The sequence below is a fragment of the Chromobacterium sp. FG22 genome, from assembly GCF_057809415.1.
In genome coordinates, this window is the sequence record NZ_JBMDJX010000001.1 from 1 (window position 1) to 222830 (window position 222830).

Annotated in this window: 213 protein-coding genes, 1 tRNA gene, 1 other RNA gene and 1 pseudogene (1 of these 216 running past the window's edge); 130 read left to right on the forward strand and 86 right to left on the reverse strand. The window is 64.1% G+C overall.

The genetic code is table 11. The features are described from left to right. The 3 genes from ACODSD_RS00005 to ACODSD_RS00015 form a co-directional block, all read right to left on the reverse strand. Positions 1-780: TolC family protein (locus tag ACODSD_RS00005; protein ID WP_488876534.1), on the reverse strand; the 780-nt coding region annotated here is incomplete at its 3' end. Then, complete coding sequence (locus ACODSD_RS00010; protein WP_107801063.1) at positions 773-3919, reverse strand: efflux RND transporter permease subunit; 3147 nt, start codon at positions 3917-3919, stop codon at positions 773-775. The genes ACODSD_RS00005 and ACODSD_RS00010, both read right to left, overlap by 8 nt. Before the next feature lie 19 nt (positions 3920-3938). Further along, the gene (locus ACODSD_RS00015) at positions 3939-5129 is read right to left on the reverse strand and encodes an efflux RND transporter periplasmic adaptor subunit (RefSeq protein ID WP_227105658.1); all 1191 of its coding nucleotides are present in this window, start codon (positions 5127-5129) and stop codon (positions 3939-3941) included. 197 nt (positions 5130-5326) lie between these two features. Between ACODSD_RS00015 and ACODSD_RS00020 the strand changes: the two genes are divergently transcribed. From ACODSD_RS00020 to murA, 5 genes are all read left to right on the forward strand, one after another. Beyond that, complete coding sequence (locus ACODSD_RS00020) at positions 5327-5992, forward strand: TetR family transcriptional regulator (RefSeq protein ID WP_107801062.1); 666 nt, start codon at positions 5327-5329, stop codon at positions 5990-5992. Positions 5993-6061: 69 nt separating this feature from the next. After that, positions 6062-6967, forward strand: a complete 906-nt coding sequence (locus ACODSD_RS00025; RefSeq protein ID WP_488876535.1) for an ABC transporter ATP-binding protein — start codon at positions 6062-6064, stop codon at positions 6965-6967. Further along, the gene (locus tag ACODSD_RS00030) at positions 6964-7719 is read left to right on the forward strand and encodes an ABC transporter permease (RefSeq protein ID WP_107801060.1); all 756 of its coding nucleotides are present in this window, start codon (positions 6964-6966) and stop codon (positions 7717-7719) included. The genes ACODSD_RS00025 and ACODSD_RS00030 overlap by 4 nt, the downstream gene beginning before the upstream one ends. Before the next feature lie 20 nt (positions 7720-7739). Beyond that, entirely contained in the window at positions 7740-7988 is a 249-nt protein-coding gene (locus tag ACODSD_RS00035) for a BolA family protein (RefSeq protein WP_488876536.1), read from the forward strand. A 6-nt stretch (positions 7989-7994) separates the two neighbouring features. Continuing rightward, positions 7995-9248, forward strand: a complete 1254-nt coding sequence (gene murA, locus ACODSD_RS00040; protein ID WP_253313867.1) for a UDP-N-acetylglucosamine 1-carboxyvinyltransferase — start codon at positions 7995-7997, stop codon at positions 9246-9248. A gap of 71 nt (positions 9249-9319) precedes the next feature. On the opposite strand, the gene ACODSD_RS00045 is transcribed toward murA, so the two are convergent. From ACODSD_RS00045 to dapC, 9 genes are all read right to left on the reverse strand, one after another. Then, positions 9320-9655, reverse strand: coding sequence for a zinc ribbon domain-containing protein YjdM (locus ACODSD_RS00045; RefSeq protein ID WP_107801058.1), 336 nt, complete (start codon positions 9653-9655; stop codon positions 9320-9322). 66 nt (positions 9656-9721) lie between these two features. Beyond that, positions 9722-10504 carry an MlaA family lipoprotein gene (locus ACODSD_RS00050; RefSeq protein ID WP_107801057.1) on the reverse strand — a complete coding sequence of 261 codons (783 nt, stop codon included), beginning with the start codon at positions 10502-10504 and terminating at the stop codon, positions 9722-9724. A gap of 16 nt (positions 10505-10520) precedes the next feature. Beyond that, positions 10521-10814 carry an STAS domain-containing protein gene (locus ACODSD_RS00055; RefSeq protein WP_107801056.1) on the reverse strand — a complete coding sequence of 98 codons (294 nt, stop codon included), beginning with the start codon at positions 10812-10814 and terminating at the stop codon, positions 10521-10523. Beyond that, on the reverse strand, positions 10814-11440 hold the full coding sequence (locus tag ACODSD_RS00060) for an MlaC/ttg2D family ABC transporter substrate-binding protein (RefSeq protein ID WP_488876537.1): 627 nt from the start codon (positions 11438-11440) through the stop codon (positions 10814-10816). The genes ACODSD_RS00055 and ACODSD_RS00060 overlap by 1 nt, the downstream gene beginning before the upstream one ends. Positions 11441-11529: 89 nt before the next feature. Further along, on the reverse strand, positions 11530-12003 hold the full coding sequence (mlaD, locus tag ACODSD_RS00065) for an outer membrane lipid asymmetry maintenance protein MlaD (protein ID WP_253313869.1): 474 nt from the start codon (positions 12001-12003) through the stop codon (positions 11530-11532). A gap of 11 nt (positions 12004-12014) precedes the next feature. After that, the gene (mlaE, locus tag ACODSD_RS00070) at positions 12015-12800 is read right to left on the reverse strand and encodes a lipid asymmetry maintenance ABC transporter permease subunit MlaE (RefSeq protein WP_107801053.1); all 786 of its coding nucleotides are present in this window, start codon (positions 12798-12800) and stop codon (positions 12015-12017) included. Further along, positions 12793-13611, reverse strand: a complete 819-nt coding sequence (locus ACODSD_RS00075) for an ABC transporter ATP-binding protein (RefSeq protein ID WP_199225948.1) — start codon at positions 13609-13611, stop codon at positions 12793-12795. The genes mlaE and ACODSD_RS00075 overlap by 8 nt, the downstream gene beginning before the upstream one ends. Positions 13612-13986: 375 nt before the next feature. Beyond that, entirely contained in the window at positions 13987-14808 is an 822-nt protein-coding gene (gene dapD, locus ACODSD_RS00080) for a 2,3,4,5-tetrahydropyridine-2,6-dicarboxylate N-succinyltransferase (RefSeq protein ID WP_227108622.1), read from the reverse strand. 84 nt (positions 14809-14892) lie between these two features. Next, the gene (gene dapC, locus ACODSD_RS00085; RefSeq protein WP_107801051.1) at positions 14893-16095 is read right to left on the reverse strand and encodes a succinyldiaminopimelate transaminase; all 1203 of its coding nucleotides are present in this window, start codon (positions 16093-16095) and stop codon (positions 14893-14895) included. A 58-nt stretch (positions 16096-16153) separates the two neighbouring features. Between dapC and ACODSD_RS00090 the strand changes: the two genes are divergently transcribed. After that, on the forward strand, positions 16154-17068 hold the full coding sequence (locus tag ACODSD_RS00090) for a DMT family transporter (protein ID WP_019101310.1): 915 nt from the start codon (positions 16154-16156) through the stop codon (positions 17066-17068). Beyond that, positions 17065-17640, forward strand: coding sequence for a GNAT family N-acetyltransferase (locus tag ACODSD_RS00095; RefSeq protein WP_488876538.1), 576 nt, complete (start codon positions 17065-17067; stop codon positions 17638-17640). The genes ACODSD_RS00090 and ACODSD_RS00095 overlap by 4 nt, the downstream gene beginning before the upstream one ends. A 165-nt stretch (positions 17641-17805) precedes the next feature. Here the strand turns inward: ACODSD_RS00095 and ACODSD_RS00100 are convergent, their stop codons facing one another. After that, positions 17806-18027: a SlyX family protein gene (locus ACODSD_RS00100; RefSeq protein ID WP_107802046.1), complete on the reverse strand. Its 222-nt coding sequence runs from the start codon at positions 18025-18027 to the stop codon at positions 17806-17808. Between the two features lie 10 nt (positions 18028-18037). After that, positions 18038-19351 (reverse strand): Na+/H+ antiporter family protein, encoded by a 1314-nt coding sequence (locus ACODSD_RS00105; RefSeq protein ID WP_107801048.1) that lies wholly within the window; start codon positions 19349-19351, stop codon positions 18038-18040. Positions 19352-19687: 336 nt separating this feature from the next. Between ACODSD_RS00105 and ACODSD_RS00110 the strand changes: the two genes are divergently transcribed. Both ACODSD_RS00110 and ACODSD_RS00115 read left to right on the forward strand, forming a co-directional pair. Next, positions 19688-19984 (forward strand): DUF2325 domain-containing protein, encoded by a 297-nt coding sequence (locus ACODSD_RS00110; RefSeq protein WP_107801047.1) that lies wholly within the window; start codon positions 19688-19690, stop codon positions 19982-19984. Continuing rightward, positions 19981-20139: a hypothetical protein gene (locus ACODSD_RS00115; protein WP_158274379.1), complete on the forward strand. Its 159-nt coding sequence runs from the start codon at positions 19981-19983 to the stop codon at positions 20137-20139. The genes ACODSD_RS00110 and ACODSD_RS00115 overlap by 4 nt, the downstream gene beginning before the upstream one ends. 15 nt (positions 20140-20154) lie before the next feature. Here the strand turns inward: ACODSD_RS00115 and rlmH are convergent, their stop codons facing one another. From rlmH to ACODSD_RS00140, 5 genes are all read right to left on the reverse strand, one after another. Continuing rightward, on the reverse strand, positions 20155-20625 hold the full coding sequence (gene rlmH, locus ACODSD_RS00120; RefSeq protein ID WP_227105648.1) for a 23S rRNA (pseudouridine(1915)-N(3))-methyltransferase RlmH: 471 nt from the start codon (positions 20623-20625) through the stop codon (positions 20155-20157). A gap of 75 nt (positions 20626-20700) precedes the next feature. Continuing rightward, on the reverse strand, positions 20701-21069 hold the full coding sequence (gene rsfS, locus ACODSD_RS00125) for a ribosome silencing factor (protein ID WP_019101317.1): 369 nt from the start codon (positions 21067-21069) through the stop codon (positions 20701-20703). Between the two features lie 173 nt (positions 21070-21242). Further along, positions 21243-21881: a nicotinate-nucleotide adenylyltransferase gene (gene nadD, locus ACODSD_RS00130; protein ID WP_199225946.1), complete on the reverse strand. Its 639-nt coding sequence runs from the start codon at positions 21879-21881 to the stop codon at positions 21243-21245. Positions 21882-21885: 4 nt separating this feature from the next. Next, positions 21886-22464, reverse strand: a complete 579-nt coding sequence (locus ACODSD_RS00135) for a beta-class carbonic anhydrase (RefSeq protein WP_107801045.1) — start codon at positions 22462-22464, stop codon at positions 21886-21888. 255 nt (positions 22465-22719) lie between these two features. Continuing rightward, complete coding sequence (locus ACODSD_RS00140) at positions 22720-23757, reverse strand: DUF2804 domain-containing protein (RefSeq protein ID WP_488876539.1); 1038 nt, start codon at positions 23755-23757, stop codon at positions 22720-22722. A gap of 160 nt (positions 23758-23917) precedes the next feature. Here ACODSD_RS00140 and ACODSD_RS00145 point away from each other — a divergent pair, with 160 nt between their 5' ends. The 10 genes from ACODSD_RS00145 to ACODSD_RS00190 all read left to right on the forward strand — a co-directional run bounded on the left by ACODSD_RS00145 (position 23918) and on the right by ACODSD_RS00190 (position 40826). Next, a complete protein-coding gene (locus ACODSD_RS00145) occupies positions 23918-24232 on the forward strand; it encodes an ArsR/SmtB family transcription factor (RefSeq protein WP_043589439.1) in 315 nt (104 codons plus the stop codon). Beyond that, complete coding sequence (locus ACODSD_RS00150) at positions 24232-24663, forward strand: YeeE/YedE family protein (protein ID WP_488876540.1); 432 nt, start codon at positions 24232-24234, stop codon at positions 24661-24663. Before ACODSD_RS00145 ends, ACODSD_RS00150 begins: the two co-directional genes overlap by 1 nt. A gap of 2 nt (positions 24664-24665) precedes the next feature. Further along, the gene (locus ACODSD_RS00155; RefSeq protein WP_488876541.1) at positions 24666-25094 is read left to right on the forward strand and encodes a DUF6691 family protein; all 429 of its coding nucleotides are present in this window, start codon (positions 24666-24668) and stop codon (positions 25092-25094) included. Further along, the gene (locus ACODSD_RS00160) at positions 25091-26815 is read left to right on the forward strand and encodes a SulP family inorganic anion transporter (protein WP_488876542.1); all 1725 of its coding nucleotides are present in this window, start codon (positions 25091-25093) and stop codon (positions 26813-26815) included. Before ACODSD_RS00155 ends, ACODSD_RS00160 begins: the two co-directional genes overlap by 4 nt. A gap of 57 nt (positions 26816-26872) precedes the next feature. Further along, a complete protein-coding gene (locus ACODSD_RS00165; protein WP_488876543.1) occupies positions 26873-28309 on the forward strand; it encodes a M48 family metalloprotease in 1437 nt (478 codons plus the stop codon). Between the two features lie 312 nt (positions 28310-28621). Continuing rightward, positions 28622-31285 carry a pyruvate dehydrogenase (acetyl-transferring), homodimeric type gene (aceE, locus tag ACODSD_RS00170; RefSeq protein WP_488876544.1) on the forward strand — a complete coding sequence of 888 codons (2664 nt, stop codon included), beginning with the start codon at positions 28622-28624 and terminating at the stop codon, positions 31283-31285. A gap of 120 nt (positions 31286-31405) precedes the next feature. Continuing rightward, the gene (gene aceF, locus ACODSD_RS00175) at positions 31406-33022 is read left to right on the forward strand and encodes a dihydrolipoyllysine-residue acetyltransferase (protein ID WP_488876545.1); all 1617 of its coding nucleotides are present in this window, start codon (positions 31406-31408) and stop codon (positions 33020-33022) included. Positions 33023-33136: 114 nt separating this feature from the next. Further along, positions 33137-34933 carry a dihydrolipoyl dehydrogenase gene (gene lpdA, locus ACODSD_RS00180; RefSeq protein WP_107801037.1) on the forward strand — a complete coding sequence of 599 codons (1797 nt, stop codon included), beginning with the start codon at positions 33137-33139 and terminating at the stop codon, positions 34931-34933. Positions 34934-35251: 318 nt separating this feature from the next. After that, positions 35252-36994: an autotransporter assembly complex protein TamA gene (locus ACODSD_RS00185; RefSeq protein WP_235085830.1), complete on the forward strand. Its 1743-nt coding sequence runs from the start codon at positions 35252-35254 to the stop codon at positions 36992-36994. Between the two features lie 13 nt (positions 36995-37007). Beyond that, complete coding sequence (locus tag ACODSD_RS00190; protein ID WP_488876546.1) at positions 37008-40826, forward strand: translocation/assembly module TamB domain-containing protein; 3819 nt, start codon at positions 37008-37010, stop codon at positions 40824-40826. A 43-nt stretch (positions 40827-40869) separates the two neighbouring features. Here ACODSD_RS00190 and ACODSD_RS00195 read toward each other — a convergent pair whose 3' ends face one another. After that, positions 40870-41817, reverse strand: a complete 948-nt coding sequence (locus ACODSD_RS00195) for a LysR substrate-binding domain-containing protein (RefSeq protein ID WP_235085836.1) — start codon at positions 41815-41817, stop codon at positions 40870-40872. A 162-nt stretch (positions 41818-41979) separates the two neighbouring features. Between ACODSD_RS00195 and ACODSD_RS00200 the strand changes: the two genes are divergently transcribed. Both ACODSD_RS00200 and ACODSD_RS00205 read left to right on the forward strand, forming a co-directional pair. After that, entirely contained in the window at positions 41980-43167 is a 1188-nt protein-coding gene (locus ACODSD_RS00200; protein ID WP_107801033.1) for a M20 aminoacylase family protein, read from the forward strand. Next, a complete protein-coding gene (locus tag ACODSD_RS00205; RefSeq protein WP_227105628.1) occupies positions 43164-44456 on the forward strand; it encodes an MFS transporter in 1293 nt (430 codons plus the stop codon). The genes ACODSD_RS00200 and ACODSD_RS00205 overlap by 4 nt, the downstream gene beginning before the upstream one ends. Before the next feature lie 30 nt (positions 44457-44486). On the opposite strand, the gene ACODSD_RS00210 is transcribed toward ACODSD_RS00205, so the two are convergent. Beyond that, positions 44487-47666, reverse strand: a complete 3180-nt coding sequence (locus tag ACODSD_RS00210) for a bifunctional diguanylate cyclase/phosphodiesterase (protein ID WP_488876547.1) — start codon at positions 47664-47666, stop codon at positions 44487-44489. 106 nt (positions 47667-47772) lie between these two features. Between ACODSD_RS00210 and rnpB the strand changes: the two genes are divergently transcribed. The 6 genes from rnpB (at position 47773) to purD (ending at position 53283) form a co-directional block, all read left to right on the forward strand. Next, positions 47773-48236: RNase P RNA component class A (gene rnpB, locus ACODSD_RS00215), an RNA gene on the forward strand. Positions 48237-48364: 128 nt separating this feature from the next. Further along, complete coding sequence (dusB, locus tag ACODSD_RS00220) at positions 48365-49408, forward strand: tRNA dihydrouridine synthase DusB (RefSeq protein WP_107801030.1); 1044 nt, start codon at positions 48365-48367, stop codon at positions 49406-49408. A 30-nt stretch (positions 49409-49438) separates the two neighbouring features. Further along, positions 49439-49675, forward strand: coding sequence for a DNA-binding transcriptional regulator Fis (gene fis, locus ACODSD_RS00225; RefSeq protein ID WP_019100932.1), 237 nt, complete (start codon positions 49439-49441; stop codon positions 49673-49675). Positions 49676-49748: 73 nt separating this feature from the next. Next, the gene (gene purH, locus ACODSD_RS00230; protein ID WP_107801029.1) at positions 49749-51326 is read left to right on the forward strand and encodes a bifunctional phosphoribosylaminoimidazolecarboxamide formyltransferase/IMP cyclohydrolase; all 1578 of its coding nucleotides are present in this window, start codon (positions 49749-49751) and stop codon (positions 51324-51326) included. 65 nt (positions 51327-51391) lie between these two features. Then, positions 51392-51952: a lipid IV(A) palmitoyltransferase PagP gene (gene pagP, locus ACODSD_RS00235; RefSeq protein ID WP_488876548.1), complete on the forward strand. Its 561-nt coding sequence runs from the start codon at positions 51392-51394 to the stop codon at positions 51950-51952. A gap of 53 nt (positions 51953-52005) precedes the next feature. Further along, entirely contained in the window at positions 52006-53283 is a 1278-nt protein-coding gene (gene purD / locus ACODSD_RS00240) for a phosphoribosylamine--glycine ligase (RefSeq protein ID WP_488876549.1), read from the forward strand. 69 nt (positions 53284-53352) lie between these two features. On the opposite strand, the gene rfbC is transcribed toward purD, so the two are convergent. From rfbC to ACODSD_RS00310, 14 genes are all read right to left on the reverse strand, one after another. Further along, positions 53353-53898, reverse strand: coding sequence for a dTDP-4-dehydrorhamnose 3,5-epimerase (gene rfbC, locus ACODSD_RS00245; RefSeq protein WP_205464804.1), 546 nt, complete (start codon positions 53896-53898; stop codon positions 53353-53355). A 16-nt stretch (positions 53899-53914) separates the two neighbouring features. Continuing rightward, complete coding sequence (gene rfbA, locus ACODSD_RS00250; protein WP_488876550.1) at positions 53915-54802, reverse strand: glucose-1-phosphate thymidylyltransferase RfbA; 888 nt, start codon at positions 54800-54802, stop codon at positions 53915-53917. After that, positions 54799-55725, reverse strand: a complete 927-nt coding sequence (rfbD, locus tag ACODSD_RS00255; protein WP_488876551.1) for a dTDP-4-dehydrorhamnose reductase — start codon at positions 55723-55725, stop codon at positions 54799-54801. The genes rfbA and rfbD overlap by 4 nt, the downstream gene beginning before the upstream one ends. Beyond that, positions 55718-56779: a dTDP-glucose 4,6-dehydratase gene (rfbB, locus tag ACODSD_RS00260; RefSeq protein ID WP_253313887.1), complete on the reverse strand. Its 1062-nt coding sequence runs from the start codon at positions 56777-56779 to the stop codon at positions 55718-55720. The genes rfbD and rfbB overlap by 8 nt, the downstream gene beginning before the upstream one ends. 416 nt (positions 56780-57195) lie before the next feature. Beyond that, complete coding sequence (locus tag ACODSD_RS00265) at positions 57196-58440, reverse strand: capsule polysaccharide biogenesis protein (protein WP_488876552.1); 1245 nt, start codon at positions 58438-58440, stop codon at positions 57196-57198. A gap of 13 nt (positions 58441-58453) precedes the next feature. Further along, positions 58454-60481 carry a capsule polysaccharide biogenesis protein gene (locus ACODSD_RS00270; RefSeq protein WP_488876553.1) on the reverse strand — a complete coding sequence of 676 codons (2028 nt, stop codon included), beginning with the start codon at positions 60479-60481 and terminating at the stop codon, positions 58454-58456. A 121-nt stretch (positions 60482-60602) separates the two neighbouring features. Then, on the reverse strand, positions 60603-61775 hold the full coding sequence (locus ACODSD_RS00275) for a hypothetical protein (protein WP_488876554.1): 1173 nt from the start codon (positions 61773-61775) through the stop codon (positions 60603-60605). Between the two features lie 64 nt (positions 61776-61839). Then, positions 61840-63222: an SDR family NAD(P)-dependent oxidoreductase gene (locus ACODSD_RS00280; RefSeq protein WP_488876555.1), complete on the reverse strand. Its 1383-nt coding sequence runs from the start codon at positions 63220-63222 to the stop codon at positions 61840-61842. Positions 63223-63236: 14 nt separating this feature from the next. Continuing rightward, complete coding sequence (locus tag ACODSD_RS00285; RefSeq protein WP_488876556.1) at positions 63237-64547, reverse strand: hypothetical protein; 1311 nt, start codon at positions 64545-64547, stop codon at positions 63237-63239. A gap of 95 nt (positions 64548-64642) precedes the next feature. Next, positions 64643-66298 carry a polysaccharide biosynthesis/export family protein gene (locus ACODSD_RS00290; RefSeq protein ID WP_488876557.1) on the reverse strand — a complete coding sequence of 552 codons (1656 nt, stop codon included), beginning with the start codon at positions 66296-66298 and terminating at the stop codon, positions 64643-64645. 7 nt (positions 66299-66305) lie between these two features. Next, complete coding sequence (locus ACODSD_RS00295; protein WP_488876558.1) at positions 66306-67424, reverse strand: KpsE/RkpR family capsule polysaccharide export protein; 1119 nt, start codon at positions 67422-67424, stop codon at positions 66306-66308. Next, entirely contained in the window at positions 67408-68079 is a 672-nt protein-coding gene (locus ACODSD_RS00300; protein ID WP_488876559.1) for an ABC transporter ATP-binding protein, read from the reverse strand. Before ACODSD_RS00300 ends, ACODSD_RS00295 begins: the two co-directional genes overlap by 17 nt. After that, complete coding sequence (locus tag ACODSD_RS00305) at positions 68076-68849, reverse strand: ABC transporter permease (protein ID WP_488876560.1); 774 nt, start codon at positions 68847-68849, stop codon at positions 68076-68078. Before ACODSD_RS00305 ends, ACODSD_RS00300 begins: the two co-directional genes overlap by 4 nt. Position 68850: 1 nt before the next feature. Then, positions 68851-69789 (reverse strand): KpsF/GutQ family sugar-phosphate isomerase, encoded by a 939-nt coding sequence (locus tag ACODSD_RS00310; protein WP_488876561.1) that lies wholly within the window; start codon positions 69787-69789, stop codon positions 68851-68853. A gap of 652 nt (positions 69790-70441) precedes the next feature. Here ACODSD_RS00310 and tsaC point away from each other — a divergent pair. The 3 genes from tsaC (at position 70442) to yedA (ending at position 72646) form a co-directional block, all read left to right on the forward strand. Next, positions 70442-71002 carry an L-threonylcarbamoyladenylate synthase type 1 TsaC gene (gene tsaC, locus ACODSD_RS00315; protein ID WP_227105591.1) on the forward strand — a complete coding sequence of 187 codons (561 nt, stop codon included), beginning with the start codon at positions 70442-70444 and terminating at the stop codon, positions 71000-71002. A 26-nt stretch (positions 71003-71028) separates the two neighbouring features. Continuing rightward, positions 71029-71697 carry a protein TolQ gene (gene tolQ, locus ACODSD_RS00320; RefSeq protein ID WP_019101077.1) on the forward strand — a complete coding sequence of 223 codons (669 nt, stop codon included), beginning with the start codon at positions 71029-71031 and terminating at the stop codon, positions 71695-71697. An 85-nt stretch (positions 71698-71782) separates the two neighbouring features. Further along, complete coding sequence (yedA, locus tag ACODSD_RS00325) at positions 71783-72646, forward strand: drug/metabolite exporter YedA (RefSeq protein WP_227105589.1); 864 nt, start codon at positions 71783-71785, stop codon at positions 72644-72646. Here the strand turns inward: yedA and ACODSD_RS00330 are convergent. Together ACODSD_RS00330 and ACODSD_RS00335 are read right to left on the reverse strand one after the other, a co-directional pair. Then, the gene (locus ACODSD_RS00330) at positions 72643-73170 is read right to left on the reverse strand and encodes a cytochrome b (protein WP_488876562.1); all 528 of its coding nucleotides are present in this window, start codon (positions 73168-73170) and stop codon (positions 72643-72645) included. The two genes, yedA and ACODSD_RS00330, sit on opposite strands and share 4 nt — an antisense overlap. 195 nt (positions 73171-73365) lie before the next feature. Continuing rightward, a complete protein-coding gene (locus ACODSD_RS00335; RefSeq protein ID WP_107801020.1) occupies positions 73366-74529 on the reverse strand; it encodes a lytic polysaccharide monooxygenase in 1164 nt (387 codons plus the stop codon). A gap of 439 nt (positions 74530-74968) precedes the next feature. On the opposite strand from ACODSD_RS00335, the gene ACODSD_RS00340 reads away from it, so the two are divergent. The 6 genes from ACODSD_RS00340 (at position 74969) to gap (ending at position 83534) form a co-directional block, all read left to right on the forward strand. Then, positions 74969-75703, forward strand: coding sequence for a GntR family transcriptional regulator (locus ACODSD_RS00340; RefSeq protein ID WP_019101073.1), 735 nt, complete (start codon positions 74969-74971; stop codon positions 75701-75703). Further along, entirely contained in the window at positions 75700-76821 is a 1122-nt protein-coding gene (gene nagA, locus ACODSD_RS00345; RefSeq protein ID WP_227105585.1) for an N-acetylglucosamine-6-phosphate deacetylase, read from the forward strand. The genes ACODSD_RS00340 and nagA overlap by 4 nt, the downstream gene beginning before the upstream one ends. Further along, positions 76802-77824 (forward strand): SIS domain-containing protein, encoded by a 1023-nt coding sequence (locus tag ACODSD_RS00350; protein ID WP_235085859.1) that lies wholly within the window; start codon positions 76802-76804, stop codon positions 77822-77824. The genes nagA and ACODSD_RS00350 overlap by 20 nt, the downstream gene beginning before the upstream one ends. A 124-nt stretch (positions 77825-77948) precedes the next feature. After that, positions 77949-80453, forward strand: a complete 2505-nt coding sequence (gene ptsP, locus ACODSD_RS00355) for a phosphoenolpyruvate--protein phosphotransferase (protein ID WP_488876563.1) — start codon at positions 77949-77951, stop codon at positions 80451-80453. 159 nt (positions 80454-80612) lie between these two features. Then, entirely contained in the window at positions 80613-82289 is a 1677-nt protein-coding gene (gene nagE, locus ACODSD_RS00360; protein ID WP_488876564.1) for an N-acetylglucosamine-specific PTS transporter subunit IIBC, read from the forward strand. Positions 82290-82520: 231 nt separating this feature from the next. Beyond that, a complete protein-coding gene (gene gap, locus ACODSD_RS00365; protein WP_107801015.1) occupies positions 82521-83534 on the forward strand; it encodes a type I glyceraldehyde-3-phosphate dehydrogenase in 1014 nt (337 codons plus the stop codon). 95 nt (positions 83535-83629) lie between these two features. Here the strand turns inward: gap and ACODSD_RS00370 are convergent, their stop codons facing one another. Then, entirely contained in the window at positions 83630-84073 is a 444-nt protein-coding gene (locus ACODSD_RS00370) for an Lrp/AsnC family transcriptional regulator (protein ID WP_019100282.1), read from the reverse strand. Positions 84074-84503: 430 nt separating this feature from the next. On the opposite strand from ACODSD_RS00370, the gene phoB reads away from it, so the two are divergent. The 3 genes from phoB to tal all read left to right on the forward strand — a co-directional run bounded on the left by phoB (position 84504) and on the right by tal (position 87889). Beyond that, positions 84504-85193 carry a phosphate regulon transcriptional regulator PhoB gene (phoB, locus tag ACODSD_RS00375; protein ID WP_048412957.1) on the forward strand — a complete coding sequence of 230 codons (690 nt, stop codon included), beginning with the start codon at positions 84504-84506 and terminating at the stop codon, positions 85191-85193. 6 nt (positions 85194-85199) lie between these two features. Next, positions 85200-86507 carry a phosphate regulon sensor histidine kinase PhoR gene (gene phoR, locus ACODSD_RS00380; protein ID WP_235085866.1) on the forward strand — a complete coding sequence of 436 codons (1308 nt, stop codon included), beginning with the start codon at positions 85200-85202 and terminating at the stop codon, positions 86505-86507. Between the two features lie 320 nt (positions 86508-86827). Further along, on the forward strand, positions 86828-87889 hold the full coding sequence (tal, locus tag ACODSD_RS00385) for a transaldolase (RefSeq protein ID WP_488876565.1): 1062 nt from the start codon (positions 86828-86830) through the stop codon (positions 87887-87889). A gap of 236 nt (positions 87890-88125) precedes the next feature. Here tal and ACODSD_RS00390 read toward each other — a convergent pair whose 3' ends face one another. Next, positions 88126-88659 (reverse strand): hemerythrin domain-containing protein, encoded by a 534-nt coding sequence (locus ACODSD_RS00390; RefSeq protein WP_253313893.1) that lies wholly within the window; start codon positions 88657-88659, stop codon positions 88126-88128. A 234-nt stretch (positions 88660-88893) separates the two neighbouring features. Here ACODSD_RS00390 and ACODSD_RS00395 point away from each other — a divergent pair. Together ACODSD_RS00395 and ampD are read left to right on the forward strand one after the other, a co-directional pair. After that, a pseudogene (locus ACODSD_RS00395) lies at positions 88894-89277 on the forward strand (GNAT family N-acetyltransferase); the annotation flags it as partial. Positions 89278-89325: 48 nt separating this feature from the next. Then, positions 89326-89913 (forward strand): 1,6-anhydro-N-acetylmuramyl-L-alanine amidase AmpD, encoded by a 588-nt coding sequence (gene ampD, locus ACODSD_RS00400; RefSeq protein ID WP_488876676.1) that lies wholly within the window; start codon positions 89326-89328, stop codon positions 89911-89913. Positions 89914-89975: 62 nt separating this feature from the next. Here the strand turns inward: ampD and kup are convergent, their stop codons facing one another. Further along, positions 89976-91841, reverse strand: coding sequence for a low affinity potassium transporter Kup (gene kup / locus ACODSD_RS00405; RefSeq protein ID WP_107801010.1), 1866 nt, complete (start codon positions 91839-91841; stop codon positions 89976-89978). Between the two features lie 309 nt (positions 91842-92150). On the opposite strand from kup, the gene ACODSD_RS00410 reads away from it, so the two are divergent. Together ACODSD_RS00410 and ACODSD_RS00415 are read left to right on the forward strand one after the other, a co-directional pair. Then, a complete protein-coding gene (locus tag ACODSD_RS00410) occupies positions 92151-93860 on the forward strand; it encodes a proline--tRNA ligase (RefSeq protein ID WP_107801009.1) in 1710 nt (569 codons plus the stop codon). Positions 93861-93867: 7 nt separating this feature from the next. Next, on the forward strand, positions 93868-94509 hold the full coding sequence (locus tag ACODSD_RS00415) for a lytic transglycosylase domain-containing protein (RefSeq protein WP_107801008.1): 642 nt from the start codon (positions 93868-93870) through the stop codon (positions 94507-94509). Positions 94510-94598: 89 nt separating this feature from the next. Here ACODSD_RS00415 and ACODSD_RS00420 read toward each other — a convergent pair whose 3' ends face one another. Further along, positions 94599-95096: a MarR family winged helix-turn-helix transcriptional regulator gene (locus ACODSD_RS00420; protein WP_107801007.1), complete on the reverse strand. Its 498-nt coding sequence runs from the start codon at positions 95094-95096 to the stop codon at positions 94599-94601. Between the two features lie 132 nt (positions 95097-95228). Beyond that, complete coding sequence (locus ACODSD_RS00425; RefSeq protein ID WP_107801006.1) at positions 95229-95657, reverse strand: carboxymuconolactone decarboxylase family protein; 429 nt, start codon at positions 95655-95657, stop codon at positions 95229-95231. 114 nt (positions 95658-95771) lie between these two features. On the opposite strand from ACODSD_RS00425, the gene ACODSD_RS00430 reads away from it, so the two are divergent. Next, entirely contained in the window at positions 95772-96665 is an 894-nt protein-coding gene (locus ACODSD_RS00430) for a LysR family transcriptional regulator (RefSeq protein ID WP_107801005.1), read from the forward strand. Here ACODSD_RS00430 and ACODSD_RS00435 read toward each other — a convergent pair whose 3' ends face one another. The 4 genes from ACODSD_RS00435 to ACODSD_RS00450 are packed head-to-tail and all read right to left on the reverse strand — an operon-like array spanning position 96666 to position 98523. Continuing rightward, a complete protein-coding gene (locus tag ACODSD_RS00435) occupies positions 96666-97226 on the reverse strand; it encodes an RDD family protein (protein WP_235085876.1) in 561 nt (186 codons plus the stop codon). Then, a complete protein-coding gene (locus ACODSD_RS00440) occupies positions 97213-97602 on the reverse strand; it encodes a DUF3106 domain-containing protein (RefSeq protein WP_227105570.1) in 390 nt (129 codons plus the stop codon). The genes ACODSD_RS00435 and ACODSD_RS00440 overlap by 14 nt, the downstream gene beginning before the upstream one ends. Next, a complete protein-coding gene (locus tag ACODSD_RS00445; protein WP_488876566.1) occupies positions 97595-97960 on the reverse strand; it encodes a DUF3619 family protein in 366 nt (121 codons plus the stop codon). Before ACODSD_RS00445 ends, ACODSD_RS00440 begins: the two co-directional genes overlap by 8 nt. Next, positions 97957-98523, reverse strand: coding sequence for an RNA polymerase sigma factor (locus ACODSD_RS00450; protein ID WP_107801001.1), 567 nt, complete (start codon positions 98521-98523; stop codon positions 97957-97959). Before ACODSD_RS00450 ends, ACODSD_RS00445 begins: the two co-directional genes overlap by 4 nt. Positions 98524-98718: 195 nt before the next feature. On the opposite strand from ACODSD_RS00450, the gene ilvB reads away from it, so the two are divergent. From ilvB to ilvC, 3 genes are read left to right on the forward strand one after another with little or no spacing between them, the layout of a single operon-like run. Continuing rightward, positions 98719-100485 carry a biosynthetic-type acetolactate synthase large subunit gene (gene ilvB / locus ACODSD_RS00455; RefSeq protein WP_107801000.1) on the forward strand — a complete coding sequence of 589 codons (1767 nt, stop codon included), beginning with the start codon at positions 98719-98721 and terminating at the stop codon, positions 100483-100485. Positions 100486-100496: 11 nt separating this feature from the next. Next, complete coding sequence (ilvN, locus tag ACODSD_RS00460) at positions 100497-100988, forward strand: acetolactate synthase small subunit (protein WP_019101853.1); 492 nt, start codon at positions 100497-100499, stop codon at positions 100986-100988. 59 nt (positions 100989-101047) lie between these two features. Next, complete coding sequence (ilvC, locus tag ACODSD_RS00465; protein ID WP_048407995.1) at positions 101048-102064, forward strand: ketol-acid reductoisomerase; 1017 nt, start codon at positions 101048-101050, stop codon at positions 102062-102064. A gap of 128 nt (positions 102065-102192) precedes the next feature. On the opposite strand, the gene asd is transcribed toward ilvC, so the two are convergent. Further along, entirely contained in the window at positions 102193-103035 is an 843-nt protein-coding gene (asd, locus tag ACODSD_RS00470; protein WP_488876567.1) for an archaetidylserine decarboxylase, read from the reverse strand. Positions 103036-103270: 235 nt separating this feature from the next. On the opposite strand from asd, the gene ACODSD_RS00475 reads away from it, so the two are divergent. From ACODSD_RS00475 to ACODSD_RS00505, 7 genes are all read left to right on the forward strand, one after another. Next, entirely contained in the window at positions 103271-105079 is a 1809-nt protein-coding gene (locus ACODSD_RS00475; RefSeq protein ID WP_235085884.1) for a 2-isopropylmalate synthase, read from the forward strand. Positions 105080-105376: 297 nt separating this feature from the next. After that, the gene (gene bioD / locus ACODSD_RS00480; RefSeq protein WP_107800998.1) at positions 105377-106015 is read left to right on the forward strand and encodes a dethiobiotin synthase; all 639 of its coding nucleotides are present in this window, start codon (positions 105377-105379) and stop codon (positions 106013-106015) included. Positions 106016-106255: 240 nt separating this feature from the next. Continuing rightward, positions 106256-107308: a cytochrome c oxidase subunit II gene (gene coxB / locus ACODSD_RS00485; protein ID WP_253313900.1), complete on the forward strand. Its 1053-nt coding sequence runs from the start codon at positions 106256-106258 to the stop codon at positions 107306-107308. A gap of 38 nt (positions 107309-107346) precedes the next feature. Further along, positions 107347-108984, forward strand: coding sequence for a cytochrome c oxidase subunit I (ctaD, locus tag ACODSD_RS00490; RefSeq protein ID WP_107800996.1), 1638 nt, complete (start codon positions 107347-107349; stop codon positions 108982-108984). 10 nt (positions 108985-108994) lie between these two features. Beyond that, a complete protein-coding gene (locus ACODSD_RS00495) occupies positions 108995-109552 on the forward strand; it encodes a cytochrome c oxidase assembly protein (protein ID WP_235085890.1) in 558 nt (185 codons plus the stop codon). Continuing rightward, positions 109549-109725, forward strand: a complete 177-nt coding sequence (locus tag ACODSD_RS00500) for a DUF2970 domain-containing protein (protein WP_081544914.1) — start codon at positions 109549-109551, stop codon at positions 109723-109725. The genes ACODSD_RS00495 and ACODSD_RS00500 overlap by 4 nt, the downstream gene beginning before the upstream one ends. Before the next feature lie 21 nt (positions 109726-109746). Further along, positions 109747-110610, forward strand: a complete 864-nt coding sequence (locus ACODSD_RS00505) for a cytochrome c oxidase subunit 3 (RefSeq protein ID WP_227105548.1) — start codon at positions 109747-109749, stop codon at positions 110608-110610. Between the two features lie 57 nt (positions 110611-110667). Here ACODSD_RS00505 and ACODSD_RS00510 read toward each other — a convergent pair whose 3' ends face one another. After that, complete coding sequence (locus ACODSD_RS00510; protein WP_019102806.1) at positions 110668-110865, reverse strand: DUF2909 family protein; 198 nt, start codon at positions 110863-110865, stop codon at positions 110668-110670. Between the two features lie 91 nt (positions 110866-110956). On the opposite strand from ACODSD_RS00510, the gene ACODSD_RS00515 reads away from it, so the two are divergent. From ACODSD_RS00515 to ACODSD_RS00620, 22 genes are all read left to right on the forward strand, one after another. After that, a complete protein-coding gene (locus tag ACODSD_RS00515; RefSeq protein ID WP_253313902.1) occupies positions 110957-111586 on the forward strand; it encodes an SURF1 family protein in 630 nt (209 codons plus the stop codon). Continuing rightward, entirely contained in the window at positions 111570-112097 is a 528-nt protein-coding gene (locus ACODSD_RS00520) for a hypothetical protein (protein WP_107800992.1), read from the forward strand. Before ACODSD_RS00515 ends, ACODSD_RS00520 begins: the two co-directional genes overlap by 17 nt. A 75-nt stretch (positions 112098-112172) precedes the next feature. Further along, complete coding sequence (locus ACODSD_RS00525; RefSeq protein WP_488876568.1) at positions 112173-113189, forward strand: COX15/CtaA family protein; 1017 nt, start codon at positions 112173-112175, stop codon at positions 113187-113189. A gap of 26 nt (positions 113190-113215) precedes the next feature. Continuing rightward, on the forward strand, positions 113216-114115 hold the full coding sequence (locus ACODSD_RS00530) for a heme o synthase (protein ID WP_337882518.1): 900 nt from the start codon (positions 113216-113218) through the stop codon (positions 114113-114115). Continuing rightward, positions 114115-114702 carry an SCO family protein gene (locus ACODSD_RS00535; protein WP_227105544.1) on the forward strand — a complete coding sequence of 196 codons (588 nt, stop codon included), beginning with the start codon at positions 114115-114117 and terminating at the stop codon, positions 114700-114702. Before ACODSD_RS00530 ends, ACODSD_RS00535 begins: the two co-directional genes overlap by 1 nt. A gap of 93 nt (positions 114703-114795) precedes the next feature. After that, the gene (locus ACODSD_RS00540; protein ID WP_227105543.1) at positions 114796-115512 is read left to right on the forward strand and encodes a flagellar brake protein; all 717 of its coding nucleotides are present in this window, start codon (positions 114796-114798) and stop codon (positions 115510-115512) included. Between the two features lie 55 nt (positions 115513-115567). Beyond that, positions 115568-116209, forward strand: a complete 642-nt coding sequence (gene hisG, locus ACODSD_RS00545; protein WP_107800989.1) for an ATP phosphoribosyltransferase — start codon at positions 115568-115570, stop codon at positions 116207-116209. A 10-nt stretch (positions 116210-116219) separates the two neighbouring features. Then, positions 116220-117512, forward strand: coding sequence for a histidinol dehydrogenase (gene hisD / locus ACODSD_RS00550; protein WP_107800988.1), 1293 nt, complete (start codon positions 116220-116222; stop codon positions 117510-117512). Positions 117513-117572: 60 nt separating this feature from the next. After that, entirely contained in the window at positions 117573-118562 is a 990-nt protein-coding gene (locus ACODSD_RS00555) for an ABC transporter substrate-binding protein (RefSeq protein WP_235085897.1), read from the forward strand. 99 nt (positions 118563-118661) lie between these two features. Further along, a complete protein-coding gene (gene hisC / locus ACODSD_RS00560; RefSeq protein WP_488876569.1) occupies positions 118662-119732 on the forward strand; it encodes a histidinol-phosphate transaminase in 1071 nt (356 codons plus the stop codon). Positions 119733-119735: 3 nt separating this feature from the next. Continuing rightward, a complete protein-coding gene (gene hisB, locus ACODSD_RS00565) occupies positions 119736-120329 on the forward strand; it encodes an imidazoleglycerol-phosphate dehydratase HisB (protein ID WP_107800985.1) in 594 nt (197 codons plus the stop codon). 82 nt (positions 120330-120411) lie between these two features. After that, positions 120412-121053 carry an imidazole glycerol phosphate synthase subunit HisH gene (hisH, locus tag ACODSD_RS00570; protein ID WP_227108620.1) on the forward strand — a complete coding sequence of 214 codons (642 nt, stop codon included), beginning with the start codon at positions 120412-120414 and terminating at the stop codon, positions 121051-121053. Between the two features lie 20 nt (positions 121054-121073). Further along, the gene (gene hisA, locus ACODSD_RS00575; RefSeq protein ID WP_337882521.1) at positions 121074-121814 is read left to right on the forward strand and encodes a 1-(5-phosphoribosyl)-5-[(5-phosphoribosylamino)methylideneamino]imidazole-4-carboxamide isomerase; all 741 of its coding nucleotides are present in this window, start codon (positions 121074-121076) and stop codon (positions 121812-121814) included. 77 nt (positions 121815-121891) lie between these two features. Continuing rightward, positions 121892-122656 (forward strand): imidazole glycerol phosphate synthase subunit HisF, encoded by a 765-nt coding sequence (gene hisF / locus ACODSD_RS00580; RefSeq protein WP_488876570.1) that lies wholly within the window; start codon positions 121892-121894, stop codon positions 122654-122656. A gap of 118 nt (positions 122657-122774) precedes the next feature. Next, positions 122775-123167 (forward strand): phosphoribosyl-AMP cyclohydrolase, encoded by a 393-nt coding sequence (hisI, locus tag ACODSD_RS00585; RefSeq protein ID WP_107800983.1) that lies wholly within the window; start codon positions 122775-122777, stop codon positions 123165-123167. A gap of 124 nt (positions 123168-123291) precedes the next feature. Beyond that, positions 123292-123618: a phosphoribosyl-ATP diphosphatase gene (locus tag ACODSD_RS00590; protein ID WP_043589545.1), complete on the forward strand. Its 327-nt coding sequence runs from the start codon at positions 123292-123294 to the stop codon at positions 123616-123618. A gap of 22 nt (positions 123619-123640) precedes the next feature. Next, positions 123641-123967 carry a histidine triad nucleotide-binding protein gene (locus tag ACODSD_RS00595; RefSeq protein WP_107800982.1) on the forward strand — a complete coding sequence of 109 codons (327 nt, stop codon included), beginning with the start codon at positions 123641-123643 and terminating at the stop codon, positions 123965-123967. 72 nt (positions 123968-124039) lie between these two features. After that, positions 124040-124249, forward strand: a complete 210-nt coding sequence (gene tatA, locus ACODSD_RS00600; RefSeq protein ID WP_043589548.1) for a Sec-independent protein translocase subunit TatA — start codon at positions 124040-124042, stop codon at positions 124247-124249. Positions 124250-124263: 14 nt separating this feature from the next. Beyond that, on the forward strand, positions 124264-124764 hold the full coding sequence (tatB, locus tag ACODSD_RS00605) for a Sec-independent protein translocase protein TatB (RefSeq protein WP_107800981.1): 501 nt from the start codon (positions 124264-124266) through the stop codon (positions 124762-124764). Positions 124765-124836: 72 nt separating this feature from the next. Next, positions 124837-125577 carry a twin-arginine translocase subunit TatC gene (gene tatC, locus ACODSD_RS00610; RefSeq protein WP_107802034.1) on the forward strand — a complete coding sequence of 247 codons (741 nt, stop codon included), beginning with the start codon at positions 124837-124839 and terminating at the stop codon, positions 125575-125577. Continuing rightward, positions 125574-125927 (forward strand): DUF2069 domain-containing protein, encoded by a 354-nt coding sequence (locus ACODSD_RS00615; protein WP_107800980.1) that lies wholly within the window; start codon positions 125574-125576, stop codon positions 125925-125927. Before tatC ends, ACODSD_RS00615 begins: the two co-directional genes overlap by 4 nt. A 212-nt stretch (positions 125928-126139) precedes the next feature. Continuing rightward, positions 126140-127762: a methyl-accepting chemotaxis protein gene (locus ACODSD_RS00620; protein WP_488876571.1), complete on the forward strand. Its 1623-nt coding sequence runs from the start codon at positions 126140-126142 to the stop codon at positions 127760-127762. Positions 127763-127778: 16 nt separating this feature from the next. Here ACODSD_RS00620 and ACODSD_RS00625 read toward each other — a convergent pair whose 3' ends face one another. The 6 genes from ACODSD_RS00625 to kynB form a co-directional block, all read right to left on the reverse strand. Continuing rightward, positions 127779-128573 carry a TatD family hydrolase gene (locus ACODSD_RS00625; RefSeq protein ID WP_488876572.1) on the reverse strand — a complete coding sequence of 265 codons (795 nt, stop codon included), beginning with the start codon at positions 128571-128573 and terminating at the stop codon, positions 127779-127781. A gap of 18 nt (positions 128574-128591) precedes the next feature. After that, a complete protein-coding gene (locus ACODSD_RS00630; RefSeq protein WP_107800977.1) occupies positions 128592-130349 on the reverse strand; it encodes an ABC transporter ATP-binding protein in 1758 nt (585 codons plus the stop codon). Then, complete coding sequence (locus ACODSD_RS00635; RefSeq protein WP_488876573.1) at positions 130339-132111, reverse strand: ABC transporter transmembrane domain-containing protein; 1773 nt, start codon at positions 132109-132111, stop codon at positions 130339-130341. The genes ACODSD_RS00630 and ACODSD_RS00635 overlap by 11 nt, the downstream gene beginning before the upstream one ends. Before the next feature lie 143 nt (positions 132112-132254). Further along, positions 132255-133643 carry an amino acid permease gene (locus ACODSD_RS00640; RefSeq protein ID WP_227105538.1) on the reverse strand — a complete coding sequence of 463 codons (1389 nt, stop codon included), beginning with the start codon at positions 133641-133643 and terminating at the stop codon, positions 132255-132257. 285 nt (positions 133644-133928) lie between these two features. Continuing rightward, entirely contained in the window at positions 133929-135182 is a 1254-nt protein-coding gene (kynU, locus tag ACODSD_RS00645; RefSeq protein WP_486636073.1) for a kynureninase, read from the reverse strand. Between the two features lie 8 nt (positions 135183-135190). Next, positions 135191-135844 (reverse strand): arylformamidase, encoded by a 654-nt coding sequence (gene kynB, locus ACODSD_RS00650; protein WP_488876574.1) that lies wholly within the window; start codon positions 135842-135844, stop codon positions 135191-135193. A 140-nt stretch (positions 135845-135984) separates the two neighbouring features. Between kynB and ACODSD_RS00655 the strand changes: the two genes are divergently transcribed. The 3 genes from ACODSD_RS00655 (at position 135985) to ACODSD_RS00665 (ending at position 137695) form a co-directional block, all read left to right on the forward strand. After that, positions 135985-136455 (forward strand): Lrp/AsnC family transcriptional regulator, encoded by a 471-nt coding sequence (locus ACODSD_RS00655; RefSeq protein WP_107800972.1) that lies wholly within the window; start codon positions 135985-135987, stop codon positions 136453-136455. Between the two features lie 322 nt (positions 136456-136777). Next, on the forward strand, positions 136778-136927 hold the full coding sequence (locus ACODSD_RS00660) for a hypothetical protein (RefSeq protein ID WP_235085914.1): 150 nt from the start codon (positions 136778-136780) through the stop codon (positions 136925-136927). Between the two features lie 207 nt (positions 136928-137134). After that, positions 137135-137695: a DUF2939 domain-containing protein gene (locus tag ACODSD_RS00665; protein ID WP_107800970.1), complete on the forward strand. Its 561-nt coding sequence runs from the start codon at positions 137135-137137 to the stop codon at positions 137693-137695. Positions 137696-137775: 80 nt separating this feature from the next. On the opposite strand, the gene ACODSD_RS00670 is transcribed toward ACODSD_RS00665, so the two are convergent. Next, positions 137776-137860: transfer RNA gene (locus tag ACODSD_RS00670), tRNA-Leu, on the reverse strand. An 82-nt stretch (positions 137861-137942) separates the two neighbouring features. Beyond that, a complete protein-coding gene (gene rsmI / locus ACODSD_RS00675) occupies positions 137943-138839 on the reverse strand; it encodes a 16S rRNA (cytidine(1402)-2'-O)-methyltransferase (protein ID WP_488876575.1) in 897 nt (298 codons plus the stop codon). Between rsmI and ACODSD_RS00680 the strand changes: the two genes are divergently transcribed. The 5 genes from ACODSD_RS00680 (at position 138834) to ACODSD_RS00700 (ending at position 142531) form a co-directional block, all read left to right on the forward strand. Beyond that, positions 138834-139952: a penicillin-binding protein activator gene (locus ACODSD_RS00680; protein WP_488876576.1), complete on the forward strand. Its 1119-nt coding sequence runs from the start codon at positions 138834-138836 to the stop codon at positions 139950-139952. The genes rsmI and ACODSD_RS00680 overlap by 6 nt on opposite strands. Next, on the forward strand, positions 139952-140287 hold the full coding sequence (locus ACODSD_RS00685; RefSeq protein WP_107800967.1) for a YraN family protein: 336 nt from the start codon (positions 139952-139954) through the stop codon (positions 140285-140287). The genes ACODSD_RS00680 and ACODSD_RS00685 overlap by 1 nt, the downstream gene beginning before the upstream one ends. A gap of 39 nt (positions 140288-140326) precedes the next feature. Then, the gene (locus ACODSD_RS00690; protein ID WP_107800966.1) at positions 140327-140917 is read left to right on the forward strand and encodes a phosphoheptose isomerase; all 591 of its coding nucleotides are present in this window, start codon (positions 140327-140329) and stop codon (positions 140915-140917) included. Then, positions 140917-141498, forward strand: a complete 582-nt coding sequence (locus ACODSD_RS00695; RefSeq protein ID WP_227105528.1) for a BON domain-containing protein — start codon at positions 140917-140919, stop codon at positions 141496-141498. Before ACODSD_RS00690 ends, ACODSD_RS00695 begins: the two co-directional genes overlap by 1 nt. A gap of 235 nt (positions 141499-141733) precedes the next feature. Next, positions 141734-142531 carry a DNA-binding protein gene (locus ACODSD_RS00700; protein ID WP_227105526.1) on the forward strand — a complete coding sequence of 266 codons (798 nt, stop codon included), beginning with the start codon at positions 141734-141736 and terminating at the stop codon, positions 142529-142531. Between the two features lie 17 nt (positions 142532-142548). Here the strand turns inward: ACODSD_RS00700 and ACODSD_RS00705 are convergent, their stop codons facing one another. The 4 genes from ACODSD_RS00705 to ACODSD_RS00720 all read right to left on the reverse strand — a co-directional run bounded on the left by ACODSD_RS00705 (position 142549) and on the right by ACODSD_RS00720 (position 146426). Then, a complete protein-coding gene (locus tag ACODSD_RS00705; RefSeq protein ID WP_107800963.1) occupies positions 142549-143742 on the reverse strand; it encodes a sensor domain-containing phosphodiesterase in 1194 nt (397 codons plus the stop codon). A 144-nt stretch (positions 143743-143886) separates the two neighbouring features. Beyond that, positions 143887-144876, reverse strand: a complete 990-nt coding sequence (locus tag ACODSD_RS00710; RefSeq protein ID WP_107800962.1) for a Tim44 domain-containing protein — start codon at positions 144874-144876, stop codon at positions 143887-143889. 56 nt (positions 144877-144932) lie between these two features. After that, positions 144933-145634 carry a tRNA (N6-threonylcarbamoyladenosine(37)-N6)-methyltransferase TrmO gene (tsaA, locus tag ACODSD_RS00715; protein ID WP_488876577.1) on the reverse strand — a complete coding sequence of 234 codons (702 nt, stop codon included), beginning with the start codon at positions 145632-145634 and terminating at the stop codon, positions 144933-144935. Between the two features lie 42 nt (positions 145635-145676). Next, on the reverse strand, positions 145677-146426 hold the full coding sequence (locus ACODSD_RS00720) for a GNAT family N-acetyltransferase (RefSeq protein WP_107800960.1): 750 nt from the start codon (positions 146424-146426) through the stop codon (positions 145677-145679). 198 nt (positions 146427-146624) lie between these two features. On the opposite strand from ACODSD_RS00720, the gene mnmG reads away from it, so the two are divergent. From mnmG to glmS, 16 genes are all read left to right on the forward strand, one after another. Next, positions 146625-148520, forward strand: a complete 1896-nt coding sequence (gene mnmG / locus ACODSD_RS00725) for a tRNA uridine-5-carboxymethylaminomethyl(34) synthesis enzyme MnmG (RefSeq protein WP_227105522.1) — start codon at positions 146625-146627, stop codon at positions 148518-148520. Next, positions 148517-149158: a 16S rRNA (guanine(527)-N(7))-methyltransferase RsmG gene (rsmG, locus tag ACODSD_RS00730; RefSeq protein WP_048410014.1), complete on the forward strand. Its 642-nt coding sequence runs from the start codon at positions 148517-148519 to the stop codon at positions 149156-149158. The genes mnmG and rsmG overlap by 4 nt, the downstream gene beginning before the upstream one ends. Then, a complete protein-coding gene (locus ACODSD_RS00735; protein WP_107800958.1) occupies positions 149155-149946 on the forward strand; it encodes a ParA family protein in 792 nt (263 codons plus the stop codon). Before rsmG ends, ACODSD_RS00735 begins: the two co-directional genes overlap by 4 nt. A gap of 5 nt (positions 149947-149951) precedes the next feature. Next, positions 149952-150809 (forward strand): ParB/RepB/Spo0J family partition protein, encoded by an 858-nt coding sequence (locus tag ACODSD_RS00740; protein WP_227105520.1) that lies wholly within the window; start codon positions 149952-149954, stop codon positions 150807-150809. 90 nt (positions 150810-150899) lie between these two features. Further along, positions 150900-151262: an ATP synthase subunit I gene (locus ACODSD_RS00745; protein ID WP_048413015.1), complete on the forward strand. Its 363-nt coding sequence runs from the start codon at positions 150900-150902 to the stop codon at positions 151260-151262. A gap of 11 nt (positions 151263-151273) precedes the next feature. After that, positions 151274-152086: a F0F1 ATP synthase subunit A gene (gene atpB, locus ACODSD_RS00750; RefSeq protein ID WP_048413016.1), complete on the forward strand. Its 813-nt coding sequence runs from the start codon at positions 151274-151276 to the stop codon at positions 152084-152086. A 77-nt stretch (positions 152087-152163) separates the two neighbouring features. Next, positions 152164-152451 (forward strand): F0F1 ATP synthase subunit C, encoded by a 288-nt coding sequence (atpE, locus tag ACODSD_RS00755; RefSeq protein ID WP_019101091.1) that lies wholly within the window; start codon positions 152164-152166, stop codon positions 152449-152451. Between the two features lie 50 nt (positions 152452-152501). Beyond that, the gene (locus ACODSD_RS00760; protein WP_048410019.1) at positions 152502-152972 is read left to right on the forward strand and encodes a F0F1 ATP synthase subunit B; all 471 of its coding nucleotides are present in this window, start codon (positions 152502-152504) and stop codon (positions 152970-152972) included. Between the two features lie 7 nt (positions 152973-152979). Beyond that, positions 152980-153516, forward strand: coding sequence for a F0F1 ATP synthase subunit delta (locus tag ACODSD_RS00765; protein ID WP_043589588.1), 537 nt, complete (start codon positions 152980-152982; stop codon positions 153514-153516). 8 nt (positions 153517-153524) lie between these two features. Further along, positions 153525-155069 (forward strand): F0F1 ATP synthase subunit alpha, encoded by a 1545-nt coding sequence (gene atpA / locus ACODSD_RS00770; RefSeq protein WP_048410021.1) that lies wholly within the window; start codon positions 153525-153527, stop codon positions 155067-155069. 43 nt (positions 155070-155112) lie between these two features. Then, complete coding sequence (gene atpG, locus ACODSD_RS00775; RefSeq protein ID WP_048410022.1) at positions 155113-155979, forward strand: F0F1 ATP synthase subunit gamma; 867 nt, start codon at positions 155113-155115, stop codon at positions 155977-155979. Between the two features lie 41 nt (positions 155980-156020). Further along, the gene (gene atpD / locus ACODSD_RS00780; RefSeq protein ID WP_019103741.1) at positions 156021-157418 is read left to right on the forward strand and encodes a F0F1 ATP synthase subunit beta; all 1398 of its coding nucleotides are present in this window, start codon (positions 156021-156023) and stop codon (positions 157416-157418) included. Between the two features lie 11 nt (positions 157419-157429). Continuing rightward, positions 157430-157852 (forward strand): F0F1 ATP synthase subunit epsilon, encoded by a 423-nt coding sequence (locus tag ACODSD_RS00785; RefSeq protein WP_019103740.1) that lies wholly within the window; start codon positions 157430-157432, stop codon positions 157850-157852. Positions 157853-157927: 75 nt separating this feature from the next. Further along, positions 157928-159295 carry a bifunctional UDP-N-acetylglucosamine diphosphorylase/glucosamine-1-phosphate N-acetyltransferase GlmU gene (gene glmU, locus ACODSD_RS00790; RefSeq protein WP_488876578.1) on the forward strand — a complete coding sequence of 456 codons (1368 nt, stop codon included), beginning with the start codon at positions 157928-157930 and terminating at the stop codon, positions 159293-159295. A 173-nt stretch (positions 159296-159468) separates the two neighbouring features. Next, positions 159469-160260: a DeoR/GlpR family DNA-binding transcription regulator gene (locus tag ACODSD_RS00795; protein ID WP_227105517.1), complete on the forward strand. Its 792-nt coding sequence runs from the start codon at positions 159469-159471 to the stop codon at positions 160258-160260. Beyond that, the gene (gene glmS, locus ACODSD_RS00800) at positions 160260-162089 is read left to right on the forward strand and encodes a glutamine--fructose-6-phosphate transaminase (isomerizing) (protein ID WP_488876579.1); all 1830 of its coding nucleotides are present in this window, start codon (positions 160260-160262) and stop codon (positions 162087-162089) included. The genes ACODSD_RS00795 and glmS overlap by 1 nt, the downstream gene beginning before the upstream one ends. Positions 162090-162270: 181 nt before the next feature. Here glmS and ACODSD_RS00805 read toward each other — a convergent pair whose 3' ends face one another. The 4 genes from ACODSD_RS00805 to ACODSD_RS00820 all read right to left on the reverse strand — a co-directional run bounded on the left by ACODSD_RS00805 (position 162271) and on the right by ACODSD_RS00820 (position 165634). Then, the gene (locus ACODSD_RS00805; protein ID WP_488876580.1) at positions 162271-162987 is read right to left on the reverse strand and encodes an IclR family transcriptional regulator; all 717 of its coding nucleotides are present in this window, start codon (positions 162985-162987) and stop codon (positions 162271-162273) included. An 81-nt stretch (positions 162988-163068) separates the two neighbouring features. After that, positions 163069-164076: an ABC transporter substrate-binding protein gene (locus ACODSD_RS00810; RefSeq protein ID WP_488876581.1), complete on the reverse strand. Its 1008-nt coding sequence runs from the start codon at positions 164074-164076 to the stop codon at positions 163069-163071. 12 nt (positions 164077-164088) lie between these two features. Continuing rightward, positions 164089-164853: an ABC transporter permease gene (locus ACODSD_RS00815; protein ID WP_488876582.1), complete on the reverse strand. Its 765-nt coding sequence runs from the start codon at positions 164851-164853 to the stop codon at positions 164089-164091. Continuing rightward, positions 164837-165634, reverse strand: coding sequence for an ABC transporter ATP-binding protein (locus ACODSD_RS00820; protein WP_488876583.1), 798 nt, complete (start codon positions 165632-165634; stop codon positions 164837-164839). The genes ACODSD_RS00815 and ACODSD_RS00820 overlap by 17 nt, the downstream gene beginning before the upstream one ends. Positions 165635-166282: 648 nt before the next feature. Between ACODSD_RS00820 and ACODSD_RS00825 the strand changes: the two genes are divergently transcribed. The 10 genes from ACODSD_RS00825 to ACODSD_RS00870 all read left to right on the forward strand — a co-directional run bounded on the left by ACODSD_RS00825 (position 166283) and on the right by ACODSD_RS00870 (position 181305). Further along, positions 166283-167227, forward strand: coding sequence for a hydroxymethylglutaryl-CoA lyase (locus ACODSD_RS00825; protein WP_488876584.1), 945 nt, complete (start codon positions 166283-166285; stop codon positions 167225-167227). Next, complete coding sequence (locus ACODSD_RS00830; protein WP_256477373.1) at positions 167224-168417, forward strand: CaiB/BaiF CoA transferase family protein; 1194 nt, start codon at positions 167224-167226, stop codon at positions 168415-168417. The genes ACODSD_RS00825 and ACODSD_RS00830 overlap by 4 nt, the downstream gene beginning before the upstream one ends. Before the next feature lie 72 nt (positions 168418-168489). Continuing rightward, entirely contained in the window at positions 168490-169503 is a 1014-nt protein-coding gene (locus tag ACODSD_RS00835; protein WP_488876585.1) for an amidohydrolase family protein, read from the forward strand. A gap of 359 nt (positions 169504-169862) precedes the next feature. Further along, positions 169863-170450 (forward strand): HD domain-containing protein, encoded by a 588-nt coding sequence (locus ACODSD_RS00840; protein WP_488876586.1) that lies wholly within the window; start codon positions 169863-169865, stop codon positions 170448-170450. A 570-nt stretch (positions 170451-171020) separates the two neighbouring features. Next, positions 171021-171545, forward strand: a complete 525-nt coding sequence (locus tag ACODSD_RS00845) for a hypothetical protein (RefSeq protein ID WP_107800895.1) — start codon at positions 171021-171023, stop codon at positions 171543-171545. 327 nt (positions 171546-171872) lie between these two features. Further along, a complete protein-coding gene (locus ACODSD_RS00850; RefSeq protein WP_107800894.1) occupies positions 171873-172508 on the forward strand; it encodes a common pilus major fimbrillin subunit EcpA in 636 nt (211 codons plus the stop codon). Positions 172509-172571: 63 nt separating this feature from the next. Then, the gene (locus ACODSD_RS00855; RefSeq protein WP_107800893.1) at positions 172572-173267 is read left to right on the forward strand and encodes an EcpB family pilus assembly chaperone; all 696 of its coding nucleotides are present in this window, start codon (positions 172572-172574) and stop codon (positions 173265-173267) included. A gap of 61 nt (positions 173268-173328) precedes the next feature. After that, a complete protein-coding gene (locus tag ACODSD_RS00860; protein ID WP_227105476.1) occupies positions 173329-175818 on the forward strand; it encodes a TcfC E-set like domain-containing protein in 2490 nt (829 codons plus the stop codon). Between the two features lie 54 nt (positions 175819-175872). Further along, the gene (locus ACODSD_RS00865; protein ID WP_488876587.1) at positions 175873-180582 is read left to right on the forward strand and encodes a hypothetical protein; all 4710 of its coding nucleotides are present in this window, start codon (positions 175873-175875) and stop codon (positions 180580-180582) included. 60 nt (positions 180583-180642) lie between these two features. Next, complete coding sequence (locus ACODSD_RS00870; RefSeq protein WP_488876588.1) at positions 180643-181305, forward strand: fimbria/pilus periplasmic chaperone; 663 nt, start codon at positions 180643-180645, stop codon at positions 181303-181305. A gap of 137 nt (positions 181306-181442) precedes the next feature. Here the strand turns inward: ACODSD_RS00870 and ACODSD_RS00875 are convergent, their stop codons facing one another. Next, on the reverse strand, positions 181443-183905 hold the full coding sequence (locus tag ACODSD_RS00875; protein WP_488876589.1) for an ATP-binding protein: 2463 nt from the start codon (positions 183903-183905) through the stop codon (positions 181443-181445). A 479-nt stretch (positions 183906-184384) separates the two neighbouring features. On the opposite strand from ACODSD_RS00875, the gene ACODSD_RS00880 reads away from it, so the two are divergent. Next, on the forward strand, positions 184385-185068 hold the full coding sequence (locus ACODSD_RS00880) for a response regulator transcription factor (RefSeq protein WP_107800888.1): 684 nt from the start codon (positions 184385-184387) through the stop codon (positions 185066-185068). A 44-nt stretch (positions 185069-185112) separates the two neighbouring features. Here the strand turns inward: ACODSD_RS00880 and ACODSD_RS00885 are convergent, their stop codons facing one another. The 11 genes from ACODSD_RS00885 to ACODSD_RS00935 all read right to left on the reverse strand — a co-directional run bounded on the left by ACODSD_RS00885 (position 185113) and on the right by ACODSD_RS00935 (position 196083). Continuing rightward, complete coding sequence (locus tag ACODSD_RS00885; protein ID WP_488876590.1) at positions 185113-185994, reverse strand: isocitrate lyase/PEP mutase family protein; 882 nt, start codon at positions 185992-185994, stop codon at positions 185113-185115. Continuing rightward, the gene (locus tag ACODSD_RS00890; protein WP_107800886.1) at positions 185991-186494 is read right to left on the reverse strand and encodes a flavin reductase family protein; all 504 of its coding nucleotides are present in this window, start codon (positions 186492-186494) and stop codon (positions 185991-185993) included. Before ACODSD_RS00890 ends, ACODSD_RS00885 begins: the two co-directional genes overlap by 4 nt. A 2-nt stretch (positions 186495-186496) precedes the next feature. After that, positions 186497-186886 carry a tautomerase family protein gene (locus tag ACODSD_RS00895; protein ID WP_107800885.1) on the reverse strand — a complete coding sequence of 130 codons (390 nt, stop codon included), beginning with the start codon at positions 186884-186886 and terminating at the stop codon, positions 186497-186499. After that, entirely contained in the window at positions 186877-187953 is a 1077-nt protein-coding gene (gene zapE / locus ACODSD_RS00900) for a cell division protein ZapE (protein WP_488876591.1), read from the reverse strand. The genes ACODSD_RS00895 and zapE overlap by 10 nt, the downstream gene beginning before the upstream one ends. Continuing rightward, a complete protein-coding gene (locus ACODSD_RS00905; RefSeq protein ID WP_227105466.1) occupies positions 187946-188578 on the reverse strand; it encodes an FMN-binding negative transcriptional regulator in 633 nt (210 codons plus the stop codon). Before ACODSD_RS00905 ends, zapE begins: the two co-directional genes overlap by 8 nt. Next, positions 188575-189876, reverse strand: coding sequence for an NAD(P)/FAD-dependent oxidoreductase (locus ACODSD_RS00910; RefSeq protein WP_488876592.1), 1302 nt, complete (start codon positions 189874-189876; stop codon positions 188575-188577). The genes ACODSD_RS00905 and ACODSD_RS00910 overlap by 4 nt, the downstream gene beginning before the upstream one ends. Continuing rightward, positions 189857-191173 (reverse strand): lysine N(6)-hydroxylase/L-ornithine N(5)-oxygenase family protein, encoded by a 1317-nt coding sequence (locus ACODSD_RS00915; protein WP_107800881.1) that lies wholly within the window; start codon positions 191171-191173, stop codon positions 189857-189859. The genes ACODSD_RS00910 and ACODSD_RS00915 overlap by 20 nt, the downstream gene beginning before the upstream one ends. A gap of 16 nt (positions 191174-191189) precedes the next feature. Next, positions 191190-192563 carry a diaminobutyrate--2-oxoglutarate transaminase family protein gene (locus ACODSD_RS00920; RefSeq protein ID WP_107800880.1) on the reverse strand — a complete coding sequence of 458 codons (1374 nt, stop codon included), beginning with the start codon at positions 192561-192563 and terminating at the stop codon, positions 191190-191192. Positions 192564-192576: 13 nt separating this feature from the next. Then, on the reverse strand, positions 192577-193623 hold the full coding sequence (locus tag ACODSD_RS00925; RefSeq protein WP_235085969.1) for an aromatic ring-hydroxylating dioxygenase subunit alpha: 1047 nt from the start codon (positions 193621-193623) through the stop codon (positions 192577-192579). A 23-nt stretch (positions 193624-193646) separates the two neighbouring features. Beyond that, complete coding sequence (locus tag ACODSD_RS00930; RefSeq protein WP_199225936.1) at positions 193647-195173, reverse strand: 4-hydroxyphenylacetate 3-hydroxylase family protein; 1527 nt, start codon at positions 195171-195173, stop codon at positions 193647-193649. A gap of 160 nt (positions 195174-195333) precedes the next feature. Beyond that, on the reverse strand, positions 195334-196083 hold the full coding sequence (locus ACODSD_RS00935) for a sulfite exporter TauE/SafE family protein (RefSeq protein ID WP_048413068.1): 750 nt from the start codon (positions 196081-196083) through the stop codon (positions 195334-195336). Between the two features lie 308 nt (positions 196084-196391). Between ACODSD_RS00935 and ACODSD_RS00940 the strand changes: the two genes are divergently transcribed. Continuing rightward, positions 196392-196733 carry an FKBP-type peptidyl-prolyl cis-trans isomerase gene (locus tag ACODSD_RS00940; RefSeq protein ID WP_107800876.1) on the forward strand — a complete coding sequence of 114 codons (342 nt, stop codon included), beginning with the start codon at positions 196392-196394 and terminating at the stop codon, positions 196731-196733. Between the two features lie 114 nt (positions 196734-196847). On the opposite strand, the gene pyrC is transcribed toward ACODSD_RS00940, so the two are convergent. Continuing rightward, positions 196848-197885 (reverse strand): dihydroorotase, encoded by a 1038-nt coding sequence (pyrC, locus tag ACODSD_RS00945; RefSeq protein WP_227105456.1) that lies wholly within the window; start codon positions 197883-197885, stop codon positions 196848-196850. Between pyrC and ACODSD_RS00950 the strand changes: the two genes are divergently transcribed. Beyond that, complete coding sequence (locus ACODSD_RS00950; RefSeq protein ID WP_488876593.1) at positions 197884-198060, forward strand: hypothetical protein; 177 nt, start codon at positions 197884-197886, stop codon at positions 198058-198060. The two genes, pyrC and ACODSD_RS00950, sit on opposite strands and share 2 nt — an antisense overlap. A gap of 21 nt (positions 198061-198081) precedes the next feature. Here the strand turns inward: ACODSD_RS00950 and ACODSD_RS00955 are convergent, their stop codons facing one another. Beyond that, entirely contained in the window at positions 198082-198312 is a 231-nt protein-coding gene (locus tag ACODSD_RS00955; RefSeq protein ID WP_043589636.1) for a sulfurtransferase TusA family protein, read from the reverse strand. Positions 198313-198501: 189 nt separating this feature from the next. Between ACODSD_RS00955 and ACODSD_RS00960 the strand changes: the two genes are divergently transcribed. Both ACODSD_RS00960 and ACODSD_RS00965 read left to right on the forward strand, forming a co-directional pair. Next, positions 198502-199281, forward strand: a complete 780-nt coding sequence (locus ACODSD_RS00960; protein WP_107800874.1) for an NRDE family protein — start codon at positions 198502-198504, stop codon at positions 199279-199281. A gap of 14 nt (positions 199282-199295) precedes the next feature. Continuing rightward, the gene (locus tag ACODSD_RS00965) at positions 199296-199793 is read left to right on the forward strand and encodes a CNP1-like family protein (RefSeq protein WP_488876594.1); all 498 of its coding nucleotides are present in this window, start codon (positions 199296-199298) and stop codon (positions 199791-199793) included. A gap of 5 nt (positions 199794-199798) precedes the next feature. On the opposite strand, the gene ACODSD_RS00970 is transcribed toward ACODSD_RS00965, so the two are convergent. From ACODSD_RS00970 to ACODSD_RS00985, 4 genes are all read right to left on the reverse strand, one after another. Further along, entirely contained in the window at positions 199799-200215 is a 417-nt protein-coding gene (locus ACODSD_RS00970; RefSeq protein ID WP_235085974.1) for a type II toxin-antitoxin system VapC family toxin, read from the reverse strand. 3 nt (positions 200216-200218) lie between these two features. Beyond that, the gene (locus tag ACODSD_RS00975; protein ID WP_019103136.1) at positions 200219-200431 is read right to left on the reverse strand and encodes a FitA-like ribbon-helix-helix domain-containing protein; all 213 of its coding nucleotides are present in this window, start codon (positions 200429-200431) and stop codon (positions 200219-200221) included. Between the two features lie 153 nt (positions 200432-200584). Then, entirely contained in the window at positions 200585-203671 is a 3087-nt protein-coding gene (locus ACODSD_RS00980) for an efflux RND transporter permease subunit (protein WP_235085976.1), read from the reverse strand. Then, complete coding sequence (locus ACODSD_RS00985) at positions 203671-204795, reverse strand: efflux RND transporter periplasmic adaptor subunit (protein WP_488876595.1); 1125 nt, start codon at positions 204793-204795, stop codon at positions 203671-203673. The genes ACODSD_RS00980 and ACODSD_RS00985 overlap by 1 nt, the downstream gene beginning before the upstream one ends. Positions 204796-205515: 720 nt before the next feature. Between ACODSD_RS00985 and ACODSD_RS00990 the strand changes: the two genes are divergently transcribed. The 9 genes from ACODSD_RS00990 (at position 205516) to ACODSD_RS01030 (ending at position 214399) form a co-directional block, all read left to right on the forward strand. After that, a complete protein-coding gene (locus tag ACODSD_RS00990) occupies positions 205516-207132 on the forward strand; it encodes a peptide ABC transporter substrate-binding protein (protein WP_107800870.1) in 1617 nt (538 codons plus the stop codon). 234 nt (positions 207133-207366) lie between these two features. Continuing rightward, positions 207367-208287, forward strand: a complete 921-nt coding sequence (oppB, locus tag ACODSD_RS00995) for an oligopeptide ABC transporter permease OppB (RefSeq protein ID WP_227105445.1) — start codon at positions 207367-207369, stop codon at positions 208285-208287. Positions 208288-208312: 25 nt separating this feature from the next. After that, positions 208313-209227 carry an ABC transporter permease subunit gene (locus tag ACODSD_RS01000; protein WP_081575942.1) on the forward strand — a complete coding sequence of 305 codons (915 nt, stop codon included), beginning with the start codon at positions 208313-208315 and terminating at the stop codon, positions 209225-209227. An 18-nt stretch (positions 209228-209245) separates the two neighbouring features. Further along, complete coding sequence (locus tag ACODSD_RS01005; RefSeq protein ID WP_107800868.1) at positions 209246-210247, forward strand: ABC transporter ATP-binding protein; 1002 nt, start codon at positions 209246-209248, stop codon at positions 210245-210247. Next, positions 210240-211232 carry a murein tripeptide/oligopeptide ABC transporter ATP binding protein OppF gene (oppF, locus tag ACODSD_RS01010; protein WP_107800867.1) on the forward strand — a complete coding sequence of 331 codons (993 nt, stop codon included), beginning with the start codon at positions 210240-210242 and terminating at the stop codon, positions 211230-211232. The genes ACODSD_RS01005 and oppF overlap by 8 nt, the downstream gene beginning before the upstream one ends. 103 nt (positions 211233-211335) lie before the next feature. Then, positions 211336-212181, forward strand: a complete 846-nt coding sequence (locus ACODSD_RS01015) for a CDP-diacylglycerol diphosphatase (protein WP_488876596.1) — start codon at positions 211336-211338, stop codon at positions 212179-212181. A gap of 176 nt (positions 212182-212357) precedes the next feature. Further along, positions 212358-213101, forward strand: coding sequence for a M48 family metallopeptidase (locus ACODSD_RS01020; protein ID WP_107800865.1), 744 nt, complete (start codon positions 212358-212360; stop codon positions 213099-213101). A gap of 321 nt (positions 213102-213422) precedes the next feature. Further along, entirely contained in the window at positions 213423-213749 is a 327-nt protein-coding gene (locus tag ACODSD_RS01025) for a type II toxin-antitoxin system prevent-host-death family antitoxin (RefSeq protein WP_488876597.1), read from the forward strand. Next, a complete protein-coding gene (locus tag ACODSD_RS01030) occupies positions 213746-214399 on the forward strand; it encodes an ATPase (RefSeq protein WP_488876598.1) in 654 nt (217 codons plus the stop codon). Before ACODSD_RS01025 ends, ACODSD_RS01030 begins: the two co-directional genes overlap by 4 nt. Positions 214400-214424: 25 nt before the next feature. On the opposite strand, the gene tcdA is transcribed toward ACODSD_RS01030, so the two are convergent. Next, the gene (tcdA, locus tag ACODSD_RS01035; RefSeq protein ID WP_488876599.1) at positions 214425-215225 is read right to left on the reverse strand and encodes a tRNA cyclic N6-threonylcarbamoyladenosine(37) synthase TcdA; all 801 of its coding nucleotides are present in this window, start codon (positions 215223-215225) and stop codon (positions 214425-214427) included. A 230-nt stretch (positions 215226-215455) separates the two neighbouring features. On the opposite strand from tcdA, the gene ACODSD_RS01040 reads away from it, so the two are divergent. After that, positions 215456-215680: a hypothetical protein gene (locus ACODSD_RS01040; RefSeq protein ID WP_048413080.1), complete on the forward strand. Its 225-nt coding sequence runs from the start codon at positions 215456-215458 to the stop codon at positions 215678-215680. Positions 215681-215813: 133 nt separating this feature from the next. On the opposite strand, the gene ACODSD_RS01045 is transcribed toward ACODSD_RS01040, so the two are convergent. After that, the gene (locus ACODSD_RS01045; RefSeq protein WP_488876600.1) at positions 215814-216158 is read right to left on the reverse strand and encodes a darcynin family protein; all 345 of its coding nucleotides are present in this window, start codon (positions 216156-216158) and stop codon (positions 215814-215816) included. A gap of 150 nt (positions 216159-216308) precedes the next feature. On the opposite strand from ACODSD_RS01045, the gene ACODSD_RS01050 reads away from it, so the two are divergent. The 3 genes from ACODSD_RS01050 to ACODSD_RS01060 are packed head-to-tail and all read left to right on the forward strand — an operon-like array spanning position 216309 to position 218726. Further along, entirely contained in the window at positions 216309-216923 is a 615-nt protein-coding gene (locus ACODSD_RS01050) for a TetR/AcrR family transcriptional regulator (protein ID WP_107800860.1), read from the forward strand. Positions 216924-216938: 15 nt separating this feature from the next. After that, a complete protein-coding gene (gene ltaE, locus ACODSD_RS01055; RefSeq protein ID WP_107800859.1) occupies positions 216939-217967 on the forward strand; it encodes a low-specificity L-threonine aldolase in 1029 nt (342 codons plus the stop codon). Positions 217968-218021: 54 nt separating this feature from the next. Beyond that, the gene (locus ACODSD_RS01060) at positions 218022-218726 is read left to right on the forward strand and encodes a substrate-binding periplasmic protein (RefSeq protein WP_227105436.1); all 705 of its coding nucleotides are present in this window, start codon (positions 218022-218024) and stop codon (positions 218724-218726) included. Here ACODSD_RS01060 and ACODSD_RS01065 read toward each other — a convergent pair. Further along, complete coding sequence (locus ACODSD_RS01065) at positions 218723-219304, reverse strand: TetR/AcrR family transcriptional regulator (protein WP_227105435.1); 582 nt, start codon at positions 219302-219304, stop codon at positions 218723-218725. The two genes, ACODSD_RS01060 and ACODSD_RS01065, sit on opposite strands and share 4 nt — an antisense overlap. 106 nt (positions 219305-219410) lie before the next feature. Here ACODSD_RS01065 and ACODSD_RS01070 point away from each other — a divergent pair, with 106 nt between their 5' ends. Next, positions 219411-220475: a saccharopine dehydrogenase NADP-binding domain-containing protein gene (locus tag ACODSD_RS01070; protein WP_488876601.1), complete on the forward strand. Its 1065-nt coding sequence runs from the start codon at positions 219411-219413 to the stop codon at positions 220473-220475. Between the two features lie 80 nt (positions 220476-220555). Next, positions 220556-222604, forward strand: coding sequence for a prolyl oligopeptidase family serine peptidase (locus ACODSD_RS01075; RefSeq protein WP_488876602.1), 2049 nt, complete (start codon positions 220556-220558; stop codon positions 222602-222604). Here the strand turns inward: ACODSD_RS01075 and blaOXA are convergent. Continuing rightward, a protein-coding gene (gene blaOXA / locus ACODSD_RS01080) for a class D beta-lactamase (protein WP_488876603.1) crosses the window boundary here: on the reverse strand, positions 222586-222830 show its 3' portion. It continues 589 nt past the right edge of the window; only the last 245 of its 834 coding nucleotides appear in the window; its start codon lies off the right edge, out of view; it ends in the stop codon at positions 222586-222588. The two genes, ACODSD_RS01075 and blaOXA, sit on opposite strands and share 19 nt — an antisense overlap.

Here is a 222830-nt window from a genome sequence, read left to right on the forward strand (position 1 = left end):
GCTTTGGCCGCGCTGAATGCCGCCGGCTACCAGCTGCTTGGGCGAGTGGCCGAGCAGTACGCCCAGCGCGCTTTCGGTCTGCTCCAGCGCGCTGGCGATCTGCGGCACCTTGGCGCGGGCGGAGGCCGCCTCGGCCTCGGCCTGCTGCTGGTCCAGTTCCGAGATCAAGCCGCCCTTGAAGCGCTTGGTCTGCAGCTTCAGCGATTCCTCGCGGCTTTGCAGCGTGCGCTTGGCGATGTCCAACTGGGCGTCGTAGGCGCGCAGCTGGAAATAGGTCTGTGCGGTTTGCGCGGCGATCGCCAGCTTCGAGCTGTCGCGGGCGAAGCGGCTGGCGGCGAAGTCGGCGCGGGCCGCTTCATTGCCGCGGCGCAGCTTGCCCCACAGGTCCAGTTCCCAAGACGCGGTGAGGTTGGCGTTGCGCACGTCGCTGACCAGCGGAGCGCCCGGCGTGCTTGTCGCGCTGGAAGCGCGGCCGCGTTGGTAGCCGGCGTTGGCGTTCAGCGCCGGCAGCAGCTGGGCGCGGGCGATACCGGCCTGGGCCGCGGCTTCGTCGACGCGGGCGGAGGCGGCGGCCAGGTCCTGGTTGTGTTCCAGGGCTTGGGCGATCAACTGATCCAGCACCGGATCGTTGAACTGCTTCCACCAGTCCAGGGCGATGGCCGGGTTCTGGGCCTGGGCGCTGTCCGGCAGCTCCAGTTTGGGGCGGCTGTAGTCGGGGCCGACCGCGCAAGCGGTCAGCGCCAGCGCCACCAATGAGGGAATCAGGGCGCGTTTAAGCATCGGCCTTGTCTCCTGCCTCGGCCGCGGGCTGAGGCTGTTTCGGTTTGCTGAACTTCATGATGAGCATGAAGAACATCGGGATGAAGAAGGTGGCGATGAAGGTGGCGGCCAACATGCCGCCCACCACGCCGGTGCCGATCGAGTGGCGGCTGGCGGAGCCGGCGCCGCTGGAGATGGCCAAGGGCATGCAACCCAGCACGAAGGCCAGCGAAGTCATCACGATGGGGCGGAAGCGCAGTTTGGCGGCCTCGATGGCGGCTTCGACCACGCTGAGGCCTTCTTCTTCCATTTGTTGGACGGCGAACTCCACGATCAGGATCGCGTTCTTGGCCGATAGGCCGATCAGCGTCACCAAGGCCACCTGGAAGTAGACGTCGTTGGCGAGGCCGCGCATCCAGTTGGCCATCAGCGCGCCGAACATGGCGAAAGGCACCGCCATCAGCACGCTGATAGGCAGGCTCCAGCGTTCGTACTGCGCCGCCAGGATCAGGAACACCATGATCATGCCGAAGCCGAACACCACGGCGGAAGAACCGCTGGTGGATTTCTCCTGGAAGGCGGAACCGGTCCACGCCAGGGTGTAGCCGTCGGGCAAGGTGTCCTTGGCCACGGCTTCCAGCACGTTCAACGCCTCGCCGGAGCTGAAGCCGGGCGCGGGACCGCCCACCAGCTTGGCCGCCGGGAAGATGTTGAAGCGCTCCAGGCTTTCCGGACCGGTGGTGTGCTTGATGGTCACCAGCGCCGTCAGCGGGATCATATTGCCGTCCTGCGAACGCACATAGATATTGCGCAGGTCTTCAACCCGGGTGCGGAAATCCGCCTCCGATTGCAGCTGCACGCGGAAGGTGCGGCCGAACTTGTTGAAGTCGTTGACGTACAGCGCGCCGAAGGTGCTCTGCATGGTGTCGAACACGGTGTTGACCGGCACGCCCAGGGACTTGGCCTTGGCCCGATCCAGCTTGACGTAGATCTGCGGCACGCTGGCGGAGAAGGTGGTTTGCACCCCTTTCAGTTCCGGGCGTTTGGCGGCCGCGGCCACCAGTTTCTTGGTGACTTCGCCCAGTTCCACGGAGCTGGCGCCGCCGCGGCTTTGCACATAGGCCTCGAAACCGCCGGTGTTGGACATGCCGGAGATCGGCGGCGGGTTGAAGGCCAGCACGATGCCGTCGGTGATGCCCATCATGCCCTTGGCGAAGGTGTCGCCCACCACGGCCTGAGACGACAGGTTGGGCGTTTTGCGCTCATCCCACGGTTTCAGGGTGATGAAGGACACGCCGGCGTTGGTCTTGTTGCCGCCGGTCAGGATGTCGAAGCCGGCGAAGCTCATCACGTCCTGGACCGCCGGGTTCTTGCTGGTCATCGCGTCCAGCTTGGTCATGGTGGCCGAGGTGCGCTGCATCGACGCGCCGTCCGGCAGGAAGGCGGCGGCGATGATGTAGCCCTGGTCCTCGTCCGGGGCCAGGCTGGACGGGATGATGCGGAACAGGCCGACGCAGATGGCGATCAGGCCGGCGAACAGCAGGATGCCCACCGCGCTGCGCTTGATCAGGAACACCACGCCGCGGGAATAACCCTGGGTCAGGCGATCGAACCAGTTGTTGAACCAGACGAAGAAGCGGGCCGGATGCTGATGGCCTTCCTTCAACAGCAGCGCGCACAGCGCCGGGGTCAGGGTCAGGGCCACCAGGCCGGAAATCGACACCGACACCGCGATGGTGATGGCGAACTGCTTGTACATCTGGCCGGCGATGCCGCCGAGGAAGGCCACCGGGATGAACACCGAGCACAGCACCAGCACGATGGCCACCAGCGCGCCGGACACTTCATCCATCGCCTTGAAGCTGGCTTGCAGCGGCGACAGCTTTTCCTGGGTCATCAGGCGTTCGACGTTTTCCAGCACCACGATGGCGTCGTCCACCACGATGCCGATGGCCAGCACCAGGCCGAACAGCGTCAGGGTGTTGATGGTGAAGCCGAAGGCGTACATGCCGGCGAAGGTGCCGATGATGGAGACGGGCACCGCCAGGCAGGGAATCAGGGTTGCGCGCCAGTTCTGCAGGAACAGGAACACCACCAGGAATACCAGCACCATGGCTTCGGCCAGCGTGGAGTACACCTCTTTGATCGACACTTCCACGAACTTGGTGGTGTCGTAAGGGATGGCGTAGTTCAGGCCTTTGGGGAAGCTCACCGCCAGTTTCTGCATCGTCTGTTCCACGGCTTGCGCGGTGGCCAGCTGGTTGGCGCCGGGCGCCAGGAAGATGCCGATCGGGATGGTGGGCCGGCCGTTGTGCGTGCCGGTGAAGTCATAGGACAAGGCGCCCAGTTCCACGCGCGCCACGTCTTTCAGCCGCACGGCGGAGCCGTCCGGGTTGGAGCGCACGATGATGTTCTCGAACTCTTCCGGTTCGGACAGGCGGCCCTGGGTGGTCACGGTGTAGGTGAAGTCCTGCTTGCCTTTGACCGGCTCCGCGCCCACCTTGCCGGCGGCGAACTGAGCGTTCTGCTCGCGGATGGCGGCGGCCACGTCGCTGGGCGTCAGCTTGAGCTGGGCCAGGCGATCGGGCTTCAGCCAGACGCGCATCGAGTAGTCCTGGCCGGCGAAGTTGATCACGTCGCCCACGCCCGGCACCCGCTTGAGCTCGTCCACCACGTTCAACAGCGCGTAGTTGCTGATGAACAGGGTGTCGTAGGTCTTGTCCGGCGAGAACAGCGAAATCACCTGCAGGAAGGCCGAGGATTTCTTGGTCACGTTGACGCCTTGCCGGCGGACTTCTTCCGGCAGCTGCGACAACACCGACTGCACGCGGTTGTTGACGTTGATGGTGGCCTGGTCGGCGTCGGTGCCGATCTTGAAGGTCACGCTCAACGACAGCTTGCCGCTGGAGGAGCTGGTGGACTGCACATAGAGCATGTCGTCCACGCCGTTGATCGCCTGTTCCAGCGGCGAAGCGACGGTGTTGGCGATCACCTCGGCGGAGGCGCCCGGGTAGCTCGCGCTCACCGAGATCATCGGCGGCACGATTTCCGGGTACTGCTCAATGGGCAATGCCTTGAGGGCGGCCAAGCCGGCCAGCGTGATCACGATGGAGATCACGCTGGCGAAGATGGGCCGCCTGATGAAAAAGGCGGAAAACATGAATGGTTACCCCTTTGCCTTATTGTTTGGGCGCGGCGGCGGGCGCGCTGGCGTCGGCCTTGAACGGATGCGGCTTCACATCGGCGCCCGGGCGCAGCTTGATGATGTTGTCCACCACCACTTTGTCGCCGGCTTTCAGGCCGCTTTCCACCAATACGTTCAGACCCACGTCCTGGGACACGGTGATGGGACGCGGCTGCACCTTGTTGTCGGCGCCGACGACCCAGACCATCTTGCCCTGCTGCGAGGTCAGCACCGCGCGTTGCGGCACGGCGATGGCGTTGCTGCGTTGGGCGCCTTGCAGGATCACGCGCACGAACTGGCCGGGCAGAATGCTGCCGTCCGGGTTGGCGAAGGTGGCCCGCGAACGGATGGTGCCGGTGCTGGCGTCCACCAAGCTGTCGGTGAAGTTCAAGCGGCCGCTCTTGCCGTAGGTGGAGCCGTCGGTCAGCTTCAGCTGCACGTTGAAGTGGCCGTTGGAGGCCAGCTTCAGTTGGCCGGAGTCCTGCATCTTGCGCAGATTCATCATGTCGCTGTCGGACATGCTGAAGTTGACGTAGACCGGGTCCAGCTGGGACACCTTGGTCAGCAGGCTGCCGTCGGCGCTGGTGGACACCAGGCTGCCTTCGGAACGGGTTTCCTGGCTGGTCATGCCGGAAATCGGCGCGGTGACGCGGGCGTAGCCAAGATTGATCTTGGCCTGCTGCACCTGGGCCTGGGCGGCGGCGACGGAAGCCTTGGCGGCTTCATAAGCGCTGACCGCGTCGTCGCGGTCTTTCTGGCTGACCGCGTTCTCTTTGAACAGCGGGCTGATGCGGTCGAAGTCCTGCTTGGTGCGCACCAGCTGAGCCTGTTGCACTTGCAGATTGCCCTGGGCCTGGTCCAGCGTCGCCTTCAACGGCTCCGGATCGATCTGGAACAACAAGTCGCCCTGTTTGACCGGCTTGCCTTCGGTATAGGCGCGCTTGAGCAGAATGCCGCCCACACGGGCGCGTACTTCCACTTCTCGCGAGCCCGCCGCCTGGCCGACGAATTCGAAGGAGACCGGCACATCGCTAGGGGTGATTTCAATCACGCCTACCGGCACCGGCGGCATGGCGCCGGCGTGCTGGTCGTTTTTTTGACCGCAGGCCATCAGGCTGGCGGCCAGAGCGGTGAGCAACAGCCAGTGCCCGCCTTTCTGGGCGAAGGTGTTTCCTTGCATCTTCATGGGATGTCCTCAGGAATGTGGGGGTATGAGTGTTATAAGTAAAAGGTACTGCAATTTTTCTTTGATAGTGGGAATTGATCGATCTTGAGTCGCGACATTTTACATACATGCGTGTACGTATGTAAAATGCTTCCAGCGACGCATTGTGTTATGGTGCGGGCTTCCGACAGACCCCTTTGATCAGCGATACGTTCAACATGGCACGCAAAACCCGGGAAGAAGCCGAACAAACGCGGCATCTGCTGCTGGATACGGCGGAGCAGCTTTTTAGCGAGAAGGGTGTCTCTAAAACGACACTGGCAGACATCGCCAGCGCGGCGGGATTGACGCGCGGCGCGGTGTATTGGCATTTCCAGAACAAGCTGGACTTGTACCGGGCGATGCTGGACAGGATGGGCGGGCAGTTTGATGACATCTGCGAGCAATTGTTGAGAACGGCACACTCGAGTCCGGCTCTGGCCTTGTGGAACCATAGCCACCGGCTGCTGACCATGATTGGGGAGAACCAACAGGTTCGTCGTATATTACTCATTCTGTTTATGCGTAGCGAGCATGTCGGCGAACTGGCTCCCATTCACGACGAGTGTGTTGCGCATATGCAAGAAACCCGCGAGCAATTGACCCTGGTGGTGCAGATGGCGGTGGATGCCGGCCAGACCTTGCCCTACGTGACACCGGAGACGGTGGCCGAGGTGTTGCAGTCCATGCATCACGGCCTGATCAACCGCTGGCTGGCGGACGGCAGCCAGACCAATCTGGGCGAGAATGCCACGCAACTGTTGCAATATGTCTACCGTGGAATATTCCTGCCGGAAGTGATGGAAGAACTCTCCCCCTCAAGCGTAGCCCAGCGCTATAATTGACCTTTTTTGTCAAACCATTAGCGCCGTTGGCGGCTTCAGCCGCGCGGCGTTGTCGGTGTTACCTCTCTCATGCCCCAGGCTATTGAAATTCAGGCGGTGAGCAAGCGCTATGGCCAGCTGCAGGCGCTGGACCAGGTCAGCTTCACCGTTGCCCCCGGCGAATTCTTCGCCCTGCTCGGCCCCAACGGGGCCGGCAAGACCACGCTGATTTCCGCGATGGCAGGTTTGTCGCGGCCGGACAGCGGCAGCATCCGCATCATGGGCCACGACGTGGTCGGCGATTTCCGCGCCGCGCGCAAGGCGCTGGGCGTGGTGCCGCAGGAACTGGTGTTCGATCCCTTTCTGTCGGTGCGGGAAACGCTGCGCTTCCAGTCCGGCTACTTCGGCCTGGGCCGCAACGACGACTGGATCGACGAGTTGCTGTTCAAGCTGGGTTTGGCGGACAAGGCGCACAGCAATATGCGCGCCCTGTCCGGCGGCATGAAGCGCCGGGTGATGGTGGCCCAGGCGCTGGTGCACCGCCCGCCGGTCATCGTGTTGGACGAGCCCACCGCCGGCGTGGACGTGGAGCTGCGCCAGAGTCTGTGGGTGTTCGTGCAGGAACTGAACCGCGCCGGCCACACCATTGTGCTGACCACTCATTATCTGGAGGAGGCCGAGGCCTTGTGCTCGCGCATCGCCATGCTGAAGAAGGGCCGGCTGGTGGCGCTGGAGAACAAGGACAAGCTGCTGGCGCACAGCGCGCGCCGCGAAGTGGCCTTGCTGCTGTCCGGCGATTTGCCGGCGGCCTTGCTGCCTTTGAAGCTGCGCGACGAGGACCGCCGCGTGGTGTTGCAGCTGGAGCACCTGGGCCAACTGGAAGCGGTGCTGACCGCGCTGCGCGAAGCGGCGGTGGAAGTGCGTGAACTGAACGTGGTGGAGACGGATCTGGAAAGCGTGTTCGTCAAGATGATGAATGGAGGGCCGCAGCCATGACCGGCTTCATGACCCTGTTCAAGAAAGAGCTGGTGCGCTTCTGGAAGGTGGCGTTCCAGACCGTGGCCGCGCCGGTGTTGACCGCGTTGATGTATCAACTGATCTTCGCCCATGTGTTGTCGCGCCATGTCGAGGCCTATCCGGGCATCAGCTACACCGCCTTCCTGATTCCGGGCCTGGCGATGATGTCGATGGCGCAGAACGCCTTCGCCAACAGCTCCAGCAGCCTGATCCAGTCCAAGATCACCGGCAACATCGTGTTCCTGCTGCTGCCGCCGCTGACCGCGCTGGAATTCTTCGGCGCCTATCTGCTGGCCTCCGTCGTGCGCGGCCTGGCCGTCGGCGCCGGGGTCTTGCTGATCACCGGCTGGTTCGGCCTGCCGCTGCCGGCTCAGCCGCTGTGGGCGCTGACCTTTGCCGTGCTGGGCTGCGGCGTGCTGGGCGCGCTGGGCATCCTGGCCGGCATCTGGGCGGAAAAGTTCGATCAACTGGCCGCCTTCCAGAACTTTCTGATCATGCCGCTGACTTTCCTGTCAGGCGTGTTCTATTCGATCAACAGCCTGCCGCCGTTCTGGTACGCCGCGTCTCATCTCAACCCGGTGTTCTACATGATAGACGGCTTCCGCTACGGCTTCTTCGGCCAGGCCGACGTCAGCCCCTGGCTGTCGGCCGGCGTGGTGGGCGGCAGCTTCGCCGTCTTGTCGGGCCTGACGCTCTGGCTGATCAAATCTGGCTATAAACTGCGCCATTGAGCGCATCCACGGGATTTCTCATGATTACTCCGCAACAAGTCAAACAGTACATCGAGGCCGGCCTGGTCTGTACCCATCTGGAAGTGGAAGGCGACGGCCACCACTTCTACGCCACCATCGTGTCGGCGGCTTTCGAGGGCAAGCGCCTGATCGACCGCCACCGCCTGGTCAAGGAGGTGATCGCCACCCGCTTGGCCAGCAATGAAATTCACGCTCTGTCCATCGTCAAGGCCGCCACGCCGGACGAATGGCAAAAACTGCAAGGCTGATCCGTCATGGATAAATTGAAAATCATCGGCAACGGTCCGATCAACGGCGAGATCCGCGTTTCCGGCGCCAAGAACGCCGCCCTGCCCATTCTGTGCGCCAGTCTGTTGACCGGCGACACCATGCGCTTCACCAATGTGCCGATGTTGCGCGACATCGCCACCACCCAGAAGCTGCTGCAAGGCATGGGGGTGCGGGTGATGACGGACAATGTGCACGAGATGGAAATCACCGCCGGCCATCTGGACAGCCTGGTGGCGCCGTACGATCTGGTGAAGACCATGCGCGCGTCCATCCTGGTGCTGGGCCCGACGCTGGCGCGCTTCGGCGAGGCCACGGTGTCCCTGCCGGGCGGCTGCGCCATCGGCAGCCGGCCGGTGGATCAGCACATCAAGGGCCTGGTGGCGATGGGCGCCGAGGTCAGCATCGAGCACGGCTACGTCAAGGCCAAGGCCCGCCGCCTGCGCGGCGCGCGCATCATCATGGATATGGTGACCGTGGGCGGCACCGAGAACCTGTTGATGGCGGCGACGCTGGCCGAGGGCACCACCGTGCTGGAAAACGCCGCGCGCGAACCGGAAGTGACCGATCTGGCCAACTGTCTGGTGGCCATGGGCGCCAAGATAGGCGGCATCGGCACGGACCGGCTGGTGATCGAGGGCGTGGAGCGTCTGCACGGCGCCGATTACGCGGTGATGCCGGATCGCATCGAGGCGGGCACCTTCCTGGTGGCCGGCGCGATGACGCGCGGCCACATCGTGCTGCGCAACGCCGCGCCCAAGAGCATGGAAGCGGTGCTGGACAAGCTGGCCGAAACCGGCGCGGTGGTGGAGTGCGGCGACGACTGGATCTCGCTGGACATGAAGCGCCGTCCGCAGGCGGTGAACTTCCGCACCTTGCCTTACCCGGCTTTCCCCACCGACATGCAGGCCCAGCTGATGACGCTGAACTGCGTGGCCGAGGGCGCCGGCGTGGTGACTGAAACCATTTTCGAAAACCGCTTCATGCACGTGCCCGAGCTGAACCGCATGGGCGCCAATATCGAAGTGGAAGGCAACACCGCCATCATCAAGGGCGTGGAGAAGCTGTCCGGCGCCACGGTGATGGCCACCGATCTGCGCGCGTCGGCCAGCCTGGTGATCGCCGGCCTGGTGGCCGAGGGCGAGACCATCGTCGATCGCATCTACCACCTGGACCGCGGCTACGAGCATATCGAGAAGAAGCTGGGCGCGGTGGGCGCGCTGATCGAACGGATCAGTTAAGCGTAAGCTTTGCCCCGGCAATGAAAAACGCCACGGCTCAGGCCGTGGCGTTTTGTTTTTAAGCGCGGGATTTACGCTTTCTTGACGAATTCGGACTTCAGGCTCATCGCGCCGATGCCGTCGATCTTGCAATCGATGTCGTGGTCGCCGTCGACCAGGCGGATGTTCTTCACCTTGGTGCCCACTTTCACCACCAGGGAGGAGCCTTTGACTTTCAGATCCTTGATCACGGTGACGCTGTCGCCGTCCTGCAGCACATTGCCGTTGGCGTCCTTGATCACGCGGGCCTCTTCGGACGGCGCGGCCTGCTCGTTCCATTCGTGCGCGCACTCCGGGCAGACATACATCGCGCCATCCTGATAGGTGTATTCGGATTTGCATTGCGGACAGGCTGGCAGATTGCTCATGGCGTTTCCTGTTGATAAGTAAAAAGGAAGGCCGCCGGCCAGTGGCCGGCGGCGGAGAGAGTGGGTTTACTGCGCGGCGGAGGCCGCTGTCTTGTCGCCGGGCGCCGTCGCGGCGGGCGAGTCGACCAGTTCATCCAGGCTGAAGGTGTCCGCCGGCTGGGTGGGGTTGGGCAGGCCCAGCTGCTGCGCGCGCAGCTGCATATAAGCGTCGCGGGTGTAGCTGTACGGATCCAGCGCCGCGGTGCTGAGCATGGCTTCCACGCCCAGGTAGCGGGCGCGGGTGTTCACGCCGTACAGGCCGTAGAAGCCCACCGCCTGCCAGGTGGTGTCGTAGAACATTTTTTCCGGGCCCGGGCCGGCCAGCGAGGCGGTCAGGCCGGCGCCGTCGCGCACGGTGGAGGGGCCGAAGAAGGGCAGCACCAGATAGTTGCTGTCGTGCCAGCCCCAGGCGGCGAAGGTGTCGCCCAGCGTGGTCTTGTTGTTCTTCAGGCCGGCCTGGCTGGCGATGTCGATCAGGCCGAACAGGCCGAAGCCGGTGTTCATCGCCACTCGCATCACGTCGTTCAGCGCTTTTTCCGGCTCGGCGCGCAAGGCGTTGGACAGCGCGCTGTAGACGTCTTTGAGATTGTCGAAGAAATTGCTGACGCCGGTGCGCACCGGCGACGGCGTGACGGCCTTGTAGCCCTCGGCCACCGGCTTGATCACGTAGCGGTCGGCGGTGTCGTTGACCTGGTACATGGCGCGGTTATAGGGCTCGAAGCGGTCGTAAGGCACCGTCGGGTTGCTGGCGCAGCCGGCCAGCAGCAGCGAGAGCGCCAGGCCGGTCAGCGCGGGTTTCAGGGACGACATAAATCCTCTCCGCATATCAATCCGCCGCCGGGGCGGACAGCAGCTCCGCCAGCGAGTAAAGGTCCAGCAAGGCGCTGAGCCCGCTCGGCCAGTTTTCCAGCGACAGGGCGTGGCCGGCGGCGTCGGCGGCGCGGCGCGCGCCGAGCAGCAGGGCCAGCGCGGCCGAGTCGGCGCCGGTCACGCCGGACAGATCCAGGCGCAAGGGCGCTTCGCCGGCGAGCTTGGCCAGCGGCGCGGCGAAGGGGCCGCAGCTGTCCATGTTCAGTTGGCCGCTGAGCCGGGCCTGGCCGGGGGCGGTGCGTTCCAGCATCAGGCGTTGCCCTTGGCGGGCGCGGCGGCGGCCGGCGCCGCGTTCTTGTTCTGCAGCAGCTTGATCAGACCGTCCACGCCGCTTTTGCGCACTTCTTCGTTGAAGGAGTTGCGATAGACGGTGACCAGGCTGGCGCCTTCCACGCTAACGTTATAGATCTTCCAGCCTTGCGCGCCCTTGTTCAGCGAATAATCCACCGCCACCGGGTTGGCGTTGCCCGGCAGGGTCACCGTGGTTTTCACGGTGGCGTCGCGGTCGCCGTTGCTCATCAGCGGGTTGGACTTGACGTCGACCTGGGCGGTCTTGAAGCGGGTCATGGTCGCGGAATAGGTGCGCACCAGCAGGGTCTGGAATTGCTGGGTCAGTTGCGCGCGCTGTTCGGCGCTGGCCTGACGCCAGCCCAGGCCCACGGCCAGCGCGGTCATGCGCGGGAAGTCGAACATCGGCACCGCCACCGCTTCCGCCTGCAGGCGGATTTGCTTGGTGTTCTTGCCGTTGTCCTGTTTCAGCACTTCCAGCACCTGGCGGGAAGCGTCCTTGATCACGTCGGTGGGGGTGTCGCCGGCGGCTTGGGCCGCGGCGGACAGGCCGAACAGCAGACAGCAGAATGCGAGCAGTTTTTTCATCTTTTTTCCAATCGATTGCGAGTGAGCCGGCGGCGCGGGCAGCGCGCCGGCCGGCAGTGTGTTGCGGGGTGCCCCGTCTTTGTGCCGCGCTATTTGTCAGCGCTCTTGTTGCTATCGGTAAAGCCTGTCATGAACTTGCCGATCAATTGTTCCAGCACCATGGCCGAGGAGGTGATGGTGATGGTGCCGCCCGGGGCCAGATTGGTTTCCGAGCCGCCTTGCAGCATGCCGATATATTGTTCGCCCAGCAGGCCGGCGGTCAGGATGGACGCGCTGGCGTCGTCGCTGATCTGATAGGTCTTGTCAATATTCAGAGTCACGCGGGCGCGATAAGTTTTCGGGTTGAGCCGGATGTCGGCCACGCGTCCGATCACCACGCCGGCTTCCTTGACCGGCGCTTTGACCTTCAGTCCGCCGACGTTGTCGAAGTCGGCGTAGAGCACATAGGTCTGGTTGGCGCTTTGCGGGACCAGATTGGCCACTTTCAGCGACAGAAAGGTGACGGCGGCAATGCCCAGCGCCACGAAAATGCCTACCCACAAGTCAATAGTAGAGCGTTTCATTCGGGTTTTTCCTAGAACATGAAGGCGGTCAGGATGAAATCCAGCGCCAGGATGACCAATGCGGAGGTGACCACGGTCCGGGTGGTGGCGGCAGACACGCCGCTGGCCGTCGGAGTGGCGTCATAGCCTTCGAACACGGCGATCAGGGTGACGGCGACGCCGAAGCACAGGCTCTTGATCAGTCCGTTGACCACATCGAAATGCAGATCGACGTTGGCCTGCATCTGCGACCAGAAGGTGCCGACGTCCAGGCCTATCATCACCACGCCCACCAGGTAGCCGCCGAAGATGCCGACCACGTTGAACAGCGCGGCCAGGATGGGCATGGAGATCACGCCGGCCCAGAAGCGCGGCGCCACGACGCGGGCGATCGGATCGACCGCCATCACGCTCATCGCGTCCAGTTGCTCCGTGGTTTTCATCAGGCCGATTTCGGCCGTCATCGCGCTGCCGGCGCGGCTGGCGAACAAGAGCGCGGCCAGCACCGGGCCCAATTCGCGCAGCAGGGCCAGCGCCACCACCGCGCCCAGCGCGTCGGAGGAGCCGAATTTGGCGAGGGTGCTGTAGCCCTGCAGGCCCAGCACCATGCCGACGAAGAGGCCGGACACCAGGATGATGATCAAGGACATCACGCCGGCGAAGTAGACCTCGCGTATGGTCAGCTGCGGCCGCAGCAGGCTTTGGCCGCTGCCCCGCAGGATAGCCACCAGAAAGCGGCAGGCGAAGCCCAGCCGCCAGACGGCGTTGATGGCGAGATGGCCTAGTCTGCGCAAGGGCGCGGCGATCAGGTCAAGCATGGCGGCCTCCGTTGAGTCCCAGGTCGTCGGCGAGCGAGCGCTCCGCCGGATAGGCGTAATGCACCGGGCCGTCGGCCTCGCCCCAGATGAATTGGTGCACCCATGGCGAATCCGAATTGCGCACCTGGTCCGGCGTGCCCTGGGCGACGATTTCGCCGCCTGCGACGAAGAGCACGTGGTCCACGATCTCCAGCGATTTGTGCACGTCGTGGGTGACCATCACCGCGGTGGTGCCCAGCGCGTGGTTGAGCTTCTTGATTAGGTGGGCGATCACGCCCAGCGAGATCGGGTCCAGGCCGGTGAAGGGTTCGTCGTACAGCATCAGCTGCGGGTCCAGCGCGATGGCGCGCGCCAGCGCCACCCGGCGCGCCATGCCGCCGGACAGTTCGGCCGGCATCAGCTGCTGGGTGCCGCGCAGGCCGACCGCTTCCAGCTTCATGGTCACCAGGTCGCGGATCATGCTGTCCGGCAGCTTGGTGTGCTCGCGAATGGGAAAGGCGACGTTGTCGAACACCGACAGATCGGTGAACAGCGCGCCGAACTGGAACAACATGCCCATGCGGCGGCGGTGTTGATAAAGTTCGGCGGCGCTCATTTTGGCGACGCTTTTGCCGTCCACCAGCACCTCGCCGCTTTGCGGCCGGTTCTGGCCCGAGATCAGCCGCAGCAGCGTGGTCTTGCCACTGCCGCTGCCGCCCATGACGGCCACCAGCTTGCCGCGCGGAATCGCGAGGTTGAGGTTTTTCAGAATGGGCCGCTCGCCATAGGCGAAGCTGACGTTTCTGAACTCGATGAAATTGTCAGAAGACACAAGTTTTCCAGATAGCATGCGTGAAGCCGCGGACGGCTTCGGTTGAAACGGCGGACCCGGAGCGGTGCGATGGCGGGCCGTTCAGGCAAAGCGGCTCTTGAAGCCCGTCGCCCAAGCCCTGGCGTTGCGCCTTGGCTGGCGGCGCTTCGCGGCCTGGGCTGAGCGGTGCTTGGAGAGCGGCCGCTTTTTTGCCGATTCTTTTCGAACTGGAGATTTTATAGACTTGTCGTGGACTAGCCAAATTTCAACAGCATTCGCGATGCAAATATGCTGCATTGCAATGCGGCCGGAGACGCCGAGAGGCGACGACGGAGGGGAGAAAAGGCGAACGGAGGGCGAGCCGACCGTCCGCCCGAGCCGGCGGACGGCGGGGCCTTACACGCCGCGCAGCAGCTCGTTGATGCTGGTCTTGCTGCGAGTCTGAGCGTCCACTTTCTTGACGATCACCGCGCAGTACAGGCTGTGGCTGCCGTCCTTGCTGGGCAGGTTGCCGGACACCACCACCGAGCCCGGCGGCACGCGACCGTAGCTGACTTCGCCGGTTTCGCGGTCGTAGATCTTGGTGGACTGGCCGATGTAGACGCCCATGGAGATCACCGAGCCTTCGCCTACGATCACGCCTTCGACGATTTCCGAACGCGCGCCGATGAAGCAGTTGTCTTCGATGATGGTGGGGTTGGCCTGCAGCGGTTCCAGCACGCCGCCGATGCCGACGCCGCCGGACAGGTGAACGTTCTTGCCGATCTGGGCGCAGGAGCCGACGGTGGCCCAGGTGTCCACCATCGCGCCTTCGTCGACGTAGGCGCCGATATTGACGTAGGACGGCATCAGCACGGTGTTCTTGGCGATGAAGCTGCCCTTGCGCGCCACCGCGCCCGGCACCACGCGGAAACCGGCTTCCTGGAAGCGGGCCGGGTTCCAGTCGGCGAACTTGGTGTCGACCTTGTCGAAGTAGCGGTTGACGCCGTCGTCGGAGATTTCATTGTCGCGGATGCGGAAAGACAGCAGCACCGCCTTCTTCACCCACTGGTTCACCACCCAGTCGGCGCCCTGTTTTTCCGCCACGCGCAGGCGGCCGGCGTCCAGCTCGGCGATCACCTGGCCGATGGCGGCCTTCAGTTCGGCGGAGACGGTGGCGGGCGTGATCTCGGCGCGCTTCTCAAACGCTTCTTCGATCAGGGTCTGGATCGGATGCATGGTGTTCAGTCCTTTGGCAATGTGGATGGAAGTCGTCATTCAATTCGCTTTCAAGCGGCCGCGCCGGAGGCGGGCCGCGTGGATTCAGGGGGTCTGGCGCTGCCGGCGCTCGGCGAAGGCGACGATGCGCTCGACGCCGGCCACGCATTCCTCCAGCGTGGCCACCAGCGCGACGCGGACATAGCCGGCGCCGGGGTTGACGCCGTGGGCCTCGCGCGCCAGGTAGCTGCCGGGCAGCACGGTGACGTGTTCTTCGGCGAACAGCGCCTTGGCGAAGTCTACATCATTCCCGTCCGGCACCTTGGCCCACAGGTAGAAACCGGCGTCCGGGCGGCGCACTTCCAGCCCCATCGCCAGCCGCGGGGTGACCGCGTCGAACTTGGCGATGTATTGCGCCCGGTTGGACTCGACGTGATCCTCGTCGTTCCAGGCCGCCACGCTGGCCGCCTGTATCGTCAGGCTCATCGCGCTGCCGTGGTAGGTGCGGTAGAGCAGGAATTTCGCCAGGAGCGCCGCGTCGCCGGCGACGAAGCCCGAGCGCATGCCCGGCACATTGGAGCGCTTGGACAGGCTGGTGAACATCAGCAGCCGCTCAAAGCCGCGTCCCAGCTTGCTCGCCGCCTCCAGCCCGCCCAGCGGCGGCCGGCCGAAGTGGATTTCGGAATAGCACTCGTCGCTGGCGATGACGAAGCCGTAGCGGTCGGACAGCTGAAACAGGGTTTCCCAATCGGCCAGCGACATCACCGCGCCGGTGGGGTTGCCGGGGCTGCACACGATCACCAGCTGGGTGCGTGCCCACACCGATTCCGGCACCTGGCTCCAGTCCGGCTGGAAGCGCTGTTCGGCCAGGCAGTTGACATAGTGGGGCTCGGCGCCGGCCAACAGTGCCGCGCCTTCGTAAATCTGGTAAAAAGGATTCGGGGATATCACTACCGGCGCCGGCTCCGCGCTTGCGTCGATCACCGTCTGCACAAAAGCAAACAAGGCTTCACGGCTGCCGTTGACCGGCAGTATCTCGCTTTGCGCATCCAGGTTCAGGTCATAACGCCGCCGCATCCAGGCGGCGCAGGCCTGGCGCAGCGCTTCGCTGCCCAGCGTGGCCGGGTATTGCGACAAGCCGCCCAGATTGGCTATCAGCGCCTGTTCCACCAGCGCCGGCGTCGGGTGCTTGGGTTCGCCTATCGACAGGTTGATGTGCGCCTTGTCCGCGGGTGGCGTCGTGCCGGCGAGCAGGGCGCGCAGGCGTTGAAACGGATAGGGCTGCAATTGGGCCAGGCGAGGGTTCACGGGTATCTCCAGGAAAGCGGGCGCAAGCAAACGAACAGCGAACATCTTAAGAACAGCAATGACACCTGTAAAACAAAAGTTTCTGGCCACCACCGGCATTCTGACCACCGCGCTGGTGTGGGGGCTGATGTGGTATCCCTTCCGCAGCCTCAATCAAAGCGGAGTCAGCGTGGCGATGACCTCGCTGGTGGTCTATCTGGTGGCCATCACCCTGGGCGTGATCACCTTTTTCGACGTCTACCGCCGCCAGTTCCGGCTGCAGCCGGTGTTGCTGGTGCTGACCGCGGTGTTCGGCTGGTGCAACTACAGCTATACCTGGGCCGTGTCCGAGGGACAAGTGATGCGGGTCTTGCTGCTGTTCTACCTGTCGCCGCTGTGGACGGTGTTCCTGTCGCGGCTGATCCTGAAGGAGCGCCTGACCCGCAGCGGCTGGCTGGTGGTGGCCCTGTCGCTGCTCGGCTGCTTCATCTTCATCTATCGTCCCGGCCTGTTCGCCGGGGAGCTGCCGCTCAGCCATCGCTACGAATGGCTGGCCTTGTCCGGCGGCATGGCCTTCGCGCTGGGTAATGTGATCAGCCGCGGCGCCCAGTCCATTCCGGTGCCGGTCAAATCGGCGTCGATCTGGTTCGGCGTGGCGTCCATCGGCGCGATCAAGCTGGCGCTGGCCGGGCAGCTGGGCGGCATTTTGCAGATACCGCCGCAAAGCTGGCTGGTGCTGGGCATCCTGGGCGTCACCTTGCTGTGCACCAGCGTGATATCGCAGCACGGCGTGTCCATTCTGCCGGCGACGCAGACGATGACGTTGATGCTGATGGAGTTGTTGTTCGCGGCGGCGTCGGCCTATTTGCTGGCCGGCGAGGCGATGACGCCGCGCGAATGGGCGGGCGGCGCCTTGATCGCCAGCGCCAGCCTGTTGTCCGGACGCATGACCAGGAAGCCGGGGACGGCGCAATTGAAACAGGAGGCAGCATGATTACGATCAGACCGATGAACGACGACGATTTCGAGCGTTTCTGGCCGGTGTTCCACGCGGTGGTGGCGGCCAGGGAAACCTACGCCTTCGATCCGGAGATGACGCGGGAGCAGGCGCGCGAGCTGTGGTTGCGGCTGCCTTTGCACACGCTGGTGGCGGAGGAGGACGGCGCGCTGCTGGGCTCGTATTTTCTCAAGCCCAACGCCGCCGGACCGGGCGGCCATGTCTGCAACTGCGGCTATATGGTGGCCGAGGCGGCGCGCGGCAAGGGCGTGGCGCGGCTGATGTGCGAACATTCGCAGCAATTGGCGCGCGACAGCGGCTTCCTGGCGATGCAGTTCAATTCCGTGGTGGCCAGCAACGAGGTGGCGGTGGCCTTGTGGCGCAAGCTGGGCTACGAGCAGGTGGGGCGTTTGCCGCGCGCCTATCGTCACGCGCGGCTGGGTCTGGTGGACTGTCTGGTGATGTACAAATGGCTGGGCGACGCCGCGCCGGACATGCCGGAACCGGCGCCGCTGATCGGCCGCAAGAATATCGAGGCGACGGTGTCGCGTCGCAAGGGCCACCGCTAGCGCCTGTTCCAAGCCTGTTGCGCATCGGCGGGATAATGAGATACAGGGTGTTGAAACCGCTTCGAAATGCTCATGCGCCACGTGCGCATTCCGCTTTCTCAGCGGTTTTCGCCTGGTCTCGCCTTAGCTCGCGAGACTTTGAACCGCTTCTAAACCGCCGCCGGCTCAATAATGCGGCGGAACCTCGTCGCGCAGGCTGAGGCCGGACGCGGCGTCGTCCGGCTGGGCCTGACGGAATTGCTGGTAGAGCAGACGCATCTGCTGTTGCAGCAACTCCATGTCTTTTTGCTGGCGCGCCACGGTGGCGTTCAGCGCGTCCAATAGTTCGTCCTGGAAGGCGAGCTTCACTTCCATTTCGGCCAGGCGGGCATCGATTTGATCATCCATGCCGGCCATTCTACAACACCATGGCCGCGATCCAGCCGGCCGCCAGCACAGGCAGGTTGTAGTGCAGGAAGGTGGGCAGCACGGTGTCGCGGATATGGTCGTGCTGGCCGTCCACGTTCAGGCCCGAAGTCGGGCCCAGCGTGGAGTCAGAAGCCGGCGAGCCGGCGTCGCCCAGCGCGCCGGCGGTGCCGATGATGGCCACGGTGGCCAGCGGCGAGAAGCCCAGGTGCATGCACAGGGGCACGTAGATGGCGGTGAGAATGGGCACGGTGGAGAAGGACGAGCCTATGCCCAGGGTCACCACCAGGCCCACCAGCAGCATGGCGAAGGCGGCCACGCCCTGATTGCCGGCGAACAGGCCGGCGCTGGCGGTCACCAGCGCGCCCACCTGGCCGGTGGCCTTCAGCACTTCCGCGAAGCCCTGGGCGGTGATCATGGTGAAGCCTATCATCGCCATCATCTTCATGCCTTCGTTGAACAGACCGTCCGCGTCCTTCCATTTCACCACGCCGGTGGCGAGGAAGAGCAGAAAGCCCGCCAGCGCGCCCATGATCATCGAATCGGTATACAGCTGCACCGCGAAGGCCAGCGTGATCGCCAGCAGCGCGGTGGCCAGCGATTTGCGGCTGACCTTGGCGCGGGTGCGTTCGGCGTTTTCTATCTTGCCCAGCGCGTACTGGCGCGGTTTGCGGTAGCTGACCAGCACCGCCCACAGCAGGCCGGCCAGCATGCCCAGCGCCGGTATCGCCATCGCGTGCATCACATTGACGCCGCGCACGTCCATGCCGGATTTGGCGATGTTGCCGAGCAGGATCTGCTTCAGAAAGATATCGCCGAAGCCCACCGGGAACACCATATAGGGCGTGACCAGGCCGAAGGTGATCACGCAGGCGACCAGGCGGCGGTCCAGGTGCAGCCGCGCCATCACATAGAGCAGCGGCGGCACCAGCAGCGGGATGAAGGCGATGTGGATGGGAACCAGGTTCTGACTGGCGACGCTGACCAGGGCCAGCAACAGGATCAAGGCCCATTTCAGTTTGCCTTGCGCGCCGCCTCGTTCCAGCCGCTTGATCGCCAGATCCGCCATCGCGTGGGGCAGGCCGGATTTGGCGATGGCAAGAGCGAAGGCGCCCAGCAGGGCGTAGGACAAGGCCACCGCGGCGCCGCCGGTGATGCCGTTGTTGAAGGCTTCCAGCGTGCGGGACAGGGACAGGCCGCCGCTAAGGCCGCCGATCAAGGCGCCGAGCAGCAGGCTGATGACGACGTGGGTGCGCAAGAGCGCCAGCCCGAGCATGACGATGACGGCCAGAAGAACTGCGTTCATTTGTATATACAGATCAATAGGTTGGGCGGATAGGCCGAGGGCGCGCAGCGTAGCGGGTTTCGGTTTTTCTGTCGATAGTTTTGCTGGCAAGGACGGGGGGAGGGGCGCGAGATGAGGCCAGCCGCGGCGGCGGGGGCGGCGTCTTGTTTTACCTAGAGATTTCAAAGGTTTGCCGAGTCGTCGTCGCGGAGGATGACGCGATGGGATCGCGGCGGCATTTATATATTTATTGGAAATAAAAAACTAATTTTATATATCTTTACTGCGCCATTACATCGGCTTAGAGTGAGGGCATGTCAAGGCGGCGTGCCGCGCCGCGCGAGAAGGAGGTGGCTGATGAACGCTCTGCTGATAGGCGCGGACAGCTTGGGGAATATTCCGGCGGTTCTGCAAAGCTACGATATCCGGATTTCCCGCCACATCTGCGGGCGCAACGTCGCGCATCAGCGCAAGGCGCCGCTGCCGGGCAAGCCGGATCTGTTGATCCTGCTCACCGATTTCCTGGGACACAATGTGATGCGCAATTACCGGGACAGCGCCCACGCGCTGGGCATTCCGGTGGTGGCCTGCCGCCGATCCGCCACCGCGGTGGAGCGGCGTTTGCAATATGAGGGCTGGAGGAAGCTGCCATGATTTTTTCAGGCAATGAAAATTGGTTGGACAGCCTGGCGCGCGCCGAGGGCTCGGCGCTGCCGCTGCGCGAGGATTCCGTCACGGTGGAATGGGCCGGATTGGCGCCGCCGCCCTTGCCGCCGCCCTTGGCGGCCCAGGCCTCGCCGCCGGCTTGATCCGCCAGCGTCCGTCTATTCGCGATGGTAGGGGTGGTTGTTGAGAATGGAATAGGCGCGGTAGATCTGCTCGGCCAACATCACCCGGACCATGCCGTGCGGCAGCGTCATCGCGGACAGTTGCAGCAGCACGTCGGCGCGTTGTTTCAGTTCCGCGGCCAGGCCGTCGGCGCCGCCGATGATGAAGGCCACATCGTCGCCGCCGGCCATCCATTCCTTCAGGCCTTCGGCCAGCCGCACCGAGGTCCAGTTCTTGCCGCGCTCGTCCATCACCACCAGCCGCGCGCGCGGCGGAAGGGCGGCGAGCAGCCGCTCGTGTTCGGCGGCGATGCCTTTTTCGGCGGTGACGCCGCCGCCGCGTTTCTCCGGCTTGATTTCCTTCAGTTCCAGCGTGATGTCGCGGCCAAAGCGCTTGGCGTAATCGCCGTAGGCTTCGTCGACCCAGCGCGGCATCTTGGTGCCGACGGCGAGAATAGTGATTTTCATCGTGTATGAGCCAGGGAGTAAAACGCAAACGGGGACTTGCGTCCCCGTTCTTGATGGCGGCTTAGCGCAGCCGGATCAGGTCGCCGACCACGGACGGCCGCCGGCCGGCAGGAAGCTGGGCTTCTGACCGCCCCACAGCGCTTCGATGTCGTAGTAGTCGCGCACCGCGGGCAGCATCACGTGCACCACCACGTCGCCGGCGTCCACCAGCACCCATTCGCCGCTTTCGTGGCCTTCGCTGCCGACGATGTCCACGCCGGCTTCCTTCAGCTTCACGTGCACGCTGTTGGCCAGCGCCTTGACCTGGCGGTTGGAGTCGCCGGTGGCCACGATCATGCACTGGAACAGCGAGGTCAGCTTGCTGGTGTCCAGTTCGATGATGTCCTTGCCCTTGACGTCTTCCAGGGCTTCGATCGCCAGCTTGGCAATGTCTTGCACTTCCATAATGTCCTTTTCCTATGCGGGGTCCGCGTCGGCCAGAGCCGGCGCAAAGCGGCCGCAAAATGGCGGGCGGGCCGGCGCGCGCAAGCGGCCGGCAGACCCGCCGTATTGCTTTTAAAGTGAATCGCTGCCGGCCGTCTGCTGACGGCCTGGCGGAAAGTGGCCGGACACGGCGGCTACACTGTCTGGTATAGCCGGTGTTGGCGGATATAGGCCAGCACCGCGGGCGGCAGCACATCGTCCACCGCGTCGCCGCGCGCCAGGCGCTGGCGGATGTCGGTGGCCGCGATGTCCACCGGCGGCAAGGCCAAGGGGCGGATTGTACCGGATGCGGTTCGATTTGAAAAATCAGAGACTTGCCGGGCGCGCCACAAGGGCCGCACCGGCGCGGGCAGCGAGGCGGGATCGAAGCCGGGGCGCAAGGCTACGGCCAGGTTGGCGAAACGCAACAGTTCGTCCCAGCGCTTCCAGGTGTGCAGCGCGGCCAGCGAGTCGCCGCCGATCAAAAACCACAATTCGGCGGCGGGGCCCAGCTCGGCGCGCAGTTCTTCCAGGGTGTCTATGGTGTAGGCCGCGCCGGGGCGGCGCACTTCGCGTTCGTCCACCGTCAGCCGCGGATGATCCGCCGCCGCCAGCTCCGCCATGGCGAGGCGCTGGGCCGGCGCGGCGTACGGGCCGTGGCTGCGATGATAGGGCCGGCCGGCCGGAATCAGCCTGACCTCGTCCAGCGCCAGCTCCGCGGCGAAGGCGTCGGCCATGCGCAGGTGGGCGTTGTGGATGGGGTCGAAGGTGCCGCCGAACAGGCCCAGACGCACCGGCTTACTCCGGTGCGTCGTCGTTCTGGTAGCCGTCGACGATGACTTCCAGCCGGCCGGTGGACGGATGGATCACCATGCCGTGCACCGGAACGTCCTTGGGCATCAGCGGATGGTTGCGGATGGTGTGCACGGTGTGGCGCACGCTGTCGGACACGTTGTCGAAGCCCTTCAGCCAGCCGTCCAGGTCGATGCCGGCCGCGCGCAGCGTGGCGATGGTGTCTTCCGACACGCCGCGTTCCATCGCATGGTCCAGCACGCGCTGCGGATCGACCGCGCGCATGCCGCAGTCGCGGTGAGCGACCACGCAGATCTCGTCGGCGCGCAGTTCGTATACGGCCATGATCAGGCTGCGCATCACCGAACCCCACGGGTGGGTGATCAGCGCGCCGGCGTTCTTGATCAGCTTGGCGTCGCCGTTCTTCAGGCCCATGGCCTTGGGCAGCAGTTCCACCAGCCGGGCGTCCATACAGGCCAGGACGGCCAGGCCTTTGCCGGGGAATTTGTCGGTCTTGAACTGCTCGTATTCGCGGTTTTCCACGAAGTGGCGGTTGTGTTCGAGCAGAGCGCTTAATCTATCCATGATGGCAATCTCCTACTGAGAGTCTGTTCATGAGCGTTCTGGCGCGGAGACGCAAAAGGATCATGGACAGGCTCTGACGCTGCGTTGGGTCGTTTAGAGAAAATACTCGGTTGCGGGCGCATCCTACCACTGTTGTTCCGGCCGGTCTTGTGTTTTCGCAAACCAGGGATTTCCCTGACTACAGCAGGGAATTTCGATGAACTCCAGACAATGGCGGCGAATGGGCGCTGGCGCGCCGCATCGAGCGGGCTACGTTCACCAACGCGACAGATGGTCCTCGGTCACGCCGAGCAAGTCGTCGACCACATGGACGGCGCCGTCGTCCGGGTCGCGGATCTGGCCGTTGAAGCGGCCGATAGGCTGCACATAGCGGCTGGCGGCGATCAGCAGATTCTTGTCTTCGCGGCGTGCCCCCTCCGGGGCGAAGCTCAGGTCCAGCAAGCCGTTGTCGCTGCGCATGCGCCAGCCCAGCAGCGGATCCTCCGGCTGGTAGTCGAAGCGCACCGGCCCCAGCCGGATCAGTTTGCCGCGCAGCCAGGCGGCGTTCTCGGTGTCGCCCATATAGCCTTGCTGCAGATTGAAGCCCAGTTCCAGCGAATGCGCGCTGGCCCAGCGCCAGCGGGTTTCCCGCGCCAGCAGGCCGTTGGAATAGTCGAGCGCCGCCACCGCGCCGTCCAGCGAGTAGCGCTGGTCCTGGCAGTCGGCGAAGCCGCTGATCCTGAGGCCGCCGCTTTTATGGGTGGAGTGGGCCAGCCAGTTGGCCGGCGCGATCACCGCCAGCACCGGCGGCATGTCCGTCAATTGAATGTGCGCGGCCAGCTTCAACTGCGGCGAGTCCACCGCCAGTTCCAGCCGCTCGCCGTCGCGGCGGAAGCTCAGCCGGCAGCGGCCGGCCTGGAAGGCGGCGTCGCCGAAGGCGCGGTCCTCGATTCGCGTGGACAGGCCGGGCAGGCCGTTGGCGCTGGCGGCGGCGATGACTTCGCCGCTCTTGCGGTCGAACAGATAGGCGAAGGCGGTGCCGGTCCAGCCAACGTCGACGATGGCGACGCCGATGAAAAAGGCCGGGTGGGCGATGGCCGCGTATTGCCAGCGCTTGTGATGCAGCCGGCGCGTCAGTCTTTGGTAAGGCGTGGTTTTCAGCGCGCGCCAGTCCAGCCGCTCGATGATGCCCTGGTACACGCCGAAGGCGGGAATGCCGCGCTCGTGCACCAGTTGCCTGGGGGCGGGCGGGAGGAGGGTGGAGGCCATGGCGGTGCTGGGCCGGGCCGGCGCCGCGGCTGGAAATAGGTTCATGGCCTTGAGTCTACAACAGTTTTTCCCGGCGCGATGGTGACTGATAGGCCATGTGGCGACGGGCGGACAGTGTGGCGCGGCGGTAACAGTTAGTTGATTTACATTATATTATAAAACATAATGTTTGCGACGCCGGATCGCGGCGGCGGGAGAACGAAATATGGATTTGAACATGCTGCGCGCCAATGCCGGCCGCGCTGCCTTATTGTTGAAGGGCCTGGCCAACGAGGACAGGCTGCTGCTGCTGTGTCAGCTGGTGGACGGCGAGAAATCGGTGTCGGAGCTGGAGCGTCTGACCGGCATCCGTCAGCCCTCCTTGTCGCAGCAGTTGGGCGTATTGCGCAATGAGGGCCTGGTGGCGACGCGGCGCGAAGGCAAATGGGTGTATTACAGCGTGGCCAGCGCCGACGCCCTGGCCTTGCTGAACGCCTTGCACGCGCTGTTCTGCGCCGACCAGCCGGCAGGGGCGGCGTGATGGCCGTGGATTGGGCGGCGTTCACGCCGTGGTCCGCCCTGTCGGGCGGGGTGTTGATAGGCGCGGCGGCGGGCTGGCTGGCTCTGTCGCACGGCCGCGTCGCCGGCATCAGCGGCATGGTGGCCGGCCTGCTGGGACGGCGGGTGGACTGGCGCGCGCGCTTGGCCTTTCTGCTGGGCCTGACGGCCGCGCCGGCGCTGTGGTGGCTGGCGGCGGGCGAATTGCCCGTCGTCAAGATCGAGGCCGGCGGCATGCGCTTGCTGGCCGCCGGCTTGCTGGTGGGCCTCGGTGCGGGCCTGGGCTCCGGCTGCACCAGCGGCCACGGCGTTTGCGGGCTGGCGCGCATGTCGCCGCGCTCCTTGGCGGCGACGGCGGCCTTTATGTTCGCCGGCTTCGTGGCGGTGGCCGTGTTCAGACATTGGGGGGCGTGAAGATGGCGGCGGAGTGGAAGCGCTTATTGTCGATGGCGGGCGCGGGCCTGTTGTTCGGCCTGGGACTGTTGCTGTCCGGCATGGCCAATCCGGCCAAGGTGCTGGCCTTTCTGGATCTGGGCGGCGTTTGGGACCCCAGCCTGGCGTTGGTGATGGCTGGCGCCGTCGTCGCGGCCTGGCCGGCTTTCCGTCTGGCCGAGCGCCGCCCGCGCGCGTTCTTGGGCGAGCCGGCGTCTTGGCCGGTCAAGACGCCGCTGACGCGCCGGCTGATAGGCGGCAGCCTCTTGTTCGGCATTGGCTGGGGCCTGGCCGGCATCTGTCCGGGGCCGGCCTTGTTGCTGGGCGGCATGTTGTCGCCGCAGAGCGCTTGGTTTTTGCCGGCGATGGCGGCCGGCCTGTGGCTGGCCGGACGACTGGAGCGGCGCGGATGAGGCTCTGGCTGCCTGCCTGGCTGCGCGGCTACCGGCGCGCCTACTTGCCGGGCGATCTGGGCGCGGGCCTGGTGGTGACCCTGCTGTTGGCGCCGCAAGGGCTGGCTTACGCGCTGGTGGCCGGCTTGCCGGCGCAGGCGGGTTTGTACGCCAGCATCGCGCCCTTGCTGATTTACGCGCTGGCCGGCCGCAGCCACGCGCAGTCGGTGGGACCGATGGCGATGACTTCCTTATTGGTGGCGGCCACGCTGTCGCGGCTGGCCGAGCCGGGTTCGGGAGATTATCTGGCGCTGGCCATCGGCCTGGCGCTGTTGTCCGGCGCGATGCTGGCGGCGCTGGGCCTGCTGAGGCTGGGCTTCGTCGCCGATCTCTTGTCCGAGCCGGTGCTGGCGGCCTTCACTTCGGCGTCGGCCTTGCTGATCGTGTTGTCGCAGCTGGGGCCCTTGCTGGGCGTGCAGGCCGGCGGCGCGTCCTTGCCGCAGCTGCTGGCCGGGCTGTGGCGAGCGGCCGAAGGGTTCAATTCCGCCGCGCTCTTGCTCGGCGCTCCGGCCTTGGCCTTGCTGCTGCTGGCGCGTTGGCTGGGCGAACCGCTGCTGCGCCGCTGCGGCCTGAGCGCGCCGGCGCGGCAATTATGGCTGCGGCTGGCGCCGCTATTGGCGGTGCTGCTGGGCATGGGGCTGGTGGCCGGCCTGGATTTGCGCTCCGCCTTGCCGGTGGTGGGCGAGATCCCGCCGGGCCTGCCGGCGCCGACCTGGCCGGGGCTGAGCCTGGAGCAGTGGTCGCAGCTGGCCTTGCCGGCCTTTTTCATCGCGCTGATCAATTACGTGCAGAGCCTGGCGGTGGCCCAGGCGCTGGCGCAGCGCCGCGGCGACGAGGTGGATCCGGACCGGGAGCTGTTGGCGCTGGGCCTGTGCAATATCGGCGCCGGCCTGTCCGGCGGCTTCCCGGTCACCGGCGGGCTGACCCGCTCCATGGTCAACGCCGAGGCCGGGGCCCAGACTCAACTGGCCTCGGTGATCGCCGCCCTGGGCCTCATGCTGCTGGCCGGCTTCGCCGCCGCGGCGCTGGCCTTGCTGCCGCTATCGGTATTGGCGGCGATGATCATCGCCTCGGTCAGCGCCATGATACGTTTCGACAGCCTGCGCCTGGCCTGGCGCGTCGATCGCGCCGATGCGGCGGCGTTCGCGCTGACCTTTGTTCTGGTGCTGTGGCTGGGGGTGGACTCCGGCATCGTCGCCGGCGTGCTGATGTCGCTGGCGGCCATGTTGTGGCGCAGCAGCCGGCCGCATATCGCCGAACTGGGCCGGCTGCCGGGCAGTCATCATTTCCGCAATCGGCTGCGTTTCGCGGTGGAGCGCCTGCCCGGCGCGCTGTTTCTGCGCGTGGACGAAAGCCTGTTCTTCGGCAACGCCCGCCAGGTGCGCGGCGAGACGCTGCGCCGGCTGGCCGCCCAGGCCGGAAGCACGCGATTGGTGCTGATCATGAGCGCGGTCAATCGCGTGGATACCAGCGCCTTGCTGATGCTGGCGCGGCTGGACGCGGAGCTGGCGGCGCGCGGCGTGACGCTGCACCTGGCCGAGATCAAGGGGCCGGTGGCGCAGCGGATGGAGGGCGGCGGTCTGTTGGCCGGTTTCAACGGCCGCGTGCACTTGAGCGCGCAAGCGGCGTGGGAGGCGCTGACCGCGCCGCGGCGGGACGGCGGGGACGCTCATACTCTTTGACAGTTGATGTTGCGCCGCCTCATGCAACTTGTGGGCGAACCTGGCTATCATAGCCGGATGACCAAACAGACCCTGCTGGCCGGCGTGCTGGCGCTGAGCTTGTTGCACCCGTCCGTCAGCTATGCCGATTTGCCCGATCTGGGCGAGGTGTCGGACGCCTCGCTGACGCTGGCGGATGAAAACCGCATCGGCCGCCAGGCCTGGCGCGCCATGCTGGAGGCGGGAGACATCGTCGACGATCAGGAGGTCAACGATTACCTCAACGATATCGGCGGCCGGCTCTCCAGCGGCGTCAAGCTGCCCGGCGTCGGTTTCACCTATTTCTGCGTCAACGACAGCGGCATCAACGCCTTCGCCATGCCCGGCGGCTATATCGGCATCAATATCGGACTGCTGCTGGCGACCCAGAGCGAAGGCGAGCTCGCCTCGGTGCTGGGGCATGAAACCGCCCACGTCGCCCAGCGCCACATCGCGCGGATGAAGGCGGCCAGCAGCGCCACCAGCCCCTTGCTGTTGTTGGGCACCATCATCGCCGCCGCGCTGGCGGCCAAGGCCGGCAGCGGCCAGGGCGCGATGGGCGTGGTGTCCGCCGGCATGGGGCTGTCGATTTCCAACCAACTGGCGTTTTCGCGCGATTTCGAACGCGAAGCCGACCGCGTCGGCATGCAATACATGAGCCAGGCCGGCTTCGACGTGCGCAGCATGCCGGCTTTCTTTCAGCGGCTGCAGCTGAACGAGCGTTACAGCGACAACGCGGCGCTGGCCTTCCTGCGCACCCACCCGGTGACGCTGGAGCGCATCAGCGAAGCGGAAAACCGAGCGCTGGACTACCCGGTGAAGATGCGCGCCGACAGCGTCGACTACCTGCTGGTGCGCGAGAAACTGCGCGCCGCGACGCTGACGCCGGACGAAGGGGAGCGCTATTACGAGGCGGCGCTGGACCGCGGCCTGTACCTGAACGAGGGCGCGCAGTGGTATGGTCTGGCCCAGGTCAAGCTGCGTCAGCGCGATATCGCCGGCGCGCGCCAGGCGCTGGCCAAGGCGCGGACCAAGCTGCCGGACCACCCGATGCTGCGGGGCCTGGACGTGGCGATAGAGCGCGAACGCAAGGACTGGCCGGCCGCCCGCAACGCGGCGCGCGCCGGGCTGGCCCGTTTTCCGCAGAGCCTGTCGCTGCAGTTGCTGGACATCGACGTCGCCATCGCCAGCGGCGACAGCCTGGGCGCGCTGGCCCTGATCAAGACTCAGCTGAACCGCCATCCGGACAATCCGGGGCTGTATCGGCGCCAGGCCAGCTTGTACGCCGACCGCGACCCGCTGCGTTACCACGCGGCCTTGGGCAACGCCTTCTATCATGAACAGCGCTACCAGCCGGCGATGGAGCAGTTCCAACTGGCCGGCAAGGCCAAGGGCGACGATTTCTACCTGCGCTCCTCAATCGAAGCGCGCATCCGCGAACTGGACCGGCTCGTCCGGGACGAGAGAAAGAAGTAAGCGCGCAACTGAAACGAATGTTTCAATTTGCGACAGTAAATCGCAAAAAAACAACATGGTGCGGCGCAATAACCGCTGTTTTCCGCCCCGAAACAAGCGTTAGTACGCTTGACCTATTCCTTTGTGAAAGCCGGAAGACGTACACTTGCTCAAGATACGGCGCTCTTTTCGCAAATGAACATTTTTATTTGCGATTGCGTTCGTTTATAATCTGAAGCTAATAAATAGGTTCGAATTCGAGCCGATTGCAATAACGCGGGGCCGCGCAGTGCTACATACGGCCCCCGATCCACCTTGCTGTGAGGACCAGAGATGGCTGCAACTTTCCCTGACGATATCGATCCGTTGGAAACCCAGGAATGGACTGAAGCGCTGGAGTCGGTGCTGGATGCCGAAGGCCCGGAACGCGCGCATTACCTGTTGGAGAAACTGGTCGAGCGCACCCGCCGCCGCGGCGCCCATCTGCCGTTTGACGCCACCACCGCATACCAGAACAGCATTCCGCTCGGCAAAGAAGTGAAGTCGCCGGGCAACCACGAGATGGAGCATCGCATCCGCTCGATCAACCGCTGGAACGCCGCCGCTTTGGTGCTGCGCGCCGGCAAGAAGGATCTGGAGCTGGGCGGCCACATCGCCTCCTTCCAATCCTCCGCCACCCTGTACGACGTGGGCTTCAACCACTTCTGGCGCGCCCAGAACGATGAGCAAGACGGCGATCTGATCTACTTCCAAGGCCACATTTCCCCGGGCGTGTACGCACGCGCCTTCATGGAAGGCCGCCTGTCCGCCGAGCAGCTGGACAGCTTCCGCCAGGAAGTGGACGGCAACGGCCTGTCCTCCTATCCGCACCCGTGGCTGATGAAGGACTTCTGGCAGTTCCCGACCGTATCGATGGGTCTGGGCCCCTTGATGGCCATCTACCAAGCCCGCTTCCTCAAGTACCTGGAAAGCCGCGGTCTGGCCAAGACCCACGGCCGCAAAGTCTGGTGTTTCTGCGGCGATGGCGAGATGGACGAGCCGGAATCCCTGGGCGCCATCTCCATGGCCGCCCGCGAAGGCCTGGACAACCTGATCTTCGTGGTCAACTGCAACCTGCAGCGTCTGGACGGCCCGGTGCGCGGCAATGGCAAGATTATCCAGGAGCTGGAAGGCGACTTCCGCGGTTCCGGCTGGAACGTGCTGAAAGTGATCTGGGGCTCGCGTTGGGACCCGCTGCTGGCGATGGACAGCAAGGGCCTGCTGAAGAAGCGCATGGACGAGTGCGTGGACGGCGACTACCAGACCTTCAAATCCAAGGACGGCGCTTACGTTCGCGAACACTTCTTCGGCAAGTACCCGGAGCTGCGCGAAATGGTCGCCAATATGTCCGACGACGAGATCTGGGCGCTGAACCGCGGCGGCCATGACCCGCACAAGGTGTACGCCGCCTACCACGAGGCGTCCAACAGCGCCAACGGCCGTCCGACCGTGATCCTGGCCAAGACCATCAAGGGTTACGGCATGGGCGCGTCCGGCGAAGCCAAGAACATCGCGCACCAGGCCAAGAAAATGGATCTGGATTCGCTGCGCAAATTCCGCGACCGCTTCGGCATTCCGGTGTCCGACGAGGACTTGGCGAACGTGCCGTACTACCTGCCGGCCGAAGACAGCCCGGAAATGAAGTACATGCGCGAACGCCGCGCCGAGCTGGGCGGCTACCTGCCGGCCCGCAAGCCGGTGACCACCGCGCTGCAAACGCCGGAACTGTCCGTATTCGACGCGCAGCTGCAAGCGTCCGGCGACCGCGAGTTCTCCACCACCATGGCCTTCGTCCGCATGCTGGGCACCATCATGAAGGACAAGAACATCGGCCAGCGCGTAGTGCCCATCGTGCCGGACGAGTCCCGCACCTTCGGCATGGAAGGCATGTTCCGCCAGTACGGCATCTGGTCCACCCAGGGTCAGAACTACGTGCCGCAGGATCATGACCAGCTGATGTTCTACAAGGAATCCAAGGACGGCCAGATCCTGCAGGAGGGCATCAACGAGCCGGGCGCGATGGCCGACTGGATCGCCGCGGCGACCAGCTACGCCAACAGCAGCCAGCAGATGATTCCGTTCTACATCTACTACTCGATGTTCGGCTTCCAGCGCATCGGCGACCTGGCCTGGGCCGCTGGCGACATGCGCGCCCGCGGCTTCCTGCTGGGCGGCACCGCCGGCCGCACCACGCTGAACGGCGAAGGCCTGCAGCACGAAGACGGCCACAGCCACATCCAGGCCGGCCTGATCCCGAACTGCATCAGCTACGACCCGACCTTCGCCTACGAACTGGCGGTGATCGTACAGGACGGTCTGCGCCGCATGTACGCGGAGCAGGAAGACGTCTTCTACTACCTGACCCTGATGAACGAAAACTACGTTCACCCGGCGATGCCGGCGGGCGCGGAAGAGGGCATCCTGAAAGGCATGTATCTGCTGCAGGACGGCGGCGACGCCCAGGTGAAAGTGCAGCTGATGGGCTCCGGCACCATTCTGCGCGAAGTGATGGCCGCGGCCGATCTGCTGAAGGCCGACTTCGGCATCGGCGCCGACATCTGGAGCGTGACCTCCTTCAACCAGCTGCGCCGCGACGGCATGGAAGCCGAGCGTCACAACCTGCTGAACCCGACCGCCGAAGCGCGGGCCTCCTACGTGGCCCAGCAGTTGTCCGGCCGTCAGGGTCCGGTGGTGGCCGCGACCGACTACATCCGCAACTACGCCGACCAGATCCGCGAATACGTTCCGGGCCGTTACGTGGTGCTGGGCACCGACGGCTTCGGCCGTTCCGACAGCCGCGCCAACCTGCGTTCCTTCTTCGAGGTGGATCGCTACCACGTGGCGCTGGCGGCCTTGTCCGCACTGGCGCGCGACGGCAAGATCGAAGCGTCCAAGGTGGCCGAGGCGATCGCCAAGTACGGCATCAAGACCGACAAGCTGCCTAGCTGGAAGGTGTAATCGCAGAGCGGAAGCCCCGGTTCAGGCCGGGGTCTTCCGCCTTTGCATGGCAAGCGAATCTGTAGCGGATATCCGGCGGCAAGCCCCGACAGGGGCTTCCGCCTTACGAATGGAAAGCTCATGAGCAATCTGATCGAATTGAAAGTGCCCGACATCGGCGGTCACAGCAATGTAGACATCATCGAAGTATTCATCGTCCCGGGCCAGACCGTGTCCGTGGACGATTCCCTGATCACGCTGGAAACCGACAAGGCCACCATGGAAGTGCCGGCGGAAACCGCGGGCGTGATCAAGGAAGTCAAAGCCGTCGTTGGCGGCAAGATCTCCGAAGGCGACGTGATCGCCATCCTGGAAGTGGGCGCCGCAGCGTCCGCGCCGGCCCCGGCAGCCGCCGCACCGGCTCCTGCAGCCGCCCCGGCTCCGGCTCCGGTTGCAGCCGCTCCCGCCGCCGCGCCTGCCGCGCCGGCGGCTTCCGGCCGCAGCGAAATCCGCGTGCCGGACATCGGAGGCCACAACGGCGTCGACGTGATCGAAGTGACCGTCAAGGTCGGCGATGAGATCGCCGTCGACGACAGCCTGATCACGCTGGAAACCGACAAGGCCACCATGGAAGTGCCGGCCTCCGCCGCCGGCCGTGTGGTGGAAGTCAAAGTGAAAGTGGGCGACAAGGTCAGCGAAGGCGATCTGATCGTGGTGGTCGAAGGCGCCGTTGCCGCCGCCCCGGCTCCTGCCGCCGCCTCGGCTGCTCCGGCCCCGGTGGCCGCCGCGCCTGCCGCCGCTCCTGCCAAGGCCGCCGCCGCCATCGACGAAGCCTCCTTCTCCAAAGCCCACGCCGGTCCGTCCGTGCGCCGTCTGGCGCGCGAACTGGGCGTGGACCTGGGCAAGGTCAAGGGCAACGGCCGCAAGGGCCGCATTACCGAAGAAGACGTCAAAGCCTTCGTCAAGGGCGTGATGCAGAACCCGGCGGCGCTGGCCCCGGCCGCCGCGGCCTCCTCCGGCGGCGGTCTGGATCTGCTGCCGTGGCCGAAAGTCGATTTCGCCAAGTTCGGCCCGATCGAAACCAAGCCGCTGTCCCGCATCCAGAAGATTTCCGGCGCCAATCTGTCGCGCAACTGGGTGATGATCCCGCACGTAACCTTCAACGACGAGTGCGACATCACCGAGCTGGAAGACTTCCGCAAGACCGTGGGCAAGGAATGGGAAAAGTCCGGCCTGAAGATCAGCCCGCTGGCCTTCATCATCAAGGCCGCCGCCGAGGCGCTGAAAGCTTTCCCGAACTTCAACAGCTCGCTGGACGGCGACAATCTGGTGCTGAAGCAGTACTACCACATCGGCTTCGCCGCCGACACGCCTAACGGCCTGGTGGTGCCGGTGATCAAGGACGCGGACAAGAAAGGTCTGCGCCAGATCGCCCAGGAACTGACCGATCTGTCCAAGCTGGCGCGCGAAGGCAAGCTCAAGCCCACTGATATGCAGGGCGCCACCTTCACCATCTCCAGCCTGGGCGGCATTGGCGGCACCAGCTTCACGCCCATCGTCAACGCGCCGGAAGTGGCCATCCTCGGCGTCTGCAAATCGCAGATCAAGCCGGTGTGGAACGGCAAGGAATTCGCGCCGCGCCTGATGTGCCCGCTGTCGCTGTCCTTCGATCACCGCGTGATCGACGGCGCCGCTGCCGCGCGCTTCACCGTGCATCTGGGCAAACTGCTGTCCGATGTGCGCCGCCTGATTCTGTAATCGCCAGCCGGGCGGACGCCCCGGCCTGGCCGGAGCGCGCCGCCCAAGCGAACGACTCTGCTGAATAGCGGCGGGGGCCCCCGGGCTTCCGCCTTACGTTGCGGATGGAAAACCATGAGCAATCTGATTGAACTGAAAGTCCCGGACATCGGCGGCCACAACAACGTGGACGTGATCGAAGTCTTCGTCAAGCCGGGCGACGTGATCGAGAAAGAAGCCAGCCTGATCACGCTGGAAACCGACAAGGCCACGATGGAAGTGCCGGCGGAAACCGCCGGCGTGGTAAAAGAAGTCAAGATCGCCGTCGGCGGCAAAGTGTCCGAAGGCGATGTGATCGTGATCGTTGAAGCCGCCGGCGCCGCCGCGGCTCCGGCCGCGCCCAAACCGGTGGAAACCACCGGCGTCGCTTCCGCCACCACCCAGGCGGGTTTCGCGCCGCAAGCCGCTCCGGTGGCCGCCAGCCATAGCGGCGGCGCCGACATCGAGTGCGACGTGATGGTGTTGGGCGGCGGTCCCGGCGGTTATTCCGCCGCCTTCCGCGCGGCCGACCTGGGCCTGAAAGTGGTCATCGTCGAGCGCTACGCCACCCTGGGCGGCGTCTGCCTGAACGTGGGCTGCATCCCGTCCAAGGCGCTGCTGCACAATGCGGCGGTGATCGACGAAGTCAGCCATCTGGCCGCCAACGGCATCAAGTTCGGCAAGCCGGAAGTGGACATCGACATGCTGCGCGGTTACAAGGAAAAAGTAATCGCCAAGCTGACCGGCGGCCTCGCCGGCATGGCCAAAGCGCGCAAGGTGGAAGTCGTGCGCGGCAACGGCCATTTCATCGATCCGCATCATATCGAAGTGTCCGCCACTACCGGCAAGGGACGCGAAGAGAGCGGCGAGAAGAAGATCGTCAAATTCAAGAACGCCATCATCGCCGCCGGTTCCCGCGTGGTGAAGCTGCCCTTCATCCCGGACGATCCGCGCGTGGTGGATTCCACCGGCGCGCTGGAGCTGAAGGGCGTGGCCAACCGCATGCTGATCATCGGCGGCGGCATTATCGGCCTGGAAATGGGCACCGTCTACTCCACGCTGGGCGCGCGCCTGGACGTGGTGGAAATGATGGACGGCCTGATGCAGGGCGCGGATCGCGACCTGGTCAAAGTGTGGCAGAAGTGGAACGCCCACCGTTTCGACAACATCATGCTCAACACCAAGACCGTGGCCGTGGAGCCCAAGGACGACGGCGTGTGGGTGACTTTCGAGGGCGATCAAGCGCCGAAAGAGCCGCAGCGCTACGACCTGGTGCTGTACGCCACCGGCCGCGCGCCCAACGGCAAGCTGCTGGGCGCCGAGAACGCCGGCATCGCGGTGACCGACCGCGGCTTCATCCCGGTGGACAAGCAGCAGCGCACCAATGTGCCGCACATCTTCGCCATCGGCGACATCGTCGGCCAGCCGATGCTGGCGCACAAGGGCGTGCATGAAGGCCATGTGGCGGCGGAAAACTGCGCCGGCCAGAAGTCCTACTTCGACGCGCGCGTGATTCCGGGCGTGGCTTACACCGATCCGGAAGTGGCTTGGGTCGGCGTCACCGAGGACGAGGCCAAGAAGCAGGGCCTGAAGATCGAGAAGGGCGTGTTCCCGTGGGCCGCCTCCGGCCGCGCCATCGCCAACGGCCGCGACGAAGGCTTCACCAAGCTGATTTTCGACGCCGAAAGCCACCAGATCATCGGCGGCGGCATTGTCGGCCCGCACGCGGGCGACATGATAGGCGAAGTCTGCCTGGCCATCGAAATGGGCTGCGACGCCACCGACATCGGCAAGACCATCCACCCGCACCCGACCATGGGCGAGTCCATCGGCATGGCGGCGGAAGTGGCGCACGGCACTTGCACCGATTTGCCGCCGCAGCGCAAGAAGTAAGCGCGGCGCGGCAAGGATGAGGGGCGGACTTTCGGGTCCGCCCTTTTTTATGCGCATCGTCTTAAATGACGGGGCGGCAAAACTATTGCCGATTTCGCCTGTCACACCGCCCTGCGTTCGTAATCGGCGCGCGTGAGCGGCCGCCATGAGAAAAACGTATGGCTGTCGCGTGTGAATCTGAATTACGGTTGAATATAAATTAAGCTTTTGGTTTAAGAAAACGCCGGTCTGTTCCCGCGATTTTGAAGCCGCCCCGCCGCTTCTCGCCAGCCGCCGCAAGTTTCGTTACCATGGCCTCGACACCAAACGAATCGGACCATGCCAAGCTCCCGCCTGCTTATTTCATTGATCTTATTGCTGTCGGCGACGCCCGTCTGGGCCAAGCTCGATTACAGCGTGCGCGTCGACGCGCCTTCCGGCCTGGCCGGCTTGCTGCAAGACAATCTGGAATTGGTCACCAGCCGTCTGGAAGAAGAAATGGACGAGACGCTGTTGACCGAGTTGGTGCGCAGCACCCCGGAGGACGCGCGCAAGCTGTTGGAGACCGAGGGTTATTTCGACGCGCGCGTCAATGTGCGCGAAGAAAGCGCCCGGCAGTACGTGATCGAGGTCAAGCCCGGCGAGCCCACGCTGATAGACGACGTGGTCATCCGCCTCAACGGGCCGATACGCGACGAAGGCGACTTCCAGCAACGCTTCGCCGCGGTGCTGGAGGCCTGGTCGCTGCCCATGGGCGCGCCTTACCGGCAGTCCGATTGGGACGGCAGCAAGCGCGCGGTGATGCGGCTCATCACCGCCGATCGCTTCCCCAAGGCGCAGATCAGCAAGAGCGCGGCGGAAATCGATCCGGCCACCCGTCGCGCGCAATTGCTGGTGGACATCGACAGCGGGCCGGTGATTCTGTTCGGCGAGATCACCGTCAAAGGCATGAAGCGTTATCCGGAGAAGATCGCCACCGGTCTGGCCGATTTCTCCCCCGGCACCGCCTACCGGCTGCAGAAGATCTTCGATTACCAGTCGGCGCTGGAGCAGGCGCCGCATTTCTCCAATGTGGTGGTCAGCCCCGACATGGCCCATATCGACCCGGACACCCATCGGGTGCCGGTGGAGGTGGACGTCACCGAGATGCCGCGCCAGAAGCTGGAGCTGGGTTTGATCTACGACTCCGGCGACGGCCCCGGCCTGCGCGTCGGCTACGACCATTACAATATCTTCCGCCGCGGCTACACTGGTTCGCTGGTAACCAACTGGAAGAAAAACCAGCAATCGCTATCGCTGGGCCTGGGCTTTCCGCGCCAGTCCGACGGCTATTCCCATTCCATCACCAGCGCTTTCAAGACCGATGACGTGCAGGGCCTGAAAACCCGCAGCAGCGACGTGGGCGGCTGGCGCACCCGCACCCGGGGCAATATCGAGGCCCGTCTCGGCCTGCAATACCTGCTGGAAAGCGAAGAGGCCGGCGGCGTGTCCAATAAGGACACCCGCGCCTTGCAGCTGGTCTACGGTTGGACCCAGCGCGCGGTGGACGATTTGATGCGGCCGCGCTCCGGCGTTTTGCTGGACTTCCAGCTCTCCGGCACCGTCGGCAGCGCCCTGTCCTCCACCTCCTATGTGCGCGGCTACGCCCGCACCGTCGGATACTGGTCGCCGTTTCCCAAGTACGGCACCTTCGTCGGCCGGCTGGAACTGGGCCAGGTGTGGGCCAACGACAAGGACGCGGTGCCGTCCTCCATCCTGTTCCGCGCCGGCGGCGCCAACAGCGTGCGCGGCTACGATTACCAGAGCCTGGGCCTGCCGGGCCCCAACGGCTCGGTGCTGGGTGGCCGCGTGGTGGCCACCGGCAGCCTGGAGTACCAAATCCCGATCAAGCCGGACTGGTATCTGGCGCTGTTCACCGACGCCGGCAACGCCAGCCAGAGCTGGAAAGGCTTCCAAGTGGAGCGCGCCAACGGCGTCGGCGTGCGCTGGATGAGCCCGGTGGCTCCGCTGGCCTTCGACTTCGCCAAGGCGGAGCGCGACGGCAAGATCCGCTGGAACCTCAGCCTGGGCCTGGCTTTCTGACCCGAATGCATTCATGAGCGAAACCGACACTCCCCAAACTCCCGACACCGCGCCGCCGCCGCCGCCGCCGGCCAAGCCCAAGCGCCGCCGCTGGCGCTGGCTGCTGTGGCTGCCTTTGCTGCTGATCGCGCTCTTGCTGGCCGCCAGCGCCTGGCTGACCGGCAGCCGCGCCGGCTTCGCCTGGCTGATGCAGTCACTGGGCGGCCTCAGCGGCAACGCCGTCAGCGTCAAGCAAGCCGAAGGCACGCTGTGGGACGGCTTCAAACTGAGCGAGGTGCGCGTGCGCAGCGCCGGCAGTGATGTGGACATCGAGTCCGTGCAGCTGGACTGGCGGCCGAGCGCCTTGTGGCAGCGCCAATTGTGGGTGAGGCAATTGGCGGTGGGCCACGTCAAGGTGGCGGTCAAGCCGACGCCGGCCGCCCCGCCCAGCGGCGCGCCGGAATCGCTGGCCTTGCCCCTGGGCGTCCGCCTGGACCGGCTGAGCGTGGCCAGCGTGACGCTGGAACCGGCCAAGCTGCGGCTCTACGGCCTGGAAGCCGGCTACGTCTACGACGGCCGGCGCCACGATCTCAAGCTCAAGCGCCTGGGCTCGCCCTGGGGCGAGGCCGCGGCGGCGCTGCAATTGGCCGACGCCAAGCCCTTCGCGCTGCAGGGCAAGCTCAGCGCCGACGGCGAGCTGGACAAGATTCCCTATCAGGCGCGGCTGGCGCTGGGCGGCGATCTGCTGCACCTGAGCTTTGACGGCGAGTTGTCCGGCAAAGACCTGGTGGCCGACGTCAAGGGCGGCCTGCTGCCCTTCGCCAGCAATCCCTTCAACAGTTTCACCCGGTTGGACGCGCGCATGGCCGGCATCAATCCGCAGGCCATCCTGCCGGAATGGCCGCGCGCCAAGCTCAGTTTGGCGGTGTTCGCCGAGCCGGACGCCGGCCAGCGCGTCAAGGGCGGCCTGACCCTGCTCAATGAGCTGGCCGGCTCCTTGTCCGAGCAGCGGCTGCCGCTGTCCTTGCTGGCCGGCGAGTTCCGCGCCGACGACAAGGCGCTGGAGCTGTTCAATACCCACGCCCGGATCGCCGGCGGCGAAATCGGCCTGGCCGGCCAGCTGCGGCCGGATAGGCTCAAGCTGGCGCTGGATGTCTCCAAGCTGGGCCTGAGGCAATTGCACGCGGACGCGCCGGACGACAGCCTGGACGGCCGGGTGACGCTGGACGGCCCCTTGAGCGGGCCGAACATCCTCGCCCAACTCAAGGGCAAAACCCTGCAAGCCAAGGCCGATGTCGGTTTCGCGTCGGCGCCGCATCCGGCGCTGCTGATCCGGCAGGCGGAGTTGACCGCCGGCGTCGGCACCCTGGCGCTGGCCGGTCAACTGGGCCTGGACGGCAAGCAGCTGTTTGATTTCAACGGCAAGCTCAATCGCGCCGACCCGTCCAAACTCAAGCCCGGCCTGCCCAGCGGCGACCTCAACGCCAGCTTGCAGGCCAAGGGCCAGCTGGCCAGCCCGCTGAGCGTGGCGGCCAAGCTGCAATTCGCGCCCAGCAAGCTGTCCGGCGCGCCGCTCAGCGGCGGGGCCGATCTGCAGTTGCAGGGCGAACGCTTGAAGTCGCTCAGCGCCGATCTGAAGCTGGCGCAGAACCGGCTGCAGGCCAACGGCGCTTACGGCGCCGCCGGCGACAAGCTCAAACTCTTGATCGACGCGCCCAATCTCGGCCTGATCGGCCCCGGTTTCTCCGGCGTGGTCAAGGGCCAGGGCGAGTTGGCGGGCACGCCCAAGGCGCCGTTGATCAGCGCCAATCTGCAAGCCGACCGACTGAAGCTGCCGGGCAATATCGCCGTGCAGAGCATGCAATTCAGCGGCAACGTCAAGGCCGACCAGAACAGCCCGTTCCAACTCAAGCTGGACGTGGCCGCGCTGCAAGCCGGCGGTTTCCGCGCCGAGCAGCTGCGCGCCAGCGCCAACGGCACGCGCGCGCGCCACGGTCTGCAACTGGACGGCCGTTTCCGCCTGGCCGACCACCCTTACGCGCTGCAATTGGCGGCCAGCGGCGGCCTGCGCGGCGAGGCCGGGCCCTGGGCCGGCACCCTGAGCAAGCTGGAGTTGAGCGGCCGTCCCGGCCTTAGCCTGCTGGCGCCGGTGGCGCTGGAGCTGGGCGAGCAGATCAAGGTGGGCAACGCCCGGCTGTCGGCCTTGGGCGGCAGCATCACCCTGGCCGAACTCAACCGCGGCGCCAACGGCGCGCTCAGCACCCGCGGCTCCGCGCGCGGCCTGCGGCTGGCGGAGCTGGGGCCCTTGCTCAGCCTGCCGGTGAAGCAGGATCTGAGCTTCGATTCCGACTGGAACCTGAATCTGGCGGCCAACGCCAAGGGCCAGTTCACGCTGCGCCGCGCCGGCGGCGACGTGCAGCTGCCGGGCGACAAGGGCAAGGACGTGGCGCTGGGTCTGAAGACCGCCGCCGTCACCCTGACGCTGGACGGCGGACGCGCGCTGTTCGATCTGAATCTGGACAGCCGCTACGCCCAAGCGCAAGGCAAGGGTTCGGTGCCGTGGAACGGCGGCGCCATCGACGCCAAGACCCCGCTCAACGCCACGGTCAGCGCCAGCGTGCCTTCGCTGGCGATGCTGGCCAGCTTCGCCGGCCCTTCGCTGGAGTTGGGCGGCCAGATCAGCGCCAATCTGGCTTTGACCGGCGCCTTGAGCCAGCCTATGGCCCAAGGGACGATACGCGGCGACAAATTATTGCTGGCGGACCGCCGCACCGGCATCCGCCTGGGCGACGGCAGCCTGCTGGCGCGGCTGGACGGCCGCAAGCTGGTGCTGGACCGTTTGCGCTTCGCCGGTGGCGAAGGCGAGGTGGCGGCCAGCGGCGCGCTGGATCTCAGCGGCGACACCCCGGACGCTCGGGTGGCGGTGGAATTGCGCAAGTTCGGCGTGTTCGACCGGCCCAACCGCCGCCTGGTGGTGTCCGGCCGCACGGAACTGGCGATGGTGGCCGGCAAATTGTCGCTGACCGGCCATATCCGCGCTGACCAGGGCCGCATCGGCCTGCCCAAGTTCGGCGCGCCCAGTCTGGGCGACGATGTGATGGTCAAGGGCCGGCCGGGGCCGGAGCCGTCGGCCTTCGCCAGCATGCCGCTGACGGTGGCGCTGGATCTGGACCTGGGCGAGCACTTCCGCTTCTCCGGCCAGGGCCTGAACGTGGATCTGACCGGCTCGGTGCGCGTCAGCGCCAATCCGGGCGAAGCGCCGGGCGCCAAGGGCCAGGTGCGGGTGGTCAAGGGGCGTTACAAGGCCTATGGCCAGGATCTGGACATCGAGTACGGCGCCATCACCTTCAACGGCCCCTTGGACAACCCTCTGCTCAATGTGCGCGCCAAGCGCCGGCTGTCGCCGGTGGGCGCCGGGGTGGAAGTCAGCGGTTCGGTGTCGGTGCCCAAGGTGCGGTTGATCGCCGACGAGCCGATGTCGGAAAAGGACAAGCTGGCCTGGCTGGTCTTGGGCCGGGCGGCCAGCGGCGAGCGCGACGACAACGATCTGGCGGCCTCCGCTGGCATGATGCTGGCCGGCTCGCTCAACGATCAGATCGGCCTGTTCGACGATCTGGGCGTGTCCAGCCGCAAGGAAAAGACCTTGGCCAACGGCACGGTGAGCCCGGCGGAGCAGGTGGTGACGGTGGGCCGCCAGCTGACCCGCGAACTGTATCTGGGCTACGAGTACGGCGTGACCAGCGCGAACCAGGCGGTGAAGCTGGCGTATCAGCTGAGCAGGGGCTGGTCGGTGGTGTTGCGGGCCGGCACCGACGCCTCGGTGGAGTCGCGCTACACCTTGCGCTTCGATTGAGCGCGACGCGGCGTCGCCGAAGCGCGCAGGCTTAGAACGGCCTCTAAAACCGCAGCGTCAGCATCCGCGCCAAGGCCCGGTCCTCCGGCCGGGCCGAGCGCATGCGCTGGCGCAGCGTCTGCCGCAGGCAGTCGATGAAGCAGCGGGCGGCGTAGCCGTGGGCCTGCCCCTGCAGGCTGATTACGCCGATGACGATATCCTCCATGTCTTCCCGCAGCGACAAGGCCTGGGTCTTGCCGGCGAATTCCGGGCACAGCAGCAAGGGCTCCGGCCCGTAGCTGAGCATGCCGGCCTGGACCAGGCCGGCCAGCAGCGCCATGGATTGCGCGCAGATCAGCCGTTCCGGCGCGATCGCCAGGCCGTGGCGGGTGAACAGCCGGTCCAGCACGTGGCGATAGCTGGAGGGGCTGTAATTGACCACCCAATCCTGCTCCAGCAGCTCGGACAAGGACTGCGCGCGCAGCGCCGGATGGCCGTTGCGGGCGAACACCCGGCCGCCGTGGCTGAACAGCGGCTGGCAATGGAATTCCTGAGCCAGCGGGTCGAACAGCGGGCTGATAGCAAAATCCATCTGGCCGTCGCGCAGCCGCGGCAGCGCCACCGCCAGCAGGCCTTCGAACAATTCCAGCCGGATCGCCGGCAGCCGTTGGCGAAAGCGCAACACCACCTCGGGCAATAGCGTGGGCACCAGCCAAGGCGTGACGCCTATGCACAGCCTGGCGTCGCGCTGGCCGCGCAGCGCCTCTAATTCGTCATGAGCGCGCTCCAGCTGCATCGCCACCTGGCGCGCGTGGATCAGCAAGGCCCGGCCCGCCTCGGTCAGCCGCGCGCCGCTGGCGTGCCTTTGCAACAGGGGCAGCCGCTGTTCTTCCTCCAGTTCGCGCAGGGTTTTGCTGACCGCCGCCTGCGACAGATCCAACATGCGGGCGGCGGCGCGAATGCCGCCGCCGTCGGCCAGCGCGATCAGCGCTTGCAGTTGCTGCAGTTTCATCTCTCCTCCAAGCCGACAACCAGAAGTGTTCTCGATCACCGTTCTGCGGCTATTCACCTATTAACTATTGCCGCTAGTCTGGGATCGCAGTCGCGGCGCCGCGTCCGTCGTCGCCACGACAGTGTGCGACAAGAGCGTGATAGACACCAAGGAGACGACGCCATGAACGCCCCCATTCTGCCCGGCATCCGCGATATCGCCCCGGCGATGATCGCGCTGCGCCACGATATCCACGCCCACCCCGAACTGGGCTTCGAGGAGGTGGAGACCCGCCGCCATGTGATCCGCTGCCTGCGCGACTGGGGCTACGAGATCCACGAAGGACTGGGCGTGACTGGCGTGGTCGGCACCCTGCGCCGCGGCGCGGGGCCGAGCATAGGCCTGCGCGCCGACATGGACGCGCTGCCCATCCAGGAAACCACCGGCCTGCCGTGGGCCAGCCGCGTGGAGGGAAAAATGCACGCCTGCGGCCACGACGGCCATACCGCGATGCTGTTGGCGGCGGCTTGCGAGCTGGCGCGGCGCGACAGCTTCAGCGGCACCGTGCATCTGATTTTCCAGCCGGCGGAAGAGGGCAAGGGCGGCGCCAAGCGCATGCTGGACGACGGCCTGTTCCGGCTCTTTCCCTGCGACGCCATCTTCGCCATGCACAATATGCCGGGTTTCCCGGTGGGCCAGCTGGGCTTCCGGCCCGGTCCCTTCATGGCTTCCGCCGACACCGCGGTGATCCGCATCCGCGCCACCGGCGGCCACGGCGCGGTGCCGGACAAGGCGGTGGACCCGGTGGTGGTGGCCGCGTCCCTGGTGATGGCGCTGCAAAGCGTGGTGGCGCGCAATGTGTCGCCGCTGGACATGGCGGTGGTGACGGTGGGGGCCATCCTGGCCGGGGAGGCCCCCAATGTGATTCCGGAGAGCGCGGAAATGCGGCTGAGCATACGCGCCTTGCGGCCGCAGGTGCGCGCCTTGCTGCGCCAACGCATCGAGACGCTGGCCGCGGCCCAGGCCGCCGGCTTCGGCGCGCGCGCCGAGGTGGATTACCAGGACGGTTATCCGGTGCTGGTCAACGACGCGGCGGCCACCGCGCTGGCGCGGCAGGTGGCCGTGGACTGGCTGGGCGAGGGCGGGGTGGTGGCGGAGATGCCGCCGCTGACCGGCAGCGAGGATTTCGCCTTCTGGCTGGAGCGGGTGCCGGGCTGTTATCTGATCATAGGCAATGGCGACGGCGAGGGCGGCTGCATGGTGCACAACCCCGGTTACGACTTCAACGACCAGGCCTTGCCGGTGGGCGCCAGCTACTGGGTCAAGCTGGTGGAGCGCTATCTGGGCGGCGCGGCCGGGGGCGGGCAATGACGGCCGCCCAGTTGTCGGCGGCGCGGCCGGCCGCTCCCAGCCGGCGCGCGATCACCGCCATCACCGTGGGCAATGCGCTGGAGTTCTACGACTTCATCGTCTACAGCGCGCTGGCCACCTTGATGGGGCGTTTGTTCTTTCCGTTCAGCGACGAGCCGCTGCTGCAGCTGATGCTGTCCTTCGCGGTGTTCGGCACCGGCTTCATCAGCCGGCCGATAGGCGGCATCGTCATCGGCCTGTACGCGGACCGCAAGGGACGCAAGCCGGCGCTGCGGCTGAGCCTGTGGCTGATGGCGATAGGCTCCATGCTGTTCGTGGTGGCGCCCACCTACGCCCAGGCCGGCCTGCTCGGTCCGGCGCTGGTGGTGCTGGGACGGCTGGTGCAGGGCTTCGCCGTCGGCGGCCAGGTGGGGGCGGCCACCTCGATGTTGATGGAGTACGCCGACGACAAGTCGCGCGGCTACTACTGCAGCTGGCAGCTGTTCAGCCAGGGCCTGGGGGTGTTGGCCGGCACGCTGACGGTGAGCTTGCTGAGCGCGCTGTTGCCGGCGGCGGCGATGGAGGCCTGGGGCTGGCGGCTGGTGTTCGCCATCGGGGTGTTGGCGATTCCGGTGGGCGAGTATATCCGCAGCCAGCTGGACGAGACCGCGGCCTCGGCGGTGGCGCCGCAGGCGACGACGGAACCGGCCGGGCCCTTGCTGCGCCGGCACGGGCGGCAGATATTGGCCGGGGTATTGCTGACCATAGGCGGCACCGGGCCCAACTTCATCATCGCCCACTATCTGGCCAATCACGCGGTGACGGTGCTGGGCATGCCGCTGGCGGTGGCGATCTGGGCGGCGTCGACCGCGGCCCTGTTGCAAGTGCTGCTGTCGGTGGCGGCCGGACGCTGGAGCGACCGCGTCGGCCGTCGCCGTTCCATTTTGTGGCCGCGCTTGGTCTTGCTGCTCTTGCTGTATCCGGGCTTCATGCTGTTGAACGCCGCGCCCGGCTTGCCGACGCTGCTCTTGGTCGTGGTGCTGCTGACGGTGCCGCTGGTGTTGACCGCGGTGCCCAGCATCGCGGTGCTGCCGGAGTTGTTTCCGCGCCGCATCCGCGCCAGCGGCATGTCCATCGTCTACTGCGTGGGCGTGATGATTTTCGGCGGCTTCGCCCAGTTCTTCGCCGCCGGCCTGATCCGGCTGACCGGCGATCCCAACGCGCCGGCGCTGTACGCGGTGTTGTGCATCCTGGTGTCGATGATAGGGCTAGCGATGGTGCCTGAGACGGCGAACCGGCCGCTGGACTGAGCTTGCCGGCCCGGCATCGCCGGGCCGGATTCAGACGGACAGCCGTTGCCGCAGCGCGTCCATTCTTTGTTCCATCGCCTCCGCGGACAGCGGCGCGCCCAGCAGATAACCCTGCATCGCCGAGCAGCCGAGCTTGCCCAGGTAGTCCTGCTGCTGCGGATGCTCGACGCCCTCGGCCAGGGTATCCATGCCCAGCGCGTTGGCCAGGTGGACGATGGCGGAGACGATGGCGGCGTTTTCCTCGTCCTGCGGCAGGTCGATGATGAAGGAGCGGTCTATCTTGATGGTGTCCGGCGCGAAGCGCTTCAGATAGGCCAGGCTGGAATAACCGGTGCCGAAGTCGTCGATGGACAGCCGCACCCCCATCGCCTTGATCACCGCCAACTGGCGAGCGGCGAAGTCCGCGTCCTCCATCAGCGTGCTTTCGGTGACTTCGATCTCCAGGCAGTAGCCTGGCAGGCCGCTGCTTTGCAGCGCGTCGCGCACATCGTCGACGAAGTCCGGCCGCGTCAGCTGCCGCGCCGAGACATTGACCGCCATGCGCACCGGGCGCAGGCCGCTGTCGTACCATTGCGCCGCCTGGCGGCAGGCTTCGCCCAGCACCCAGCGCCCCAGCGGCACCACCAGGCCGGTGTCCTCGGCGATGGGGATGAAGCGCGAGGGCATGATCAGGCCGTGTTCCGGATCGCGCCAGCGCACCAGCGCCTCGCAGCCCAGCAGGCGTTCGCCGCTCATATTGAATTGCGGCTGATAAACCAGGTAGAGCTCGCCGTGTTCGATGGCGCGGCGCAGCCGGGTTTCCAGATGCAGCCTTTCGGCCACTTCCACGTTCATTTCCCGGGTGTAGAAGCGGAAGGTGCTGCGGCCGTGCGCCTTGGCGTGGTACATGGCGAGATCGGCGTTCATCAGCAGGTTCTGCAGATCGCGGCCGTCGTCCGGCATCAGGCTGATGCCTATGCTGCAACTGACGTTGAGCTGATGGGCGCCGATGTCGAAGGGCCGCTGCATCGCGGCCAGCACGCGTTCGGCCACTTGCGCGGCCTCGCCGGGCTGGTCGATGGACGGCAGGATCAGCACGAACTCGTCGCCGCCGGTGCGGCCGACGGTGTCCAGCGCGCCCACGGCGGCGCTTAGGCGGCCGGCCGCCTGTTTCAGCAATTCGTCGCCCAGGCCGTGGCCCAGGGTGTCGTTGATGTTCTTGAAGTGGTCCAGATCGACGAAGAGCACCGCCAGCTGGCCCTGGCGCAACTCGGCCTGACGGATGGCCTGCTGCAGCCGGTCGTTGATCAGCACGCGGTTGGGCAGATCGGTCAGCGCGTCGTATTCGGCCAGGTGCTGTACCCGCGCCTCCTGCTCCTTGCGTTCGGAGATGTCGGTGAACAGCGCCACATAGTGGCTGATCTCGCCCTGTTCGTTCTGCAGCACGCTGATGTTCAGCCATTCCGGGAAGATGTCGCCGTTCTTGCGACGGTTCCAGATCTCGCCGGACCACTGGCCGCGCTGGGTCAGCTGCTGCCACATGTTTTCGAAGAAGGCCGGTTCGTGACGGCCGGAGGCGAGCAGGGCGGGAGTCTGGCCCAGCGCCTCGGCCTCCTCGTAGCCGGTGATCGCGCAGAAGGCGCGGTTGACCGCCAGGATGCGGTTGTCCGGGTCGGTGACCAGGATGGCCTCGTTGCTGGATTCGAACACCTTGGCGGCCAGGCGCAGCTGGCGGTCGGTCTGGCGGCGCGCGGTGATGTCCCGGCCGGTGGCGCACAGATAGTCTTCGCCCTGGTAGTTGAGCGGACTGACGGTGACTTCAAGCCATTGCTCCTCGCCGCAGCACTGCAGCCGGGCGTCGAAGGTGTGGGGCAGGGCGTCCGCGGCCGGGCGGAACAGCGCGCGGGTCAGCGTCGCGGCGTCGCAACCGCAATCCAGCCGTTGGCGCGCCGCCTGGTTGCAGTAGACGATGTCGCCGGCGGCGTTGCGCAGCGCGATCAGATCGGTGGCGTTGTCCACCATGAAATGGCTGAGGCGCAGATCGCGCGAGCGCTGTTCCAGCGAGAGGTGGCTTTGCTGCAAGTCCTGGCGGTAGCGCTGCACCAGCGCGTTGAGCCAGCGCAGGAAGAACCAGCAGAAGGCGGCGGCGACCAAGAGGGCGGCCAGGGTCAGCAGCAGGGTGGCGACGATGCGTTCGCGCAGACTGCGCTCCAGTTCCTGGCGCGCGCGCTGGCTGCTGTCTTCTATGGACTGCACGCGCAGGCTGGTGACCAGGGTCCAGTCCCAGCCGGGCAGCTGGCGCGCGTAGGACAGATAGCGTTCGCCTTGCGGCGCGTCCAGGCTGCTGATCAGGTATTCCATGAAGCCGCCTTGCTTGCCGCGGCGGATCAGTTCGGCGATGCGGCCGCGGTCGGCGCCGGGCAGGGCGGAGTAGTGCTTGCCGTTCATCGCCGGATTGGACGGGTCCAGCAGGATCACGCCGTGGCGGTCTATGATCATGAAGTCGCCGCTGTCGTGGCCGAAGCGCATGCGCGCCAGCATCTCCAGGCCTTGCTTCTGCATGTCGGTTTCGACATTGTTCAGGTATTCGCCGCTGCCTATCAGCCAGTTGTAGGGGCCGAAGCGGCGGGCGTAGGCGACTTTCTCGCTCATCTCGCCGCGGCCCGGCTGGTACCAGCGGTAGGAGCTGAAGCCGCGCTGTTGCGGGTTGTCCACCGATTCGATCAGCGCGCGCATGATGTAGCGGCCCTGATCGTCGCGGTTGGCCAGCAGCGAGCCGCCCTCCAGCTGCGGCGTGGTGGGCAGCAGCACGCAGCGTCCGTCCAGGCCGTCGATGAAGAAATAGCCGCGGCCGTCGAAGTAGCGCAGCGGCCGCAGCGCCTCCGCGATCAGCCGCTGCACCTGATGCGGCGGGCGGCGCAGGCGTTCCTGGCGCCAGATGGCGTCGGCTAGGCTCCAGGCCTGGTCCACCTGTTCGCGCAGCCTTTGCTTCAGGGTGTCGTTGGTGCGTTCGCGCAGCGCGGACAGGGTTTGCGCGGCGTGGTCGGCGTAGGAGCGCAGGTAGTCGCGCGCGCGCGCGTAAGCGTCCTGGCGTATGGTGTGCTGGCGGGCCTGGAAATCGTTCCAGCTGCTCAGCAGGAAGTAGCTGGACAAGGTCAGCGCCAGCATGAACACAATGGCGAGCGTGCCAAACAATTGCAGACGGGACAGCTTGGCCTGATTCAACTCCATGTTTTTGTCGTTATCGCTCGATGGACCCGCCAGTATAAGGGATTATCGCGTTTGTCATGGCAAAATGTCGGGCCGGCGGGGGCGGAATCGGGTAGAATGGCGGCCGGAAGTTGGCCAGGCAGTCGCTGCGTTCGTTCGCAAGAACGGACGGGGAGGAAAGTCCGGGCTCCGCAGAGCAGGATGCCGGTTAATGGCCGGACGTCGTGAGGCGATGGAAAGTGGCGCAGAGAGCTGAACCGCCGATGGCCGGAGGAAGCGTCCGCAAGGACGTGGACTCTTGATTTCGCCGCGCAAGCGGCGAGACGGATCAGGCAAGGGTGAAAAGGTGTACTGGCCGGGCGAGAGCCCGGTCGGACAGATAGGGTGTGGTGCCCTATTCTGCGGTAAGAGCGCACCGCGGACGTGGTAACACGGACGGCAGGCAAAACCCCATCCGGAGCAAGACCAAATAGGGGGAATTGACGTTGCTCGCGTATATCCCCGGGTAGGTCGCTTGAGCCTGTCGGTAACGGCAGGCCTAGAGGAATGACTGTCCAACGACAAGACCCGGCTTATCGGCCAACTTCCACCTCATCCCCGCGACCCCATGGCTTGACGCTATGGGGTTTGCTCAAAAAATAAGCAAAAAAAATCCACGTTCCTGGGAAAAAGCTTTACAATACCGGCCCTTCAGTCAGCTATCCCAGAGTTTCGCAAGCATGCGCATTGGTTCGTACACATTGAAAAACCGGCTGATCGTGGCGCCCATGGCCGGGGTGACGGATAGACCGTTCCGCATGCTGTGCAAGCAATTGGGCGCCGGCATGGCGGTATCGGAAATGATCACCTCCAACAAGGCGCTGTGGACCACGGCCAAGACCTTGCGCCGCGCCGACCACGCCGGCGAGGTGGAGCCGATCTCGGTGCAGATCGCCGGCTCCGATCCGGCGCAGATGGCCGAGGCGGCGCGGCTCAACGTGGAGCGCGGCGCGCAGATCATCGACATCAATATGGGCTGTCCGGCCAAGAAGGTGTGCAATGTGGCCGCCGGTTCGGCCTTGCTGCGCGACGAGGCGCTGGTGGGACGCATCCTGGAGGCGGTGGTCAAGGCGGTGGACGTGCCGGTGACGCTGAAGACGCGCACCGGCTGGAGCCCGGAACACCGCAACGCGCTGCGGGTGGCCAAGCTGGCCGAGGATTGCGGCATCGCCGCGCTGGCCTTGCACGGCCGCACTCGCGAGGACATGTATCGCGGCGCGGCCGAGTACGACACGATACGCGAGGTGAAGCGGCAAATCCGGATTCCGCTGATCGCCAACGGCGACATCGATACCCCGCAGAAAGCACAGTGGGTGCTGGAACATACCGGCGCCGATGCCATCATGATAGGACGGGCTGCCCAGGGCAGGCCGTGGATTTTCCGCGAAATCCAGCATTTTCTGGAGAGCGGCGAATGCCTGCCGCCGCCGGAAGTGAGCGAGATCCGCCAGCTCTTGCTGGGGCATCTGGATGAGCTATACCAGTTTTACGGCGAATATTCGGGCTGCCGCATCGCCCGCAAGCACATCGCCTGGTACACCAAGGGACTGCAGGGCGGCAACGCGTTCCGCCAGCAGATGTACCAACTCGAGTCCACGGCGGAGCAGCGCTTGGCCGTGGCGGCCTATTTCGACCGTTTGGCCGGGGACTCTGAACGGCTGGTGTATTTGGATGGCGCTGGGGAAGCGTTGGACCACGACTCGGAGACGGTGGTGGATGGCTAATTCCAATCAGACTTGGACAGAATAATAACCATGCAGAACAATGACCATATCTCGCAGTCGGTGCGGCTGGCGATGGAACAGTATTTCAGGGACCTGGATGGCGAGAACCCCTCCGCCATCTACGACATGGTGTTGGCTTGCGTGGAAAAGCCATTGCTCGAGGTGGTGCTGATACACACCCAGGGCAATCAGACCCGGGCGGCGGAGTTGCTGGGATTGAACCGCAACACCCTGCGTAAAAAGATGAAGTCTTATGATTTGATATGAAGACAAACCGGCCATACCGAATAGGGTGGCCGGTTTTTTTTGTGTTCCTTTTTAGTTAACGCGGTAGAGAACCATGAGCAAAATCGAACGCGCGCTGATCAGCGTCTCCGACAAGAGCGGCATTCTGGAATTCGCCCAGGCCCTGGCTTCCCAAGGGGTGCACATCCTGTCCACAGGCGGCACCGCCAAGCTGCTGGCCGACGCCGGCGTGCCGGTGACCGAGGTGTCCGACTACACCGGCTTCCCGGAAATGCTGGACGGCCGGGTCAAGACCCTGCATCCGAAAGTGCACGGCGGCATCCTGGGCCGCCGCGATCTGCCGGAGCATGTGGCCAAGATGGCCGAGCATGAGATCGGCAACATCGATCTGGTTTGCGTCAACCTCTACCCGTTCGAAGCCACCATCGCCAATCCGGACTGCGAACTGGAGGACGCGATCGAGAACATCGACATCGGCGGCCCGACCATGGTGCGTTCCGCCGCCAAGAACTGGGCGCACGTGGCCATCGTCACCGACGCCGCCGATTACGCGGCGCTGGCGGAGGAGATGCGCGCCAACGGCGGCGCGCTGTCCAAGGCCACCCGCTTCGAATTGGCCAAGAAGGCCTTCACCCACACCGCGGCCTACGACGGCGCGATTTCCAACTACCTGACCAGCCTGGCCGACGGCGCGCTGGCGGGCAAGCCGGAACGCGTGGCCTTCCCCAAGCGCCTCAACGCCCAGTTCGTCAAAGTGCAGGACATGCGTTACGGCGAGAACCCGCATCAGGCGGCCGCCTTCTATCGCGATCTGGACCCGGCCGCCGGCTCCATCGCCAATTACCGTCAGCTGCAGGGCAAGGAACTGTCCTATAACAACATCGCCGACGCCGACGCCGCCTGGGAGGCGGTGAAGACCTTCGACGACACCGCCTGCGTCATCGTTAAGCACGCCAACCCCTGCGGCGTGGCGGTGGCGGGCGATACCTTGAGCGCCTACCGGCTGGCTTTCGCCACCGACACCACCAGCGCTTTCGGCGGCATCATCGCCTTCAACCGCCCGGTGGACGCCGCCACGGTGGAAGCGGTGACCGGCCAGTTCCTGGAAGTGTTGATCGCGCCGGCTTTCACCGAGGAAGCCAAGGCCGTGATCGCCGCCAAGAAGAATGTGCGCGTGCTGGAAATCCCGCTGGAGATCGGCGCCAACCGCTTCGAACTGAAGCGCGTCGGCGGCGGCGTGCTGGTGCAGACGCCGGACATCCGCAATGTGGGCCTGGACGAATTGCGCGTGGTGACCCAGCGTCAACCGACGCCGCAGGAGCTGTCCGATCTGCTGTTCGCCTGGCGCGTGGCCAAATATGTGAAGTCGAATGCAATTGTTTTCTGTAAAAATGGTCAGACTGCCGGTATCGGCGCCGGCCAGATGAGCCGCGTCGATTCCACCCGCATCGCCGCGCGCAAGGCGGCCGACGCCGGCTTGAGCCTGCAGGGCGCGGTGGCGTCGTCCGACGCCTTCTTCCCCTTCCGCGACGGCATCGACGTGATCGCCGAGCAGGGGATCAAGGCCATCATTCAGCCGGGCGGTTCGATGCGCGACGAAGAAGTGTTCGCCGCCGCCGACGAGCACGGCATCGCGATGGTGCTGACCGGGGTGCGTCACTTCCGCCACTGAGCGGTTCCGATTAACCGGAGGAGGCCGGCATGCCGGCTTCTTTACATGGATTTGTTGTTTTTCCGATGAGAGCAATAGTTTGTTGGCTGGGCGCCGGCTTGTTGGCGTCCGCCAGCCTGGCGGCGCAGGCCGAAGAGACGGCCGCCGAGCCGCAAGGTTTCTGGCAACGCGGCCGCGCCAATATCGAGGCGACCTGGCGTTCCGACCAGTACGAGTTGTACGTGCCGGCGGTGACGTGGCACAACCGCGCCTTCTACGATAGAGAGAAGATCCGGCAATTCAACGAACGGCCGTGGGGTTTGGGCGCGGGACGTTATCGCTACGACGCCGACGGCGACTGGCACGCGGTGTACGCGATGGCCTTCCTGGATTCGCACAAGGATGTCGAGCCCTTCGTCGGCTACGCCTTCCAGAAAATATGGCGCCCATTGGACGGCTGGCGCTTGGGCGCGGGCTTCACCGTCGGCGTCACCGCGCGTTCGGACTACAGCTACGCGCCCTTGCCGGCGGTGCTGCCGCTGGTGTCGGTGGAATATCGCCGCCTGGCCTTGCAGGCCACTTATATCCCGGGCGGGCACAATAACGGCAATGTCTTGTTCGCCTGGCTGCGTTGGCAGTTGGGCTGAGTGAAGAATCCGGCGCGTTGCGACGCGCCGTAAAAACGAGTGGAGCATCGAACATGAAAGTACTGGTTATCGGCTCCGGCGGACGCGAGCACGCGCTGGCCTGGCGCATCGCCAAGTCGCGCCGGGTATCCAAGGTCTTCGTCGCGCCCGGCAACGCCGGCACCGCGCTGGACCCCAATCTGACCAACGTCGAGCTCGGCAGCGTGGCGGAGTGGGTGGCTTTCGCCAAGCAGGAGAAGATCGAACTGACGGTGGTGGGCCCGGAAGCGCCGCTGGCGGCCGGCGTGGTCGACGCCTTCCGCGCCGAAGGGCTGCGAATCTTCGGCCCCACCCAGTATTGCGCGCAGCTGGAAAGCTCCAAGGATTTCGCCAAGGCCTTCATGAAGCGCCACGGCATTCCCACCGCCGCGTACGAAACCTTTAGCGACGCCGCCGCCGCCCATGCCTATGCCGACGCCAAGGGCGCGCCCATCGTGATCAAGGCCGACGGCCTGGCCGCCGGCAAGGGCGTGGTGGTGGCGCTGACGCTGGACGAGGCGCACGCCGCCATCGACGATATGCTGGTGGGCAACAAGATGGGCAGCGCCGGCGCGCGCGTGGTGATCGAGGACTTCCTGCAGGGCGAGGAGGCCAGTTTCATCGTGATGGTGGACGGCGACCACGTGTTGCCGATGGCCACCAGCCAGGATCACAAGCGCTTGCTGGATCAGGATCAGGGCCCGAACACCGGCGGCATGGGCGCGTACAGCCCGGCGCCGGTGGTGACGCCGGCGGTGCACAACCGGGTGATGCGCGAAATCATCCTGCCCACGGTGCTGGGCATGAAGAAGGACGGCCACAGCTATACCGGTTTCCTCTACGCCGGGCTGATGATAGACGCGCAGGGCAATCCTTACACCATCGAGTTCAACTGCCGCTTCGGCGATCCGGAAACCCAGCCCATCATGGCGCGTCTGAAGTCGGACTTCACCGTGTTGTTGGAAGCCGGCGTCAACGGCCGCCTGAACCAGGTGGAGGCGGAATGGGACCGGCGCGTGGCCTTGGGCGTGGTGCTGGCGGCCGAAGGCTATCCGGAAGCGCCGCGCAAGGGCGATCTGATCAGCGGCCTGCCGCCGGAGAGCGAGGACGGCATGGTGTTCCACGCCGGCGTCAGCCTGGACGCGGACAAGCAGCTGCGCAGCAACGGCGGCCGCGTGTTGTGCGCGGTGGGCCTGGGCGACAGCGTCAAGATGGCGCAGGGCAAGGCTTACGTGCTGGCCGACCAGATTCAGTTCGCCGGCAAGCAGATGCGCCGCGACATCGGCGCGCGCGCTATCGGCCGCAAACATTAGCGTCTTGCCGCTTGATAGAGAAACAGCGCCGCAAGCGGCGCTGTTTTCATTTTCGGGCTTGGTTCCGGCTCAGCCCAGTTCGGCCTGGCGCAGGCCGGGCGCGGCGCCGTCCTTGGCCGACAATTGCGGCTCGCCGTCCAGCGGCCAGGCAATGGCCAGCTCCGGATCGTTCCAGGCGATGGAACGCTCCAGCTCCTTGAACCAATAGTCGGTGGTTTTGTACAGGAACTCGGCGCTGTCCGACAGGGTGAGGAAGCCGTGAGCGAAACCGGGCGGCACCCAGAGCTGACGTTTATTGGCGGCGGACAGGTGTACGCCCACCCATTGGCCGAAACTGGCTGAGCCGGGGCGGATGTCGACGGCGACGTCGAAGACTTCGCCGGCGATCACCCGCACCAGCTTGCCCTGGGCGTGCGGCGCCAGCTGATAGTGCAGGCCGCGCAGCACGCCCTTGGCCGAGCGGCTGTGATTGTCCTGGACGAAGGGCGCGGCGCAGCCGACGGCGGCTTCGAAACGCTGTTGATTGAAGCTTTCGAAAAAGAAGCCGCGTTCGTCGCCGAATACGGCGGGTTCGATGATTTTGACGTCGGGAATGCTGGTGTCGATGATATTCATGTGTCGCTCGTCAAGATCAATAGACCGGCTGATCCAGCATCGCCAGCAGGTAGCGGCCGTAGCCGGTCTTTTGCAAGGGTTTGACCAATAGACGTACTTGTTCTTCGCCTATCCAGCCGGAACGGTAGGCCACTTCCTCCGGGCAGGCCACTTTCAGGCCCTGACGGCTTTCTATGGTGGCGATGAACTGGCTGGCTTCCAGCATGGATTCATGGGTGCCGGTGTCCAGCCAAGCGTAGCCGCGGCCCATGGTCTGCACCGAGAGCTGGCCCTGCTGCAAATAGACGTTGTTGACGTCGGTGATCTCCAGCTCGCCGCGCGGCGAGGGCTTGATCGCCTTGGCGATGTCCACCACCTGCTCGTCGTAGAAGTACAGGCCGGTCACCGCGTAATTGGACTTGGGCTGCGCTGGTTTTTCTTCGATGGACAGCGCCTTGCCGTCGGCGTCGAAGGCCACCACGCCGTAGCGCTCCGGGTCGTTGACGCGGTAGGCGAACACGCTGGCGCCGCTGCGCTTGGCGTTGGCGTCTTGCAGCAAGGCGGAAAAGTCGTGGCCGTAATAAATGTTGTCGCCCAGCACCAGCGCCGACGGCGCGCCGGCCAGGAAGTCCTCGCCGATGATGAAGGCCTGGGCCAGGCCGTCCGGACTGGGCTGCACCGCGTATTGCAGCCGCAGCCCCCATTGGCTGCCGTCGCCCAGCAGTTGTTCGAAACGGGGCGTGTCCTGCGGGGTGGAGATGATCAGGATCTCGCGGATGCCGGCCAGCATCAGCGTGGTCAGCGGATAGTAGATCATCGGTTTGTCGTAGATGGGCAGCAATTGTTTGCTGACGGAAATGGTGGCCGGGTACAGCCGGGTGCCGGAGCCGCCGGCCAGGATGATGCCTTTGCGTGCCTGAGTCATTGAATGTCTTTCTGTTGCGGCTGGGCGCCGAGTTCGGCCAGCACTTGTTTGACGCCGCTTTCCCAGTGCGGCAGCGCAAGGCCGAAGGTCTGCCGCAGCTTGGCGCAATCCAGCCGGGAGTTGGCGGGACGGGGCGCTGGCAATGGATAGTCGGCGGTGGTGATCGGCTCGATGTCGGCCGGAGACAGCCGCAGCGCATAGCCCAGTCTGCCGGCCTCGGCCACCAGGAAGCGGGCGTAGCCGTGCCAGCTGGTTTCGCCCTGCGCCGCCAGGTGGTAGCTGCCGTAGGCGAAGCCGGCCGGGTCGCGCAGATAGTCGCGCAGCAGGGCCACGGTGACGTCGGCGATCAAGGCGGTGGAGGTGGGCGCGCCGATCTGATCCGCCACCACCTTCAGGCTGTCGCGTTCCTGCGCCAGGCGCAGAATGGTCTTCAAAAAGTTGCCGCCATGGTCGCCGAACACCCAGCTGGTGCGCAGAATCAAGTGCCGCGGCGCGGCGGCGCGCACCGCCTCCTCGCCCGCCCATTTGCTTTGGCCGTAGACCGAGCGCGGCCGCGCCGGGTCGTCCTCGCGCCAGGGCTGTTCGCCGGCGCCGTCGAATACGTAGTCGGTGGAGTAGTGCAGCAAGAGCGCCTGGTGCTGAGTCGCCCATTGCGCCAGCAGCGCCGGCGCGGCGGCGTTGACCGCATGCGCCTGTTCCGCCTCGCTCTCGGCGCGGTCCACCGCGGTGTAGGCGGCGGGATTGACGATGATGTCGGGCTGGTGGCGTTCCAGCGCCTGGCGGACGCTGTCTGCCCGGCTCAGGTCCAGTTCGGCCCGGCTGAGCGCGACGACCTCGCCCAGCGGCGTCAGCGCGGTCCGCAACCGATGGCCGAGCTGGCCGTTGACCCCGGTCAGCAGAATGGTGGGTGAGCGCTCAGCCATAGTGCTGGTTCACCCAGTCGCGATAAGCGCCGCTGCTGACGTTGGCGACCCAATCCTGATGTTGCAGATACCAGGCGACGGTTTTGCGGATGCCGCTGTCGAAGGTTTCCTGCGGTTTCCAGCCCAATTCGCGCTCCAACTTGCGCGCGTCTATCGCGTAGCGGCGGTCGTGGCCGGGGCGGTCGGCGACGAAGGCGATCTGTTCGGCGTAGCGGCGCGCCGGGTCGGCTTGAGGCGCCAACTCGTCCAGCAGCGCGCAGATCGCCTTGACCACGTCCAGATTGGTTTTCTCGTTCCAGCCGCCGACATTATAGGTTTCGCCGGGCACGCCGGCTTCCAGCACGCGGCGGATGGCGCTGCAATGGTCTTTGACGTAGAGCCAGTCGCGCACCTGGCTGCCGTCGCCGTAGATGGGCAGCGGCTTGCCGGCCAGGGCGTTGAGGATCACCAGCGGAATCAGCTTCTCCGGGAAGTGATAGGGGCCGTAGTTGTTGCTGCAATTGGTGGTCAGCACCGGCAGGCCGTAAGTGTGGTGCCAGGCGCGCACCAGGTGGTCGGACGCGGCCTTGGACGCCGAGTAGGGGCTGTTGGGCTCATAGCGGTGGAGCTCGGAGAAGGGCGCGTCGTCGGGTCCCAGCGTGCCGTAGACTTCGTCGGTGGAGACGTGCAGCAGGCGGAAGGCGGCGCGGTCCGCGTCCGCCAGCCCTGTCCAGTAGTCGCGCACGCTCTCCAGCAGATTGAAGGTGCCCACCACATTGGTCTGGATGAAGTCGCCCGGTCCGTGGATGGAGCGGTCGACATGGCTTTCCGCGGCGAAATTGAGCACCGCGCGCGGCTGGTGTTCGGCCAGCAGGGCGTCGAGCAGCGCGCGGTCGCCGATGTCGCCGCGCACGAAGACATGGCGCGGGTCCTGTCCCAGGGTTTTCAGGGTGTCGAGATTGCCGGCGTAGGTCAGCGCGTCGAGATTGATGATGCGCTCATCGCTCTGCGCCAGCCAGTCCAGCACGAAATTGCCGCCGATGAAGCCGGCGCCACCAGTGACCAAAATGCTCATATTGTTCTTTCAGTGTTGCTGCGTGCTCAAAATTTAGTACAGTAGGCCTCTATGCCTAGGGCCTGTTCAAAGTCTCGCGAGCTAGAGCGAAAACCGCTGAAAAAGCGGAATAGACGCGTAGGTACATCAGCATTTCAAAGCTGTTTCCAACGCCTCTGGCCAACTGTCCCACTGAAGCATTGCAGACTTTGAACCGCTTCTTAGGGTGGCGTCTCCACGATGGACTTACCCAAGCATGAAACTGAGCCTCTGATTTTGAGTTTAAATCTTCGAGAGTTCAACACGTAACTTGAGAGTTTGCTCATTATTGCTTGAGCGGGAGCATTGCGGACGGAAAGGCTGTGGGATGCTCAGTGGCGTAAGCGATGTACCTTTATCTCACGCGCCCCAATAGCCGCCGCCGCAGAGAACTGCGCTTAGCTAGCGCTATCGGGCTTCGGGTTTAAGCGGCGCTGAGCGCGGCTCAAGAGCAATGTTTGCTCCAGCCAAGGCGAATAGCCAAAGTAAGCGCCGTTCAGTTGGGTATGTTTGACGAGATAGGAGCGCAGTTTCCGGTACAGCCAGGCCTGAGGCGGTGGCGGCCGGCTCCAGAATTGATGCAGCCCGGTTTGGCAAGTCAGGCCGGGAATATCGTATAGCGCCCGCCCCAAGGTGATCAGGGGCTTGTCGTGATGCAAGGCGGACAAGCCTACGGTGCTATTGATGGTGACGACGCCCAGGCTATGTTTCAGCAAGCTGGGCAAATGACCGTCGTGCATATAGTACACGCGGGACGCGATACGGTTTTGTCTGGCCAGCCTGGCTATATAGGCCGAATAGTTTCTATGGCCCCGATCCAGCGGATGGTGTTTCAACACCAGAGCCGTATGTTGCGGGGCGTGTTGGGCAAAAGAAAAAATCACCTCCGCGATGAATTCGCGCACATCCGAGTAAGGGCTATGGTGCAATACTTGGCTGTCGTTGAAGACCTGCAAGGGAACCAGAAAATAGCGTTGGTCCCATTCGCGCAGGATATGGCGACGCAGTCTGTGCTCCAGGGCCTGATACAGCGCTTTGCGCCAGCCGGCGCGCAGCCAGAAGAAACATTCGCGAAAAGGGGAGAAGTCCTTGTGATGCCGATAATGCGGGTAGCGCGCGCGCCAAAACCAGCCCGCGACATAGTAGCGGGCGGCGTCGAAGGCCATCCGGCGAAAAGACGCTCTGGTGGGCGTGGGGGCCGGCGGCTGGCTGGCTTCGTATCGCAGCATCGCGGCCGGATTGGCGGCCAAGCGGGAGTGGGCGTTGACCCCGTCCTGTTCCAGCGTGATGTAGTCGGGGCGCAGATAACCTTCCTCGAAGGCGTAGAAGGCTATGGCCTGTTCCTTGCAGACCCGGGCCGCTAGGCTGTGGTAGCGGCGGCAATCGCCGAAGCAGACGACGGCGTCGATACGCTGGGCCCGTAAAAACGCCTGTAGCCAGGGGGGGAAATCCTCCAGCCGCCCGCGGTAGTCGGTGGCGTCCAGATGCCGGTGATATAGCCGGTCCCCGCCGTTGAAATTAATCTTGGCCACGTGCGCGCCGTGGCGATTCAACCAACTGGCCAGTTGATTGAAGAAATGGCCCATCGGCCCTTGCAAGAGCAGCAGGCGTTGATGGGAGAGCAGGGCTTGAGCGGCGAGCATGACGGGCGCGAGCTCAAAGCAGCGTGCGCAGCAGGCCCAGGCCCTTGCGCCACTGTCTCGCCAGCCAGTGCGAGCGGGTTTGAGCGGGTCCGAGTGACTGCTTGCGCCGCCACAGGTGTTCTACCACGGCTTCGGCTCTGGCAAAGCCCGGCTGACCCGGAATCACATAACGCGGGTAGGCAATCAGCGTCCCATAGACCAACTGTTCGAGAGTGAGCCGGCGTTGCCTATGGGGCAAGGGTCTTAGGTCTTGAGTCAGGCCCCAGCCGGCATAGAAAGGCATGCCGTAGCAATGCACCGGCTTGCCGCGCAGCAGGGCTTCGAAGCCTGTCAGGGAGGTCATGGTGTGGACTTCGTCCGCGACGGCCAGGCAGGCCAGGATGTCGGCCCTGGCCGCCACTTGGTCCGCCAAGCGGGCCGTTTCCTGATCGGGGATGGCTCCGCGCCGGTTGCCGGAGGCGACATCGGGGTGGGGCTTGTAGATCAGCCAGGCATGAGGACGCCGCCGGCGCACTTCGCGCAACAGCGATAGATTGTTTGTGAGCCAGGGGGAAGCTTCGCGGAGGGAGGCGTCGTCTTCCACTTGGCCGGGAATCAGGACAATGGTTTTTCCTGCTGCCTCGGTGGAGAGCTCAAACGTGGCGCCCACATTGTATTTGCTGATTCGCAGTTCCAGCAGCCGCAGCCTGAGGCGCTGGGCGCGGAGAATCTGCTGAGGCTCCGGTTCGAGTTCGCCGAGCAGCTGTTCCAGGCGAGAGGAGGGTGTCGGCGCGTAATAGAGGCCGGCGTCGTCCACCACCACGGATAAGGGCGGCTGCAAATCGGAGCCCAACCCGAGAGAACGGATGAATCCGTCTTCCATTCTGAGCAAGGGCAGGCCGCGCCGTGCCGCCAGAGCGGCGGCGTCCTGCGCCATGCCCCAGGCTACCAGCTTGCTGTCTGGAGGCAGCCGCGGCGGCAATCGGTCTGGTCTGGAGATGAAACGGATCTGGTTGCCGGGTTGTTTCAGAAAGGGCCAAACCACCGCGCGTTTCCACCAACTCATGCCCATGCACCACAGCACGCCGCTGGTCTGCCGGCGCAAGCTTCGGTTTAAATGAATCCACTCCGCCACATCGAAGAAGGTGCCAGCTTTGCCGGTTTCCGGATGAATATAGCGGGCGTATTGCAGATAGGCGGCGTGAAACAACTCTTCCAAGGTTCGGCGGCCGTGTCGGCGCCGTTTTAGCGTGGACATCTCCGGATGGCGGTCATCGGTCAGTCCCCAGCCCGCATACCAAGGCATGCCGAAGCAGACGACCTGGCAGCCGGCGATCAAGGCTTCGAAGCCCATGTGAGAGGTGGCGGTGTACACCACGTCAACCTGGGCCAGCAGTGATTGGGGACAGGCATCCTCTGCGATCAAGCGGATGCCGGGAGGCGGGTGCGGCAGATAGCCTCGTTTCTTGCCGGCCACCACGTCGGGATGCGTCTTTACCCAGATTTCCGCTGTGGGGTGTTCGCGGCAGGCGGCTTCCAGCATGGCTTGGAAAGTGAGCGCGTCCGCGCCGCCCAACTGGACGGATACATCGCCTGTCGTTTGATCCAGCACCAACACGCGCGGGCGGCCGTTTTTGGGGGGCAAGGCAAGGGCTGGGGCGTGGTTGTATTTGGACAAACGGCGATGACGCATCCACATCAGGCCAAGCGCGGAGCGAGCTTGTTCTTCCGGAGATGCGGCGCGGCTGAGGATCAGTTGCTCTAACTGCGATGGGCGAGTGGAGTCGTAGTATATCCCGATGGGGTCCACGATGAGCGATAAAGGCGGATGCCCCTTTACGCCTAGCCCAAGCGAGCGGATAAAGCCGTCTTCCAGCCTAAGGACGGGTATTTTGAGCCGCAGGGCCAAATCCTCTCCGTGGCGAGCACTGGGGCGATGGCCCCAAACCGCTATGGCTTGGATTGCGTAGCGGGATGGCATAGGGAGGGGAACAATAGCGCTACCAATGAATTGGGAGAGATGGGGAATGCGATAGATGCTAGGGGAGCAAGCAACAGTCATCACAGTCTTTCCGAGGTAGGTTTAAATTTTGTCGCTGCTTACCGGCCTAGGCGCCATCATAGCCAATGAGATTGAACAAGCATTCTGTCCAGGAACCTCAGGTTAAAAATATAAAGCCAACTTATTTTTTATAAGGTAAATAATTTAAGAATCTGGCGTTTTTGATGTTGTTTTGAACTGCGTTGCTTAACCATTTTACTCTTGAAGAGATGGGCATCTCGGCTAAAAAATCATATTCATATGATATGTAGTAATTTTTCATGTCAGTATTATGTTTGTTATTATGGTCGTAAGCGATGATGGATGGGATTTCATCATCTTTGCCCACGCCTAAGGTAGAGTAATGATTTTCTTGTTGTTTTGAAAATACATCTGGGCGAAGATTGTTTTTAATTAAAATGCAGACAGGAATCCCGGCCGCTAAGCATTGGACCTCCATGGCGGACACATCGGTTATTGCCATCGATATTTTAAGCGGCTCTTTGCGTGATACAACTTCGAATCTCTCAAAAATATTGAAAAACATGGGAAAAATATTCATGGAGTGATATGGCTTGACTAGTCTGATTTCTATTCCTGCTTTGAGTAATTTTAATATGCCGGTCCATAAGTTTTTTACATGACCTCGGCTTCGGTGTCCCAAATTGGGATGGGTTTGAATGATGATGCGATTTATCCCCAGTTTTTCCGCCAGTCTTTGCAGCTTACCGAAGTTGTTCATGTCGCCTAAGCTGGAGTAGTTTTCGGACTCTAGACCTCCTTCCCATGTCGGTGCGTAAAATAGTGCACCGTCATCTTGTGGCTGTACGAAATAAGCATTTAAACGACCAGAAAAGGTATCTCCCAATCTAATTAAACGCCCCTGGCTCTTGTCGCATGAGGAGAAGATGCCATTGTGCAAGTAACGATCAATACCAGCCTCCCCAGCAACGATAATATAATCGTATATCCTAGTGATGGGCTTGGTGGATGATTTTTTATTGCTTTCTCCATGAGTAATAAAAACATGTATCATCTTTCGATTGGCAACGACCCGACAATTGGATTGCGCATTGAATGGGTAAAATATGATGCCGTTTTCCAATTCGTCTATTTGGCTGTTCCTTTCAATCCATTGATATGGGATTTTAAGCCGCTCTAGGATGGCTGAAAGTTTTTTATCTATTGTTTTGTATCTTTTAATAAGCACAAGGGTATTTTGATCAAAAACACCCGTATGAAAATGGTTGGCCAATTGATAAATGGCTCCGATTATTTTTGTGTCTATATATATGTATGTGTTGCAAGGAAGCATTGAAGTTTCCTGTGATGTAAAATGGTCGAAGATTTCATCTTCATGATTTGGCTTATTAATGAAACTATATGAGTAGTGCTCCTTCTTTTTTGATGTCGACTATCATTCCTGTCTTGCGTGTTAGGGTGACTAGCAGGCTGGTCTCCGCAACTTCTTCCGCCTTCAATAGCAGAGAAGGATCTTCCAGGCCAAAGTTTGTCACGCGCATCGGTGTCTGTGTCCTTTCGGGGTTGATGCAGTTGACTCGGATTGCATCTTTGCTCCATTCATCTGCCAAGGCCTGGGTGAAGTTGACCGCAGCACTTTTTGTGGATGAGTAAAGAGAATAATAAGCACGTCCTCTAGTGTAGGAACTGGAGGTGAAGTTCAGCAGGGCTCCCTTGGAGTCTTTCAGGTATTTGTGAGAAGATAGAGCGATATTTACCATGCCGAAGTAGTTGGTGCTGATGATGGAGTTTATTTCTTCAGATGACATTTTTTCTAAAGGCTTTTTGATGAGTATCGCGGCAGTATTGACTACGATATCTATTCTTCCTACCTGTTCTATTACGCTGTTCAGGAAGTTTTCAATGCTTTCTCTGTTTGAGATATCTATGCTGTTTTGCGTGCGGCTTGCAGAAAATGCATTGGCACCGTTTAAAGTCGCCAGATCGTGAATGGCTTTGCCTATGCCACTGGATCCGCCAAATATGATGATATTTTTTCCTTTTAACCTTCCCAGTAGAGAGGGTTCAAAGCGTAAAGACTTACTACGAGCTTGTAGCATTTTTTCTATCGTGAACAAGTCCATAGTGTGAGTGACTTTTTGATTGCTTTCTGTGCCATCCGCAGTCGCAATCTTGATATGAGGCAACATTGCTCGCACAACGCCACAGTCACAGGTAAAGTTTCGACGCTCTTTTTCTATTGCTAATTTATACGCATCACGGATCGTTTCTAGTAAAAATCCTTGAGGTGTTTGTCCTCTGCGCATCAAGTCTCTAGGAGGAATATCCTTGATGCATCCATCATCTCCTACCTGTATTAAAGTGTCGTTAGAGGGAATAACTACGTCGACGGCAGCGAAAGCATCCAGCTTATTTACACACTCACGAATTATCTGATCATTGACCAAAGGGCGAACAGAGTCATGGAACAAAACTTTGGTTTTGCTTGGGTAATTCATCAGGCTTAGAATTGCCGAATAGGTGGAGGTAAACCTATCGTCACCGCCTGCAATAACCTTGACTACCTTTTCCCAATGGTTTTTGTTGACCAGACTCCATACAAATTCAACATAGTCTGCTTTGGATACGACGATGATCTCGTCGATATCATTTGAATTCTCAAATGCATCAATGGTGTACTCAATCACGCAACGGCCTGCAAGTTTTGCAAATTGTTTTGGTATCGGTCCGCCAAATCTTGACCCATTGCCGCCAGATAGAATAACGCCGACGTTTTTCATGGTATTACTCCTGTTTATGTGATTTCACTTGTGTCAAATGATTTTAACTGTCGTATAAACTCTGAATTGAGAGTCTGTTCTTTTCCTATCAGATAGTCGATGGCCTCCATTCTTCGTTCTGCTAAATAATCATTGCCACCCAGTACCTGGCTCATCTTTGTAATAAGCTCATCGATGTCATGAAATGTATAAGAGTAATATTCGTAAGACATGTCGCTGCTGGAGAGCTTAATTTCTCGGTCTTGTGGAATGAAGACAAAAATGGGACCATTGGCAGATAAACACTCGGAAACAGCTGCAGATATATCACAGACAAATACATTGGCCGTTCTAAGTAGATGATTGATTGGAGTGCTTTTTTGCTCGATAAGGGCATCAATTCCTTGCTGATCCAACGCATTGCTCAGCTCTTCATGAATGTTAAGAAGAGTTTTCTTTCGATTGCCTGTCATCGGATGGAATTTAATACTTATATCTACATCAAAGTGCTGCTTGATACAGCGAATTAACTCTCCGGATAACAAGGTTGAGGAGTAGTTCTGTTCTTCAAATGTGCCTTCCCAGGTAGGTAGGTAGAGTATATTTGGAACAAATCCTCTATCTCTCCACGGTTTTTCGGATCTAATTAGTATTTCTCGAAGATTAGGTCGGCCGACTTTAATAAAATTTAAATGCCTTGCTTCAAAACCGGCATTTTTGAATCGATCGATATGAGCTTGTCCCGCAACCCAGATCGCGTCATAGACGCGGAAGAATTTATGCGCGCTTGCGGACTTGTCGCTATCCCCATGACCTACGAAAATGTGTTCAAAGTGATTGAATCTCAGAAGATGGATATTGTTTCCTGTGTTTGAGGGGTAGAAGCAAGCTTTCAATGCGGGCAAGCGGTTTACTACGGCCTCGACATCAATCGGGTTTTTTGCGAAAACAACAGGAATCAATGGATACTTTGCCCTTATTGATTTGTAGAGCGCTATGTTTCTAATGAGTATTACAAATGGACAGCCTGATGCTGCAAAATATGGAATCCATGAGTTCAGGTGCAAGCTGCCGGATGCCTCTCCTTCCCCTGTATGTATCATTAGGTAGGCAGGCATAAAAAAATTAATGGCAGAGGTGTCAATGGTCTCAATTGCTGGCTTCGTGCTAGCCGGCTCTGCTGGTTTTGCTGCTGGTTTGGTCTGTGTTTTAGCTGCAGGTTTTGCTTGGGCTTGCATTTTTACTCCAGATGGTAATGTGGCATCGTTTCCTATATGCCCTCTCTTTTTAGCCATGTCGTAAAAAAATAAACTCGGATTGTGAATGAGTTTTCTCAGTTTTCCCATGTTTTATCCTTTTGAAGTGATTCGGACGCCTAACTGGGTTCGGGTTTTGAACAGCTTGCTGAGTATTGGGGGTGCTGGGCTTCTCGCTTACTCGTTCAAAGGTTAAATACCACTTTTGCAGCGACTGCGATCTGGTAAAGGATCTGAGTAATGCCACGGGTGATTTCAATGTTTTTGCTTTCGATTTTGGGTAACACCATAATCTCGTCTCCGGCGGCAATTGGTGTGTGGGAACTTGCGGTGTGAGTTTCTCCGCTTTGTTTCAATAGAATCAGACGAGCGTTTTTCGGGCCTTGAACGTAGCCGCCCACGCGCTCGATGTAGTCGTTGACCTTCAAGTTTTGCTGCCAGCTGACGGCATTGGGAAACATCACTTCCCCATGCACCATGACCACGCTGGTTTTTTCCGGAATGCGGATGACGTCGCCGTCTTCCAGCAAGGTGGCTTGCAGGTTTTCCGGATTCAGCACGACCTGCCCGCGCGGAGTGATCTTGCTGGCCTTGGCCACGAAGCGTTCAATCAATTCGGCTTCTTTTATCCGTAAATCGGCCTCTTCCTTGGTGGCGGAACGGGCGGAGAGCGCGGCCTCCTGCAATTTTTGCAAGGACTGCTCCAGCATGATTTTCTGCCGTTCAGCCACCGATTTTCGGAATAGCTGCAGTGCATCTACCCGTGACATGCTGTTGGCCTGAACTTTGGCCAGTACGTCGGCCATGCTGGCCCCGTAGGGCAGTACGATGGCGTGTTCGCCGGAATGGGCGCCTTCCACTCGCACCTGGATGGTGCCGGCGTAACGGTCGGCGCTGATCAATAGCTGATCGCCATCCTGCAACACCACATTTCCAGCTTGTTCCAGCGGGTAGTATTCGCTGCGCTTCTGCGTGCCCTGGCGACGAATGATGCTGGCGTGAGTGGCTCCGGGCTTGGGGCGGGAGACTTGCAAGGCTTGCTGCAGGCTGATGCTGTTCTGTCCAAATTCGAAGTCATAGGCATTGAACACCTCGCCGCTGACCGTGAAGGTATGCTGGCGAGGGCCGACCACAATGACGTCGCCGTCGGAGAACTGCGTCATGTCCATCCGGCCCTGAAGCAGAAAGTCGTAGAGGTTGACGCGTTGGCGCACGATGTCGCCGCGCTTGATCTGAATGTCGACATAGCTGCCGCGCTCGGCGTCGACGCCGCCGGCCTTGTCCAGATAGCTGAGCACGCTGTCGGCGGCGATGCCGCCGTAGAGGCCGGGTTGTTTGACGAAACCGGTGACGAAGACCTTGACCGGTTGAGCGATGTCTAGCGCCGCGTAGACGTTGACGTTGGCCTTGTAGACGCGACGCACTCGGTTTGACACCGCCGTGTTCAATTCGCCGTTGCGTATGCCGGCGACCGGCACCGGGCCTATGTTCGGAATGAAAATATTGCCTTGGGGATCGATGAGCAGCTGCGCGTCAAAGTTGAAGGCGCCCCATAGGCGCAGCGCGATGCGATCGCCGATGCTCAGTTGGTAGTTGGGGTTGAAGCCCTGGCCTGCGCTATTGCGGAAGGCGCCGCCAAAAAGTTGCGAGCCGAACATGCGCCCGGGCGCTTGTGGCGGAACAATGATCGAAGCCTCCTGTGGCGGGGGCGGTATTGTTCGCTCGGCGGCCTGTTGCCGCAGGGGCCGCTCCGGCGCTGTTTGCGCGTCGGGCAGCAGGGACACCGCGTGGGCCTGGCTTAGGGCCAGGCAAAGAAGCGGGAGGATCTTGGCGCGTTGCATAGTGGGGCTAAATCTTGTGATCTTCGATGATGGACAGGGCCAGGCGTACGCAGCCGTAGAGCAGGCTGCAGGCGATCAGCAGCGTGGTCAGCGTATAAAGCTTGCGTGGGTATTCCGCGTCCTCCGCCAGTTGTGGCGAGCTCACGACGGCAAGGCTTTTGCGTTTGTGGCTGGCCTCTACCCGGCTTTTCTCCAACGCGGTCAGCGCCAACTTGTACAGGTCGGCTTGAAAGTCGGCTTTTGACTTCAGTTCCTGGTATTGGGCGGCTTGACGATTCAGCTTTCCGTCCTCGGGAGCGGCCAGCTTGTTTTTTTCATGGAGAAGCTGGGCTTTCAGCGCCTCGAGCGCACCAGTAAGGGAGGTGATTTGCGGGGCATCGCTTTGCAGATAGCTTTGCAAATTGCGCAGCTCCGCCTCCAACTGAGCCTGCTTGGCCTGCAGTTCCGCAAGAAGTTGGCCGGCGGCCTGGGCTTGGGCGACAGGGTCGAGCTGACCATGGCTGTTCTGATATTTCAGCAAGGCTTCTTTGGCGGCGTTCAGGCCCTGATAGGCGCGTTCAGCCTCCTGTTGAGCGAAGGCCAGCTCATTGCGGCTGATGGCTTGCGACAACCCGTTGATGAAGCGCTCGCATTCTTGCAGGATGGCGAGATTCAGTTGTTGGGAGAACTGAGGGGTGAAGCCTTGGCTGCGTATCGTCAGCAAGGAGGTTTTATCGTCGAATTGGACGCCGACCTTGTCGCGGTAGAAAGCCAGCGTGTCTTCCTTGCTGGCCGATTCGGCTAGCCTATGCGGCCAGTCCAGACCAGCGGAGCGGTAAGCCTGTTTGAGCGCCAGCCGCCGCTCCAGCCGCTGCAGCATGTCCGGCGAATGTATGTATTGCTGCAACAGCATGGCGTCTTCCCGGACGGTGGAGGCTCCAGCCCCCAGCAGCGTGCCCAGGTTCAGATCACCGCCGCCATCCCCGGAGCGCTTGACGATGACTTTGGATTCGCTGACGTAACGGTCCTGGGCGATCAGGGCCAAATATCCGCCGCACAAGGCCAGCGGCAGGCCGATGCAGACCCATGGAGAGGCAAGGCGGGTGAGCAAGGCCTGGGGCAGGAAACGGTCAAACCACGTCAACATGCTCTTCTTCCCGGTAGGCCTGGACGGCGTCGTCAATGCGTTGGAAATAGCGAACCTGGGAGCGGCCGATCAATAGCCCGGCGTCGCAGAACTTCTTCAGTTCGGACATGGAGTGCGACACCATCAGGAACTGGCTGTGTCGGCGGCGCTCCTGCATCAGCGCCGCGCTTTTCCGCTTGAAGGCGGCGTCGCCCACGGCGGTGATCTCATCAACTAGGTAGTAGTCGAAAGGGAAAGCCATCGACAGACCAAAGCCAAGCCTGGAACGCATGCCGGAGGAATAGGTTTTGATCGGCATATCGAAGTAGCTGCCCAGTTCCGCAAAGTCTTCGACGAAGGCGACCTTGTCGTTCAGTTCGTTTTTGCGGGCATAGAGCCGGGCGACGAATTTGACGTTTTCGCGACCGGTCATGCTGCCTTGAAAGCCGGTGGCCAAGCCGACCGGCCAGGAGATGCTGTGCCGGGTGACGATGCTGCCGCAGTCCGGCAGGTCCATGCCGCCGATGATGCGCAGCAAGGTTGATTTGCCCGCGCCGTTGCGGCCGATCAGGCCGACGCTGACATTGGATGGAATCTCAAGGTTGAGGTCTTTGAAAACATAGAACCGTCCGCTTGGCGTCTTATAGGATTTGCTGAGTTTGTGTATCTGGATCATGAGCGCAACATGGCCGGTTCCCGGCCCTTATAGAGAGATAAGCTGGCAAACAGCAGAACTAGCGTCCAGGCGAAGAGGTAGGACAGGCTGTCGTCGCTGAGCGGGTAATTGGGCATGACCGCGTGCCGCATCAATTCGAAGGCGTGTAGTAGAGGGTTCCACTCCACCAGCCAGCGGTACTCGGCGGGAATCAGGCTGAGGGGGAACAGGATTCCACTGAGGAAGTAGAGCAGCTTCATCAGGATGGGAAGCAGCTTGTCGACAGCCTTGAACGCATGGCCCAGAACCATGCAGATCAGACCCCAGGCCAGGGCCAACATACTCAGCAGCATCCAGGCCATGGCCAATAGCGGCAGTTTGCTTGGCTGGATGGTCTCACCGGCAAGCCACAGGCAGCTCATCAGCATGATGTAGACCAGCGCGTAGGTCAGGCTCTCGAGCAGGGCCCGGGCCAGTACCGCGTCCAGCGGGAGGACCGGACGGTAATTGAACAGGCCGCGATTGGCTTCGATAGCGTTCAAGGAGCGCAGGGCGATATTGCGGAATAGCATGTAGGGCACGATGCCGTTGGCCAGGAAAACCGGGAATGACATGCCGGGCAGCGCGCGTTGTACGATGAAACCGAGTACGAGCAGCAGGATGGCCATATGCGCGGCTGGTTCCAGCGGCGCCCACAGATAGCCCAGCCGATACTCGCCAAAGCGGGTTTTCAGCTCTCTGAGCAGTAAGGCGTGCACGGTGGCGCGCATGATGTCGAAGCCGCTGCGCATATCAGATATCGAACGATTTGATGACGCCGACGGTTCGCCGCTCTTCATCTGTGACCAGCAAGGCCGTGATCTTGTGCTGCTGCATCAGCGTTTCCGCTTCCGACAGCATGGCTTCCGCGGCAATGTGAAATGGCGATGGGCTCATGATGTCGCGAGCGCGCAGCGATTTGAGGTCTTCGTGCTGTTCAATGGCGCGGCGCAAATCGCCGTCGGTGATGATGCCTATGGCGGGGGCGTCGGGAGCGCCTACCACGGTTAAGCCCAGGCAGCCTTCGGTAATGGAGCTGACGATGGTTTTGAAGCTATCGTCCGGAAGATTGAAGGGAACGCGCACCTGCATTGCGTCTCTCGTCTTGGTCAGCAGTTTTCGGCCCAGCGCGCCGCCGGGATGGAAACGGGCGAAATCTTCGACTTGGAACTGGCGCTTTTCCATCAGCGCCATGGCCAGTGCGTCGCCCATGGCCAGAGCGAGCGTGGTGGAGGTGGTGGGCGCCAGATTGTTGGGACAGCTTTCGCGCTCCACTGGGATGGGGAGCGACAAATCGGCTTGCGTCGCCAGGGTGGAGCCCGATTTGCCTGTGATGGCGATAACCTTGGCCTGGATGTGTTTGAGATAGGGCAGCAGACGCAGCACCTCCTCGGTTTCCCCGCTATTGGAGATCAGCAGCAGGCAGTCATTGGACATGATCATTCCAAGATCGCCATGAAAGGCTTCGCCGGGATGGACAAAGAAGCTGGGGGTGCCGGTGGAGGCCAGGGTCGCGGCGACTTTGCGGCCGATGATGCCGGATTTGCCCATGCCGGAAACGATGACTTTTCCGGTGGTGGCGTACATGAAGTCAATGGCGCGAGAGAAGGACGTCGACAGCGTATCGGCTTGTCGGATCAAGGCCTGTCCTTGCGTGCGCAGGACATTTATTCCGGTTTGAATGGCATTCATGATTTTTATATCCAGATAGGGCTTTCAGTGCCGAATCCTTTGATGAATTTTTGAGGTTTTAAGCTGCATAAGCTTTTGTTTATTTGTTGTTTGTGTTTTTGAGATGATGCTAGCATTGACGTGAAATATCCTCATTAGGAAAAATCCTAAAAATCCGGTGATTTCACAGTGAGGCTGAGGTGTTCTGTTTTATTGATGGTTTTTAATATATTTATTTAAATGTAATTTTCTTTGTTTTTATAAAAACGCAATTCATTTAAATTTTAGATTTACATGTGCTTTTGTAGGCTTCTTTCATCAGGCCCGATTGCTGGCCTGGCCGCGGCTCTTGCTGGGCTCGCGGCGCGTATACGCTAAGGAGGAGTCATGATCCGAGTGGACGAGGGAGAGGCTGCTGAGCCAGGGAGCTGGCGTCGCCAACTAACACATTTCCTGCGTCATGAGCGCCGCTGCTGGCGCCGGCTGGCGTATTGGTTGAAGCAATTTTGCAGCGACAGGCCGCCGCTTCGCTGCTACGCCTGGCGGCCGGCGCCGGAGGATGTTGACGACGCGGCGTCGAAGCGCTAGGTCGCCGCCGCGGACAGCGGTACAATGCGGCTTTACTTTCGCATCGCCGTCCATCATGAAGTTCACGCCAGGCCAGGTGCGGCCCGTGCCCCGTCTGCCCGGCCGCGCCCTGCAACAGCAGGCCCGCGCCGCCTTGAAGCAAGGCGAGGTCATCGCCTATTCCACCGAGTCCTGCTACGGCCTGGGCTGCAATCCGCTGGATGTGCGCGCCATCCGCAAAATTCTGGCGATCAAGGCCAGGCCCAATCACAAGGGGCTGATCGTGATCGCGGCCGACGTCTCCCAGATCCGTCATCTGATCCGTCCGTTGAGCGCCGCCCAATACGCGGAACTGGCGCGCTACTGGCCCGGTCCATATACTTTTTTGCTGCCGGCCTCGAGCCGGGTGCCGCCGGCCTTGCGCGGCAAACACGACAAGATCGCCGTGCGCGTGACAGCGCATGGCGAGGCGGCTGCCTTGTGCCGCAGCCTGGGCACGGCGCTGGTGTCCACCTCGGCCAACCGCGCCGGCCAGCAATCGCTGAAAACCGCGCGGGCCTGCCGCGAGGCTTTCCGCCAGCGGGTGCTGACCCTGCCGGGCCGCATCGGCAAGCGGCGCAAACCGTCCACCATCATTGATTTGGAAACAGGCCGCGTGTTGCGCTGAGCCTGGCGATTACAAGAGGAGTTGCCGTGCAACAGATTTCCTTCCTGAGCCTGATCCTGGACGCCAGCCTGATGGTGCAATTGGTGATGGCCGGCCTGGCCTTGATGTCGGTGCTGTCCTGGGCCCTGATCTTCAACAAGATCGCCGTGCTGCGCGCGGCGCGGCGCAATAGCGACGAGTTCGAGCGTAATTTCTGGAGCGGCGCGGACCTGAACCGCTTGTACGAGGACGCCAGCCGCCGTAGCGACACCGTGGGCATGGAGCGCATTTTCCAGTCCGGTTTCGCCGAGTTCCTGAAGCTGCGCGGCCGCAACGGCACCGAGCTGTCCGACATCATGGCCGGCTCGCGCCGGGCGATGAAGGCGGCGGCGCAGCGCGAGCTGGACGCCCTGGACAGCCATACCTCCTTCCTCGCCACCGTCGGTTCGGTCAGTCCTTACATCGGCCTGTTCGGCACGGTGTGGGGCATCATGCATGCCTTCATCGGCCTGGGCAACGCCGGCCAGGCCACCTTGTCCACGGTGGCGCCGGGCATCGCCGAGGCGCTGGTGGCCACCGCCATCGGCCTGTTCGCCGCGATTCCGGCGGTGGTGGCCTACAACCGCTTCGCCACCGACGTCGACCGCTTGGCCACCCGCTTCGACAGTTATATGGAAGAGTTCTCCAACATCTTGCAGCGCCTGGCCACGCGTTAAGCCTGGCCCGTCCGCGGCAAAATTGGACTTGCCACGGACATTCCCATACGGCATGGTATCCGGTTCCACTTTCCCGAGCCGCACCATGCCGTTTTCGCGCATTCCCCCGCTGACCTTAGCCGCTTTCTTCGCCCTGTACGTGATCTGGGGCTCCACCTATATGGGCATACGCATCGGCATCGAGTCCTGGCCGCCGATGATGATGGCCGGCCTGCGCTTTTCCCTGGCCGGCTGGCTGATGCTGGCCTATCTATGCTTGCGCAAATACCCGATGCCGAACGCGCGGGAGCTGGGCGGCGCCGCCTTGCTCGGCGTGCTGATGCCGGCGGTGGGCAACGGCTTGGTCACGGTGGCGGAGAAAGACGTGTCCTCAGGCGTGGCCGCCTTGGTGATCGCCACCGTGCCGCTGTTCACCCTGTTGTTCGCGCGCATGTTCGGTCAAAAGGCGCGTAAGGTGGAATGGGCCGGCATCGGTCTGGGCGTTTGCGGCATGGTGCTGTTGAATATGGGGGCCAATCTGAAGGCCAGCCCCAGCGGCGCCGCGCTGCTGCTGCTGGCCTCCGCCGGTTGGGCGCTGGGCTCGGCCTGGAGCCGCCATTTGGCTCAGCCCAAGGGACCGATGGGCAGCGCCTGGATGATGATTTTCGGCGGCGCAGCCTTGTTGCTGGCCAGCCAGGCTTATGGCGAGAAGCTGCAGGCGATGCCGACGCTGTCCAGCTGGCTGGCCTTGTTTTACCTGGCGGTGTTCGGCTCCATCATCGCTTATAGCGCCTATCTGCACTTGCTGAAGACGGTGTCTCCGGCCGCCGCCACCAGCTACGCCTACGTCAACCCAGTGATCGCGGTTTTGCTGGGCGTGGTCTTCCTCGGCGAGCATATCGGCCTGCACGAGATGCTGGCGATGAGCGTGATCGTGGCGGCGGTGGTCTTGATCAGCTGGCGGCGTTAGCCCGTCAGCAGCGACATGCGCCGCAGCAGGCGCCGGCCTTGGCGCTGGTGTTGAATCACCGCGCCGATGTGGGCGGTCAATAGCAGAGCCAGCAGCACATTGCTGGCGAAGTGCAGCTTGGCCAGCGCGCGCGTGGCCGCGCCGGCTTCCAGGCTGGGCGGCAGCGTGATCAGGCCGAACAGATCGACCGGCCGCTCCATCATCAGCCAGCCGCTGGCCAGCGATAGACAGCTCAGCAGATAGAGCAGCGCGTGGGCGCGGCGCGCCAGCCGGTGCTTGGCGGGCGGAATGCCGGCCGGCGGCGGCATGCGGAAGCTGGCGCGGTAAACAACGCGCAGCAGGAAGACCGGCATCAACAAGGTGGTCAGCGCAACGTTGAACGGCGGAATCGCCGCGGCGACGGCCGGCGGCAGCGCGCCGGAGGCGAGCGCGAAGCCGCTGATCATCGCCCACAGGATCACGACTGCGCAAATCCAGTGCAGCCAGGCGGCGATGGGCGGATAGGTCTGGGTTGGGGTTTCCATCGGAATCGGCTTTCTTGCGAATCCCGGCAGGCGACGCGCGGCCGCCGTCCTGCCTGCGTCGCGGGCATGGCGCGGTGGCCATCCAAGGAATGGGCCTGCGGCAGGAGGAGTGTGGGAGAGACCGGCCTTCCGGGACGGGGAAGGCCGGCGAGTCAACACGTCAGGCGTTCAGCCCGCGCGCTGACAAGGGGACGGTCAGGCCGGAGCCCACAAGGCGGGTTGGGTGGACGGAGTCCAGCCCGCGCCGGCCCAGGCGGTGTGCGGCTGCAGGCAACGGTACTTCTTGCCCTGGTAGCTGACGATCTGGCCGGCGGTGTAGGACAGGCCTTCCTTCCAGGTGTCGCCCACCGGCGGCGGCGTGATGCCGCCGTCGCCCTTTTTCAGGTCGATCTGATAGGTGTAGCCCTTGTAGCTGTCGTTCAGGTACACGCGGTTGGCGGTGGCGCTGCGTTCCGGGGTGATGCTCACCGTGCGTTGCTTCTGATTCATCACGCCGATGCGGATCGCTTTGGAGGTCGCGTTCACTTTCACACCCAGCTCGTACGGCCAGTTCGCCATCTGGCCGCTGACGGCGTCCAGCTTGACCGGGATGGTTTCGGCGTCGCGGCCGCTGGCGTCGAACACGCGCAGGGTGGCGGTGCTGTTGTTCGGCAGGTTTTCATAAGCGGTCACCTTGCCGATTTCCTTCCACGGATTGGTCACCGGCGGCGGTTCCGGCGGATTGGTGCCGTCGCCGAATACCACGTCGGAGCACGAGTAGAACGCTTCCTCGCTGTCCGCGCGCTTCCAGACGTTGAAGATGATATGCGGGCCGCTCTTGCCAGCCGGCAGCTTGGCCACCATGTGGTAGCGCTTGTTGGCGTCCAGCGGCGGGTTGCCGGTCACGGTGTGGAAGGGCTGCGGATCCAGGTCGGACCACTTCAGCGGCTTGGTCTGATCCCAGCCGTTCTTGGTGACGTAGAACTTGAAGTATTTGGTCGAGTGCGGCGCGGTGGCGTGGTAGACGAACTCGTAGTTGCCGTTGGCGTCCGGCACCAGCTTGGTTTTCGGCCAGTCGGTGCGTCCCAGATTGAAGCCCTTGAACTTGTCCTGGCCGCCGGCGCAGAGCTTGCCGTCCGGCACCACCGCCGCGTGGTTGTCGCCTTGCGGGTTCTGGTTGATGCCGTTCCAGTCGTACATGGCCTGGGTGCCGCCCACGCGGCGGGCTTCCTGGCATGCGGCGGATTTCGGCGATTCCGCGCCCTCTTTGAAGCAGTTGTAGGTGCGGTTGATCGGCACTTCCATGGTGCCGTGGGCCCAGAGCGGCGCGCTGAGGCAGGCCAGGGCGAGGGCGGCGGGAAGGCGCAGTTGTGGTTTCATTCTGACTCCTTTGAGCTACGAGTGGTATGCAAGCGCCCAGCAGTTTGCCGAGCAGTCCAATCATCATATGAATGCCATATGATTTAAAATGAGACGACTATTTTTAATGTAAGTTTGGCGAAAGGTACTATTGCCATACTTACTGTGTGGTCTTGTATCTGCTTGATTCTTGCAAAAAACGCTCATTACCTGACCTGTCCCGCAGGTCAATACGCATTGCTCCCGCAATTTCCCCTGCCAAATCATCTGTTTGTCGTTTTGCTGCCATGCAGCAAGCGGACAATGATGTGCGCAAATAAAATGGTATTGACGTGGTATTAATGTGGTATTAACGTTCGCGGTAAGCCGGAAGGCCGGAATCGACTCGCGTCAGCGCGGAAGATGCCAGCCGGGGAGCCAGGTTATACACTGGGGTTTTCAGACCACTTGCAGACAACCCATGGAAAATCGCTGGCTTGCATTGAAACCGGATGAAACCCTGACCACGCCGCTGTATCTGCAGTTGTCGCGGAAATTGGCCGACGCCATCAACGCCGGCTGGTGGCAGGCGGACGAGGCGCTGCCGTCGGAACGCACGTTTTCCGAAGAACTGGGCATTTCGCGCGTGACGGCGCGCAAGGCGATGGATGTGCTGCTGGAGCAGGGCCTGATTCGCCGGCGCCAGGGCTCGGGCACCTTCATCACGCCGAGGCTGGAGCAGCCCTTGTCGCGGCTGACCGGCTTTACCGAACAATTGCGCCAGCGCGGCTTCGTGCCGTCGTCGGTGTGGCTGGAGCGCGGCGTGTTCGCGCCCAGCAATGAAGAAGTGATCAAGCTGGGGCTGTCGCCCACTTCGCAGGTGTCGCGGCTGAAGCGCCAGCGGCTGGCCGACGGAGTGGTGATGGCGATCGAGATGACGACGCTGCCGGTGGCGTATCTGCCGGAGCCGCAGCAAGTGGGCACCTCGCTGTACGCCCATCTGGACGCCAGCGGCCATTCGGTGGTGCGCGCGCTGCAGCATATCCGTGCGGTGAACGCCTCCGGCGACATCGCCACGCTGGCCGGCATCCGCCCCGGCGAAGCGATGTTGCTGATCACCCGCATCGGCTTCAACGCCGAGAACATCGCGATTGAATTGACCGATACCTATTGCCGTAACGACTACTACGATTTTGTTGCCGAACTGAGACGATGACCCAAAACCGAGTGCTGCAAGGACGCATCCTGACCGAGGCCGGCTGGATGGACGGCGAATTGAAACTGGCTGCCGACGGCCGCATCGAGGCCATAGACGCGCGCTTGGCCTCCGGCCGAGCGGTGGAGCGTTATTTGCTGCCGGGCTTCATCGACCTGCACGTCCACGGCGGCGGCGGCGTCGACATCATGGAGGGCGGCCGCGCCGCCGAGAGCGTGGCCAGGCTGCACGCCCGCTTCGGCACCACATCCTTGCTGGCCACCACCATGACCGCGCCGCCGATCGACATCGAGCAGGTGTTGCGCGCGCTCGGTTCCTCCTGTCGCGAACGCCAGCCCGGCGGCGCCCGCATCCTGGGCGTGCATCTGGAAGGCCCCTACATCAATCCCGGCAAGCTGGGCGCCCAGCCCGACGACGCCTGCCGCGCGGTGATGGAGCAGGTGGACTGGTACCGCTCGCTGGCGCCGGTGTCGCTGATCACGCTGGCGCCGGAAATCGCCGGTCATATGGACATCATCCGCCAGTTGGCGGAGCAGGGCGTCAAGGTGCAGCTGGGCCATACCCTGGGCAGTTACGAGGACGGGGTGCGGGCGCTGGAGCAAGGCGCGTCCGGCTTCACCCATCTGTTCAACGCGATGAGCGGCCTGCACCACCGCGAGCCCGGCATGGTGGGCGCGGCGCTGGCACACGCCGAATACGCCGAATTGATTCCGGATCTGCTCCACGTCCATCCGGGCGCGATCCGGGCCGCCCTGCGCTCGATTCCGCGCCTCTACTGCGTGACCGATTCCACCGCCGCCGCCGGCATGCCGGACGGCGAATACAAGCTGGGTTCGCACTCGGTCACCAAGTGCATGGGCGGCGTGCGTCTGGCCGACGGCACCCTGGCCGGCAGCACGCTGACCATGGACCAGGCGCTGCGCAACCTGGTGTCCATCGGCCTGCCGCTGGCGGACGCCTCGCACCGGCTGTCGCTCTATCCCGCAGACTACCTTGGCCTGGCCGATCGCGGCCGGCTCGCCGTCGGCGCCTGGGCCGACATCGTGACGATGGACGCGGATTTGAATTTGCAGCAAGTCTATGTAGAGGGAGAACAGATTGGCCTCGTTGATGCTTGAAGAAGCGCTGTACGCCGCCGAGGCGGTGGCCGCGCAACACATGTACGCCGATGAAGCGCTGGCCGCGCTGGGACGCGCGCTGGCGGTGGAACGCCCCAGCCTGGCGCTGACCGTGGCCCGCGGCAGTTCCGATCACGCCGCCAACTACTTCGCCTATCTGGCGATGCAGCGGCTGGGCGTGCCGGTGGTGTCCTTGCCGATGTCGCTGGTGACCCTGCACCGCGCGCCGCTGGCGGTGAAGGGCCAGCTGGCGGTGGCCCTGTCCCAGTCCGGCCAAAGCCCGGACCTGATCGACACCATGAAGGCGCTGGGCGCCGCCGGCGCGCGCACCGCGGCGCTGGTCAACAAGCATCAATCGCCGCTGGCCGCCGCCTGCGAATGGGTGGTGCCTCTCTGCGCCGGCGACGAAAAAAGCGTGGCCGCCACCAAGAGCTACATCACCTCGCTGTCCGCGGTGGCGCGCCTGGTCGCTCACTGGCAGGCGGACGACGCGCTGCTGGCCGCGCTGGCCAATCTGCCGCAGCGCCTGACCGAAGCCACGCGCCAGGACTGGACGGCGGCGGTGGACGTCTTGCGCGACGCCGAACGCATCATGGTGGTGGGCCGCGGCCTGGGCTTCGCCGTGGCGCTGGAAGCCGCGCTCAAATTCAAGGAAACCTGCGCGATCCAGGCCGAGGCCTTCTCCGGCGCCGAGATCAAGCACGGGCCGATGGCCTTGATCGACGACGGCTATCCGCTGCTGATCTTCGCGCCGCGCGGGCCGGAGCAACAGGGCCTGATCGATCTGGCCGAGGAGATGCGCGGCCGCGGCGCCAAGGTGCTGCTGGCGGCGCCGGAAAATATCGCCAGCCGCGACCTGACCCTGGCGCTGGCCGACGACGAGGCGCTGGATCCGCTGCTGGCGATCCAGAGCTTCTACCTGATGGCGGCGCGCTTGTCCGAGGCGCGCGGCCTGAACCCGGATCTGCCGCGCCACTTGTCCAAAGTGACCTGCACGCGCTGAGTCCGGTCCTGCTTGAAACCGCGCCCCGACCGTCTGCGCGAACGGGGCGCGCCGCGAACGGCGTCCAGCGGAAGCCGCGCCGGCCGCGGAGACACATCAGTCAGTAAGAATGGAGACGCCCCCCATGTCCGCTACGCTCGAACTCCTGGCCCCGTTTGACGGGCCGTCCGTGCCGCTGAGCCGCGCGCCCGATCCGGTCTTCGCCGGCTTGATGATGGGCGACGGCCTGGCGATCGAGCCGCTGTCCGGCACCCTGCTGGCGCCCTGTGACGGCGAGGTGGCGCAATTGGCGCGCACCGGCCACGCCTTGACGCTGCGAGCCGCCAACGGCGCGGAAGTGCTGATCCACATCGGCATCGACACCGTCAAGCTGGAGGGCGAGGGCTTCAAGCCGCTGGTCAAGGCCGGCGACGCGGTGCGTCAGGGCCAGCCCCTGATCGAGGTGGATCTGGACGCGGTGGCGCGGCGCGCGCCGTCGCTGCTGACCATGGTGGTGATCGCCAATGGCGAGGCTTATGCGCTGGAAAGTCGGGGCGAGGGCTGGCAGCAGGCGGGCCGCAGCGTGTTTCTGACGCTGTCCGGCGGCGCGGCGGCCGACGAGGCCCCCAGCGCCGAGGGCGCGGAAAGCCGCGGTCAGGCCACGGTGCGCCATGCCGGCGGCCTGCACGCGCGGCCGGCGGCGCTGGTGCAGAACGCGGCGCGTCAATATCGCGCCAGCGTGCGGGTGGAGTTCAAAGGCCAGGCGGCCAACGCTCGCAGCGTGGTGGCCCTGATGGGCTTGGGCGTGGCCGAGGACGACGATGTGGCGGTGCTGGCGCAGGGCGAGGACGCGGCCGCCGCGGCCGCGGCGGTGATCGCCGCGCTGCAGACCCGCACCGAATCCGGCCACGGCGGGCCCGCGCCCTTGGCGAGCGCGCCGGCGCGCGCGTTGCCGGCCGGCTGGATAGGCGGCGTGTGCGCGGCGCCGGGCCTGGCCATCGGCCAGGTGGTGCGTCTCGACGCCTTCGAGCCGCAGGTGGCGGAGTTCGCGGTCAACGCCGACAGCGAGCGCGAGCAATTGCGCCGGGCGCTGGCCGAGGTGAGCGCCGGCATCGCCGCCGCCATCGACACAGCCTTGCGCCGCGGCCAGACCTCGCAAAGCGACATCTTCGCCGCCCATCTGGCGCTGGTGGACGATCCGGAATTGCGGGACGCGGCGGAACGGGACATCGCCGCCGGCCACAGCGCCGGCCACGCCTTCCGTCAGGCGGTGCGCGCGCAATGCCGCGTGCTGTCCGGCCTGGGCAGCCCCTTGCTGGCCGAACGGGTGGCGGATCTCAAAGACATTGAACGCCAAGTGCTGAAAGCCCTGTTGGGCGACGCCCAAAGCGAGCCCGCACTGTATCCGGCCTCCATTCTGGTGGCCGAAGACCTGGCGCCTTCCGAACTGACCCGGCTGCCGCGCGAGCGGGTGGCCGGCATCCTGTCCGCCGCCGGCGGCGCCACCGGCCACGTGGCCATCCTGGCGCGCGCGTTGGGCATCCCGGCCCTGGTGGCTTGCGGGCCTCAGGTGTTGCGGCTGGACGCCGGCAGCGAAGTCTTGCTGGATGCGAGCCAAGGCGGCTGTCATCCGGCGCCGGACGCGGCCCTGCTGGCCGCCGCCCGGCAGGCGATGGCGGAGCGCGAGAGCCGCCGCGCCGATATGCGCGCGGACGCCGACGGCGCCGCGGTGACGCTGGACGGCGTGCGCGTCGAGGTGGCCGCCAATATCGCCAACGAAGAGGACGCGCGCGAAGCGGTGCGCCACGGCGCCGACAGCGTCGGCCTGCTGCGCACCGAGTTTCTGTTCATCGACCGTCAGGACGCGCCGGATCGCTACGAACAGGCCAACGCCTATCAGGCGGTGCTGGACGAATTACAGGGCCGCGTCGCCATCATCCGCACGCTGGACGTGGGCGGCGACAAGGAAGTGCCCTATCTGACCCTGCCGCCGGAGCCGAATCCGGCGCTGGGCCTGCGCGGCATCCGCACCGGCTTCGCCCATCCGGAGATGCTGGACGAGCAACTGCGCGCGCTGCTGATGCTGCGGCCCTTGTCCCTGCTGCGCATCCTGGTGCCGATGATCGCCGATGTCGGCGAACTGCGGCGCTTGCGCCAGCGCATCGACGCGCTGGCCGAGGAAGCGGGGCTGAGCGAGCGGCCGCAGCTGGGCGTGATGGTGGAAGTGCCCTCCGCCGCGCTGCTGGCCGACCAACTGGCCGCCGAGGCCGACTTCCTGTCCATCGGCACCAACGACCTGACGCAATACACGCTGGCGATGGATCGTTGCAACGCCTCGCTGGCCGCCAGCCTGGACGCGATGCACCCGGCGCTGCTGAGGCTGATCGAACGCACGGTGGCCGGCGCCAGCCAGCACGGCAAATGGGTGGGCGTATGCGGCGCCCTGGCCTCGGACCCGCTGGCCGCGCCGGTGCTGGTCGGCCTCGGCGTCGCCGAACTATCGGTCAGCCCCGGCCTGGTGCCGGAGATCAAGGCCAAGGTGAGGACGCTGGACCAGCAGGCTTGCCGCAAGCGCGCCGAGCAATTGCTGACGCTGGACTCCGCCGCCGCGGTGCGCGCGCAGGCCGCCGAATGGTGGCCGGAAGATTGAATCGGCCCGGCGCGCAGGCGCGCGCGGGGCTTTTATGAAGTGGTTTTGAGGTCATCGCATGCCGCGGGGACACGCGGCAGCGAGCGGTACAGACACACAAGAAGGTAGCAGCCTGGAGCGCCATGCCCCCATCGGCGTCCATACACTGGGAGACGAGACGTGAGTACCTCTGACAATAAATTCGCTGGCATTCAGCAGCTGGGCCGCGCCCTGATGCTGCCGATCGCCGTTCTGCCCGTGGCGGGCTTGCTGCTGCGCCTGGGCCAGCCGGACCTGCTCAACATCAAAATGATGGCCCAGGCCGGCGACGCCATCTTCGGCAACCTGGCCCTGATCTTCGCCATCGGCGTGGCGGTGGGCTTCGCCAAGGACAACAACGGCACCTCCGGCCTGGCCGGCGCCATCGGCTATCTGGTGATCACCGCGGTGCTCAAGGTGATAGACGAGAAAATCAATATGGGGGTGCTGTCCGGCATCCTGTCCGGCCTGGTGGCCGGCGCGCTGTACAACCGCTACAAGGACATCAAGCTGCCCAGCTACCTGGCCTTCTTCGGCGGCAAGCGCTTCGTGCCCATCGTCACCGGCTTCTCCATGCTCTTGTTGGGCGCGGTGCTGGGCTATGTCTGGATGCCGGTGCAGACCGGCATCGACAGCGTCGGCCGCTGGTTGATCGGCGCCGGCGAGATCGGCGTCTTCGCCTACGGCGTGCTCAACCGCGTGCTCATCGTCACCGGCCTGCACCACATCCTCAACACCATTGTCTGGTTCCAGGTGGGCGATTTCGCCTCCGCCGCCGGCAAGGTGGTGCATGGCGACCTGACCCGCTTCTTCGCCGGCGACAAGACGGCCGGCATGTTCATGTCCGGCTTCTTCCCGGTGATGATGTTCGGCCTGCCGGCCGCCTGCCTGGCGATGTACCGCACCGCCAAGCCTGAGAACAAGCAAGCCGTCGGCGGCCTGCTGTTCTCGATGGCGCTGACCGCGATGCTGACCGGCGTCACCGAACCGGTGGAATTCGCCTTCATGTTCCTGGCTCCGGCGCTGTACGCCATCCACGCGGTGCTGACCGGCCTGGCCATGGCCTTGATGCACGCGCTCAACATCAAGTTGGGCTTCGGCTTCTCCGCCGGCTTGTTCGATTACTTGCTGAACTTCGGCCTGTCCACCAAGCCGCTGTTGCTGATCCCGGTGGGCATCGGCTACTTCGCGCTCTACTACGTGCTGTTCGTGTTCTTCATCAAGAAGTTCGACCTGAAAACCCCGGGCCGCGAAGACGCGATGGTGGCCGTGGCGGCGGTGGCCGCCGGCAGCGACCGCGCGCGCGCCTTCATCGCCGCGCTGGGCGGCGCCGCCAACCTGAAGTCCGTGGACGCCTGCACCACCCGTCTGCGTCTGCAAGTGGCCAGCAACGACAAGGTGAGCGAAGCCGCGCTGAAGGCGCTGGGTTCGCGCGGCCTGATCAAGCCGGCCGCCGGCAGCGTGCAAGTGGTGCTGGGACCGGAGGCGGACCTGATCGCCGACGAAATCCGCGTCGCGCTGGGCAACCCGGACGCCGAGGCGGCCGTCCAAACGGCCGCGCCGGCGCAGGCCCTGGGCGCGGTGGTCGGCATAGACCGCGAACGCTGGCTGGCGGCGCTGGGCGGCGCGGCCAATGTGCTCAAGGTGGAAGCCGTGGCCGGCAGCCGGCTGCGGGTGGAAGTGGCCAACGCGGAGCTGGTGGATCAGGCCGCCCTGCAACAACTGGGGGCCAGCGGCGTCACCGCCTTCTCCGGCACCTTATTGCATATAGTATTGAATAGCGACGCGGGCGATTACGCCGCCGCATTGCAAGGCTGAGCGTCGCTTCCATGCGCCGCGCGTCGCGGGGCCTCGGACAGGCCTTGAGAACCGGGCGTCGCCCGGCGGAATTTGACGCACGGCAAGCTTGGGCGCAATTTCCGCACTGCCGATGTTGGTAATTCGCCCACTACTTATGTAGCGAGTTGATTACAAGCGGAATCAGGCGGACAGTGGTGGCGCAGGGCACGGGAAGATGACCTTGCGCCATTTCAACTTGGAGGATGCATCATGACGTTGCGAGTTGCTATCAATGGTTACGGCCGCATCGGCCGCATGATTGTGCGTGCATGGCAAGAGCGCTATGCCGATCAGGACATCGAGATTGTCGCCATCAACGATCTGGCCTCGCCGGAGCTGCATGAACACCTGACCCGTTACGACAGCGTGCACGGTCCGTTCGCTGCTTCCGTGGCGCTGGACGGCGATCACCTGGTGGTCAACGGCAAGAAGATCAAACTGCTGGCCATCCGCAACCCGGCCGAGCTGCCGTGGAAAGAATTGAACGTGGACGTGGTGATGGAATGCACCGGCTTGTTCACCACCCGCGAAAAAGCCGGCGCGCATCTGCAGGCCGGCGCCAAGAAAGTGCTGATCTCCGCTCCGGGCGGCGAAGGCGTGGACGCCACCGTGGTTTACGGCGTCAACCACCAGCAGCTGAGCAGCGCGATGACCATTGTCTCCAACGCCTCCTGCACCACCAACTGTCTGGCCCCCATGGTGCAGCCGCTGATCGACACCATCGGCATCGAGCGCGGCCTGATGACCACGGTGCACGCTTACACCAACGACCAAGTGCTGCTGGACACCGATCACAAAGACCTGCGCCGCGCCCGTTCCGCCGCCGTGTCCATGATCCCGACCAAGACCGGCGCCGCCGCCGCGGTGGGCCTGGTGCTGCCGCAGCTGAAGGGCAAGCTGGACGGCTTCGCCGTGCGCGTGCCGGTGAGCAATGTCTCGCTGGTGGACCTGACCTTCACCGCCGGCCGCGATACCAGCAAGGAAGAAGTGAACCAGCTGATCAGCGACGCCGCCAAGGGCCCGCTCAAGGGCGTGCTGGGCGTCAACACCCTGCCGCTGGTGTCCTGCGACTTCCTGCACAACCCGGCGTCCAGCACCTTCGACGCCACGCTGACCCGCGTCATCGGCGGCCGCGAAGTCAAAGTGCTGGCCTGGTACGACAATGAATGGGGATTCTCCAACCGCATGATCGATACCGCGGTGGCCTGGCAGGCCGCCAAGTAAGCGCCCAGCGGGGTTCCGGCTCAAGAAACGGACAGGCTTGCCTGTCCGTTTTTCATGGCGCGGCGCCAGGAGCGGGCGCTTGGGACGGCGCCGGTTTATTCATCCTGCTGCAGATCCGGCAGCCGCGGCGGCACCGGCACCTCGATCACGATCGAGGTCTTGGTGTCGCCAAACTGCATCAGCCGCGCGATCAAGGCCTGCAGCGTGGGCATATTGTCCACCACCACTTTCATCATCAGTCCGCTGGTGCCGGTCACCGACATGCATTCGATGATCTCCGGCATGGTGCGGATTTCCTCTATCACCGCGAAGTACTCCAGATGCTTGACCGTCAGCTCTATCATGCAGCAGATGGGCATGCCCACCTTGTTGGGATCGATGGTGGCGCGGTAGCCGGTGATCACGCCTCCGCGCTCCAGTTTGCTCACCCGGTCCGCCACCGCCGGCGGCGACAGATTCACCCGCCGGGCCAGTTCCGCGAAGCTGATTCGGGCGTTTTCGTGCAGTGCGGCGATGATTTTTCTATCAAATTTATCCATTCTTCGATTATAAGGAAATATGACGAAATAAACTTATAAAAAAAGGCGTAATGGCTGAAAATCCAATCAACCATCTGATCAAAACGCCTGTTTGCTACGTAAAATGCTGGCCGTATCAGGGTTGGCCGCACTGTCCCGCGGCCCGCCTGTCCAGATCCGTTGCGGATGAGAATTGTCCCAAAACGCTCTCATTTGAAACTGTCCTGGTGATCTCTTTGTCCCTGGTCTCTAGTCAGATCAAATCTGTATTGACGACGACCATTCCGGGCCTGTTCACAGCAACAGGCCCGTTTTTTTTGGCTTGCTGAGGCGTCTACGGCTGGCGCGTTAAAATAATCTGCGCCAAAGTGGGAAAGTTTGACGAAATGTCATATTTTTGTAATCACCCGTTTTTATCCTTGCCACACACTCAAACGGGAATGGATCAACCATGCCAGCCAATATCTTGCTTGTTGAAGACGAACCGGCAATCCAGGAGCTGATTGCCTTCAACCTGGCGCAGGCCGGCCACCATGTGCTGCGGGCCAGCACCGCCGAAGCGGCGCTGACGCTGGTGCGCAACGCGCTGCCTGACCTGGTGCTGCTGGACTGGATGCTGCCGGGCGCCAGCGGCGTGGACATCGCCAAGCGCCTGCGCGCCGACGAGCGCACCCGCCATGTGCCCATCATCATGCTGACCGCGCGCTCGGACGAGCAGGACAAGATCACCGGCCTGGAAACCGGCGCCGACGACTACATCACCAAGCCCTTCTCGCCGCGCGAGCTGCTGGCGCGCATCAAGGCGGTGTTGCGCCGCCGCGCGCCGCAGATGACCGACGACGCGGTGGATGTGCAAGGCCTGCGGCTGGACCCGGTCACCCACCGCGTCACCGGCAACGGCGGCGTCATCGATCTGGGCCCCACCGAATTCCGCCTGCTGCACTTCTTCATGACCCACCCCGAGCGCGTGCATTCGCGCTCCCAACTGCTGGACCAAGTGTGGGGCGACCATGTGTTCGTGGAAGAGCGCACCGTGGACGTGCATATCCGCCGGCTGCGCAGCGCGCTGGAGGGCACCGGGCACGACACGCTGATCCAGACCGTGCGCGGCACCGGTTATCGCTTTTCCACCCAGCAGTGAGGCCTGATGCCTGAATTTCTGAAACGCACGCTGGCCTCGCTGCTGGCGACCGCCGTCATCGGCCTCGGCTTCTGGCTGGGCTCGTCGGCGGAAGACGGACTGATCGCGGTGGCTATCTGCCTGGGCGGCTGGCTGGCCTTCAATCTCTACCATGTGGCGCTGCTGCTGCGTTGGCTGCAACGGCCGACTCCGGAGCGGGTGCCTGACGGTTTCGGCGTCTGGCACACCATCTTCATGACGCTGTACCGCACCACCCGCACCCAGAGCCAGAGCCAGAAAAAGCTCACCCACGCGCTGGAGCGCTTCATCAACGCCGGGGAGGCGATGCCGGACGGGGTGGTGGTGCTGGACGAGCACGACCGCATCGAATGGATCAACCCGATGGCGGTGGAGCATCTGGGTCTGGACCGCAAACGCGATGTCGGCAACCAGATTCTCAATCTGATCCGCCAACCGGCCTTTCACGCCTATATGAACGAGGCGCGCTTCAGCCAGCCGCTGGTGCTCAACTTCGTGCAGCCGCGCGAACTGGTGATCTCGCTGCAGATGGTGCCCTTCGATTCCACCCGCAAGCTGCTGCTGACCCGCGACATCACCCAGTTGGAGCGGGTGCAGACCGTGCACAAGGATTTCGTCGCCAACGTCTCGCACGAGCTGCGCACGCCGCTGACCGTGGTGGGCGGCTTTCTGGAGACGCTGGGAGACATGCCGCAGGTGGACGACGCCACCTTCCGCCAGTTTCTGCCGATGATGATGGAGCAGTCGCGGCGCATGCAAAGCCTGGTCGAGGACCTGCTGACCCTGTCCAAGCTGGAGAACAGCCCCAAGGCGACGGTGTCGGAGCGGGTGGACATGCAGGACATGCTGGACACGCTGATGGTGGAGGCCGAGGGCCTGTCCCACGGCCGTCATCAGGTCAAGCTGGACCGGCACAGCGACGCCTGGCTGTGGGGCAGCCAGCAGGAGCTGCACTCGGCCTTCGGCAACCTGGTGTCCAACGCGGTGCGCTACACGCCGGAGGGCGGCTGCATCACCCTGAGCTGGAAGGAGGAGGGCGAGCAGCTGCGTTTCTCGGTGGCGGATACCGGCATCGGCATCCCGCGCGAGCATATCCCGCGGCTGACCGAGCGTTTCTACCGGGTGGACCGCGGCCGTTCGCGCGGCAGCGGCGGCACCGGCCTGGGGCTCGCCATCGTCAAGCATGTGCTGGCGCGCCACCATGCGCGGCTGGAGATCCGCAGCGAACCGGACAAGGGCAGCGTGTTCTCCGCGGTGTTCCCGCGCGACCGCCGCAGCGGCTCGCAAGCGGCCTGAGCGCCGCGCCGCGGGGCCGCATGCGGCGTATTCTTGCAAGCTTGGGTCGGCGCTCTTGGCGCGCCGCTCCAAGCGGGTTAGGATGTCCGTTTTAGCCCGCCGATTTTAGAACCTGTTCAAAGTCTGCTGCGCTTCGGCGATACGGCGTTAGAAACCCGCTTCGAAATGCTCATGTACCGTATGTGCATTCCGCTTCCTCGGCTGTTTTCGTCTTGTCTCGCCCTTGTGCGCGAGACTCTGAACAGGCTCTATGGCGTGGTAGCCACCGGCCGGCTCGGCGACGCCGGGTTCGCCCTGACTTTATTCTGGATCGTTCCACCATGAATCGACTGCAATCCATCCGCCCCTTCGGCCAGCGCATCTGGCTGGACAATCTGTCCCGCGAACTGATCGCCTCCGGCGAACTGGCGCGTCTGCTGGCCGACGACGGCATTGCCGGCGTGACCTCCAATCCGGCGATCTTCTACAAGGCGATCAGCGGCGACGCCAGCTACCAGGCCGATCTGGCCCGCCTGAAAGCGGACGCCGGCCTGTCGGCCGAGGCGCGTTACGAAGCGCTGGTGGTGCCGGACATCCAGGCCGCCTGCGATCTGCTGCGCGGCCAGTACGACGCCAGCCAGGGCAACGACGGCTATGTCAGCCTGGAAGTGTCGCCGGAGCTGTCCAACGACGAGGCCGGCACCTTGGCCGCGGCGCGCCGCCTGTGGGCGGAAATCGCCCGCCCCAACGCCATGATCAAGATCCCGGCCACCGCCGCCGGCATCCGCGCCTTCCAGACGCTGACGCGCGAAGGCGTCAACGTCAACATCACCCTGCTGTTCTCGCTGCCGCAAGTGGAAGCGGTGTGGGACGCCTACATCGCCGGCCTGTCCGCCCGTCGCGCAGACGGCAAGGATGTGTCCGGGGTCAAGGCGGTGGCCAGCTTCTTCCTGTCCCGCGTCGACAGCCTGCTGGATCCGCAAGTGGGCGCGGCCCATCAGGGCAAGGTGGCCATCGCGTTGTCCAAGGCCGCTTACGCCCGCTACCGCGAACGTTTCCACGGCGCCGAGTTCGTCGCGCTGAAAGCCGCCGGCGCGCGTCCGCAATATCTGCTGTGGGCGTCGACCGGCACCAAGAACGCCGCTTACTCCGACGTGCTCTACGTGGAAAGCCTGATCGGCGACGAAACCGTCAACACCGTGCCGGACGGCACGCTGGCGGCCTTCCGCGATCACGGCCAGGCCGCGTTGACGCTGCTGGAAGGCATGGACGACGCGCAAACCCTGTTGCACGCGGTGGGCGCGGCCGGCGTGGATCTGGCCGCCGCCGGCGAGAAGCTGCAACAGGATGGCTTGAAGCTGTTTGAGGACGCGTTCGAGCAGTTGCTGAAGCTGACCGCCTGAGAGTGTAAACCAGCTCTGAGAACGTGTTTACGATCTCGCGAGCTAAGGTGAGACAAGGCGAAAACAGCTGAGAAAGCGGAGTGTACACACGGTACATGAGCATTTCGAAGGGGTACTCACCGTGTAACGCTCCACAACGCGCAGCAGATCGTAAACAGGTTCTGAGTGCGGAAAGATAAAAAGGCTGACCAGCGCGGTCAGCCTTTTTTGCGCGTGCGGCCTGGAGCGGCCGTCGTTCAGGCGGCCTGCTGCGTCCGGCGCGCCGCCATGCGCTGCCCGGCGGCGCTCATTTCCTCGGCGCTGATGGCGGAGGCGGCGGTGGGGAACAGCCAGCTTTCCTCTGCAGCGGCGTGTTCGCGGTACTGGCGGGCGAACTCCTCCAGCTCGTTGCGGCTGATACGGTGGATCTTGCCGTCGCGCAGCGCCAGCAGATCGTCGCGGATCGCGTTCCAGCAGGAGTGCAGATAGCCGTGTTCGGCGCTCAGTTGCTCCAGTCGGGCGGCGGCGGTGGGCACCCGCGCCAGAATCAGCGGGAACAGCTCGTCCTCCTCGTCGCTGTGATGGGCGGGGCCGGCCAGATCGAAGTAGCGGACCACGCCGTCTATCGTATTGCGGGCGGCCTCGTTGACGCCGTGTTGCTCGATGTAGGCGGGCAGTTGATCCAATTGCTCGCAGAAGCGGCGAATCTTGTCGTGACAGGCTTGCAGCATTTCCAGCGGCTGTTCGAAGCTGGGCGCGGCGGCGTTGCTCAGAGAGTCCAGCGTCAGCATGGGCGTTCTCCTGTGATGGGTGACGGCCTGCATTCTGCGGCATGGAACGGGCCGCGGCCATGATTCGGCTCAAGCAAGGCGAGCCTTCCGCCGGGCGGGAGCGGTAGAATGCAGGATGAAGGCTTGTCCGCCCCGGTTGTTCTTGATACCGCGTAGGGCCTCAGAAAACAAGTGCGATATTGGACTGTTCCAGTTACCGGATTGTTGCATCGGTTACGCGCGCAGGGAGAGTGAATGCAAGCCCCGTTTGAAGTGAAAAGCCTGGATTTGAGGGACGCCGCGCTGGCCGCGCGCGCCTTGGATCTGCAACTGGCCGCCCACCGTCTGGAGGCGGAGTGGCTGTCCTATCCGCACCTGCCCGTGCTGTGGGCCGATCTGTCCGCGGCGCGGGCCTGCGCCGACGCGGTCTGGGGCGCGTTCGAGGGCGAGAGCCTGCGCGGCCTGCTGGTGGCCTCGCGCCGCGAGGACGGCGGTCTGCATATCGAAAGAGTGGTGGTGGATCCGCAACAGCTGCGCGCCGGCTGGGGCTATCGCCTGCTGAACCGGGCGCTGGTGGGCGAGGGCGAGGTCAGCGTGGACACCGCCGAGGTCAATATCGCCGCGTTGTCCTTGTACCGCAAGGCCGGTTTCGTCGCCGAGCAGCGCTGGTCCACGCCGGACGGCTTGATGTTGTGGCGTTTGAATTATCAGCCGGCCCCGCCGCCTGCTTTGCAATTATTGGAAGACGGCTGGCTGGACGGCGCGCGCCGGCTGCCCTCGCCCAATCACGATGAACGCGGCGAGGGCATGGCGCCGGAACTGCTGGTGATCCACAACATCAGCCTGCCGCCGTATCGCTACGGCGGCTTGGGCGTGGAACAGCTGTTCCAGAACCGGCTGAATCCTGACGAGCATCCGTTCTACGCCGAAATCCAGCACCTGCGGGTGTCGTCCCATTTCTTCATTCGTCGGTCCGGCGAGCTGCAGCAGTTCGTGCCGGTGACGCGGCGCGCCTGGCATGCCGGCGTGTCCAGCTGGCGGGGGCGTGAGCGCTGCAACGATTTTTCCATCGGCGTGGAGTTGGAAGGCTGCGATTTCGAGCCGTTCAGCGAGGCGCAATACCGCACGCTGCAAGCGCTGGCGCGGGCATTGCGGAGCAAGCTGCCGCTTGGCGCCGTCATCGGCCACGAGCACATCGCGCCGGGGCGCAAGACCGATCCCGGCCCGTTCTTCGATTGGGCGCGGGCGGAGGCGGACAGCGGCCTGCAACGCTAGAGTCAGGCGCGAAAAAGCCGGACAGGCAGGGCCGGTCCGGCTTGGGAGCGGGGCGGGAGGGCTTACAGCTCGACTTGCGCGCCCAGCTCCACCACCCGGTTGGTCGGCACCTGGAAGAAGTCGGTGGCGCGCATCGCGTTCTTGCTCATCCACACGAACAGCTTTTCGCGCAGGCGCGACATGCCCGGACGCTCGGTGGACACGATGGTTTCCCGCGACAGGAAGAAGGACGTGTCCATCAGCTCGAAGGCCAGGCCCTGGGCGGTGCAGTCTTCCAGCACCTGCAGCACGTTCGGGTCTTCCTTGAAGCCGTAGCGGGCCACCACGCGCCAGAACGAAGCCGACATCTGCACGATCTCCAGTCTGTCCTCTTCCGCCACGTAGGGCACGTCTTCGGTGCGCACCGTCATCAACACCACCCGCTCGTGCAGCACCTTGTTGTGCTTGAGATTGTGCAGCAGCGCGTGCGGCACGCCGTGCAAGGTGCTGGTCAGGAACACCGCGGTGCCTTGCACCCGCGTCGGCGGATAGGCTTCCAGGTTCTCGATGAAGCTGTCCAGCGGCAGCGCCTGGTCGCGCAGGCGCGTGAACAGCAGCTCGCGGCCCTGCTTCCAGGTGCTCATCAGGGTGAAGATCACCATGCCCAGCACCAGCGGCAGCCAGCCGCCGTCGGCCACTTTATGGATGTTGGCGCTGAAGAAGCCCAGGTCTATGGTGGCGAACATCAGGGTGACGCCCAGCGCCAGCGGCAGCGGCCAGCGCCAGTTGACCCGGGCCACCACGAAGAACAGGCAGGTGGTGATCAGCATGGTGCCGGTGACGGCGATGCCGTAGGCGGCGGCCAGGCTGGACGAAGTCTTGAAGGTCAGCACCACCACCATCACCGCGATCAGCAGCGCCCAGTTGATGAAGGGCATATAGATCTGGCCGATCTCTTTTTCCGAGGTGTGCTGCACTTCCAGCCGCGGGCAGTAACCCAGCTGGATGGCCTGGCGGGTCAGCGAGTAGGCGCCGGAAATCACCGCCTGCGACGCGATCACCGTGGCCAGCGTCGCCATCACGATCAGCGGCAGCAGCGCCCAGTCCGGCGCCAGCAGGAAGAAGGGATTCTTGATCGCCGCCGGGTTTTGCATCAGCAGCGCGCCCTGGCCGAAATAATTCAGCGCCAGGCCGGGCAGCACCAGGCTGAACCAGGCGCGGCGGATCGGCGAGCTGCCGAAATGGCCCATGTCGGCGTACAGCGCCTCGGCGCCGGTCAGCGCCAGCACCACCGAGCCCAGGGTCAGGAAGGAGCCCCAGCCGTTGTGGCCGATGAAGTGCAGCGCGTGGTAGGGATTGAGCGCCTGCAGCACTTGCGGCGCTTGAACGATCTGGTGCAAGCCGAGCAGACCCAGCACGGAGAACCAGACCAGCATGATGGGGCCGAACAGCAGGCCGACGCTGGCGGTGCCGAAGCGTTGCAGCAGGAACAGGCCGGTCAGCACGCCGATGGCCATCGGCAGCACATAGCTTTCCATCGCCGGGGAAATCAGCTCCATGCCCTCGGCGGCGGACAAGACCGACACCGCCGGGGTGATGATGGCGTCGCCGTAGAACAGCGCCGCGCCGAACAAGCCCAGCAGCACGATCTTCCAGCGCGCGGCGTGAGTGGTGTAATGACGGGCCAGCGCCATCAGCGCCATGATGCCGCCTTCGCCGCGGTTGTCGGCGCGCAGCACGAAGGCCACGTATTTGATGGAAACCACGAAAATCAGCGACCAGAAGATCAGCGACAAGATGCCGAAGATGTTTTCCGGAGTGGTGGGGATGCCCTGGCCGGTGAAGCATTCGCGCAGGGTATACAGCGGGCTGGTGCCGATGTCGCCGTATACCACGCCCAAGGCGGCCAGGGTCAGGCCAGCCATGGCCTGTTTGTTGTGATCCTGCATAAGCATCCAATGGAATTGTTCGTCACCGTATATTGCTGCACAGCAATATCGGTGGTTCTTGAGCGCGCAGATTACTCCAGAGGTCTGGGTAAGCCAAGCAAAGGCCGCGCAAGAGCCGAGATGTGTTCTCGTAAAACGACAGAGTCCGGGCTGTCTGCTTGCGCGGCGGCCGCATCTGGGGTAGCCGGCGGGGGGCGGGACACGCATCTTTATAGCGCAAATCGGCGATGCCGGCGCAAGGCTTGGCCGCGAGGCGCGGCAAACGCTACAATCAAGCCCTCAATTACACCGTATTGCCAAGGACGCATCATGCGCGCATCGCAGTTTTTCATTTCCACCCTGAAGGAAGCCCCCGCCGACGCCGACATCGCCAGCCAGAAACTGATGATGCGCGCCGGCTTCATCCGCAAAGTGGCCGCCGGCATTTACTCCTGGATGCCGATGGGCCTGCGCAGCGTGCGCAAGGTGGAAAACATCGTGCGCGAAGAGATGAATCGCGCCGGCGCAATCGAAGTCAGCCTGCCGGTGGTGCAACCGGCCGGCCTGTGGCAGGAAACCGGCCGCTGGGACAAGATGGGCGAGGAGTTGCTGCGCTTCAAGGACCGCCATGAGCGCGATTTCGCCTTGCAGCCCACCGCCGAGGAGCTGATCACCGACATCGCGCGCAACGAGCTGCGCAGCTACCGCGCGCTGCCGAAGAACTTCTTCCAGATCCAGACCAAGTTCCGCGACGAGCGCCGTCCGCGCTTCGGCGTGATGCGCGGCCGCGAGTTCACCATGAAGGACGCCTACTCCTTCGACCGCAGCGCCGACGCCGCCGGCGTCAGCTACGACAATATGTACGCCGCCTACTGCCGCATCTTCGACCGCCTGGGCCTGAGCTACCGCGCCGTCGCCGCAGACACCGGCGCGATCGGCGGCGACCGCTCGCATGAATTCCAGGTGATCGCCGACACCGGCGAGGACGCCATCGTCTACTGCCCGGGTTCCGACTACGCCGCCAACATCGAACTGGCCGAAGCCGTGGCCCCGGCCGGCGAACGCGCGGCCGCCGGCGCGGCCATGGCCAAGGCGCACACGCCCAAGGTCAAGACCATCGCCGATCTGGTGGGCTTCCTGAACGTGGACGTCAAGCAGACCGTCAAGGCGGTGGTGGTGGACGGCGACGAAGATCAGCCGGTGCTGTTGCTGGTGCGCGGCGACCACGAGCTGAACGAAGTCAAGGCGGAGAAGATCGCCGGCATCAAGAAGCCGCTGACTTTCGCCTCGCCGGCCGCGATCAAGGCCGCCTTCGGCGCCAATCCCGGCTCGCTGGGCCCGGTGGGCTTCAAGGGCCGCGTCATCGCCGACCGCACCGTCGCCAAGATGGCCGACATGATTACCGGCGCCAACGAGGACGATCAGCACTACACCGGCGTCAACTTCGGCCGCGATTGCGCGGAGCCGGAAGTGATGGACATCCGCAATGTGGTGGCCGGCGACGCCTCGCCGGACGGCAAGGGCGAGCTGGCGATCCAGCGCGGCATTGAAGTGGGCCATGTGTTCTATCTGGGCACCAAGTACTCGGAAGCGATGAACGCCACCTTCCTGGACGAGGACGGCAAGCCCAAGCCGTTCGAGATGGGCTGCTACGGCATCGGCGTCACCCGCATTCTGGGCGCGGCGATCGAGCAGAACTTCGACGACAAGGGCATGATCTGGCCGGACGCCATCGCGCCGTTCGCCCTGGTGATCTGCCCGGTGGGCTATGACCGTTCCGCCGAGGTGAAGGCCGCCGCCGACGCCTTGTACCAAGGCCTGCTGGCCAAGGGCGTGGACGTGATCCTGGACGACCGCGGCGAGCGCCCGGGCGCGATGTTCGCCGATTGGGAACTGATCGGCGCGCCGCATCGCGTCACCATCGGCGACCGCGGCCTGAAGGAAGGCAAGGTCGAGTACCAGCACCGTCGCGACGCGGAGGCCAGCGCGCTGGCCGCCGATGCTATGCTGGAACAAGTGCTAGCCAAACTGGGGCTGTGACCGTCTTATGATCCGATCCGGCATCGTCGTATTGTTGGCCGCGCTGGCAGCGATGCCGGCGTGGGCCGGCGCGCAGAAGGAAGAGGCGCTGGCCGCCAACGTCGCTTCCACCATGCGCCGTTCGGTGTCGGACGCCAACGCGCCGCGGCTGGTGTTCGACGACCAGCGCGAGGCCGACGCCTGGCTGGGAGAGATGTCCAGCCGGCTGGCCAAGCGGATTCCGGATAAATGGACGCGCGAGCGTCTGCTCACCGCCATCCATTACGAGGCCACCCGCGCCGGCCTGGACCCGCAGCTGGTGCTGGGCCTGATCCAAGTGGAAAGCGGCTTCAACAAGTACGCGATCTCCGGCGCCGGCGCGCGCGGGCTGATGCAGGTGATGCCGTTCTGGGTGCGCAGCATAGGCAATGCGCAGCACAATCTGTTCGATCTCACCACTAATCTGCGCTACGGCTGCACCATTCTGCGTTACTACCTGGATATCGAGCGCGGCAATCTGTTCCGCGCGCTGGGCCGCTACAACGGCAGCCTGGGCCGCGCCGAGTATCCCAATCTGGTGATGGGGGCCTGGAAAGGCCGCTGGCACTGGGTGGCGCCGCTGCCGGTGAAAACGGCGGCGGCGGGCGCCGCGCCGCCGCTGCTGCGCTGAAGCGCGGATGCAAAAAAAAACCGGCTCTGGAATCCAGGCCGGTTTTTTTGTCCGCTCAGCGCGGCAGGCTACAGGAGGGCGCGCGCATTTCAATCCTCCTGGGTTTGCAGCATCTTTTTCAGCAAGCGCGCCAGCGTGGCGCGTTCTTCCGCGTCCAGCATCTCGATCAACTCGGCCTCGGCCGACAGATGGTTGCCGACGGCGTCCTCGATCACCTCGAAGCCCTTGGGCGTCAGCGTCACGATCACGCCGCGGCGGTCGCCCGGGTCCGGCGAGCGGGTCACCAGGCCGGCTTCTTCCAGACGATTGATGCGGTTGGTCAGCGCGCCGGAGGAAATCAGCACCATGCCTTGCAGTTGATTGGGGGACAGCTGGAACGGCTCGCCGCCGCGGCGCAGCGCGGCCAACACGTCGAATTCGCCGACATTCAGATTGTGGCGCGCCAAATCGTGCAGTACGCGGCGGGTGACGAAGTACTCCATTCGCACAATGCGGCCGACCACTTCGGTGGAGGACGGGTCCAAGTCCGGGCGAACCTCGCGCCACAGGGCCACGATACGGTCAATCTGGTCTGGTGCTTGTTGCATCACTGACGGTTCCTGATGTGTGGGTGACAACTGGATGACTACCGGGCGCAGAGATTAGCACGGCTTGAAGTTAGTTTATCTTCACGTGAAAGAATAGTCTTCAGTCATCACCCGCACCAGCGGGAAGCGCGCTTACTGACGCATGCTGACCGCCAGCCGGTTGAAGGCGTTCATCAGGGCGATGGCGAAGCTCAGGTCCGCCACTTCTTCCGGGCTGAAGTGTTCCTGCAAGGGCAGATAGTGCTGGTCCGGCGCCTGGGTGACGGCGATGTCGGTCAGCGATTCAGCCCATTCCAGCGCCGCGCGCTCGCGGGCGCTGTACAACTCGCTGACGCGCCAGCCGGCCAGAGAATCGATGCGTTCATTGCTTTCCCCCCTGGCGCGCAGGGCCGACGCGTGCATTTTCAGGCAGAAGGCGCAGCCGTTGATCTGGGATACGCGCAGGTAAACCAGCTCGATCAAGGGCAGGCCCAGGCTGCTGTGCTGCAGGCTGGCTTTGACGCTGGCCAGCCCTTGGTAGGCGGCGGGGGACAGTTGGGTGTAGGGCAGGCGCAGAGACATGGCAATTCCTTTCAAGAGAGAGAGTCGCAGCGGCGAGCTGCAAGGCCAGTCTAGGCAAAAATCATTTATGTAAATAGACTTAAAATATCGAATTCAAATTCCAAAAATGAAATCATGCTGGATGATCTGCAGTTGTTCGTGAGCATTGTCGACGCCGGCAGCCTGAATGCCGCCGCTCGGCGGCTGGGCGTGCCCACCGCCACCCTGTCGCGGCGCTTGCAGGCGCTGGAGCGGGAGTTGGGCTGTCGCCTGCTGCACCGCAGCGCGAGGCGGATGGAGCTGACGGCGGAAGGCGGGCAGTACTACGAGCAATGCCGGCCCTTGCTGCAATCGCTGAGCCAGACCGCCGCGTCGCTGGCCGATTCGCTGCACCAGGTCAAGGGCGTGCTGCGGGTGCTGTCGCCGCTGAGCCTGGGCAACGACGTCCTGGTGCCGGTGTGGCGGCGGATGCTTAGAGACTATCCTGACTTGCGCTTGGAGCTGCATCTGAACAACGCCATCGACGACCTGCTCAGCGGCATGGCGGACCTGGCCTTGCGGGTAGGGGAGCAGCCGGACTCCAGCTTGAACCAAAGACGGCTGGGCTGGGTGCGCACTTTGCTGGTGGCCGCGCCGGCCTATCTGGCGGCGCAAGGCGAGCCGCGGACGCCGGAGGCGCTGGCGCGTCACGCCTTGCTGGTGGCGGAGCCGTTCGAGCGCTGGCATTTGCGGCGCCGGGACGACGGCGCGGAATGGGAGTTGCCGCCGCCGCGGCTGCGGGTCAACGATATGCTGCTGCCGCGCCGCTTGGCCGAGGCCGGCGTCGGCATTGCCGTCTGTCCCCATAGCCTGTGCCACCGTCAGTTGGCGGAAGGCGGCTTGCGGCAGGTCTTGGCCGGCTGGGAAATGCCGGCGCAGCCGGTGTATGCGGTATGGCCGCAACGGCGTTATCCGCCGGCGCGGGTGCGGGTCTTGCTGGACGTTCTGGCGGAGTTCGCCGAGACAGAGCCTTTGCTGGCGCGGGCTTAGTCAGCCCGGCGTGGGCTCGCCGCGCCGCTTCTTGCCCGGATGCGGCGGCTTGGGCAGCACGATCTGCCGGGTGCCGGCCAGTCTGTCGTGCAGGAAGAGTTTGTCGCGGTCGTAGAACTTGGCCAGGAAGGGCACCAGGCACCAGCTCAGCGCCAGCCACAGCGCCTGCGGCTGGTGGCCGTAGGCATTGGCCCAGCCGAGGTAGGACACCGCCGGCATGCCGACGAACAAGGTCAGGCCGATCAGGTAGCGCGCCGCCGCCTGCTTCCAGACAATGCCGCCGCCGCGGGCGTTGACCAGCTTGATGCGCCAGGTCTTCATCGCCACGGTCTGGCCGCTGCGCACCCAGCAATAGCCGAAGTAGCCGAATAGCGCGACGGCGAGCACACCTTTCAGCAGGGCCTTGAACAGCGGCCCCTGGCCGATCAGCGTTTGCAACGGCGTCAGCGCCGCGGTGACGGTGAGCAAGAGCGCGGCGACCAGCAGCAATTCGTAGAACAGGCTGGCCAGGCTGCGTTTCAGTGTCGGAGGAGTCAGGGCGGGGGCGTCAGCGGGAGGCATCTTGGGCTTTATGTTGTTGTTGCAGGCGCTGGATGGCCTGCCGGCGTTGTTCGGGCGGCATCTGCTGCAAGGCTTTCCAGTTGGCGCGGATTTCGTCGCGCTGCTGCTGGCTCAATTCGGACCAGGCTTTCAGCTTCTGTTGCACGCGCTGGCGCTGGGCCTCCGGCAGCTGTTGGAAGGACGGCACGATGGCCAGCAGATTCTGCTTTTTATACGGCGCGTAGCGGTCCCATTCCGTGGCCAGCGGCGCCAGCACCTGTTGCTGTTCCGCGCTCAACTGCGCCCAGCTGGGGTTGGCCGGCGGGCTGGCCTTGGCCGCCGGCGCCAGCAGCCCGCTCAGGCACAGGGCAAGCAGCAGGCGGCGGCCGCTATTCATGCAGGCCTCGGCTGAAATGCGGTTCCAGCAAGGCTTCGAAGGGCAGATCCTGCGCCAGCAGCGCGGCGTCCACCGCTTCTTCCTCCAGCAGCAGGTCTTCGGCCAGCATCATGCCGGCGCCGGTCAACAGCGCGAAGCCCAAGGCCAGGCCGCCGCGGCGGAGCGACAACACATGGCGTTGAGCCCACAGGCCCAGCCGCTCGCGCGGGGGCGCGGCGCCGGGGGAATGGGCGTCGAAGCGGCTCAGCGCGCGTTCGCGCGCCTGGCGCAGCTTGCGTTCCAGCGCGGGGTCGAGATCCCCGCTGGCGTGATCCAGCACGCGGGACACATGGCCGGGCAGGGGATTGGAAGGTTTCATAGCGTCACTCCCTTTTGCGCGAGGATGGCGGCCAGCGTGTGATTGGCGCGCGAGCAATGCGTTTTCACGCTGCCTTCCGAGCAGCCCATCACGCGCGCGGTGGCGGCGACATCCAGACCCTCCCAATAACGCAGCAAAAAGGCCTCGCGTTGACGGGCGGGCAGCAACTGCAGCGAGGCCTCGATCAACACGGCGGTTTCCTTGCGCGCGCACCACAGCTCGGGGTTGCTGTGCGCCTCGTCCGCGGCCACGTCCAGCACTTCCAGCGGGTCCGGGCCGTCCTCCTCCTCGCGGGCGGGAATCAGCGAAGACAGCAGCGTGCTGACGAAACGGCGCGCCTTGCTGCGGCGGTAGAAATCGCGGATGGTGTTTTGCAGGATGCGCTGGAAGATCAGCGGCAGTTCCGCCGCCGGGGCGTGCGGATAGCGATCCGCCAGTTTCATCATCGAGTCCTGCACGATATCCAATGCGCTGTCTTCGTTCTGGACCGCATACCACGCCTGCTTGAAAGCGCGTTTCTCCGCCGACTCCAGGAAGTCGGCCATTTCCTCGCGGCTAGCCATCGGATGAGAGTTTGAGTTGATGCCAACAGAAGATGGTAGCAGAGCGCCGCCGATTCGGCCAAGCCTGATTTTTTTCCTGAATTTACCGAGGCTTAGACGCATATTGCACCTGCACAAAAGCACTTGACCGGTTTCAAAGCAATACGCTAAGGTCGTCCGATACGGGATGAAACTAACGCAAAGACAAGAGGCGATATGCAGATATCGGGCGCGGAAGCGGTTGTCCGCTGCCTGCAGGAAGAAGGTGTCGAATTTGTTTTCGGCTACCCCGGCGGCGCGGTGCTGGAAATCTACGATGCCATTTTCCGGCAGGACAAATTCAAACATGTGCTGGTCAGGCATGAGCAGGCGGCGGTGCATGCCGCCGATGCCTACTCCCGTTCCAGCGACAAGGTGGGCGTGGCCCTGGTCACCTCCGGCCCCGGCGCGACCAATGCCGTGACCGGCATTGCCACCGCCTATATGGACTCCATCCCCATGGTGGTGCTGTCCGGCCAGGTGCCGTCTCCGGCCATCGGCCTGGACGCCTTCCAGGAAGTGGACATGGTGGGCATCACCCGCCCGTGCGTGAAGCACAACTTCCTGGTCAAGGACGTCAATGAAATAGCCGCCACCATCAAAAAGGCGTTCTACATCGCCAAGACCGGTCGTCCCGGTCCGGTGGTGGTTGACATCCCCAAGGACATCACCCAGCAGCGCACGGAATTCCAATACCCGGAAAGCGTGCATATCCGCTCCTACGTGCCGGCTACCCGCGGCCACCCGGGGCAGATCAAGAAAGCGGTGAACCTGCTGTTGGAAGCCAAGCGCCCCTTTATTTACGTGGGCGGCGGCGCGGTGCAGGGCAATGCCGCCGGCGAAGTGACCGAGCTGGTCAAATCGCTGGGCTTGCCGTGTACCAACACCCTGATGGGCCTGGGCGCCTATCCGGGTTCCGATCCGCAGTTCCTCGGCATGCTGGGCATGCACGGCACTTATGAAGCCAATATGGCGATGCAGTACTGCGATGTGCTGGTGGCCATAGGCGCGCGTTTCGACGACCGCGTGATCAGCGTGCCCTCGCACTTCCTCAGCCAGCCGAAGAAGATCATCCACATCGACGTGGATCCGTCCTCCATCTCCAAGCGGGTGAAGGCGGACATCCCCATCGTCGGCGACGTCAAGCATGTGCTGAAAGACATGCTGGACCTCTTGAAGCAATCCGGCCAGAAGCCGGACGCTCAAGCCCTGGCCGGCTGGTGGAAGCAGATTGAGGAATGGCGCGGCCACAACTGTTTGCTGTACACCCCGTCCACCGAGCTGATCAAGCCTCAGTACGTGGTGGAGAAGCTGTACGAAATCACCGGCGGCAAGGCCATCGTCACATCCGACGTGGGCCAGCACCAGATGTGGGCGGCGCAGTACTACAAGTTCGACAATCCCAAGCAGTGGCTGAACTCCGGCGGACTCGGCACCATGGGCTTCGGCCTGCCGGCGGCAATGGGCGCGCAACTGGCCAATCCGGACGCCACCGTCGCCTGCATCACCGGCGAGGGCTCGATCCAGATGAACATCCAGGAACTGTCCACCTGCAAGCAGTACCACACCCCGGTGAAGGTGCTGGCGCTGAACAACCGCTACCTAGGCATGGTGCGCCAGTGGCAGCAGTTCTTCTACGGCACGCGCTATTCCGAATCCTATATGGACGCCTTGCCGGACTTCGTCAAAATCGCCGAGGCTTACGGCCATATCGGCTTCAAGGTGGAAGACCCCGCCGACGTGGAGCCGGTATTGAAGGAGGCGTTCAGCCAGAAGCTGAAGGAGCGGCTGGTGTTCCTGGATTTCCGTACCGACCAGTCCGAGAACGTGTTCCCGATGGTGCAAAACGGCAAGGGCCTGGACCAGATGGACCTGCCCGAGCACATGAGCGAGGTGCAGAACGTGCCCTTCGAGAACAACCGTGACTACGGCAATATGTGTTGAGGCCAGCCGGTATGCGACATATCCTATCCATTCTTCTGGAAAACGAAGCGGGCGCATTGTCCCGCGTGGTGGGCCTGTTTTCGGCCCGTGCCTACAACATCGATTCGCTGACAGTGTCCACGACCGAGGACCCGACGCTGTCGCGCATGACTATCGTCACTCACGGTTCCGACGAAGTCATCGAGCAGATCACCAAGCAGCTCAACAAGCTGATCGAGGTGGTCAAGGTGATAGACCTCAATGAATCCGAGCACATCGAGCGCGAGCTGATGCTGATCAAGGTCCGCGCCACCGGCAAGGACCGCGAGGAGATGAAGCGCATGGCCGACATCTTCCGCGGACGCATCATCGACGTGACGGAAAAGACTTACACCATCGAGCTGACCGGTACGAGCGAAAAGCTCGGCGCCTTCATCGAGGCGGTGGACCGCACAGTGATCCTGGAAACGGTCCGTACCGGCGCATCCGGCATTGGTCGGGGTGAGCGGGTTCTGAAAATCTGAAGCAGGCGGGCGCCGGCCAAGGGCCGGGCCGCCTAAACAAACGAAATCAAGGATTGCAAATGAAAGTTTTCTACGACAAAGACGCTGACCTCTCCATCATCAAGGGCAAGAAAGTCGCCATCATCGGCTACGGTTCCCAGGGCCACGCCCATGCGCAGAACCTGAAAGACTCCGGCGTGGACGTCGTGGTGGGCCTGCGCAAGGACGGCGCTTCCTGGAAGAAGGCGGAAGCGGCCGGCCACAAGGTCAAGGAAGTGGCCGAGGCGGTGAAGAAGGCCGACGTGGTGATGATTCTGCTGCCGGACGAATCGCAGCCGGACGTCTACGGCAAGGACATCGCGCCCAATCTGAAGAAGGGCGCGGCGCTGGCCTTCGCCCACGGCTTCAACATCCATTACAACCAGATCGTGCCGCCGGCCGACGTCGACGTGATCATGGTGGCGCCGAAAGGCCCGGGCCACACCGTGCGCTCTGAATACCTGAAGGGCGGCGGCGTGCCGACCCTGATCGCGGTCTATCAGGACAAGTCCGGCAAGGCGCGCGACGTGGCGCTGTCCTACGCGGCGGCCAACGGCGGCACCAAGGGCGGCGTGATCGAGACCAATTTCCGCGAGGAAACCGAGACCGATCTGTTCGGCGAGCAGGCCGTGCTGTGCGGCGGCGCGGTGGAGCTGGTCAAGGCCGGCTTCGAAACCCTGGTGGAAGCCGGCTACGCGCCGGAAATGGCTTACTTCGAGTGTCTGCACGAGCTGAAGCTGATCGTCGACCTGATGTACGAAGGCGGCATCGCCAATATGAACTACTCGATCTCCAACAACGCGGAGTACGGCGAGTACGTGACCGGCCCGGAAGTGGTGACCTCCGCCACCAAGGACGCGATGAAGAAGGCGCTGTACCGCATCCAGTCCGGCGAATACGCGAAGATGTTCATCCTGGAAGGCAAGACCAACTATCCGAGCATGACCGCGCGTCGTCGTCTGACCGCTGATCACCCGATCGAGAAAGTGGGCGCCGAGCTGCGCGCGATGATGCCGTGGATCGCCAAGAACAAGCTGGTGGACCAGTCCAAGAACTGAGTCCGCGGGCTGCCGCATTAAGCAAAGCCGGGAGACTTCCCGGCTTTTTTGCGTTTGGACGGCGCGGACGCAAGGCCGGCCCATGAAAAACGGCGCCCTGGGCGCCGTTGCGTTTGGAGCGAGAGCCTTCAGTCGGCCATCGCCTCGCCCATGCGCACCGCGCCGGCGGCTTGCCAGGCGGGGTTGAAGCTCAGCGGGCCTTGCGGGAACAGCAAGACCACGGTGGAGCCCAGCAAGAAGCGGCCCATCTCCTCGCCCTTGGCCAGACGGATGTCCTGGTCGCGGTAGTCCCAGTGCCGGATCTGGCCCGGCCGCGGCGGATTGACCACGCCGTGCCAGACGGTGGCCATGCTGCCGACGATGGTGGCGCCCACCAGCACCAGCGCGAAGGGCCGGCCGTCCTGCCCCTCGAACAGGCAGACCACGCGTTCATTGCGCGCGAACAAGCGGTCCACGCCGCGGGCGGTGGCCGGGTTCACCGAATACAGCTCGCCCGGAACATAGCTCATCCGCAGCAGGCAGCCGTCGCAAGGCATGTGGATGCGATGGTAGTCGCGCGGGCTCAGGTAGATGGTGGCGAAATGGCCGTCGTCGAAACGGCGCGCCGATTCGGCGTCGCCGGCCAGCAGCGCCTGGGCGGAGTAGCTGCGGCCCTTGGCCTGGAAAATCTGCCCCTGTTCGATACGGCCGAACTGGCTGATGGCGCCGTCCACCGGGCACGCCAGCCGTTCGCTTGCGAGCGGGCGCGCGTCGGCGCGCAGGGCGCGGGTGAAGAAGGCGTTGAAGCTGGCGTAGGCGGAGGGATCGCTGGCGGCGGCTTCATTCATGTCCACCTGATAGCGGGCGATGAAGCGGCGGATGATCCATTGCGTCAGGCTGCCGCCTTCCCAGTTGGCGATGCGGCCCGCCAACCGGGTCATGGCCAGCTTGGGCATCAGATGTTGCAACAGCACGAACAGGCGTTCGGACACTGGTTTGTCCTCGATCAATCTGACTAAACCCAAGAGTATAACCGATCTGTCGGCGTCTGATCGCTTGCGCTTTGCTTAAAGCTTAGGCAATTGCCAGACAAAAATAGACATAATGTCCGATATTTTTGGCTTGGACATCGGGTGTAACGTTTTGATCACAGTTTTCAGCGTGCAGATTTGACTTTATGTCTTGCTTGCCGGTAGGCTGGATCAAAATTTGCTGCGGGAGCACATGATGCAATTGGACATTGAACGCTTGATTGCGGACTTCGGCGGGCCGGGACAGCTGGCTGAGGATCTGAATCGCTTGTTCGCCGATGAGCCGGTGACTCGGGCGGCGATATACAAATGGAGAGAACGCGGCAGCCTGCCATTGGCCCAGCTCAACAAGCTGGCGGTGATGGCGGCCAGCCAGGGTAAACGCTTCGATTTCAACGATTATCTGATCGGCGTCGGGACAGGCGCGGAAATTGCAATGCAGGGACCAGGGAGAAACAGCCAGATGGGCAATCGTCTTTATATATTCGACACCACCTTGCGCGACGGCGAGCAATCGCCGGGCGCATCGATGACCAAGGAAGAAAAGATCCGGATTGCCCGCCAGCTGGAGCGTCTGGGCGTGGACATCATCGAAGCCGGTTTCGCCGCGGCGAGCCCGGGCGACGCCGACGCCATCCACGCCATCGCCGAAGTGATCAAGGACTCCACCGTCTGTAGTCTGGCCCGCGCCAACGAGCGCGACGTCCGCGCCGCGGGCGAAGCGATCAAGCCGGCGGCGCGCGGCCGCATCCATACTTTCATCGCCACCAGCCCCATCCATATGGAGAAGAAGCTGCGCATGAGCCCGGACGAAGTGGTGGCGGCGGCGGTGGCGGCGGTGAAAATCGCCCGCGAATACACCGACGACGTGGAGTTCTCCGCCGAAGACGCGCTGCGCTCGGACATCAACTTCCTGGCGCGCATTTTCGGCGAAGTGATCAAGGCCGGCGCCACCACGCTGAACGTGCCGGACACCGTCGGTTACGCGGTGCCCTTCATCACCGAGGCTTTCTTCCGCGAATTGATCGCCAAGACGCCGGGCGGCGACAAAGTGGTCTGGTCCGCCCACTGTCACAACGATCTGGGCATGGCGGTGGCCAACAGCCTGGCCGCGGTGCTGGGCGGCGCGCGCCAGGTGGAATGCACCATCAACGGCCTGGGCGAGCGAGCCGGCAACGCCAGCCTGGAGGAAGTGGTGATGGCGGTGCGCACCCGCAAGGACGTGTTCGCGCTGGAAACCGGCATCGACGCCACCCAGATCGTGCCGGCCTCCAAGCTGGTGTCCACGGTGACCGGCTATCCGGTGCAGCCCAACAAGGCCATCGTCGGCGCCAACGCCTTCGCCCACGAGTCCGGCATTCATCAGGACGGCGTGCTCAAGCACCGCGAAACCTACGAGATCATGTCCGCCGAATCGGTGGGCTGGAGCACCAACCGTCTGACCCTGGGCAAATTGTCCGGCCGCAACGCCTTCAAGACCAAGCTGATCGAGCTGGGCATCGTGCTGGACAGCGAAGAAGCGCTGAACGCCGCCTTCGCCCGTTTCAAGGAGCTGGCGGACCGCAAGCGCGAGATTTTCGACGAGGACCTGCACGCGCTGGTGTCGGACGAGTTCAGCACCGTCCGCGAAGAGGATTACAAACTGGTGTCCTTGAAGATCGCCACCGAAACCGGCGAAGCGCCGGTGGCCTCCATCGTCTTCCTGGCGCACGGCGAAGAGCGCCGCGCCCAATCCAGCGGCTCCGGTCCGGTGGACGCCGCCTTCAAGGCGATTGAAAGCGTGGCCGCCAGCGGCGCGGAACTGGAACTGTACTCGGTGAACGCCATCACCAAGGGCACCGAATCCCAAGGCGAAGTGACGGTGCGCCTGGCGCGAGACGGCCGCATCGTCAGCGGCCTGGGCGCGGACACCGACATCATCGTGTCCTCGGCCAAGGCTTATCTGTCGGCCTTGAACAAATTGATGAACCAGGAGCAAAAGCTGAACGCACAAGCGCTGGTATGAGGTTTTCCGGCCGAGGCGGCCAGCGCGGCGCGTCGTCGACAAGGTTTTCCATCCCGTCCTTGTCGGCGTGCAGTCAGCGTTAGACCGTCCGGCCCAGGGAGTTCACTTTATCGAGTGTGAAGTCCATCAGGCCCACAAGGCCGACCCTTTTTGCCCCGGCTCACAAGGCCGCGCGGCGGACAGCCGACCCATGAGGTCGGCGTCGTTGCGCGGCGGAGCCGGGGTTTTTGCGTTTTACGCGCGGACGGGCCGGCGCTAGACTGCCAGCTCTCTCCTTCCCCATTACGGAAAGCGCCCATGTCCGCAGCCTTCTTCATCACCGGCACCGATACCGAAATCGGCAAGACCCACGTCGCCGTGCAATTGATCCGCCAATGGCAGGCCGAAGGCAAGCGCGTGCTGGCGATGAAGCCGGTGGCTTCCGGCTGCGAACTGCTGGCCGACGGCAGCTGGTGGAACGACGACGTGGCGCGGCTGACCGCCGCCACCGGCCAGTCCGATCTGGAACTGATGAACCCCTATCGATTCCTGCCGCCGGTGTCGCCGCATATCGCCGCGAGCGAGGCCGGCGTGGACATCCGGCTGGACGTGATCGTCGACCATTACCAGCAATTGGCCGCCTGCGCCGACGTGGTGGTGGTGGAGGCGGCGGGCGGCTGGATGGCCCCGCTGTCCGACCGGCTGTTCATGGCCGATATGGCCAAGGCCTTGCAACTGCCGGTGATTCTGGTGGTGGGCATGCGGCTGGGCTGCATCAACCACGCCTTGCTGACCGCGCGCGCGGTGCTGGACGCCGGCCTGCCGCTGGCCGGCTGGGTGGCCAATCGAGTGGTGCCGCAGCAACAGGCCTACGAGCAGAACCTGGAAACCCTGCAAAGACACATGCCGGCGCCGCTATTGCTGGAAGTGCCGCACCTGGCCGGCGAATCCAACTGAGCCGCCGGGCGCGGAACGACGCGCGCCGCGATTCCCATCCGTAATATTTTATTGCGTTGCCGCAAGACATTTTCTTGTTTTCCTTGACCTTTTTTTCTAGCATGCCATTAACCGGTCATGGGAATAGACCGGACCAGTCAGCACCATTTCATGTCAGTTGAGGATTTCTAGGGGGGCTCCATGTCCTGTATGCGCGTCCTTTGCTGTTGGCTGCCGATATCCTGCGCGTCAGCGGCCGAGTTGAATCTGCAAGCCCCCGTCACTCCCATTGCCCGCCAGCAATACGACCTGCACACCATGTTGCTGGTGATCACCTGCGTCATCTTCGCGCTGGTGTTCCTGGTGATGATGTACGCCATCGTCCGCCACCGCAAAGCCGCCGGCCATCAGGCCAAGCACTTCCATGAAAACACCACGGTGGAAATCATCTGGACGGTGATTCCGCTGCTGATCCTGATCGGCATGGCCTGGCCGGCCACCAAGGCGGTGTTGTCGCAGAAGAGCACGCGCGGCGAGGACATGACGGTCAAGGTCACCGGCTATCAATGGAAGTGGCGTTACGATTATCTGGACGATAATTTCGGCTTCATGAGCCATTTGTCCACGCCGCGCGAGGCCATCGCCAACGCCGCGGCCAAACCGGTCAATTACCTGCTGGAAGTGGACGAGCCGCTGGTGGTGCCCACCGGCAAGAAAGTGCGGCTGCTGCTGACCGCCAACGACGTGATCCACTCCTGGTGGGTCCCGCAGCTGGGCGTCAAGCAGGACGCGGTTCCCGGCTTTCTGCGCGACAGCTGGTTTCGCATAGACAAGCCCGGCACCTATCGCGGCCAGTGCTCCGAGTTGTGCGGCAAGGACCACGGCTACATGCCCATCGTGGTGGAGGCCAAGACGCCGGACGACTACGCCAAGTGGCTGGAAGCCAAGAAAAAGCAAATGGCCGCGGCGGCGGACGATCCCAACAAGGTGTGGACGCTGGCCGATCTGAAAGCCCGCGGCGAAAAGGTCTACGCCCAGAACTGCGTCGCCTGTCATCAGGCCAACGGCAAGGGCCTGCCCGGCGCCTTCCCGGCGCTGGACGGTTCCAAGATAGCCATCGCCGACAAGCCGGCGCACATCCACATCGTCTTGTTCGGCAGTCAGAAAAACCCGGCGATGCAAGCCTGGGGCAAGCAGCTGTCCGATACCGATATCGCCGCGGTGATCACCTATGAGCGCAACGCCTGGGGCAACCACACCGGCGAATTGGTGCAGCCCAAAGAGATCAAGGCGGCCCGCGGCGCCACCGGCTGAGGCCGGGAGCGGCGGCGAACCCATGCAAGGAGAGCGATATGGCAATTGTCGATGACGCCGGCCATGCCGGGCACGCGCCGGGGCATCACGAGCGCCCGCGCGGCATCATGCGCTGGCTGGCGGCCACCAACCACAAGGACATCGGTTCGATGTATCTGTGGTTCTCCTTCATCATGTTTCTGTCCGGCGGGGTGATGGCGCTGTGCATCCGCGCCGAACTGTTCCAGCCCGGCCTGCAGTTCTTCCAGCCGGAGCTGTTCAACCAGTTCACCACCCTGCACGGCCTGATCATGGTGTTCGGCGCCATCATGCCGGCCTTCACCGGCCTGGCCAACTGGATGCTGCCGCTGATGATAGGCGCGCCGGACATGGCTTTCGCCCGGATGAACAACTGGAGCTTCTGGCTGCTGCCGCCGGCGGCGCTGCTGCTCCTGCTGTCCTTCATCGTGCCCGGCGGCGCGGCGGCGGCCGGCTGGACGCTGTACGCGCCCTTGTCCACCCAGATGGGCATGGGCATGGACATGACCATCTTCGCCATCCACATCATGGGCGTCAGCTCCATCATGGGGTCGATCAACATCATCGTCACCATCCTCAATCTGCGCGCGCCGGGCATGACCATGATGAAGATGCCGATGTTCGCCTGGGCCTCGCTGATCACCGCCTATCTGATCATCGCGGTGATGCCGGTCCTGGCCGGCGTGGTCACCATGGTGTTGACCGACCGTCACTTCGGCACCCATTTCTTCAACGCCGCCGGCGGCGGCGACCCCATCCTGTATCAGCACGTGTTCTGGTTCTTCGGCCATCCCGAGGTCTACATCATGGCGCTGCCGGCCTTCGGCATCGTCAGCCAGGTGATTCCCACCTTCGCCCGCAAGCCCTTGTTCGGCTACGCCTCCATGGTTTACGCCACCTCCAGCATCGGCATCTTGTCCTTCATGGTGTGGGCGCACCATATGTTCGCCACCGGCATGCCGGCCACCGCCCAGCTGTTCTTCATGTACGCGACCATGCTGATCGCGGTGCCCACCGGGGTCAAAGTGTTCAACTGGGTGGCCACCATGTGGGAGGGCAGCATGACGTTTGAAACGCCCATGCTGTTCGCCATCGGCTTCATCCTGCTGTTCACCATAGGCGGCCTGTCCGGCGTCACCCTCAGCGTGGCGGCGGTGGACATCCAGCTGCACGCCAGCTACTACGTGGTCGCCCATTTCCATTACGTGCTGGTGGCCGGGGCGCTGTTCAGCCTGTTCTCCGCCATCTATTACTGGTTTCCCAAGATGACGGGCAAGATGTACCACGAGGGCCTGGGCAAGCTGCATTTCTGGTGGTCCTTGCTGTGGTTCAACGTCACCTTCTTCCCCATGCACTTCCTCGGCCTCGCCGGCATGCCGCGGCGGATTCCCGACTACGCGCTGCAATTCACCGAATTCAACCAGCTGGCCAGCATCGGCGCCTTCATGTTCGGCCTGGGGCAGTTGATCTTCCTCTACAACATCCTGCGCTCGCTGCGCCACGGCAAGCCCGCGCCGCAGCATCCGTGGGAGGGCGCCAATACGCTGGAGTGGGCGATTCCCACCCCGGCGCCCTATCACAGCTTCGCCGAAGCGCCGCAGCTGGAGGTGATCGAAAACGGCGTGGTGGTGTCCAGCACCGGCGGCGAGCACCACTGAGGACGATGCGATGGAAGCCGCCGCCAAGCAGGGTCGCAGCAACCGCCAGCTGATGAAGAAACTGGCGGTGGTGGCCTTGCTGATGTTCGTTTTCGCCTGGGGGCTGATCCCGCTGTACAAGGTGGTGTGCGAAGTCACCGGCCTCAACGACGTGGTCAAGGCGGACAGCCTGGACGACACGGCGACAAACGGCGGCGCGGCGGCGCACGAGGTGGACATGACTTTCGACGCCACGGTGCAGGCCGGCCTGCCGTGGCAGGTGCGGCCCTTGCAGACCCGGCTCAAGGTGAAGCCCGGCCAGTTCGTGCAAGTGGAGTACGAAATCACCAACGCCAGCGGTCAGCGGGTGGTGGGGCAGGCGATTCCACGCTATCTGCCCGCCGCCGCCGGCGAGTACGTCAAGAAGCTGGAGTGCTTCTGCTTCCGCCAGCAGGCCTTCGCGCCCGGCGAAACCAGACGCTTTCCGGTGGTGTTCGTCGTCGACAAGCGTTTGCCGGCCTCAATAGACAGCATCACGCTGGCCTATACCGTGTTTGACGTGCCGGGCAATGCGGGAGCGGGCTCATGAGGGCATGGCAAGGCGTGTTGGCGGTGTTGTCCGCCTTTTTCGGCGTGCGCCGCAAGGCGGACGCGCGCGAGGACAGCAAGCTCTCGCCGCTGCAGCTGATACTGACCGCGCTGCTGCTGGCGGCGACTTTTATCGGCGTGTTGCTATTGGTGGTGCGGCTGGCCACGTCCTAATCGGTGTGCAGGGAGAACGCAATGACGACAGCGAACGAGCGGGAACAGACGCATTACTTTGTGCCGCAGCCATCGCGCTGGCCGGCGGTGGGCGCGGTGGCGCTGTTCTGCCTGGGCTTGGGCGCGGCTTTCGCCGTCAACGGCCAGCCGCTGGGCAAGCTGTCGCTGGGCGTGGGCGCGCTGATACTGATCTATATGTTGTTCGGCTGGTTCGGCGATGTGATCCGCGAAAGCCGGCACGGCGACTACCAGGGCAAGGAAGACATGTCCTTCCGCTGGGGCATGGGCTGGTTCATCTTCTCCGAGGTGATGTTCTTCGGCGCCTTCTTCGGCGCCTTGTACTGGGTGCGGGTGGTGTCGGTGCCGACCTTGGGCGAGATGGACTACAAAATCTTGTACCCGGATTTCGAGCCGTCCTGGCCGCTGCTGACCGGGCCGGGCATCACCAAGCCCTATCAGGCGATGGGGGCCTGGGGCCTGCCGGCGCTGAATACCCTGATCCTGCTGAGTTCCGGCGCGATGGTGACCTGGGCGCATTGGGCGCTGCTGCAAGGCCGGCGCGCGCAATTGAAGCTGGGGCTGCTGTTGACCGTGTTGCTGGGCAGCTTGTTCCTCTGCCTGCAGATGTATGAGTACGGCCACGCGATGAGCGAGTTGAATCTGAGCCTGGCCTCCGGCGCTTACGGCATGACTTTCTTCATGCTGACCGGTTTTCACGGCCTGCACGTGCTCTTGGGCACCATCATTCTGGCGGTGGTGTGGCTGAGGGTGATGCGCGGGCATTTCGACGGCCAGCATCATTTCGCCTTCGAGGCGGCGGCCTGGTACTGGCACTTCGTCGACGTGGTGTGGCTGTTGCTGTTCGTCTTCGTCTACTGGCTGTGAACCGCGCGGCCGGACCAAAGGCCAGGGGCCGCGCCGGGACGAGGGCGGCCGGCTCGGCTAAGCTTGATGAGGGCGCCACCAGCCGAACAGCGCGCCCAGCAGCAAGAGCAGGAACAGGCCGATGGACAGGCCGATGCGCAAAGTGAGGGAGCGAACCAGACGTTGAGAGCCTTGATCGGACTTCAGCAGGCCGGTCAGGCCCCAGAACAGGGCAAGCACGATGCAGGCGAGCAAGAACAGAATGACAAGTTTCATTGCGGAATCCCCCGGTCGATTGGGCCGTCGATCTACAGCTTTGAAGTCTAGCGGCAAACGGCTGGTTTGGCTGTGTTTATTGGCCATGGCGGTGCTGCCTTTCTTTTTGGCGGCCTGGCAATGGCAGCGCGCGCAGGAAAAGTCCGAACTGTTGCGCTCGCTGACCAGCGCCATCGGCGTGCCGCCGGTCAGCCTGATTTATCGCGAGGCCCGCCCGCAGCCGGAATTCAGCCGGGTGGCGCTGCCCGGCGCGCAGCCGGCCGGCCCGGCCTTGCTGCTGGAAAACAGCTATCTGGGCGAGGTCAAGGGCCGGCGCATGCTGCAGCCCTGGCGGCTGGAAGACGGCGCGATGGCCCTGTTGGACCTGGGCTGGCTGGCCGACGGCGTGACGCCGCCCGCCGTCGATCCGAAAACGCTGACCTTGCGCGGACACTGGATGCCGCTGCCGCGCCACTTCGTGCTGCCCGGCGCGGTGGCCGGCGTGGAGGGCCGCGTCGACGCCATCGACATGGCCGCGCTGCGTCAGCGCTACCCCGGCCATTGGCATCAGGGCGTGGTGGTGCTGGAGCACTCGCCGGACCCGCTGCGGCATTGGCCGGTGCTGCCGGAGTTCATGCCGGAGCGCCATTACGCCTATGCGGCGCAGTGGCTGCTGCTGGGCCTGTTATTGCTGCTGTCCTTGCATTCGCTGAGGAGACGTTCCCATGAGCCGCGTCGATGAAGCGTCCCCCGAGCCGTCCCGGCGCCGCGGCCGGCTCAAGCTGCTGCTGATGGCGGCCATCTGCCTGGCGCCGGTGCTCGCCTCTTGGGCGGCTTACCGGCTGATGCCGCCGCAGGGCGGCAAGAGCTACGGCCAATTGTTGCCGACGCGGCCGTTCGCGTTGACCGGCGCGCAAGGATGGCCGCGCGGCAAATGGGTGCTGGCGGCCAGGATAGAACCGGGCTGCCAGACACGCTGCCAGCAGCGCTTTTTCGCGATGCGCCAGATCCAGCGTGCGCAGGGCGAGGCCGCCGGCCGTCTGACCCGGCTGGGCTGGCAGGAGAGCGCCGCGCACGAGGAGGTGGACGCCACCCACATCGTGCAAACCGCGCAGACGGACGTCGACGGCGGCGGCTACTATCTGGTGGACCCCTTGGGCAACCAGGTCTTGTTCTATCCCGACGCCGCCGATCCCAAGAAAGTGATCCAGGAAATAGGCCGCGTGCTGAAAACCAATAACGGCATCGGTTGAGCTTGTTAAGCCGCGGCGCCCGCGCGGCCCCGCGACATCCGCAGTTTCTTGGCCGCTCGACAAGGGGAGAGCAGCATGAGGCGACTGATCTGGCTGGCATTCATCCTGGCATGCGTGGTCGTGCCTTTCGGCGCCTATGTGCGCCTGTCCGACGCCGGGCTGGGCTGTCCGGACTGGCCGGGCTGTTACGGCCAGATCTCCCCGCATCACGCCGCGGAACGCATTCAGCAACAGCAAGCCCAGAGCCCGGACGGCCCGGTCAGCCTGGGCAAGGCCTGGAAGGAAATGAGCCATCGCTATCTGGCCGGCGCGCTCGGCGCGCTGATCGTCGCCATCGGCTGGCAGGCGTGGCGGCGGAAACGCCACCGCCGGGTCGCCGGGACGCTGTTGGCGGTGGTGCTGCTCCAGGGCTTGCTGGGCATGTGGACGGTGACCTTGCTGCTCAAGCCGGCCATCGTCACCCTGCACCTTATCGGGGGCGTGTCGGTGCTGCTGCTGCTGGCCTGGCTGGCGCTGTCGCCGCGGCTCGCTTCGGTGGACGCGCCGGTGTCGTTGAGCTGGCTGGCGCGCGCTCTGGCGCTGGCGGTGGCTATGCAATTGGCCCTGGGCGGCTGGGTGTCCACCAACTACGCCGCGCTGGCCTGTCAGGGCTTTCCCGCCTGCAATGGCGAATGGTGGCCGCAGATGCGCTTCGAACACGCTTTCCATCTGTTCCGCGCCTTGGGCGAGGCGCCGGACGGCAGCCCGCTGGCGGTGGGCAATCTGGTGGCGGTGCATTGGCTGCACCGGCTGGGCGCTGCTCTGGTGACCGTTTTGTGCCTGAGCGCGGCGCGCGCCGGCTGGAGGCTGCCGGCGCTGCGCGGCCACCTGTGTTGCTTGCTGGCGGCGCTGTCGCTGCAGATCGGGCTGGGCATCGCCAATGTGTTGCTGGCGCTGCCCTTGCCGGTGGCGGTGCTGCACAACGCCGGCGCCGCCTGTCTGCTGCTGATCAGCAGCCTGCTGGCGCTGCGGCTGAGGCCGGCGCGCGCCGCGCAGGCGCGGCCGGTCGGGCCTTTGCCCCGTCTTTCCAAAAACCATCGCGAATGGGTTTGAGCGCCGCATCCTGAGGGGGGAAAAACATGAACGCAGCGGAGCTTCAGCAGGCGCGCCAGCACGCGGTCGCCTTGATGCAACTGGCCAAGCCCCGGGTGGTGGGGCTGATCGTATTCTGCGCGGTGATCGGCATGTTTCTGGCGGGGCCGGGCTGGCCGGATCCGGCGCGCCTGTTGCCGGCTACCGCCGGCATCGCGCTGGTGGCCGGCGCGGCGGCGATGATCAATTGCCTGGTGGAGCGCACGGTGGACGCCAATATGCGCCGCACCGCCTGGCGCGCCACCGCCCGCGGCGAGGCCGGCGCGGCCGAGACCCTGGTCATCGCGCTGACCGCCGGCGGCATCGGCATGGCCTTGCTGGCCGGCCTGGTCAACGCCTTGACCGCCTGGCTGACGCTGGCCACCTTCGTCGGCTACGCCATCGTCTACACCCTGCTGCTCAAGCCCAATACGCCGCAGAACATCGTGATCGGCGGCGCCAGCGGCGCGATGCCGCCGGTGCTGGGCTGGGCGGCGATGACCGGGGAGGTGCACGCGTTCGCGCTGGTGCTGTTCCTGATCATCTACGCCTGGACGCCGCCGCATTTCTGGGCGCTGGCGCTGTACCGCCGCGACGATTACGCCCGCGCCGGGCTGCCCATGCTGCCGGTGACCCACGGCCAGCGTTTCACCACGCTGTCCATCTTGCTGTACTCGCTGCTGTTGTCGGCCATCACCCTGTTGCCGGTGGCGATGGGCGCGGCCGGCTGGCTCTATCTGCTGGCGGCGCTGGCGCTGGACGCGCGGCTGCTCTTCCTTGCCGTGCGCCTGCATCGCCAGTATGCTGACGCTCTGGCCCGCCGCGCCTTCGCCTGGTCGATCTGGTATCTGACCTGGCTGTTCGCGGCCCTGCTGATAGACCATTACTGGCTGATACCCGTTTCCTGATGCGCAAATTGATAAAACTCGCCGGCTGGCTGCTGCTGCCGTTGTGGCTGGCCGCGTGCTCGCCGAATGAACCCAAGCTGGATTTGAAAGGCACCGACGTCGCCGGCGCGTCGATAGGCGGCGATTTCACGCTGACCGACCACCAAGGCCAGCGCCGCAGCCTGTCCCAATACCAGGGCAAGGTGGTGGCGCTGTTCTTCGGCTACACCCATTGCCCGGACGTCTGCCCCACCACCATGCTGGAATACGCGGCGGCGGTGAAGCAGCTGGGCGAACAGGCCAGCCAGGTGCAGGTGCTGTTCGTCAGCATAGACCCGGAGCGCGACACGCCGCAGGTGCTGGCCGGCTATGTGCCGCATTTCAATCGAAGCTTCGTCGGCCTGACCGGCACGGCCGGCGAGGTCGAGCAGATCAAGAATCAATACAAGGTCGTCGCCCAGCGGGTGAGCCAGCCGGGCGGCGGCTATAGCGTGGACCACAGCGCCGGCTCCTATCTGTTGGATAAACAGGGCCGTTTGCGAGTGTTTGAGGCCTATGGCACGCCGTCGGCGAGCTTGGCTCATGATATTGGCCAGTTGTTACGCTAAACTTGGCGTATCGGAAACTGACGCAGACATGAAAGTCGGATCAAAGTGAGCAACGACCATAACGCTGGCGCAACATCCGGCTCGCAGCCATCGTTGGACCTCGCCAAATACACGCTGTCCACGTCGGTGGAGATCGCCCATCATCTGGCCGGCATCGCCAAGAACGGCCACATGGTGACGGTGTTTTCCAATAAGGGAAAAACCTTCATCCTGACTCGTTTCCTGGAGGTGGACCACAAGGCGGGCACGCTGGTGTTCGACTGGGGCGCGGACCCGGAGACCAATGAACATCTGCTGGCCAGCGAGCGCAATGTCTTCGTCTGCTCGCCGGAGGGCGTCAAGACCCAGTTCGTCACCGGCCAGGTGCGCCGCATAGACTGGGAGGGCCAGCCCGCCTTCCAGGCGGATTTGCCCGAGCAGGTGATCAAGCTGCAGCGCCGCGAATTCTTCCGCATCCAGACCCCGGCGGCCAGCCCGGTGATGTGCCATGTGGCCGATTACCCGCACAAGCCGATCGACCTGGCCTTGTTCGACGTCAGCCTGGGCGGCGTCAGCATGTGGCTGCCGCAGCCGGCCACGCCCGGCTTCGACATCGGCCAGCAATACCAGCGCTGCACGCTGGACCTGAAACCGCTGGGCGGGCTGCATATCGGGCTGGAAGTCCGTCACCGGCTGGCCGCCAAGCTGCGCAACGGCAACGAGGCCGTGCGCATCGGTTGCTCCTACCTGGGGCTGACGCCGGCGATGGAGACGCTGATCCAGCGCTACGTCGGCCTGCTCGAGCGCGAACGCCGCGCGCTGGTCGGCTGAATCCGCGCGCCGCTTCGCCTTAACCTCGATTTCGTCATCCTTGCCGCAAGACATCATGAAGCTGACTATTGCCCTGTCCAAAGGGCGCATCTTTGAAGAGACCCTGCCCCTGCTGGCCGCCGCCGGCATTTTGCCGGCGGAGGACCCGGAAGCCTCGCGCAAACTGATCATCGGCACCAACCATCCGGGCGTGCGGCTGGTGATCGTGCGCGCGTCCGACGTGCCGACCTATGTCCAGTACGGCGCCGCCGATCTGGGCATCGCCGGCCGCGACGTGCTGATCGAGCACGGCGGCGCCGGCCTGTACCAGCCGCTGGATCTCAATATCGCCAAATGCAATATGATGGTGGCGGTGCAGAACGGCTTCGACTACGAGGCCGCGGTGCGCCGCGGCGCGCGCCTGAAGATCGCCACCAAGTATCCGCAGATCGCGCGCGAGCATTTCGCCCGCAAGGGCGTGCATGTGGACATCATCAAGCTCTACGGTTCGATGGAGCTGGCGCCGCTGGTCGGCCTGGCCGACGCCATCGTGGACCTGGTCTCCACCGGCGGCACGCTGCGCGCCAACGATCTGGTCGCGGTCGAACACATCGTCGACATCAGTTCGCGGCTGGTGGTCAACCAGGCCGCGCTCAAGCTCAAACACGACGTGATCCAGCCGGTGCTGGACGCATTCGCCGGCGCCGTGCCGGCCTGAGGTCCGCTCCATGCTGAAACTGTCCTCTTCCCAAGCCGATTTCACCGCCCGCCTGCAGGCGCTGCTGGCCTTTGAAACCGCGCAGGACCCGGCCGTCGACGCCGCCGTCGCCGCCATCTGCGACGACGTCAAGGCGCGCGGCGACGCCGCGGTGATCGACTACACTAACCGCTTCGACCGCATGCGCGCGGTCTCGATGGCCGATCTGACGCTGTCGCGCGAGCAACTGGAAGCCGCCTTCCACCGGCTGAGCGATCCGGTGCGCCACGCGCTGAGCACCGCCGCGGAACGGGTGCGCCGCTATCACGAGAAGCAACTGGCGCATTCCTGGAGTTATCAGGACGAGGACGGCACCTTGCTGGGCCAGCAGGTGACGCCGCTGGACCGCGTCGGCATCTACGTGCCGGGCGGCAAGGCCGCCTATCCCAGCTCGGTGTTGATGAACGCGATGCCGGCCAAGGTGGCCGGCGTCGGCGAAATCATCATGGTGGTGCCGACGCCGGACGGCGAGCGCAACGACCTGGTGCTGGCCGCCGCCTACATCGCCGGCGTGGACAAAGTGTTCACCTGCGGCGGCGCCCAGGCGGTGGCGGCCTTGGCCTACGGCACCGAGACCGTGCCCCAGGTCGACAAGATCACCGGCCCGGGCAACGCCTACGTCGCCGCGGCCAAGCGCCGGGTCTTCGGCGTGGTGGGCATCGACATGGTGGCCGGCCCGTCCGAAATCCTGGTGATCTGCGACGGCGACACCCCGCCGGACTGGGTGGCCATGGATTTGTTCAGCCAGGCCGAGCACGACGAAATCGCCCAGGCCATCCTGCTGTGCCCGTCGGCGGACTATATCGCCCAGGTCGAGGCCAGCATCGCCAGACTGCTGCCGCAGATGCCGCGCCGCGCCATCATCGAGGCCAGCCTCGGCAATCGCGGCGCGCTGATCCAGGTCGGCGATCTGGCGCAAGCCTGTGAGATCGCCAACTACATCGCGCCCGAGCATCTGGAACTGTCGGTGGCCCATCCGGACGAGTTGTTGCCGTTGATCCGTCACGCCGGCGCCATCTTCATGGGCCGTTTCACTTCGGAGAGCCTGGGCGATTATTGCGCCGGCCCCAACCACGTGCTGCCCACCAGCCGCACCGCGCGTTTCGCCAGCCCGCTGGGCGTGTACGACTTCCAGAAGCGCAGCAGCCTGATCCGGGTGTCCCAGGCCGGCGCGCAGACGCTGGGCCAGGTCGCCAGCCTGCTGGCCCACGGCGAAGGCCTGAGCGCGCATGCGCGCGCGGCGGAGCTGAGGCTGGACGCCTAGCGCCGCTGGAGGCGAAACGCCGCTTCATCGCTTAATCTGGATAGGTAACCGGAGAAGGCGATGGCTGGGCTGAAACGCATCATGGCCGGACTCTGTCTGGCCTTTTTCTTGTCCGCGGCGGCAGGGGCGCAACCGCGGGTGCTGGTGGTGGAGAGCTATCACAGCGACTACCCCTGGGATCAGGATTACCGCCGCGCCCTGCAGGAGCGCCTGGGCAAGCGTGCGCAGCTGAGCTATTACGCGATGGACACCAAGCGTCTGCCGCCGGCCCAGCATCAGGCGCGCGCCGACGAAGCACTGGCGATGGCGGCGAAAATAAAACCTGAGCTCGTCATCGTCGGCGACGACGCCGCCTTGCAAAGAGTGGGCAGCAAGCTGGCCCAGCGGGGCGTCCCGGTGATCTATCTGGGCATCAACAACAATCCGCGCAATTACTTCCCGGGCGCGGCGTCGGGCGTCAGCGGCGTGCTGGAGCGGCCGTTGATTCTGCGCAGCGTCTTCGAATTGGGCAAAACCGTCAAAGGCCTGCGCAGCGCGCTGGTGCTGTTCGACGACGATCTCACCTCGCGCATCATCCGAGACGAGACCTTCGTCGGCCGCGACACCATGCTGCTGGCCAATATCCACGTCGACCTGGCCTTGACCGGCTCCTACGCGGACTGGCAGCGGCGGGTGCTGGGCGCCGCCGGCCGCTATCAGGCGGTCTGGGTCGGCCTTTACTTCACCCTGCGCGACGCCGGCGGCAAGGTGGTGCCCGGCGATGAAGTGCTGCGCTGGACCGCCGCCCACGCCAAGCTGCCGCTGTTCGCGTTCTGGGATTTCGCCGTGGGCAAGGACAAGGCTGCCGGCGGCCTGGTGCTGTCTGGCTACGAGCAGGGCCGCGAGGCGGCCAAGCTGGCCGAGCAAGTGTTGTTCCACGGCAAGCCGGTGGCCAGCCTGTTCCCGGTGACGCCGTCGGAAGGCCGCTATGTTTTCAGCCGCGAAGGCCTGGCGCGAGACCGCATAGAGCTGCCGGCGCGGCTGCGGGAACGGGCGAATTGGGTCGAGTAGCTGAAAGCGAATGAACACGCTACTATAGCTTTTCGTCTTTTCCGATAACACGGCTCCGCCCGCGGGGCTTTTGTTGGCCGCCAGGCCGATTGCGAAGTCATGAAAAAGTCCGTCCGACAGCTGGTGCGCGATGAGATCGCCGCCATCAGCGCCTACCCGGTAGCCTCCGCCGACGGCTACATCAAGCTGGACGCCATGGAGAATCCGTGGCCGCTGCCGGCCGAGCTGCGCCAGGAACTGGCGCGGACGCTGGCCGACGTCGCCGTCAACCGTTATCCGGACCCGTCCGGCGGCACGCTGAAAGCCCAGCTGAAGCAGGCGTTTTCCATCCCGGAGCCGGCCGAAGTGCTGCTGGGCAACGGCTCCGACGAGCTGATCACCCTGGTGGCGCAGGCGCTGGCCCGTCCCGGCGCCAAGCTGCTGGCGCTGGAGCCGTCCTTCGTGATGTACAAGATGAACGCGCTGTTCTCCGGTCTGGACTACATCGGCGTGCCGCTGCGTTCCGATTTCAGCCTGGACCTGCCGGCGACGTTGGCGGCCATCGCCGAGCATCAGCCGGCGGTGGTGTTCGTGTCCTACCCCAACAACCCGACCGGCCCGCGCTTCGCCCGCGCCGAGGTGGAAGCGATCTGCGAGGCCGCGCCCGGCCTGGTGGTGGTGGACGAGGCCTATCAGGCTTTCGCCAGCGACAGCTTCATGAATCTGGCCGGCCTGCGCGACAATCTGATCGTGATGCGCACGCTGTCCAAGCTGGGCCTGGCCGGCATCCGCCTGGGTTACGCCGCCGGCCCCGCCGACTGGATCCGGGAGCTGGACAAGGTGCGCCCGCCGTACAACGTCAATGTGCTGACCCAGGCCGCCGCGCGCTTCTCGCTGCGCCATATCGAGGTGTTCAACCGCCAGGCCGCGGAACTGTGCGAGGAACGCGGCCGGCTGGCCGCCGGGCTGGCGCGCCACGCCGCCATCGAAGCCTTCCCGTCGGAAGCCAATTTCATCACCATCCGGGTGCCGGACGCGCCGGCCTTGTACCAGCATTTCAAGGCCAGCGGCATCCTGATCAAGCAACTGCACGGCAGCCACCCCTTGCTGGAGCGATGCCTGCGCCTGACCGTGGGCGCGCCGCAGGAAAACGACGCCATGTTGGCGGCCCTGGACGCTTACTTCGCCTGAGCCATGAGAACCGCAACCGTTACCCGCAATACCCTGGAAACCCAGATCACCGTCAGCCTGAATCTGGACGGCGCCGGCGTAGGCCGCTTTGAAACCGGCGTGCCCTTTCTCGACCACATGATGGACCAGATCGCCCGCCACGGCCTGATCGATCTGGACGTGGTCGCCCACGGCGATCTGCATATCGACGCCCATCACACGGTGGAAGACATCGGCATCACCCTGGGCCAGGCCTTCGCCAAGGCGATAGGCGACAAGAAGGGCATCCGCCGCTACGGCCACGCCTATGTGCCGCTGGACGAGGCGCTGAGCCGGGTGGTGATCGACCTGTCCGGCCGTCCGGGCCTGGTATACCAGGTCGAATACACCCGCGCCAGCATCGGCCAGTTCGACGTCGACCTGTTTTCCGAGTTCTTCCACGGTTTCGTCAATCACAGCATGGTCACGCTGCACATAGACAATCTGCGCGGCGTCAACAGCCATCACCAGGCCGAGACCATCTTCAAGGCCTTCGGCCGCGCCTTGCGCATGGCCTGTGAGGCGGACGAACGCATGGCCGGACAGACGCCGTCCACCAAGGGCACGCTGACCGCATAAGTCGGGCGCGCCGTTTTTTCAGGGCTCCGGCCGCATTTGGCCGGAGCGCCGCCACACCCCGAAGCGAGCTTGCAGGATGGCGATTAAAGTTGCAGTAGTGGATTACGGCATGGGCAATCTGCATTCGGTGCTCAAGTCGGCGCAGGCCGTCAACGACATCGGCGCGGACATCTTCCTCACCAGCGAGCCGGAAGCCGTGCTCAAGGCGGACAAGGTGATCTTCCCCGGGCAGGGCGCGATGCCGGACTGCATGCGCGAGCTGAACCAGCACGGGCTGGCCGAGGCGATAAGGGAAAGCACCAAGAACAAGCCGTTTTTTGGCATCTGCGTCGGCGCGCAGCTATTGTTCGAGGAAAGCGAGGAGGGGCCGACTCAAGGCCTGGGCCTGTTCCCCGGCAAGGTGGCGCGTTTTGCCGCCGGGCTGCGCGACGCCGAGGGCGAGCGTTTGAAAGTGCCGCACATGGGCTGGAACCAGGTGTTCCAGACGCGGGTCCATCCCTTGTTCGCCGGCATCGCCGACGGCGAGCGTTTCTATTTTGTGCATAGTTACCACTTCGCGCCGGCCGATGCGGGCCTGACGCTGGCGGAAAGTGAATATCCAGAGCGGTTTTCATGTATTGTCGGTCGTGGGAACATCTTCGCAAGCCAGTTCCACACCGAAAAGAGCCACCGGGCCGGCCTTCAGATGATGAAGAACTTCCTGGCCTGGGATGGCAGTGTTTAACTCACGTTTGATTTAGCACCATGCTGCTCATACCCGCGATAGACCTGAAAGACGGTCAATGCGTACGCCTGAAACAGGGCGTGATGGACGATGCCACCGTTTTCTCCGACGACCCCGTGCAAGTCGCCGCCCATTGGCGCGATCAGGGCGCTCGCCGCCTGCATCTGGTCGACCTCAACGGCGCCTTCGCCGGCAAGCCCAAGAATCTGGCGGTGATCCGCGATATTCTGGGTGAAGTCGGCAATGAAATGCCGGTGCAGCTGGGCGGCGGCATCCGCGATCTGGACACCATAGAGAAGTACCTGGACATGGGCCTGGCCTACGTGATCATCGGCACCGCCGCGGTCAAGACCCCGGGCTTCCTGCACGATGCCTGCGACGCCTTCCCCGGCCAGGTCATCGTCGGCCTGGACGCCAAGGACGGCATGGTGGCGATAGACGGCTGGGCCAAGGTCACCAACCACAAGGTGATCGATCTGGCCAAACGCTTCCAGGACTACGGCGTCAATTCGGTGATCTACACCGACATCGGCCGCGACGGCATGATGAACGGCGTCAACATCGACGCCACCGTCAAGCTGGCGCAGGCGCTGACCATCCCGGTGATCGCCTCCGGCGGCCTGAGCAATCTCGACGACATCCGCGCCTTGTGCGCGGTGAAGGACGAGGGCGTCGAAGGCGCGATCACCGGCCGCGCGATTTACGAGGGCGGCATCGATTTCGCCGCCGCGCAGACGCTGGCCGACGAATTGTCGGACTGAGAGCCTGTTCTCGACTTATCAAGCCATGCCGGCCCGTACGCACTGTTCGGGCCGGTTGGCCGTTTGCCGGACCCCATATGCTTGCCAAACGCATCATCCCCTGTCTGGACGTGACCGCCGGTCGCGTCGTCAAAGGCGTCAACTTCCTGGGTCTGCGCGATGCCGGCGACCCGGTGGAAATCGCCCGCCGCTATAACGAGCAGGGCGCGGACGAACTGACCTTCCTCGATATCACCGCCAGCTCGGACCAGCGCGACATCATTCTGCACGTGATCGAATCGGTGGCGGAGCAGGTGTTCATTCCGCTGACCGTGGGCGGCGGCGTGCGGGAAGTGGCGGACATCCGCCGCCTGCTCAGCGCCGGCGCGGACAAGGTCAGCATCAATACCGCGGCGGTGACCCGGCCGCAGCTGGTGAGCGAGGCGGCCGATCGCTTCGGCAGCCAGTGCGTTGTGGTGGCGGTGGACGCCAAGGCGGTGACGCCGGAGAACGACCGCTGGGAGGTGTTCACCCACGGCGGCCGCACGCGCACCGGCATCGACGCGGTGGCGTGGGCGCGTCAGATGCAGCAACTGGGGGCGGGCGAAATCCTGCTGACCAGCATGGACCGCGACGGCACCAAGATAGGCTTCAATCTGGAGCTGACGCGCGCGGTGTCGGAAGCGGTGGAGATTCCGGTGATCGCCTCCGGCGGCGTGGGCACGCTGCAGCACCTGGTGGACGGGGTCAAACTGGGCAAGGCCGACGCGGTGCTGGCCGCCAGCATTTTCCATTTCGGCGAGCACACGGTGGCGGAGGCCAAGCAGGCGATGCGGGACGCCGGCATCGAAGTGCGGCTGTGAGCGCTTTCCGATCGACACTCTTGCCGGCGTCTTAATTTGAGGCGAAGCGGGCGCCGCGCTGAATCATTTGCCGCGCCGCCACTCATAGCCAAGGCGCGCGGCCTTCTAAAGGTGAGCCATGAATTGGTTGGATGAAGTCAAATGGGACGACAAGGGCCTGGTCGCCGCCATCGCCCAGGACGCCGCCAGCGGCCGGGTGCTGATGGTGGCGTGGATGAATCGCGACAGCCTGGCCCTGACCGCCGAAACCGGCGTCGCCCATTACTGGAGCCGCTCGCGCGGCAAGCTGTGGAAGAAGGGCGAGGATTCCGGCCACCTGCAAAGCGTCAAGGAGTTGCGGCTGGACTGCGACGGCGACGTGGTGGTGATGCAGATCGAGCAGGCCGGCGGCATCGCCTGCCATACCGGCCGCGAAAGCTGCTTCTACCGTCGCTTTGATCCGGCGCGGCAAGATTGGGAAGTGGTGGACGCGGTCTTGAAGGACCCGGGCGCCATCTACGGCAAGGCCTGACTTGCGCGCGGTCAACGCCTTGCGGTGGCTGGCCGTTAGAATGGCAGCCGGCAAGGCGATTGTTATCGTTTTGCCATCGGAACGACATATACTTGCCGGGGTTGCGGCGTAAAGGAATAGCGACATGAGCCAGGATGTGCTGAAAACCATCGCGGACACGCTGGAAGCGCGGCGCGAGGCCAGTTCCCAGTCTTCCTATGTGGCGTCCCTGTTTCACAAGGGCGAGGACGCCATTCTGAAGAAAGTGGCGGAGGAGGCGGCGGAAACGCTGATGGCCTCCAAGGACAAGGACAAGCTGCATCTGGTGCGCGAAGTGGCCGACCTGTGGTTCCACAGCATGGTGTTGCTGACCTATCATGGCCTGCGGCCCGAGGATGTGCTGATGGAGTTGAAGCGGCGCGAGGGTATTTCCGGCCTGGATGAAAAGGCCTCCCGCGCCCCCACCCCTTAAGATTGAGCGAGAGCCGACAATAATGACAGACTGCATCTTCTGCAAAATCGTGGCCGGGCAGATTCCGGCCAATAAAATCTACGAAGACGACGATGTGCTGGCCTTCCACGACATCCGTCCGATCGCTCCCGTGCATTTCATGCTGATTCCCAAGTTGCACGTGGATTCGCTGGCCCATTGCGGCCCCGAGCACGAGGCGGTGCTGGGCAAGATGCTGACCCTGGCGCCCAAGCTGGCGCGCGAGCAGGGCCTGGAGGGCGGCTTCAAGACCGGCATCAACACCGGCCGCGGCGGCGGGCAGGAAGTGTTCCACCTGCACGTGCATGTGTTCGGCCACAAGAATAACTGATCGGCCCGCGGGCCCGAAGCGGGAGGCCGGGTGGCCTCCGCGTACTAATTCGATTTGATAAGGAAGTGAATCATGGGTTCTTTCAGCATCTGGCACTGGCTGGTGGTATTGCTGATCGTGGTGCTGGTGTTCGGCACCAAGAAACTGCGCAATATCGGTGAAGATCTGGGCGGCGCGGTCAAAGGCTTCAAGGAAGGCATGAACGGCGAGAACGACAAGGCCGCCAAGGACAAGCCGGCTGAAACCGGCCGCATCATCGACGGCGACGCCGACAAGAAATAAGGCGCGGCTCAAGCGTGTTTGAAATCAGCTTTGGCGAAATCCTGTTGATAGGCGTGGTGGCCCTGGTGGTTTTGGGGCCGGAGCGCCTGCCCACGGTGGCGCGCACTCTGGGCGCGCTGGTGGGCCGCGCCCAGCGTTTCGTGGCCACGGTGAAGTCCGACATCCAGCAGCAGGCCAATCTGACCGGCCTGAACGAATTGCGGCAGGACATCGAGGACGCGGCGCAGTCGTTCAAAGGCCAGCTCGACTCCGAAGTGCGGGGCGTGCGCGAGGCGATGGAGCAGAACAGCGCCGAGTTGCGTTCCCTGGCGGACGAGGCGCGCGCGCCGGTGGAAGAGGCGGCCAATCTCATCCACGGCGGCCTGCAGCCGGATCTGCTGGACCCGCTTCCGGCCGACGTCGAGGCGCAGGCCGAGGCGGCGCCGGTCAAGGACGAGAACCAGCTGGACCTGTTCGACGACTTGCCGCCGGCGGCGCCGGCTCCCCAGCCGGCCGATCCGCCATCGCCGCGTTGAGCTTGGCCGCACCCGGCCGGGCGGGACTGGCGCCCGCTCCGGCCGTTCCTGAATCCATTGGACATCCCGCGCATGAATGAACAACCCTTGCTCGCGCATCTGATCGAGTTGCGCACCCGTCTGGTACGGGCGCTGCTCGGCGTCGCGCTGGTGTTTCTCGGCCTGTTCCATTGGTCCGGGGACATCTACCATCTGCTGGCCAAGCCGCTGCTGGACGCGCTGCCTAAGGGGGCGAACATGATCGCCACCGACGTCACCGCGCCGTTCTTCGTACCGGTCAAGGTGACCATGCTGGTGGCCTTCCTGATCTCGCTGCCCAATACCCTGTACCAGATCTGGGCCTTTGTCGCGCCCGGGCTCTACCACCATGAGAAACGGCTGGTGCTGCCCCTGGTGGTGGCTAGCCTGTTGCTGTTCCTCACCGGCATGGCTTTCGCCTACTTCCTGGTCTTCCCCGTGGTGTTCGGCTTCATGTCGGCGGTGACGCCGGTCGGGGTCAGCATGATGACCGACATCGATAAATACCTGTCCTTCGTGCTCGGCATGTTCATGGCCTTCGGCGTCACCTTCGAGGTGCCGGTGGTGGTGATCCTGCTGGTGCGCATGGGCGTGGTGTCGGTGGAAAAACTGCGCCAGGGCCGGCCTTACGTGATCGTCGGCGCCTTCGTGGTGGCCGCCGTCGTCACGCCGCCGGACGTGCTGTCGCAAACCCTGCTGGCGGTGCCGCTGTGGCTGTTGTACGAGGCGGGCATTCTGTTGGCGGTGTTCCTGGGCCGCAAGAAGGAGCGCCCTTTGCTGGAGGATGGTTCATGAATCGAAACGCCTGGCATTACGGCGCGTCGGCGTCGCTGATCGCCCTGATCCTGCTGTGCCTGGCCTGGGAGCTGTGGCTGGCGCCGCTGCGTCCGGGCGGCTCGCTGCTGGCGCTCAAGGCGGCGGTGCTGCTGCTGCCGCTGCGCGGCATCCTGGCCCAGCGCCTGTACACCTATCAATGGGCCAGCATGTTCATCCTGGCTTATTTCACCGAGGGCGTGATGCGCGGTTGGGCGGATCGCGGTCTGTCGCAACAACTTGCATGGGGCGAAATCTTCTTAAGCGGACTATTCTTCGTCTGTGTATTGGGCTTTGCCAGAACCTTCAAGTTGTCGCGTCAGCCGCAGTAGACCTCGCGCGCAGCCAAAAGGAAGCCGTCAGCTCATGCTGACGGCTTTTTTTGCGTCCGCCGCGCATGCCGGGCGCAGAGTGTGAAACTTGCCGGAGTCATGCGGTGAAAACCGTGAACGGCTTGGTTTACCATCGCGGCGACACCGCGGACTTGAATCGGCGGGAATCCAAAAAAAACATAGTTTGGTTGGGGAGTGTGTAAATGCGGAATATGACGATTGCGGCCCGGATCACCCTGGGTTTCGCCTTGTTGCTGGTGGCGCTGGCGGTGACCAGCTTGCTGGCCTTCATGGGGCTGGGCAGCATTTCCAGCCGGGTGGAGGATGTCAGCACTCATGAACTGGCCTTTTACCGCGACGTGGTGGAGTTGCAGCAGCATATGGGCAATCTGCGGCGTTTCGAGAAGGACTATTTCATCAATCTGGGCGACGCCGCCAAGCGGAGCGAGTACAGCGGGAAATGGAGCAAGACGCTGGACGGCGCGCACGCGGCGATCAAGAACGCCGGCACCCATCCGCTGAACGGCGACGCCGCCCAGCAGCTGACGACGCTGGACGGACTGCTCAACAGCTACGCCGACGGCTTCAAGACGGTGGGCGCCAAGGTGGACAAGCAGGAACTGGCCAGCACCAGCGACGCCAACAAGGCGTTTGGCCAGTACAAGGGCAGCATCCACCAGATGGAAGAGGTCTCGGCCAAACTGGCCAAGGGCGCTTCCGACGCGGTGGCGGGGCTGCGCGGCCAGATCGACGCCTCCGCGGACGCGGTGCGCAGCCAGTTGCTGGCCACGGTGGCGGTCGGCCTGCTGGCCAGCCTGGTGGTGTCCTGGTACATCATCCGTTCCATCCGCGTGCCCTTGCTGCAGATGCGGGATTCCGCGCAGCAACTGGCGCAAACCTGCGATCTGAACCTGGAACTGCCGGACTTCGGCCGCAATGAGCTGGGCAGCGTCGGCGAATCGCTGGCCTCGCTGGTCGGCACCGTGCGCCGGCTGGTGCAGGAAGCCCAGGGCCACGCCACGCAACTGGCCAGCGCCTCGGGCCAGATGGCGGACGTCAGCTCCCAGGTGTCCGGCGCCGCGGCCAATCAGGCGGAATCCGCCGCCAGCGGCGCGGCGGCGATCGAGCAGATGTCGGTCAGCATCAATCTGGTGGCGGACAATACCCGCGACGTGGAAGGCCAGGCGCGCCAGACCATGGCGCAGGCGGATCGCGGTAACGGCCTGGCGGAAAAAGCCGCCAGCGAGATCCAGCTGATCGCCAGCGGCATTACCGAAACCTCCACGGTGATGGGGCAGCTCAATCAGCGTTCCAGCGATATCGGCGACATCGTGCGGGTGATCCGCGACATCGCCGAGCAGACCAATCTCTTGGCGCTGAACGCGGCGATCGAGGCGGCGCGGGCCGGGGAGATGGGCCGCGGCTTCGCGGTGGTGGCGGACGAGGTGCGCAAGCTGGCCGAGCGCACCAGCCAGGCCACCACCGAGATTTCCACCCATATCGAAGGGGTGCAGACCGATACCCAGCGCGCCTACCAGAGCATGCAGCAGGCCAATGCCCGCATCGAGAGCGGCGTCAGCAGCACCTCCAGCGTGGCCGAGTCGCTGCGTGAAATCCATCAGCTGTCCCAGCACTCGGTGGAACGCATCACCGACATCGCCAACGCGATCAAGGAGCAAAGCCACGCCAGCCAGCTGGTGGCGGGCAATGTGGAGCAGATGGCGCAGATGAACGAGAGCACCGCCAAGGCCTCTGGCCAGGCCAGCCAGCTATCGCAGGAGCTGCAGCAGTTGTCGGTGGATTTGGACTCCAATCTCAGGCGCTTCCGCACCTGAGGGAAGGGGCTTCATCTCAGCCGGCGATGCCCAGCGCCTCCAGGCTATTGCGGTACAAGGCCTGGCGCAGCGCCGTCTCCGGCAGGCCGCGCAGCTCGGCTAGCTGCGCGCTGAAGGCGGCCAGATGGGCCGGCTCGTTGGGCCGGTCCTGGGCGAACTCGGGGCGGATGTCCGGCGCGTCGGTTTCCAGCACCAGGCCGGACAGCGGCAGCGTGGCCGCCAGCCGGCGGATGCGCTGGGAGCCGGAGTAGGTCATCGCGCCGCCGAAGCCCAGCTTCATGCCCTGGCGCAGCATCGCGTCCGCTTGCTGCGGGCTGCCGTTGAAGGCGTGGGCGATGCCCCGCTCGACGCGCTGCTCGCGCAGATGCTTGAGCACGCGGTCCACCGATCGGCGCACGTGCAGCACCACCGGCAGCGCGTATTTGCGCGCCAGCTTCAGCTGTTCGACGAACAAGGCCTCCTGCCGCGCCGGATCCAGCTCCGGCAGATAGAAGTCCAGGCCTATCTCTCCCACCGCCTCCGGCCGCTGTTCGCGCAGCGCGCGCTCCAGCTGCTCCAGATGCTCGTCCAGGTGCCGTTCCAGATAGATGGGATGCAGGCCGAAGCCTATCCAGCAGCCGTGATCGCGGCGCATGGCGGCGGCGGCGTCGAAGGTGTCGGCGCGCACCGCCGGCACCAGGATCTGGCCGACGCCGGCGGCGCGCGCGCGCTCCAGCACGGCGGACAGCATGGGCGCCAATTCCGGCGCGTCCAGATGGCAGTGGGTGTCGATCAGCGCGCAGGGCGCGGGCAGGGCGGGGAAACGGTGCATGGCGGATTCGTCGTTCGTTCAGCCGGCTTCCGGCTGCAATTGCTGCAGCAAGTATAGCCGTTGGTAGATGCCGCCCTCGGTCATCAAGGCCTCGTGATTGCCGGTTTCGGCGATCTGGCCGTGGTTGAGCACGATGATGCGGTCGGCGTCGCGGATGGTGGACAGCCGGTGGGCGATGGAGATCAGGGTGATCTGGCCGCGCAGCTGTTCCAGCGCTCCTTGCACCAGTTGCTCGGTTTCGCTGTCGATGTGGGAGGTGGCCTCGTCCAGCAGCAGGATGCGCGGCTTGCCCGCCAGCGCGCGGGCGATGGCGATCAGCTGCTTCTGTCCGCTGGACAGCCGCGAGCCGCTCTCGCCCATATCGGTGTCGTAGCCTTGCTCCAGGGCAAGGATCAGATCGTGCGCGCCGGCCGCGCGCGCGGCGTCCTCGATCTGCTGCTGCGTCAACGGCCGGCCCATGGCGATATTGTCGCGCGCGCTGGCGGCCAGCAGAAAGGGCTCCTGCGGCACCAGGCCGACGCCGTCGCGGAAGGCGGCGTCGTCGAAGGCGGCCAGCGGCTGCTCGTCGATCAGGATCTCACCGCCTTGCGGCGCGTAGAAGCGCAGCAGCAGCGACAGCAGCGTGGATTTGCCGCTGCCGGTGTGGCCGACGATGCCGATGAAGCCGCCGGCCGGAATCTCCAGCGAAAGATCGGGCAATACCGGCCGCTCAGGCTGATAGCCGAAGCTCACCCGGCGGAAGCTGACCGCGCCCCGCTCGATGCGGCCCTGGCCGTGGCCGGCCGCCGCCGCCGGCTCCTGCAGCAGCGCGTCCACCCGCGCCGCCGCCACCACCGCCTGCTGCAGCTGGCTGAACTGCATGGTGATCTGGATCAGCGGATCCACCATGCGGCCGATATAGCTGATGAAGGCGTAGAGCACGCCGATCTGCAGCGCGCCCAGCGGCCGCTGGCTGAAGCTGTAGATCACCCCGGCCAGCAACAGCACTTTCAGCAGGTCCAGCGCCGGACGCAGTAGCCAGGCGTTGGCGCTCAACTCCGCGATCCGCGCCCGGTAGTAATTGTGGTTGGCCTGATCGAAACGCGCGGCGAAGCGGCCGGTGGCGTTGGCGGCCTGCAACACGCTCATGCCGGAGATGGACTCGGCCATCTGGGCGTTGATGTCGCTGCGCAGCGCGCGGGCGCGCGTCACAGACGGCGCGCTCCAGCGCTGGTAGAGCCAGACGATGGCCAGCATCGCCGGCAGCAGCAGCGCCGCCAGCAGCATCAGCCGCCAGTCCAGCCAGGCCATCGCCGCCATCACGCCGATGACCACGATGCTGCTGTCCAGCATCACGAACAGCACCTGCACGTACAAGGCCTTCACCGATTCGGTGTCGTTGGTGACGCGGCTGACCAGCTGGCCGGTGATCGCCTTGTCGAAAAAGGCCATCGGCAGCCGGATCACGTGGCGGTAAACCTGTTCGCGCAGTCTTTGCACCGAGCGCATCGCCACGCCGGACAGGCGCACCAGCTGCAGATAGCGCAGGCTGGACGCGGCGTAGCCGGCCATCAGACAGGCGAGCAGCAGCAGGCCCATTTCCAGCCATTGCGGCGCGCGCGGCAGCAGATAGCGGTCGATGAACACCTTGCCCAGCAGCGGCGACAGCGCCTCCATCAGCGCGGCGGCGATCAGCCACAGCGTGCCCCACAGCACATGGCGCTTTTCCGGCGCGGCGGAGTGACGCAGCAGGGCCACTGCCCGGCTGCGGTTGATCGCGGATTGATCAGATTTCATCCAGGCTGGCCTCCAGTTGTTGATAGCGCCACTGGCTGGCGTACCAGCCGTTCAATTGCAGCAGCGCCTCGTGGCTGCCGGCTTCGGCGATGCCGCCGTGCTGCAGCACGACGATGTGGTCGGCGTCCGCCACCGCGGACAGCCGGTGGCTGGCGATGATCACGCTGCGGCCGCGGCGCGCTTCGCGCAGATGTTGCAGAATCTGGGTTTCGGTCTGGGTGTCCACCGCGGACAAGGCGTCGTCCAGCAGCAGCAGCGGCGCGTCCGCCAGCAAGGCGCGGGCGATGGCCAGCCGTTGGCGCTGGCCGCCGGACAAGGCCACGCCTTTTTCGCCCACCGGGGTGGCGTAGCCCTGGGCCAGGCGCAGGATGTCCTCGTGCACCGCCGCCAGCCGCGCCACGCGTTCGATCTCGCGTTCGGCGGCGTCCGGGCGCGTCAGCGCGATATTGTCGGCCACCGAGGCGGAGAACAGAAAGGACTCCTGCGGCACCCAGCTGATCGCCGCGCGCAAGGCGTCCATCTTGTATTCCTCCAGCGGCACGCCGTTCCAGCTGACGCTGCCGGCCGGCAGCGGGTACTGGCGCAGCAGCAGGCGCAGCAGCGTGGACTTGCCGCTGCCGGTGGGGCCGACGATGCCCAGGGTCTGGCCGCGGCCCAGGCGCAGATCGATCGCGCGCAAGGCCGGCGCGCTTTGCCCCGGATAAGTGAAGTTCAGGTCGCGCCAGCGCAGTTCGCCGGCCGGCTCCATGGCGTTGATGCCGCTGTCGTCCACGGACTCGGGCGCGCTCAGCACCGGCTCCAGCCGGTTCCAGCCGGCGCGGCCGCGTTCCAGCAGCGACAGCACCCAGCCGGCGGCGAACATCGGCCAGATCAGCTGGCCCAGATACATGCTGAAGCTGGTCAGCGCGCCTATGGTCAGCTGCTGCTGCCACACCAGATAGCCGCCGATGCCCAGCGTGGCCGCCGCCGCGGTGCTCAGGGTCAGCCCCACCACCGGTTCGAACGCCGCCTCCCAGCGTTGCGCCTCCAGGCTGTTGTCGGCGGCGCTGGCGGCCAGGCCGGCCAGCTCGCGGCTATTGCGTTCCTCCAGGCCCAGGGTGCGCAGCGTGCGCACTCCGCTCAGCGTTTCCTGCACGTGGTCGTTGAGCCGGCTGAAGCTTTGCAGCGAGCCGGCCCAGGCCTGGTGCACGCGGCGGGTGATGCGCCAGAAGGCGAAGGCCATCAGCGGGAAGGGCAGCAGCGCGGCGGCGGCCAGCCGCCAGTCTATGCCCAAGGTCATCATCGCCAGCACCATCACCAGGGTCAGGCTGCCGTCGAAGCCGGCCAGCATCGCCTCGCCGGCGGCCATTTCCACCGCGTCGATATCGTTGGTGGCGCGCGCCATCAGATCGCCGGTGCGCTGGTGATGGTAGAAGCCCGGTCCCTGGCGGCTCAGCCGCTGATACAGCCGGGTGCGCAATTCCACGCCCAGTTGGTAGGCGGCGGCGAAGAGCTGCAGCCGCCAGCCGGCGCGCAGCAGATAGATCACCACGCCGAAGAGCAGCAGCCAGCCCAGCTCGCGCATGAGTTGCGGGGCGCCGAGCTGGCCCTTGGCCAGCAGGTCGACGATTTCTCCGATCTGGCGCGGAATCAGCACGGTGAGCACCGCCACGGCGGCCAGCATCAGCGCCGCGCGCAGATAGTAAGGCCAATGACGGAGGACGAAGTCGCGCAGCAGCGCGGACAGGCTGGCGCCGGGGGCGAGAGCGGACGGGCGTGACATGGCGGGGGCGGATTATCCGGATTGGGTGCGAGCCGAATATTCTATGCCGAATCCGATCGCGGTGTCAGAACCGCTTCAAGCCCGTATCGCGCGAAGCGCGGCGGATCCTGAAGCGGCTCTCGGGCGGGCCCTCGTATGACGGTCTAGCCCTGTTGCGCCGCCGGCTTCGGCCGCGGCTTGCGCACGGTGTGGAACAGCACGACCAGCAGCAGCAGGAAGGGCAGGCCGAAGACCAGGGTCAGCCGGAACACCTCGGTGAAGGCGGTGGTGATCATGATCGCCAGCATCAACACCAGGCCGGCCAGCGTGGTGTAGGGAAACAGGCGCATCTTGAACGGCAGATCCAGGCCGCCGGCCTGATCGTGATGGCGGCGGAAGCGCAGATGGGTGTAGAAAATCATCAGCCAGGTGAACAGCGCGCCGAACATCGACAGCGCGATCATCAGCGTGAACGCCTGTTGCGGAAACAAGACGTACAGCACCGCCGCCAGCGCGATGCCGCTGGTGGACAGCAGGAGCGCGTTGACCGGGATGCCGCGCTGGTTCAGTTTGCCCAGCCCGATCGGCGCGTCGCCGGCGCGGGACAGGCTGAACATCATGCGGGTGGTGATGTAGAGCTGGCTGTTCATCGCCGACAGCGCGGCCACCACCACCACGAAGTTGAGAATGCCGGCGGCGTAGGGGATGTTCAGCACCTGCATCACGGTGACGAAGGGGCTGTTGCCGGCGCCGATCCGGCCCCAGGGCACGATGGCGATGATCAGGCTCAAGGACAGCAGATAGAACACCACCAGCCGCGCGATGGTGGCGCGGAACGCCTGGCGCACCGCCTGTTCCGGGTTTTCCGCCTCGCCGGCGGCCACCGCGATCATCTCCACGCTCAGATAACTGAAGATGGAAATCACCACCGCCACCCACATGCCCCAGACCCCGTTGGGGAAGAAGCCGCCGTCGGCGCTGAAGTTGCGTGCGCCGTAAGCGGGGTTGCCGCTGCCCCACACCACATAGCAGCCCATCAGGATGAAGGCGACGATGGCGAAGATCTTGATGGTGGAGAACCAGTACTCCACCGTGCCGAAGGCCTTGACGCTGGTGGCGTTGACGCCGATCAGCGCGCTGGAGAACAGCAGAATCCAGATCCAGGGCGGGGTGTCGGGAAACCAGTAGCGCATGTATTCGGCCACGGCGGTGATTTCGGTGCCCACCGCTAGCACCACGCAGGCCCAATAGCTGTAGCGCACCAGGAAGCCGGCCAGCGGGCTGACGTAGTGCTCGGCGTAGGCGCCGAAGGAGCCGGAAGTGGCGTGCGCCACCGTCATCTCCGCCAGGCAGCCCATCAGCAACAGGGTGATCAGGCCGCCTATGGCGTAACTGAGCACCACGCTGGGGCCGGCGAAGCCGATGGCGAACTTGCTGCCTAGGAACAGACCGGTGCCGATGGCGCCGCCGATGGCGATCATGCTCATCTGTCCGGCGCTGAGCCGGCGCTGCAGGCCCTGTTCCCTATCCTTGATGTCCTGGAAACTGCTCATGATGTTCTCCTCTGTCTATGCGGCGCGGTCTGGCGGGATCTGACGTCCCTTGCGCTATGGCGCCGCCGCGCGGGGCTGCCGGCGGCGGTTTGATGCGGCGCGCGGCCAAGCCGCGCGCCATGCAGGTTTTGAACAGCTCTCAGAACGTGCTGACGATCTCGCGAGCTAGGGCGAGACAAGGCGAAAACGAGCGAAAAAGCGGAATGTACGAGGGGTACATGAGCATTTTGAGCTTGTACTCACCGTGCAACGCTCCACGAAGCGCAGCAGATCGTAAACAGGTTCTCAGGTCACCGCGCCGCGGCGGTGGAACTCAGGCTTGTCCCAGCTACCGCTGTCCAGAATCTCGCGCAGGATTTCCACCGCGTCCCAAATGTCGGCATGGCTCAGGTAGAGCGGAGTGATGCCGAAGCGCAGCACTTCCGGCTCGCGGTAATCGCCGATGACGCCGTTGGCGATCAAGGCCTGCATCACCGCGAAGCCTTGCGGATGGCGGAAGCTGATGTGGCTGCCGCGGCGCGCGTGCTCGCGCGGGGTGATCAGGGTCAGCGGGTGGCCGCCGCAGCGCTGTTCCACCAGCTCGATGAAGAGATCGGTCAGCGCCAGCGATTTGGCGCGCAGCTGCTGGGCATCCACCTGGCGCGCCACGTCCAGACCGCATTCCACCAAGGCCAGCGACACGATGGGCTGGGTGCCGCACAGGAAGCGGCGTATGCCCTGGGCCGGCGCGTAGTCGGCCGCCATCTCGAAGGGCTTGGCGTGGCCCCACCAGCCGGACAAGGGCTGCCAGAAAGCGTTCTGATGGCGCGGGGCCACCCAGATGAAGGCGGGCGAGCCCGGTCCGCCGTTCAGGTATTTGTAGGTGCAGCCCACGGCGAAATCGGCGTCCGCGCCGTTCAGGTCCACTTGCAGCGCGCCGGCCGAGTGCGCCAGGTCCCAGATCGCCAGCGCGCCGCGCTGATGGGCGCTGCGGGTGACCGCGGCCATATCGTACAAATAACCGGTGCGGTAATTGACGTGGGACAGCAGCAGCACCGCCACGTCCTCGTCCAGCGCCTGTTCCAGCGGCAGCGCCTCGTCGATCAGACGCAATTCATAGCCCTGCTGCAGGAATTCGATCATGCCCTGGATCATGTAGAGATCGGTGGGGAAGTTGTCGCGCTCGGACAGGATCACCTTGCGCTCCGGATGAGCTTGCCGCTGGATGCGCAGGGCCGCCGCCAGCGCCTTGAACAGATTCAGCGAGGTGGTGTCGGTGACCACGGTTTCACCGGGACCGGCGCCCAAGAGCGGCGCCAGCTTGTCGCCCAGACGCGTCGGCATGTCGAACCAGCCGGCGGTGTTCCAGCTGCGGATCAGATCATGGCCCCATTCGCCGGTGATCACCTGCCGGCTGCGCTCCAGCGCGCCCTTGGGCAGCACGCCCAGCGAGTTGCCGTCCAGATAGAAAGTGTTGGCCGGCAGGTCGAACCGCTGGCGGAAGCCGGCCAGCGGGTCTTGCTGATCGGCGATGAGACAAGCTTCGCGAGTGTGTTTCATGGCGGGTCCTACACGAGAGGGGTGGAAACGGGCAAGGGCCGCAGCACGGCGCGCACCGGGCTGGCGTCCAGGTTCATCAACTTCAGCGGCAACGCGATCAACTCGTAATCGCCCTCCGGCGCGTGATCCAGCAGCAGCTGTTCCAGGATGGCCATGCGCTGGCGGGCGGTGGCGTGATGGGCGTCCATGGTCTTGCTGTCCATCGGGTCCAGCGAGGCGGTGTCCACGCCTATCAGCCGCACGCCCTGGCCGCCCAGCCAGTCGATGGCGGCGGCCTCCACGCCGGGGAAGTCCGCGTCCCAGGTCTCCAGCGGATAGCGCGCGTAACTGCGGATCAGCAGCCGCGGGGGCAGCGGGCCGGGCCGGGCCTCAAGCCGCGCGCGGATCTGCTCCAGCCGGATCAGCGGGCCGGGGGACAGGCAATGGATCAGCCGGCACGGCCCCAGATAGGCGTCCAGCGCCACCTGGCCTATGCCCTGGCCGGCGGCCTGGAAGTGAGCCGGCGCGTCGGCGTGCGCGCCGCTGTGAGGCGACAGCGTCAGCCGCGCCACATTGACCGGACAGTGGGCGCCCAGCTGCCAGGCGGGGCTGGCGTCGAAGGCGGTGTCGCCGGGCCAGACCGGCAGGCCGGCGCGCAGCGGGGGGCTGATATCGAGCAACATGGAACGGTTCCTGAGCGGTAAGAAGCCTGGAATCATGCTAGCACCAAGGCATCCACCAGAAATTGCAAGTTGGTCTTGCTAATGGCATGCTTTTCGCAGGAACTGCAGCGGAGCAGACAGATAACGATGGGAAATTGCAAATGCAGCTTGACGCGATAGATTGCCGGATTCTTTCCGCATTGCAGCACAACGCCAGGCTCAGCAATCAGGATCTGGCCGACCAGGTGGCCCTGTCTCCGTCCGCCTGTCTGCGGCGGGTGCGCGCGCTGGAAAGCCAGGGACTGATCCGCGGCTATCACGCCCAACTGGATCCGGCCCTGCTCGGCTATGAGCTGGAAGCCATCGTCCACGTGACGCTGGATCGGGCGCGCGAAGACTGGCATGAAGACTTCATGGAGCGCATCCGGCAGTTTGAGGAAATCGCCGCCGCCTACATCGTCGCCGGTCCCAGCAACTACGTGCTGCATGTCCGTTGCCGCAATCTGGCCGCCTTCAGCGGCTTCATCGTGGAGCGGCTGAACCGCATTCCCGGCATGCGCGACATCTGCTCCTATATTGTGATGCGCACGCTCAAGGATCAGCGCTGGCAAGTGCCGCTGGACGGTAAATAGCCCCTCGCCGGTGGTGGTGCCGGCCGTCCCGGCGCTTCCTACGGCGATCAGTACATGCATGCCTACAACAACAAGCGCCATGGTTTCAATTTGCTCAACCGCTCGGAACTGGGGGCGCTGCCCTTGAGCCTGAGCTACGGCCTGGCCTTCCAGCAGGCGCGCACCCAGCCCACCAGCCGCTACACCGAGCAGCCGCGGACGCTGGTGGCGTCGCGAAACGGCGTGCGCAACGAGCGCAGCCTGTTCGGCAACGCCGTGCTGTTCCATCGCTGGACCAGCTTCTCCCTGGGCGCGAATCTACACGGTTCGACCACGTGCGACTATGCGACCAAATCTGGCAGCGGATTACGCGCCCAAACTGGATTTGACCGGCCAGGTCGACGTGCACCTGGCCAAGTGGCTGGATGTCTACGCCAAGGACGGCCGCGCCTATCGCACTCCCAGCCTGTATGAAACGACCTCCTCCTCCTAGGTGTTCAGCAACAACCCCTTGCGGCCGGAACGTTCGCGGAACTTGGCGCTGGGCTTGAATTAAGGGTGGGGATGGAATCGCGCTTCTGACACGGTTTGACGCCGGCCGCGCGTTTTTTGCCGCGGCCGGCGGGAATCTGCGCGCCGGCTGACGGTCTGTAGACTTTATGAGCCGCATGAGGCGGCCGCTTGATTCAGGGGGATAAACATGAGCATGAAAATGAAGTTGACGCTGGGCGCGGCGGTCGTGGCCCTGGGGGCGTGGTTCTACGCGACGCCGTATTTGGCGGTGCGGGGCATGCAGCAGGCCTTGGACGCGCGCGACGCGGCCAAACTGTCCGGCTATGTGGACTACCCGGCCTTGCGCAACAGCCTGAAAGAGTCCGTCGTGCCCAAATCGGTGCTGGACCTGAACCAATCCAAGGACAAGAACCCGCTGGCGGCGATGGGCGCGGCCATTGCCGACGCGGTGGTCGCCCCGGTGGTGGACGCCATGGTGACGCCGGAAAGCCTGGCTTTGATGATGCGAGGGATCAAGCCCAAGCCGGGCCTGCCGCAAGGCGGCGCGGATGAGCCGGCGGCCGGCGGAGGCGGCGCAGCGTCGACGGAGCCGCGCGCCGGCGTCGACACGGCCATGGGCTATGAAGACATCGATCGTTTCGTGGTGACGGTCAAGCAGAAAGACAAAGCCGAACAGTCGCTGGGTCTGGTGTTCAAGCGCGACGGCTGGTTGGGCTGGAAACTGTCGGCGGTGCGCCTGCCGGAATAAGAATGGCTGCTTGAGACAACAAAAAACCCGCAGAGCTCGCGCTGTGCGGGGTTTTTGATGTTTCGGCCTGCCAAAATCGCTGGTGCCCAGAGTCGGACTCGAACCGACACACCTTGCGGCGGGGGATTTTGAATCCCCTGCGTCTACCAATTTCGCCATCCGGGCGTCTTCGGCATTCCGAGAAGGAGAATAATAGCGATAGCAAATCGCTTTGTAAATCCTTTTTTCCCCGGCGCTTGGCCGCGGTTCACTCCTGCTTCAATTTAAGCGCCAAGTCGTAGAGCTGTTTGCGGTTGCCGTCGCAGATCTGCGCGGTCAGCGACGCCGCCTGCTTGGTGGGCAGTTCCGCCGCCAGCAGCTTGAGCACGCGCACGGTGTCTTCCGGCACCGCGTCGTCGGCGTCCACGCGCGCCGGCGCGGCGTCCAGAATCAGCACGATCTCGCCGCGCTGCTGATTGGAGTCGGACTCCACCCACTCCAGCATGTCCTGGGCCGGCAGATTGCGGAAGGTTTCGAAAGTCTTGGTCAACTCGCGCGCCAGCAGCAGCCGGCGCTCCGCGCCCAGCTCCGCTACGATGTCGCGCAAGGTGTCGACGATGCGGTGCGGCGCCTCGTAGCACACGGTCAGATGCGGCGCGGACAGCCATTGGCGCAGCGTCTTGCGGCGCTCGCCGCTCTTGGGCGGCAAGAAACCGTGGAACAGGAAGGACGGCGCGGTCAGGCCGCTGGCGGACAAGGCGGCGATCACCGCGCTGGAGCCGGGCACCGGCCGCACCGGCAGGCCGGCGGCGCGCACCGCCTCCGCCAGCCGCGCGCCGGGATCGGACACCGCCGGCGTGCCTGCGTCGGACACCTGCACCACGATCTGGTCTTCGGACAGCCAGCGCACCACTTGTTCCGACATGCCGCGCTCATTGTGCTCGCGCAGGCTGACCAGGCGTTTGGCGTGAATGCCGTAGGCGGACAACAGCTGTCCGGTCACGCGGGTGTCCTCGGCGCAGACCACGTCGGCGGCGCTGAAAGCGGCCAAGGCGCGGGCGCTGATGTCGGCCAGATTTCCAATGGGCGTGGCCACCACATATAATGTGCCGCGACAGAAACTTTCCCTGGCTGATTCAAGCAGATGAGCGAACGAAGTATGCAAAGACTGACTCCGCTGTTGGTTGGCGTCTTGATGACTTGGTTGACGCCGACAATGGCGCAAACCCCGGACTATATCATCCAAAGCAATACCGCGCCGCTCAAGTTGTTGGGCCAGCAGGCGCCGAAACCGGCCGTGCCGGCGACCGCGCCGCGGGACGCCAGCGCGACGGCGGCGAAACCGCAGCCGGCCGGCGGCCGCCTGCGCGTCGGCCTGCTGCTGCCCACCGGCTCCGCCACCCTGGGCGAGGCCGCCGCGGTGGTGCGCAGCGGCGTGGAGGCGGCGGCGCGCGTGGATCAGAACGCCGAGCTGGTGCCCATAGAGGCGTCCGAGGACACCGCCGTGGCCGGCTACAAACAGGCCTTGGCCAGCGGGGTCAATGTGGTGATCGGCCCGCTGTCGCGCGGGGCCATCGCCGCGGTGGCGCCCGCGGCCACGGTGCCTACGCTGGCTTTGAACTCGATAGGCCGCGAAGTGCCGGCCAATCCCAAGCTGTTCTCGCTGTCGCTGATCGTCGAGGGCGAGGCGCGCCAGGTGGCGCGCCTGATGTACGAAGACGGCCGCGCCAACCCCTTGCTGCTGTTCGGCGCGGACAGCCTGTCGCAGCGGCTGCGCCAGGCCTTCATCGACGAATGGCGAAGCCTGAGCCGCGGCAAATCCCCGATGGCGCTGGAAGCCAAGCCGGACAGCCTGCCGGCGATTCTGCAGGCGGCGGCCGGCGCCGACGCCGTGTTCATGGCGCTGGACGCGCACGAGGCCGGCATCGTCAAGGCCGCGCTGGCGCCGGAACTGCCGGTGTACGGCACCTCCCAGCTCAACGGCCGCGGCAGCGCGGTGGCGCTGGCCGGGGTGAGGGTGATAGACATGCCCTGGTTCCTGATGCCGGAGCATCCGGCGGTGAAACGCTATCCGCGGCCGGCGGCGGCGTTGACGATGCAGACCGAGCGTCTGTACGCGCTGGGCGTGGACGCCTGGCGGCTGGCGGTGCTGCTGGCGGGCGCGCGGCAGCCGCTGGGCCTGAGGTTGGACGGCGTCACCGGCGATTTGAGGCTGGGGCGCGACCGCCTGTTCGAGCGCCAGCTGCCGATGGCGGTGCTGAGCGTGGAGCAGCCGTAGTGAATCTTCAAGGCCGGCTTGCCGAGGACAAGGCGCTGGCCTGGCTGCTGAGGCGGGGCCTGACGCTGGTGGAGCGCAACTGGTCCTGCCGCGGCGGCGAAATCGATCTGATCATGCGCGATGGGCGCTACTGGGTGTTTATCGAGGTGCGCCATCGCGCCAGCGCGGCCTTCGGCGGCGCGGCCGCCAGCATCGGGGCGGCCAAGCAAAGGAAACTCATGCTGGCCGCCGAGGTCTATCTGTCCCAAAAGGGAATAGACGCGCCATGCCGTTTTGACGCGGTATTGACCGTGGGCGAGGCGGAGCCGCAGTGGTTGCAGAATATTTTCATGTAGTGCGATGGGTCGACCGACCCTAAAAGATAAGGATGTCCCATGGATTTGATTGACCGCGTCAGCGGGCATTTCCTGGAAAGCATCGCCGTCAAGCAAGAGGCGATGGAGTTGTTGTCGCCGGCGATAGCCGCGGCGGCGGAACAGATGGTGGCTTGCCTGATGAACGAAGGCAAGATTTTGACCTGCGGCAACGGCGGTTCGGCGGCGGATGCGCAGAACTTCGCCGCGGAAATGGTCGGGCGCTTCGAGAAGGAACGTCCGGGCCTGGCGGCGATTTCATTGGCCACCGACAGCTCGGTCCTGAGCGCGATCGGCAACGATTACGATTTCGACATGGTGTTTTCCAAACAGGTCAGGGCCTTGGGCCACACCAACGACCTGCTGCTGGCGATTTCCGCGTCCGGCAACGCCGCCAATGTGATCGAGGCCATCTACGCGGCGCATGAGCGCGGCATGAGCGTGATCGCCCTGACCGGCATGGACGGCGGCAAGGTGGCCGAAATCCTGTCGCCGGAAGACATACAGCTGATTGTGCCGGCGCTGCGTCGCTGCCGGATTCAGGAAGTGCACACCCTGATGGTCCACGCCCTGTGCGACACCATCGATTACATGTTGTTGGGAGGTGAATGATGAAGCGTCGCGTATTCGCGGTATTGCTGGCTGCTGGCTTCAGCAGCGCTCTGAGCGGTTGTTTCGGCGTAGTGGCGGCGGGCGCGGCCGGCGGCGCCTTGGTGGCCACGGATCGCCGCACCAGCGGCGCCTATGTGGACGACCAGGGCATAGAATTGAAAGCCGCCGACCAGATCGGCAAGCTGTTGCCGTCTGCCCACGTCAACACCACCAGCTTCAACCGCGCGGTGTTGCTGACCGGCGAAGTGCCCAGCGAGCAGGCGCGCCAGCAGGCGGAGCTGACTGCGCGCGGTATCCCCAATGTGCGCCGCGTGTTCAACTACACCGTGGTGGCGCCGGCGTCCGGCTTCTCCGAGCGCAGCAGCGACACCTGGGTGACCAGCAAGGCGCGCACCCGTCTGCTGGATGGCAAGGGCTATAACCCGAACAACGTCAAAGTGGTGACCGAGCGCGGCGTGGTCTACATGCTGGGCATGGTGACCCAGGCGGAAGGCGCGGCGGCGGCCAAGGTGGTCAGCGAGACCTCCGGCGTGCAGAAAGTGGTGACCTTGTTCGAATACATCAACGACATCGCGCAGTAAGGCGAATGTCCCGCGATCACAAGCCCGGCTTAGGCCGGGCTTTTTCATTGTTCGGCGGCGGGGCGGCGGAGAATTCCTGGGTTTTTTAGGAAAAATCCTATGTCCGCTCGCCGGCGCTTCTGCTGCAATCTGCCTTGCTGCCGAAACCTCGCGTTTCGGCGCAATTTCTGACGCCCGGTTTTGGCCGGGCGGTACCGGCAACGCAGTTGGCAAAGATGGGCGAGGACGCGGCTTTATGAACCAGGCGGGCAAGATATCGGCGGAGGCGCGGGAGCGCATCATCGCGGCGGCGACGGAACTATACGAGAAGTCCGGCCGCCAGCGGCACCCTGCCGTCGACCAGGTCCGCCAGCTGGCGGGGGTGGACATGGACGCCGCCAGCGTGGTGCTGAAAGACTGGCGACGGGTGCAGCCGGCGACGGCGGCGGCCCTGGACGGCGAGGTGCCGGAAGGCGTCAGCCAGGCGGGGATGGCCGCGCTGGAGGCGATCTGGACCCAGGCCAAGGCGCTGGCCAACGACAGCCTGAGCGCCGCCCAGGCGGCCTGGGAGCGCGAGCGGGCCGAACTGGATCATCTGCGCGCCGAACTCGCCGGCGCTTTCGAACGCCAGGCGGCGGAGCTGGACGCCACGCGCCGCCAGTTGTCGGCCTCCCTGGCCTTGACCGCGCAGCAGGCGCAGGACCTGGCGGTGGCGCAGCCGCAGGCGGAGGCGTTTCGGGAGCGCATGGACAAGGCCGAGGTCCGGGTCGGCGAACTGGAGCGGGAGCTGTCCGAGGCGAAAAGCCTGTTGTTGCGGTCTCAGAACGAGTTGCGCCTGAGCGCCGCCGACGGCCAGGCGGCGGAAACGGCGCTGGCCAAACTGCGCGGCGAATTGCTGCAATCCAGCGCCAGCGCCGCGATGAAGGCGGAAGTGGCCCGGATCAAGATGTCGCCCAAGCCGGGCGCCGCGCCGGAGGCCGGCGAGGAGGACGAATCCTTGAAGGCCGCCTACACGCCGCAGCCCGCGGCCGAGGACATCCTGAAGTTTCGCTGATCCTGGCGCGGCTGGCGTCAGTGCTGGGGAATCAGCACGTCGGCGCACAGCACGTGCATGATCTCGTCGATTTCTATCGCCATCGAGATGGTGACGCAGGAGCGGGTGTCGGTCATGGACAGATAAGGCTCGCTCATATACAGCACGCCGGGCTGATCCACCGCGTGTTGAAAGTAGCTGCGCCGCGACCAGACCGCGCCGGTGGTGTCCACCAGCGGCGCGAACTTGGGATTGGCGGCGGCCCGCGGCTGGCGGCTGTTCAGGTTGCGGCCGATCTGGCGTCCGGCGCTGTCCAGCAGGAAGCAACGCACCACGTCGGGCAGCGCCAGCATGGGCTTGGCGGCCAGATCGAACGGTGTGCCCTGCATCAGCGAGATGGCGCTTTGCACGAAGGATTGCCGCGCCAGCTCGATCTGGCGTCGCGTCAGTTTGCGCTTGAGCAGCTCGCGCGCCATCAGCTCGTCCCAGCGTTCGTCGATGCGCGGCGTGATTACGTGGTCCTGATCCGGCTGATCGCTGGGGTGGGCGACGAAATAGCCTTGCACCAAATCGCAGCCCGATTCCAGCGCGATCAGCACGTCCTGATCGGTTTCTATCCCTTCCTCCACCACCAAGGCACCAATTTCGTGCATCAGCCGCACCAGCTTGGCCAGCAAGTTGCGGGTGCGCGGCTGGTGGACGGCGGCGCGCAGCAGGTGGCGGTCGAATTTGACCAGGTCCGGCTCCAGCTGGCAGACCCGGTCCAGATTGGAATGGCCGACGCCGAAGTCGTCGATGGCGATCAGGAAGCCGCTGCTTTTCAGCACATTGACGCCTTCGATCAAGGCCTCGTCCACTTCCAGCACATGTTCCAGCACTTCCAGCACCACCTGGCTGGGGTCCAGCCCGGCGGCCTTGATGCCGTTGGCAAGCGCCATCGCGCGTTCCGGCCGCGACAAGGACGCGGCGTCGATATTGAGAAACAGCCAGCAGGGATGATCGCTTTGCATCTGGCTGAAACGGACGGCATGGGCTTCGCTCACCGCCAGATCCAGCTGGTGGCGGCGTTCGGGCGAGACGACGGAATAAAAAGCCTCCGCCGGCGTCAGCGGGGACGTGTCCTGTCTGGCGCGCAGCAAAGCTTCCATGCCTATCGTGCGGCGATGCGCCAGACTGTAGATAGGCTGGAAGTGACTGCCGAGTTTCAAGCCGGCATGCTCGAATTCTTTCATGGAATAGCTGCCCTCCGTGGCGCGGACTCTACGGCCGGTATTGTTTTTTTGCCTGAAGCAATCGGCATTCCAGTTTAGTGCATCGCCATTAAAAATAAAAAACGGGCCATGAGGCCCGTTTGGATAAAGATGTTAAGTAGCTTGCTACTGTTGGATGCCCGCCACCAACCACTTGCCGTTGGTGCTGTCGTCCTTGATGTAGTGCCAGTATTCGGAGAACGGCTCCGCCGACGCGCCCACGGCCTCGCTGACCGTGCCGGAGAAGCGCACGCTGGCGATGTAGCGGCCGCCTTCCATGCTGGCTTCGGACAGCTGGCAGTCCAGTTGCGGGAAATCGGCCACCTCGGTGTTGGCGGCGATGTCTTCGCGCAGCGCGTTGAACAGGTCCGGCGTCATGTACTTGCGCACTTCTTCCAGGCTTTCCGTGCTGTTCAGGTTTTGCAGGTGCAAGAAGGTGGCCTTGGCCTGACGCAGGAAGTGCGGGGTCTCGGTGCCGTCCGGCAGGCGCGCGGGCGCCTCGCTGATCGCGCCGCCGCCAAAGCCGGCTTGCGCGCCGCCCAGGCCGGAGCCGATTTTCGGGATGGAGTCGAAACGGGCCGGTTCTTGATAGCCGCCCATATTCTGCGGCATGCCCGCTGCTTGCGGCGCAGCCATGGCCGGACGCGCCGCGCCGGCCTTGCGGCGGAAGAACATGTAGCCGCCTGCCAGCACCAGGCCCAGCAGGGCCAGCGTGCCCCAGGGCATGCCGCCGCTCTTCTGCGGCTGCTGACCTTGGGCTTGCGCCGCCAGCGCCGGATCGGCGTTGCCGTTGGCCGCGGCCGGCGCTTGTTGCTGGCCGCCTTTGTCGCTCATGGCGGAGCCCAGCATATAGCCGGCGGCCGCGCCCGCGGCGCCTGCGGCTACGGCGGTGCCGATGCCGGGGCCGGATTTGGGTTGAGCTTGAACCGGAGCGGGCGCTTGCGCGGGCGGCGCAACCGGGCGCGCCGGCGCTTGTTGTTGGTAAGAACGGGTGGGGGCCGAGCGCTGCATGCCGGCGCTCTTGCCTTTACCTAGGCGGGCCGCTTCCGCGAACGGAGCGGCCAACATGGAAACCATGGTGAAGGCGAGCATGATCGTCTTCGCGCGGGTGGTCATATTTGCTTTTTTCCTGAGTGGTTGGTATCGCCCCGGTATGACTGGGGCGCAAAAGATTAGTTCGGGGTCAACGGCTGAATTTCAATGACTTGCGCATGGTTTTTTTCCACGCGGAAACGCACATTCCAGTGGTGCAGCGCCACGCCGTAGACCCGCTGCGGGTCGTCTTGATAGGCCGGGCGCGGGTCCTGGGTCAGCACCTGTTCCACCAACGCGGCGAAATCGCCGGGCAGGCCGGCTTCGGCGGCCAGCTGCGCGCGCGCGGCGGGGTCCCAGCCCACGCTCAATTGCGGCGGGGGGCCGTCGACAAAGCCGCCGCGGGCTTCTGGCCGGGCTTCGACGAAGGGAATATAGGGCTTGATGTCCAGCACCGGGGTGCCGTCCAGCAGATCGGCGCCCTCCAGCGTCAGCACCACCTTGGGCTGGGTGTCCACGCGCAGCAGCCGCACCAGGGACAGGCCCAGCGGATTGGGGCGATGGGTGGCGCGGCTGGCGAACACGCCGACCTTGGCGTTGCCGCCCAGCCGCGGCGGCCGCACCAGCGGTTGCCAGCCGCGCTCGGCGGTTTGATGGAACACGAAGCTGATCCAGACGTGGGAAAACGCGTCCAGCCCGCGCACCATGTCGGGGTGGTCGTAGGGCGGCAGCAGCTCCAGCGTGATGCGGGCGGCGTTGACCAGCGAGGGCTGGCGCGGGATGCCGAATTTTTCGCGGTAGGGCGAGCGGATCACGCCCACCGTGTCGAAGGTGTAGCTCATGGCCGGATTGTAGCATCCGGCCAGGGGCGCGATCTGCGGCGGCTAGCCGACGAAGTGCTTGTTGTAGCGGCTGCTCAGCCGGCCCATGGGCAGCAGCATGAAGAAATCCGCGCAGTTGAAGTCCGGGTCCCAGGCCGGTTCGCCGCAGATATAGGCGCCGGCGCGCAGATAGCCCTTGATCAGCGCCGGCAGCGGCGCGGAGGGGGCGTCGTCGCGGACCCGGTCCAGCGGCAGCGGCAGGTGGGGGAACACCCGCCATTCCGGCGGCGACAGATGCTTGGCCTCCAGTTGGCGGTACAGGCTGACCGCCTGGTGGCCGCCGTCGCTCAGCGACACGCTGGCGCAGCCGGCCAGGTATTGGCCGCCGTGCTGTTGCACGTAATCGGCGAGGCCGGACCAGAGCAGGGCGATCACCGCGCCGGAGCGGAAGTCGCGGTGCACGCAGGAACGGCCCACTTCGATCAGGCCGGCGCGCAGGTGGGCCAGCCGGGTCAGATCGAATTCGTGTTCGGAATACAGGCTGGGCGCGCGGCGCGCCATGGCCGGGGACAGCATGCGGTAAGTGCCCACCACCAGGCCGCTGGCGGCGTCTTCCACGATCAGGTGATCGCACAACTCGTCGTATTCGTCGCAATCGATGCCCAGGTCGCGGGAGCCGAGCTCCGCGCCCATTTCCCCGGCGAACACATCGAAGCGCAGCTTCTGCGCGCGGCGGATATCCCGCGCTTCACTGGCCACGCGCACGCTTAGGCGCGGTTTGGCGCTCACGGCAAGCTGTTCATTTAGCAGCATGTTTTGCTCCCTTTTGTGGTGAGTCCCATGCTAGGCAGCTTGTTTGACGCGGCGATGTCTTTAATATGACTATCGGGTGACCGGCGCTTGACGCCGTCGTTACCGGCTGGATTTATTGAAATCAACGACTTACGCTGGTTCAGGATTTGGCGTAGAATAGGCCGTTTTTCCGTTCGATTTGCTCTTTCCGACAAAGCCATGATTTATCCGACAAACTTCGACGTGATAGTGGTGGGCGGCGGCCATGCCGGCACCGAGGCCGCGCTGGCGGCCGCGCGCATGGGCTGCGACACCCTTCTTTTGACGCACAACATCGAGACCTTGGGCCAGATGTCGTGCAATCCGTCGATCGGCGGCATCGGCAAGGGCCATCTGGTCAAGGAAGTGGATGCCCTGGGCGGCGCGATGGCGCTGGCCACCGACATCGGCGGCATCCAATTCCGCACCCTCAACGCCTCTAAGGGTCCGGCCGTGCGCGCCACCCGCGCCCAGGCCGACCGCATCCTGTACAAGGCGGCGATCCGCGAGATGCTGGAGAACCAGCCCAATCTGACCCTGTTTCAGCAGCCGGTGGACGATCTGCTGATAGAGGGCGACCGCGTCGCCGGGGCCATCACCGCCATCGGCATCACCTTCCGCGCCAAGACCGTGGTGTTGACCGCCGGCACCTTCCTGTCCGGCAAGATCCACGTCGGCATGGAGAACTACACCGGCGGCCGCGCCGGCGATCAGGCCGCGTCCACGCTGGGCGCGCGCTTGCGCGAACTGGCCCTGCCGGTGGGACGGCTGAAAACCGGCACGCCGCCGCGCATCGACGGCCGCAGCGTCGACTTCTCTGTGATGGAAGAGCAGCCGGGCGACACGCCGGAGCCGGTGTTCTCCTACCGCGGCAGCCGCGCGTTGCATCCCAAGCAACTGCCGTGCTGGATCACCCACACCAATGAACGCACCCACGAGATCATCCGCTCCGGCTTCGACCGCAGCCCGATGTTCACCGGGGTGATCGAAGGCGTCGGCCCGCGTTACTGCCCGTCCATCGAAGACAAGATCAACCGCTTCGCCGACAAGGACAGCCACCAGGTCTTCCTGGAGCCGGAAGGCCTGACCACGCACGAGTTCTACCCCAACGGGATTTCCACCAGCCTGCCCTTCGACATCCAGCTGGCGGCGGTGCGTTCGATCCGTGGCATGGAGAACGCCCACATCCTGCGGCCCGGCTACGCGATCGAATACGACTACTTCGACCCGCGCGGCCTGAAGGCCTCGCTGGAGACCAAGGCGATCCAGGGCCTGTTCTTCGCCGGCCAGATCAACGGCACCACCGGCTATGAAGAAGCCGCCGCCCAGGGCCTGCTGGCCGGCATGAACGCCGCTCTGTTCGCTCGGGACCAGGCTAGCTGGTGTCCGCGCCGCGATGAAGCCTATCTGGGCGTATTGGTGGACGATCTGATCACCAAGGGCGTGGCCGAGCCTTACCGCATGTTCACCAGCCGCGCCGAATTCCGCCTGCAGTTGCGCGAAGACAACGCCGACCTGCGCCTGACCGAGATTGCCCGCCAACACGGCCTGATCGGCGATGCCCAATGGGACAGCTTCTGCCGCAAGCGCGACGCGGTGGAGGCGGAGAAGGCTCGCCTGAAGGCCACCTGGCTGCATCCGGCGCGGCTGAGCGACGCCGCCGCGCTGCAAGCGTTGCTGGGCAAGGCGATAGAGCGCGAGTACAGCCTGTACGATTTGCTGAAGCGGCCCAATGTCGCCTACGCCGATTTGATGACGCTGCCGGAGGCCGGCGGCGCGGTGGCGGACGAGGCGGTTGCCGAGCAGGTGGAAATTCAGGTCAAATACCAAGGCTATATCAACCGCCAGAACGAAGAACTGGCGCGCCGCGACAACCTTGAAGACGTGCGCCTGCCGGCCGACATCGACTACGGTCTGGTCAAGGGCCTGTCCAAGGAAGTGCAGCAGAAACTGAACCAGCAACGCCCGGAAACCCTGGGGCAGGCTTCGCGCATCCAGGGCATTACCCCGGCGGCGGTTGCTCTTTTGATGGTCCACCTGAAACGCGGCTTTGCCGACGCAACGAAAACCGCATGACACATAACGCAGAACTACAACAAGGCCTGTCGCAGCTGAAACTGGAACTGAGCGACGCGCAAATCGATTTGCTGGACCGCTATCTGGCGCTGCTGGCCAAGTGGAACCAGACCTATAACCTGACCGCGGTGCGCGAGGAAAAGCGCATGGTCAGCTACCATCTGCTGGACAGCCTGAGCCTGGTGCCGCATCTGGACGGCGGCAGCCGCCTGCTGGACGTCGGCTCCGGCGGCGGCATGCCCGGCATCCCGGCGGCGATCGCCCGCCCGGATCTGCAAGTGGTGCTGCTGGATTCCAACCATAAGAAAACCACCTTCCTGCGTCAGGTGGTGGTGGAACTGGGCCTGCCCAATGTGCAGGTGATGACCGAGCGGGTGGAGGCCTACCAGCCGGAACAGAAGTTCGACCGCATCACCAGCCGGGCGTTTTCCGAGCTGGCCGAGTTCGTCAAGCTGACCCGCCATCTGCTGGCGGATCACGGTCAATATGTAGCAATGAAGGGTGTCTATCCTTACGAGGAAATCGCCTTGTTGCCGCAGGGTACGGTGGTTTCCGAAGTATTGCCGGTGACAGTGCCGGGCCTGGATGCCGAACGGCACCTGGTGAGAATGCGCCTGGAAGGGGTGGGTGCGCAATGAATTCAAGGGTGATCGCGGTCGCCAACCAGAAGGGCGGGGTCGGCAAGACCACGACTGTGGTGAATCTGGCGGCGGGCCTGGCCGACTTGGGCCGGCGCGTGCTGATTGTCGATCTCGACCCGCAGGGCAATGCCACCATGGGTAGCGGCATCGCCAAGCAATCCCTGAAACTGTCCGGCTACGACGTGCTGCTGGGCGAGGCTTCGATCGAAGACGCGCGCCAGCCGGCGAAGGAGGGCGGTTACGATGTGCTGCCCGCCAACCGCGATCTGGGCGGCGCGGAGCTGGAGCTGGTCAACGAGCTGGCGCGCGAGGCGCGGCTGAAGAACGCGCTGCAGGCGGTGGAGGAGCAGTACGACTACGTGCTGATAGACTGCCCGCCCTCGCTGAACCTGCTGACCCTGAACGGGCTGGTGGCGGCGCACAGCGTGCTGATCCCGATGGTGTGCGAATACTACGCGCTGGAAGGCCTGTCCGACCTGGTGGCGACCTTGCGCAAGGTGCGGGTGGCGGTGAATCCCAAGATCGAGATCATGGGCCTGCTGCGCACCATGTTCGACGCGCGCAATAATTTGTCGCAGCAGGTGTCCGAACAACTGGCCCGCCATTTCGGCGCCAAGGTGTTCGACACTGTGATACCGCGCAATGTGCGGCTGGCGGAAGCGCCCAGCCACGGCTTGCCCGGCCTGGTCTACGATCGCGCCTCGCGCGGCGCGCAAGCCTATCTTGCGCTGGCGCAAGAGCTGGCGGACAGGCTAGAGCCCGCAACCACAACCCCCTCCGTCTAAGCGATATGGCCAAATTAAAAGGATTGGGGCGCGGCCTGGACGCGCTCCTGTCCACTGCCGAGACAGTGGACGACAGATTGACTTCCCTCCCCATCGACAGCATCCGTCCCGGCAAATACCAGCCGCGCAGCTTCATGGACGAGGGCGCGCTGGACGAACTGGCCGCGTCCATTCGCTCCCAGGGCGTGATCCAGCCGCTGGTGGTGCGCGAAATCGGCTTTGGCGATTACGAGCTGATCGCCGGCGAGCGGCGCTGGCGCGCCTCGCGCAAGGCCGGCTTGTCCGAAGTGCCCGCGGTGATCAAGAGCGTGCCGGACGAAGCGGCGCTGGCGATGGCGCTGATCGAAAACATTCAGCGCCAGGAACTGGACCCCATCGAGGAGGCCCAGGGCCTCAAGCGCCTGATCGACGAATTCGGCCTGACCCACGAGGCCGCCGCCGACGCGGTGGGCCGTTCGCGCAGCGCGGTCAGCAATCTATTGCGCCTGCTGGCCCTGCCGGAGCCGGTGCAGACCATGCTGCATCAGGGGCGGCTGGAGATGGGCCATGCGCGCGCCTTGCTGGCGCTGCCGGTGGTTGAGCAGCTGGGTCTGGCGCAGGAGGTGGGCGAGAAAGGCCTGTCCGTGCGCGAGGTGGAGCGCAGGGTACAGCAGAAAGCTGTGGAAAAAACCACAGTTGCACCGCAGCAAAAACAGACAGACCCGGACGTGAGCCGGCTGGCGGAACAGGTGTCGGAACGCATAGGCGCGCGCGTCAGCATCCGTCACGCAAACCGCGGCAACGGCAGGCTGGTCATAGAATATGCAACGCTGGACGAGCTGGAAGGCTTGTTGGAAAAGCTGCAGAAAACTTCAAGCAAATGAGACTGTTGCAACGCAGCATGTCAATGACAGGCAAGTTGACGCAAATCAAGCGTGAAGCCTATAATTCGGCGGTTTTTTTGCTGGGTAAACATGGTTAATCCAGAAGTTAAGCGTATACTGCGCCTGCAGTGCACCCTGGTGGGGGTCGCGCTGCTGATCGGAATGGTTGCAGGGGGAGGAAACCTGGCCGTTCCGGTTTCTGTCTTGCTTGGCGGATTGTCGGCCTTGGTGCCGGCTCTGGTGTACGCCAGAATCGCCTACGCCAAGCGCCATGTCGCTCCCGCGGAACTGATGAAAGCGCATTTCAGGGCAGAGGCCGTCAAATACGTCCTCACCATCCTGATATTTGGTGCGACTTTGGTATTTTTCAAGGATTTATCGATAGTCGGTCTTTTTGGCGGATTTTTTGCCGCCGTATCCGGCTACTGGTTCGGGCTTTTAATCAAAAATTGAGAAAATGAGCGATGGCAAGCAACGCAACTGACTACATCAAGCACCACCTCACCTTCTGGAATTCGGATCCTTCCGCCGGCTTCTGGAGCCTGCACCTTGATACCTTCTCCATTTCGCTGGTTCTCGCCTTCATCTTCGCCGGCGTGTTCGCCGTCGTGGCGCGCAAGGCCAAGCTGGAGAATCCGGGCCGGCTGCAGCTGTTTGTGGAAAGCATCGTGGAGATGGTGGACAAGCAGGTGCGCGACGTATTCCACGGCCAGAGCAAGGTGATCGCTCCGCTGGCGCTGACCATTTTCTGCTGGATCTTCCTGATGAACTTCATGGACCTGCTGCCGGTTGACCTGCTGCCGACGCTGGCCCAGTGGGTGGGTTACACCTTCTTCGGCGCCGAGCCGCATCATGTTTACTTCCGCGTCGTGCCGTCCGCCGACGTCAACGCCACCTTCGCGATGTCCTTGTCCGTGATGTTCTGCATCATCGGCTTCTCCATCAGCGCCAAGGGCGTGGGCGGTTACACCAAAGAACTGTTCACCGCGCCTTTCCATGCGGAAGGCACCGTGGGCAAGATCCTGCTGGCTCCGGCCAACTTCCTGTTGCAGATGGTGGAACTGCTGGCCAAGCCGATTTCGCTGTCCCTGCGTTTGTTCGGCAATATGTACGCCGGCGAAATGATCTTCATCCTGATCGCGCTGCTGCCCTGGGGCCTGCAATGGCTGCTGGGCGCGCCGTGGGCGATCTTCCATATCCTGATCATCACCCTGCAGGCCTTCGTGTTCATGATGCTGACCATCGTGTACCTGAGCCTGGCGGTGGAAGCGCACTAATACCGGTTTCTTTGTTTTACCTTTGTTTTTTTAGCTTTTTTACCAACCATCCTTGATTAAGTCTTAGGAGATACACAATGGAAGCACTCGTTTCTCAGATCCAGTCCATGACCGTACTGGCCGCTGCCCTGATCATTGGCCTGGGCGCCATCGGTACTGCTCTGGGTTTTGCCATCCTGGGTGGCAAATTCCTCGAGTCCTCCGCCCGTCAACCGGAAATGATCCCGGTTCTGCAAACCAAACTGTTCATTCTGGCCGGTCTGCTTGACGCCATCTCCATGATCGGTGTTGGTATCGCCATGCTGTACACCTTCAATAACCCGTTCCTGTCCGCCGCTCTGGCCGCTCTGAAAGCCGGCGCTTAATTTTTAAGCGGAATTGGTTGTTGCAGTAATACTACTGGAGGAAAACAAGCGTGGAATTCAACGTAACACTACTGGGCCAGGCGATCACGTTCGCCATCCTGGTATGGTTCACCATGAAGTTTGTTTGGCCTCCGCTTACCAACATGATGGATGAGCGCGCCAAGCGCATCGCAGACGGCCTGGCCGCCGGCGAGCGTGGCAAGCAAGATCTGGAAGCCGCTGAAAAACGCGTTGCGGACGAACTCCGCAAGGCCAAACAGCAAGCGACCGAAATCGTGATGGCCGCTGAAAAGCGCGCCAGCCAGATCGTGGACGAAGCCAAGGATGCCGCACGCGTTGAAGGCGCGCGCATTGTGGCCGACGCCAAGTCTGAGATCGATCAGGAAGTCCTGCGCGCCAAGGAAACCCTGCGCGCGCAAGTGGCCGACCTGGCGGTTGCGGGCGCAGAGAAGATCCTGCGCAAAGAGATCGACTCGGCCAAGCACGCTGATCTGCTTGCCTCCATCAAAGCGGAGTTTTAATTAACTCATGGCAGAACTCATTACCGTAGCTAGGCCCTATGCCGAAGCGGTATACAGCCTCGCCACCGAGCAGCACGCCACCCAGCAATGGTCGGAATCGCTGTCGTGGCTGGCTGCCATGGTGAAGAACCCGGATTTGGAAGCCGTCATCACCAATCCGAAACATACCGCACAAGAGCTTGAGGCGCTGATGCTGGATGTTCTGGGCGCGCGCGGCAACGAAGACGTAAAACGTTTTCTGGCCGCGCTGATCGAGAACAACCGTTTGACGCTGCTGCCGCAAATCGCCGAACAGTTTGAAGTGTTCAAGGCGCAAGCGGAAGGCGTTGTGGATGCCGTGGTGGAAACGGCGTTTGCAATGAACGATGCACAGCAAGCCGAACTGACCGACACGCTTTCCAAGAAGTACGGCAAATCCGTACGGATTGATGTGCGTGACAACCCTGACCTGATCGGCGGGGTTCGTGTGTTGGTAGGCGACGATGTCATCGACGCTTCCGTGCGCGGCAAACTGCAAGCCATGGCAGTAAGCCTCAAGAATTAGGAGAGATCATGCAGTTGAACCCCTCTGAAATCAGCGATCTGATCAAGGCGAAGATTCAGAACCTGGCCGAAGGCGCAGAAACCCGTACCAAAGGTACCGTGATTTCCGTGACCGACGGCATCGTTCGTATCCATGGCCTGGCAGACGTGATGCAGGGTGAAATGCTCGAATTCCCGGGCAACACCTTCGGCCTCGCGATGAACCTGGAGCGCGACTCTGTCGGCGCCGTGGTTCTGGGCGAGTACGAGCACATCTCGGAAGGCGACGAAGTTACTTGTACCGGTCGCATTCTGGAAGTTCCGGTAGGTCCGGAACTGATTGGCCGCGTGGTCAACGCCCTGGGTCAGCCGATCGACGGCAAGGGCCCGGTTAACGCCAAGCTGTCCAGCCCGATCGAAAAGATCGCGCCGGGCGTGATTGCGCGTCAATCGGTATCCCAGCCGATGCAGACCGGCCTGAAGGCCATCGACTCGATGGTTCCGGTTGGCCGCGGTCAGCGCGAGCTGATCATCGGCGACCGCCAGACCGGCAAGACCGCGGTGGCGCTGGATGCGATCATCAACCAAAAAGGCACCGGCGTAGTGTGCATCTACGTGGCGATTGGCCAAAAGGCCTCCTCCATCGCCAACGTGGTGCGCAAGCTGGAAGAACACGGCGCGCTGGGCCACACCATCGTGGTGGCCGCGACCGCTTCCGAAGCCGCCGCGCTGCAGTTCATCGCCCCGTACTCCGGCTGCGCGATGGGCGAATACTTCCGCGACATCGGCGAAGACGCGCTGATCGTGTACGACGACTTGTCCAAGCAAGCCGTCGCCTACCGTCAGATTTCGCTGCTGCTGCGCCGTCCGCCGGGCCGCGAAGCCTACCCTGGCGACGTGTTCTATCTGCACTCCCGTCTGCTGGAACGCGCTTCCCGCATCAATGAAGACGAAGTGGCCAAGCTGACCAACGGCGAAGTGAAAGGCAAGACCGGTTCCCTGACCGCGCTGCCTATCATCGAAACCCAGGCCGGCGACGTTTCCGCCTTCGTGCCGACCAACGTGATCTCGATCACCGACGGTCAGATCTTCCTGGAAACCGACCTCTTCAACGCAGGCATCCGCCCGGCCATCAACGCCGGTATCTCGGTATCCCGCGTTGGCGGCGCCGCGCAGACCAAGGTGATCAAGAAGCTGGGCGGCGGTATCCGTCTGGCCCTGGCCCAGTACCGTGAACTGGCTGCGTTCTCGCAGTTCGCTTCCGATCTGGACGAGGCTACCCGCAAGCAACTGCAACACGGCGAAGTGGTGACCGAGCTGATGAAGCAGAAGCAGTTCCTGCCGCTGGCCACCGCCGAAATGGCGTTGACCCTGTGGGCGGTGAACAAGGGCAGCTACGAAGACGTTCCGGTGAAGAAAGCCCTGGCTTTCGAAGCGGCGTTCCTCGCCTATGTGCGCGCGAACCACCACGACGTGTTGGCCGCGGTGAACGCTTCCGGCGATCTGTCCGGCGACAACGAGAAAATCCTGGCCAAGGCGATGGAATCGTTCAAGGCTGGCTTCAGCTACAACTGAGTCTTTTCGGTTAACGCAAACAGTTACTAGGAAAGGTTCAGGAATGGCAGTCGGCAAAGAGATTCTCACCAAGATCCGAAGCGTGCAAAACACGCAGAAGATCACTCGCGCAATGCAAATGGTGGCGACCTCCAAGATGCGCAAAACGCAAGAGCGTATGCGCGCTGCCCGTCCTTACGCCGAGAAGGTGCGCACAGTCATGGCGCACCTTGCTCAGGCGAACACGGATCTTGAGCACCCGCTGTTGCAAAGCCGCGACGTAGTCAAACGCGCCGGCATCATCCTGATGACCTCCGACAAGGGCCTGTGCGGCGGCTTGAACGTGAACACGCTCAAGCGCTTCTTCGCCCAAGTCAAGGATCTGCAGGACCAGGGCATCGAAGTGGATGTCTGCTGCCTGGGTCAAAAAGGCCTGGCCGCATGCCAGCGCGCGCGCCTCAACGTTGTGGCCAGCGCAACCCAGCTCGGCGATGTGCCGAAGATGGAAAAACTGATTGGCCCGCTTACGGTGCTGTTCAAGCAGTACGCCGAAGGCGAACTGGACGCGCTCTACATCGTTTACTCCCGTTTCATCAACACGATGAAGCAGGAGCCGGCGACTGAACAGCTGCTGCCGTTGACCTCGGAACACATGGTGGTGGAGCACTCGCACTCGTGGGATTACCTGTACGAGCCGAGCGCCCTTGCCGTGATGGAGTTCCTGGTCAAACGCTATATCGAGTCGGTTGTGTTCGAGGCGATGGCCGAGAACATGGCCTCCGAGCAAGCTGCCCGCATGGTGGCGATGAAATCCGCCACGGACAACGCCGGTAACACGATCAAGCAACTGCGACTTGTGTACAACAAGGCTCGTCAGGCGGCGATCACTACCGAATTGTCTGAAATCGTGGCAGGCGCCGCAGCGGTGTAAGCCGTCGCAGACTGAAAAAGTTTAATGTTTAGGAACCGATAATGAGCCAAGGTAAAATCGTACAAATCATTGGCGCGGTGATCGACGTGGAGTTTCCGCGCGACGCCATGCCAAAGGTTTATGATGCCCTGAAGCTGGTTGATGCCGACCTGACGCTCGAAGTCCAGCAGCAGCTGGGCGACGGCGTAGCGCGCACCATCGCCATGGGCAGCTCTGACGGCCTGAAGCGTGGCATGAGCGTAGTCAACACCGGCGCACCGATCTCGGTGCCGGTGGGCAGCGCCACCCTGGGCCGCATCATGGATGTCTTGGGCAACCCGGTGGACGAAGCCGGCGCGGTGGCGACCGATGTTCGCCGCGCCATCCACCAGCCCGCTCCGAAGTTCGACGAACTGTCCCCCGCCACCGACCTGCTGGAAACCGGCATCAAGGTGATCGACCTGCTGTGCCCGTTCGCCAAAGGCGGCAAAGTGGGCCTGTTCGGCGGCGCCGGCGTGGGCAAGACCGTGAACATGATGGAACTGATCAACAACATCGCCAAGGCACACTCCGGTTTGTCCGTGTTTGCCGGCGTTGGTGAGCGCACTCGTGAAGGCAACGACTTCTACCACGAGATGAAGGACTCCAACGTACTGGACAAAGTGGCGATGGTGTACGGCCAGATGAACGAGCCGCCGGGCAACCGTCTGCGCGTGGCCCTGACCGGTCTGACCATGGCCGAGCACTTCCGCGACGAGAAAGACGAAAGCGGCAAGGGCCGCGACGTGCTGTTCTTCGTGGACAACATCTACCGCTACACCCTGGCCGGTACTGAAGTATCCGCTCTGCTGGGCCGTATGCCTTCCGCCGTGGGCTATCAGCCGACGCTGGCGGAAGAAATGGGCCGTCTGCAAGAGCGCATTACTTCGACCCGCGATGGCTCGATCACCTCCATCCAGGCCGTATACGTGCCTGCGGATGACTTGACCGACCCGTCCCCGGCGACCACCTTCGCCCACTTGGACGCCACCGTGGTTCTGTCGCGCGACATCGCTTCGCTGGGTATCTACCCGGCGGTGGATCCGCTCGACTCCACCTCGCGTCAGCTGGATCCGCTGGTGGTAGGCGACGAGCACTACACGGTAGCCCGTGGCGTGCAGTCCACGCTGCAGCGTTACAAGGAACTGCGCGACATCATCGCGATTCTGGGTATGGACGAACTGTCCGAGGAAGACAAACTGGTCGTGGCTCGCGCCCGTAAGATCCAGCGCTTCCTGTCCCAGCCGTTCCACGTGGCTGAAGTATTTACCGGCTCGCCGGGCAAATACGTGCCGCTGCGCGAAACCATCAAGGGTTTCAAGGCCATTCTCGCTGGCGAGTACGACCATCTGCCGGAACAAGCGTTCTACATGGTTGGCTCCATTGAAGAAGCTGCCGAGAAAGCCAAGACCCTTAACTAAGGAGAGGGCTGATGTCCAAGATGCGTGTGGAAGTGGTCAGCACCGAGCAAATGATCTTCTCCGGCGAAGCTGAGTTCGTGGTTGCGCCGGCTACCGAAGGCGAGATCGGTGTGTATCCCCAACACGTGCCGCTCCTGACCCGTATCAAGCCCGGCGTGCTGCGTCTGAAAGTGCCGGGCAGCAGCGAAGAAGTACTGGTGGCAGTGTCTGGCGGCATGATGGAAGTGCAGCCCAGCCTGATCACCGTGCTGGCCGATACGGCGATTCGCGGCGAGGATCTCGACGAGGCCCGCGCCAATGAGGCAAAACGCGCTGCGGAGGATTCTCTCAAGCGCGCCACCGACGACCTCTCCACCGCGAAGGCGCACGCTGCTCTGGCAGTGGCCATCGCGGAGTTGAAGGCGCTGGATTTCCTCAAGAAGCGCGCCCACTGATAAGAGATGTAATCGTGTATAGTAGGCTGCCACGCAAGTGGCAGCCTTTTTCCGTTTTCGAGTCGTGAAAAAACCATGGACAGTCTCAGCATCGTCATTCTCGCTGCCGGCAAGGGCAAGCGCATGTACTCCTCCAAACCCAAGGTATTGCACCCCATAGGCGGCGAGCCGATGCTGGCGCGGGTGATCCGCACCGCGCGCGCCTTGAAGCCTGCGCGTCTGATCGTGGTGTACGGCCACGGCGGCGAACAGGTGCGAGCGGCCATCCCGGACGCGGACCTGATCTGGGCCGAGCAGGCCGAGCAGCTGGGCACCGGCCACGCGCTGAAGATGGCCCTGCCGCACCTGCCGAAGGACGGCAAGACCATGGTGTTGTACGGCGACGTGCCGCTGACCAAGGCGGATACGCTGCATCGCTTGTCCGGCGCCGCCGGCGCCGGCATGGCGGTGCTGACCGACGTGCTGGACGACGCCAGCGGCTACGGCCGCATGGTGCGCGGCGCGGACGGCAAGCTCCAAGCCATCGTCGAGCACAAGGACTGTACGCCGGCGCAACTGGCGATCCGTGAAATCAACACCGGCATGATGGCCCTGCCCAATGCGCGGCTGTCCGGCTGGCTCGCCGCGCTCAATAACGGCAACGCCCAGGGCGAATACTATCTGACCGACGTGCTGGCCCTGGCGGTGGCGGACGGCGTGAGCGTGGACAGCGCCAGCGTGGACGCCAGCTGGGAAGCGGCCGGCGTCAACAACAAGGTGCAGCTGGCCGAGCTGGAGCGCATCCTGCAGCGCAACCAGGCGCAAGCCTTGCTGGAAGCCGGCGTCACGCTGGCGGACCCGGCGCGCATCGACATCCGCGGCGAACTTAGCCACGGCATGGACGTGAGCATAGACGTGGGCTGCGTGTTCGAAGGCGTGGTGGAGCTGGGCGAGCAAGTGGACATCGGCGCGCACTGCGTGCTGAAAAACGTCAAAGTGGCCGCCGGCACCAAGATCGCCCCGTTCTCGCATCTGGAAGACGCGGTGGTGGGCGAGGGATGCCGGATCGGGCCTTACGCCCGGCTGCGCCCCGGCGCGAAACTGGCCGGCCACGTGCATATCGGCAACTTCGTCGAAGTGAAGAAAAGCGTGATCGGCGAAGGCTCCAAGGTCAACCACCTGAGCTATATCGGCGACGCCGAGATCGGCGGCAAGGTGAATGTGGGCGCCGGCTCGGTGACCTGCAATTACGACGGCATCAACAAGTTCAAGACCGTGATCGGCGACAACGTCTTCGTCGGCTCCGGCACCCTGATGGTGGCGCCGGTGACGCTGGAATCTTACAGCACCATAGGCGCCGGCTCGGTGATCAGCCGGACCGCGCCGGCCGGCGAACTGACGGTGGCGCGCGCGCGCCAGGTCACGGTGCCGGGCTGGAAGCGGCCGCAGAAAAAAACCGACTGATTCCCTTCCGTCGCCATGCGGCGCCCATTCTCCTGATTTGGAGGATGGGCGCCGTTTTTCATGGGGCATTCTTGCGACAGCCCCTTGCCGCGGCGCGACGCTTCCGCGGCCGGCGCTTGTCAAAGCCGAAGCGGCGCTGCTATGATCGCGAAACTTTCGAAACGAAACATAAAATGACCAAGCGAAACACTCAGCAACGCCGTCACGCCATCGCCGCCCTGGTGCAGGAACGCGGCGAGGTCAGCGTGGACGAGCTGACCAAGCGCTTCTCCACCTCCGAAGTGACCATACGCAAAGACCTGGCCCTGCTGGAAACCGGCGGCCTGCTGCTGCGCCGCTACGGCGGCGCGGTGTCCTTGCCGTCGGAGATGGTGGTCGAAGAAGACGCGGAGCAGGTTTCAAAACGAAAGATCGCCATCGCCCGCGCCGCCGCCGAGCGGCTGCGCGACCACAACCGCGTGATCATAGACAGCGGCACCACCACCAGCGCGATGATCCCGCTGCTGGGCAATAAGCGCGGCCTGGTGGTGATGACCAACTCCCTGAACGTGGCCGGCGCGCTGCGCGAACTGGAGAACGAACCCACGTTGCTGATGACCGGCGGCACCTGGGACCCGCATTCCGAATCCTTCCAGGGCCAGGTGGCGGAACAAGTGCTGCGTTCCTATGATTTCGATCAGCTGTTCATCGGCGCGGACGGCATCGACCTGGAGCGCGGCACCACCACCTTCAACGAACTGGTGGGCCTGTCGCGCGTGATGGCCGAAGTGGCGCGCGAAGTCATCGTGATGGTGGAGTCGGAAAAGATAGGCCGGCGCATCCCCAATCTGGAATTGCCGTGGGAGCGCATTCATACCCTGGTGACCGACGACGCCTTGTCGGCGGAGGCCAGAACCCAAATTCAGGCGAAGGGCATTGCGCTGATCTGCGCGTCCTCGCCCGCTGATAGTCCAAGGAGAAAGTAATGTGCGGCATTGTCGGCGCCATCGCGGCGCGTAATGTGGTTCCGGTATTGGTGGACGGCCTGAAGCGGCTGGAATACCGCGGCTACGACTCCGCCGGCGTGGCGGTCTTGGCCGGCGACGTCATCCGTCGCGTGCGCCGCGTCGGCCGCGTTGCGGAGATGGAAAACGCCGCGGCGGAAGAAAGCCTGCAAGGTCAGGTGGGCATCGGCCACACCCGCTGGGCCACCCATGGCGGCGTCACCGAACCCAACGCCCACCCGCACGTATCCTTCGGCAAGATCGCCGTGGTGCACAACGGCATCATCGAAAACCACGAAGAGCAGCGCGAACGCCTGAAAGGCCTGGGCTACGCCTTTGAATCCCAGACCGACACCGAAGTCATCGCTCACCTGGTGCATCACTACTACCAGGCCGGCGACAGCCTGTTCGACGCGGTCAAGCGCGCCAGCCGCGAGCTGACCGGCGCTTACGCCATCGGCGTGATCGCGGTGGACCGCCCGGACGAACTGGTGTGCGCGCGCATGGGCTGCCCGCTGCTGGTGGGTCTGGGCGACGGCGAGAACTTCATCGCCTCCGACGTCTCCGCCATCGTGTCCGCCACCCGCCGCGTGATCTTCCTGGAAGAGGGCGACATCGGCCGGCTGACCCGCGACGGCGTGGAACTGCTGGACAAGGACGACCAGCCGGCGCAGCGCCCGGTGCACGTGTCCGACGTGTCGCTGGCCTCGCTGGAACTGGGCCCGTACAGCCACTTCATGCAGAAGGAAATCCACGAACAGCCGAAGGCGCTGTCCGACACCATAGACGCGGTGCAGGACTACGGCTTCAATCCCGAGCTGTTCGGCGAGCGCGCCGGCGAAGTGCTGCCGCAGCTGGAAGGCGTCAAGATCCTGGCCTGCGGCACCAGCTACTACGCCGGCCTGACCGCCAAATACTGGATCGAAACCATCGCCGGCGTGCAGTGCGATGTGGAAATCGCCAGCGAATACCGCTACCGCAGCGCCTGGGCCAACCCCAACTACCTGGTGACCACCATCTCCCAATCCGGCGAGACGCTGGACACCATGGAAGCGCTGAAATACGCCAAGGAACTGGGCCACCGCTACGCGTTGTCTATCTGCAATGTGCGCGAATCCGCGATTCCGCGCGCCAGCGAACTGGTGTTCTTCACCCGCGCCGGCGCCGAAATCGGCGTGGCTTCCACCAAGGCCTTCACCACCCAATTGGTGGGCCTGTTCGCGCTGGCGGTGACCCTGGGCAAGATGCGCGGCAAGGTCAGCGCGGCCGACGAGGCGCGCTACCTGGACGAACTGCGCCATCTGCCGGGCAGCGTGCAGCACGCGCTGAACCTGGAGCCGCAGATCAAGGCCTGGGCCGACAAGTTCGCCGCCAAGGACAACGCGCTGTTCCTGGGCCGCGGCCTGCATTTCCCCATCGCGCTGGAAGGCGCGCTCAAGCTGAAGGAAATCTCCTACATCCACGCCGAAGCCTACCCGGCCGGCGAGCTCAAGCACGGCCCGCTGGCGCTGGTGGACGAAGACATGCCGGTGGTGGTGATCGCCCCCAACGACGCGCTGCTGGAAAAGGTGAAATCCAATATGCAGGAAGTGCGCGCGCGCGGCGGCGAGCTGTTTGTGTTCGCCGATCTGGACAGCCATTTCAGCGAATCCGACGGCGTGCATGTGATCCGCACCCCGCGCCATGTCGGCGTGCTCAGCCCGGTGGTGCACGCCATCCCGGTGCAGATGCTGGCCTACCACGTGGCGCTGGCGCGCGGCACCGATGTCGACAAGCCGCGCAATCTGGCCAAGAGCGTGACGGTGGAGTGAGGCGGGGTTGTCAGGCCGATGATCTGACAGTCGAGTACCGTCAAAATGGGAGATTGTCAGATCAGGTCTGAACTTCTACGTTTCATAAATCCCCAGAATCGGAAGGACCCACTATCTACCGATCCGTATTCTGGGGGAGCCTCAAGTTTGGCCTTGCAACCGGTTTGTGTAACAAAGCCAATCAGGGTTTGTAACCAAGTAAGTGGGACAACTCCGTGGAGGTTTCTAGCAGCACGGATTTGAGTTGTTGAACCCGTTTGTCATCGTAACGGCTTCGCACGCCGGAGACAGCCAGTGCGCCGAGAAGGATGCCTTGAGCGCCGAACACGGGTGTCGCCACTGAGGCTGCCTCGGGATCACGCTCTCCAAATGACGCGGCCCAACCCTGCTCATGTATAGCAGCGAGCTCTGGGGCCATAGACTCGCCAAAAGCCAGCAGCACCTTACCTGCCGCCCCCCGAGCAATGGGTAGGCGATCTCCTTCATGCAGCACCAAGCGGATAGCGGAGTCGGGCTCCACTCGCATTAAGCAGGTCCGCCATTCGCCCTCCCTGATATAAAAGGAACTGGTTTCTCCCAGTGTTTTGGCCAGCATGGCTAGCCGTGGACGAACCAGTTCTTCGAGGTGAAACGAGCGCTGATACTGCGTGCCGAGCCGGAACAACTCCGGTCCGAGCGCATAGGCGCCGCTTTCCAAGCGGCACAAAAAACCATAGCGCTGCAGCGACTCTGTCAATCGCAGGATAGTGCTCTTGTAAAGCCCCGTGCGGCGGGCGAGATCAGCCAGAGACAATTCAGCTTCGCCTAGGTGAAATACCGTTAGCAACAGTAGCGCTCTGTCTACTGCGGCAACGCCACCCGTTTGTTCTTTTGATTCCGAAACTTTCTCGGCACTCATGACTAGATCCCTTATTCAGTTGAGCCTTTGATGTGATATTACCATTGTCTCATCGGGATCCCGCCGCCGGACACGAGTGTGTTACTTGGCTTTTGCCACAAACTGATTGGTGAAGGTTTTGCTCAGGTCAATCTTGGCGCGCGCGACATTCTCGTCGTAATCGCTTAGCACCTTCTGAACGGTCAAGGCATCCTGAGGCCGCATCATGCCATTGCTGGAGAAGATCGCCTTGGAGCCTTTTAGGGCCCGGATGAAGCTTCCCTTGTCGCCGGTGATGGCCTCTTTCGGAGTCTTGTCAGCAATAGTTTCTGCTGTATTGCGGTAGATCCATTTCAGTGTTTTAACAAAGGCATTGACTAGGCGCTGAACAGTTTCAGGGTGACGCCGCATGAATTGGCGCGTTACATACAGGCAGGCTGTCGGATAGTTGCCGTCGAATAAGGCTTTGGAACCGGCTGCTGTTCGTGTGTCGAACAGAAAATGTGTGGTACTCCGCTGCTGAAGCAAGGTCGCGACTGGATCGAAATTGACCAGACTATCGACCTCCTTGCGTTCCAAAGCCGCCATGCCAGGCGCTCCCGAACCAACAGCGATGAAGCTTACATCCTTCTGAGAAAGGCCATTACGTTTGACGTAGTAGCGGGCGATCATGTCCGAAGAAGATCCGGGAGCGGTAATCCCCACCGTATGTCCCTTGAGATCGCTGCCTTTTTTGAGACCGGTTTCGTTTCGGGCGGCTAGCACTATGCCTGGCATGTCGTTGAGCAGGACAACGGACACGATATCCTTGCCCTTAGACTGCATCGAAATGGTGTGATCGTAAAATCCAACCACAGCATCGGTTGAGCCGGCGACCAGGGCTTGCAGCGCCTTGCTGCCTCCCGCCTGGAAGTTCTCGGTGCGAACGTTCAAGCCCTGCTCCTTGAAATGACCCAAGGATACGGTGAGAGACAAGGGCAAGTAATTCAGAATTTGTGAACCGACCGAAATGGAGAGCTCGGTCTTTTCTGGCGCTGCGGCTTGAATCGGTTGTGTCGTCAAACCCAGAGCAATAATTGTCAGACCGTATAGTTTCTTAAAATTGATCATGATGTCCTCTCCTTAGTGTGCAGCTTTTTTCCATGCCATTACGTGGTTCTCGATGAAGTCGACGACACGATCAAGCGCGATAACGAACAACGACAGCACGAGAATTCCGGAAAACACCCCAGTGGCATCGAATACGCCTTCGGCTTGTGCAATTAGGTGTCCCAGACCGGAGGACGAACCCAAGTACTCGGCCACCACCGCGCCCATTACGGCAAAGCCAACTGAGGCACGCAGGCTGGATAGGATCCAGGAGGCTGCAGAGGGTAGGTAGACGTGCCGCAGCAAGGCTGTCTTGCGCGCCCTGAGCAAGCGAGCGTTAGCCAGTACCACGGGGTTCACTTCACGCACTCCCTGATAGGTATTGAAGAAGGCGAGGAAAAATACGATGGTCACACCCAGTGCCACTTTGGAGGTCATTCCGAGGCCGAACCACATTACGAAGATCGGGGCGAAAAGGATGCGAGGAATGGCGTTGAGGAGCTTGAGGAATGGATCGAGAACCTCGGAGGCGGTTGGCGACAGTCCAAGCCATACCCCCAATCCAACACCGATCAGTGTGCCGAAGATGAAGGAGAGAATAGTCTCGAGCAGAGTAATGTACAGGTGTCGATAAATCTCACCAGAGGTAAACCAGACCCACACGCGGTCAGCAATGCTGACGGGCGAAGAGAAAAAAAACGGATCAACCCAAGCATTATGCGTACCGAGTTGCCAAAGGCAGAGACTCCCAAGCAGGATGATCAGTTGAATCCGTCGAATCTTAGAAACTCGTAGCATGACTCTTCTCCACTTCGGCACCGAGGATGCTCCAGATTTCCCGGTAAAGTCTTATGTAGTCATCCGTCATGTTTATTTCTTCGACGATGCGTGGACGCGGTAGATTGATCTCGATCTCAGCGATGGGACGAGCCGCTGGGCCTGCGGAAATGACCACCACGCGGTCCGCTAAAGCAATGGCCTCTTCCAAGTCGTGAGTGATGAAAATCAAGGACTTGCGATCTTCCTGCCAGAGGCGAAGCAATTCGTTCTGCATCAGGTGGCGGGTATGTACATCGAGCGCTGAGAAGGGCTCGTCCATCAGGACGATCTTGGGGGCTAGGATGAGCATCTGCGCCATGCTGACTCGTTTCTTCTGCCCTCCCGATAACTGGTGTGGATATCGGGCCTCGAAACCAGATAGGCCTACTTTCTGCATCCACCGACGCGCACGCTCACGCGCTTCGCCCTGTGGTACGCCCTGAAATACTAGGCCAATGGCGACATTATCCAGCGCCGTCTTCCACGGAAGGAGCGCGTCCTGTTGCAGCATGTAGCCAGCCACTGGATTCAAGCCCTGCAGCGGCTTGCCATACACCATTACCTTGCCTAGGACATGCGGCAACAAGCCAGTGATCACGTTGAGTAGCGTGCTTTTGCCACAGCCCGTTGGCCCCACCACTGCGACGAACTCGCCTTCCCTGACATCAAGGTTGACCTCTCGCACAGCAGTGAATTGACCGAACTGCACGGCTACATCTTTCAGTGATATGGACGGTTCGGAAAGATTGTCTAGATTCATCCTTTGTCTCCTTTGGTGAATACCTGATTCGGTCAATATTGTTGTTCTATTTGACGGAACGATGTTCTGTAAGATAGAACTGCATGTGGGTACTGTCAACGCCACGAACATGCTGCACATGTGGTGACTCGCGGTTTTACGAAAACCCGATAGAGGGGAGAGATGGAAGGTAGAGCGGTGCAAAGCATGAATTGACAAGGGATTGACGAGGCGACATTGCCTGTCGGGATGGGCGCTGAAGTAGGGGAAGGAGCTGTCGTAATTTTGCCAACACCTACTTCTTCTCCTGCGGAACAGTTCGCCTTTTGAGCTGTACGTCTGAGCGAGATAGATGGAGGAGAGAACTGAGCTGCATGTCAGGGAACAGGCTTTAACGAAATCTCGTCATGCCACTCTGCTTTTTTTAACAGATTGAAATAAAAGTGAATTTTTGATCTTCAAAATAGCTATTCAGCATGTCTTCCTGGCTTTTGGCGCGCTCCTAACGCCCTTGACACTGAAATCAGTAGTTTCTATATTGTACCGTCTGGCAGAATTGTGTTCTGCCAGGTAGAACAAACTTAGGGGCTTCAATCCCTGCTTAGGTGAGCGCATGAAAGCCGTCCCTAACGAAGTGGATACCCAAGATCTGTGAAGGAGAAGCAAGCGATGAGAGGCTTGGTAGAGGTTGATGTGCTGGTTAGCGAAGTAGGGCCGCGTGATGGCTTGCAAAGTGTAAAAGCCACCATGCCGACAAAACATAAATTCCACTGGATTTCAGCATTAGCTGAGGCAGGGCTCCGTGAGATCGAAGTTGGTTCGTTTGTTCCGGCCAAGCTGTTGCCACAAATGGCCGACGTGGCAGAGGTGGTGGCGTATGCCCTGACATTGTCTGATTTGTCTGTTACGGCGCTAAGCCCCAATTTGCGTGGAGCTCAAGCTGCTTTTGTTGCAGGTGTTCACAAAATCACCTTACCGGTGTCGGTGAGTGAGTCTCATTCTCTTGCCAATGTGCGTAAAAGCCATGCGCAAATGATTGATGAAGTCAAAGCGGTGGTGGCACTTCGTAATGAGCAGTATCCAGCTATTCAGATCGAAGCGGGTTTGTCGACGGCATTTGGATGCAGCATCCAAGGCGTTGTGCCTGAAGATGACGTGATCCGGTTAGCTTCGCTGATGGTCGAGTGCGGAGTGGATGAAGTGGGTTTGTCTGATACATCTGGAATGGCTAATCCCAGTCAAATTCGTCATATGTTTCCGCGTCTGCGCTCGGAGATCGGTGTTGATAAAACGGGTAGCGCGCATTTGCACAATACGTATGGGCAGGGCCTGGCAAATGTGGTGGCCGCCCTTGATGTGGGGGTGACGACCTTTGATTCGTCGCAGGGTGGAATTGGCGGCTGCCCTTATGCGCCAGGCGCTACCGGCAATATCGTTACTGAGGATCTGGTGTTTTTGCTTGAATCAATGGGTTTGCGTACAGGCGTGGATATAGATCGGCTCATTGCCGCGCGAGAGATTCTTGCCAGTGGTTTGCTAGGTGAGCCGCTCTATGGCTACGTGCCAGTAGCGGGCTTGCATAAAAGTTTTCGCTATGCCAAGGAGCTTGTATGAATCAAGACGCTAAGCCATTGCCGCTAACCGGTGTACGTGTCGTGGAATTTGTCCACATGGTTATGGGGCCAACCTGTGGGCTAGTGCTAGCCGACTTGGGGGCGGAAGTCATCAAAGTGGAGCCTGCTCCCGAAGGGGATAATACCCGCCGCCTAGGTGGGTCGGGGGCTGGATATTGGATGACTTATAACCGTAATAAAAAGAGCTTTGCAGTTGACCTCAAATCGGAAGAGGGGATGGCTGCAGTCAAAAGATTATTGGCAACTGCGGATATTGTCACCGAGAACTTCCGTCCCGGCTCAATGGACAAGCTGGGCATTGGATATGACGGGGTAAAGGCTATCAATCCTGAAGTGATTTACTGCTCAATGAAAGGTTTTTTGCCTGGTCCGTATGATCATCGAACGGCTCTTGACGAGGTCGTGCAGATGATGACGGGAGTGGCTTATATGACGGGCCCGGAAGGACGTCCACTCCGGGCTGGTGCCTCCGTCAACGATATCATGGGCGGCATGTTTGGAGCTATCGCCATCCTGGCTGCATTGCATGAGAGAAGAAGTACTGGAAAGGGGCAGTTTGTGCAGTCCGGCCTTTATGAAAACTCAGTATTTTTAGTGGCTCAACATATGATGCAGTATGCCGTGACTGGCAAACCGGCGGCACCCATGCCCAGCCGTATCTCTGCCTGGGCCATTTACGATGTGTTTATTACGGGGGATGGTGAGCAGGTATTTGTAGGAGTGGTGAGCGATTCCCAATGGAGGGTGTTCTGTGAGGCTTTTGGCTTCCGCAAGCTAGCGGCTGACGAGTCATTGGTTGTGAACAACCAACGAGTGCAAGCGCGTGATCGTTTTCTGCCTGTAGTGCGTAAACACTTTGGTCAAATGAGCAAACAGGAGTTGATGTTGATCTGCGAGCGCGCTGGATTGCCATTTGCTCCGATCCAAAGGCCGCAAGATCTCTTTGATGATAAGCACTTGGTGGAGTCTCAAGGGTTAACGGATGTGACCTTGCCAGATGGTCGCACAGTCAAGGTACCCATGCTGCCATTTGAGATGGACGGTCGACGTTTTGGTTCTAGATTGGATGTTCCTTTGCCTGGTAGCCATTCTGAAGCACTACTGAAGGAACTGGGCTATTCCGCTAAAGACGTGGCTGTCATGCGGAATGCCGGTGTAATTAATGGTTGATGCGTGTTGTGGCAATGAGTTTCTCAAAAACTAAACGCAAAAAATAGTTGGCGGAGTCTGTTAGGAGGGGGAATGGCGGGTAACTACTTGCCTGTACGTGAAGATTGGTTATCAAAAGGAGTGGAGGCAGTCATTGAACCTATGCTGCCGATAGTGGATGCTCATCACCACTTCTATGAGAGGCCTGATTGGAACTACAAAGAAAAAGAATATCTCTCCGATCTTACTATGGGGCATAACATCGTTGCCTCCGTTTATATGCAGGCATTAACACGATACAGAACAGAGGGTGATGAGTTGTTGATGCCAATTGGCGAGACCGAGTATGTTCGTGAGCTTGCTGAGCGCAACGCAGGTGAGCAAGTAGAGATTGCTCGAGGCATCGTAAGCTATGCCGACTTGAGGATAGGAAGGGAGGTTGATAGGGTTTTACAAGCACATATTGAGGCAGGAGGAGGTAGAGTAAAGGGGGTGCGCCATCTTGTTGCCTGGGATGCCGATAGCTCTTTGGCTAATCCTTTGTCTGCAGCGTCAAAAGGTTTGCTCCAAGATAAATGCTATCGTGATGGTTTTTCGCGGCTTGCTGTGTTTGGTTTGAGCTATGATGCATGGCTATTCTTTCCTCAGCTTCCAGAGCTTTTTGAGCTTGCGAAAGTTTATCCTGAAATACCGGTTATTATCGATCATTGTGGAGGGTGCGTCCGCGTAGGTGTTTACGCGGATTGCCAAGATGAAGTCTTCTCTACATGGAAAAAGTATATTTATAATATTAGCTCTCTGCCTAATGTATATATTAAAATTGGCGGGCTCGGCATGAGAATAAATGGCTTCAATTTTGATAGACTGGAAGAAGCGCCTTCGTCAAAAATGTTGGCGCAGGCCTGGCGGCCATGGGTTGAAACCTGTATTGATGCATTCGGGCCAGAGAGGGCGATGTTCGAAAGCAATTTTCCTGTCGACAAAGGTTCTTATAGTTATGTGAATTGTTGGAATGCATTTAAAAAGCTTACTCACAGTATGTCGACTTGTGAGAGGGACGCTTTGTTTTTTGGCACGGCGAATAAAGTATATAAGCTTAAAATTTGAATAATATCTATCTATCTTGAGTTGCTGTAATTGATCATTGAACGGCAGGTCAGAGTCGGCCTGACTTTTGGCGTTCTTGGGGCGCAGGTAGAGTCGTGGACTGCCCTGGTTTTTGTAGGCCGTTCCTTCTATTCCGGTGTGGGAGGGCGGGGTCTGATTTGCTGAGGGCCGGTGGGATTGCTAGGCAAGGGCGTTAAAAAGTAAGCTCACACCACTCGTACACTCTGCTTTTTCATTCGTTTTTGCCTTGTCTCGTCCTTGCTCGAGGGACTTTGGGCAGGCTCTGAGCCGGGCCGAAGGCCCAGACCACAGCTATAATCCCCCTCCGTGGTGAAACAGATTTGAATGCGGGATAAGCGATGCAAGTATCGGCCTTGGAACGGCAACTGAATTTTCTGAGAGAGATAGACCGCTTGAAGTCGGTGCTGCGGCAATCGCCGTTGCTGGACCAGAGCCGCCGGGAGAACTCGGCCGAGCATTCCTGGCATCTGGCGATGTACGCCTTGCTGCTGGGCGATTACGCCAGCGGTCCGGTCAACACCGAGCGGGTGATCAAGATGCTGCTGCTGCACGATGTGGTGGAGGTGGACGCCGGGGATTTCCCCATCCACGGCCAGGCTGTGTCTGGGGCGCAGGCGGAAGCGGAGGCGAGGGCGGCGGAGCGTTTGTTTGGCTTGCTGCCGGCGGAGCAGGGCGCTGAGCTGCTGGCGCTGTGGCGCGAGTTTGAGCGCGCGGAAAGCGCCGACGCCTGTTTCGCCAAGGCGCTGGACCGTTTCCAGCCTTTGTTGATCAATGTCTTCACCGGCGGCGGGACCTGGACGCAGAACGATGTCTCGCTGGAGCAGGTGCTGTCCCGTTACGGTCCGGTGATCCAAAAGGGCGCGCCGCAGCTTTGGTTTGTATGCGAGCAGTGGGTGCGCCAGCATTTTGCGAAGCAGTCTGTTTAGGGTCGCTAACCAAACCCCTGATGCTGTGTTGAGCGAACCTGTTTACGATCCGCTGCGCGTTGGCGATACCGCGTTGAAAACATCTTCAAAATGCTCATGTACCGGATGTACACTCCGCTTTTTCAGCCGCAACGCCTTGTCTCGCCCTTGCTCGCGAGATCGTAAACAGGTTCTTAGCCGTCTGAGTTTTGTGAGCGGCTCTTAACGCTATTCAGATCGGCTTCAGCGCCCAAGCGATGGCTTGCCTCCGCCGCGCGCGGTGCGCCAGGCGCGGCTTTCTTGTGCTGCTGGGTGCCGCCGGCTTGACGCTCTCCCGCTCCTCCCCAACAATAGCCCCCGCGCCGCAGCAATCGCGGCGCTCGGGTTTAGTCTCCCGACTTGGACTTCTACCGCGGATGCGCTGTTTCCACAGCGTATCCGTTGCCATTGCTTTGCCTATTCGGGCGGGCCGTGGCAAGTGGCGCCCTCGCGGGCGCGCCGGTTTTAGTAGAAGTCCACCGGTAGACTAACTCTTGTCATGTGCCCGCCCTGCCGCCTTGCGGCATGGCCCTTCTGCTCAGGAGGTTGCAAATGGTAAAGCTTGTCCGTCCGGTGCTTGGCATCGATCTCTCTTCGTCCCCTGCTGAAACTCAAGACATCCGTCAGGACGTCGCATCCCCACTCCCGCCGCTAGGGCCGCGCTCGCGCTACCGTTTTGTCGGCAGCGAAGCCAAAGACCTTAGTCTGCCCTTTGTCCGCCGCGTCAAAGGCCGCACTTATCCGCATTACTGGCAGCCGGCCGAGGCGGAGAATGCGTTCGAGGCCAGCGCCTTGGGCCGTCAATACGCCGCCCATCTGGCGCAGCTGCTGAAACTCAACCGCCAACACGCCGCGCGCGGGCTGTTGTTCCGCATCGCTTGCGATATGGATTTCCGCGACCACAGCCACCGCCGCAGCATGTGCAAGAGCTTCTTCAATTATCTGGAGATGTTGTTGAGCCTGGGTGTGGCGCAGATTGATCTGCCGCGGCATGTGGCGGCGGTGCAGCAGCTCTACCTGAGCCTGGACGAGTTGGACGCCTTGCCGCGCAAGCTGGGGCGGAAGAAGAGGCGCTAAGCCGGGGAGGGCGCTGCCGGCCCTGCGGGACTGGCTGTGAGTGCCCTCTTGGACAGGCTTTTATCCCGCTCCCGCATTCCGCTTTCATCCTATTTTCATTCCGCTTTCATCCGGCTTTCTTCGTGTTTTTCCCCTTAGTTTTGCGCCCCGGCGGGTCAATTCGCTCTGAGTCGAGAGGGGCGGATGGCATCCGCGCGTTCTCGTCCGCCGGGTGTTTTGAGAGTGCTCTTATAGAGTTTGATCGGCGGCTTTTCGATAATGACGTGCCAAGTACAGCTTAAGGCCGTATTTGCAGGTTTTATTTTATAGACCTCTCTTGAAAGCGAAATGATGAATAAAGTCGTGCTGCCTGCATTGCTGGCTGCGGTATTCAGCGTCGGCGCCCATGCCGCCGACCCCATTCCTGGTTCCACTCGCGCTTCCGCCGAATGGGATGTGACCGCGGATAAGGATAGCTCGCACGCTATCGAAATCACGGCTAAAAAGCCGAATGTGCATTTCGTGTACAGCCCGATTTCCAAAACCATTGAATCCAAAAACCTGGATTTCGATATCCGCATGCTGAATTCGGATGAATACACCATCAGCGGCTATAAGGTAAAAGCCTCCTCGGTCCAGCATCAGCTGAGCCATACCGCGTCCATCGGGGAAATGGATTTTGACCTCAGCGTGACGGACCATGCCGGCAAGCAGGTGAAACTGTCGGCCGAACCGAAGGATCTGGACGGCCTGTCCGGGTTTGGCGAATTCGCGAAAGTGGCTTCCATCGCCGGAGAGAATAAAGGCACTTCTCAGCTGAAAGCGGAGTTTGCTGGCGGCAAGGATTCCAGCGGCGTCATGGTGACCGAAGCGTCTAAATTGAGCGATGGCCAATACGTGGGCAAATTCGATTTGATCCTGGACGCGTCCTGGCAGAAAACAGTCAAAACCGAAGAAGAGAATACGCAATTCTCCGTTCGCTGATTTCAAAGGGTAGCGCCAAAAAAGGGAGCCTAGCTCCCTTTTTATTTTGAGGAGTTTCAGCTTATGCCAGGGTGCTTCAGATTTCACGCTTTGGCCTGTTTGCTGCTGCCGGCATGGGCCGGGGCGATTCAGGTTTCCGATATGACGGCGGCGATGCCGTCGAATAAAGAGGCGGTCACGATCCACGCCAGAAACACCGAGCAGCAGGCGTCTTTGCTGTCGGTGAGCGTGACGCAGGTGGACTCTCCGTACGAGGGCGCGCGCGAGCTGAATACGGACGGCGCCAGCCTGCAATTCACGCCGGCGCGGGTGTTGCTGGCGGCGGGGCAGGATCAGGCGGTCCGCTTCATCTACAGCGGCCCCAAGGACGACAGGGAGCGCTATTACAAGGTGACCTGGAAGAACGCCTTGCTGGGCTTGGCGGACGAGGGCGCGGATTCCGAGAAAAGCGGCGACGTCGAGTTTTTGACCGGCATCAGAACCAATCTGCTGGTGCTGCCGAAGCAGCCGCGTTTTGACTACGCCTATCGGCGCGGCCATCTGGAAAACCGGGGCAATGTGTCGTTTCAGGCGATTGCCTACGGGCCGTGCAAGCAAAAGCGGCTGGGCGAGGTCTGCAAGGAGCGCTATTGGATTGGGCCGGGCTACGCGGTGAATTTCAAGACGATAGACAGTAGCCAGGGCCAGGACAAAGTGATGTTGCAGCGGGATGGAAAATTCTTGGACGCGGAGAAAGATGCGCCGCTTGACGACGCATGACGGCGACGACGGTGGGTGAGGCGAGATGAAGCGTGCGCGGGATATCGTTCTTAAAAACGGGATGGCTTTTTTAAGTGCGCTGCTGTTGGCGGAGACGGCGCTGGCCGCGGCGGCGGATGCCGAGCGGCGGCCCTTGGCGCAGCAAGTGCAGTTAAACAAGCTTGCCTTGTCGGCGGAGATCAAGGACCTGCTGCGCGAAGGCGTGTCCATGCCGCTGGTGGCGCGTTCGGCGCGGCAAGCCTCGGACGAGGGCGTGGTGTCGGCCACGCTGACGGTGAGGCTGCAGGCCGACGGCTCAATGCGGCTGGACAAGGTCAAACCGCTGCTGGCCAACAACAAGAGCGTGTTGAGCCCGTCCGCGGTCCAGGCCTTGCGGCAGGCGACGGGGCGGACGTTTTCGCCGGGCGGGGCCTTGAGTCTGGGCGATGCCGAGCGCTTGCAGCTGGACATGATGGCGATGCGGGTGGACCTGTTTCTGGAGCCGGCCGGTTTCGCCGCCGACGACGCGCATCTGCGGGAGTCCGTGTTGCAGGCGCCGTCCTCGGGCGGGCTGTCCAGCGTGCTCAAGTACGCGTTCAACGGCTATAGCTCGCGCAATCAGGGGCGCGGCCATTCTTCCGGCTATCTCACTTTCGACGACACCACGTCCTTGGGTGTGGACCACGTCAATGTGATGGGCTCCGCCTATCTGGACGATTCGGCGGCGGATCAGTCCGTAACGCTGGACCGCGTCATGTATGAGCGCGATATCGACGGCAAGCGGCTGGCGCTGGGCATGGTGGACGGCTGGAACCTGCAAAGCCTGGGCAATGTGTCCACCTTGAACGGCAGCCGGATGTACGGGTTCTCCTACGGCAACGTCAGCCAGACTCTGAAGCTGGACCCCGGCCAGTCCTTGAATCCCATCGATGTCTATCTGCCGGCCACCGGGGAGGTGCGCGTCAAGCGCGAAGGCCGCTTGTTGAGCACGCAACGGCTGGGCATGGGCAATCACCGGCTGGACACCTCGGCCTTGCAGGCCGGCGTCTACGACGTGGAGGTGGAGATACTGGTGGCCGGCCAGGTGCAGAGCCGCCGCGTGTACCGGATCAACAAGCCGGTGGGCGGCTCCAGTCTGCGCGACGGCTTGAACTGGCAGCTGTGGGGCGGCGCCGGGGAGGCGATGGCCCGCTACGGCGATCAGGGCGCGCCGGAGGACGAGGGCGGGGCTTACCGGCCCTTGTTCGGTGTGTCGGTGGGGGCGCTGTGGCATGAGGTGGACTGGAATCTGACCCTGTATCAAAACGACAAGACCACGGTGCAGGAAGGTTTCGCCTCTTGGCAGCTGTCCAGCGCGCTGCGCGCCAGCGTGCAAAATCTGTTGGCCAGCGACGGCGCCCGGCGCCGGGTGGGCACGCTCAATCTGGCGCTGCCTCGCGGCATCGGCAGCCTGTGGCTGACCGGGGAGCGCGGCGCCAAGGGCCGGCGTCTGAATTTCTACGCCCGGGATTACGATTCGCTGGGCGCCAATTTCAATTTGCACGGCTGGGGCGTGGACGCCGGGTCGATCAACCTCAGTTACGACCGGGACCGGAGCAGCGGTTATCGCTATATGCGCGCCGATTATTCGCGGCAGATGTACAACGGCAAATGGGGCGGCGCTCAGTTGCAGCTCGGCAGCAGCCGCAATCTCAACGGCGGCTCGGTGGATCAGCAGTATTACGCGATGCTGACTTTCAACCTGGCCATGGACGGCAATTTCAGCGTGGGCATGTCGCATCGAGACGGCGGCGACACGCTGGACCTGTCGGCCAGCAAGTCGTTTGAAAACAGCGTGATCGACGATGTGGGCGCCAATGCCAGCATCAGCCGCGAAGGCGCAGGCGGCCAGTCTTCCAGCTTCGGCGCTTACGTCGGCTTCAACGGCCGCTACGGCCAGGGCAATGTGTCGGTGGACGCGGAGCGGGACAGCCGCAGCGCCAGCGTCAATATGCAGGGCGGCCTGGCCTGGGGCGGCGGCGCGGTCGCCGCCGGCGGCGGGCAGGACGAGGCCGGCATCGTCGTCGATGTGCCGGGAGCGCCGGACGGCGCGCTGGAGGCGGTGCTGAACGAGCAAAGCCACAGCTTGCGCCAGGGGCGCAATTGGATCGCGGCGCCGGCCTACAACACTTATCACTTCTATGTGCGCGACGCGGAAAGCGGGCAGGCCAGCTACGAGGTGTCCGACACCGACCATGAGTACACGCTGTACCCGGGCAATGTGGTGCGGGTGACGCCCAAGATCAAACGGATGGTGACGGTGTTCGGTCAGCTGACCGGCGTCGACGGCGCGCCGCTGCGGCATGTCATGGTGCGCAACCATATCGGCCAGGCCCGGACCGACGAGCAGGGCAACTTCGCCATCGACGTGGATCAGCGTTATCCGGAGGTCAGCGTCGAACCCGGCGCGGCGGAACGCTTCCGGGTCAATCTGGATTTGAAGGACGCCGGCGCCACGGCCTGGCTGGGCAAGATCGTCTATGGCCGGGACGCGGACCGGATTTACGCGCCCTTGCGCGAAGACGAAGGCTGAGCCGGCGTGCGCAATCCCCTCATCACCCCATCCCAGCAGGACAGACGGACTGAAATGAAATACTGGATCTCAACTCTGATCTTCATGGCCGGCCTCGGCGCGGGGCTGGCGCAAGCGGCGCCGGCCGGCGTTTCGCAGGCCGCGCCCGGCGCGGGCTTTCTCCCGGTGCGGCCCCTTCCGGCGCCGGCCAAGCCGCCGGAACCTTTGGGCCGGCAGGAGTGGCGCAGCCAGCAGGACTTGATCCTGATTGAAGACCGGCTGGCCGGCACTCAGTATCTGAGCACCCTGGGCAGCAGCGGCGGCATCCTGCCCGGCAGCCAGGCCCAGGCCGTTTTCGGCGCGCGCGCGCCGCGCGGCGGCGCCAAGAAAGTGGCCATCTGGTATACCCATCAGCCGGACGCCCAGGTGCGGGAGATCCGCCAGTTGCAGCCGCTGCAGGCTTTCCGCGGCATGGCGGACGCACACGGCGCGGCCATGGGCCTGAGCGGCGACGGCTTCAGGCCGGCGCAGGGCCGCCAGGTCAACCCGGTGTTGAGCGAACTGGCTTTCGACACCATCGCCAAAGCGGCGCCGGGCGCGTCGCGCGAGCTGTCCTTCGTGGAAACCCTGGCCGGCGGCGGCGAACGCCGCTTTGTGACCCAGCTCAGCAAGCGCGCCCATCTGATCCTCAATCCCGCGCCGGCCAATAGCTGCCGCAATGAAACGGTGGACGGCGTCGCCGGCAAGCTGTGCGTGTTGCGGACCATTGCCGGCCAAAGCAATGCCGGCAGCGGCGGCGATCTGATGTTCACGGTGCGCGCCAAGATGCTGGCAACGCCCAAGGCCCGCTTCCGGGTGGGCGGGGAATGGCGGCATATCAACGACAGCGTGCCCATTGCCGCCTTCGCCCGCGCCAGGGCGGTGGAGGTCTTCTTTGTGCCGCCGCCGGCGGAGCAGTTGCAAGCCTTTATGACCGCCCATCCCAAGATCCGGCTGGATAGCTTGGTGGAGGCCGGTTTTTACTCGCGCTCGCGCTTGTTCCGCGGCGACCGCTTCAATCTGCAATTGCCCGCCATGGGCGGGGGCAAGCCGCCGGTCCAGCGGCGCTATTCGCGGCTGGGTCTGTTGTTGATCGACGATCAGTCCAGCGGCCGCCAGTACGTGACCACGGTCAGCGGCAGCCGGGACCAGGCCATTTACGGCGAGCGCCATCCGCAAGACGGCAGCCGCGCCGCCGCCTGGTATCTGGAGGCCGGCGCGAGACCGCCCTTGTTCGCGCTGCAGCAGCTGGGCCGCGCCAGCCCCGCCGGCGGTTTCGCCGGTTTTGCCGACGCTCAGGGCCAGGTGCGGGGCGGCCTCAGCGCCGCCGCGCCCTATCTCAATCCGGTGTTCAGCGAGGCCGCGTTCGCCGCGCTGCTGCACCAGCCCTTGGGCGGGCAACAGCGCTTGACGGTGGAGGGCTTGCGCAGCGGCGGGGAGGCGGTCAGCTACCAATTGAACGCCAGCCAGCAGGCCAGGCTGACCCTGGCCGCGCCGGAGGGGCCGGCTTGCCGGCCGGACACGGTGGACGGCGTGGCCGGCCAGCGCTGCGTGTTGCGGCGGCTGGCGGCGGAGAGCCGCGCGGGCGGCGACATCCGCCTCTTGATCCGCGCCAAGCGCCCCTTGCCCGGAGGGCGCTTCCGCGCGGGCCGGGAGTGGCGCCGGCTGGGCGAGAACGCGGCCGTTGCCGAATTGAGCGGCGCCCGTGAGCTGGAGCTGTTCCTGCCGGCCGCGTCCGGCTTGCTGCGCGGGCCGTCGGCGCCGGCGGGCGGGCAGGCGCTGTCCTCGCTGGTGGAGGCCTATTTCTATTCCAGCGGCCGCCAGCACCAGGGGGACCGCTTCGCGCTGAGCTTGAGGGACGGCTATTTGCCGGCGCCGCAGGCCAAGGCCGGCGCGCTCAAGCTGCTGACGATAGAGGACGAACCCAGCCAGCAACACTACATCACCACCTTGCAAGCCGAGCCGGGGCAAAGCCTGTACGGCGCGCGGCGACCGCGGGCGGGCCAGCGCGCCGCCACCTGGTATGTGGAGGCGGAGACGGCCAGCGGGCGAAGCGGCGAGCTGCAAGCCAGACAGGCGTTGCCCGCGGCCTTGATCGCCGGTTTCTCCGACCGCCAAGGGCGGGTCAGCGTCGGCCGCGCCATGCGGCAGCCGGGGCAAATCCATCCGGTATTCAATGAGCGCGCCTTTGCGGAATGGCTGCGTCTGCCTCTGGGCGGCCGCCAGTTGCTGACGCTGGAGGCGGAGCGCGGCGGCCAGCCGGTGACGGTGCGGGCGCAGGCGGAAAAAAGCGCGATGTTGCGCCTGGGCCCGCCGCAGGCCGCTTGCCGTCCGGAGACGGTGGACGGGATGGCGGGACGGGTCTGTGCGCTGCGCTCGGTCGCGGGCGAGTCCCAGGCGCAGAGCGGCGGCGGCGTCCGCTTCAGCGTCCGCGGGCCGCAGATCGCGGCCAAGGCGCGTTTCCGGGTGGGGACGCAGCCTTGGCGCCGGCTGGGCGAGAGCGTGGAAGCGGCGGAGTTTGCCGGCGCCAAGGCGGTGGAGCTGTTTCTGCCGCCGGCCGGGCGCGGCCGCCAGGCGCAGGGGATGGAGGCCGTGTTTTATTCCGGGGAGCGCGACGATGTTCTGGTCTTGCCGCTAGACGCGCCCAAGCCAGAGGCGGCGGGCGGCGAGGTGGACTTCGTCTTCGGCTCCAGTCACGAGGGCATGATGAAAACGGTGCCGGCATCCATCACTCTGATGCTGAATGAGTCGGTAGTGGCGGACGGGCCGAACGAGATCCGGTTTGCCGGCGTCAGCGACTCGGTATTGGATAAAAAAGCGCATGTGAAGTTTTCGCCGGCGATTCTCGGCGACCAAGACATTTCACTGCTCGAGACGCTGAAACTGCCGGTAGGCACCGAGGCGCTGAGTTTCGACTTTAAGCATGCCTGCTTTGAAAAGAATGAAAAGAAGGAGTGCACAATCGATAAGGGTTCCGGGACCAAGGAGGTCGGGGTGATCTTCAACGGCCGGGAAGTCGCTCAACCGCCATGGTTCCGCTGGTTTGAGGAGCCCGCGGCGAGAATCAATAACGTTAGCGTCAGCCCGGATAGGGTCAACACCGCTGTGGGGACCAACGTCGAGTTCGCCATCGATATCGCCGATGGGCCTGGCGCGTGGACGAATGACCACAAGCTGGAGTGCGATCTGGGCACCGCCAAGGATTTGTTTGGCGATCCCGACTTTGTCGAGCTCAAGGATAAGAATGGAGATCGTATCGGCGACTTGCCCTTGAAGGGCCGCCAAACACTGGAAGTTTTGCCCAGCCAACATCCGTTCCCGGTGAAGTTCTCCTTGCGCACCAAGGCTGGGGAAAAACCAGGCCTTGTTAGACTGTCTTGCGAGTACAACTATTCCGGCTGGTCCTATCCCTCGGTGAAGGCCGTTAAGGAAGACCTGAGTCTGGCCTCGATCGAGGGGCCGGCCGAGGGCTGGGTTGGGGAGGATTTGGAATACCGGATCTTCACCGACGGGGTCTCCCTTGGAGAGCGCAATCTGACCGTTACCGTGGCGGGCAAGGGCGTGCCCTGGGGGCTGGACATCCCCACGCTCCATTTCGACGAGACCGAGATCAAGCCGCAATGCGGCAAGGATTGCGTATTCACTTTCAAGCCCGCCGAGGGCAATAAGGGGACGCTTCAGCTGGGCATCAAGGCCAAATCGGTCAGCGGCCGCCGCGACGCCTACCATATCGCGGTCAGCCTGCAGGAGGACAAGACCTTGGACAAGGATTTCTACATTGTGCCGAACTGGGCGCTGGAGTCGCTGGTGTCCAGCGGCGATGTGGCGGCCGGCGCGCCGCTGCGTTACCGGCTGCGCTTGAACGCGCCGGCGGCCCAGGCGCTGACTTTGTGGCTGCGGACCCGGCCCCAGGACGGCCAGGCCGTGGACGATGGCTACGAGGGCGGCCGGGTGACGGTGAAGGACGGGGACAAGGTGCTGGCCGCCGCGCTGAACACCGGCGATTGGGGCGCGGTGACTCTGCCGCAGGGCAGCGAGAGCATGGTGGTGGAGGTGCCGACGCGAAGCTTTGACGATGGCGTCCGCAACACGCGCGCGCTTGAGCTGGGCGCGGCCTTGAGCGAAGACAAGCCGGAGGCGGAACCGTCCGCCGCCAAATACGCCATCGGGCGGATTTATCAGCCCAAGCCCAGTGTTTCGGTATTGCCGGCCAGCGAGGGTTCGAATCGCGGCAGCGGCTGGGTGGGCGCGCCGGACGGCCGGATTCGGCTGGATTACCTGATCCGCGCGCAAATGGCCAATCTGCCGCCGGCGGGCGGGCCGGAGCGCGGCGCGACGCGGCGCTACCTGAGTCAGCGCGGCCTGGGCGCGGTCAAGGCGAGCTTGTCGCTGGACGGCAAGCACGGCGCGAGTCAGCGGGAGGGCATGTGCCGTTTCGCGCTGCAAAGCGATGCGCGGCAAGGGGTGCTGTTCCCGGCCTGGCTCACCTTCGACGCCGACGGCGGCGGCCGGCGCGAGCCGGACAATTGTTCCGGTACGGTAAGCCACGATTTGAGCGCCGGCGCCTGGCTGGACGAGGGCAGCGATCCCGCCCAAGGGCTGGAGAAACGAAAGCTGCCGTTCAGCCTGTGGTTCCAGCTGGACGATCCGGTGTCGCTGCTGACCACCGAGGGCGCGCCGTGGTATGGCCGCGCGCTGGGCTCGGGCGCGGTGCGGGTGGACATGAGCCTGGAGCTCGCCCAATAAGCAGGCGGATGCGCGCGGCCGTCTCGGTCCGCGCGTCGGCGGAAGGAAACGAAGATGTTCATGAATATGCGAAAGGCCTTGCCGGCGCTGCTGTGCGCCTTGCCGGCGATGTCGGCCTGGTCCTTGCAGATGGCCCCGGTGATCGAGTTGGACGCCGACCGGAGCGAGATGCGGGTGGAGTTGAAAAACGATTCCCGGCAGCCGCACAGCTACCGCATCGTTCTGCGGCCCTTGGCCGGCCTGGAGGCCGGCGCGGGCGAGGACGCCGAACCGGCCACGGTGGACGCGGCGCCGACGCGTTTGAGCTTGAAGGCCGGCGCCAGCGGCGCGATCAAGCTGCGTTACCGCGGCGCGGCGATGGAGGGGCGGGAGCGCTACTATCGTTTGCAAGTGGTGGAGGAGGCGGCGGCCGGCGCGCAGGGCGCGCGCCGGGCCGGGGCTTGGGCGGATTATCCGCTGGCGCTGGGCAGCGTGTTGATTGTCCGGCCGCGCGCGGCCTATCTGGACTTCCATCTGGATCACGGTGTTTTGCGCAATACCGGCAACGCGGCCTTCTGGCTGCTGCAGGACGAGGCCTGCGGCGGCAAAACCGGCAGCACCAAGATACAGGCGCCCGGCAGCGCGGCGCGATTGGCGCCGCTGACGGGGCGCTCGCTGGTGCGGGTGGGCCTGGGCGACGAGATCCGGGTGGTGGTGGATCAGTGCGCGGGCGAGCAGGGCTAAGAGCCTGTTTACGATCTGCCGCGCGTCGGCGATACGGCCTTGAAAACCGCTTCGAAACGCCCATGCGCCGTCCGGCCATTCCGCTTCTTCCGCCGCAAGGCCTTGTCTCGTCCTTGCTTGCGAGGCTTTGAACGGCTTTAGGCGTCGTCCTCGGGCGCTTCTTGCCGCCGCCATTGCGCCAGGGCCTGCTCGAACTCCCGATGCCAGGCCAGCAGCGCTTCCTCCTCCGGGCGCTCGCCTTCCGTCCGCAGCGCGTGCTCCATCCGGGCGGCCAGCCGCGCCAGGGGCTCCGCGCCCACCGTCAGCGCGCCGCCTTTGAGCCGGTGCACATGGTGGAGCATGATGTCCGGCAGCTGGTCGGCGGCGGCTTGCCGGAACTGGAGCAGGTCCTGCCGCGCGCTGCGGCTGTACAGCCGGGCCAGGTCCAGCGCCGAGGCGGGCAGGGCGAGCGGCGGCGGCGCGGCGCCTTCCGTCGTCAACCACAAACGCAATATGTCCTCGATATCCCGCAGGCTGAGCGGCTTGGACAGCATGCCGTCCATGCCGCTGGCGATGCAGCGGTTTTTGTGCGCCAGATCGGTGATCGCGGAGATGGCGATGACGGGGGTGAAGGTCAGATTCCGTTCCGCCTCCAACTGGCGGATGCGCCTGGCGGTTTCGTAGCCGTCGATGCCGGGCAGATTGCAGTCCATCAGGATCATCGCGAAGGCTTCGCCTTGCCGCAGCAGCCGCAAGGCGGTCTGGCCGTCTTCCGCGATGACGGCGTCGCAGCCCAGCTGCGCGAGCTGCCGGCGGATGGCCTGCTGGTTCACCTCCATGTCTTCCACCACCAGCAGGCGTTGCGGCGGCAGGGCGTCGGGCGCGGGTCCGGAGACGGGGGCCTGCGCGTCGGCGGCGGAGGGTTCGGCGACATCGACATGCAGGACAAAGCTGACGGCGGTGCCCTTGCCCTCGGCGCTCTCCAGCAGAATGCTGCCGCCCATCAGCTCGATCAATTGCTTGCAGATGCTCAGGCCCAGGCCGCTGCCGCCGTAGCGGCGGCTGGTGGAGCGTTCCGCCTGGCTGTAGGCGCGGAAGAGTTTTTCCTGTTGCGCCTTGGCGATGCCGACGCCGGTGTCGCGCACCGTGACCAGAAGCTTCCCGGATTTGGCGCTTTGCAGATTGAACTGCATCAAGAGCGCCACCTCGCCGCGATCGGTGAATTTGATGGCGTTGGACAGCAGATTGGTCATGATCTGACGCATGCGCAACGGGTCCAGGATCAACAGGCGGTTTTCCAGCCCGTCCGCGGCCAGGGTCAGTTCCAGTCCTTTGCGGCTGGCGCTCAGGCGCTGGCTGTCGCTGATCCCTCTGGCCAGCTCCAGCAGATCGGTGGGCAGTGTTTCCAGCGCCAGATGCCGCGCTTCCAGCTTGGCGGTGTCCAGCACATCGTCCAGCAACTCCAGCAGATTGAGGGCGGAGGAGCCGGCCAGCGCGGCGAGCTCCTGCTGCTGCTTGCTTTGCCGGGTTTGCTGCAGGAGTTCGATGGCGGCGAGTATCGCATTCATCGGCGTTCTGATTTCGTGGCTCATCATGGCGATGAATTTCGACTTCGCCTCCTCGCTGGCCACCGCCCGGCGTTTGGCCCAGCGGGCCTGCGTGAACAGGAAGACCATCACCGACAGCACGCAGATCACCAGCAGGATTTCCGGCAGGTAGTAGCGGCTGATCTGATGCATTGACGGTTTGCCGAAGTCGATGTCGGCGACCCAATCGTCAAAAATCTCGTCGGTCTCGGACGGGCTGAGCTGGAGCAGGGACTTGTCGATGATGGAGCGCAGCTCCGGATATTGCTGCGCCACCTTGATGTTCAGGCCGGTGAACATTTCCGGCATGGTGCCGGAGATTTGCAGGGTTTTGGGGAAGCGTCCCTGCAACACCGGGCGGAACACGATTTCCGCGCCGATGGCGGCGAACACCTTGCCGTCGGCGACGGCCTTCAAGGCCGCCACCGGGTCGTTGATCAACACCAGTTGCAGATAAGGGTAGTGCGCGCGCAGATACTGCTCATAACCGCCCCCGCCCTTGACCGCGACGGCCTTGCGTTCCAGTTGGGACGGGTTGAACAAGCCTTCGGCGCCGGCCTTGGTGATGATGATGGTGGCGGTGGAGGCGTAGGGCTGGCTATTCAGCAGCGGTATGCCATATTCCTTGGGAATCAGCTGCGTCGCGCCCATGGTGGCCAGATAGATCTGCCCGCTTTTCAACTTGCCTATCATGTCCTGGGTGTTCGCCGCGGCGACTAATTGAAACCGCAGGCCGCTCTTTTGGGCAATGGCTTTCAGGTAGGCGCAGCTCAGCCCCTTGTGGCTGCCGTTTTCAATATATTCCAGCGGCCAGTAGGGATCGATGGAATAGTAGATGGTGGGGTGCTGTTTGATCCAGGCGATTTCTTCCGCGGTATAGGACGGCGGCTCCGCCTGGCTGGCCGCGCTGGACGCGCCCAGCCAGATAATAAACAGCGCGGACCAGAGCAGGGCGTGAAACGCGGTATTAAGGAGCGGGCGCAGGGGCGGGGCGGCAAAGGGGGTAATAGATTGCTTAGCTGTATTGTTTGCCATGCGGCCGCCGTCTTTTCTGTGTTTTCTTGGGCATTATAGTCGGTCCGGCCGTTTTGGCGATGCGGCGTTCTGGAAGGCGGTTAATTGCATGCGGCTTATTTTACCTGGGAAATAAGCGCTTAGCGAACGCCCGGCTTTGAGAATGGTCTTGTTGACGCCGATTTGTCCGGGCATTTAGCATTTTTTATCAATCCGGCGCGCAAGCGCGTTTGCGCGCGCAGAGTATGTTTTTGTATTTTGATCTTTTGAGAAATATTTATTTTGCTTGATTTTATTGCATGATATTGGTGTCCGGCGTCTTATTGTTTTACCTTGTTTTATCATGGGTCAAAGTTGGCGCTTGAAATATTGCGGCGGGTTTTGAAAGAGAGAGGGGCCGGCTGCGGCGCGCTGACGGCGCATGCTATATTGGGACGTGCTTTTCAAAGAGCGGGAGTTTGAATTGATGCTGAAGTGATTTTTATCGCCATGGAGGAGGAATGAAGAAAAGAAAAATCAAAGTGATGTTATTGGACGACCACGAGGTGGTCAGACAGGGCTTGGGCTTTAGATTGTCGCAGGAGGGCGATATCGTCTTGGCGGGCAGCTTCGGCGACAGCCGCTCTTTTCTGGCGGCCTTGAATCATGAGCGGCCGGACGTGCTGGTGCTGGATTACGCGCTGCAGCCTCAGGACATGGACGGTTTGAACCTGATCCGCGCCATCCGCGCGCGTTTTCCCGAGGTGGTGATCCTGATCATGTCCTCTTATTACAACACGGCCACGGTGTCCCTGGCTTTGAGGGCCGGCGCGCGCGGCTTCGTCGGCAAACAGCAGGATCTGGACGAGCTGGTGCGGGCGGTCCGGGTGGCGGCGTCCGGGCGCGTGTATCTGACCGCGGAAATGGCGCTGGAATTGGCGCAGGCCCAGCAGGCGGACAGCGTGCCCGCCGACAGTTCCACGCATGCGCCGGACGCGATGGACCGGGTGGTCCGCCTGTCCGCCTTGTCGCCGCGGGAGCTGGAGGTGCTGCGCTGTTTTCTGGAAGGCATGACGGTCAGCGAAATCGCGGACAAGTTCTCCAAGAGTATCAAGACCATCAGCGGCCAGAAACAGGCCGCGATCAAGAAGCTGGGTCTGAAGTCGGACCACGAGCTGTATTTCATCAAGGACGAAATCCAATAGACGGGCGGGCTGGGCGCCCGCCCTTCGTCGCGGCCCGGCCGCGCTCACTCCCGCCCGGCCGCGCCGTAGCGCGCGTCCAGTTCGTCGTAGAGCGGCTTGTTGACCAGGCGCTGACGTTCGGCGAACGGGGCCACCAGTTGCGGGTCTTCTTGCAGAATGCCGTCGCGGGACAGCGCGCCCAGCGCCCGCTGCATGCCGAGCACCGCGCCTTGCAGCGCGGCGTTGGCGTACAGCACCAGACCGTAGCCCAGTTCTTTCAGATCGGCGGCGCTGAGCGCCGGGGTCTTGCCGCCGATGACGATATTCATCAGCAAGGGGCGCTCGAACAGCGCCGGCAGCCGGCGGATGTCGTCCAGCTCGCGCACCGCTTCGATGAACAGCACGTCGGCGCCGGCCTCGGCGTAGCGGCCGGCGCGTTCGATGGCGGCGTCTATGCCGTCCACCGCGCAGGCGTCGGTGCGGGCGATGATCAGCAGGTTCTCATCCTGGCGCGCGTCCGCCGCCGCCTGAAGCTTGCCGCACATTTCGGCGGCGCTGATCAGGCTCTGGCCGGCGAAATGGCCGCATTTCTTGGGCAGGACCTGGTCTTCCAGCTGGATGGCGTCGGCGCCGGCGCGTTCCAGCACGCGCACGGCGCGGCGCACATTGAGCGCGTTGCCGAAGCCGGTGTCGGCGTCGACGATGATGGGGATGGACACCGCGTCGCGGATGGCGGCGGTCTGGTCCGCCACTTCCTTCAGGCCGACGAAGCCCAGGTCGGGCAGACCCAGCTGCATATTGGTCAGTCCGGCGCCGGTCAGATAGAGGGCGCCGAAGCCGAGGTCTTCGACGAGGCGCGCGCTGAGGGCGTTGTAGGCGCCGGGCACCAGCAGGCCGGAGCGGCTTGCTATCAGGCTGCGCAGGACGTGTTTGCTGTTTTGCGTCATGTTTGCGGTTCCAGAGGGGCTAGGGGATGGGTTTGATGGTAGCGGCCGCGCCAGTAGACCAGCGGCTGGCGCGCGGGGTCGTGATGGGTTTCCAGCACCTCGCCGATGAAGATCAGGTGGTCGCCTTCTTCGTAATGGCTTTTGCGGCGGCAGGCCAGCCAGGCGGCGGCGCCGTCGATCAGCGGCGCGCCGTGGCGCCGCAGCGTGAACTGGGCGCGCTTGCGCTCGTCGAGATCGGGGCCGGCGAACAGTCGGCACAGGTCCAGTTGTTGCCGGCTCAGCACCTGGATGCCGAAGCGATCGGCGGAGAGAAAGCTGGCGGCGGCGCGCGATTGCCGGCGCAGGCACCACAGGATCAGCGGCGGCTCCAGGGACAGCGCGCTGAAGGCGTTGATGGTCAGCCCCAGCGGGCCGCGCTCGGGGTCCAGGACGGAGGCGACGGCGACGCCGGTGGCGAAGCTGCCCAGGGTTTGGCGCAGGGCCTGCTGGTCTTGGCCCATCGTCAGACGGCGATGGCGTAGCCGAAATCGATTTCGCTGGCGGCCTGGCCGCCGCGCATGCCCCAGTTGTCGGCGGCTTCTTCACGCAGCAGGATCAGCACCGAGGCGGGCGCGATGTTCAGCAGCGCGGCCAGATCCGCGGCCAGCCTGGCGTAGAGCTTTTTCTTGGTTTCCGGCTTGCGGCCGGCGAAGACGGTGATTTCGATGTGCAGGTAGTCCGGATCGCCGCCCGGCGGCAGCAGGTCTTCCGGCGCGTAGCGCTGGTAGCGCGCTTGCAGCTCTTCGTCGCTGACGCCGAACACGGCGCGCAGCGCGTCGTAGACGCAGTGGACGATGGCTTGGCGTTGGGCCGGCGTGCGCGCGGCGGCGTCTTCGATTCTGACTATTGGCATAGGGGGCTCATTTCGATGGCGGTGGCGGCGGCGAAGGAGGCGGATTGCATTTCGGCGAGCCGGCTCAGCGTGCGGTGGGTGTCCGCCGACAGCGTGATTTCGCGCAACATGGTTTCGATCGGGCGTTCCGAGATCAGCAGCAGGCGCTGGCGGCGGTCGTAGAGCACGTCCACCAGCCAGATGAAGCGGCGCAGGCCGTCCGCCTTGTTCAGCTGCGCCTGGACGATGTCGGAGACGACCACGGTGTGCCAGCGTTCCGACATTTCCAGGTAATCCAGATGCGAGCGCGGGCCCAGGCAGAGGGTTTCGAAATCGAACCAGACGCAGTCCGGGCTATGCGCCCGCGCGGGCAGCGGCCGGCCGGACAGGGAGACGGCGGCGGCGGGGCCGACGGTCCGGCCCTGTTCTTGCAGCAGCCGGCGCAGGTGTTGTTCCGTGTCCGCGCCGCAGGGGTGCAGATAGTGTTCGCCGGCGGCGGCTTCGCGGTAGCGGTAGTCGCGCTCGCCGTCCAGGTGCAGCACTTGCATATGGCGCTGGATCAGCGCGATCACCCGCAGCGCGTAACGGTGCAGCTGCGGGTCCGGCAGCAGTTGTTCCGGCGCGTAGTTGGAGGTCAGGATCACCCGCACCCGCTCTTCCAGCAGCACGGTCAGGAAGCGCTCCATCAGGATGGCGTCGGCGATGTCGTGCAGATGGAATTCGTCCAGGCAGAACAAACGGCTTTGCGCGGCGACGCGCCGCGCCAGCGCCGGCAGGTAGTTGGCTTGTTCGCCGCCGGCCTGGGCCAGGCCGCGGTGCAGATCGCGCAGGAACTGGTGGTAATGAATGCGCTGCGCCGGCTCGGCGGACAAGGCGAACAGGCCGTCCATCAGCATGGTCTTGCCGCGGCCGGGCTCGCCCCATAGATAGGCGCCGGTTTGCGGCGCCGGCCGGCGCAGCGGCCAGGCGGGGCCGGGCCGCGCCTGGAGGCGCAGCGCGTCCAGCGCGTCGGCGGCGCGGCGCTGGCCGGGGTCCAGCACGACGCCCTGATCGATGAAGCGTCGGCTCAGGGCGGAGGGTTCAGCCATGCGCCGGCTCCGCGGTTTCGGCGAAGCGCAGCAAGGCGTCCAGCAGCGCGCGCTCGCCGGCTTCGTCGCGGCGCAGCAGATGGTCCAGCGCCGCCTGCTGGTCTTCCGGTTTTTTATCCTGCGATAGCTTGAAGCGGCCTTCCTCGCGCAGCACATGGACGCGCAGGCCGAGGATGTGCGGCGCGTTGGCGATCACCCGGGGATCGGCGGCCTCGTACTGGAACGGCGCTTGCGGCGGCTGCAGCCGCTCGCAGGTGTCGCTCAGCGCGCGGCGGGCGGATTCCAGGTCGTCCAGCACTTCGATTTCGACGTCCATATGCACGGCGACGTAGTTCCAGGTGGGCAGCAGCCGGCTGCGGTAGGCTTCCGGCGGGATATAGCTTTGCGGGCCCATGAACACCAGATGCGCGGGAAAGCGGCCGCGGCCCTGGAATTGGGGGTTGCGGCGGTCGACGTGGCCGAACAGGCTGCGGTCCGCGACGCGGAACAGCGGGATGTGGCTGGCGTGCAGCCGGCCCTGGTGTTCGCTGCTGATCAGCGCCAGCGGGTAGCGGGCGATCATCCGGTCTATCAGCTCGGGGCGGCTACAGCAGTATTCCTGATAATGGAAGGCGCATGAACTCACTGGAGGGTGTCCTTTTGCGTAGGCGCTTCGGTCTGCGCGAGCCGGGCGCGCCGGCGGCGGTCGTGGGCGATGGCTGTTTCGGCCATCCACTTTAGCAGCGCGCGGCCGCGCAGCGGTCGCGAGTTGAAGGGCAAGAGGGCCGGGCCGGCGCCTATCAGCTGGCGCGCCAGGGTTCGGCCCAGCATGAAGGACAGCGCCAGGCCGCGGCCGTTGCAGCCGGTCCAGGCCAGCACGCCGTCGCCGACGCGGCGCAGGCTGGGCAGGCCGGACGGGGTGAGGCCGACCTGACCGGCCCATAGCCGCGGCGCGGCGTCGAGCTCCAGCCCGAAGACGGCGCGGACGCGCTGGCGCAAGGCGGCGGCGTATTGCTCCGCTTCGGCGTCGGCGCGCAGCGCGAACAGGCCGGTCAGCAATTGGCCTTCCGGCATTTTGCGGAAAAACCACATGTCGCGGCGGTTGTCGGAGAAGGGGATGTCGGCGGGCAGCACCCGCGCCTGTTGTTCCGGGCTCAGTTCGAACTGTCCGAGCGCCAGCGTCAGCGGCACGCTGTGGCGGGCGACTTCGGCGACGCCGTCGCGGCTGTAGGCGTTGCCCGCCATCAGCACGCGGCCGGCGCGCAGGCTGCCGCGCGGGGTGCGGATCACGTGCATGCCGTCGCGCGGGCTGGCTTCCACCAGCTTGGCCGGGCAGCGCTCCAGCAGCACCACGCCGCGCCGGCGGCAGCGTTCGGCCAGGCCGCGCGCCAGCGCCAGCGGGTCGATCTGGCCGCCGTCTTCGAACAGCAGACCGCCGTGGTAGCCGGCGGCGGCGGTCAGGGCTTGCGCCTGCTCGGCGTCCAGCGCGCGGGCGCGCACGCCCAGCCTGCGCCAGGCCAGGGCGGCGGCCGACGCGGAGCCGGGGGCGGCGAACAGTTGCATCCAGCCTTTGCGCACCGGGCTGGCTTCGGGCAGCGCCAGCAGTTCGGCCGCGGCCTCGCTCAGGCCGGCCAGATAGCCGTCGGCCTGCGGCCCCAGCCAGGCGCGCAGTTCCGGCGGACCGCAGCGCGCGGGCACCGGCACCACGAAGCCGGAGTTGCGGCCGGTGGCGCCGCCGCCGACGGCGTCGGCCTCCAGCACCACCACCGAGCAGCCGGCCTCGGCGGCGGCCAGCGCCGCCGACAGCCCGGTGAGGCCGGCGCCTATCACCGCCAGTTCGCAACTGACCGGCAGCGCGTCGGCCTTGGCCGCCAGCAGCCGCGGCGCGCGCGCCTGCCAGCCGCTGGCGGCGCTCAGCAAGGCCTCAAGCGCGGGCGCCGTCATGCCGCGATCCTTGTTCCAGCCGCGCCGTCAGCGATTGCACGATGGCCTGCGAGCGCAGCGCCAGCAGGCTGAAGGAGCCGGCGTCGCCCATGCCGTGCGAGGATTCGCACAGGCCGTTCAGGTAGAGCGGCGCGCCGCGGTCGGCCTCGCCCTGCAGGCGCACGCGGTAGTCCAGCGCGATGTCCACGGTGTCGCGCTCGGCGCACAGCTGCGGCGCCAGCGTTTCCAATACGCGCGGCCAGGGTTCACGCTTGGGGCCGCGCCCCAGGTCCAGGAAGCCGGTGGCCAAGATCACCAGGTCCACGGTTTCGCTGACGATTTCTCCGCCCAGGAAGTGGCGCAGCCGCAGGGTGACGCCGTCGGCGCCGGGTTCGCAGGCCTCGGTGTCCATGCAGGTGAGCAGGGCCAGGCTGTCCTTGTCTTGCAGCCGGTTGGCGTATTGCTTGACGTAGAGCTGGTTGAGCACGTCGATGTCGGCGGCCGAATAATTGGTGAACACCAGTTCCTGGCGCAGCCGGGTCTTGTGTTCCGGGCTGGCGGCGAAGAAGGCGTCGACGAAGGCGGGGAAATACACCTCGTCGGAGAAGGGGCTGGTGTCTTTCTGACGGTAGCCGAAGTTGCGGGTGACGCCGACTACCCGCGTCAGCGCCGGCTCGGCGCTGGCGTGCAGCAGGATTTCCACCGCGCTCTGGCTGCCGCCTATCACCGCCACCCGGCCGCCGCCCTTGGCTTTCAATCGTTCCAGCGCCGGCAGGTAGTGGTTGAGGTGGACCACGCGCGGGTCCGGCGCGCGCTGGAACGGTTCCGGGATGTTGGGGGTGCGGCCCGGCGCCAGCACCACGCTCAGCGCCAGGTATTCGCGGCCGTCGGCGCAGAGCACGCGGTAATGGCTGAGCGCGCCGTCGCTGTCGCTGACCGGCAGGATGTCGATGACTTCGCGCTGGTATTCCACCAGGTGCTGGAAGCAGCCGGCGGCCCAGCTGACGTATTGCGCGTACTCCAGCCGCAGCGGGTAGTGCAGCGGCAGGTTCAGGTGCTCGTAGAGCCGGTTGTGCTCGTGCAGGAAGTTGGTGAAGGTGTAGCGGCTGCGCGGGTTGCGCGGGGTGACCAGGTCGCGCAGCGGGTGGTTCTGGATGTCCGAGCCTTCCAGCAGCATGCCGGGCTGCCAGGCGGCGGAAGGCCGCCGCTCGAGGAAGCGCACGGACAGCTGCGGCGCCAGTTCTTCCAGCGCGATGGCCAGCGCGATGTTGGCGGGGCCGAAGCCGATGCCGATGATGTCGTGTACGGTGTGCGTCATGCTGTCGCTCCAGGGTTCAGAATGCCATTGCGGCCGGGGCGTGCGCGGCGGCCGGGGCGGCGGGCCACAGGCTGGCCAGCGCGGTTTCAAAACGGCGGACGATGTCCTCCGCGTCGTCGGCGCTGATGATCAGCGGCGGCAGCAGCCGCATCACCGCGCCGTGGCGGCCGCCGCTCTCCAGGATCAGGCCGTGTTCCAGACAGGCGCGTTTCAGCGCCTTGGCCAGCAGGCCGTTGGCCGGCGGGTGGCCCAGCGCGTCCGGCGCGCCGTTGGGGTCTATCAGTTCCACGCCCAGCATCAGGCCGCGGCCGCGCACCTCGCCGATGCAGGAGAAGCGCGTTTGCAGCGCCTGCAAGCGCCGGCGCAGCAGCTGGCCCACTTCCCGCACCTGCTCCAGCACGCCGGGCCGGCGCAGGTATTCCAGCGTGGCCGCGCCGCTGACCAGGGCGATCTGGTTGCCGCGGAAGGTGCCGGCGTGGGCGCCGGGCGCCCAGCGGTCGTATTTCCGGTGGTAGGCCACCAAGGCCAGCGGGTAGCCGCCGCCCACCGCCTTGGACAGGATGACGGCGTCCGGCACGATGCCGGCCCACTCATGGGCGAACATGTCGCCGCTGCGGCCGAAGCCGGTCTGCACCTCGTCCATCACCAGCGGCACGTCGTGGCGCGCGGTGATCTCGCGCAGGCCGCGCAGCCATTCCGCGCTGGCCGGAATGCAGCCGCCTTCGCCCTGGATGGGTTCCACCAGCAGCATGGCCGGCTTGCCTACGCCGCTTTCCGGGTCGGACAGCAGGTTTTCCAGATAGGCCAGCGACAGGCGCTCGGTGTCGGCGGCGTCGGCGCCGAAGGGGCTGCGGTAGGCGTAGGGAAACGGCAGGAACTGGATTTCCGCCGGGTAGCCGCTGACCGCCTGTTTCGGCCCCAGATTGCCCATCATGCCCAGCGCGCCCATGGTCATGCCGTGGTAGGCGCCCTGGAAGGCCAGCACCGGGCGGCGGCCGGTGGCGGTCTTGAACAATTTGAGCGCGGCTTCCACCGCGTCGGAGCCGGACGGGCCGCAGAACTGCACTTTGGCGTGTTCGGCGAAGGCGGCCGGCAGCGCTTGGTACAGCTGTTCCACGAAGGCGAGCTTGGCCGGGGTGGCGATGTCCAGCGCCTGCTGCAGCTGGCCGGATTGCAGAAAATCGGCCACCCGCTGTTGGACGAAGGGGTGGTTGTGGCCCAGCGGCAGCGCGCCGGCGCAGGCCAAGCAGTCCAGGTATTCGCGGCCCTCGCTGTCGTAGACTCGGGCCAGTTCGCCGCGGCTGATCACGCGGTCTATGCCGCGCGCGTAGGTGCGGGCGTTGGATTCGCGCTCGGCCAGTTGCAGGCGGCGGGGTTCAAAGGCGTCCATCGTTTGCTCCCTGTCAGTTCAGCAAGGCCGCGGCGCGCGGCTCGGCGTGGTCCTGCGCGTCGGCGCGCTGACCCAGTTCCTTAATCCAGCGCCGGTATTCGATGCCCAAGCGGTCGCTGCGCACATGCATTTCCTGCTGGAGGTCCAGCGGCAGCCGCGCCGGGCGCTGCGACTCCACGATCAGCCGGTCTTGCTCGAACACCATGTCCTGGCGATAGAGGATTTTTTCCTCGCTCAAGTCGGCGCCGAAGTTGATGGCGACGATCAGCCAGATCACGCACTCGGCCTCGTCCACCGGGGTGGCGTTGAGGAAGGTGCAGAAGCGCTCGGTGTCGCCGGTCTTCTTGACGAAGTAGGCGGTGGTGGGGTTGAACACCGAGTAGGTGTAGCGTGCGGTGACCGGGATGCCGCGGTGGTCGCCGTAGGGCTGGAACACCGAGATTTCCGAGGTGCGCAGCCCGTGTTCGTCCTTGAACACCTGGTAGTCCGGCAAGGGCTCCGGCGCGTCCGGGTCGCCGTTGAGATTGGCGTGGACGAAGGGGAAGTGCGAGGCGTCGAGGAAGTTTTCCACCGAGCGCAAGGCGTTGCCCATATAGCGATAGGGGCCGGCGAAGACCTTGCGGAAGCTGTCGTCCTCCCATTCCGGGAACACCGGCAGCGGCCGCTGCGGCGCGTCCAGGCTGGCCCAGATCAGGCCGTAGCGTTCGGCCGCGTGGTGGCGGAAGATCAGCCGCGCCGACGAGGGCGTGGCTTGGTCCGGGTGGGCGGGCACCCGCGTGCATTGGCCGCCGGCGTCAAAGCGCCAGCCGTGGTACGGGCATTCGATCTCGCCCTTTTTGACGCAGCCCAGCGACAGCTTGGCGCCGCGGTGGCCGCAATAGTCCTTCCAGGCGTGGATCTGGCCGGCGCCGTCGCGCCACAGCACCAGTTCCTCGCCCAGCAGCCGCACCGCCTTGGGGCGTTCTGCGCTGACTTCGTCGGCGCGCGCCACCACGTGCCATTGGTTTTTCAAGGCCTGGTAGTCCAGACCGGCGCGGTCCCATTTGCCTGCGTACAGCATGCTTGCCTCCTTTCCGGTCCGGTTCACGCGCGGTCGCGGCAAGCGCCGTCGAACTGCCAGCCCGGACGCGCCCAGCCGTCCGGCGTGTAGTCGGCCATGCAGTCGTCCACCAGCGCGCGGCATTGCTCCAGCACGCCGCTGCTCTCGCAGTGGCGCAGCATGTCCAGCCGCACCTGCTCGTTGTTGCCGGCGTAGTTGTGCTCGTACAGTTCGTGGCGGCCGCCGAACTCGCTGCCCAGCGCGTCCCACAGCAGCTTGATCAGCTTGAGCCGGTCCACCGCCTCTTGATCGGTGCCCTGGAAGTAGCAGCCGATCAGGTCCTTGAGTTCCGGATTGGCCAGGTCCAGCCAGCTGGACACCTGCATGATGGGCGAGCCGCCGAGTATGGTGTTGAACACCGGTTTGAGCTGGGACATCATCTGGGTGCCGAAATAGCGCACCGTGGCGGCGGCTTCCAGCCGCGGCACCACCGAGCCGTCGCGGCGCGGTTCCGGGTTGTGGCACAGCGATTCGGTCAGCGACCACATCAGATTGCGCAGCGCCACGATGTCGGCCAGCCGGGCGCGCACGCCGCGGAAGCCGTCGCTGCCGTTGGATTCCAGCACCTTGGCCAGCAGGCCGCAGATGAAATCCATCTTCACCGCCAGCCGGGTGCCGGATTGCAGCGGATAGCGGTTGAGGAAGCCGGAGGCGGAATAGAAGCTGCGCGCGCGCTCGATGTCGCGGTAGATCAGCACGTTTTCCCAGGGCACGAACACGCCGTCGAAGATCAGCACCGAGTCGTTTTCGTCGAAGCGGCTGGACAGCGGGTTGTCGAAGGGGCTGAGCGCCGCGGCCTCGTAAGAGCGGCGGCAGATGATCTTGAGATTGGGCGCGTTCATCGGCAGGATGAAGCACAGCGCGAAGTCCTCCTCGCCGCCGGCCTGGTATTGGGCGGCGCTGTTCTGGGCGACGAAGGTGGCGTTGGAGATGGCCGCGCTGGTGGCCACCATCTTGGCGCCGCGCACGATGATGCCGGCGTCGGTTTCCCTCTCCACGTGCAGGTAAAGATCGCGCATCTCCGAGGCGGCGCGGGCGCGGCCCGCCGGCGGGTTCACCAGCACGTGGTTGAGGAACAGCACTTTGCGCGCGCTCTGGCGATACCAGTTCAGCGCGTTGTCGTGGAAGGGCGCGTACAGATGGGGGTCGGATTTCAGCGTGGCGGTGAAGCCGGCCTTGTAGTCCGGGGTGCGGCCCATGAAGCCGTAAGTCAGCCGCGACCAGTGGGCGATGGCGTCGCGGGCCTTGAGCAAGTCCTCACAGGAGCGGCTGGGCATGAAATAGCGGTGGGTGCGATAGCCTTCCGGATCGATGTCGGTCATCAGCTCCTGGCTGTCCGGATGGTGCAGCGCCTCGTACAGCCGCGACATCGAGTAAGCGCTGTTGCGGAAAGCCGGGTGCCGGCTGACGTCCGCCACTTTCTGGCCGTAGATGTAGACTTCGCGGCCATCGTTGAGACTGGCCAGGTACTCCTCCGGCGTCATCATTTCGTTCAATGCAGCATGATTCACTTGGCACTCCTCATCGTCATTTAAGAGCAGCAAACACATTCCCGGACTGCGGGCGACACGACGCCCTCCCGTCAGGGATGAGAGAATCGACGCCATGGGCGCGGCCGCGCGTGGTCGCGGCCGGCGGATGGCTACGGCGGGTATTGAGTAGTGGGGCCGCTCAGTGGCTGAAGTAACGGCCCAGCAGGACGATGCCGGAAAACAGGACGACGGTATTGATCACCCGGATGAATTGTTCGCGGGTCAGCCGCAGGGTGATGTGTCGGCCGGCGAACACCCCGCACAACATGGCCGGCGCCAGGATCAGCGCCAGCAGCAGCAGGGAGGCGTCCATATAAACGCCGGCCAGCGCGAACAGCACCACCCGGGTCAGGGTGCTTAGGCCGATCAGCGTGGTCTGGGTGATGCGCAGATGTTCTTTCTGCTCGATGCGGCCGGACAGATAAATGGCGTAGATGAAGCCGCCGCTGCCGAACAGCGCGCTGAACACGCCGCCCACCAGGCCGAAGGGCACCGCCGCGCGGGGCTGGAATTGCCGCTTGGGGCTGAGGCCGCTGAGCGAATACAGCGAGTAGGCCACCACGAACACGCCCAAGGCCAGCAGCAGCGCGTCAGGCCGGGTTTTCAGCAGGATGGCGGCGCCGATCAGGCTGCCGGCCACCATCAGCGGGATCAGCCGCTTCAGTTCGCCCAGGTCCGCCTTGCTGCCGTCGCGCAGGATGTTGCTGAAGGCGGCGAACATATCCATCAGCGCCAGCAGCGGCACGATCTTGGCCACCGGGATGAAAATGGCCAGCACCGGGCTGGCGACCAGGGCGGTGCCGAAACCGGCCACGCCGAAAATCACGTAAGCAATGGTGACCGCCGCAAAGATGGCGCTCAGGTCCTGCCATGGCAAATCCAGCAACATAGGGGTTCTCCTGGCCTGCCTGCCACGCTTGGAATACTTTCCCGGGCGTTGGCCTGACGGCTCCTGCTATTTCTCCGACGGCTATTTTGTATGGGATCAGCCGTTCTCAAGTGTTTGCATCCTACTGATTTGTCATGATGTATGTCAAATGGGAAAGTTTGTCCTTGTAGTATTTGAATTGCATTTAATGATTAATATATTTGTAGAAAAAGTTTTACGCGCGACTACCGCGCCGGCCGGCGAGCCGGGCTCGCCGCGGCGGGACGAGTCCGCTATCATCCGCGGCAGATTGAAGGCGAGGAAGCCATATGAGCGATGAACTGCACATCACCGATCTGGTGGAGGGCACGGGCAAGGAGGTGGTCAAGGGCGCCTTGATCACCACGCAGTACACCGGCTGGCTGGAGGACGGCACCGAGTTCGATTCGTCCTACGCGAAGGGACGGCCGTTCCAGTGCGTGATCGGCACCGGCCGCGTGATCAAGGGCTGGGATCAGGGCTTGATGGGCATGAAGGCGGGCGGCAAGCGCCGGCTGTACGTGCCGGCGCATCTGGCCTACGGCGAGCGCCAGATCGGCGCCCGCATCCAGCCCAATTCCAATCTCTTGTTCGAGATCGAGCTGCTGGAAGTGCTGACCCGCGACGATTGAGGCGGCGCGGCGGACAACAGACCGGTGCTGGGACCGGGTGTTGTTCGCCATTGCTCTTTAAGAGTCTGTTTTCAACGCCGTATCGCCGACGCGCAGCAGATCGTAAACAGCTTCTTAGTCCAGCAGCTTCCAGGCAATGCTCTCGCCGGCGCGCAGCGGCACCAGCGCGTCGCCGTCGTAGGGCAGCGTGTCCGGCACGGTCCACGCCTGCTTGGCCAGGGTCACGCGCTCCTCGTTGACCGGCAGGCGATAGAAGGCCGGGCCGTTGAGGCTGGCGAAGGCTTCCAGCTGGTCCAGCGCGCCGGCGGCCTCGAAGGCCTCCGCGTACAGCTCGATGGCGGCGTTGGCGGTGTACATGCCGGCGCAGCCGCAGCTGCTCTCCTTGGCGTGGCGCGCGTGCGGCGCGCTGTCGGTGCCGAGGAAGAACTTGGCGGAGCCGCTGGTGGCGGCCTTGAGCAGCGCCTGGCGGTGCAGCTCGCGCTTGAGCACCGGCAGGCAGTAATGATGCGGGCGGATGCCGCCGACGAACAGCGCGTTGCGGTTCATCAGCAGGTGGTGGGCGGTGATGGTGGCGGCGACGTTGTCCGGCGCGGCGGCCACGTATTCGGCGGCGTCGCGGGTGGTGATGTGCTCGAACACCACGCGCAGCGCGGGCAGCTTGGCCAGCAGCGGTTGGAACACTTGCTCGATGAACACCGCTTCGCGGTCGAACACGTCGATGGCCGGATCAGTGACTTCGCCGTGCACCAGCAGCGGCAGCCCGGCCTCGGCCATGGCCTCCAGCGCCGGCATGGCCTTGTTGACGTCGGACACGCCGAAATCGGAATTGGTGGTGGCGCCGGCCGGGTAGAGCTTGACCGCGTGGACGAAACCGCTGGCCTTGGCCTTGCGGATTTCCGCCGGCGAGGTGTTGTCGGTCAGGTAGAGCGTCATCAGCGGCTCGAAGCGGCTGCCGGCCGGGCGCGCGGCCAGGATGCGCTCGCGGTAGGCGGCGGCGGCGTCCACGGTGGTCACCGGCGGCTTGAGATTGGGCATGATGATGGCGCGGCCCATCTGGCGACAGGTGTCGGGCAATACGGCGGCCAGCGCCGCGCCGTCGCGCACGTGCAGATGCCAGTCATCGGGGCGGATCAGGGTCAGGGTTTGCGTCATGGTCTTGCCTGCGGGTAGCGGTGAAAAAGGCGGCGGCCAAAAAGAACCTGTTTACAAGCTGCTGCGCGTCGGCGATACGGCGTTGAAAGTCTCTTCAGAATGCTCATGTACGCTATGTGCATTCCGCTTCTTCAGCCGCTTTCGCCTGGTCTCGCCTTTGCTGGCGAGCGGGTAAACAGGCTTCGAGCCATCGAAATTATTTCCGTTTCAGCACCATGCGGAATTTGCCTTCCGCCGTGGTGTCCGAGGTCAACAGCGCATTGCCGGTCTGACGGCAGAAGGCTTCGAAGTCCTTGGGCGCGCCGGGATCGGTGGCGATCACCTCCAGCACCGCGCCGCTGTCCATTTCCGCCAGCGCCTTCTTGGCGCGCAGGATGGGCAGCGGGCAGTTGAGGCCGGAGAGGTCTATGGTCTTGTCGAAATTCATGGTCCGGCTTCCTCAGCCTTATCAGTTACAATGGAGGGAAGCACGGCCGCTTGGAACCCGTTCAAGGCCGCATCGCCGACGCGAGGCGGACATCGAGCGGAATACAGGCCTGGTCGGAACTGTCCGCGGCTGCTCCCTAAACCCTAAGTTTACGCGAGTCGCCAAGCCATCCTCAAATCGGTCTTCATCATGTGCGTGATCGCTTTTGCCTACAAGACCCCCGGACTGGGCCAGCTGGTGTTGCTGGCCAACCGGGACGAATACTATGCGCGTCCGACTGAGCCGCTGGATTGGTGGCCGCAATATCAGAATACGCTGGGCGGCCGCGACGCCGAATCCGGCGGCGGCTGGCTGATGGTGGACGGCCGCGGCCGCATCGCCGCGGTGACCAATATCCGCGACGGCCATCCGGTCAAGGCGGAGCGCTCGCGCGGCGAACTGGTGGAGCGTTTCGTCGCCGGCGACGAGGACCCGTTCGCCTTCGCGGACTGGCTGCGCGCCGAGCAAGGCCGCTATGCGCCGTTTAACCTGTTGTTCGGCTATACCTCGGATCTGTTTCATTTCCACAGCCGCGGCGGCCAGATCGCCCGGGTGACGCCGGGCATTCACACCTTGTCCAACGCCACGCTGGACACGCCGTGGTTCAAGAGCGAGCGGCTGGCGGAGTATTTGCGCGAGTTTCAGCGCGTGCCCACCGAGGATCAGGCTTTCATCGCCCTGTCCGACGGCACGCCGGCGCCGCCGGGACAGTTGCCGAACACCCGCATCGGTTCCGCGCTGGAGCGGGTGCTGTCGCCCATCTTCATCAAGGGCCGCGACTACGGCACGCGCGCGTCCATGCTGCTGACGGTGTCGGCGCGCGGCGATATGCAGTTTTCGGAATTGAGTTGGGGCCTGGCCGGCAGGGAAACCGGCCGCCGCCGTTTCACTTTGCGTCCGGGCCAGCCAAGCGCGGCCCCGGCGCGTTGACGAGGAGTAGTGATTTGAAGACCTTTGCCGCCATCATCGTGCTGGCCCTCAGCGCCGCGCAGCCGGCGCTGGCCGACAACAAGATCAAGAAGAATATAGATTTTGCGCCGGAGGTGCCGTGGCAGGAGGGCGATTACCAGTTGCCGCCGTATCCGGCGCAGCCGGACTGGATCGCGGTCAGTACCGACAATCTGCAGGTCAATCAGTATTTCGTCGACGCCAAGACCCTGAGCGCGGGCGAGGACGGCGTGGTGCGGATGATCGTGCGGGTGAAAAGCCCGGCCGGCGGCGAGAACCTGAGTTTCGAGGGCCTGCTGTGCAATGAGGGCAGCTACCGCGCTTACGCTTTTGGCAACAGCATCGATAAAAACTGGATCCGTTCCAACAAGGCGGTGTGGCGCAAGATAGAGCGCGACGACAAGCTGCGCCGTTCGCTGCGCGATCTGGCCTGCCCGGACAAGCGCGCGCCGCGCGACGCCGAGGAGGCGATCAAGCGCTTGCGCCAGGGCTGAGCTTTTTAGATCGGAGCGAACGGGTTCAATAGTTTGACGCCGGTGCCGGCAAAATCGCCGCTATTGCGGGTCACGATCGTCAGGTCGTGGATCAGCGCGATGGCGGCGATTTGCTTGTCGACGGCGTTCTGGGGATGAGGGGACATCAACTTGCCCCATACCTGGGCGCAATCGGCATCGAAGTTCAGAATGCGTTGGGAAAATTCCTGGGTGATGGTGTCCAGCCATTGTTCCAGCAGGCCGGCCTGCTTGAGGTCGCCGCGGTGCTTGAGATTCTCGATGCCGCGGCGAATGTCCCCCACGCTGATGGCGGACAGATAGAGGCTGTCCGTGTCCGCCGATCGCCAGAAGGCGAGCACGCCTGCATTGGCTTTGCCGCCTTTGCGAGCTTCGCTGACGATATTGGTGTCCACCAGATACACAGCCTATTCCCGGCTGCGTTCGAAGTCGGCGTCTTCGCCCACGTCGGGCATATTGGCCAGGACTTCGGCAAAGCTGCGGCGTTTGGGTTGAGCGAGCAAGGCGCTGCGCAGAATGCGACGATGCTCGGCTTCGGCGCTGACGCCGTGGGCCGCCGCGCGACGTTTGAGCTCTGCGGCGACTTCATCGTCGATATTGCGCACGATCAGATTGGCCATGGTCTGCCTCCCCGTACTTGATAGCAATGATTGCACTATGCCCGGCTAGAGGGGGATTGCAAGGAGGGCGCGGCTTATTCGCCTTGTCTCGCTTTTGCTCGTGAGACTTTTAGAGCAAGGCCCGCGCCGGACTCCGGCGCGGGCCTTGTCGCGTCAGGCGCGCAGCGCGCGCCGTTTTTCCCGCCAGGCCGCGTGGCGTTGCGCCAGCGCGTCGAAGTACAGATAGAGCACCGGGGTGATGTAGAGCGTGACCACCTGGGAGAACACCAGGCCGCCCACCACCGCCAGGCCCAAGGGCTGGCGCAACTCGGCGCCGGCGCCCAGGCCCAGCGCGATGGGCAAAGCGCCCATCAAGGCCGCCAGCGTGGTCATCATGATGGGCCGGAAACGCAGCAGGCAGGCGGCGTGGATGGCCTGCTCCGGCGACATGCCCTGTTTGCGCTGCGCCTCCAGCGCGAAATCGATCATCATGATGGCGTTCTTTTTGACGATGCCGATCAGCATCAGGATGCCGATGCTGGCGATCACGGTCAGTTCCTGGCCGAACAGCATCAGCGTACCCAGCGCGCCGATGGCGGCGGAGGGCAGGCCGGACAGAATCGTCAGCGGGTGGATATAGCTTTCGTACAGCACCCCCAGCAGCACGTAGATCACCGCCACCGCGATGCCCAGCAACAGGATCTGGCTGCCCTGGGTTTCCTCGAAGGCGGCGGCGTCGCCGCTATAGCTGGTGGCGATGGAGGGCGGCAGCGAGATGCGGTCCTTGAGCTGGCGCAGGTGTTGATCGGCCTGGCTCAGCGGGATGCCGGGCGCCAGGTTGAAGGACAGCGTCACCGCCTGCAACTGGCCCTGGTGGTTGACCGAGATCGGGCCGACGGTGCGCTCCACCGAGGCGATGCTGGACAGCGGCACCAGCTGGCCGTCGGCGGCACGCACGCGCAGCCGCGAGAAGTCGAACTCGTTGACCTTGAACGGGTCGTCCGCCTGCAGGATGACCTGATAGTTGTCGCTGGCGGTGTAGATGGTGGAAATCTGCCGTTCGCCGAAGGCGCTGTACAGCGCGCTGCGTATGCTCTGGATGTCCACGCCCAGCAGATTGGCCTTGTCGCGGTCTATGTTCAGCTTGGCTTGCAGCCCCTTGAGCTGGGAATCGCTGGTCACGTCGCGGAAGATGGGATCGGCCTGCATCTGCTGCAAGAGCTTGTCGGACCAGGTGTTCAGGCTTTCTGCCTGAATGCCTTGCAAGGTGTACTGGTAGCGGCTCTTGCTCTGGCGTCCGCCCAGGCGCAGGTTCTGCGTCGGGTTCAGATAGACGCTGAGCCCCGGCACTGCGCGCAGGTCGCGACGCAGGCTTTCCATGGTCGGGTCCAGCTTGGCGCGCTCGCCGCGCGGTTTGAGCTGGATGAACATGCGGCCGGTGTTGCCGCCGGACAGCGAGGAGGTGGCGAAGGCGACGTTGGGATTGGCCTGGGTGATGGCCGCGGCGCGTTGCTGCAGCTTGAGCATGGCCTCGTAGGAGATGTCCTGCGCCGCCTCGGTGCTGGCCATGATCTGGCCGGTGTCCTCGGTGGGGAAGAAGCCCTTGGGAATGCCGTTGAACATCAGCGCGGTCAGGACGAAGGTGGACAGCGCGCCGGCCAGGGTCAGGCGGCGATGCTTGAGCGCCAGGTCCAGCGTGCGGCGATAGCCGGCCAGCACCGCGTCGAAGCCGCCTTCCAGCGCGGCGGCCAGCCGGCCGCGCCGGGCCTGGTGTCCGATCGAGTCGGCGCTGAGAAAGCGCGAGGACAGCAGCGGGATCAGGGTCAGCGACACCGCCGCCGACACCAGCACCGCCAGCGACACCACCACGGCGAACTCATGGAACAGCAGGCCGATCACGCCCTGCATGAAGAAGATGGGAATGAAGATGGCCACCAGCGACAAGGAGATCGACACGATGGTGAAGGCGATCTCGCGCGAGCCCCTCAGCGCCGCCTCCATCGGCGACAGTCCTTCCTCGATGTAGCGGACGATGTTTTCCAGCATCACGATGGCGTCGTCCACCACCAGGCCCACCGCCAGCGTGATGCCCAGCAGCGAGATATTGTCCAGGCTGTAGCCCAGCCAGTACATCAGGGCGATGGTGCCGATCAGCGAGATCGGCAGCGACAGCGCCGGGATCACCGTGGCCGCCATGCGCTGCAGGAACATGAAGATCACCATGATCACCAGCGCGATGGTGAGCAGCAGGGTCAGCTTGACGTCGTGGATGGCTTCGCGGATGGACTGCGAGCGGTCGTTCAGCAGGTTCAGCCGTACCGAGCCGGGCAACTGCGCCTGCAATTGCGGCAGTTCCTTGCGGATGGCGTCCACCACCGCCACGGTGTTGGCGTCGCTCTGCCGCATCACCGCCAGCACGATGGAGCGCTCGCCGTTGACCCAGCTGCCGCTTTTGAGGTTTTCCACGCTGTCTTCCACCGCGGCCACGTCGGACAACCTCACCGGCAGGCCGTTGCGGCTGGCGATGACCAGATTGGCGAACTGGGCGGCGTTTTGCAGCTGGCGGTTGGCTTCCACCGTCATCAGCTGCGATTTGCCTTCCAGCGTGCCCACCGGGGTGTTGACGTTGGCGGCGCGGATGCTGGCGGCCACGTCGTCCAGTGTCAGATTGCGCGAGGCCAGCTTGCCCGGATCGGCCTTGATCCTCACCGCGTAGCGCTTCTGGCCGAAGATATTGACCTGGGCCACGCCCTTGAGGGTGGAGATATTGGGCGATATCCAGTTTTCGGCGTAGTCGTTGAGGTCGGACAGCGACATCGCCGGTGAATTGAGCGCCAGCAGCAGCACCGGCGAATCCGCCGGATTGACCTTGCGGTAGGACGGCGTCGAGGTCATTTCCGTCGGCAGAGAACGCTGCGCGCGCAGCAGCGCCGCCTGCACGTCCACCGCCGCCAGATCGATATTGCGGTCGTTGTCGAACTCCAGCGTGATCGAGGTGCTGCCCAGGGTGCTGGACGAACTGATCACCGCGATGCCGGGAATGGTGGAAAACTGCTTTTCCAGCGGCGCGGCCACCGAGGAGGCCATGCTGTCCGGGCTGGCGCCGGGCAGGCTGGCGGAAACGTTGATGGTGGGGGTGTCGAAGCTGGGCAGCGCGGCGATGGGCAGTTTCTGATAGGCGATCAGGCCGGCCACCACCAGGGACAGGCACAGCAGCACCGTCATCACCGGACGGCGGATGCAGAGCTCGGAGATTTGCATCACTGGCCTCCGCCGGCCGCGGCCGCGCGCACCTTGTCGCCTGGGCGCAGGTTGAGGCCGCCGTTGGACACCACGGCCTCGCCTACGCTCAGCCCTTTGACGACGGCTTTTTCCTTATGGATGGCCAGCAGTTCCACCGGCACGCGCTTGACGCTGCCGTCGGCCTGCACCGCGTAGCTGAATTTGCCTTCCGGCCCGGTCAGCAGCGCCGCCACCGGAATGGTGGTGGCCTGCCGGTAGCGGCCGGCGTTAAGCGAGACGGTGACGAATTGGCCCGGCCACAGCTTGCCGTCCGGATTGGAAAACTCGGCTTTCAGCGTCAGCGTGCCGTTGGCGCTGTCCACCGCGCTGTCGATGAAGACCAGTTTGCCGTCCACGCTGTCGCCGCTGTCCGGCAGCGTGGCGCGCACCAGCAGCTTGCCGGCGGCCTCGGCGGCGCGCACCGCGCCCAGTTCGCGCTCGGGCAGGGTGAAGGTGGCGTTGATCGGATGAATGCGGGTGATGGTCAGCATCGCCGCGGCCATGCCCGGCTGCACCAGGGTGCCCGGATAGACGCCGATCACGCCGATGCGTCCGCCGATGGAGGCGCGCAGCGTTTTATAGTCCAGCGCCACGCGGGCCGCCTCCACCTGGGCGCGGTCCGCGGCCACGGTGGCGCTGAGCGCATCGGCCTTGGACTGGTTGGCGTCCACCACGCTTTGCGAGACGAAGTTTTTCGCCAGCAGGTCGCGGCTGCGCGCCAGGTCGCGTTCGGCGTTTTTCAGCTGGGCCTGGTCGCTGAGCGTCTGCGCCTGAGCCTTTTTCAGCTGTGCGGTTTCCGCCGCCGCGTCCAGCGTGAACAGCAATTGGCCCGGGTTCACGCTCTGGCCTTCCTTGACGTGGACCTTGGCCACCACGCCGGACACCTGCGGCTTGACCTCCACCTTTTCAATGGCGGTGACATTGCCGGTGGCGCTCAGTTCTATCGGCAGATCCTCCGCCGCCACTTTGGCGATGCCAACGGCAATCGGCGGGCGCGCCGCGGTTTTGGACGCGGCGGCGCTCGTCCTGGAGCCATACCAGCCGGCCAGGCCGGCCGCAGCCAGAGCAAGCGCGGCAGCGCTTGCAACGACTCGTTTCTTCATCTTTTCTTCTCGCTCTTGGGGCGGGCGCCTAGCCCGCCGTGTGGATGCCAGGCGTCGTCCCATCGATACCTGCTGGCGCATGCCGGCGTCGCCGCTTGCCGCGGACATCCATCCGGCGGCGGGCCGCGTTTCCAGGGCGTCCCTCCGCCGCTGGTCGCGCGGCCCGGAAAACCGGGCCGGATTCTGTCCGCATATTGGAATGATAGGGCCGAATAAGGCTTGCGGATCAGGAAGATGCGTTGGCGGCGCGGCCTGGGCTCAGGAGCGTGGGGCCGGGGGGCGGGGCTGGCGCGCGGCATGCGTCGGATCGAGCTTACTCAAGCCCTTCCGTTTTCGCCAAGCGCAAAAGCGTTAATGATTTAGAGAAAAGCCGGCAAATTAAAAATAAGCGTTTTGTAATATTTGAACAGGGTAATTGTATAGGCTTATTTTCAATCCCATGAGCAATGCGTATGAGAGGCATTAATTTTTAGAATGAGAAACGAAATAATGGTGGAAAAACAATGTGAAATCAGCAAGCTGTGACAGCTAATGCGGGCAAGGATAGTCAATTTGCGACAAAAACGTTAAATCGCCCGCCGTCGCGCCGTGCTTAGCACTTGAAGTATTCAAAATCCTCAGCGCATAATGGCCGCCAACCACTCTGGATACAATCGAGTGAAGATTCTGATCGCCCCGCGATAGTCGACGGGAGCGGCAATACTTAGGAGAGTAGGCGAGATGGCTGATAAAAAATCGCTACAGACAATCACGGCCGCCGTGGCGCTGGCCCTGACTTCCGGCGCGGCCCTGGCCGCCATTGTGCCGCCGGGCACCAAGCTGGCCGCCAAGCAGGAACTGGTGCGCTCCAACGGCTCCGAACCGGAATCGCTGGATCCCATGGTGGTGGAGGGCGTGCCCGCCAACATCATCACCCACGACTTGTTCGAAGGCCTGACCGCCACCGACAACGAAGGCAGGCTGCAGCCCGGCGTGGCCGAGTCCTGGAAACAGACCGCGCCCACCACCTGGGTGTTCAAGCTGCGCAAGAACGCCAAATGGTCCGACGGCAGCGGCGTCACCGCCGACGACTTCGTCTACGGCATCCGCCGCCTGGTGGACCCCAAGCTGGCCGCTCCCTACGCCGGCACCTTCGGCATCTTCTTCCTGAACGGCGAGGCCATCGTGGCCGGCAAGAAGCCGGTGACCGCCATCGGCGTCAAGGCGCTGGACAAATACACCGTGCAAGTGGACACCGCCTTCCCGGTGTCCTACCTGCCGGAACTGATGTCCAACGCCCAGCTGGGCCCGGCGCCCAAGGCGGTGATCGACAAGTTCGGCAAGGACTGGGTCAAGCCGGGCAAGATGGTCAGCAACGGCCCCTTCGTGCTGAAAGACTGGCAAGTCAACAGCAAGGTGGTGATCGAGAAGAACGCGCAGTACTGGAACGCCAAGAGCGTGCAGCTGACCCGCGTCAGCTTCCTGCCCATCGAAGATCAGAACGCCGACCAGAAGCTGTACCAGTCCGGTCAGACCGACATGACTTACGAGATCCCGCCGGGCAGCTTCGACAAGCTCAAGAGCGCCATGCCCAAGGATCTGAAAACCTCCACCATCCTGGGTCTGCGCTATTACAGCCTGAACAACAAGGATCCGCTGCTGAAGGACGTGCGCGTGCGCAAGGCGCTGTCCATGGTGGTGGACCGCGACCTGATGGCCAAGAAAATCACCGGCGACGGCCAGCTGCCGTCCTATAGCGTGATGGTCAAGGGCGTGCACGGCGGCCTGCCGACCAGCTACGACTGGGCGCAATGGCCGATGGCCAAGCGCGTGGACGAGGCCAAGAAGCTGCTGGCCCAGGCCGGCGTCAAGCCGGGCACCACGCTCAAGCTGTCCTACAACACCAGCGACTACCACAAGAAGATGGCCATCTTCGTGGCCTCCGAGTGGAAGAGCAAGCTGGGCTTCAACACCTCCATGGAAAACATGGAGTTCAAGGTCTTCCTGAAGAAACGCCACGACGGCGACTACCAGGTGGCGCGCAACGGCTGGCTGGCCGACTATAACGACGCCACCACCTTCCTGGCGCTGGTCCAGTGCGGCAATACCCAGAACGACAACTTCAACTGCAACAAGAAAGCGGAAGAGTTGATCAAGCAGGGCAATGAAAGCACCGATCAAGCCAAGCGCACCCAATTGCTGACTCAGGCCACCAAGCTGGCGATGGACGACTACCCGATGATCCCGGTGCTGCAGTACACGCTGCCGCGCCTGGTGAAACCGTATGTGGGCGGCTACTCGCTGAAGAACCCGGTGGATCGCTACCGCAGCAAGGAACTCTACATCATCCAGCATTGATCGCCGGCCTCGCGCCGACGCCCTGAACGCCTCCCGTCCCGCAGGGGACCGGAGGCGTGCGGGCGGACGCGCGTTCGGCCCTGATCTGGAAACGGGGGCAACCCCTGTGTTGAGCGGGCGGCCGTCGCTGACGGCGCCGCCCGCCCGTGACTGTCGGTGTCAATCGCCGTTGGTCCGTCCGCAGCCCGCGCATCGCGCCGGCGCGGCGGGCGCGGCGAGTCGGAGTAATTTGCAATGTGGTCCTACACCTTACGACGCGTGCTGTTGACGATCCCCACCGTGTTGGCCGTCATCACCGTCTGTTATCTGCTGCTGCACATGACCCCTGGCGGCCCCTTTGACGGGGAGCGCAAAGTTTCCGAGGCGGTATTGGCCAATCTGCAGGCCAAATACCATCTCGACCTGCCCCTGTGGCAGCAATACCTGTATTACCTGAAGAGCCTGCTGCAAGGCGATCTGGGCGCCTCCTTCCGTTATTCGGACTGGAGCGTCAACGATCTGGTGGCCAAGGCGCTGCCGGTGTCGGCGGCGATAGGCGGCAGCGCCATCCTGATTTCGCTGGTGATAGGCGTGGCGCTGGGCATCGTCGCCGCGTTGCGTCAGAACAGCGCGGTGGATTACCTGGTGATGCTGATCAGCAATATGGGCAGCGCTTTCCCGTCCTTCATCATCGGTCCGGTGCTGGTGCTGATCTTCGCCGTCACCCTGCAATGGCTGCCGTCCGGCGGCTGGAACGATTTCGATCCGCGCTTCATGATCTTGCCGGTGGCGCTGCTGACCTTCATCAACGTGGCCACCATAGGCCGGGTGATGCGCGGCAGCCTGATCGAGGTGCTGGGCAGCAACTTCATCCGCACCGCGCGCGCCAAGGGCCTGCCGATGCGCACCATCATCGTCCGCCACGCCTTGAAGCCGGCGCTGATGCCGGTGGTGACCTTGCTGGGGCCGTTGACCATCTCCTCCATCACCTCCGCCGTGGTCACCGAGTCCATCTTCTCCCTGCCCGGCCTGGGCAAGCTCATCGTCAACGGCGCGGCCAACCGCGACTACACGCTGGTGCTGGGCCTGGTGGTGCTGGTGACGGTGATTGCCGTGCTGCTCAATCTGCTGGTCGATCTGGCTTACGCCTTCCTCGATCCCAAGATTCGCTATTGACGCGCGTGACCGCGAAGGATTTCCCATGTTGAGAAGCAAACAGAAGCAAGCGGCGATCGCGCTGGAGACCCGTCTGGACGACGCCGCCGTAGAGGGCCGCAGCCCGTGGCGCGACGCGCGCATCCGCTTTTTCCGCAACCGCGCGGCTGTGGTCAGCCTGATCATCCTGTCGCTGATCGTGCTGGCCTGTATTTTCGGGCCGATGTTCCTGCCCCATACCTATGACGACACCGACTGGGACGCCATCAGCCTGGCGCCCACCTGGCAGGGCATGCACTGGTTCGGCACCGACGACCTGGGCCGCGACCTGCTGGTGCGCACCCTGATAGGCGGCCGCATCTCGCTGATGGTGGGCGCGCTGGCCACCGTCGCCGCGGTGATCATCGGCGTGCTCTGGGGAGCCAGCGCCGGCTTCCTCGGCGGCAAGATAGACAATCTGATGATGCGCATCGTGGACATGATGTACGCAGTGCCCTATCTGCTGATCGCCATCCTGATGGTGACCCTGCTGGGCCGCGAGTTCTATCTGGTGGTGCTGACCATCACCATCCTGGGCTGGATGGACATGGCGCGCGTGGTGCGCGGCCAGACGCTGTCGATCAAGTCCAAGGAGTATGTGGAGGCCGCGCGCGCCATCGGCGTGTCCACCGCCACCATCATCGCCCGCCACATCGTGCCCAATCTGCTGGGCATCGTGGTGATCTACACTACGGTAACGGTGCCGGGCGTGATTCTGACCGAATCCGTGTTGTCCTTCCTGGGCCTGGGCGTGCAAGAGCCGATGACCAGCTGGGGGGTGTTGATCGGCGACGGCACCAAGACCATGGAAACCCAGCCCTGGCAGCTGTTGTTCCCCGCCGGAATGTTGTCGCTGACCTTGTACTGCGCCAACTATATCGGCGACGGCCTGCGCGACGCGCTGGACCCGAAAGATCGATGAGCCCGAGGTAGAACCACTATGAGCATTTTGAAAGTCAGTAATCTCGGGGTCCAGTTCCAGACCAACGACGGCATGGTCAACGCCGTCAACGGCGTCAGCTTCGAACTGGACAAGGGGCAGACCCTGGGCATCGTCGGCGAGTCCGGTTCCGGCAAGAGCCAGACCGTGCTGTCCATCATGGGCCTGCTGGCCCGCAACGGCTCCACCAGCGGCGAAGTGCTGTTCCACGGCAAAGACCTGCTGAAGATGGGCGCGCCGGAACTGAACGCCATCCGCGGCGACCGCGTGTCCATGATCTTCCAGGATCCGATGACCTCGCTGAACCCCTACCTGACGGTGGAGCGGCAGATGACCGAGGTGCTGGAGCTGCACAAGGGCATGAGCCGGCGCGCGGCCAAGAAGCGCGCGATCGAACTCTTGGAAGCGGTGCGCATTCCGGAAGCGGCGCGCCGCGTGGACATGTATCCGCATGAGTTCTCCGGCGGCATGCGCCAGCGCGTGATGATTGCGATGGCGCTGCTGTGCGAACCGGAGGTCTTGATCGCCGACGAACCCACCACCGCGCTGGACGTGACGGTGCAGGCGCAGATCCTGACCCTGCTGAAAGACCTGCAGCGGGACTTCGGCACCTCCATCATCATGATCACCCACGACTTGGGCGTGGTGGCCGGCCTGTGCGAAAAAGTGATGGTGATGTACGGCGGCCGGGTGATGGAATACGGCGACGCCGACAGCATCTTCTACCACCCCAGCCATCCTTACACCATCGGCCTGCTGGGCGCGCTGCCGCGGCTGGACCACGACGGCAGCGAGCTGGTCAGCATTCCCGGCAATCCGCCCAATATGGCGCACATGCCCAAGGGCTGCCCGTTCTCCGAACGTTGCCAGCACAGCACCGAGCGCTGCGCCGACGAACTGCCGCTGCTGCAGGCCAGCAGCCACAACCCGCAGGTGATCCGCGCCTGTCACAAGCCGGCCGTCGAGCTGGCGCAAGCAGCCCAGGAGGTGGCCCATGTCTGAACAAGCCAAACAGGCCATTCTTTCGGTGCGCGACGTCAAAGTGCACTTCCAGGTCAAGGGCAACGACAGTTGGCCGTGGAGCCCCAAGAAAACCCTGAAAGCGGTGGACGGCGTCAGTTTTGACCTCTACGCCGGGGAAACCCTGGGCGTGGTGGGCGAATCCGGCTGCGGCAAGTCCACGCTCAGCCGCGCCATCCTGAATCTGATTCCCGCCACCGACGGCGAAATCGTCTGGATGGGCAAGGATTTGCGCAAGGGCAGCGACAAGGACTGGCTGGCGGTGCGCAAGGACATCCAGATGATCTTCCAGGATCCGCTGGCCTCGCTTAATCCGCGGATGACGGTGGCCCACATCATCGGCGAGCCGCTGCGCGTGCACAAGCCGGAGCTGGGTCCGGAGGAAGTGATGCGCCGGGTCAAGGCGATGATGGCCAAGGTGGGTCTGCGCGAGCAGATGATCAACCGCTATCCGCACGAGTTCTCCGGCGGCCAGTGCCAGCGCATCGGCATTGCCCGCGCGCTGATCCTGGAGCCCAAGCTCATCATCTGCGACGAGCCGGTGTCGGCGCTGGACGTGTCCATCCAGGCGCAGATCATCAACCTGCTCAAGGAGTTGCAGCGTGAGATGGGGCTGGCGCTGATCTTCATCGCCCACGATCTGGCCGTGGTCAAGCACATCTCCGACCGCATCCTAGTGATGTATCTGGGCCGCGAAATGGAGCTGGCGGAAAAGTCCGCCTTGTACGACGCGCCGTCGCACCCGTACACCCGCGCCTTGCTGTCGGCGATTCCCATCCCGGACCCGAAGCTGGAAAAGAACAAGGTGATCCAGATCCTGCAAGGCGACCTGCCCAGCCCGATCAATCCGCCGTCCGGCTGCGTGTTCCGCACCCGTTGCCCGCAGGCGGAGACGCGCTGCGCTCAGCAGGCCACGCCGCTGCGCCGCGTCAGCGAGCAGAGTCAGTCTTCCTGCCTGCTGGCCTGAGCCGGACCCTGTCCCGCGCCAAACCGCCCCTAGGGGCGGTTTTTTCATGTCCGGGCCCGGCCTTCGCTATAGTGGCGGAGTGGCATCAAGCAAAAATCCAAACATGAAAACCACGCTCAAAATCGCCACCGGCCTGTTGGCCGCGCTGGCCTTGGGGTACTCGGCGCTGTTGTGGGCCGATTCCGACGCCTTGTGGAACATCGTCAGCCGGCAATGCCTGCCCAATCAGCAGGCGAGCGGCCAGCCGGCGCCCTGCGCCGCGGTGGAGCCGGGCAGCGGCGAGGCTGGCGGCTACGCGGTGCTGAAAGACCGCAACGGCTGGCTGCAATACCTGTTGATTCCCACCGCCCGCGTCAGCGGCATCGAAAGCCCGGAGCTGCTGAGCGAGCGCGCGCCGGATTACTGGGGGGCGGCCTGGCGCGCGCGCGGCTTTCTGGAGCAGCGCTACGGCCGGCCGATTCCGCGCGAACTGCTGTCGCTGACCATCAATTCCCAGTACGGACGCACCCAGAATCAGTTGCACATCCACATCTCCTGCACCGACGCCACCGTGCGTCAGCAGCTGGAGGATCTGAAGGACAGCCTGAGCGAGGAGTGGCGCGAGTTGCCGGTGGAGCTGCAGGGCCACGCCTACTGGGCGCGCGCGGTGGCGGCCAAGGCCGACGGCGGCCCGGAGGTGGACCCGTTCAAGGCGCTGGCGGCCGGACAGCCGGAGGCCGGCCTGGACATGGGCCGCTACGGCCTGGCGCTGGTGGCGACGCGGCTGGCCGACGGCCGCGACGGTTTCATTCTGCTGAGCAGCCGCGCCAGTCTGATCGGCGCCAACCGCGCCTCGGTCGAGGAATTGCAAGATCACGCATGTCCGGCGCTGCGGGGCGCGTCCGCCAATGGTTCGGATGCGTTGCGTCGCCGCGACAACCATTCGCAGCCCGCTTCGCCGCCGGTCTAGAGCGGTTCCGGAAAAACCTTTGCGTTGGCAAGGGCTTGTCGGCGATAAGGTCTGAGGGGGCGTGAATCGGCAATGGGTGGGAGTTATGCCAATCGCTTTTCAAGAGAAGGCAAAGCGGATAGCATCCGTCTGCTTTATTTGTAAATTGAATTTGTAAATTAAATGAGACTGACACAATGAAAAAATTCGCTCTGACCGTTCTGGCTGCTGCTTGCCTTTCCGCCCCGGTGCACGCTTTCGATCTGGGCTCCATGATCAGCGCCGGCTCCGACCTGGTGAAGTCCGCCACCCTCAGCGACGCCGACGTCAAAGCCATGGCCGCCGAATCCAGCGTTGTGATGGACAAGAAAAACAAGGTGGCTCCGGCCTCCAACGCCTATTCCAAGCGCCTGGCCAAGATGGTTAAGGGCCTGGACAGCGAAGACGGCACCAAGCTGAACTTCAAGGTTTATCTGACCAAGGAAGTCAACGCCTTCGCAATGGCCGACGGCACCGTACGCGTGTACAGCGGCCTGATGGACAAGATGAACGACGACGAAGTGCGCTTCGTCATCGGTCATGAAATCGGCCATGTGAAACTGGGCCACACCAAGAAAGCCATGCAACTGGCCTACGCCACTTCCGCGGCGCGCAAGGGCGCGGCCGGCAGCGGCAACAGCGTCGCCAGCAGCTTGTCCGAATCCGAGCTCGGCGGCTTCGCCGAAGCCGTGGTGAACGCGCAGTTCTCCCAGTCTCAGGAAAGCGACGCCGACGGCTACTCGGTGGGCTTCCTCAAGCGTCACAACTACAACGTTCAAGGCGGTCCGGCCGCGCTGCGCAAGCTGGCCGATCTGTACGGCAACGACAGCAGCCTGCTGTCCAGCCACCCGGCGCCGGGCGACCGCGCGGTGAAACTGGAAAAACAGATCCAGAGCATGTAAGCGGCATCCGCCCGCACATGAAAAAAGCACCGCCTAGGCGGTGCTTTTTTCATGGCCGCGTCAGCCGCTGTTCAAAACGTGCCGCGCGTCGCGAGCCGTCGCACGGCGAGTGCGACTTGTAGCGTGTGCATCCTGCGCTTTCTTAGCCGCAGCGCCTGGTTTCGCCTTGGCTCGCCAGATCGCGAACGGCTTCTTTGAGCGTGTTAGCCACATATGGCCGGTGAAAATGGCTAAAAAAGACATTTTTTTAGATTGGGGCTATTATTGCCTTATCGTCATTATTTTCCCGGTGGGGCTGCGATGATTACGGAATTGCCCAGCTTGGACGCTTTGCCGCGTCAAAACGCCTCTCAGGTCAAAAATAAATGGGGGGAGGTCGTGCGCCTGGTTCATCAACAGGGCAGCGTGGCTGTTACCAACCATTCGACCGTGGAGATGGTGTTGCTGGACGCCGCCACCTACCGGCGGCTGGAGGGTGCCATTCAGGCGCTGAAGCAGCGCGAGCAAGCGGCGTTGGACGCGCTGAATCAGCGCTTCGATGCTCGGCTGGCCCAATTGCAACAAGCGGGCACGGCACAAAACGTCGATAGTCTGTTCAAGGCCCAGGGCAAGTTAGGCTCGCGGCCCAAGGCCGGCGACGCGTTTTGATCGCCGCCGCCGCGCGTCCCTTCATCCTAGTGCTTGCCGGCGTGAACGGCGCAGGCAAGAGTTCGGTGGGCGGCAGCCTGCTGGCCGAGCACGGCTTGTCCTGGTACAACCCGGACAGTTATGCGCGCGAACTGGTCAGACAACTGGGTTTGGACCTGGACAAGGCCAGTGGGCAGGCGTGGGAATACGGCCGCTCCCGGCTGGAGGCCGCCATCCGCGAGGGCCGCAACTTTGCGTTCGAAACCACGCTGGGAGGCCGGACGATGGCGGACATGCTCGCCGCAGCGGCAGGCAGTCACAATGTCATGATGTTGTTTTGCGGCCTGGACTCGCCGGAACGACACATTGCGCGGGTAGGCTTGCGTGTCGCCCATGGGGGCCACGACATCCCGGAGCACAAGATTCACGAGCGCTGGGTCAGCTCGCGTCTTAATCTGATCCGCTTATTGCCGAGACTGGCCCGGCTGCAAGTATTCGACAATAGCGCTGAAGCGGCGCCGGGGCAGGAGATTCCGGACCCGGTACTGGTGTTGGAAACCGTCAATGGCCGGATGGTGTCGCCAGGGGTGGACGATTTTGCCGCCTTGGCCGCCACTCCCGTCTGGGCCAGGCCCATCGTGCAAGCGGCCATCGAATTGTCGTTGTCTTGAGCTCTCTGCCCGGGTTTACGCCGCGTTAGCCGCGCTTGATCTTGGGCGGCTTGGCCAAGTGCTTCAAGGCCTGCGCCACCGCCACCAGGCCGAAGCTGGCGGTCACCGTCATCGCCGCGCCGAAGCCGGCGCAGGACAGACCCTGCGGGCCGCGCGGCTCCGCGGCGTCGCAAGCCTGCTGCTCCGTGTCCGGATAGATCAGTTGTTCGGTGGAGAACACGCAGGGAACGTGCAGCTTCTTGCCGGCTTCGCGGCTGAACTGGTGATGACGGCGCAGGTTGTAGCGCAGCTTGGACAGCAGCGGGTCGTAAGTGACCTCGCCCAGGTCCGCCACCCGGATCAGCGTGGGATCGGTCTGGCCGCCGGCGCCGCCGGATACGATGAAGGGCTGGCGGCGGCGCGCGCACCAGGCCGCCATCGCGGTCTTGATGCGCAGGCTGTCTATGCAGTCGATGATGAAGTCGTAGTCCCGGCCCAGCAGCTGTTCCAGATTGTCTTCGGTGACGAAGTCTTCGATCTCGATCACCTCGCAGGCCGGATTGATCGCGCGCACGCGTTCGGCCAGCGCGCTGACCTTGGCCATGCCGTAATTGGGGTCCAGCGCCGGCAACTGGCGATTGGTGTTGGACTCGGCCACATTGTCCAGGTCTATCAGGGTCAGCTTGCCGACGGCGCTGCGCGCCAGCGCTTCCACCGCCCAGGAGCCGACGCCGCCGACGCCGACCACGCAAACGTGGGCGGCCTGAAAGCGGGCCAGCGCCTCAGGCCCGTAGAGACGGGCGATGCCGCCGAAGCGGCGTTCCAGATCTGCGTTGTGGGTGTCCATGGCTGCAATCGTCAACAATCAAATCGGCGAAGGATACTGCAAGCCCCGCTTGCTGACCAGTGCGGCGGCCGTGGGCGCGAGGCTTGCCCGCGGTCAAAAAAACTACAGTTAAGTGGCTGATTGCTGGGAACCTTTCGCCGGCGGAGCTATCCTTCTCTTCAGGTCTGTCATGAAGGGCTTCCTGCTCTTCCTCTGGCTGGCCGGCCTTTGTCACAGCAAGGGAGATTCCCATGAAGCAGCAAAGATTCGATATTGATCTGGACAAGCATTACAACGCCACCGTCGTGGTCGCCTGCGAGGAATGCGGCCATGAAATCCGCCATCATCTCAAGTCCCTGCATCCCGACAGCGTGTTGCGCTGCCATTGCGGCGCCCATGTGGCCATGAGCCCGCTGACCGTTCAACAGGCCGAGCGCCGCGTAAGCGAGATCAAGCAATCTTATCGAATCCATTAAGCCACTGCTGACAATCTGAGAGTATCCCCGCCGGCCGTTTCGGGCCGGACTCGCCGGGCATAACCCGGCCTCCCGCAGCAGCGACACGGCGACCGCAAGGTCGCCGTTTGTATTGGCCGGCAGGCTAAGCGGCCTATGATCCGCCTGTGGACAACTGCGCGTCGTAGTCGCGGAAACCGTCCTCCACCGCCGGCAGGATGTCGACGAATTCGAAATAGGGCTCGGTGAGGAGCGGGCTGTCGCGCAGCGCGTCGATCAGATAATAGAAATCCTTGATCGATTCGGTTTCGAACAGCGCGATATCGCTGCAACAGGCGGTGAAGGCCTCGGTGTCGAACCAGCGCATGCGCACCGCCGGATAGCGCGCGTAGATCGGCTTCAGGGTTTCCGCTTCGAACCGGCGGCGTTCCGGCCGGCTCAGGCGCAGCCAGTTGGGGTGGACGCGCAGCAGCGCGAAGAAGGCGTAGCTTTGGCTCATGGTTCCGCTTTCATTGAGGATGGGCGACGCTTTCAATGTATCCGCCCTTGTCAGCGGGTAAAACTCGTGTTTTGCTAAGCGTTTGCCGCCGTCTTTTTGCTGTCGGCCCCATGACGGCGGCGCAAGCCTTCCTCCCTTACGGACCGCCGCATGCCCATGATTCCGCAAGCCCGCAAACAGCCCAGCCAAGCCCGCTCCCGCCATGTGGTGGCAGCCATTCTGGAGGCGGCGGCTCGCATTCTGGAGCGCGACGGCTACGCCGGACTGAGCACCAATAAGGCGGCGGAGCTGGCCGGCGTCGGCATCGGCTCCTTGTACCAGTACTTCCCCAACAAGCAGGCGCTGGTGGCGGCCCTGCACCGCCGCCACGGCGAGGAAACCCTGGCCACGGTGCGGGAGGCCTTGCGGCTGAGCGCCGGCCTGCCGTGGCCGGCGCAGCTGGAGAGCCTAGTGTCCGCCTGCCTGCGCCTGCATCTGGCCGCGCCCGGGCTGCATCGGGTATTGGAACGGGAGTGGCCGCAGTTCGACCCGCCGCCGGCGGACAATCCCTTGGACGCGGCGCTGCTGGACTGCGTGGCCGAGTGGCTGGCCGCTCGCGGCCTGCCCGCCGAGCGCGCGCCGCGCCTGCTGCGGATGGCGGACAGCCTGATACACGGCCTGGCGCTGGAAGACGCGCCGGACGAGGCGGAACTGACGCGCTGCGTCGCGGCGGCCTTGGCCGCCTATCTGACCTTGCCGCGGCAAGACCCCGAGATTTCCCCTTAAGAGAAGGAGTTGATCATGCAATGGATTGATGTGCGCAGCGATACCGTGACCCAGCCGACGCCGGCGATGCGCGAGGCGATGTTCAACGCCGAGGTGGGCGACGACGTCTACGGCGACGATCCCACGGTGCAAGCGCTGGAACAGTTGGCCGCGGAGAAGCTGGGCAAGGAGGCGGCGCTGTTCGTGCCCACCGGCAATTTCGGCAACCAACTGGCCATCTTCACCCACTGCCAGCGCGGCGACGAGGTGATTCTGGAAGAGAGCTGCCACATCGTCTGGCACGAAACCGGCGGCGCGGCGGTGATAGGCGGCGTGCAGTTGCGCGCCGTCGCCGGCGTGGACGGGGTGATGGCGCCGGAGGCGATAGAGCAGCGCATCCGCGTCGGCGAGGACATCCACTGGCCGCGCACCGGCTTGATCTGTCTGGAGAACGCGCACTGCAACGGCCGCGTGATTCCCTTGGCGGCGATGGCCGCCAGCGCGGAAGTGGCGCGCCGCCACCAGGTGCCGGTGCATCTGGACGGCGCGCGCATCTTCAACGCCGCCGCCCATCTGGGCTGCGAGGCGCGCGAGATCGCCCAATACGCCGACACGGTGATGTTCTGTCTGTCCAAGGGCCTGGCCGCGCCGGTGGGCTCCATTCTGGCCGGCAGCGCCGATTTTATTGCCCGCGCGCGCCGCAACCGCAAGCTGCTGGGCGGCGGCATGCGCCAGGCGGGGGTGATCGCCGCGCCCGGCATCGTGGCGCTGAACGAGATGGTGGACCGGCTCAAGGACGACCACGCCAACGCCCGCTACCTGGCCGAGCGGCTGGCGGCGCTGCCCTGCGTCGAGGTGAGGCTGGAGGACGTGCACATCAATATGGTGTGGTTCCGTTTCACCGCCGACATCGACGTGGCTGAACTGATGGCCGCGTTGCGCCAGGCCGGGGTCAAGGCCAATCCGCCCGAAGGCGGCCTGATGCGCATCGTCACCCATTGGCAGGTGAGACGCGAGGACCTGGACCGGCTGGTGGAGACGCTGCAACGGGTGCTGTCCGACTGAACCGAGGCCCGGCGGCTATAAATAAGCAGCTGCGGCGTGGAAAAGGGAGGCGGAATGAAACAATGGCTGGGCGCCTGCTGCGCCGCGCTGGCCTGCGGCGGGGCCCCGGCGGGGGCTCTGGACGAAGTGCGCTTGTTCAGCAGCGGCGATCCGCCCTATGTGGAACTGGGGCCGGACGGCCGGATCAGCGGCGGGCTGGCGGTGGCGCCGGTCCTGGCGATCCTGGGCAAGCTCGGCCTGCCGCCGTCGCGGATTGAAACGGTGCCGTGGGCGCGCGCCTACGAGGAGGCCAAGACCCGGCCGGGCGCGGCGATCTTTCCCATCGCCAAGACCCGGGAGCGGCTTAAACATCTGGACTTCGCCGTCAAGCTGCTGGATTCCGACGTGTATTTTTATCAGCTGGCGTCGCGACGCGACATCCAGGCGCCGACGCTGGCGGCGGCCAAGCGCTATTCGGTGTGCGTGGTGCTGGGGGATTACCGGCAGGAGTACTTGAAGGAAGAAGGTTTTCCAAGACTGGACCCGACCTCGGACTCCAGCATCAACGTCAAAAAGCTGGTGTCCGGCCGCTGCGATCTGCTGCCCGCCACCGAGATAGGCATGCGCAGCAAGCTCAAGTCCCTGGGGCTGGACGCGTCGCTGGTGCGACGCGGCATGAAGCTGGCGCAGCTGGACAGCGCGCTGTACGCCGCCTTCAACCGCGGCACCGCGCCGGCGGTGATCGCCCGTTTCAAGGCCGCCGCGCGGAGCGCGGATTAGGTCTTGGCAGGCGGCAGCGGCAAGGCCGCCAAGGCCAGCGCGGCGTCTACGGCATGGCGCTGGGCTTGCGGCGCCAGCGTTTGCTCCCGGCCGTTGCCGCGCAGGATGGAGAGGCCTTCGATCAAGGCGACGATGAGCGCCGCGCGCTCCCTGACGACGCTGTCGGGCGCGTCCGTCTGAGCCTCGCGGCGCAGCAGCGCGCAAACCCGGTCGGTATAGCCGGCGTAGAAGGTCTTGAGCGCCGCATCGGCGGCCTCGTTGCGGCTGGACAGCGCCCACAGCTCCCAGAGCAAGGCGCAGCCGCCGTGTTGAAGCTGGGTCGCCAGTACAAAGTCCAGCGCGCCGGCCAGGCTGGCGGGCGCGTCCAGCATCAGTTCATCCCAGTCTTCCAGGTAACGAACCATGACGCCTTCCATCACCGCGTCGATATTCTTGAAGTAGTACTGGACATGGCTGATGCCCACCCCGGCTTCCGCCGCGATGGCGCGCATGCGGAAGCCCTGCCCGCCGTCGCGGGTCAGCACCCGCATCGCCGCGCGTAGAATCGCTTCCCGTCTTTCCTCTCCTTTGGCCGACATCTTTCCTCCTTCGTGATCGTCCGGCATGGCTGAAGCGCCAGTTTAATTGTTCAAACGACCAAGTTCATGTTTTAATATTGGTCAATTGACCAAAACTGAGGTGGGCATGACTTATTCCAGCGTTGTTCTTGTCGGCGGCAGCGGCGTGGTGGGCGCGCAAGTGGCGTCCTTGCTGGCGCGGCGCAGGCCGGATCTCAAACTCGTCATCGCCGGCCGGCGTCTCGACGCGGCCCAGGCGGTGGCGCAGCGATATGGCGCCGAGGCGATGGCGATGGACGTGAACGCGCCGGCGCTGCCGGAATCTCTCCAGGGCGCGCTCATCGTGGGCTTGGTCAACGATGCGCATGACCGGCTGTTGCGCCTGGCCCTGGCCCAAGGTCACGCCTACCTTGACGTCACCCGCTGGACGGAGCGGCTGAAGCAGGCCTTGCTGACGACGGCCGCTTACGGGCCTCCCCGCGCGCCGGTGGTCTTGTCATCGGCCTGGATGGCCGGCGCGGCCAGCCTGGCGGCGCGCGACGCGGCGAGGGCCGTCGCCGAGGTCGAGCGCGTCGGCATCGACATCCTGTTCGCGATGGCGGATCAGGCGGGGCCGAATTCGACCGCATACATGGACCGCCTGTCCGAACCGTTCCACACCATGGAAGGGGGGAAGTGGGTCAAGCGCGGCGGTTTTCTCGATGGCCGCGTCGCGGACTTCGGCGTCGGCGGACGCCATCGGGTTTACCGTTTCGATACCCCGGATCAAGCGAATCTGCCCGCCATCGTCGGCGCCGCGCAGGTGGATGCGCGCATCGGCTTCGACGACGGCAAAGCCACCGCCTTGCTGCATGTGCTGGTGCGCAGCGGCGTATGGCGGCTGCTGTCGCGGCCGATGTTCAACAGCGCGCGGCAGGCGCTGCTCTACAACCCCGGGCCCGGCGCGGCTCACCGCATCCGCATTGCCGTCGAGGGCAAGGACGCCGCCGGCAGGCCGTGCGGAAAAACCGTGCAACTGGCGGACCCTTTGGGACAAGCGCATCTGACGGCCTTGGGCGCTGTTTTGCAGATCGAGCATTTATTGGGGGCGGACGCGCCGCCCGCCGGCGTCTATCTGGGGGAAGCGCTGCTGGACCCCGAGCACGCCTGTCGCCAGCTGCGGGGGGAGGGGGTGGAGATCAGCGCGGTCTGAACTTCGGGCGCAGCGGGCATGGCGCATTTGGCGTTGGCGGCGCGGGGTGCTAACCTCGCGGCCATTGATCCGCAATTGTGATGACGCCGATGTCCGACTATAACGCCCTCGATCCCCATGCCTGGCTGGAAAACCTGGACGATCCCGCCGCCGCCGAATGGGTGGCCGAGCAGAACGCGCGCGCCCAGGCGCGGCTGGACGCCGACCCGCGTTTCGCTGGCCTCCGCGACGAAATCCTCGCCCATCTGCGCGATACCCGCCAGATCCCGTTCTGCGCCGAGCATGAGGGCTGGCTGTACAACTTCCACCAGGACGAAGCCCATCCGCGCGGCATTTACCGCCGCAGCACGCTGGCGGCCTACCGCGCCGCCGAGCAGGACTGGCAGACCGTGCTGGACATCGACGCGCTGGCCGACGAGGCCGGCGAGGACTGGTATCTGGACGGGGTGTCCCACTGCACGCTGGCGCCGCTGCAAGCCATGGTGCACCTGACCGCGGGCGGCGGCGACGCCGGCATCGCGCGCGAATACGATCTGGCCGCCGGCGCGTGGCGGCCGGACGGTTTCAGTTTTCCGGAAGGCAAGAGCCATGTGGCCTGGCGCGATCCGGACAGCGCCTGGGCCTGCCCCGGCTGGCCGGGCGCGCCGCTGACCCGTTCCGGCTATCCGCGCGAAGTGTGGCTGGTGGAGCGCGGCGAGGAAGGGCGGCATGCCTGGAGCCAGGTGTTCTCCGCCGGCGAAGACGCGATGATGGTCGCCGCCTGGCGCTTCCTCGACGCCGACGGCGCGACGCTGGACCTGATCGAGTGCTCGGACAGCTTCTACAGCAAGACCTACCATCTGATCGACGAAGCGCTGGAAACCCACGCGCTGCCCTTGCCGCCCAAGGCGGAGCTGGAGGCCTATCTGCACGGCGATCTGATCGTCAAGCTGGCCGAGGATTGGGACGCCGCCGGGGCCCGCTATCCGGCCGGCGCCTTGCTGGCGGTGGCGCTGGAGCCGCTGCGGCAGGGACGGATAGACGCGCAATTGCTGGTGGCGCCGCAGCCGCGGCTGGCGGTGGAGTCGGTGGAGACCACCCGCGCCAGCGTGGTGGTCAATCTGCTGGACCAGGTCAAGAGCCGGCTGCTGGCCTTCGACAAGATCGACGGCGTCTGGCGCGAGCGCGCGCTGCCCACGCCCAGCGGCGGGGTGATCGAGTTCGCCGACCAGCCCTGGGACAGCGATATCCTGTGCTACAGCTTCAGCGATTTCCTGACCCCCACCGGCCTGTACCGGCTGGACGTGGCCAGCGGCCAGCAGGAATGCCTGCGTCGTCAGCCGGAGGCTTTCGATCCGGCCGACTTCGTCGCCGAGCAATGGCAGGCGCGCGCGCCGGACGGCGAAAGCATTCCCTATTTCGTGGTGCGCCGCCGCGACGCGCCGCTGGACGGCGCCACGCCCACCTTGCTGTACGGCTACGGCGGCTTCGAAGTGCCGATGATGCCTTACTACGTGGAGAACTTCGGCCCGCACTGGCTGCAACGCGGCGGCGCTTTCGCGCTGGCCTGCATCCGCGGCGGCGGCGAGTTCGGCCCCGGCTGGCACCAGGCGGCGCAGGGCGTGAACCGCCAAGTGGGCTTCGACGACTTCATCGCGGTGGCGGAAGACATGGTGGCGCGCGGCCTGACCGCGCCGGCCAAGCTGGGCATAGAGGGCGGCAGCAACGGCGGCCTGCTGGTGGGCGCCTGCATGACGCAGCGGCCGGAATTATTCGGCGCGGTGGTGTGCGAAGTGCCGCTGCTGGACATGCTGCGCTACACCGAGCTGCTGGCCGGCGCCAGCTGGATAGACGAATACGGCGATCCGGAGGACCCGGCGCAGCGGCCGGCGCTGGAGGCGTATTCGCCCTACCACCGGCTGCGCGGCGATCTGGCCTATCCGCTGGCCCTGTTCACCACCAGCGCCAAGGACGACCGCGTGCACCCGGCGCATGCGCGCAAGATGGTGGCGCGGATGCGGGAGCTGGGCCACGACGCGCTGCTATTGGAAACCGAGGCCGGCGGCCATAGCGGCAACGCCGGCCAGGAGCAGACCGCGCAGGAGTTGGCGCGGGTGCTGGTCTATCTGTATCAGCGGCTGATGGATTGAGCGGGGGCGGGCGCTGCGGCGAGCGCCGGCAATTCCTCCAGGAAGGCCGCGCGCGAGCGCACGCCGGCGGTGCCCGGTTCCTTCTTGTCGTCCTGGATCAGGCGCACGAAGACCAGCGAGCGTTCGCCCTTATTGGCCCAGCCCACGTACCAGCCGTACGGGTGTTCCTCGTCGAACTCGCCGTCCGCCTTGCGCGGATAGGCCATGCCGGTCTTGCCGTGCGCCT

What these genes read in the sequence shown, in the direction of transcription:
- ACODSD_RS00010 (WP_107801063.1), bottom strand. Translation starts at nt 3,919, where the DNA reads ATGTTTTCCGCCTTTTTCATCAGGCGGCCCATCTTCGCCAGCGTGATC.
- ACODSD_RS00015 (WP_227105658.1), bottom strand. Translation starts at nt 5,129, where the DNA reads ATGAAGATGCAAGGAAACACCTTCGCCCAGAAAGGCGGGCACTGGCTG.
- ACODSD_RS00020 (WP_107801062.1), top strand. Translation starts at nt 5,327, where the DNA reads ATGGCACGCAAAACCCGGGAAGAAGCCGAACAAACGCGGCATCTGCTG.
- ACODSD_RS00025 (WP_488876535.1), top strand. Translation starts at nt 6,062, where the DNA reads ATGCCCCAGGCTATTGAAATTCAGGCGGTGAGCAAGCGCTATGGCCAG.
- ACODSD_RS00030 (WP_107801060.1), top strand. Translation starts at nt 6,964, where the DNA reads ATGACCGGCTTCATGACCCTGTTCAAGAAAGAGCTGGTGCGCTTCTGG.
- ACODSD_RS00035 (WP_488876536.1), top strand. Translation starts at nt 7,740, where the DNA reads ATGATTACTCCGCAACAAGTCAAACAGTACATCGAGGCCGGCCTGGTC.
- murA (WP_253313867.1), top strand. Translation starts at nt 7,995, where the DNA reads ATGGATAAATTGAAAATCATCGGCAACGGTCCGATCAACGGCGAGATC.
- ACODSD_RS00045 (WP_107801058.1), bottom strand. Translation starts at nt 9,655, where the DNA reads ATGAGCAATCTGCCAGCCTGTCCGCAATGCAAATCCGAATACACCTAT.
- ACODSD_RS00050 (WP_107801057.1), bottom strand. Translation starts at nt 10,504, where the DNA reads ATGTCGTCCCTGAAACCCGCGCTGACCGGCCTGGCGCTCTCGCTGCTG.
- ACODSD_RS00055 (WP_107801056.1), bottom strand. Translation starts at nt 10,814, where the DNA reads ATGCTGGAACGCACCGCCCCCGGCCAGGCCCGGCTCAGCGGCCAACTG.
- ACODSD_RS00060 (WP_488876537.1), bottom strand. Translation starts at nt 11,440, where the DNA reads ATGAAAAAACTGCTCGCATTCTGCTGTCTGCTGTTCGGCCTGTCCGCC.
- mlaD (WP_253313869.1), bottom strand. Translation starts at nt 12,003, where the DNA reads ATGAAACGCTCTACTATTGACTTGTGGGTAGGCATTTTCGTGGCGCTG.
- mlaE (WP_107801053.1), bottom strand. Translation starts at nt 12,800, where the DNA reads ATGCTTGACCTGATCGCCGCGCCCTTGCGCAGACTAGGCCATCTCGCC.
- dapD (WP_227108622.1), bottom strand. Translation starts at nt 14,808, where the DNA reads ATGCATCCGATCCAGACCCTGATCGAAGAAGCGTTTGAGAAGCGCGCC.
- ACODSD_RS00090 (WP_019101310.1), top strand. Translation starts at nt 16,154, where the DNA reads ATGACACCTGTAAAACAAAAGTTTCTGGCCACCACCGGCATTCTGACC.
- ACODSD_RS00095 (WP_488876538.1), top strand. Translation starts at nt 17,065, where the DNA reads ATGATTACGATCAGACCGATGAACGACGACGATTTCGAGCGTTTCTGG.
- ACODSD_RS00100 (WP_107802046.1), bottom strand. Translation starts at nt 18,027, where the DNA reads ATGGATGATCAAATCGATGCCCGCCTGGCCGAAATGGAAGTGAAGCTC.
- ACODSD_RS00105 (WP_107801048.1), bottom strand. Translation starts at nt 19,351, where the DNA reads ATGAACGCAGTTCTTCTGGCCGTCATCGTCATGCTCGGGCTGGCGCTC.
- ACODSD_RS00110 (WP_107801047.1), top strand. Translation starts at nt 19,688, where the DNA reads ATGAACGCTCTGCTGATAGGCGCGGACAGCTTGGGGAATATTCCGGCG.
- ACODSD_RS00115 (WP_158274379.1), top strand. Translation starts at nt 19,981, where the DNA reads ATGATTTTTTCAGGCAATGAAAATTGGTTGGACAGCCTGGCGCGCGCC.
- rlmH (WP_227105648.1), bottom strand. Translation starts at nt 20,625, where the DNA reads ATGAAAATCACTATTCTCGCCGTCGGCACCAAGATGCCGCGCTGGGTC.
- rsfS (WP_019101317.1), bottom strand. Translation starts at nt 21,069, where the DNA reads ATGGAAGTGCAAGACATTGCCAAGCTGGCGATCGAAGCCCTGGAAGAC.
- ACODSD_RS00135 (WP_107801045.1), bottom strand. Translation starts at nt 22,464, where the DNA reads ATGGATAGATTAAGCGCTCTGCTCGAACACAACCGCCACTTCGTGGAA.
- ACODSD_RS00140 (WP_488876539.1), bottom strand. Translation starts at nt 23,757, where the DNA reads ATGAACCTATTTCCAGCCGCGGCGCCGGCCCGGCCCAGCACCGCCATG.
- ACODSD_RS00145 (WP_043589439.1), top strand. Translation starts at nt 23,918, where the DNA reads ATGGATTTGAACATGCTGCGCGCCAATGCCGGCCGCGCTGCCTTATTG.
- ACODSD_RS00150 (WP_488876540.1), top strand. Translation starts at nt 24,232, where the DNA reads ATGGCCGTGGATTGGGCGGCGTTCACGCCGTGGTCCGCCCTGTCGGGC.
- ACODSD_RS00155 (WP_488876541.1), top strand. Translation starts at nt 24,666, where the DNA reads ATGGCGGCGGAGTGGAAGCGCTTATTGTCGATGGCGGGCGCGGGCCTG.
- ACODSD_RS00160 (WP_488876542.1), top strand. Translation starts at nt 25,091, where the DNA reads ATGAGGCTCTGGCTGCCTGCCTGGCTGCGCGGCTACCGGCGCGCCTAC.
- ACODSD_RS00165 (WP_488876543.1), top strand. Translation starts at nt 26,873, where the DNA reads ATGACCAAACAGACCCTGCTGGCCGGCGTGCTGGCGCTGAGCTTGTTG.
- aceE (WP_488876544.1), top strand. Translation starts at nt 28,622, where the DNA reads ATGGCTGCAACTTTCCCTGACGATATCGATCCGTTGGAAACCCAGGAA.
- aceF (WP_488876545.1), top strand. Translation starts at nt 31,406, where the DNA reads ATGAGCAATCTGATCGAATTGAAAGTGCCCGACATCGGCGGTCACAGC.
- lpdA (WP_107801037.1), top strand. Translation starts at nt 33,137, where the DNA reads ATGAGCAATCTGATTGAACTGAAAGTCCCGGACATCGGCGGCCACAAC.
- ACODSD_RS00185 (WP_235085830.1), top strand. Translation starts at nt 35,252, where the DNA reads ATGCCAAGCTCCCGCCTGCTTATTTCATTGATCTTATTGCTGTCGGCG.
- ACODSD_RS00190 (WP_488876546.1), top strand. Translation starts at nt 37,008, where the DNA reads ATGAGCGAAACCGACACTCCCCAAACTCCCGACACCGCGCCGCCGCCG.
- ACODSD_RS00195 (WP_235085836.1), bottom strand. Translation starts at nt 41,817, where the DNA reads ATGAAACTGCAGCAACTGCAAGCGCTGATCGCGCTGGCCGACGGCGGC.
- ACODSD_RS00200 (WP_107801033.1), top strand. Translation starts at nt 41,980, where the DNA reads ATGAACGCCCCCATTCTGCCCGGCATCCGCGATATCGCCCCGGCGATG.
- ACODSD_RS00205 (WP_227105628.1), top strand. Translation starts at nt 43,164, where the DNA reads ATGACGGCCGCCCAGTTGTCGGCGGCGCGGCCGGCCGCTCCCAGCCGG.
- ACODSD_RS00210 (WP_488876547.1), bottom strand. Translation starts at nt 47,666, where the DNA reads ATGGAGTTGAATCAGGCCAAGCTGTCCCGTCTGCAATTGTTTGGCACG.
- dusB (WP_107801030.1), top strand. Translation starts at nt 48,365, where the DNA reads ATGCGCATTGGTTCGTACACATTGAAAAACCGGCTGATCGTGGCGCCC.
- fis (WP_019100932.1), top strand. Translation starts at nt 49,439, where the DNA reads ATGCAGAACAATGACCATATCTCGCAGTCGGTGCGGCTGGCGATGGAA.
- purH (WP_107801029.1), top strand. Translation starts at nt 49,749, where the DNA reads ATGAGCAAAATCGAACGCGCGCTGATCAGCGTCTCCGACAAGAGCGGC.
- pagP (WP_488876548.1), top strand. Translation starts at nt 51,392, where the DNA reads ATGAGAGCAATAGTTTGTTGGCTGGGCGCCGGCTTGTTGGCGTCCGCC.
- purD (WP_488876549.1), top strand. Translation starts at nt 52,006, where the DNA reads ATGAAAGTACTGGTTATCGGCTCCGGCGGACGCGAGCACGCGCTGGCC.
- rfbC (WP_205464804.1), bottom strand. Translation starts at nt 53,898, where the DNA reads ATGAATATCATCGACACCAGCATTCCCGACGTCAAAATCATCGAACCC.
- rfbA (WP_488876550.1), bottom strand. Translation starts at nt 54,802, where the DNA reads ATGACTCAGGCACGCAAAGGCATCATCCTGGCCGGCGGCTCCGGCACC.
- rfbD (WP_488876551.1), bottom strand. Translation starts at nt 55,725, where the DNA reads ATGGCTGAGCGCTCACCCACCATTCTGCTGACCGGGGTCAACGGCCAG.
- rfbB (WP_253313887.1), bottom strand. Translation starts at nt 56,779, where the DNA reads ATGAGCATTTTGGTCACTGGTGGCGCCGGCTTCATCGGCGGCAATTTC.
- ACODSD_RS00265 (WP_488876552.1), bottom strand. Translation starts at nt 58,440, where the DNA reads ATGCTCGCCGCTCAAGCCCTGCTCTCCCATCAACGCCTGCTGCTCTTG.
- ACODSD_RS00270 (WP_488876553.1), bottom strand. Translation starts at nt 60,481, where the DNA reads ATGACTGTTGCTTGCTCCCCTAGCATCTATCGCATTCCCCATCTCTCC.
- ACODSD_RS00275 (WP_488876554.1), bottom strand. Translation starts at nt 61,775, where the DNA reads ATGCTTCCTTGCAACACATACATATATATAGACACAAAAATAATCGGA.
- ACODSD_RS00280 (WP_488876555.1), bottom strand. Translation starts at nt 63,222, where the DNA reads ATGAAAAACGTCGGCGTTATTCTATCTGGCGGCAATGGGTCAAGATTT.
- ACODSD_RS00285 (WP_488876556.1), bottom strand. Translation starts at nt 64,547, where the DNA reads ATGGGAAAACTGAGAAAACTCATTCACAATCCGAGTTTATTTTTTTAC.
- ACODSD_RS00290 (WP_488876557.1), bottom strand. Translation starts at nt 66,298, where the DNA reads ATGCAACGCGCCAAGATCCTCCCGCTTCTTTGCCTGGCCCTAAGCCAG.
- ACODSD_RS00295 (WP_488876558.1), bottom strand. Translation starts at nt 67,424, where the DNA reads ATGTTGACGTGGTTTGACCGTTTCCTGCCCCAGGCCTTGCTCACCCGC.
- ACODSD_RS00300 (WP_488876559.1), bottom strand. Translation starts at nt 68,079, where the DNA reads ATGATCCAGATACACAAACTCAGCAAATCCTATAAGACGCCAAGCGGA.
- ACODSD_RS00305 (WP_488876560.1), bottom strand. Translation starts at nt 68,849, where the DNA reads ATGCGCAGCGGCTTCGACATCATGCGCGCCACCGTGCACGCCTTACTG.
- ACODSD_RS00310 (WP_488876561.1), bottom strand. Translation starts at nt 69,789, where the DNA reads ATGAATGCCATTCAAACCGGAATAAATGTCCTGCGCACGCAAGGACAG.
- yedA (WP_227105589.1), top strand. Translation starts at nt 71,783, where the DNA reads ATGCCGTTTTCGCGCATTCCCCCGCTGACCTTAGCCGCTTTCTTCGCC.
- ACODSD_RS00330 (WP_488876562.1), bottom strand. Translation starts at nt 73,170, where the DNA reads ATGGAAACCCCAACCCAGACCTATCCGCCCATCGCCGCCTGGCTGCAC.
- ACODSD_RS00335 (WP_107801020.1), bottom strand. Translation starts at nt 74,529, where the DNA reads ATGAAACCACAACTGCGCCTTCCCGCCGCCCTCGCCCTGGCCTGCCTC.
- ACODSD_RS00340 (WP_019101073.1), top strand. Translation starts at nt 74,969, where the DNA reads ATGGAAAATCGCTGGCTTGCATTGAAACCGGATGAAACCCTGACCACG.
- nagA (WP_227105585.1), top strand. Translation starts at nt 75,700, where the DNA reads ATGACCCAAAACCGAGTGCTGCAAGGACGCATCCTGACCGAGGCCGGC.
- ptsP (WP_488876563.1), top strand. Translation starts at nt 77,949, where the DNA reads ATGTCCGCTACGCTCGAACTCCTGGCCCCGTTTGACGGGCCGTCCGTG.
- gap (WP_107801015.1), top strand. Translation starts at nt 82,521, where the DNA reads ATGACGTTGCGAGTTGCTATCAATGGTTACGGCCGCATCGGCCGCATG.
- ACODSD_RS00370 (WP_019100282.1), bottom strand. Translation starts at nt 84,073, where the DNA reads ATGGATAAATTTGATAGAAAAATCATCGCCGCACTGCACGAAAACGCC.
- phoB (WP_048412957.1), top strand. Translation starts at nt 84,504, where the DNA reads ATGCCAGCCAATATCTTGCTTGTTGAAGACGAACCGGCAATCCAGGAG.
- phoR (WP_235085866.1), top strand. Translation starts at nt 85,200, where the DNA reads ATGCCTGAATTTCTGAAACGCACGCTGGCCTCGCTGCTGGCGACCGCC.
- tal (WP_488876565.1), top strand. Translation starts at nt 86,828, where the DNA reads ATGAATCGACTGCAATCCATCCGCCCCTTCGGCCAGCGCATCTGGCTG.
- ACODSD_RS00390 (WP_253313893.1), bottom strand. Translation starts at nt 88,659, where the DNA reads ATGCTGACGCTGGACTCTCTGAGCAACGCCGCCGCGCCCAGCTTCGAA.
- ampD (WP_488876676.1), top strand. Translation starts at nt 89,326, where the DNA reads ATGTTGTGGCGTTTGAATTATCAGCCGGCCCCGCCGCCTGCTTTGCAA.
- kup (WP_107801010.1), bottom strand. Translation starts at nt 91,841, where the DNA reads ATGCAGGATCACAACAAACAGGCCATGGCTGGCCTGACCCTGGCCGCC.
- ACODSD_RS00410 (WP_107801009.1), top strand. Translation starts at nt 92,151, where the DNA reads ATGCGCGCATCGCAGTTTTTCATTTCCACCCTGAAGGAAGCCCCCGCC.
- ACODSD_RS00415 (WP_107801008.1), top strand. Translation starts at nt 93,868, where the DNA reads ATGATCCGATCCGGCATCGTCGTATTGTTGGCCGCGCTGGCAGCGATG.
- ACODSD_RS00420 (WP_107801007.1), bottom strand. Translation starts at nt 95,096, where the DNA reads ATGCAACAAGCACCAGACCAGATTGACCGTATCGTGGCCCTGTGGCGC.
- ACODSD_RS00425 (WP_107801006.1), bottom strand. Translation starts at nt 95,657, where the DNA reads ATGTCTCTGCGCCTGCCCTACACCCAACTGTCCCCCGCCGCCTACCAA.
- ACODSD_RS00430 (WP_107801005.1), top strand. Translation starts at nt 95,772, where the DNA reads ATGCTGGATGATCTGCAGTTGTTCGTGAGCATTGTCGACGCCGGCAGC.
- ACODSD_RS00435 (WP_235085876.1), bottom strand. Translation starts at nt 97,226, where the DNA reads ATGCCTCCCGCTGACGCCCCCGCCCTGACTCCTCCGACACTGAAACGC.
- ACODSD_RS00440 (WP_227105570.1), bottom strand. Translation starts at nt 97,602, where the DNA reads ATGAATAGCGGCCGCCGCCTGCTGCTTGCCCTGTGCCTGAGCGGGCTG.
- ACODSD_RS00445 (WP_488876566.1), bottom strand. Translation starts at nt 97,960, where the DNA reads ATGAAACCTTCCAATCCCCTGCCCGGCCATGTGTCCCGCGTGCTGGAT.
- ACODSD_RS00450 (WP_107801001.1), bottom strand. Translation starts at nt 98,523, where the DNA reads ATGGCTAGCCGCGAGGAAATGGCCGACTTCCTGGAGTCGGCGGAGAAA.
- ilvB (WP_107801000.1), top strand. Translation starts at nt 98,719, where the DNA reads ATGCAGATATCGGGCGCGGAAGCGGTTGTCCGCTGCCTGCAGGAAGAA.
- ilvN (WP_019101853.1), top strand. Translation starts at nt 100,497, where the DNA reads ATGCGACATATCCTATCCATTCTTCTGGAAAACGAAGCGGGCGCATTG.
- ilvC (WP_048407995.1), top strand. Translation starts at nt 101,048, where the DNA reads ATGAAAGTTTTCTACGACAAAGACGCTGACCTCTCCATCATCAAGGGC.
- ACODSD_RS00475 (WP_235085884.1), top strand. Translation starts at nt 103,271, where the DNA reads ATGCAATTGGACATTGAACGCTTGATTGCGGACTTCGGCGGGCCGGGA.
- bioD (WP_107800998.1), top strand. Translation starts at nt 105,377, where the DNA reads ATGTCCGCAGCCTTCTTCATCACCGGCACCGATACCGAAATCGGCAAG.
- ctaD (WP_107800996.1), top strand. Translation starts at nt 107,347, where the DNA reads ATGGCAATTGTCGATGACGCCGGCCATGCCGGGCACGCGCCGGGGCAT.
- ACODSD_RS00495 (WP_235085890.1), top strand. Translation starts at nt 108,995, where the DNA reads ATGGAAGCCGCCGCCAAGCAGGGTCGCAGCAACCGCCAGCTGATGAAG.
- ACODSD_RS00500 (WP_081544914.1), top strand. Translation starts at nt 109,549, where the DNA reads ATGAGGGCATGGCAAGGCGTGTTGGCGGTGTTGTCCGCCTTTTTCGGC.
- ACODSD_RS00505 (WP_227105548.1), top strand. Translation starts at nt 109,747, where the DNA reads ATGACGACAGCGAACGAGCGGGAACAGACGCATTACTTTGTGCCGCAG.
- ACODSD_RS00510 (WP_019102806.1), bottom strand. Translation starts at nt 110,865, where the DNA reads ATGAAACTTGTCATTCTGTTCTTGCTCGCCTGCATCGTGCTTGCCCTG.
- ACODSD_RS00520 (WP_107800992.1), top strand. Translation starts at nt 111,570, where the DNA reads ATGAGCCGCGTCGATGAAGCGTCCCCCGAGCCGTCCCGGCGCCGCGGC.
- ACODSD_RS00525 (WP_488876568.1), top strand. Translation starts at nt 112,173, where the DNA reads ATGAGGCGACTGATCTGGCTGGCATTCATCCTGGCATGCGTGGTCGTG.
- ACODSD_RS00530 (WP_337882518.1), top strand. Translation starts at nt 113,216, where the DNA reads ATGAACGCAGCGGAGCTTCAGCAGGCGCGCCAGCACGCGGTCGCCTTG.
- ACODSD_RS00535 (WP_227105544.1), top strand. Translation starts at nt 114,115, where the DNA reads ATGCGCAAATTGATAAAACTCGCCGGCTGGCTGCTGCTGCCGTTGTGG.
- hisG (WP_107800989.1), top strand. Translation starts at nt 115,568, where the DNA reads ATGAAGCTGACTATTGCCCTGTCCAAAGGGCGCATCTTTGAAGAGACC.
- hisD (WP_107800988.1), top strand. Translation starts at nt 116,220, where the DNA reads ATGCTGAAACTGTCCTCTTCCCAAGCCGATTTCACCGCCCGCCTGCAG.
- ACODSD_RS00555 (WP_235085897.1), top strand. Translation starts at nt 117,573, where the DNA reads ATGGCTGGGCTGAAACGCATCATGGCCGGACTCTGTCTGGCCTTTTTC.
- hisC (WP_488876569.1), top strand. Translation starts at nt 118,662, where the DNA reads ATGAAAAAGTCCGTCCGACAGCTGGTGCGCGATGAGATCGCCGCCATC.
- hisB (WP_107800985.1), top strand. Translation starts at nt 119,736, where the DNA reads ATGAGAACCGCAACCGTTACCCGCAATACCCTGGAAACCCAGATCACC.
- hisA (WP_337882521.1), top strand. Translation starts at nt 121,074, where the DNA reads ATGCTGCTCATACCCGCGATAGACCTGAAAGACGGTCAATGCGTACGC.
- hisF (WP_488876570.1), top strand. Translation starts at nt 121,892, where the DNA reads ATGCTTGCCAAACGCATCATCCCCTGTCTGGACGTGACCGCCGGTCGC.
- hisI (WP_107800983.1), top strand. Translation starts at nt 122,775, where the DNA reads ATGAATTGGTTGGATGAAGTCAAATGGGACGACAAGGGCCTGGTCGCC.
- ACODSD_RS00590 (WP_043589545.1), top strand. Translation starts at nt 123,292, where the DNA reads ATGAGCCAGGATGTGCTGAAAACCATCGCGGACACGCTGGAAGCGCGG.
- ACODSD_RS00595 (WP_107800982.1), top strand. Translation starts at nt 123,641, where the DNA reads ATGACAGACTGCATCTTCTGCAAAATCGTGGCCGGGCAGATTCCGGCC.
- tatA (WP_043589548.1), top strand. Translation starts at nt 124,040, where the DNA reads ATGGGTTCTTTCAGCATCTGGCACTGGCTGGTGGTATTGCTGATCGTG.
- tatC (WP_107802034.1), top strand. Translation starts at nt 124,837, where the DNA reads ATGAATGAACAACCCTTGCTCGCGCATCTGATCGAGTTGCGCACCCGT.
- ACODSD_RS00615 (WP_107800980.1), top strand. Translation starts at nt 125,574, where the DNA reads ATGAATCGAAACGCCTGGCATTACGGCGCGTCGGCGTCGCTGATCGCC.
- ACODSD_RS00620 (WP_488876571.1), top strand. Translation starts at nt 126,140, where the DNA reads ATGACGATTGCGGCCCGGATCACCCTGGGTTTCGCCTTGTTGCTGGTG.
- ACODSD_RS00625 (WP_488876572.1), bottom strand. Translation starts at nt 128,573, where the DNA reads ATGCACCGTTTCCCCGCCCTGCCCGCGCCCTGCGCGCTGATCGACACC.
- ACODSD_RS00630 (WP_107800977.1), bottom strand. Translation starts at nt 130,349, where the DNA reads ATGAAATCTGATCAATCCGCGATCAACCGCAGCCGGGCAGTGGCCCTG.
- ACODSD_RS00635 (WP_488876573.1), bottom strand. Translation starts at nt 132,111, where the DNA reads ATGTCACGCCCGTCCGCTCTCGCCCCCGGCGCCAGCCTGTCCGCGCTG.
- ACODSD_RS00640 (WP_227105538.1), bottom strand. Translation starts at nt 133,643, where the DNA reads ATGAGCAGTTTCCAGGACATCAAGGATAGGGAACAGGGCCTGCAGCGC.
- kynU (WP_486636073.1), bottom strand. Translation starts at nt 135,182, where the DNA reads ATGAAACACACTCGCGAAGCTTGTCTCATCGCCGATCAGCAAGACCCG.
- kynB (WP_488876574.1), bottom strand. Translation starts at nt 135,844, where the DNA reads ATGTTGCTCGATATCAGCCCCCCGCTGCGCGCCGGCCTGCCGGTCTGG.
- ACODSD_RS00655 (WP_107800972.1), top strand. Translation starts at nt 135,985, where the DNA reads ATGCAGCTTGACGCGATAGATTGCCGGATTCTTTCCGCATTGCAGCAC.
- ACODSD_RS00660 (WP_235085914.1), top strand. Translation starts at nt 136,778, where the DNA reads ATGCGACCAAATCTGGCAGCGGATTACGCGCCCAAACTGGATTTGACC.
- ACODSD_RS00665 (WP_107800970.1), top strand. Translation starts at nt 137,135, where the DNA reads ATGAGCATGAAAATGAAGTTGACGCTGGGCGCGGCGGTCGTGGCCCTG.
- ACODSD_RS00680 (WP_488876576.1), top strand. Translation starts at nt 138,834, where the DNA reads ATGCAAAGACTGACTCCGCTGTTGGTTGGCGTCTTGATGACTTGGTTG.
- ACODSD_RS00690 (WP_107800966.1), top strand. Translation starts at nt 140,327, where the DNA reads ATGGATTTGATTGACCGCGTCAGCGGGCATTTCCTGGAAAGCATCGCC.
- ACODSD_RS00695 (WP_227105528.1), top strand. Translation starts at nt 140,917, where the DNA reads ATGAAGCGTCGCGTATTCGCGGTATTGCTGGCTGCTGGCTTCAGCAGC.
- ACODSD_RS00700 (WP_227105526.1), top strand. Translation starts at nt 141,734, where the DNA reads ATGAACCAGGCGGGCAAGATATCGGCGGAGGCGCGGGAGCGCATCATC.
- ACODSD_RS00705 (WP_107800963.1), bottom strand. Translation starts at nt 143,742, where the DNA reads ATGAAAGAATTCGAGCATGCCGGCTTGAAACTCGGCAGTCACTTCCAG.
- ACODSD_RS00710 (WP_107800962.1), bottom strand. Translation starts at nt 144,876, where the DNA reads ATGACCACCCGCGCGAAGACGATCATGCTCGCCTTCACCATGGTTTCC.
- tsaA (WP_488876577.1), bottom strand. Translation starts at nt 145,634, where the DNA reads ATGAGCTACACCTTCGACACGGTGGGCGTGATCCGCTCGCCCTACCGC.
- ACODSD_RS00720 (WP_107800960.1), bottom strand. Translation starts at nt 146,426, where the DNA reads ATGCTGCTAAATGAACAGCTTGCCGTGAGCGCCAAACCGCGCCTAAGC.
- mnmG (WP_227105522.1), top strand. Translation starts at nt 146,625, where the DNA reads ATGATTTATCCGACAAACTTCGACGTGATAGTGGTGGGCGGCGGCCAT.
- rsmG (WP_048410014.1), top strand. Translation starts at nt 148,517, where the DNA reads ATGACACATAACGCAGAACTACAACAAGGCCTGTCGCAGCTGAAACTG.
- ACODSD_RS00735 (WP_107800958.1), top strand. Translation starts at nt 149,155, where the DNA reads ATGAATTCAAGGGTGATCGCGGTCGCCAACCAGAAGGGCGGGGTCGGC.
- ACODSD_RS00740 (WP_227105520.1), top strand. Translation starts at nt 149,952, where the DNA reads ATGGCCAAATTAAAAGGATTGGGGCGCGGCCTGGACGCGCTCCTGTCC.
- ACODSD_RS00745 (WP_048413015.1), top strand. Translation starts at nt 150,900, where the DNA reads ATGGTTAATCCAGAAGTTAAGCGTATACTGCGCCTGCAGTGCACCCTG.
- atpB (WP_048413016.1), top strand. Translation starts at nt 151,274, where the DNA reads ATGGCAAGCAACGCAACTGACTACATCAAGCACCACCTCACCTTCTGG.
- atpE (WP_019101091.1), top strand. Translation starts at nt 152,164, where the DNA reads ATGGAAGCACTCGTTTCTCAGATCCAGTCCATGACCGTACTGGCCGCT.
- ACODSD_RS00765 (WP_043589588.1), top strand. Translation starts at nt 152,980, where the DNA reads ATGGCAGAACTCATTACCGTAGCTAGGCCCTATGCCGAAGCGGTATAC.
- atpA (WP_048410021.1), top strand. Translation starts at nt 153,525, where the DNA reads ATGCAGTTGAACCCCTCTGAAATCAGCGATCTGATCAAGGCGAAGATT.
- atpG (WP_048410022.1), top strand. Translation starts at nt 155,113, where the DNA reads ATGGCAGTCGGCAAAGAGATTCTCACCAAGATCCGAAGCGTGCAAAAC.
- atpD (WP_019103741.1), top strand. Translation starts at nt 156,021, where the DNA reads ATGAGCCAAGGTAAAATCGTACAAATCATTGGCGCGGTGATCGACGTG.
- ACODSD_RS00785 (WP_019103740.1), top strand. Translation starts at nt 157,430, where the DNA reads ATGTCCAAGATGCGTGTGGAAGTGGTCAGCACCGAGCAAATGATCTTC.
- glmU (WP_488876578.1), top strand. Translation starts at nt 157,928, where the DNA reads ATGGACAGTCTCAGCATCGTCATTCTCGCTGCCGGCAAGGGCAAGCGC.
- ACODSD_RS00795 (WP_227105517.1), top strand. Translation starts at nt 159,469, where the DNA reads ATGACCAAGCGAAACACTCAGCAACGCCGTCACGCCATCGCCGCCCTG.
- glmS (WP_488876579.1), top strand. Translation starts at nt 160,260, where the DNA reads ATGTGCGGCATTGTCGGCGCCATCGCGGCGCGTAATGTGGTTCCGGTA.
- ACODSD_RS00805 (WP_488876580.1), bottom strand. Translation starts at nt 162,987, where the DNA reads ATGAGTGCCGAGAAAGTTTCGGAATCAAAAGAACAAACGGGTGGCGTT.
- ACODSD_RS00810 (WP_488876581.1), bottom strand. Translation starts at nt 164,076, where the DNA reads ATGATCAATTTTAAGAAACTATACGGTCTGACAATTATTGCTCTGGGT.
- ACODSD_RS00815 (WP_488876582.1), bottom strand. Translation starts at nt 164,853, where the DNA reads ATGCTACGAGTTTCTAAGATTCGACGGATTCAACTGATCATCCTGCTT.
- ACODSD_RS00820 (WP_488876583.1), bottom strand. Translation starts at nt 165,634, where the DNA reads ATGAATCTAGACAATCTTTCCGAACCGTCCATATCACTGAAAGATGTA.
- ACODSD_RS00825 (WP_488876584.1), top strand. Translation starts at nt 166,283, where the DNA reads ATGAGAGGCTTGGTAGAGGTTGATGTGCTGGTTAGCGAAGTAGGGCCG.
- ACODSD_RS00830 (WP_256477373.1), top strand. Translation starts at nt 167,224, where the DNA reads ATGAATCAAGACGCTAAGCCATTGCCGCTAACCGGTGTACGTGTCGTG.
- ACODSD_RS00835 (WP_488876585.1), top strand. Translation starts at nt 168,490, where the DNA reads ATGGCGGGTAACTACTTGCCTGTACGTGAAGATTGGTTATCAAAAGGA.
- ACODSD_RS00840 (WP_488876586.1), top strand. Translation starts at nt 169,863, where the DNA reads ATGCAAGTATCGGCCTTGGAACGGCAACTGAATTTTCTGAGAGAGATA.
- ACODSD_RS00845 (WP_107800895.1), top strand. Translation starts at nt 171,021, where the DNA reads ATGGTAAAGCTTGTCCGTCCGGTGCTTGGCATCGATCTCTCTTCGTCC.
- ACODSD_RS00850 (WP_107800894.1), top strand. Translation starts at nt 171,873, where the DNA reads ATGATGAATAAAGTCGTGCTGCCTGCATTGCTGGCTGCGGTATTCAGC.
- ACODSD_RS00855 (WP_107800893.1), top strand. Translation starts at nt 172,572, where the DNA reads ATGCCAGGGTGCTTCAGATTTCACGCTTTGGCCTGTTTGCTGCTGCCG.
- ACODSD_RS00860 (WP_227105476.1), top strand. Translation starts at nt 173,329, where the DNA reads ATGGCTTTTTTAAGTGCGCTGCTGTTGGCGGAGACGGCGCTGGCCGCG.
- ACODSD_RS00865 (WP_488876587.1), top strand. Translation starts at nt 175,873, where the DNA reads ATGAAATACTGGATCTCAACTCTGATCTTCATGGCCGGCCTCGGCGCG.
- ACODSD_RS00870 (WP_488876588.1), top strand. Translation starts at nt 180,643, where the DNA reads ATGAATATGCGAAAGGCCTTGCCGGCGCTGCTGTGCGCCTTGCCGGCG.
- ACODSD_RS00875 (WP_488876589.1), bottom strand. Translation starts at nt 183,905, where the DNA reads ATGGCAAACAATACAGCTAAGCAATCTATTACCCCCTTTGCCGCCCCG.
- ACODSD_RS00880 (WP_107800888.1), top strand. Translation starts at nt 184,385, where the DNA reads ATGAAGAAAAGAAAAATCAAAGTGATGTTATTGGACGACCACGAGGTG.
- ACODSD_RS00885 (WP_488876590.1), bottom strand. Translation starts at nt 185,994, where the DNA reads ATGACGCAAAACAGCAAACACGTCCTGCGCAGCCTGATAGCAAGCCGC.
- ACODSD_RS00890 (WP_107800886.1), bottom strand. Translation starts at nt 186,494, where the DNA reads ATGGGCCAAGACCAGCAGGCCCTGCGCCAAACCCTGGGCAGCTTCGCC.
- ACODSD_RS00895 (WP_107800885.1), bottom strand. Translation starts at nt 186,886, where the DNA reads ATGCCAATAGTCAGAATCGAAGACGCCGCCGCGCGCACGCCGGCCCAA.
- zapE (WP_488876591.1), bottom strand. Translation starts at nt 187,953, where the DNA reads ATGGCTGAACCCTCCGCCCTGAGCCGACGCTTCATCGATCAGGGCGTC.
- ACODSD_RS00910 (WP_488876592.1), bottom strand. Translation starts at nt 189,876, where the DNA reads ATGACGGCGCCCGCGCTTGAGGCCTTGCTGAGCGCCGCCAGCGGCTGG.
- ACODSD_RS00915 (WP_107800881.1), bottom strand. Translation starts at nt 191,173, where the DNA reads ATGACGCACACCGTACACGACATCATCGGCATCGGCTTCGGCCCCGCC.
- ACODSD_RS00920 (WP_107800880.1), bottom strand. Translation starts at nt 192,563, where the DNA reads ATGGACGCCTTTGAACCCCGCCGCCTGCAACTGGCCGAGCGCGAATCC.
- ACODSD_RS00925 (WP_235085969.1), bottom strand. Translation starts at nt 193,623, where the DNA reads ATGCTGTACGCAGGCAAATGGGACCGCGCCGGTCTGGACTACCAGGCC.
- ACODSD_RS00935 (WP_048413068.1), bottom strand. Translation starts at nt 196,083, where the DNA reads ATGTTGCTGGATTTGCCATGGCAGGACCTGAGCGCCATCTTTGCGGCG.
- ACODSD_RS00940 (WP_107800876.1), top strand. Translation starts at nt 196,392, where the DNA reads ATGAGCGATGAACTGCACATCACCGATCTGGTGGAGGGCACGGGCAAG.
- ACODSD_RS00950 (WP_488876593.1), top strand. Translation starts at nt 197,884, where the DNA reads ATGGTCTTGCCTGCGGGTAGCGGTGAAAAAGGCGGCGGCCAAAAAGAA.
- pyrC (WP_227105456.1), bottom strand. Translation starts at nt 197,885, where the DNA reads ATGACGCAAACCCTGACCCTGATCCGCCCCGATGACTGGCATCTGCAC.
- ACODSD_RS00955 (WP_043589636.1), bottom strand. Translation starts at nt 198,312, where the DNA reads ATGAATTTCGACAAGACCATAGACCTCTCCGGCCTCAACTGCCCGCTG.
- ACODSD_RS00960 (WP_107800874.1), top strand. Translation starts at nt 198,502, where the DNA reads ATGTGCGTGATCGCTTTTGCCTACAAGACCCCCGGACTGGGCCAGCTG.
- ACODSD_RS00975 (WP_019103136.1), bottom strand. Translation starts at nt 200,431, where the DNA reads ATGGCCAATCTGATCGTGCGCAATATCGACGATGAAGTCGCCGCAGAG.
- ACODSD_RS00980 (WP_235085976.1), bottom strand. Translation starts at nt 203,671, where the DNA reads ATGCAAATCTCCGAGCTCTGCATCCGCCGTCCGGTGATGACGGTGCTG.
- ACODSD_RS00985 (WP_488876595.1), bottom strand. Translation starts at nt 204,795, where the DNA reads ATGAAGAAACGAGTCGTTGCAAGCGCTGCCGCGCTTGCTCTGGCTGCG.
- ACODSD_RS00990 (WP_107800870.1), top strand. Translation starts at nt 205,516, where the DNA reads ATGGCTGATAAAAAATCGCTACAGACAATCACGGCCGCCGTGGCGCTG.
- oppB (WP_227105445.1), top strand. Translation starts at nt 207,367, where the DNA reads ATGTGGTCCTACACCTTACGACGCGTGCTGTTGACGATCCCCACCGTG.
- ACODSD_RS01000 (WP_081575942.1), top strand. Translation starts at nt 208,313, where the DNA reads ATGTTGAGAAGCAAACAGAAGCAAGCGGCGATCGCGCTGGAGACCCGT.
- ACODSD_RS01005 (WP_107800868.1), top strand. Translation starts at nt 209,246, where the DNA reads ATGAGCATTTTGAAAGTCAGTAATCTCGGGGTCCAGTTCCAGACCAAC.
- oppF (WP_107800867.1), top strand. Translation starts at nt 210,240, where the DNA reads ATGTCTGAACAAGCCAAACAGGCCATTCTTTCGGTGCGCGACGTCAAA.
- ACODSD_RS01015 (WP_488876596.1), top strand. Translation starts at nt 211,336, where the DNA reads ATGAAAACCACGCTCAAAATCGCCACCGGCCTGTTGGCCGCGCTGGCC.
- ACODSD_RS01020 (WP_107800865.1), top strand. Translation starts at nt 212,358, where the DNA reads ATGAAAAAATTCGCTCTGACCGTTCTGGCTGCTGCTTGCCTTTCCGCC.
- tcdA (WP_488876599.1), bottom strand. Translation starts at nt 215,225, where the DNA reads ATGGACACCCACAACGCAGATCTGGAACGCCGCTTCGGCGGCATCGCC.
- ACODSD_RS01040 (WP_048413080.1), top strand. Translation starts at nt 215,456, where the DNA reads ATGAAGCAGCAAAGATTCGATATTGATCTGGACAAGCATTACAACGCC.
- ACODSD_RS01045 (WP_488876600.1), bottom strand. Translation starts at nt 216,158, where the DNA reads ATGAGCCAAAGCTACGCCTTCTTCGCGCTGCTGCGCGTCCACCCCAAC.
- ACODSD_RS01050 (WP_107800860.1), top strand. Translation starts at nt 216,309, where the DNA reads ATGCCCATGATTCCGCAAGCCCGCAAACAGCCCAGCCAAGCCCGCTCC.
- ltaE (WP_107800859.1), top strand. Translation starts at nt 216,939, where the DNA reads ATGCAATGGATTGATGTGCGCAGCGATACCGTGACCCAGCCGACGCCG.
- ACODSD_RS01060 (WP_227105436.1), top strand. Translation starts at nt 218,022, where the DNA reads ATGAAACAATGGCTGGGCGCCTGCTGCGCCGCGCTGGCCTGCGGCGGG.
- ACODSD_RS01065 (WP_227105435.1), bottom strand. Translation starts at nt 219,304, where the DNA reads ATGTCGGCCAAAGGAGAGGAAAGACGGGAAGCGATTCTACGCGCGGCG.
- ACODSD_RS01070 (WP_488876601.1), top strand. Translation starts at nt 219,411, where the DNA reads ATGACTTATTCCAGCGTTGTTCTTGTCGGCGGCAGCGGCGTGGTGGGC.
- ACODSD_RS01075 (WP_488876602.1), top strand. Translation starts at nt 220,556, where the DNA reads ATGACGCCGATGTCCGACTATAACGCCCTCGATCCCCATGCCTGGCTG.